Below are 230,686 nucleotides of genomic sequence, written 5' to 3' on the forward strand. Positions count from 1 at the left end.
TACATTGACCTTGGGTCTACCTTGGATTTCATGCGACATTTGAGAGAGATTTTCCTAACATTTCTGATGAAACCAATACGATACCATTAGGTGAAACGTAGTACTTTTCTGCATCCTGAATTGGGTTATACCCGATAACTGTGCCTTCAGGTATGCTGCAGTCACGATCGATGATGACGCGCTTCAGGCGGCAGTGTCTACCGATTTCAACATTGGGTAGAATTACAGCGTCTTTAATAGAAGAGTAGCTGTGAATGCGTACATTGTTGGAAAGTAATGAGCGTTTTACTTTGCTGCCGGATATGATGCAGCCACCTGACACCAGTGAATCCACGGCCATTCCGCGACGATCATTGTCATCGAACACAAACTTTGCCGGGGGCAGTTGCTCTTGATAGGTCCAGATTGGCCATGTCTGATCGTAAAGATTCAGTCGGGGGGTTACTGACAGCAAATCCATGTTCGCTTCGAAGTAGCTATCGATGGTCCCCACGTCACGCCAATATGCAGTGTTACCTGTATTGCTGTCCGTGAAGGGGAAGGCAGATACCTTGAGCCGGTTAACTGCGTCGGGAATAATGTTTTTGCCGAAATCGTGAGCACTGCCTTCCTGATCTGCATCCAGCATCAGGAGTTCTGATAGTAGCGCCTTGGGAAACACATAGATGCCCATGGAAGCCAATGACATGCCGGGCATTCCAGGGATTGTCTGGGGGTCTTTTGGCTTTTCGGAAAATTGATTGACCCAGTTGTGTTGGTCTACTGACATAACGCCGAACTCGCGTGCGGCTTTTACCGGTACTTGAATACAACCCACGGTAATGTCTGCACCTGATTCGATATGATGTTGCACCATTGCGGCATAGTTCATCTTGTAGATATGGTCACCAGCAAGTATCAGTACAAAGTCAGGGTTTACGGTTTCGATGATATCCAGGTTTTGGTAAACCGCATCGGCGGTACCGGTATACCAGGAATCCTTTACTCGCTGTTGGGCTGGCAAAAGTTCCACAAACTCACCCAGCTCCGGGCGTAAAAAGCTCCACCCTTTTTGAATGTGGGTGTTCAGAGAATGGGATTTGTATTGAGTTAGGATGCTGATTTGCCGAATGCCGGAGTTTATGCAGTTGGAAAGGGGGAAGTCTATGGTGCGGAACTTACCGCCAAAGGGCACTGCAGGTTTGGAATGCCAGCGCGTAAGGGACTGAAGTCGCGTGCCGCTGCCCCCGGCAAGTATCAGCGCCAATGTTTTTTTCATGTTTCCGTAATTGGACGTCATCGATCCTAGCATGGTGTACCCGTCTGTATGGTTGAGTGTGGTACGTCATGAAACCCACATAATGAATGCTGATAATAATGCACATCTTACATTACAAGGCTGCTACATTTCGCAATGCATTAAATGATCCAAATCAAAAGAGTGGTTACTAGGTAATGTAGTCTCTAAAAGGTAAATCGAATTCATTTGGAATCGAAATAACTATCAGTTATATAAATTTGATCAGCGATTGATGTTAAGGTTCCATTCTCTTTACGTACTGGAGCGCTGTGTGCATAGCTTCAGGTATAAAAGCTAAAACAGGGTCACGGGAAAGTATCATGCCAGCCATTAAACACCTTTCATCAGTGTCGAGCGCTTTGCAGGCGGACGTTACTCGTATCCTGCATGCCTGCCATCATGATCCCTTTACGGTGTTAGGTGTCCATGTTGATGCCGGTCGGACTCGAATGTTGGTTTTCCGCCCCAATGCTGACTTTATTTGGGTCACCCTCGATGGGGAGCGCACTCAAATGAACCAAATTGATGAAAGCGGCCTTTTCTATCTGGAAGGTGATGTCACGAAGTGGGGTAGGCATCCTAGCTTGGTTGAGCATGTTGATGGACAAGAATGTACGTTTATCGACCCATATACCTTTTGGCCTCAGCTGTCCGAGCAATGGTTGGATGATTTTCATACTCAGGAATGTTTTGATGCCTACAAAGTGATGGGAGCCAGACCATGGGAGGTGGACGGCATCAAAGGTGCGCTGTTTTCCGTTTGGGCTCCCAATGCCGAGCGGGTCAGTGTGGTCGGGGATTTCAATGGTTGGGATGGGCGTGTTCACCCTATGCGGAGCCGTGGACAAAGCGGTGTTTGGGAACTGTTCATTCCAGAATTTAGCGAAGGCTTGCTGTATAAATTCGAAATAAGAGCGCGGGATACAGGCCAAATATTTGTTAAAACTGACCCGTATGGCCGCTTTTTTGAGTTGCGTCCTAACTCCGCTGCTCGCTATACGGCAGTTGATAGCTATCAATGGCAGGATGACCTGTGGCTGCAAAAGCGATCCAAATCTGATTGGCTCCACAGCCCGCAGTCCATTTATGAGGTGCATGCCGGATCGTGGCGCCGCCAGGATAACGGTGACTTTCTAAATTATCGCGAACTGGCCCATGAACTGGTTCCCTATGTTAAGGATATGGGGTTCACCCACATCGAGTTATTACCCATTACCGAGTTTCCGTATGACGGTTCCTGGGGCTACCAGGTAACGGGCTTTTTCGCCCCGACCAGCCGCTTCGGAGCGGTTGATGACTTCAAGTACTTCATCGATTTTTGCCACTGCAATGGTATTGGTGTGATATTGGATTGGGTGCCTGCGCACTTCCCCAAGGATGCTCATGGATTGGCTCGCTTCGATGGCAGCTGTTTATATGAGCATGATGACCCTCGTCGTGGTGAGCATAAGGATTGGGGTACTCTTATATTCAATTATGGGCGTAACGAGGTACGTAACTTTCTGTATTCAAGCGCACTTTTTTGGTTGGAAGAGTTCCATCTTGATGGTTTGAGAGTCGATGCGGTGGCTTCGATGTTGTACTTGGACTACTCCCGAGAAGAGGGGGAGTGGGCTCCCAATCAGTTTGGTGGTAATGAGAATCTGGATGCCATCCATTTTATCCGCCGTACCAACGAGCGGGTGCATCAGGATTTTCCTGGGGTGTTAATGATGGCGGAAGAATCTACCGCTTGGCCGCAGGTATCCAGACCTGTGTATTTAGGTGGTCTGGGTTTCAGTATGAAATGGAACATGGGCTGGATGAATGACACGTTGCGGTATGTGAGTCAGGATTCAATACACCGTAAGTATCATCATGAGAACCTTACCTTCAGTCTGTTGTACGCTTTTTCAGAAAACTTTGTGCTGCCGTTGTCACATGATGAAGTTGTTCACGGTAAGCGCTCTTTGCTGGAAAAAATGCCGGGTGATGATTGGCAGAAGTTCGCCAACTTACGGTTGTTGTTTACCTATTTGTTCACCCATCCGGGCAAGAAGCTGTTGTTTATGGGGGGGGAGTTTGGCCAGGGTAGAGAGTGGTGTCATGATCGAGCTCTTGACTGGGAGCTGCTGGAGCATGAGTGGCAGAGAGGCGTGCAATCGGTAGTGCGAGACTTGAACCGGCTGTACCAGACGCTTCCGGCCTTACATCGGTACGATTTTGAAGGCAAAGGCTTTGAGTGGGTTGATTGCCATGACAGTTCGCAATCTGTCATCAGCTACATGCGTAAGAGTGAGGCGGGTTGCGTGCTGGTGGTATTGAATTTCACCCCCGTTGTGCGCGAACACTATCGCATTGGGGTGCCCGAATTGGTGCAGTATCGCGAAATATTCAATTCTGATTCAATGTTTTATGGCGGCAGTAATGTGTCCAATGGAACCCACATTGCAGCTGAAAACATTGCTCATATGAACCAATCGTTTAGTGTTAGCTTAACGCTGCCCCCGCTGGGAGGTATCATCCTGCAGGGGCCAGATCAGTAATAGTAACTGGTCTCCTCTTGCACTGGATCGGCCGCTTCAGGTTCTTGCTTTTTATCGGCTTCCCATTGCCTGAAAAGTTTGAACAATCCCTGTGTGGAAACGTCGTGGATGTTGATTGTGTCTGCCGTTTGATCAAGCTCGAAGGATTCATTGTAGCGTTTAGTTAGCTCAGTACCCCAATGGGTGAATGGGTTGATGTTCCAAATCACGCTGCGAACGAAGGCGATGTGTTCATACAGCGCCAGTAGCTGCCCCAGGCTGCGGGGCGACAGGGTTTTCATCACTATGCTGGTAGATGGTTTGTTGCCCGGTAGTGCTTGATCATTGGTGTCTGAGCTGGGCTGGGTAAGTTTGCAGTTCTGATCGCCAAGCATCAGTGCTTCTGCTTGCGCCAAAAACTGCATGAAGGCGTGACGATTGCTGCCAGCGAGAGGTTCGCTGGCGACAACTATAAAGTCCGATGGAATAATGTGAGTGCCCTGATGCAAGAGCTGGAAGTATGTGTGCTGGCTGCTGCTGCCAGCGGTACCCCAAATAACAGGGGCTGTCTGATAATTCACAGGGTTACCAGACATGTCGATGGATTTACCATTGGCTTCCATCAAGCAATGTTGTACCAAGGTAGGGAATAGTTCCAGCGACTCGCTGTAGGGCAAGATCGCATGGTGCGCAGCTTGCCAGAAGTTTGTGTACCAAATGCTGAGCAGCGCCAGAACCACCGGTGCGTTGGCCGAGAGTTCGGTATTGTGGAAGTGTTGATCCATAGCGTTGGCACCGGCCAGGAATTCGTCAAATCTTTCCATGCCAACTGCAAGCGCCAACGGTAGTCCAGCGGCAGCCCACAGTGAGTAACGTCCTGGCAGCCAATCCCAAACCGCTAGTATGTTATCCTGATGAATGCCAAATTGCCTGGCTGCTTCGTTATTGGCCGTGATACCGACAAAGTGGCGATCGAGTGCGAAGCGGGTGTTGCTGTGTTTCTGAATCCATTCTTTGGCAACTAAGGCATTGTTCATGGTTTCTTGCGTGGAAAAGCTTTTACTGGAGACAATGAACAGCGTGGTATCTGCCTGTAGGCGGGATAAAAGCTGCTGAAAGCGCCTGGAATCGGAGTTGGAAACGAAGTGAATTTGAATGGAGTTGGTCTGGAAGGGGCCGAGTGCTTTGCAAATGGCCTCCGAGCCGTTGGCAGCGCCACCAACCCCAAGTGTTACTACATCAGAGATGGGTTTGTCGCTGAATCCGCGCCACTTCCAAGAACGCACGTCGTTGCATATTCTGCCCATTTTGAACAGATTATCCCGAATCTGGGAAGAAATATCGTCGCCTGCGATGCTGAGGGGGGTTAACGCCCGCTCCCTCAATGCCGGGTACGGAATGGGCTTTAAACCGTTACTCAAACTATTGGCCCTGAACAGGTTGTCGATGGCTTCCGGCAGTTTTTGGGCCTTGGCCAATTGTAGTAATGTCGCCATCACCGGCCGGGTTACGAAGTTCTTGGAGTAATCGATGAACACATCATCACAGTTGATGGAGAACTGTTGGAAACGGTTTGGATCGGCTTTAAACAGCTCACTGAGGCGAGTGTTGTGAAGCTCAGCGCGCATCAGTTCAAGCTTCTGCCACTCGGGTGTGGAAGTGGGGTTGTTCATCACCTTTTTCCTCGGGTTGTCGCTTTACTTTTCCGAGCATAGTGCCAAATAATGACATTTTGCTTGATCGTCATCAATGGATGCACTTGCAGATTGCCCTTCGTCGGAAATGTTTGTCATGATAGAGTAGTTTATTAGTGTTACTGTTTTTAGCTTGTTCGCGATAGGGATCAAATCGCACCTCCATGAATATATTATTCGCCACCAGTGAGCTTTACCCTCTGGTCAAAACCGGCGGTTTGGCCGATGTTTCCTACTCTTTACCTCTGGCCTTGCAACAGCTGGGTGAGTCCGTGACGGTGGTTATGCCCGGCTATCGCTCAGTAAGGCAGAAGTTAGGCCAGCCCTTGAGACAATATCGGTTCCAGGATGATTTCCTGTACCCTGACATGGTTTTGGGGGAATATTTCGATGATCGCCTGTCTATGCGATTGTTGCTGGTGGAATCGGACTCTCTTTACGATCGCGATGGTGGGCCATACGAGAATGCACTAAGCGAAGCCTGGGATGACAACCACGAACGTTTTGCCCAATTCTGTCGTGCGGTAACAAGTTTGTTGGGCGGTGGGTGCGCAGAGTACCCTGGCAAGTTTGACGTGGTGCACTGCAATGATTGGCAGACTGGGTTGATACCGGCGCTAGTAAATTATTTAGGCATTCCCATTAAAACAGTGTTTACCATTCATAACTTGGCGTATCAGGGCATTTTCAATTATGACGCTTTTCAACATTTGAGTTTGCCTGAGCAATGGTGGCATATCGATGGTGTTGAATTTTATGGCAATTTTTCATTTTTGAAGGCGGGTATTGTCTTTTCTGATTGGGTGACAACGGTCAGCCCTACCTACGCTGACGAAATTCTATGTGAGCCTGCGGCTTGTGGTATGGGTGGGTTGTTGCAGCACCATCAGAGCAAGTTGGTAGGTATTCTCAATGGAGCGGATTACACCGTCTGGAACCCTTCCTCAGATCCCAATATTTTGTTCCATTTTGACCCAGAGAGCATCGAAGAGAAAACCAAAAACAAATTGGATTTGCAGCGTCATATGGGGCTGCGGCTCAGCAAATCGACCCCGTTAATAGGTGTTGTCAGTCGGTTGGTTGATCAGAAAGGTGTTGATTGGATTTTGAGCGCAATGGATGCGATGCAGGGAGAGAAGCTGCAATGGGTGGTTCTGGGAACCGGTAGTAAGGAGTTTGAGCAGCGCTTTAGGGCGATGTCTGAAGCCAATCCTAAAACGATTGCGGTGGCTATTGGTTACGATGAAACGCTGGCCCACCGTATTGAAGCGGCCAGTGATCTTTTTGCGATGCCTTCGCGTTACGAGCCCTGTGGCCTGAATCAGATCTACAGTTTGCGATACGGCACTTTACCGATCGTACGTCGCACTGGTGGATTGGCTGATACGGTCGTGGATGCGGATGACGACGCCATACGTCAGGCGACGGCTACGGGGTTTGTATTCGACGAGCCCAGCGCAGAAGCGTTGACGGCTGTGGTGCGTCGAGCGATAGCGTTGTATAGCAAGCGTAAAACCTGGAAAAAAATTCAGCTTACTGCCATGGCTCAGTGTTTTGACTGGGGGCACAGCGCACAATCCTATTTGGAACTATATAAACAGGAGTAGTACATGCTCTACGATATCGTGGCGATTGGCAGTGCCACCGTGGATCAGTTTGCCGATACTGATTCAGAGCTGATCAAAATTGAAACGCCGACGATGCAGGAGAAGCTGATAGCGTTTCCCTTGGGCAGTAAAATTCTGGTTAAAGAGTTGAATTTGGCCGTAGGGGGAGGAGGCACCAATTGCTCAGTGACGTTTTCTCGCCTCGGTTTGAAGACTGCCTATCTGGGCAAGGTGGGTACTGATGGCAATGGTGACTTCGTTATCAGTAAGTTGCAACAGGAGGGCATAGATTTTATTGGCCCCCGTGAGGGCACAACGGGGTTGTCCATCATATTGAACAGCTTTGCTCATGACCGAACTATCCTGGCCTACAAAGGCTGTAACAATAATTTGCGGCTGGAAGAAATCGAACCGTTTGAAACGAAGTGGGTGTATTTGGCCAGCATGCTGGGGCAGAGTTTTGAAACCATAGTGTCTTTGCTGGCAAAACACGAGTATCGCGTGGCGTTTAACCCCAGCAACTATCAGGCTGAATTGGGGTGGAAGGCATTGCAGCCGCTGCTGGATCGAGTCGAAATACTGGTGATGAACCTGGAGGAAGCCTGCAAGTTTTTAGGGCTGCTGTATCAGGAGCGCCCAGAAGCTAAAGCGCTATTGAAGAAGATGTCCGAGTTGCCGCCAAGAATTTTTGTTATTACTGATGGCGGTGAGGGCGTACATGTATACGATCGACAACACTACTATCGAGCCTGGCCGAGAGAGGATCTTTCTGTTCTGGAGACCACCGGTGCAGGTGATGCATTTGCTTCGACCTTTACAGCGGCCTGCCTGATGGATGAGCCTATCGAGCAAGCGATCCATTTAGCCATGACCAACGCGGAATCGGTGTTGATGTACCAAGGGGCTAAAGAGAAATTGTTGAGCCGTGACGAGCTATACCGACAGGCACAAGCCGTGCAACGACGAATTGAGAAAGAACCCGCCTAGCTTGAATAACGCAGTGCTTACTTATGCAGGAGTTTGTTATGAAAAAAGTTGCGATTAATGGCCTTGGTCGAATTGGCCGCTTGATGTTACGTGAATATATCATCAATCGACCGTCATCTTTTCAGATTGTTGCGGTCAATGATCTGGTGACCGCTGAGAATATTGCTTATTTATTAAAGTATGATTCGGTGCATGGCCGTTTTGATTTCGACATCGAGCATGGTGAAGATCATCTTACATTGGGCGGAGAAACCATTAAGTTCTTCCATGAATCGGATCCTCATAATCTACCATGGGATACCTTGGATATTGACTTGGTTATCGATTGTACCGGGGTTTTTGTACACCATGATAAGGCAGCGTTCCATCAAGAGGCGGGGGCCAAACGGGTGTTGATTAGCGCGCCATCAGAGACCGCTGATTTGACTTTGGTGCTGGGCGCTAATGATCAGGAATATGATCCAGCTGTTCACACTATTGTGTCTAATGCATCCTGTACCACCAACTCGCTGGCTCCCAGTCTTAGAGTACTGAACGATGCCTTTGGTATAGAGAGTGTGATGGTTACCACGGTGCATGCCTACACTGTTTCTCAGGGAATGGTGGATGAGCCCAGTAAAAAAATGATTCGTGGCCGGGCTGGCGCAGTGAATATTATTCCCACCAGCACCGGATCAGATAAGGCTACCGAGTTGGTGTTGCCAGAGTTAAAAGGAAAGATCTCGGCCATGGCCCTACGGGTTCCGGTACCAGATGGCGCTATTACTGACGTGGTTGCGTTGCTTAATACCACAGTAACAGCAAAGGAAGTCAATCAGGTATTAAAAGCCGCATGCGAAAATCAGTTGGATGGTGTGCTGGGTTATACCGACGAGCCATTGGTGTCGACGGATATACTCGGTGATACTCGTTCCGGCATCGTGCATTCCTTATCTACTCGGGTCATCAATGGCAATATGGTGAAAGTGCAGATTTGGTACGATAACGAATACGGTTATGCCTGTCGCTTGCTGGATGTTGCCGGTTTGATGACAGCTGATTAATCAGCTGTCAGGGCTTGAGAAAGGTTATAGCTTGCTGGCCCGAGATAAAAACTGGTTGCGTTCAACCTGGTCCGGTATGTGTCGGGCCAGGGCTTCCACCAGATCTGCCATGGAGCCGTGTTGCTTGCTCATTTTCTTTACCAGCCTGCTCGCCAGAGGGCCGACGTGATAGGCGAGTATCTCGGAAACCTGTCCCAGCTGCGCTTCGGTTATGGCAGAAGCCATTTGGGTGGGTTGATTGGCGCTGTGGGAATGACCTAAAGAACTGCTCTGGGAGCCTGCAGCGGGCTCTGCTTTGGAGATGCTGCTCTTTTCTACCGATAGCATGAATTGACTTCGTTCATCCTCATTAGGGATATGGCGAGTCAGGTTTGCCATCAACTGATCCAGGCTGGAGGCTGAACGACTGTTCTTTTTGACCAGCAGCTTGGCCATGGGGCCAACATAGCGCGCCAGGGAGTGTTCCAGAGATTGCAGTAAATCATCGCTCCACTGACTGGAAGAGAATGCATTGGTTTCAACAGGAGCCTTGGCGACATAATCCAGAGGTCTGGGAAAATGGGCCGTGGTGGCCAGAGTCAGATCCATGTCCTCGATCGATCTGAGCTGATCTATAAACAACTGGCTGGATTGGTAGCGGTCACTGGGGTTAGGCTGCAGGCTACGATGTAGAATGGGTTTAATGGAGCGAATGCTTTGCCCTGAAAGGTGGCGCACTTCATTAAGTTTATCCAGATTTTGTTCCAGTGATCGCTCGCGAGAGGGGCGTTCTTTGGTTAGTAATTCGTAATACAGTACTGCCACACTGTACAAATCTGAGCGGGCGTCCACCTGGCGGCCCTGCAACCCCTCTGGAGACATATAGTTTGGTGTGCCCACCATAAAACCAGTACTGGTTAAGTCAGATGTATCCAATCTAGCCACACCAAAATCCGAGACTTTTACGTTGCCGTTTTCCAGCAGGATGATGTTGGCGGGCTTTATGTCGCGATGCACTATGCCTTTGTCATGGGCATGGCCGAGAGCTTGCAATACCTGAATGCAGATGTCGGTAGCGGAGGGTAGCGAGATGAAGGTATCGCTTTTCAGGTGGGCTTTGAGCTCGATGCCTTCCACGTACTCCATAACGATGTAGGGCGCACCGTCTGCTCCGAAATCGAAAATGGTGACGATGTTGGGATGCAGACAGCGAGCAGCGGCTTTCGCCTCTTGCAGAAACCGGACTTCCAACTCTGCCCCCTGATCGCCCTGGCGCAGATGCTCATGGAGCACCTTGATGGCTACCTGGCGTTCAATCTGACTGTCACACGCTTTATAAACGACGCCCATGGCTCCGCTACCCAGGATGCGTTCGATGTCGTATTTGGCTATGCGCTGTGGTGGCAAATGGTTACTGCTCATGGTTAATTAATATCGTTAGTCAATGGTTTCATCCAGCATTTGCACGGCGTTGCTAAGGCTGCGGTGCATGCGGTTAAACGAACGGCCCAAGGATGAAATTTCATCGCTGCCCTTCACGGCCAGCTCTTCTACGTTGAGGTTGCCAAGACTGATTTCATCGGCCTTGCTGGACATGGCTTGTACTGGTTTGATTACGATAAAGTGTAGCAGCATGTTGAGAACGACGGCGATGATCAGGAAAATACCGATCAGGGCCCCCATAAAGGTCATAAAGGTTTGCTCGGCTCGGGCCAATGGCAGTGACATAGGCACGGAGACCACCTGAGCGCCTATGGTTTCGTTCAGTTTCCAGCCGAAGCCGTTGCTTGAGCCGTAGGTGTTGATCAGGGTCTCTGGTGCTTCCGCCGGTGTGCTGTGGCAGGCAAGGCAGCCTGGATTCTTGATGGTGATGGGGCGGCTCAGGTACAGCTGGCGGCCTGTAGGGGTGTCCCGCTCGCCGATCAGCTCTTCGTTGCCGTCGTGGTTGCGGAACCAATTGACGATGTCCGCTTCCCATTCTGTGGCCCGGTTTGCCGGGTTTGTTGGGTTCAGAGTGGCTTCTTTGTAGCTGTATTCCTCATGGGATTCTTGTAGTTTCTTGATGTATTGGGCGGCCGCGTAGGCGGGCACTGTTTGTGGAATAAAGCTGCGACGCTGCTGAACTTTAAGTAGCGGCTTTACTTCGTTTACCGTATAGGCCCTTACCGCGATGGCACTTTCCATCATGATGCGCGCCATATCCAGCACTTCTTCGCGCGCGTTTTGCTGCAGTATTTTGTTGCTCACAAAGCCAGAAACCAACAGGCCGATTAGGGTGATGCCGAACAGTACCAAGTTGAACTTTAAGCGTAATCCCATGGGTTACTCCGTGTTATCTAGCGTGCGCCAACGAGTTGATTGCAGGTCTTCCATGTGGCAAAGGCCTGGGGAAAGTGAGCAACAGAGAGAGTGTGCGTTCGGGCTTCGGACACAGGCCAAGTTGGCCAGAAGCCTAAGACTACCTTGACGTTGTCAGCTGTCATAAGTGCATCAGTGAGGGTTTTTTTCTTTTTGGAAATGGTGATATTAGTGTCTTTTACCAAGGTTTCCAATTGGATGTGGGTGCCGTTATCAAGGAACAGGCCGGTATCTTTGTAGCTTAGATCGATGTCCGATTTGGTATGAATCATCCAGTTGGCTTGGGTTAGTTGTAGAAACAGGATGGTCTTGCCGGCACCGTCTTCCATTTTGACCGGGATCGTTCTGAGTTCGCAGTCAGTTTGGTTGCTGGAGAGTAGCCATGTATTTTGTATGGTTATGGGCAGTTGATCCAAGGTGAATTCAAGTGGCGCAGTGGGGGCTGGAGCAGGGGCCGGTTGTTCAGTTTCGACATTGGGCTTGGTTGTTATGGCTGGTTTCACTGCTGGGGTCTGTGCTTTGGGTACTGACGCTGTCTGTGGTGGGCGTGAAGGGGCACGTAATGGCGTGCTTGGGTTAAGTGGCAGCTTTTCTTTTTTCGGTGCGACTGTTTTGGGGGCTGGTGCCTGGGGCGGTGTTGCCGCGTTGTTCTGGGCAGCCTGATCCTGTTTGAGTACTTCCTCAAAGGGGATGGCTTTGGGCTCTGGTGTGATCTCGGCGGTGGGTTTCGCTTCGGGCGCGCTGGCGTGTTCGTCTACCGCGGGCTCCGCTGGGGTGTCCAGCGCCGGTTGAGCTGACGACGGTGTGTTGTAGGCGCAGCCTTGCAGCAACGAGATACAAAGGGCAAGTGGAAGCGCTATCGCTGTTAGAGCGGGCTTGATAACCAGGTTCATGGGTTTGGTCCGATGAAAGCAAATGGCGAATGGGAATGTGTATTGTTGATATATAGTGGCTAATTAGGTGGAATTTGTAAAACGTAAAAATGCACATTAGAAATATTACTGTCTACAGCAATCCTTCTCGTTTTACTTCGAAATACTTGTTAATCAGTGCCACGGGCATCATTTTTGGGGTGCTGTTCACCGTGTGTAGCCCGGAATGATTGAATTCTTTGGTAATGGCGTGCCGACGCTCCATATACAGCTTGGTGCCGGTGTAACGCAGGGCGTCCTGGAAGCCATTGATAGGTTTGTCTAAAAGATCGTGTAGCTCAGGTTCTTCCAGGTTGGCGACCATGACCAGGTGCTTTTTCTGCAGCAGGGACAGGGCCGGCTTCAGGTCGTCGGCATTTTCATCCCGTATGTTGGAGAGCACAACGACCAAGGCCCGTTTGTTATGTCGGGTCATAATGGATCGAATGGCGCTGTTGTAGTCGCTGGCGCGGGTGCTGGGGCTTATGTCGTAGACGCAATTGAGTATTTTGGAGAGGTTGGCTACGCCTTTTACCGGTTTTAGCCAGCGCTCGTCACCCCCAAAGCTCATCAAACCGACAGCGTCGCCCTGTTTGAGGGCGGCATAACTCATCAGTAACATCGCGTTCAAGGCGTGATCAAGGTGGCTGTGGTCGCCGTCCTTTGAGCGCATACGGCGACCACAATCGATCAGAAACAGGATCTGCTGATCTTTTTCATCCTGATATTCTTTGGATATTAGCTTGCGCTGGCGCGCGGTGGCGTTCCAGTCGATCTGGCGCAGGCTGTCCCCTTGGCGGAATTCTCGCAGTTGTTGGAACTCCATGCCTTCTCCGCGGCGCTGTTGTAAGCGGATACCCAGTTGGGCTGACTGTTGTTCCATGGACATCATGGCGTAGTTGGAGACGGCGGCGAAGTTGGGGAATACTTTGACGCTGCTGGGTTCGCCCACCAGCAGGCGACGCTGCCAGAACCCCAAGGGAGAGTGCAACAGTAGATCTGTGCTGCCGAAGTGATGATTGCCCCGTTCTTTAGCTCTTACCCGGTAGCGGAACTCTGTACCTTGTCTGGGGATCAGTAGACCTTTTTGATGGGCGTGTTCAGCCTCGCAGTGGGAGGGATGGTGGTCGAACACTTCGAGCCTGACCGCTCGGCGATAGCGGTGAAGCAGCCGAAGTTCAACGTCTGACCATACCCCCAGCGCCAGAGATTCACTGTGCTGACGCAGCACGCTAGGGGGCACCATGCGCAGTAACGCCACCGTATCGAATATTAGCAGGAAGGCGAGGGTGGCCCCTGATATTTGCCAGATGCGCTCAATCTGATGTTGCCACGCAACCGCGTCCCAGTCAGTAGGCATTATCTCTTTAGGCAGCCACATGCTCAGTGCGGCTGCAAACCCCATCAGGGCCCAACCACAGGCAAACCAGAATAGTCGATGTGTCGGTCTCATGGGTTACAGCCGGGGTGCTTCGACTTCCTGCAGCAACTGCTGCAGAGCCTGATCCACTTGCAATCCTTCGATTTCCATTTCAGCGGTCAGTGCCACACGGTGCCGCATAACCGGCAGGGCCATGACTTTTACGTCATCCGGCGTCACAAAGTGGTTGCCCTGTAACAGTGCATTGGCACGGGCGGCGCGGATCAGGGCAATGCTGGCTCGTGGGCCTGCTCCGTGGGCAAAGCTGTGCCATTGGCGTGAACTGCGAGCTATGCGTACGGCGTAGTCGAACACGGCATCATCCACCTGGATGTTGGCGGTGACCTGCTGGAGTTTAGGAATGTCGGAGGCATTCACTACCGGTTCGATGGCGGATACGCTCAGGGTATCTTGCACTTGTCCGGTGGTAACCTGTTTCACTAGGTTCTGCTCTTCGTCTTCATTGGGGTAATCGATCAGCACTTTCAGCATAAATCGATCCAGTTCTGCTTCTGGCAGCGGGTAGGTGCCTTCCTGCTCGATGGGGTTCTGGGTAGCCAGCACCATGAAGGGGGAAAGTGCAGGGAAGGGCTTGCCTTCGATGGTGATTTGCTTTTCTTGCATGACTTCCAGCAGGGCGGATTGGGTCTTGGCCGGGGCGCGATTGATTTCATCCGCCAGCAGCAGGTTGCAGAAGGCAGGCCCTTTACGGATTTTAAACTGTTCGGTTTTCATGTCGTAGAGCGCGTGGCCGGTGACATCAGAGGGCATTAGATCCGGTGTGAACTGGATGCGGCCAAACTGCCCGTGAAAGCATTTGGCGAGGGCTTTTACCAGCAGTGTTTTGCCCAGGCCAGGTACGCCTTCTACCAGTACGTGGCCGGAGGCAAGCATGGCGATCAACACCTGATCGATAACCTGTTGTTGCCCAACCACCACCCGTGCAATCTGCTCGCGCATGCGCTGTACCAGCTGGATGGCATCATTGAGTGTGATTGACTGGGTTGGCTCCGTCATAGTGCGTTCCTTATGATTTGTAATTGCGAAATCAGTTCCATCCAGGGGTGCTCCCGATGAGGGGACGGCTGGGTCATGGATTCTTGTATCTGCTGTTGGTTGAGTTTGCAGCGCTGGGTCAGCAGCTCGAGCCATTCGGCCTGATTTTGTGAGTAGGACAGATTGTGGTGTCGGCTCATTATCTGCTGAATATCCTGGCGTAGTTGATCCACCATGGTTTGACCCTGATGGTGATTCCAATCAAAGCGGGTAGCGGCTTCTATGTGTTCCAACCATTGTCGGTGCTCATTGCTGGGTTCTGGAATCAGTGGGCCAAAGCGCACCCAGCGCCGCCATCCCCAGATCAGAATCGTAAAGCCCAAACCAATTAGTAGATAAGGTGCAGTACGCCAGAGAATACCCAAGAGGTTTTCGCTTTCGTTGCTGCTGACAAACCAGATGATGTCGTCCTGCTTGACCAGTTGCCACAGTAGAAAGGCATGATCGTAGTCACCGATGCGGTCGTTATGCCAGATGGTGGGATCCATCAATACAGTGAGCTTTCCGGCTCCAACCTGATATTGCAAAAGTGCATTGGGCCAGCTTTCGCCAGTGCGAATGGCTTCGTCATATTCGTCGTCCAGTGTATAGCCACCCAGCGATTCGATCAGCAGAATGTCTTGGTTCCAAGTCACCTCAAACAAATCGTCGTAGTCGATAAATGCGCAGCTTTGGCCTGCCTCCGACTCTTCTGTCTGTTCAGTTACAGATTCAGTGTCGGTGGATTCTAGGGCGGCAGATTCGTTAACGCTTTCAGGCATTTCGTCGAATGCTGCGTCTTCTGGATATTCTTCTTCGTAATCATCATCGTACTCTTCTTCCTGGTAATAGAAACGTATGCCAAAGCTGTCGAGGAAAGGGTCTGCGGATTCTGAATCGAAATCCCATTCTTCCTGGGCGGTGACGATAAGGTGGCCGCCACCGTGCATCCAGTCCATCAGTTTTTGCCGGGTGGCAGGATTCCCGATGGTGCTGGAGTTAAACAGTACCAGTGCGTCGTAGGGCTTTAGTTTTTCTAATACCGGATGCAGGTTGAAAGAGCGATGAGATTCCTTTTGCTGCTGATCTAGCAGAGCTTGCGCCGCGTACCAAGGGTTGAGGATAACATCGACGGTGGCCCCGTCATCCACGTGACGGGTGTAACGTTCAATGTTTGAGGCTATCCAAGCTATACCCGCGCCTAGGATCAGCAGTGCTACAGCGATGATGGCCAGGCTGCGCTTATTCATGAAGATGAGCCCCCGGTACTGGAATCATCAAAAAAGCTGGGCCAGGTGGAGCAGAGATTGGCAAACTCATCGTCGCTGATGTGGTTGTGCGCATAGGCTAGGTTGATCCAATGCCCGGTGAGGCGCTGGAAAAAATGCCCACGCTGTTGCGGTTCCTGTTGCAGGCAAAGTCGCAAGCATTCCTGTTCGGTATGGCTGCTATTAAGGGGCAGGTGCCGTTCATGAACGAGGAAGGTGAGCGCAGCCCTGTAGAGCAGGCTCAATGCCTGGCGAAACTGTTGCTGTTGCCACAGCGACTGGGCTGCAGCAATCACATCCGCTGGCAAAGTGTCCTGATTCAGTTCCAGCCCGAATAGATGGCTTGGCGGTGCCGGGTGTTCCTTACGGCTAGCGTTAATGTTAGGTACACGCAGGTGACGGAAGCGGTAGATGAGGTATGCAAAAACGGCGATTACCAACCCCCACATGAGTACTTCCAGCACGCTGATAATCATCGTGGCGTAGGGGCTTATATCCCCCAGAAATTGGGTGCCTTCCAGAAAATCGACCACCCACTTGCCCAATTTGCTCCAGAAGCTTTCCATGTCTTCGTCTGCTTCTGGCGTCGGTGTGTCTTTCCAGCGCCAACCCGCATCCTCCCGCATTTGATGAAATTCGTCTCCCTCCAGGATGTCAAAAATCATCTGCTGGGTTTCATCACGGGAAAGTTCTGCCTGGGCCGGTTGCGGTGCAGTTGTCAGCGATAGCGTGAGAAAGGCAGCCAACACAAGGCCGATCGCTTTGCTGCCTTTGGCCAGGTGATCATTGCTTAACTGGCGGAACGTGAGCTCGATATCCCAGGCTTCAAGCCAGGTGCGGCGATTGATGTACAGCATAAACCCACCGCAAACATAAAATGGTGATGCCAGTGCCATGGCAACAAAACCAGCCCAGGTTATGGTGGGGAACAGCATGGGGCTGGATAGCAGCATATCAAGGTCAAAATCGATATCCATTTCCATGGGTATGAACATCCAGGCCAGACTGAAAATCGCGATGATAAAGAGGCTTTCGAGGCTGTTGCCTACCACGGTCAGCCATAAGCCGGATGAACCTGCGCCTCGGTGTAAGGTGGCAAGCCGTTGGCTGCGTCGCTGGCCGTGCAATTGCTCCAATTCACCGACGGGCATATTGAGTGATCGTGAAAGGGATAAGCGTTGCAGTACCAGTTTGGAAAACCATTGGTGCAGCGCGATGTTAAAAGTCTGTTTCAGCGTGTCCTGCCAGCGAGCATTGTCGTCAAATAGCTTTTCGGATATGTAGCGCAGTTGAATGGACTCAAATAGCGGTTTTAGCCACCAGATCAGCAACAGTGACCAGAGCGGTTGATTGAAGAAAAGGGCGTAGCTCAGGCAGATCACCGGCAGTGCAGGAATCAGCCACAGCAAAAGAAGCGGTTTTAACCATTGGCGGGCCATGACAAAGCCCAGGTCTACGGCTTCGTAAGGATTGCGAGGGCGCACCTGCACGCTGATTTTACTCAGATCCACGGTGCGCTCCTCGGTTGAGGCCGGTATAGCCGAGGCTGAGATAAGACAACACCAGCAGCCAGAAGCTGCCTCCGGCTATGTATTTTGCGGAGTTGGACAGATAGCTGCTGGAAGACCAGAACGCTTCCACAAATGCAGCAATCAGCAGCAGGAAGAAGACGCCATACACCAGCGACATGGCTTCGCGCGCGGCTTTGATGAGGGATTGCTTGCGAGTGAGTCTGCCGGGGCACAGTAACCCATACCCCAGTTTGAGGCCTGCAGCACCGGCAATGGCAATACCGGTAAGTTCAAACGCACCATGGCCGATAACAAACGGAAAAAAGGTATCGGTGAAGCCCATATCGGTGAGGTAGCCCATAACAGCACCCAGTACGATGCCGTTGTACAACAGATTAAACAGGGCACCGATGCCTAAGACAAAGCCGCTGGCGAAAGTCTGAAAGCCAATGCCAATGTTGTTCTTGATATAAAAGCCGAACATGCTGAAGTCGTCCGCTGCGCTCCTTTGTTCCTGCATGAAAGCCTTGTTTGCAGGGTCATACATCTCGGTGAAATCACGCACAGCGCCTTCTGGGTACACGCTATAAATCAGGCTTGGATCGTAATAGGTCAGGGCGGCCATGATCAGCAGTGAGCCAAAAAACAGTAAACTGGACGCCCATATAAAGGTAAATTCACGACGCACTGTGGCGGGGAAGCCCACCAGAATGAAGTGCACGATGTTATACAGAATATTATTGTGGCTTTGATAAAGCTGTTGGTGTCCGCGCAGGGCCAGTTGGTTGAGTCGATCGATCAGGTAGGGGCTGTATTGCCGCTCTTGTGCCAGTGCTAGATGGTGGCACACCTGTCGATACTGATCTGCAAAACCGGTGACATTGGCTTTCTTTCTCAGCTGTTTGAACTGTTCCAACTCGTCCAGTGTGGTTTCAAATGCTTGCCAAATTGGCCGAAAGTGATTTTCGAACAGCTCTTGTTTCATCGTCCACCCCGTAACCAAGTGGCAACCCGCAGGATATGGTCGACCGCTTCCTGATTGTTGTGATGAAACACTGGTTGCAGATGGTTGGCCAGTTCTTCCTGTCGCTCCTGGGTAAGGGTGTTGCGACGTTCCACAAACGACAGAATCGCCCGCTGTTGCTTCAGATTCAGCGCTACCGGTGGCGGGGCGCTGTCGCTGGCGGGCCATTGGGGGGCCGTCTGCTGCTTTTCCCGAAAAATCACAATTGTGCCTGCTGCCAGATCTCCAATGCGTTTGAAATCCTGATTCATAATCATGCTGATCAGGCCTGCGATATAGCCAATGGGTAGAAAATCAACAATGCGGAGGAAGTTGCGAACAATGGAGGCCGACCAGCTCACCGGGGTACTGTCGTCGTTGACGACGGCAATGCCCATGGCTTTTTTGCCTGGAGTCTGCCCGTTATTCAATACCTCGAACAACACTGGATAGAACCACTCAAGTACAAAGGTGGATATCAGCCATAGGGCCATGCCCACTTTTCCCAGCAGTGTCAGGGCGATCAGCAGTGCGATCTGCACAGCGGTTCGAATCAGGCTGTCGATGGTAAACGCCAGACAGCGTACCAATGGTCCTGCGACCTGAATGTCCAGATCGATGTTTTCCGGTGTTTCCAGTTTCCGGTAAGTATCCAGCATGTGATTCAGTTAACTTATATTTTCCAGGCGAGCGTAATAGCGTGCAGCCATCATCGCCGCGCAAAACAGCCAAGTGGTGAGTATTGATTCAAGCGCACCCAGTATTCCCAACGTGGAGGGTAATGCGAAGGCGCTCATAATACCTTGACAGAAATAGAGCAAAATAACGAAGCAAAGCCAGATAAATACTTTGGGCTTGCGCGCCAGCAGGCCCGGTAGAAACAGCATTAACGGAATCGCATGGATAGCAATAATGGTCATGGCGTGCTCGGCCGGAAGCACGATGGCTCGCCATACCACGAACAGTACAATCAGGTTGGCCAGTGTTGCCAGGGTCATGGTGCGCGCCAGTTCGGCTTTTTTGGTCAGGGCTTCAGTCATATGTATACGGCTTCACTTCAGTTTGCTGGCCAGTTTGGCAACTCGTAAGCCCTGTGCCTGACACAGAGCGGTTTCGTGTTCATCCAGCGTTCGGCTGTTGTCTGCTCCGGCCCAATGGCTGGCACCATAAGGGGTGCCGCCGGCTTTGGTTTTGGTCAGGCCCGGTTCGCTGTAGGGTATGCCTGCGTATATCATGCCGTGATGCAACAGCGGCAGCAGCATCGAGAGCAATGTGGACTCCTGTCCGCCGTGCAAGCTACTGGTGGAGGTGAATGCGGAGGCTGGCTTGTCCACCAGGGCACCTTTCATCCACAGGGCGCTGGTGCTGTCCAGAAAGTACTTCAGTGGTGCCGCCATATTGCCAAACCGCGTGGGTGAGCCGAGAATCAGGCCATCGCAGTTCTCCAGATCGTCCATGTCGGCATAGATGTCTCCACTGACGGGAATGGCGGGCTTGCTGGCTTCCGTTTCACTGGACACCGGGGGCACGGTGCGCAATACGGCTTCGGCCCCGTGATGCTGCTCGACACCTCGGGCGATGGCTTTTGCCATGTCTCGAGTATGGCCGTTACGGCTGTAATAAAGGATCAATATACGACAGCTCACAGGATCTCCAGAACCTGTTCCGGCGGACGGCCCAGGGCGGCCTTATCGCCATTCACAACAATGGGGCGCTCAATCAGTTTTGGCGTGCTGACCATGGCTTTGATCAGCTGGTCGTCGCTCAGATCCGGGTTGTTCAGCCCCTGTTCCTTGTATTCCGCTTCTTTGGTACGCATCAATTCGCGGGGTTTCAGGCCAAGCTGCTTAAGAAGGGTTGCGATGGTTTTGGCATCCGGTGGCGTTTCCAGATACAGCACCACTTCTGGCTCAATACCTTGGTCTTTCAGTAGCTGGAGTGTTTCACGGGATTTGGAGCAGCGTGGGTTGTGATAAATTTTGGTCATGGCTGTATGGTATGCTTGTGTTTGATGATGTATATGTTGGGCTATTGTATAGGGTAATGGCCCCTTAATCACCCAATCTGAATTGAAGGAAAGAGTTTGGACGCACTGTTTGATGCCTACAAGCAATTTATAAAGTTACCCCCAGTTGCCTTTGTTGTGTACGTGGCTAAGTCCTTTCTTCACCACGGTAATGGTCGGTCTGCATTCTATTTGGCTTTTACCTCACTGTTTGCGGTGGTGCCGGTGATGACGGTGGTGTACTCCATTCTGGCGTTAATCCCCGAGTTAAAGGGGATGGAAAGCAAGATGCAGAACTTTATGTTTGAGCATTTTGTACCTGCCACCGGGTCTCAGTTGCAGGAGCACCTGCACGGATTTGCGCAGCAGGCTTCAAACCTCACCAGTATCGGCGTGATCATGCTGTTTGTGACGTCGGTGTTGATGTTGCGCAAAATCGAGAATTCCTTTAACACCATTTGGCACATAACAGAGGCCCGCAAAGGGGTGAATGGTTTTTTGCTGTACTGGGCGTTGTTAAGCCTGGGGCCGGTGATGATGGGGGGCGCGTTCGCGGTGTCGTCGTATCTGGCGTCTTTAAAGATGATATACGACATGGTGCCGTTGGCTGGCACGCAGACATTTGTGCTCAGTCTGCTGCCGATTCTGATGAGCGGTTTGGCCTTCTCGCTCGCCTATGTGGCGATTCCTAATACCCGAGTGCCGATACGGCATGGTTTGCTGGGCGGTCTGGTGGCGGCCATATTGTTTGATTTGGCACGCCGGGGTATGACGCTGTTTGTCAGCATGTTCCCCACCTACCATTTGGTGTACGGTGCGTTTGCCGCCGTGCCGATCTTTCTGATCTGGGTATTGGTGTCGTGGAATATTATGTTGCTGGGGGCTGAGATTGTGCAGGCCATGACCAGTTTTCAAGTGGATAAAAAGCGTTCCACGTCATCCCTGGGGAATTTGCTGGCGGTATTGGAGACGCTGTATCGCTTGCAGGGCAAGGGGGAGGTGATCGACGAGGTAGTGTTGCTGCAGAAAATGCCTTGGGTTTCAAACCGTGAGTGGGAGGCCTACACGGATACGCTTATCAATGTGCAGTTGATTCATCGCAATGGGGAGGGCGAAATCGCTCTGACCCGGGATCTGCACAAATACAGCTTGGCGCAGTTGTTTCGTGATTGTTTTGGCGACACCATCAAGATGGATCTGCAAAGCAATGAGGGATGGCAAGGCAGGGTGAACAAGCTCTATAAGGATGGTATGGATACCTGCCTGAGTGGTTGGGACATCCCTCTGGCTGAACTGTACGATGTCACTTCGGAATCAGTGGAGCCTAGTTCTCAATAACCTGTACGTCGAAAACTTCTACCTGTCGGGAACGCTGTTGTATTTGGCGAACATCCGCTGTGGCTGCTTCATGGTGGCCAACCGCCAGGATAGACACTTCTGAGCCGAGTTTCAGAGCGCCTGCTGGTGCCAGTATGCGTGTGGTAATGTAGTTGGATCGGCTGCGCAGCAAAATTAACAGCCCGTTGCGATCGGTGGCCTGTTCATCCTGTTTGCTGATGGTGATTTTTTTTACGTTGCCTCGTAGTCGTTCTATGCCGCATTCCGGCGCGTCCTCTCGCGATATCGCAGCCCAGCGCACCAAGCCCACCTCGAGCACTTTTTTGCCATTGATTTGGCGAATCATGGCCACCACCTGGCCTGCCTCAGGAAAGCGGGAGGGATCTCCGTTCAGCTTCACCCGAATACCCGTGGTGCTTTCATCCCGCCCATGAGACCAGGCTCGTTTTTCACTTCCGGAGTTGCGGTTTTGCAGCACATCCATCCGGCGTTGCGTGGGGTCCAGCATGGTGCAGATGTTTTCCAGCCCCCACACCAAACCGATTTGTTCATTAATATCATGACGCTCACCGCTGCGGTGAGGGTTTCTGGACCAGCATTGAGACAGACTATCCAGCAGCTCCACCGCTTGTTTTCGCTGCACATTTTGCAGACCGGTGAGGCGCAGAGATTCCCCGGATTTGATTGCGGTAAGGTGCCGATACAGAGTGTCCAGCAGGCGCGAGAGATCTAAAACCCGAGTGTCGGTAACGGTGCCTGGCAGGTTGCCAGGGATGTTTGCCGGCTGCAGGCATTCGGGCTCAACAAAATAGCATTCGCCGAGCTGGGTGATGTTCGCGGGTTCCATCAGATCCACCAGGCTGGCAAAGCGGGCGGTGTAGTCGCAAGTGCGCCACTGGTCTTCTGCGCTCATTGCATAGGGGGATGCCAACCCCATCAACAAGGATTGCTTGTACATATGGGATACGGTGCCTTGCTTACCTTCCGGGCAGGTAACGGGCTTGTCTTCCTGTTGCAGGTCGCAGGCCAGGAAGTACAGGTAATGAAATTCACGCCAGTGGGAACGCTTCAACATGCGGCCACGATTGTAGGAAAACAGGCCGTAGTAGTACTGATACAGCATGGCCATATACAACACCGTGGCAAACCCTGATGGACGCTTTTGGCGGGCCAGGGCATCTTTGATGATGTGTTTATAGGCAAAGCCCAGCTCCTGAATGAATTCCAGAAGATTATCCAGTTCGTTGGAATTGACGTCTTTCGAAAACAGGCTGCCGGTAAGCTGATTACGGTAATAGTCTAAAAAGCGCACAAACGCATAGTGGAAGGGGCTGACTATCTGCAGGCGCTTTGCGGGTGCCAGTGCAAAGCGATTGAAGGTGTGCAGGCGTCTAAACGCAAGGGTCAGGGCTGAGGGAATATCCACGTAGGGCAGGTCACGAATCTCATTACTGAGACGACGGTTGTCCGCGTCCAGCAGTAAATGCTGGGTACGTTCGGTTGTCGGAACTCTTAATGGACCATTCATCCGGTGCTGTCCTTCCTGGTGTTACTGAATCCTTCGATATCGTCGGCCGCTGTATCGACTGCGCAGTCAACCGATCTGGTGGTCAATTTTTGCACACTACAAATATCTTGGGAAGAGGGTTTTTACTGGCACTTATGTAAGCTGTCGCTGATAATTGAGTTAGTTCACTTACCTACCCATCAATCAGTGATACACAATCCACAACACAGGCTACTGTATTCATGCCTACATTTGCTTCGCTGCTCACGTCAGTCAAGGGGATTAAACCCCAGATCGTGAAAAAAGTCTGTGAAAAAAGAACATCCAGCGCCTATTACTGGGATGGTTCCGGCCCTTTGGTGGTGTGTTTGCATGGTTTTCCTGATACGGCCAACACCTTCCACTTAATGGTGCCGGCTCTAGTTGGTGCTGGGTACAGGGTGTTAGTGCCAGTGATGCCGGGCTATGAACAATCAAGTGTGGATCCTGAGGGTAACTATCATATTACTGATTTGGCTAAGAATGTGGTGGGCTGGGTGGACCACATGGGTGAAGAGTCAGCGCATCTGATTGGGCATGATTGGGGCGGAGTCACCGCTTGGCTGGCGGCTGCCATGTATCCCCATCGTTTCTTTAGCGTTACCAGTATTGCTATTCCTCCTCTAAAACACTTAGGGGCGGCCATCCTGCAATGCCCATCCCAAATACTGAAATCCTGGTATATCGGTTTCTTCCAGCTTCCGCTGATTCCTGAGCAAATTATAAAATTCAACGATGGTGTATTCGTGCGCATGTTATGGCGACGTTGGTCACCGGGGTGGGATGCGCCGGAGGCGTTGGTGCGACCAGTGTTGGATGCCTTGGATGATCCCTCGGTAACGCGGGCGATGCTGGGGTATTACCGTTGTCTGGGCCGTATCTTCCACCGTCAGCATCAGCAAGGGCGGCGAGCGCTAAAGCTGCCTTATCAGGTACCCTGCCTGATGATCAGCGGCTCCGATGATGGCTGTATGGACAGTCGCCTGTTTGAGTTGGCCATGAGTGAGAACGATTTTATGGCGGGTGCTGAACTGTATCGATTAATGGGGGCAGGGCACTTCTGTCATCTTGAGAAGCCTGCGCTGGTTCATGCTAAGTTGTTGAGTTTTCTGGAAATGCACCCTAAGGGTGCGAAAAAGCTGGCGGATGAATTAGCCAAGCAATTGGGTTAGAATGCGCCGGTTATTGATTTGGACTTCAGAGAGGAACAGGCCATGGCCGTCATTCGCCAGGACGATTTTATTCAGAGCATTGCAGACAGCCTGCAATACATTTCTTACTACCATCCCGCGGATTTCATAAAAGCCGTTAATGAAGCCTACGAGGCAGAAGAATCCCCTGCAGCCAAAGATGCCATGGCGCAGATTCTGATTAATTCCCGTATGTGCGCCGAAGGCCATCGCCCCATTTGTCAGGATACCGGGATCGTAACGGTGTTCCTGAAGGTCGGTATGAACGTGCAATGGGATGCCAAAATGAACGTCACCGATATGGTGAACGAAGGGGTGCGTCAGGCCTATTTGCATCCCGATAACGTGCTGCGCGCCTCTATTCTGTCGGATCCTGCTGGTGCTCGTAAAAACACCAAAGATAACACGCCTGCGGTGATTCACTATGAAATCGTGGATGGCGACACGGTGGATGTACACATCGCAGCCAAAGGCGGTGGTTCCGAAAATAAATCCAAGATGGTCATGCTGAATCCCAGCGACAGCATTGTGGACTGGGTGCTGAAAACCGTACCCACCATGGGTGCTGGTTGGTGTCCGCCGGGTATGCTGGGCATCGGCATCGGCGGTACTGCCGAAAAAGCCATGGTGTTGGCAAAAGAGTCTCTGATGGATCCGGTCGACATTCACGATTTGAAGAAGCGAGGCCCCAGCAACCGAGTTGAAGAGCTGCGCCTGGAGCTGTTTGAAAAGGTCAACGCACTGGGTATCGGTGCTCAGGGCTTGGGTGGCCTCACCACCGTGGTGGATGTCAAAATCCGGGATTACCCCACTCATGCCGCCTCATTACCGGTAGCCATGATCCCCAACTGTGCCGCCACCCGACATGTGCACTTCGAATTGGATGGCTCAGGTGTTGCGGAGTTGCCGGTTCCGAAGCTGGAAGACTGGCCTGAAATTTCCATGTCCGGCGGTGATACTGCCAAACGTGTGAATCTGGATACAGTGACCCCGGAAGAAGTGCAAAGCTGGCAGCCCGGTGACACCTTGTTGCTGTCGGGCACCATGCTCACCGGTCGCGATGCAGCTCACAAGCGTATGGTGGACATGCTGAACAAAGGTGAAAAACTGCCGGTGGATTTCAAAGGCAAGTTCATCTATTACGTGGGCCCCGTTGATCCAGTGCGGGATGAAGTGGTGGGCCCGGCAGGCCCCACTACCGCCACCCGAATGGATAAATTCACTGAAACCATGCTTGCCAAAACCGGACTGCTGGGCATGATTGGTAAATCTGAGCGTGGCCCGGTTGCGATTCAGTCAATCAAAGACCATAAAGCTGTGTATCTGATGGCTGTGGGTGGTGCCGCTTATCTGGTATCCAAGGCCATTCGCAAGTCCCGAGTTGTGGCCTTTGAGGATCTGGGAATGGAAGCCATTCACGAGTTCGTAGTGGAGGATATGCCGGTTACAGTAGCTGTCGACTCTACAGGTATCTCCGTCCACAACACAGCCCCCAAAATCTGGCAGGCGAAGATCGGTAAGATCCCGGTGGAAAACACCTAATCTGGTTTTGGTTTGATAGGAAAGCCCGCAGATGTGCGGGCTTTTTTTGTTTCTAAACAGACTAACGTAGTTTTGTTTGTCAATTGCAATGCTACCGTTGCGGGATCGTGAAACCGTCTATACTGAAGATAAACATATAGAGATCCATGGGCAGAAATAGAAGGAGCACCATGTCCATACCGCTGTTAATTTGCGACGATTCGGCAATGGCCCGTAAGCAGGTCAAACGCTCGTTACCAGAAGATTGGGATGTAGAGGTCACCATGACCACCAATGGCGCAGAAGGCATGGAGGCGATCCGTGCCGGTAAGGGTGAGATGGTATTTCTGGATCTCACCATGCCTGAGCTTGATGGTTACGGTGTTCTTAAATGCGTCAAAGAAGAAGGTCACAAGTGCATCATTATCGTGATTTCCGCTGACATTCAGCCAGAAGCCCGGGAGCGGGTGATGGGTTTGGGTGCCCTCGATTTCATCAAGAAACCAGTGGATGGCAAGAAGCTTCAGGACGTGCTGAGGAAATATGGTCTGATATGAATGATTCACTAGCACTTACAGAAGATCAACGGGACTGTCTGCAGGAAGTGGTCAATGTGGCCATGGGGCAGGCGGGCGATTCCCTGGCTCGGTTTCTTGAAGTATTTATACACCTCTCGGTGCCTCGGATTCGTCTGGTGGCGCGTGACGAATTGAACCCTGAATTGGAAAAGATGGTGGGCGGTGCTTCGGTGCCGGTTTCCGGCGTCAGCCAAGGGTTTTATCAGCTGGACACCGGAACCGGTATTCGCGGTGAAGCCATTGTCGTGTTCACTGACAGCTCTTTTAAAGAACTGGCGGATTTGTTGGCTTACGACGAAGACCTGACCGTTGAAAGTGAAAATGAATTATTGATGGATGTGACCAACATCCTGAATGGTGCCTGCCTGAATGGTGTTGGTGAGCAGATCGAGGCAGAGCTTGGGTTCTCGCCACCTGCGATCATGGGGCAGCATTTGCCCATCTCCCAATTGCTGGAACATGAGCAGGCGAGCTGGGATCACGCACTTTTGGTTGAGATATCTTATACCCTTGAAGATCGCTCCTTCAGTTGCACCATGTTTCTGCTGATGCCGGGCGAGTCAATCCAAGTGGTGAAACAAGCGCTGGATCGTTTACTGGAAGACTTGTAATTTGGTCAGTTTTGATGCGTCAAAGGAGTTGCTGGAATTCATTGTTGATCGCGTCAACATCGGCGTATTTATACTGAATAAAGATCATGAAGTGCAGCTGTGGAATAGCTTTATGGCCTCCAACAGCGGTGTCTCTGCCGAGAGCGTGATCGGTCAAAATATTTTCAAGACATTCCCTAGTCTCCCTGAACGCTGGTTTGCCCGTAAAGTGAACAGCGTCTTCATGTTGAAAAACTTTGCCTTCACCTCCTGGGAGCAACGCTCTCATTTGTTTCCGTTTCATCATAATCGCCCGGTAACCAGCGGTATGGAGTTCATGTGTCAGGACATCACCCTGATGCCCATCAAGACACCGGATGGTGAAGTGGAAAGCGTCTGCGTGCTGCTGTTTGACGCGACAGATACTGCTATTTATCACACCATGCATAAGGCAGCCATGAAAAAACTCGAAGTGGCGAGCCGGGTGGATGGTTTGACCCAGCTATACAACAGGGCGCACTGGCAGTCGCGCCTGGTAGAGGAATTTAGCCGTGCCGGGCGTTACCAGCACCCCATGAGCTTACTGCTGTTTGACTTAGATCATTTTAAATCCACCAACGACACCTATGGGCATTTGGGTGGAGACGCAGTGCTGGTGGCGGTTGCTGAACTGGTGCGTCAATCACTGCGCGAATCGGATGTGGCCGGTCGCTACGGTGGAGAGGAATTTGGCATCATCCTGCCGGATACGGATGCTGAGGGTGCTTTTGTAGTGGCGGAACGACTGCGTAAATCCATTGAGGGTTTTAAGGTGCCATTTGAAAAAACCACCATCGGTATGTCTGCCAGTATCGGCGTGGTGGGTTTTGTTCCGGGTTTGAAAGATGCTGAAGAAATGATTGCGAAAGCCGATGACGCTCTGTACAAAGCGAAGGAGGGTGGTCGGAATCAGGTGGTGGTTTCAAGCTAGTATTTTACAAACCAGTACCGTTCCCAGGCGTTAAATACTCGTTCCGGATACCAGGTCTTGCCTACGCTGCCATTGTATCGAGCCAGCGCTCTCATCATGTTGCCTTGCTCGCGTTTCAGATAGGTTTTCAGAATCGCACAGCCGTAGCGGATGTTGGTGGCAACGTCGGTGAGGTTGTCGTTGTTGGTACCGATTTCTTCTTTCCAGAAAGGCATCACCTGCATCAGCCCCTGAGCTCCCACCCGCGAAACGGCGTAGCGATCAAACAGGCTTTCCACGTGCATCACGGCCAACACCATTTCAGGCTTCAATTCAAAACGATAGGATTCCGTGTGAACCAGATGCAGAATCTTGAGCCTTTCTTCCGGGTCTTCTACGTAGCGGGACAGACGTTTATCCATGTCTACCAGCCACACTTCAGCTTCGAAGCGATCCTTGAAACTGTTGGCTTTTTCGATGGTGTCCTTTAACAGCAGGCGCGTCTCCTCATCCGGCCGCTCGGTGGCCGAGGCCAAGCCGAGCGCAGGCACCACCAGGATGGCTGCCGTAAAAACGAATCGAATTAGAAGACGCGACACTTTGTTCATGCTCTTATTTTAGCTGCTTTCTGTGTTCAGCAACCACCAATACGTGACTGTATGAACTGAGTCACCTCTGCGGCGGGGACGCTTACCTTGTCATTTTCACGGCGATGCTTGTACTCGAAAGCGCCTTCTTCCAACCCTCGATCGCTGATGACGATCCGGTGTGGGATACCGATCAGTTCAATGTCGGAGAATTTCACGCCCGGGCGCTCTTTGCGGTCATCCAGCAGCACTTCTATTCCCAGCTCCAAGAAAGCTTGGTAGAGGGTTTCAGCCGCTTCCTGAACACCGGGGGATTTATGGCCATTCAATGGCACGATGGCCAGCTGGAACGGAGCGATGGCTTCTGGCCACAGAATGCCGTATTGGTCGTAATTTTGTTCGATGGCAGAGGCCACTACACGGGTTACGCCGATACCATAGCACCCCATGGGCATGACATGGTTCTTGCCGCCTTCATCCAGCACGGTTGCCTTCAGGGCTTCACTGTATTTGGTGCCCAGTTGGAAGATGTGGCCAACTTCAATGCCGCGCTTGATGCTCAGTGTGCCATTGCCGCAGGGGCTGGGATCACCTTCCACCACATTGCGCAGATCAGCAACGTCATTGTACTTGGCGTCGCGATCCCAGTTGGCTCCTGTCAGATGGAAGCCGTCTTGGTTGGCACCGCAGACAAAGTCCGCCATGTTGACGACACTGCGGTCGGCGATCACCGGAATCTTCAGGTTTAATGGGCCGATGGAGCCAGGCTTGCAGCCTATGGCTTGTTCCACTTCTTCATCGCTGGCAAAAGTCAGTGGGGCTGCCACCAAAGGGTGTTTCTCCGCTTTGATGTCGTTCAGCTCTTTGTCGCCTCTTAATACCAGCGCCACCAGGCGGGTGTCGGCTGCATCACCGCTGCCATGTACGATCAGGGTTTTCACGATCTGGTCGGCAGCCACCTTCAAGAACGAAGACACTTCTTCGATGCTGTGTTGATCAGGAGTCGAGATCTTGGTGCATTCAGCCGATGGAGATGGTCGGCTGGTGCCGATCTGCAGTGCTTCGGCCATTTCCACGTTGGCGGCATAGTCGCTGGTGTCGCTGAATGCTATGTCATCTTCGCCGGAATCGGCCAGCACGTGGAATTCGTGAGAGCTGTTGCCACCGATGCTGCCAGTGTCCGCCAGCACCGGGCGAAAATTCAGTCCCAGGCGGGTGAAGATATTGCTATAGGTTTCGTACATCACATTATAGGTTTGTTGCAGTGATTCTTCATCGGCATGGAAAGAGTAGGCGTCCTTCATGATGAACTCACGTGAGCGCATGATGCCGAAACGGGGGCGAATTTCATCCCGGAATTTGGTTTGGATCTGATAAAAGTTGCATGGCAGCTGCTTGTAGCTGTGAATGTTGTTGCGCACCAGATCAGTGATGACTTCCTCGTGGGTTGGGCCAAGCACAAATTCCCGATCGTGACGATCCTGAAAACGCAGCAGCTCGGGTCCATAGGCTTCTATGCGCTGTGACTCTTGCCAAAGTTCGGCAGGTTGTACCACGGGCATTAACACCTCCATGGCACCGGACTTGTTCATTTCCTCGCGGATGATGCGTTCCACTTTCTGCAATACACGCAAGCCTAAAGGTAGCCAGGTATACAGGCCGGAGGCCAGTTTGCGGATCATGCCGGCACGTAACATCAGCTGATGGCTGATTACTTCGGCGTCTGCCGGTGTTTCCCGCAGGGTTGCGAGCAGGTATTGGGTGGTTTTCATCAGGGGAATTCTCAACCTTTCGATAAATGAAGCGAAACTGGCCCCGATTTTAAGGCTTGTTGCTGTGCATAACAATAAAGGCTGCAGTTATAGAGCGGTTTTTGGCAGAGGGGCCGAATTCAGAGGGCAGCTAGTCAGGCCCTGGTTCGTCAAGGAGAGTGCCTTGCTTGGTTGTCAGGTAAAGAAAAAGGGGCTTGCGCCCCTTTGTTTTCTTACTTCTCAGCCATATCTTTCAGCTTTTTCAAGGGGCGAACCTTGATAACGTTGCGAGCTGGCTTGGCTTTAAAGGTAGTCTCTTCACCTGTGAAAGGGTTGATCCCTTTGCGAGCCTTGGTGGCTGGCTTGCGGGTTACCATGATTTTCATCAGGCCTGGAATGGTGAAGTTGCCGATAGCGCGTGGCTTAACATGAGATTCGATCAGATCACCCAGTTCGTCCAGCACAGACTGAACTTGCTTGCGGTTCAGTTCGGTATTTTCAGCAATGGTGTTCAGGATCTGGGTTTTGGTCATGGCTTCTTTGGCTGCCACGATCTTTTTAGGCGCTGCAGGAGCCGCTTTTTTAGCAGCTACTTTTTTGGCTGGGGCTTTCTTGGCAGCAGGTGCTTTTTTTGCGGCGGCTTTTTTTACAGGAGCTTTTTTCTTTGCAGGCATGGTTGCTTCCTTTGGTTTTTAGTTATGGCAAGTCCTGATGTTGTATCGAGCGGCGGCGGGTAGGCTACCGGGCATTACGATTGCAGCAACAGTTCCAGCTGTCGCGCATAATTATTGATCCTAAAATTCGGACTAGCAAGTAATTAAGCGCACTTTTTGCCGGTTTTTATAGGGTCTAACGCAAAAAATCGTCTTTTTTATCGTTGTTGCTGCAGTGATCTGGCCACTTCGTTAAAAACGCCCACCCAATTTGGGTCAAAATGAGTGCCTGCACAACGGTTGATTTCCAGTATGGCACGTACAAACGGACGCTTCATATTTGTGCTGTAAGCGCGCTCGTGAGTGCGCGCATCAAACGCATCGACGATAGACAGTATTTTCGCACCCGGGCAAATATGTTGTCCGGTGAGTCCGGCGGGATAGCCTTTGCCGTCTTCTCGTTCGTGGTGCTCCAGTACAATATAGCTGGCCTGATCCCAGCGTTTCATGGCTGAGATCAGGGTGAACGCTTGCTGTGTGTGGGAGCGCAGCAGGGACATTTCTTCAGCGTTCAGTGGCGATGATTTGTGCAAGATGTCCAAAGGTAGGAATGCCATGGCAATGTCGTGCATATACGCAGCAGCTGCCATCTGAGATGGGTCTACAGGCTCACCAGCATGGCGATTCATGGCCAGGGTCAATTGCAGCATGCGGGCTGTTCTGCCTTGCCAATATTGCGAGCGTTGCTCCAGCGGTTCGCTCAGTTGGCTGAAGAAGATCATATCGTCGTTCAGGGTTACCCCGTATTGTTTCAATATGGCTTCGCCGCTGGGTTGGGCCAGCAAGGTTTTTTCGCCGCCTTGGGGTAAGGGTTTTCGGCTCAGGTTTATGGTGTCCGGTGCCATGATTTGCAAGGCGCCGCGGATCACGTCGAGGCGTTCACTTTCATCACTGGCAGCAATTTTACTGATCAGATCGCAGAGCCGATTCATCTCTAGCTCATTAAGAGGAGGCTCGTTCTTTTCCATGCGGGTTACCACCAGTTTGTCGGTAGTATCCATTGCCATCAGAATGACGTCGCTGAGGTAGGTGTCGTAGCGCAGATGTCCCTGTCGGATGGCGTCCAGAATATCTTCCACACTCTGCAGTAAAGGAGACAGATCGCGCAGCCCCACGTAAATCAGGTTGCCTTTAATAGTGTGTACGGATCGAAACAGGTCATTGAGGAGGGCGTTGTTGTCAGGCTCATGCTCCAGATCGATAAGCGTGTTCTCACAATGCTGATGGGCTTCCTGAAAGTCCATAAAGAAGTCTTGCATCAGATCGCGCTGGAACTCGTCGTCTCTCATCTGGGTGCTCATGTCGTCTCTCCCTGCGGGTATTTATTTCAGTATAGGCACTGAACCAATTGAGGAGTGCTGCCAAATCGTCGGCAACCCGCTATAATGTGGCCCCTTTTTGCGGATGGTGCTGGGCTTACACGCTTAAACTGTCCGAATGATTATGTAAAACAAAGAGTTATAGGCTTTTGATTGAGGTGTTTAGTCATGCCGATTTATGAATATCAGTGCCAATCCTGTGGTCATGAGCTGGAAGCGATACAGAAAATGAGCGATGCAGCCCTCACCGACTGCCCTGAGTGCAAGGAAAGTACGCTCAAGAAGCGTATTTCTGCAGCGGGGTTCCGTCTTTCTGGCGGCGGCTGGTACGAGACTGACTTCAAGACAGGAAAGAAAAAGAATCTGGTAAATCAGGATAGCGGTGCTTCTGCCCCTAAGGCCGATAAGCCTGCAGCCAGTTAAAGATTGAAAACACATTCAGACGAATAGACAGGTATTAAAGCTATGCGAAGCCATTACTGTGGCCATCTTAACGAATCTCACATTGACCAAACCGTAACGCTCTGTGGTTGGGTTCACCGCCGCCGCGATCATGGTGGCGTTATTTTTCTGGATCTGCGTGATCGTGAGGGTATTGCTCAGGTAGTGGTAGACCCGGACACGGAAGAAGCCTTTGCCAATGCCGACCGTGTGCGTAGTGAGTTTGTCATCCGTTTGACCGGCCGTGTGCGCAACCGTCCGGAAGGCACCACCAATCCGGAAATGCCTACTGGCATGATCGAGGTGCTGGGAAAAGAGCTGGAAGTTCTGAATGCATCTGAAACCCCGCCTTTCCAGTTGGATGAGCATACTAATGTAGGCGAGGACGTGCGCCTCAAATACCGCTACATGGATCTGCGTCGCCCGGAAATTCAGAATCGACTGGCGTTTCGTTCCAAAGTGACCACGGCGATCCGTAATTATCTGGATGCAGAGGGCTTTCTTGATGTGGAAACCCCGATTCTGACGAAAGCCACGCCAGAAGGCGCCCGCGACTATCTGGTGCCAAGCCGCACCCACCCCGGCAGTTTCTTTGCGCTGCCCCAGTCGCCACAGCTGTTCAAGCAGTTGCTGATGGTGTCTGGTATGGATCGATATTATCAGATTGCCAAATGCTTTCGTGATGAAGATCTGCGGGCGGATCGCCAGCCCGAGTTCACTCAGATTGATATTGAAGCCTCTTTTATCAACGAAGAGGACATTATGGGCATCGCAGAAAACATGATTCGTGGCCTGTTCAAGGACATGATGGGTATTGAACTGCCCGAGTTTCCGCGCATGCCATATTCTGAAGCCATGTCCCGCTTTGGGAGCGACAAGCCCGATCTGCGTATTCCACTGGAGTTGGTGGACGTCAATGATCTGATGGCCCAAGTGGAATTCAAAGTATTCTCAGGCCCGGCGACCGACCCTAAAGGCCGCGTCTGTGCGCTGCGGGTGCCCGGTGGCGCCAAATTGAGCCGCAAAGAGATCGACGATTACACCAAGTATGTTGGCATTTACGGTGCGAAAGGCTTGGCCTGGATCAAGGTGAACGAGCTGGCCAAGGGCATAGAGGGCCTGCAGTCACCCATCGTGAAGAACATGACCAACGTAGTTATGGAAATGATGGAACGCCTGGGTGCCCAGGATGGTGACATTATTTTCTTTGGCGCAGGCAAAGCAACTACCGTGAACGAGTCCATAGGTGCTCTGCGTATCAAGCTGGGTCACGATTTGAACCTTGTAGAAGGCGAATGGGCACCACTGTGGGTCGTGGATTTCCCCATGTTCGAGCAGGATGACACTGGTCGCTGGAATGCCATCCACCATCCTTTCACCGCACCTTCCTGTGATCCTGCAATGCTGGAAAAGGATCCCGGTGCTGCGCTGTCCCGCGCATACGACATGGTGCTCAATGGCACAGAGTTGGGCGGCGGTTCTATTCGTATTCACGATCCAGATATGCAGCGTACCGTGTTCCGCGCCCTTAATATCGGGGATGAAGAAGCCAATGACAAGTTTGGCTTCCTGCTGGATGCCTTGAAGTTCGGTTGCCCTCCGCACGGCGGTTTGGCATTCGGTCTGGATCGCTTGATCATGTTGATGACCGGTGCCAGCTCTATTCGTGACGTGATTGCGTTCCCTAAAACCCAAACAGCAGCCTGCGTGATGACGGCAGCACCGTCCACCGTTGATCCCAAGCAGCTGCGGGAAGTAGGTATCCGCATTCGCCAGGCGGATGAAAAGTAACACCGTGACAGAATAGTGTAGAAAAAGGAGCAGTAAATGGCCGGTCACAGCAAATGGGCCAATATAAAGCACCGAAAAGCGGCTCAGGATGCCAAGCGGGGTAAAATATTCACCCGCTTGATTCGCGAAATTACGATTGCGGCCCGCGCAGGAGGGGCGCCTGAGGATAACCCCCGTCTGCGCCTGGCGATGGATAAAGCCCTCGCAGCCAACATGACCAAGGACACCATCGAGCGCGCCATTAAACGCGGTGCTGGTGGTGAGGATGGCACCCAGTTGGACGAGCTGACCTATGAAGGTTATGGCGTTGGCGGTGTGGCAGTGATTGTGGAAACCATGACCGATAACCGCAATCGAACGGCCGGTGAGGTGCGTCACGCCTTCAGTAAGCACGGTGGCAATTTAGGTACGGATGGCTCAGTGGCCTATCTGTTCAGCAAGCGGGGAGAGATTGGCTTCGATCCTGGCGCAGATGAAGACGCCATCATGGAGGCTGCATTGGAGGCGGGTGCCGAAGACGTGGTTTCCCATACCGATGGCAGCATTGAAGTCATAACCGCCTGGGAAGACCTGGGTAAGGTTAAATCGGCTCTGGATGCCGCTGGTCTTCAATCGGCCAGTGCAGAACTTAACATGGCGGCCTCGGTCCAGGTGGATATGGATGTGGAGACCGCCACTACCGTTCTTAAAATGATTGACATGTTGGAAGAGCTGGATGATGTGCAGAATGTATTTACCAACGCCAACTTCACGCAAGAGCTGATGGAGCAGATGGATTCATAAGTCCGCAATCATGGTTGTTTTGCGTTAAACATCCTGCAGTATCCAACAAACCTGTTGGTACTATTTCATAACCCTTTCTAGGCACCCTTAGTACACTGAACCTAATCGCGGGCACCCTATAACTTCGCGAGAAAGCCGAAGAGGAGGTCAACATGAACGCTGTAAATATGCTCATACTAGCTTTGATAGCCAGCTTGGCGGCAACCGTATTTATGGTGCTGCTGTCAGATCAGTATCTGCAGATCATGTCAGATCACGGATTATTCTTCATTTTCGCTATTGGATTTATCGGACTCGTGGGTGCTCGCGAGAAAACGCCGGAAACAGAGGCGTAACCCCCCTGGGCGGCACCCACCCCCGGTGCCGCCTTTTTTTCTAAACTTATGAAATTAGTAGAAATTAAGGTCGACTAGCCTGCCAGTACTGCTAGACTAACCCACAATAATCGAAACGTGGGAACTCCATCTCCATGGCCATTGTGCTGGGCATTGATCCGGGCTCCAGAGTGACTGGATACGGTGTTATCGCCGCAGAAGGCTCCAAGCTTACCTACATCGACAGCGGCTGCATTCGAACCGTCGCGGCCGAGAATCTCAGTGAAAAACTGGATATTATTTACCGTGGTATTAATGAGGTGATTCACCTGCATTGCCCTCAGGAAGTGGGTATTGAGCAGGTGTTTATGGCGCGCAATGCCGACTCCGCCCTCAAACTGGGTCAGGCCCGCGGTGCCGCAATCGTGGCCTGCACGTTTAACCGTGTTCCTGTGTTTGAATATTCAGCTCGCCAGGTGAAGCAATCTGTCGTGGGCACCGGTGCCGCCGAAAAGGTACAGGTGCAGTCCATGATTTGCCGATTGCTCGGGCTGGAGCGCGCACCCCAGGCGGATGCAGCTGACGCGCTCGGGGTTGCCATCTGTCACACTCACATGACTCAGGGTATGATTCGCATGGCGGGTGCCAGAAAAGTGCGAAGAGGCCGTTTGCGGCGCTGAAGAGACTGACTGAAGAACTATGATAGGAAGAATAAAAGGCATCATCATTGAGAAGCAGGCACCGGTGCTGCTGGTGGACGTGGGGGGAGTGGGCTACGAAGTAGAAGCCCCAATGACCACTTTTTACCGCATTCCCGAGGTGGGGAAAGAAGTAATTCTGCACACGCATTTTGTCGTGCGGGAAGACGCCCAGCTTTTATACGGCTTCTTTGACAAGGATGAGCGCGAACTGTTTCGATTGCTGATTAAGGTAAACGGAGTCGGCCCAAAAATGGCGCTGGCTATCCTTTCCGGCATGGAAGGAGCAGAATTCGTGCGCTGTGTTCAGGATCATGACACCAATACTCTGGTAAAATTGCCCGGCGTTGGCAAGAAGACAGCCGAGCGCCTTGTGATCGAAATGCAGGATCGAGTAAAGGCCTTCAATCACTGGGAGCCGCAGCCTGAGCTAACTCCGGTGGCCAATCAGCAGCGCAGCGCACGGGCAGAAATTAACGACGCAGAAAGCGCTTTGATTGCGTTGGGCTACAAGCCTACCGAGGCCGCCAAAGCCATTGCCGCCATTGATGGAGAAGGCCTGAAAAGCGAGGAAATCATCCGTCAGGCGCTCAAGCGCATGGTTAACTGAATAACACCAAAACGAAGCCATTATGATCGAATCTGATCGTTTAATATCACCACAGACCAATAAAGAAGACGCCCACGACCGTGCCATACGGCCCACAACCCTGGCTGATTACACTGGGCAGGAAGCCGTGCGTGAGCAGATGGATATCTTTATTTCTGCCGCTCGGGGGCGCAGTGAGGCGCTGGATCACACCCTGATCTTTGGCCCGCCCGGTTTGGGTAAAACCACATTGGCTAACATTATCGCCAATGAGATGGGCGGCAGTCTGAAGAGCACCTCTGGTCCGGTACTGGAAAAAGCCGGTGATTTGGCCGCGCTGCTTACCAATTTGGAGGAGGGTGATGTTCTGTTTGTGGATGAAATCCACCGCCTGAGCCCGATGGTAGAAGAGATCCTCTACCCGGCGATGGAAGACTATCAGTTGGACATCATGATTGGTGAAGGCCCAGCGGCCCGATCCATTAAAATCGATTTGCCGCCGTTTACCCTGGTGGGTGCTACTACCCGAGCCGGGCTGCTGACATCACCGCTGCGGGATCGTTTTGGCATCGTGCAGCGGCTCGAATTCTATTCGGTTGAGGAGCTGTCCCGCATTGTTACTCGTTCCGCCCATATATTAGGAGTCGAGATGGAGCCTGCTGGTGCCGTTGAGGTGGCTAAACGCAGTCGTGGCACGCCTCGGATAGCCAACCGTCTGTTGCGCCGGGTGCGTGATTTTGCAGAGGTGAAAGGTGATGGCCATGTGACTGTTGATGTGGCGTCGCGGGCTCTGGATATGCTTAAGGTGGATTCTCACGGCTTTGATACCATGGATCGCCGCCTGTTACTGACCATTATGGAAAAATTCGATGGCGGCCCGGTTGGGCTTGAAAGTCTGGCTGCAGCCATCAGCGAGGAATCGGGAACCCTGGAAGACGTAATCGAACCCTACCTTATTCAGCAGGGCTTTATGATGCGTACACCCCGCGGCCGCGTGGCCACTCGTACGGCCTATCAGCATTTTGGTCTTAACCCGCCCCGGGAAAGCTCATCACCGACGTCGGATCTTTTCAGTAATGAGTGAATTTTTCATCCGCATTCGGGTCTATTTGGAAGACACCGACGCCGGTGGTATTGTGTACTACGTCAATTACCTGAAATTTATGGAGCGCGCTCGTACCGAGTTATTGCGCAGCCTGGGCTCCGAGTTCAGTGAGCTATACAGCAAGCGGTTGCAGTTTGTGGTACACAGCCTTGAGGCTCAATACCGGAAACCAGCCCAGGCTGATGACGAGTTAATCATCACCGCCCATGTTGAAAAAATTGCCCGCACCTATATTCTCTTCGCGCAGCAGGTACGCAGAGGGGAAGAGTTAATGTGTGAAGCGAAAATAAAAGTCGCCTGTGTGGATGCCGACAAGCTCAAACCCGCACCCATACCTGAACAATTGCAACAACAATTTGCCGCCGTTACGGCCTGAATAGGAGAGCACCGCTCGTGGAATCAATGTCCGTTGTCAGCCTGATCATCAACGCTTCAATCGTCGTGCAGTTGGTCATGCTAATCCTGTTCACCCTGTCCATGATTTCCTGGTACATGATCTGGCAGCGTCAGACAGTCTTGTCCAAAACCACCAAGGCACTGCAAAACTTTGAAGAGCGCTTCTGGTCGGGCATGGATCTTAGCCGCCTGTTCGTGCAAGTGAACACCGAGCCCAATCATTTCAGCGGTGAGGAGAATATCTTTCGCGCCGGTTTTAAGGAGTTTGCGCGCTTACGCAAAGGTGGTGGCAGCGAAGCCGAAGCCGTCATGGAGGGAACTGAGCGTGCCATGCGCGTAGCGTTGCTGCGTGAGCAGGAAAAGCTCGAGCTTCATCTGTCGTTCCTGGCGACTGTCGGTTCCACCAGCCCCTATATCGGACTGTTCGGTACTGTTTGGGGCATCATGCATTCCTTTTTGGCGTTGGCCAATCAAACGCAGGCGACGTTATCGGTGGTGGCACCGGGCATTGCCGAAGCGCTGATAGCCACTGCAATCGGGTTGTTTGCCGCCATCCCGGCCGTTATCAGCTACAACCGGTTTTCATCGGTTGTTGATCACCTGTTACATAACTATGAAACGTTCATGGATGAGTTTTCCAGCATCCTGCACCGTAAAGCCCACGCCAGCGAAGCAGAGGCCAAAGCCTGAGGGCGGTAGAACTCTATGTCGCAGAAACGAACCACAGTAAGACGTAAACCTCTTTCTGAAATCAACGTCGTACCCTACATTGACGTCATGCTGGTGTTGCTGGTGGTGTTCATGATCACCGCACCCATGATGACCTCGGGCGTGAAAGTGGACTTGCCGGATGCCAACGCCGAACCCCTGGTGCTGCCCAAAGATCAGCAATATGTCATCGTTTCGGTGGATCACAATGGTCAGTACTTCGTCAGCAGTGCCGATGACAAGCAAACCCCCAAAGCGCTACCGGACATTGTAAAATCGGTAGCGGCCCTGAAGCAGGCCAAACCCGATACTCCTGTGCTTATGGAAGGAGATGAGCGGGTAGCCTATGGCTTGGTGATGCGCATGATGATCGCCCTGCAGCAGGCTGGGGTGAATGATGTAGGGTTGGTCACCGAAAGCGGATCAGGGGAGTAGCCCTTGTCCTTCCCCGCTCTTGATCTTGCCTCGCTTATTAAGGCCATACTGGTGCATGTGCTGGTGGTGGCGCTGTTGTTTTTTAATTGGCCTGACAGTGCAGAAGTGATCGAGCTGAAACCGTTGCCCCAGCATGTGACCGCTGTGGTAGTGGAGAAGCCCAAGCCCGATAAACCCAAGGCAGCGCCGAAACCTGCGCCCAAGCCTGCGGTCAAACCCAAACCTAAGCCAAAACCACAAGAGAAGCCGAAACCCAAGCCGGTTCCCAAGCCAACGCCAAAACCCAAGCCGAAACCAGCACCGGCGCCTAAGCCAGCTGCCAAACCGGCAGAAAGCCCCAAGCCGTCCAGTGCGTTTAGCGATCTGTTGAAGCAGGAGATGGAGGCGCTGAAAGATGATGAGGTGGAACCGGTACAGGGCGTAACCGGTAGCGAAACCGCGCAGCAGCTTGATGAAATTCTGCAGTATAAGGCCATCATCCAGCAGACCATGAAGCGCTATTGGGCAAGGCCACCCAGCGCCCGTAACGATATGGTCGTTACTCTGGATATCAGCCTGTTGCCAGGTGGAGAAGTGAAAAATGTTACCATTGCCAAGTCCAGCGGCAGTGGTGCATTTGATAGCTCAGCTGTGCAGGCCGTACAGCGAGCGGGGCGTTTCAGCGTTCCGCCTGATCCGATTTTATTTGATAGGCATTTCCGCAATTTTAAGATGCGGTTCAAGCCTGGAGATCTACGTTTTTAACCGCGCCGCAAGGCAATCAAGAGAGAAGTTATGAAATATATAATGGTCGTTTTGTGCTGGCTGACGCTGTTTTCGGCGAGTGCTCGTGCTGAGCTGATTATCGAAATCACCGAGGGCATCACCGATGCCACTTCCATCGCAATTGTACCCTTTGCGTGGAGCGGGCCTCGACTGAAAGAAGATGTGGCCTACATCGTGTCTGCCGATTTGCACCGTTCTGGTCAGTTTGCACCGTTGGAACGCTCAAAAATGTTGAGTTTTCCCTCCCAAGAGAACCAAGTCTTTTTTCGTGATTGGCAATCCAAGACCAATGGCGCTGAATACCTGGTGATTGGCCGTATGAGTGGCACCAATGACGGCAAGTACCGTATCGACTATCAGCTTTTTGATGTGTATCAGCAGCGCACGGTGAACAGGTGGTTTGCCACCGGCACCGACTTGCGTGCCATGGCCCACCATATCAGCGATGTGCTCTATCAGGAGCTGACGGGTATTCGTGGAGCCTTTTCCACCAGAATGGTGTACGTCACCATGGAATACCTCAACACCACCGGCAAACGCACTCAGCGCTATCGGCTTTATATCTCTGATGTAGATGGTTATAACGATCAGATATTGATGGAGTCCAGTGAACCGATCCTGTCTCCCAGTTGGGCGCCGAATGGTCGGCATGTAACCTATGTGTCGTTCAAAAGTACGCGTCCGGCGATTTATATCATGGATACCAAAACTCGCCAGGAACAGAAAATAACCGGTTTCAGTGGTTTGAATGGTGCTCCCCGTTTTTCTCCCGACGGCCGCAGTATGGCAATGGTGCTCTCAAAAGATGGCAATCCCGAGATCTACACCATGGAGCTTCGTACCGGAAAACTTAAGCGAATTACTAACCATTACGCTATTGACACGGAGCCAACTTGGGCGCCAGATGGACGAAGTCTCATTTTTACCTCAGAAAGAGGCGGTTCCCCACAAATATATCGACAATATCTTGATTCGGGAAAGGTTGAACGCTTAACATTCGATGGCAACTATAATGCGCGCCCGGCGCTGACTCCTGATGGACGATTCCTGGCAATGGTGCACCGTTCGAATGGGATCTTTCACATTGCAGTGAAAGATTTGGTTCGGGGAACCTTCAACGTGCTGACGGAAACGGATCTCGATGAATCTCCCAGTATTGCACCAAATGCTAGCATGATCATCTACGCCACTATGGATAAGAATCGAGGGGTTTTGGCCGCCGTTTCGTTGGATGGCAGAGTGAAAGTGAAGCTGCCTTCACGGATCGGGGATGTGCGAGAACCTGCTTGGTCGCCATTTATGTAAAAAAAATGTTGCAAGCCTGTTTAAAAACTTTAAACGAACCACTAATATCTGCCAGGAGTTTCCACTCTTAGGAGTTAAATATGTCCATGTTAAACCGTAATGCCTTTTTTGCTCTGATTGCTGCTGTTGCGATTTCTGCCTGTAGCTCTACCCCTGAAGACACAACTGAACCAGCACCTGCGCCAGCACCTGAATACTCAGCAACCGATAATGAGGTTCAAGGTGGTGATTACGGTGCTCAGGAACAAACCGATCCTGCGTTGCAGAATCGAGTTGTTTACTTTGATTTCGATAAGGCCAATATCCGTCCTGACGCAATTGCAACTCTGCAGGCGCACGCTCAGTACCTGTCCCAAAATCCAGGTGCCCGTGTACGTGTAGAAGGTCATGCTGATGAGCGTGGCACTCGTGAGTACAACATGGCTCTGGGTGAGCGTCGTGCCAAGGCTGCTGCCAGCTTCCTGGCTGCAAACGGTGCATCTGCTTCCCAGCTGGAAATCATCAGCTACGGTGAAGAGCGTCCAATCGCTCTGGGTCATGCCGAAGGCTCTTGGTCTCAAAACCGTCGTTCTGAACTGAACTACACGTCTGAAGCTCCTTAATTGATGCTTCGAACGTTACTGGTTCTTGCTATATCAACGGCTGCCGCTTCTGCGGCGGCCGTTCCTCCCTACGAACCCCTGCCTAAGACTAAATCCACATCATCCTCTGTGCCTGCACAAGCACCGGTTGATAGCGGTTCAGGTCAATATTCTGGGTACTCCGGAACTGATACGAGCTTTTCGTACAGCCCTGCTGTTGATAACAGCACACCATCGGCTACCGGGACAGGCTCTCCGAGTTGGGATACTTTATCCCAGATCCAGCAGATGCAGCAGGAGATGCTGGAGCTGCGCGGTATGGTGGAAGAGTTAAAGCATCAAGTTGATATCATGCAGAAGCAGGAGCGCGAGCGCTATCTGGATCTGGACATGCGCATCAATCAGATGCAGTCAGGTGCGGCAGCCAAGCCATCTGCCGGGGTTGCTGCTCCCACTGTGGCCAAAGGTGATGATAAAGCGCTGTATGAGCGCGCCAGTGATTTGCGCAAGGGTGGTAAGTACGCAGAAGCCATCGCCGTATTGCAGCAGTTATTGCAGCAGTCGCCATCGGGCTTGTATGCACCCTATAGTGAATATTGGTTAGGTGAGCTCTATATGGTCTCCGATCCGGTGGATCTGGATCTGGCCAAACGGCATTTCATCAATTTGCTGGCCAATCATCCCGACCACGTCAAAGTGCCAGACGGCATGTATAAGCTCGGCAAGCTTTATGCTGGCAAAGGTGAAACCACCAAAGCCAAAAGCACCCTTAATGAGTTGGTCAGGCAATATCCAGACAAGTCAGCTGCAAAACTGGCGAAGGATCTGCTTAAAACCCTGTAAGCCCTGTAAACCGTGTCAGCCTTGGGTTAATATTGCCCGTTTTGTATGATCGGGGTAGGGTGTGACACAACTACGCATTACCGAAATATTCTATTCGCTGCAGGGTGAGGCCCGTACCATCGGGCTGCCCACGGTGTTTGTGCGCCTGACGGGTTGTCCGTTGCGTTGCCAGTACTGTGACACGGCCTATGCTTTCTCCGGTGGAGAAATGCGCTCAATAGACCAAATCCTCGCAGAGGTGGCTTCTTATCAGCCGCGCTATATCACGGTTACCGGTGGCGAGCCTCTGGCTCAACCCAATTGCCAGCAATTGCTTACTGCATTGTGCGACGCGGGTTATCAGGTATCCCTTGAGACCAGCGGGGCGTTGGATATTGCCGGCGTAGACCCCCGTGTCAGCGTGGTAATGGATCTGAAAACGCCAGATTCAGGCGAATCTCACCGTAATCTTATGGCTAATATCCCTCATTTGAAGCCCGATGATCAGATCAAGTTTGTGATCTGTAGTCGACAGGATTATCAGTGGGCCCGTTTAAAGCTGGATGAGCTGCAGTTGGCGGAACGGGTGGGCGACGTGTTGTTTTCCCCCAGTTTCAATCAGATTCGCCCTTCAGAGCTGGCTGATTGGATTGTTGAGGATCGCCTGCCGGTGCGATTCCAGCTGCAGTTGCATAAATTGTTGTGGGCTGATGAGCCGGGGCATTGATATGGCAGAGCATACTTCAGATAAGAAAATAGCCTTAGTCTTGTTATCCGGCGGTTTGGACTCCGCCACCTGTCTGGCCATCGCCCGCAGCCAGGGTTATGAATGTTACGCCATCAGTTTTGAATATGGCCAGCGTCACGATTCCGAGCTGCAGGCAGCCGAACGGGTGGTTAATGCACTCGGGGCCAAAGAGCTTAAGACCATTCACATCAATATGGGTGATATCGGTGGTTCTGCACTGACGGATAAAGCGATTGATGTGCCGGAATCCCCCACCGAAGGTATCCCGGTGACCTATGTGCCAGCCCGTAACACGGTGTTTTTGTCGCTGGCGCTGGGGTGGGCTGAGGTGTTGGATGCCGATGCCATTTTTATCGGTGTCAACGCCGTGGATTATTCAGGTTACCCCGATTGTCGCCCTGAATTCATTGAGGCGTTTGAACGTTTGGCAGCACTGGCAACAAAGCGCGGAGTGGAGGGCAACCCTATTAGCATTCAGGCACCTCTGTTGCACCTTTCCAAATCGCAGATTATTCACAAAGGTATAGCGTTGGGCGTGGATTACGGCTTAACGGTCTCATGCTATCAGGCAGACGCAGAAGGTCGTGCATGTGGCAAGTGTGACAGCTGTCGACTGCGGCAGGAAGGGTTTCGGCAGGCAGGGGTTGCAGATCCGACACGCTATTGTTAAGTCTTTGAATTAAAAAAACTCCTGTCGAATTATTGGGCGGGTGATTTGGTCAGTTTTCTGAACGGACTGGCTGGGAGCAAAAAAGGCCATGAAAATCAAGGCCATAAAATTGAAAAAAAGCCTTGTGATTTAATTTCTAATCAGTAATATACGCATCCGTTGACGGGTCGTTAGCTCAGTTGGTAGAGCAGTTGGCTTTTAACCAATTGGTCGCTGGTTCGAATCCAGCACGACCCACCATTACCGAAAAGCCGCTTTGTTCACGCAAAGCGGCTTTTTTCGTTTCGGCGCTTGGGTTTATGAATGCAGGTGGATTGCATGTGTCAGACGTGCCCCCATATCTTCCAGGTAGAACGTTTATTAAGCCAATCTATTGCGTTACCTAATTGTGCTATTATTCGTTGATTTTTACGCTTCCACCTAGATTTGTTAGGTGTTTGCTGATCTGCATATCAGAACAAGTAAGGCGCTTTCCGGAGGACGAATCCAATGAATACATCCGTTTCAGATTTCGTAAGAGATCATTTGGACGGCAGTCATCTGCAGTCGCATTTGTCTGATGCCGAGAAAGTGGAATACCGTGAGCAGATCAAAGCGCTGCTGAAAGAGCAGAACGCGGTTCTGGTGGCCCATTACTACACTGATCCAGAGATCCAGTCCCTGGCGGAAGAAACCGGTGGCTGTGTGTCTGACTCCCTGGAGATGGCCCGTTTTGGCAAGGATCACCCCGCCCAGACTTTGATTGTGGCCGGGGTTAAATTCATGGGGGAGACCGCCAAAATTCTCAGCCCCGAAAAGACCGTGCTGATGCCCACTTTGGAGGCTACATGCTCCTTGGATCTGGGCTGTCCGGTTGATGAGTTTTCTGCATTTTGTGATCAGCACCCTGAGCGGGAGGTGGTGGTGTACGCCAATACCTCGGCAGCGGTTAAGGCGCGTGCCGATTGGGTGGTCACCTCCAGTATTGCGCTGGAGCTGGTGGAGCACCTGCACAATCAAGGTAAAAAGATTATCTGGGCTCCAGATAAGCATCTGGGAGCCTACGTGCAGCGGGAAACGGGCGCCGATGTGCTGCTGTGGGACAGCGCCTGTATTGTGCATGATGAGTTCAAAGCCAAGGGCATTGAGGATCTAAAGAAAGTGCACCCTGATGCAGCCGTGCTGGTGCACCCGGAATCGCCGGAAGCGGTGGTGAAGCTGGCGGATGCGGTGGGTTCAACGTCGCAGCTGATTAATGCCGCCAAGAATATGCCGAATGATGTCTTTATCGTCGCGACCGATCGCGGCATCTTCTACAAGATGCAGCAGATGGCCCCTCATAAGCGTTTTTTGGAGGCGCCCACCGGCGGTAATGGCGCTACCTGTCGATCCTGTGCCCATTGCCCGTGGATGGCAATGAATGCGCTGGATAGCTTGGCGCTGGAGTTGCAGCAGCACAGTAATGAGGTTCACGTGGATGCCGCTCTGATTGAGCAGGCGATGGTTCCGCTGAATCGTATGCTGGCGTTTGCTGAGCAGCTCAAGGCAGGCAAGGCTGCAGGCTAAGTTAAAGCTCCATGTCCCGCATGGAGCGTTGCATATCACTGATGCGATCACTGATGCGGGCGGTTACTTTAAAGTCGTCTCTGGCCAGTGGGAGCGCGTATTCCAGTTGCTCAATGGCCTTTTGTGTGTGCCCGTAAAGAAAGAAATACTCCCCTTTGGCCTGATACACCCCCAATCGATTGCCTGCCTTGCCGTGTGCTTCTGCCATCATGAACCACAACAGCGGTTGAGTTTCCCGTTCGGTCAGTTGTTCGCGCAGAACGGTAATGGCTTTGGCGGTCTTGCCATTGAGCGTGAGGGCATCCGCATAGTGGACGCTGAGAGGGTAGTTCCCGGGGGAGTAATCCAGTGCTTTTTCCATCAGGCTGATGGCTTCTTGATAGCGGCCGGCCTTGTTCAGTATTTCTGCCTTGGAGGCAAGGTAGGTGATGCGGTTGGGGCGCTTGGCCAGTAGTTGATCGATGGAGGCCAGTGCTTTGTCCAGTTGGTTGGTTTTGAGGTATGCGCAGCTCAGACCGTATTCATTAATTTCCAGAAACGCGCTGGCATCCTGCTTTTGTTGTTCCAGGTCGTTGATTTTGGCGCTGGCGTCTCGGGCGAACTCCACATCCATGCGCATTTTCATGAGATGGAATTCCAGGGAATCACTACTGGGTTTGGCTGGAAATTGAGCGGCGCGGGAGCGTGCATCGGTGATTCGCGACTCGGTCACCGGGTGGGTGAGCAGAAACTCGGGAGGCAGCTCGCCGTAGTAACGCATGCTGCGCTGCAGGGATTCGAAGAAGTCCGCCATGGCTTCCGGGTTCATGCCAGCGCGAACCAGTGTTTGCATACCGATGCGATCAGCCTCTTGCTCGTTGGCTCGGCTGAAGCGTAGTTGGGAGTCGATGCTGGCGGCCTGAGTCGTGGCCAGGGCGGCCATGCCGGCTTCACCGCCAGCGGTGGCGGCGATGGCGATACTGGCGAGCAGGGCGGCCAATCCCACCCATGAATTCTGCTGTGAACGCTCAAGGCCGCGCGCAAAATGGCGCTGGCTCAAGTGGGCAAGTTCGTGTGCTACTACGCCTGCTACTTCGTCTTCGGTGCGAGCGCTCAACAGCAGCCCGCCGTTCAGTCCCATGACGCCGCCGGGTACAGCAAAAGCATTGATGGCGGCGCTGTTGATCACCACCATCTCAATGTCCGGTTGCTCGATGTCGCTGGCAGACGCCAGTTTATAGACCAGGTTGTAGAGGTAGTCGAAGATCAGCGGGTCGTGAATGATGGGGGCCTGGGAGCGTAATTGGCGCAGCCAGGCGCGGCCAAGCCGATATTCCTGCTCATGGCTGACAAGGGCGGAGCTGGCGTCTCCCAGGTTTGGCAGCGGATTGGCAAAGGATGGCAGCGCTGCGCTCATCAGCCACACAAGGATCATTGTGCTGGCGGTGAGTTTGCGGATGTAGCGCGTCAATATCATCAAGGGTGTACTGCTTTCCTGTAGGGTTGTTCAGTTGGACACTTCCCGCTAGATAAAGTTTTCTGTCTAGCTGTGTCTTATTGTGCAGGGTAGCAGATGGCATTTACTGCCACAAAGTCAAAATTATCATTTGCTTAGGAGGGGTGCAGTATCAATCTTTACGGTGGTTGTATATAGTGATGTCGACTTGATAATGGGTTCTTTTTTGATGTCTGAAATTCCGTCCAAAATTGAGCTGGATGCTCGTGGTTTGAGCTGTCCTATGCCTTTACTGAAGTTAAAGCAGCAGCTTAACTGTATGCAGATTGGGCAGTGGATCGAAGTGAAGACCACCGATCCGGGTTCGTTACGTGATTTTGCGGCATTCACCGCCATGGTTGGGCACATTATTCATGAGCAGAGCGAGCAGGATAACGAATACCTGTTCATAATAGAAAAACGGGTTTAGCAGGTATAGCGCAACGTCCTATGTTTCAGATTTTCAGTGATTGGTATCGTGAGTATTTCTCCAATAAGGAGGCAGTGGTTCTGATTCTGCTGCTGACCGCAGGGTTAACCGTTGTGGTTACCATGGGGTCGGTATTGGCACCTGTTCTGACCGCCGTTGTGCTGGCCTACCTGTTGCAGGGGTTGGTGAACTACATGGTGAAGCGCAGAGTGCCTCGCATGCTGGCGCTGATCATCACCTACATGCTTTTTCTTACCTCCCAGATCGCGTTTCTGTTTGTGTTGGTGCCCCTGACCTGGGGGCAGTTGGTGCGCTTTCTGAATGAGCAGGTGCCCCGTATCCTGACGGAGGCCAATGCCTTTCTCAATATGCTGCCCCAGCGCTACCCCGATTTAGTGTCGGAGCAATGGGTTAAGGAAATCAGCGCAATGACCACGTCCACGTTAAAGAACGTTGGTGAATCGGTGGTGACGTTCTCGCTGTCCAACATTCCCAACCTGATGGGGCTGTTGATCTTTCTGGTGTTGGTGCCGTTGTTGGTGTTCTTCTTTTTGAAGGATAAGGATCGTTTGATCGCCTCGATTGTTGATTTGCTGCCAACGGATCGCCCGTTTATCACCCGGGTTATGACCGAAATGGACACCCAGATCTCCAACTATGTGCGTGGTAAAGCGATGGAGATCATCATTACCGGTGGCGTCACGTATATTGCCTTCGTGATTTTGGGGGTGAACTATGCGGCGCTGCTGGGGCTGCTGGTGGGGCTGAGTGTGGTGGTGCCTTATATTGGTGCTACCGTTGTGACCGTGCCGGTTGCGGTTGCGGCTTATTTCCAGTTTGGCTGGGGCCCTGAGTTTATGTGGGTGATGGTGGTCTATGGGGTGATTCAGGCGCTGGACGGCAATGTTTTGGTGCCTGTGCTGTTCTCCGAGGCGGTGAACCTGCATCCTGTATCCATTATTACTGCAGTCTTGGTGTTCGGTGGTTTTTGGGGGTTGTGGGGGGTGTTTTTTGCCATTCCATTGGCGACCCTGGTAAAAGCGGTGTTCTCATCCTGGCCCAGGGAGCCGGTTCCTGATTTATCGTCAAAGCCAGTCAATCAGGAATCCGGAGTTCTGTAGTAGAACTGGCCGAGTCAGAACTGGCCGAGGGGATCAGTCGATCGCTTCGGCCGCTTCCAGTACTTCTTCAACGTGACCGTTAACTCGAACCTTGCGCCATTCCTTTCTGAGGATGCCGTTGGAGTCGATCAGAAACGTGCTGCGCTCAACGCCTTGGATCTGCTTGCCATACATGTTCAATGGCTGGATGACATCGAACATCTGACACAAATAGGCGTCGGTATCGGATATCAGTTCGAAGGGGAACTGGTATTGAGCCTTGAACTGTTCATGTGATTTGAGAATATCTTTCGAGATGCCAAAAATCAGCGTTTTCGCTTTGAGGAAATCGTCGTAATAGTCTCGGAAGTCCAAGCCTTCAGTGGTGCAGCCTGGCGTGCTGTCTTTCGGATAGAAATACAACACGATCTTCCAGCCCTTCAGTTTAGACAGCACGATATCTTTCTGGCTGGTTGCCTGTGCTGCGAAATCCGGAACCGGTTTGTCGAGTTCTACGGTTGCCATTGACTCCTCCTAAGCCCTGTTATGGTTTTTGTTGTCGGTCTGCATGCCTTAAGTGCGCAGGTTATCGGCGCGGTTCAATGGTGGCATCCAGGTTGCGTTCATCGCAAAAGGCAATGAACGCCTCTTTTAACGGTGCGATAGCCTCTTTTGCCGGCACTTTGACGGCAATGTCCAGTGAGAACATTGGGCTGCCGGTGTGCGCAGCGGCGTAGGTGCCGGTTTCCATTTCTTCGATGTTGATTTCGCGCTGGCTGAAGAAGCCTGCTATTTCACGCACGATGCCCGGATGATCCAGTGATACGACGGATATGTAATAAGGAAGCGATGCGTCGGCTTCCTGGCGGGGGCGGGTGCGTTTCAGAATAGTGGTGAGGCCGAAAGAGTCTGCAACCTGCGGAATGATGAGTTCTGCTTGGGCGATCTGCTCAGCCTGGCCGCTGATCATCATGATCATGGCGAATTCGCCACCCAGCACAGTCATGCGGGTGTCGAGGATGTTGCAGCCGTTTTCGCTAGCGGCATGGGAAAGTCCGTTGATGATGCCGGACTTGTCTTCTCCAATGGCAGAAATAACCAGGAATTCTTGCATCGTTTCGTCCTGAATGGTCAAAATGCGCGCAAAATCGGTTCGATTCACAAAATACGCAGCATTCTTAACCGTTTAAAAGCTGCTTTTGAGTTTAGCATCGGTATTTAGGAACAACTAGCTGAAAATGCTACAAATAATGGCAAGTGCCACAAATGCGCCGCCAGCCCAGAGTTTTTGGGCCCCTCAGACTCTATGTGCTTGTTATTGTCTACACGCGTCAGTACCATACCGGTTTGCAAAATTTAGGTGGAGATAAAGCAGCACATGATTACCGGTAGCCTGGTTGCACTCGTCACCCCAATGCATGCTGACGGCAGCATTCACTGGGACGCGTTGGCCACATTGATCGACATGCACATTGAGCAGGGCACTAATGGGATTGTTGCGGTGGGTACCACCGGCGAATCTGCCACCCTGGACGTGAATGAGCATTGCGCGGTAATCAAATTCACGGTCGAGCGCTCCGCCGGACGCATCCCTGTGATTGCCGGTACCGGCGCGAACTGTACCCGTGAGGCCATCGAACTGACTGTGGCGGCTAAAAATGCCGGAGCGGATGCCTGCCTGTTGGTGGCGCCTTATTACAACAAGCCCACTCAGGAAGGCCTGTATCGGCATCACATGGCCATCGCTGATGCGGTAGAGATACCACAGATACTTTACAATGTTCCTGGCCGTACGGTCTGTGACATGCTGCCCGCCACGGTGCAGCGGATCAGTGTTCACCCCAATGTTGTTGCCATCAAAGAGGCCACTGGCAAACTGGATCGCGGTAAAGAGATTCTGGATCTGTGTGATTCCGACTTTTTGCTGTATTCCGGCGATGATGCCACTGCCATGGAGCTGATGCTGCTGGGGGCCAAAGGGAATATTTCTGTCACGGCGAACGTTGCGCCCAAAGCGATGTCTGAATTGTGTGCGGCTGCCATGGCCGGTGATCGAAGCAAGGCAGAGGCGATTAATGAGCCTTTGATGGGCTTGCACAACAACCTGTTTCTGGAAGCCAACCCGATTCCTGTGAAGTGGGCATTACAGCAGATGGGCTTGATAGAAGAAGGGATTCGTCTGCCAATGACGCCTTTCTCCGAGCAGTATCACCAGCCATTGCGGGACGCCATGAAGCAGGCCGGACTCCTGTAACGGCGTCGCCACGGTCACAAGGGTATACCAATAATCGAATTTTCCCGGAGTATTCAATGCAAATTCTGCGACCTGCGCTGATGATCACAGCGCTGCTTGCGCTTTCAGGTTGTTCCTATCTGTTCGGTGACAAGGGCCAGTTCCGCGAGCGTGCTTTGGATTATAAGCAAGCAGAAAGCGTAGCGCCTCTGATGGTTCCGGGCACGATGGACAGCAAACCCATCAAACAGCGTTATCCCATTCCCCGCATTGGCCAGGCGGATTTTTTTGAGCCTGAAGAAAGTGATTCTGTGCCGCGACCCCAATCCCTGCTGAATGTTAATGAAGCGGCCGGGCTGGAGCTGAGGCAGGATGGCGACAAAATGTGGCTGGTGGTAGAGCGCCCACAGGATGACTTGTGGTCTCAATTGACTGAGTTCGCAGCCAGTAATGTTTCCATTGATCGGTCGGATCGCAACGCAGGTTTGATTGAAACCGGCTGGCTGGCACCGCGACGACTGCCCAGTGAAGAAGGGTTTTGGAAGTCCGTCGGTCGCTTTTTCAGTTTTGGCGGCGGGGAGCAGCGAGATCGCTTTCAAATCCGCATGGAGCCAGGTAAAGCCGAGGAAACCAGCGTAGTGAGGGTCAATCATCTGCGTCTGAAAACACCATTACCAGAAACGATTGAGTGGCCACAGGTGCCCGACAACGTTGAGCTGGTAACCATCGTCTATGACGAATTAATGCTGTTTCTGGAGCAGGGCGGGCGCAAGGCGGGGGCATCGGTATTGTCTCAGGATCTGAAAGTGTTGCCTAAGTACACCATGACCCGAGATGGTAATGGTTACCCGATTCTTGTAATTAACTTGGATTTTAATCATGCCTGGTTGTCTGTAGGACAAGCCTTGGCCAAAGCCAAAGTCGGCGTGACGGATCTGGATCGTACCCTTGGCATTTACTATCTGTCCGAAAAAGCGACGGTGGTGGAAGATGACGAGGAAGTGGAAAAAGAATTGCAGTTGCGTCTGATCAGCTCGGAAAGCGGTATTCAGGTGGCGGTGCAGGTGGATGACGATACTTTGGCGCCAGAGCAACAGTCCGCTCGGATACTGAATAGGCTCAGGGAGCGTCTGGAGTAGTGCGATTTGCCTCCATCGGCAGTGGCAGTGAGGGTAATGGCACCCTGATCCAGGCTGACGGACAAGGGGCGATTCTGGTGGATTGTGGATTCTCTGCCCGGGAAGCCCTCTCCAGAATGGCCGGTTACGGATTGGTGGCTGAGGATCTGGCAGGTATTCTGGTTACTCATGAGCATACTGATCATATAAAGGGTGTTGCTCGGCTGGCGAACCGTTGCCGGGTTCCGGTGTACACAACCTGGGGCACCTGGGCCGCCAAGCTAAACGGCGTGTTGGATGATCAGTTGTTTCGGATGATTACGCCCCACGAGCATTTTCAGCTAGCGGGTCTGTCGATTCAGCCGGTTGCTGTTCCCCATGATGCACGGGAGCCTTGTCAGTTTGTGTTTGAACGACAGGGTACTCGGCTGGGGGTGCTCAGTGATGCTGGTAGCGTGACGCCCCATATGATTGAGTGCTATCAGAACTGCGATGCACTGATGCTGGAATGCAATCACGATTTGAAGATGTTGGCCGATGGCCCGTATCCTGCGTCGTTGAAGCGCCGGGTTGCTGGTCCGCTGGGGCACTTGAATAATCAGCAATCTGCAGACATGCTATCCCAACTGGAGCGGTCGGGTATGCAGCATCTGGTGGTGACCCACATCAGTCAGAAAAACAATCACCCGGATCTGGCAGTGGCAGCGTTAATAGAAAGCGGAGCGTGCTGCGAAGAGATCATCCGGGTAGCAACACAGAATGCAGGCCTGGATTGGATATCAGTGCAGGCTGAAACAGTCACGAATTAGATTAACCTTTATAGAAAGTAGGTGGTTTCACTATGGAAAAGCGCGAAGAGCTCTACAAGGGCAAAGCAAAATCGGTTTACACGACTGATGACCCCAAATCTTTGATCCTGTTGTTTCGTAATGATACTTCGGCCTTTGACGGCAAGAAGATTGAGCAACTGGATCGTAAAGGCATGGTGAACAACAAGTTCAATGCCTTCATTATGCAAAAACTGGAAGATGCGGGTATCGAAACCCATTTCAATCAGTTGCTGAATGATCAGGAAGCGCTGGTTAAAAACCTGAAAATGATGCCGCTCGAATGTGTAGTGCGCAATATTTCTGCAGGCAGCATCTGTCGTCGACTGGGCGTGGAAGAAGGTTTGGATTTGAATCCGCCGACTTTCGAGTTCTTTTTGAAGAACGATGACCTTGGCGATCCCATGGTGAACGAATATCACATCAAGAGCTTTGGTTGGGCTGAAAAGGAACACGTTGAGAAGATGAAAGAACTGACGTTTCAGGTGAACGAAGTTCTGAAGCAACTGTTCCTGGACGGCGGCATGTTGTTGGTGGATTACAAGTTGGAATTCGGGTTGTACGAAGGCCGTGTGGTGTTGGGCGATGAATTTACACCGGATGGTTGCCGTTTGTGGGATAAAGAAACCCGTAAAAAGCTGGACAAAGACCGTTTCCGCCAGGGGTTGGGGGATGTGGTTGAATCCTATGAGGAAGTGGGCCTGCGTTTAGGCATGAAGTTCGATTAAGCCAGAACCTGTTGCCACAAAAAAACCGCAGCTGTAATGGCTGCGGTTTTTTTGTTTTTATCGCTGGTGGGTCTTACGTTTAAAAATGGAAGGTAGCAGCAAGATAGGTGCCGTCCAACGTCACATCTGCGTCCAGGTCTTCCACGTCATCCAGTTCCAGAGCCATTTTCCGCATACCGGCTTCCAGGCCTAACCCAAATGCGAAGGTGTAGCCAACCTTGCCCCACAAGTCATACAGCTGAGCACCGCCGACACCGATCCAGTTACCTTCAACGCCAACGTAGAGGCCGGTTAAGGGCAGGTCGAACTGGGCTTTGCCGTACAATAGCGGTGCGGTGAAGTCCAACGTTTCCGATGCAGTGCCGGATACCAGAGGGCTGGATGCGCTTAATTCGCCATCAAATTTGCGCGCCGTTAACCCCAGATCCAGATTCACCCAGTTATCGAGCAGCTCGTAGTAAAAGGTAAAATCGTAATGGCTGACATCGAAATGGCTGTAGACCGGAGTTCCGGTGGGGAAGGTGATGCCGTCGAAAGTGATATTTTTGGTCAATACACTGCGTGCGCTTTCTTCTATCTCGGAGCGGGCCACGCGAATGTTGGGTAGAATCGGGATGCCGTGTTCGATGGCTATATACAGGTAATTGCCTGCGTCGCCTTCCAGGCCCAAGTCATCTTCGAAATCGACGGCGGTGCCACCGTCTTCCAAATCGGTAAAATCGCCGGACAGGTCATAATCAATACTGCCCCCTCCAACGTAAAGACCGAACAACGTATCGGCATAACTGAGGTTACTTAAACTGAGCCCCAATCCAACCAGGGTGGCGGTGGCGAGTGATTTCATGCGCTGCTCCATACGTAAAATTCCCTTTAATTAAAGCACAACTGGCTCAAAGGCCAACGAAAGTTGGCCGATATTTCAGTGCTTTGCGACGTCATTCAAGAATATGGCGCTTCCTGGCGCTGGAATTCACTTATATGTACGAGCCAGCTTATGCAGGCCACCGAGAATCACCTTCTCCAGAGCCGTTTTAACGATCAGGCCACTTAACGGAATAGGCAGCTTGGGTTCGAATTGAATGGTGTAATGCAGCTGGGTCTTACCGTTGCTCTCGCTGAACACCATGCGCCCAAGATGGTTTTTCAGCGGGCTGCCTTTGGTGATGGTGTATTCCACCAGTTTGTTGGGTTCGAACGCGGTTACTGTTTCTTCAAAATCGGCCATGGGGACAGGGGTGATACGGCGCACGGAGCCGATACCGTTCACGCTGCCTTGGCCGTCTTTTATTCGCTTCACTTTTGCATTCAGCACTTGGCCCATCGCCTCGTGGTCGGACAGGGTAGCGAAAACCGTTTCTACCGGGGCGTTGAATTCCACATTCATTTGAATAAATTGGCTGCTCATTTGTTTTGAAACTCCATTACAGTGTGCGGAAGGTGATACCGGCGGCATTCAACCGTTCAATGAGCGCTAGACCCATACCGGCACCCGGTGTCGTAACGCCGTATTCTTCCGGCAAGTTTTTATCCAGCGCCAGGCACAGGGCAGATTCTGCCAGCATTTTTGCGGTCTCGCCGTAGCCTGGATCGCCACCGGCCACCTCAGTCCAGACATGCAGGCCATCTGCTTCGCCGACAAAGTGCACTTTGAACCAGGATTTTTTACGTGTGCTCTCGCTGGGCCCCTGGCCGGGATCTTTCACCTGCAACAGTTTTTCGCGGCTGTATTTGAACTGAGAAAGCGCAACCAGGCCACCAGCGCCCACCACGCCGCCAATCAGTTTGGGCAGCTTTTTAACCAGAACATAATGGCCATAGATAAAATCAGGGCCAAATTCCTTGCGGGCAGCAGCAGTGCGTTTTACCACCTGTGGGTCAATGGTGGGGAAGGGGCAAGCCCAGGCTTTATGGGCACTCAGCCAGAACACTTTGGGCCCCATGACGCGGGTACGGCGGCGATCAGTAGGGCGGGTTTTTTTGTTCTTGTGCCACTCGCGGCGTTTTTTCTGATATTCCTTGAGGCGAGAGAACTGGGTAATCGCCGAGTGCCAGGTGCCGCCGGAAAAAGTCCCCTTGGCTTCGATAAAGCCTTCCACTTTCATGGGAGCTTTGCCGCTGCGCTCTTTTCCGATTAGTTTGTTAAGCTCGTGTACCGTGTACAGCGCCCCGAGGTCGTGGGGTATGCTGTCAAAGCCGCAGCAGTTGATGATCTTGATGTGCTTGGCTGCGGCCTGGTCGTGGTAGTCGTGTTCCAGGCCTTCTACGAATTCAGGCTCGCCAGTGAGATCAACATAGTGGGTACCGGCTTCTACGCAGGCTCGTACCAGTGGCTCCCCATATTTCAGATAAGGGCCAACGGTGGTGATCACAACTTTCGCTTGGGCGGCCATCTTCACCAAGCTGGTGTAATCGTCGGAGTTGGCCTCAATGGTGCCAATATCAGCTTTGCTGTTAAGCGCCATCAGGTCCTGTTTGCAGGCTTCCAGTTTGCCGCTGTTACGACCGGCAATGGCCAGCTTGATCTTTTTGGAGTGGGCGCACTGTACCAGATATTCTGCAGTGAGCTTGCCGGTAAACCCGGTGGCTCCGAATACCACAATGTCGAATGGCCGTTCAGAACCTTTGGTTGCGGCTTTGGTGGTCATGCTTTTCCCCTGTAATCAATTAAAAGCAATAAAAAATTGTGCTCTAGAGTAAGCTGGATGAATTATGGGTTTCAAGCATTTGGCGGCAGAAATTTGCGATTTATAAGCCAGCACCGAAACAGGCTGCGGGGTGATGTGTAACTGCTTGAAAATACTGCAATGAGTTGCAATCTATCCGCGGGTACTGGCGTTAAACAGTTGAGCTGAAACAAAACCTGTGACATTGTTGATGGCATGGGTATGCGTACTGCCCCATAAAGATAAATAACTATGACAGATTTCGTCCAGGGACGAGGAGGGTTTATGGTTGATAAGTCGGCAGTGGTTCGTGATTGCATGAGTCGTAAAGTGGTCAGTTTTGATGTCAAGGATGATGTGGGTGACGTAGTTGCAGTGTTGTTGGAAAATAAAATCACCGGTGCCCCGGTGTTGGATGACAACCGCAATGTAATCGGATTTATCTCAGAGCAGGATTGTATTAAGGAGATGCTCAATACGGCGTTCTATTGTGATCTGACCGCCAACGCCGGTGATGTGATGATCAAAGACGTGCTAACGGTTGATGTGGATACCTCCATTTCCGAATTAGCAGAACAGCTCACAACCAACAAGCCCAAGGTGTATCCAGTCGTCGAGCAGGGCAAGCTGGTTGGTATAATCAGTCGCTCTGACGTGCTTCAGGAATTGTATGACGCCAGCGTTCGCTGCCATCATTTGTCCGATAAGAAGACAGCGCTGTAAGGCGGCGTTGCGGGCGGCTCAAAGCAGTCGCTCGCCCGTCAGCTTGTTAGTGTAGAGGCCATCTGCCGAGCGCAAACTGGCCGTTGATAGCCCCCTTCGTTTTGTGATTTCCGAAAATGGCGGCATAATTTCCACTGATTCCGCTCAAAGTGACATTATGACCGCCGCTATTCATATCAAGTCCTCCCCACTTCGCTGGTCCCTGGGGCCTAAAGCAAAACACCATATTCAGCAAAACGGCTTCAGCGCTGATGACATCGGTCTGATGATTGGAGCATCCGGCGGCCCCAAATGGTTGGTGCTAGCAGGGTTGGATCGGGCGCTGTTCGGCGCTTTTATGCCCTCCCGCCAGAAGCCGCTGGTGACTTTGGCATCCAGTATTGGTACTTGGCGCTTTGCCTGTATGGCGCAGAAGCAGCCTTTGGTAGCGCTGGATCGATTTCTGGAGGCTTATCTGGCGCAGAGCTATCCTGACAAGGTAACAGTGCAGGACGTGTCTCGGGTGCTGGATGAAGTGCTTGGGCATTTGCTGGGGGAAACCGGGGCAGAAGAAATACTGTCCCATCCTGTGTATCGAAACCATATCGTAACGATCCGCAGTGGTGGCACGTTGAGGTCGGATCACAAGCTGGCGCTGGCGGCGGGGTTGTCTGCGACATTCCTCGCCAATCTGATGGGGCGTGCGCGTCTGGGAATGTTGTGCGAGCGGGCGGTGTTTGGTGACTCGCGTGAGCAGATGTTGCAGTTCAGCGATCCACTGCCGACCCGCCACATCGCCCTAAGTACCGCAAATATGGAGCTGGCATTGCGCGCCTCCGGTGCGGTGCCTCTGGTGCTGGCGGGGGTCAGCAATATACCTGGAGCCCCTGCAGGGGTGTATCGTGATGGCGGGATCACCGATTACCATTTCGACCAATCCGTTAGCCCCGGCGATGGGCTGGTGTTCTATCCGCACTTCTATGATCACTGCGTTCCCGGTTGGTTTGATAAGGGGTTAAAGGGTCGACATTTGTCGGCGCAACACTGGGATAGTCTGGTGATGGTGTCACCGTCTTCCGAGTTTGTTGGCAAACTGCCCGGTGGCAAGATCCCTGATCGCAAGGATTTCTTTTCCATGGATAATGCACGGCGCCTGGCGCTATGGCAGAAAACGGTGGCTGAGTCTGAGCGCCTGGGGGACGCCTTTTTAGAGGCCGTTGAAAAGCAGCAGTGGAGCTTTTGAGGGTGGCTGCGGCGGATGTTGCGGGCGACTTACCCTTTGTCCTATCCGGGGTTCACGTCGAGCCGCGCCAGCTGCCCATTGCCCCAGAAATAACGCTCCACCTGATGCGGGATGATTTTCCTAAGGAAAGCTTGGGGCAGGCTGATGCAGCTCGCTTGATGAATGCGCCGCCCTACTGGGCTTTTTGTTGGGGCGCAGGACAGGCTTTGGCGCGCTGGATACTGGATAACCCGCAGGCAGTTCGGGGCCGCAATGTGGTGGATTTTGGTGCCGGGTCCGGGGTGGCCGGTATCTCTGCTGGCAGAGCCGGTGCTGCTCAGGTGAGCTGTGTCGACATCGATAGTGATGCGCTTGCTGCATGCGCAAAGAACAGCCAGATCAACAATGTGTGTGTCCAGCTGGCATCAGAATTTTGTCCCGGAGAGAGGTCTCTACTGCTGGCGGCGGACATTTGTTACCAGGAGCAAGGCTTCGTTGGTGTCATTGAACACATGCGGTCCGGTGGCGATGTGATCGTGGCTGAATCGCGCTTGCGGGATCTTTCAGAACGCTTCCCAAAATTAACAAAAGTGGGTGAATACCGAGTCCGTACATTTCCTGACCTGGATGAGTCTGAAAACTATGACGCAGTGCACATTTATTGTACTTATCAGTTATCAAAAAAGCCTTAAAATTCGGGCCGTTACAAAGGTCAACAATTCTTCACACAATCGCCAACGGATGTCCACGTAGTAATGAGCATTGCTTTGCTATATTGCAGAGCATAACGATTAAATTTCATACCTTAATCCAATTCACTTTATGTATGTTTTCAGACCAGACCCGTTTGATCGTCGGAGATTTTACGAATGCTGCAGGATGCCTCACAACATCTGAATGTGACTTTCAGCTGGGTTTCTACTGGGCAGTTCGCGCGAGGGAAGGGGCCTGTGCTGACGGAAGGCTATAGCCAGGATGATATAAAAAACGGTTTCAGGGTTGACTCTCTGGCACCCAAACCGCTCGGGGATCGCCTCAAAATGGCCTGTGCCGCGCTGTTTTCTGTGGTGATTCCGCTTGTGTTTATGTTGGCTCTGCTGGTGGTAACGGCAAGCTGGCTCAATCTTACCTGGCAAGAGCTGAGTTCTGATCAAAGTTCGGTCAGTCTGGTTATGGCTATCCTTGTTGCCGGTGACGTGTTCCTGCTGGGTTTTATTTTTGCGTTCTATCGTCGTTTGATTGAGGTTCGCCGAGAGGCCAAGAGCTATTACGAGCTGAGCGCCGATGCGCAACCCGAGATACACGCCTTTATCGATCACATCGCCGACATGCTGAATGCGCCAAAGCCCAAGAGCGTCAAGTTAGACGCGGAAGTAGGGCTGATCCTGCGACCGGCTTCGTTGCGGGATGCGTCGGTAGGAGAAGGGCCTGAAGTGGTTATCGGTTTGCCCCTGCTGTATGGACTGAGCGCACGCCAGTTGTCCGGCGTTATTGCGCATGCCTATGCCGGTTATTCCCGCGAAGCGCGTTTGCGCGGTTATCCGTTGTTGAGTTCCATTGATCGTTGGTTATTTACCCAGACCGGCCTGGGCCGCATGAACGCACCCAGTCGTTCGGATTTTGGCGTCAAAACTCAATCCATGATCCAGCGCGTGCTTAAGCCCTGGGATGTATTGGTTCAGGGTACTTTCTATCTGGTCTACCGTATTGTCAGTTCCATGACGTTTGATGTCAGCCGAAAAGTGGATATGGCAGGAGACCTGTTGAGTGCGCGTATTGCGGGCTCTACCGAGTTCCGTTCCACCCAGTTCCGCTTGCGATCTCTGCATTATGGGCAAGTGAATGCCAACCAGGAGCTGGTGGGCAGCTGGCGCACCAAAAAGCTGTCTGACAACTTCCCTGCCTTGGTGGTGGATCACGCGGATACTTTGCAGTTGTCTCTGCGCCCCCGTTTGATTCAGGAGATGGAAGAGTTAGTCACGCCGTTGACCCGTAGCCGCATCGTCGACCTGGGCCGCATCGTAAATGTCGAGCACACGCAGGAGGAGGGCGCCTGTTTCCTGTTGGGAGCCGCCATTTCGCTGTTGAGGGAACCTGCCAAGGTCAGCAAGGCAGTCACCCTTAGTCACTACCGATTTATCGGCATTCGGCACCCTGACGTGTATGCCACTCAAAAAGTACAGTCGATCCAAAAAGCCGAGCGTGAAAAAGCCAAGCGCCATCGGGTGTTCATGGGGCTGGAGCGCAGCGCCCGGATCGTACGCATTGATGAATTCGAGAAATACCAGTCAAGTTCTGTAGAATCCAGGTTGGTGGATTATCGTGTTCTGACCGATAAACTGCGTGATCACGAAGCCGAGGTAGGGCATCTGGCGGATGCAGTGCGTGAGTTTGAATTCCGCAAGAACCTGCTGCATACCCGTAAGGCGCTCGAAGAGTGCAGAAACGCCGATGGTAAAGTGTTGCGTGATCTTGAGGTGCAGTGGCTTACTCTGATTAAAGATCAGAGTGAATTTAAATCAGCTCTGGTGGGTTACGAATCCAGTTTTTCCCGCAAAGCAGCCATTGCCCTCAGTTTGGCGCTGGATTCTGCCGATGTGCAGGAGCAGCTGCAAATGACCCGCCATGAGATGCATTCTCATTTTGTACGCCTGGTGGATGCACTCAGTTTTATGTATCGCAGCTTTGAAAGTGTTCAGCGCCTGCGCTCCTATACCCAGGTGTTGGGTCAGATCCTGGTGGAAATCGGTGCAGATATCAAAGTGAACCCCCAGTTGGTGGAAATGAGCAATCGTTACCAGCGCTATATGATGATTGAGCTGGATGCACTGATTCGCGTGTTTGCAGGAGTGACCTATCCGCTGGGTGGGATCAGCTTCAGTGGATCGGGTCAGAACGGTCAGCGTGCGGGTGAGGCGGATCTGTTAACGGTTGGGGATGTCATTCGTTACGAGGTGCCAGACCTTGATTCTGCGGGTTCCTGTCCGGAGGCCTGTCATCGGGTTGCCAATGCGGTCACTCAGTATCTGGATGGCTTCAATGAGCATATACAGCAGCGGGTAACCGGCGTGGTTGCCTGTGTTGACCAAAGCTATTCCGACGCCGATAACCCATCCAGATAGGTCCCTGCCACTGCCTCCAGCATTTCCTTGCCCTCTGGAGGTAGATAGGGGGCGATATGGCTCATCACCTGATGAACGCCGCCACCCAGATCGTCTGGATCCATGGCGGAACCCATATGGCGTATGTGTTGGTAGTTCAGCCAGTAGGTTGCGGTAATGGTCATATTGGTCACCAATCGATCGGCCTCGTCATCACTCATCTGAATCAGTGAATCCTCTCTCATCATATTGATAACGCCGAGAGCGGCAGCACGCTTCTTGTCTAATATACGATTGAACTTCTTCTGTAGTTTGTCATTGCGTTCCAGAATGGCGACCGGATCCCGATACAGAAAGCGAAACTCCCATATCTTTTCGAAGATCATATGCACGTACATCCAGTAATCCATCATGTCCAGCCCTGCCTCGGCGGGGGACTGCAACACCTCATGGATGCTTGTTTCGAAAGCCTGAAACAGCTCTGCAATGATCTCGTCTTTGTTTCTGAAGTGGTAATAGAGATTGCCGGGGCTGATTTCCATTTCATTGGCGATATCAATGGTGGTGACGTTGGGTTCCCCACACAAATTGAACAGTTCCAGGCTGGTTACCAAAATGCGGTCGCGTGTTTTCATCTGCAGTAGTCTATGTCCCTAAACAGCTTTGGCCTCAGCAATATTGCCACCTGCGATCAGTAAAGCATACGCCAGGGGCGCTCCCAAGTCACCCTCCGAAGCCTTGACTGCTTTGTTTAAGTTGCTGAAATTCCGGGCGAAAGTGTGAATTATCCAAGCGGGATCAAGGCTATGTAACAAGTCAGATTGATAATTGCCGCCATTAAAATGATAATAGGCGCCCCAACGAGCCGGCAGGCAGCATATTGTGGGCGATTCTGGTGCAATCCAGGGCTTACAGCCGGACTAAAGCAACGCATAGCTAGCAGCAATCGTATATAAAAGGTATTAACCCGTGGCAGACAAGTCTACTCAACATTTACAATCCTGGATAAACCGTGAGGCTCTGGCCGAGTCCATGATCCCCATGATCGGTAAACTGTATCGCGAGCACAACGTGGTCACTTCGGTGTATGGCCGAGCCATCATTAACCGCTCAGTGATCGATATCATCAAAGCCCACCGTTTTGTTCGTCAGCTGCATGTTGAAGCGCTGGATGTGTCTGAAACCTACCCGGTTCTGGAAGCTCTGATGAGTTTGAACCTGGGGCCAGCCCGCATCGATATCGGTAAGCTGGCTGTAAAATATCGCAACGAAGGAAAAGGTCAGGATGTGGCCGACTTCGTGCGCTCGGAAGTGGCTGATGCGCTGGATCCAAGCGCCTCTTCTATCGCGCCGCCCAAAGACATCGTACTGTACGGTTTCGGTCGTATTGGACGTCTGCTGGCCCGCATCTTGATCGAAAAAGCCGGTGGTGGTGCTGCGTTGCGTCTGCGCGCTATTGTGGTACGCCAGGGTGGAGCAGAAAATGATCTGGTAAAACGTGCCAGCTTGCTGCGTCGTGATTCGGTTCACGGTTCTTTCCGTGGCACTATTTCTGTCGATGAAGAGAATCAAGCCATCGTTGCCAACGGCAACTACATTCAGGTGATCTATTCGGATGATCCGGAAAAGGTAGACTACACCCAATATGGCATCAACGACGCCATCGTGGTGGATAACACCGGTAAGTGGCGCGATGAAGCGGGTCTGGGCAAGCATCTTAAGTGTCCTGGTGTAAGTTATGCGGTATTGACCGCTCCAGGCAAAGGTGACGTTAAAAACATCGTTATGGGTGTGAACGATGATTTGATCACCAGCGATGATCGCATTTTGTCCGCAGCCAGCTGTACCACTAACGCCATTGTGCCTGTGCTGAAAGTGGTAAACGATCTCTATGGCATTGAAAACGGCCACGTTGAGACCGTTCACTCCTACACTAACGATCAAAACCTGATCGACAACTACCATAAAGGTGATCGTCGTGGTCGTAGTGCGGCGCTGAATATGGTTATCACCGAAACCGGAGCAGCGAAAGCCGTTGCCAAAGCACTGCCTGAGCTGGGTGGTAAGCTGACTGGTAACGCCATCCGTGTACCGACCCCTAACGTATCCATGGCGATTCTCAACCTGACCCTGAATAAGGAAGTAACGGTTGAAGAAATCAACAGCCAGCTGCGTCAGGCGTCTCTGGATGGCCCATTGCGTAAGCAGATCGATTATGTGAACTCGCCCGAAGTGGTTTCCACTGATTTTGTGGGCTCACGTTACGCCAGTATCGTTGATGCAGAATCCACGATAGTGAATGGTAGCCGTTGCGTACTCTATGTTTGGTATGACAACGAGTTCGGTTACAGCTGTCAAGTGGTTCGCATGTTGCAGAAAATGGCTGGGGTGAACTACCCAAGCTTCCCTAAGTAAGCCCCATCAAAACCATAAGGCTTTGATTGAAAAGGCAGGGGTGGATTGACCACCCCTGTTTTTTATTAAGGCCGATATCGCCATCAAATCTATACCAAATTGCAATTAATGTGGTTCTCAACTAGCCAATCCCTCTGATACAAATTATAATCCGCCCGCAAATTTAGGGTTGAGGGCCTGGATTCGTCCAGAATTTCGTGAATGCACCTTCTTGAAGATTACGGAGATTTGGCCAACAAAAGTACGATATCAAACTGGATTGGGCTGGCGGCAAGGTCGCTCACCTGACTATTACTGATCAAGCGCAATGAGCAAATTTACCACTCAGCTAACGGCTGTGTGGCATTTGTACATTCGGTTGCCTGTAAGCGTACTACACTTGTTGTCTAACAGAGCTCGGATGTGAGCTGTCTCTGAACCTCTGCCTTAAGTTTAAGCATCTACACTTGAACGGAATTGCCGACCCACAAGGCCGGTTGATTCACTGAAGCGTAACTTTAACAGAAACGGTTAGGGGCTATGATCAAGATCAAACGAGGTCTGAATCTCCCCATAAGCGGCGCACCGAAGCAGACCATTGAAGATGGCCCAAGCATTCGTACTGTTGCCGTTCTGGGTAGTGACTATGTGGGTTTGAAACCCACGATGTATGTCAAAGTTGGCGATCAGGTCAAGAAAGGCCAAGCGCTTTTCGCTGATAAGAAGGTAGAGGGGGTTGTTTTCACTGCGCCCGCTTCCGGTACCGTCGCCGCCATTCACCGCGGACAGAAACGCGTATTGCAGTCGGTCGTTATTGATGTGGCTGATGGCGAAGAGGAAACTTTTGACGCCTATGCTCCAACAGAACTGAGCAGTCTCAATCGTGATAAAGTACAGGAAAGCCTGATTAAGTCAGGGCTTTGGACTGCTTTTCGCACCCGGCCTTTCAGTAAGATACCTGCTCCCGGCTCCGAGCCGAGTTCCATTTTCGTAACCGCCATGGACACCAATCCACTGGCAGCCGATCCGGCTGTTGTGGTGAAAGAAGATTCTGTGGCGTTCCAGCAAGGCTTGGATGTCCTCTCCAACCTGGCCAAGCAGGTGTGGTTGTGTAAGGCGTCCGGTGCCAGCATCGGCGGTAACGGCATTGCCAAAGAAGTTGAATTTGGTGGCCCCCATCCTGCAGGTTTGCCCGGTACACACATCCATTTCCTGGATCCGGTATCAGCCACCAAAACCGTGTGGCACATCAATTACCAGGATGTGATCGCTATCGGTAAATTGTTTACCACAGGCAAGTTGAGCAATGAGCGCGTTATTGCTATCGCTGGCCCACAGGTTACCAGCCCCCGACTGATTCGTACGGTACTGGGTGCCAGTACAGATGAGTTGCTGGCAGGCCAACTGGAGGCCGGTGAAAACCGAGTCATATCCGGTTCTGTGTTGTCCGGTGCACATGCCTTTGGCCCATACGCCTATCTGGGTCGATATCACAATCAGATCAGTGTGTTGAAAGAAGGCCGTGATCGCGGAGTGCTTGAATACCTGTGGGCAGGTAAAGACAAACATTCTGTGACGAATACTTTCATATCCGCACTGACCCCCGGCAAACTGTTTTCTTTCACCACCACCACTAACGGCAGTCCACGTGCCATGGTGCCGGTGGGTGCTTATGAGAAGGTCATGCCGCTGGATATTCTGCCGACCCAATTGTTGCGCTCCCTTATTGTGGGTGACACTCAAACCTCCCAGGATCTGGGTTGCCTTGAGTTGGACGAAGACGATGTGGCGCTGTGTTCCTACGTTTGCCCCGGCAAATACGAATACGGCCCCATTCTGCGTGACAACCTAGAACGTATTGAGAAGGAGGGATAAGCCAGTGCTGCGTAGTTTCTTCGAAAAACTGGAACCGCATTTCGAAAAAGGCGGCAAGTACGAAAAGTACTATGCTGTGTTCGAAATGTTCGACACTTTCTTCTTCAGTCCGCCCTCGGTTACTCATGCCAGTGCGCATGTGCGAGACGGTCTGGATCTGAAGCGCATTATGATCACCGTATGGCTTTGTACCTTCCCGGCCATGATCTTCGGTATGTATAACGTCGGTGCCCAGGCGCTGGGGTTCATGGCCGAAAACGGTATCACTGCCCAAGGCAACTGGCGTTTCTTCTTCACCGATATCCTGATCGGTTATAACCCTGCAAGTGTTTGGGATTGTATTGTGTATGGTGCAGCATTTTTTCTGCCTATCTACATCACAACCTTTGCTGTGGGGATCTTGTGGGAAATTATTTTTGCGGTAAAGCGTGGCCATGAGGTAAACGAGGGCTTCTTCGTAACGTCGGTGCTGTTCGCTCTGACTTGCCCGCCCAGCATACCTTTGTGGCAGGTGGCGCTCGGTATTTCGTTTGGTGTGGTTCTGGGTAAAGAAGTTTTCGGTGGCACCGGTAAGAACTTCCTTAACCCCGCACTGACTGGCCGTGCATTCCTGTTCTTTGCCTATCCTGCTTATATGTCTGGCGATTCTGTCTGGACCGCAGTAGATGGCTTCTCTGGAGCAACTGCATTGAGCATGGCAGCCAACGGCGGTATGGAAGCCCTACAGGGTTCACTGACATGGTTTGATGCTTTCCTCGGTAACATGCAAGGCTCTATTGGCGAAACATCGGCACTGGCACTGTTGCTGGGTGGTGGTTTGCTGGTCTTGACCGGTATAGCGTCCTGGCGCATCGTGGCCGGTGTGTTCATCGGTACTGCGGCAATGGGTATGCTGTTCAATGCGGTTGGCAGCGACACTAATCCAATGTTTGAGATTCCTTTCTACTGGCACTATGTGCTGGGTGGTTGGGCTTTGGGTACGTTTTTTATGGCGACCGACCCTGTTTCCGCTTCCATGACGGATAAAGGCAAGTTGGTCTTCGGTATCCTGATCGGCGTCATGGTGATGTTGATTCGTGTGGTGAACCCTGCGTTCCCAGAGGGCATGATGCTGGCCATCCTGTTCGGCAACCTGTTCGCCCCCACCATTGACCACTTTGTGATTCAAGCCAACATCAAGCGGAGGTTAGCACGCAATGTCCAGTAACGATTCAACCGGGAAAACCCTGTTGGTTGCGTCACTGCTGTGTATCGTATGCTCCATCATAGTATCGACCGCTGCAGTGGCCCTGAAAGGGGAACAAGTAAAAAATAAACTGTTGGACAAGAATAAGAATATTCTTGCCGCAGCAGGCATGCTGGAAGAAGGTAAATCTGTACAGGAAGTCTTCGAACAGCGTCTGGAAGTCAAATTGGTGAACCTGGATACCGGTGAGTATCTGACCGAAGAAACCGCAACTGAGGAATGGCAGAAGGCCGCTCTGAAGAACCCGGTTGCTTATGATCAGCGCAAAGCCGCCAAAACCAAGGGCAAGAACGAAATTCTGGATGGCGCAATCGATATTGCCAGCATTAAACGTCAAGCCAAGTTCGCTACGGTCTATCTGGCCAAGGATGAGGCAGGCAACATCGAAACCATCATCCTGCCGGTTCATGGCTACGGCCTCTGGTCTACTTTGTATGGCTTCCTGGCGCTTAAAACGGATGCCAATACAGTTGTAGGCTTAGGTTTCTACGAGCACGGTGAAACACCAGGGCTGGGCGGTGAAGTGGATAATCCCAAGTGGAAGTCCATGTGGCCTGGCAAGCAAGTGTTCAACGCACAGGGTGAGGTGGATATTCGCCTGATCAAAGGGTCCGTTGATGCTTCCAGTCCTAAAGCGTCACATCAGATTGATGGTTTGGCCGGCGCGACCCTCACCAGTAATGGTGTGACTAACTTGATTCAGTTCTGGTTGGGTGAGAATGGCTTCGGCCCTTACCTGGCTAAAGTGAAAGAGCAGGGGGTGTAAGACATGTCATCTGAAACCAAAAAAGTCCTGTTGGGACCCGTACTAGATAACAACCCTATTGCCTTGCAGATACTGGGTATTTGTTCTGCTCTGGCAGTAACCAGTAACCTGAACACCACGGTGACCATGTGTATCGCACTGACCACGGTTACGGCGTTCTCGAACTTCTTTATCAGTTGTATTCGCAAGCATATTCCATCCAGCATTCGAATCATTGTGCAGATGGCGATCATTGCGTCCCTGGTAATCGTTGTTGACCAGTTCCTGAAAGCCTATGCCTACTCAGTGAGCAAGCAGCTTTCAGTATTCGTTGGTCTGATCATCACTAACTGTATCGTGATGGGGCGTGCAGAAGCCTACGCCATGAAGAATCCGCCTATCCCAAGCTTCCTGGATGGTATTGGTAATGGCTTGGGGTATAGCGCTGTGTTACTGAGCCTTGGTGTTGTGCGCGAGTTGTTTGGTGCCGGTAAATTATTCGGTATCGAGATTCTCAGCACGGTAAACGATGGTGGATGGTACGTGCCAAATGGCCTGCTCTTGTTGCCACCCAGCGCGTTCTTCCTGATCGGTTTGTTGATCTGGGCTTTGCGCTCTGCCAAGCCAGAACAGGTTGAGAAGCCCGAGTTTGCACTGGCACCTCAATCCAAAGCGTTGACAGCGCATTAATCGGAGGGTTTAACAATGTTTGAACATTATTTGAGCCTGCTGGTTAAGGCGATCTTTGTAGAAAACATGGCGCTGGCCTTCTTCTTGGGTATGTGTACGTTTATCGCAGTATCCAAAAAGGTTCAGACGGCTTTGGGATTGGGTATCGCGGTTGTGGTTGTGCAAACCGTTACTGTGCCGGTAAACAACCTGATCTTGAACGGCTTGTTGAAAGAAGACGCGCTTGCATGGGCAGGTGTCGAAAGCGTGGATCTGACTTTCCTGAGCTTGTTGAGCTTCATCGGTGTTATTGCAGCACTGGTGCAGATCATGGAAATGTTCCTGGATAAGTATGTCCCTGCTTTGTATAACGCGCTGGGTGTCTTCCTGCCGCTGATTACGGTGAACTGCGCCATTTTGGGTGGCTCGCTGTTTATGGCGGAGCGTGATTATACCTTTGGTGAAAGCGTAGTGTATGGCGTGGGCTCTGGTGCCGGTTGGGCATTGGCGATCGTGGTACTGGCCGGTATCCGTGAAAAGATGAAATACAGCGATGTGCCAGCTGGTTTGCGTGGTTTAGGTATTACCTTCATCTGCGTTGGCTTGATGTCACTGGGCTTTATGTCTTTCTCTGGCATTCAGTTGTAATCGGACGGGGAGAGTAGAGTTATGGATCAATCAACAATTTTTATTGGCGTGGGCATGTTCACGACCATCTTGTTGGCCCTGGTAGTGCTGATTCTGTTGGCCCGTTCACGCCTGGTAAGCACCGGTGACGTGCACCTGGATATTAACGAAGATCCTGATAAGGGCATCGACGTTCCTGCCGGAGGCAAGTTGCTGAACACCCTGGCGGATAAAGGTATCTTTGTGTCGTCAGCCTGTGGCGGTGGCGGTACTTGCGCTCAGTGTAAAGTGATCGTAAAAGACGGCGGCGGCGACATTCTGCCTACTGAAGAAAGCCATTTTACCCCCCGTGAAGTGAAAGAAGGGTGGCGTTTATCCTGTCAGGTTGCTGTTAAGCAGGATATGAAAATCGAGCTGGACGAAGCGTTCTTCGGCGTGAAGAAGTGGGAAACCACGGTTCGTTCCAATCACAACGTGGCTACTTTCATAAAGGAATTGGCGCTGGATCTGCCTGAAGGCGAGGTCGTTAATTTCCGCGCCGGTGGCTATGTACAGTTGGAATCACCACCTCATCATGTTCAGTACAAGGATTTCGTGATCGAAGACGAGTTCCGGGGTGACTGGGAGCGGTTCGGGTTTTTCAATCTGGAATCAAAAGTAGATGAGACGGTTATCCGCGCGTATTCCATGGCTAATTACCCGGAAGAGTACGGCGTACTGAAATTCAACATCCGTATAGCGACACCGCCTCCTGGCTCTCATGGTATTCCACCTGGGCAAATGTCCTCGTGGGTATTCAGCCTGAAGCCCGGTGATAAGGTTACTGTGTACGGACCTTTCGGTGAGTTCTTTGCAACCGATACTGATAATGAGATGGTGTTCATTGGCGGTGGTGCAGGTATGGCACCCATGCGCTCACACATTTTCGATCAGTTGAAGCGTCTGAAGAGCAAGCGCAAGATCTCCTTCTGGTACGGTGCCCGAAGTTTGCGTGAGCTGTTCTACAAGGAAGATTACGACTCATTGGCAGCCGATAATGATAATTTTGATTGGCATATCGCCCTGTCTGACCCCCAGCCAGAAGATAATTGGGATGGTCTGACCGGTTTTATCCATAATGTGTTGTATGAGCAGTATCTGAAGGATCATGAAGCGCCTGAAGATTGCGAATATTACATGTGTGGGCCACCGATGATGAATGCCGCAGTGTTGAAGATGTTGGAAGATCTGGGTGTTGAGCGCGATAACATCCATCTTGATGACTTCGGCGGTTGATCGAGTTCCTCAATATGAAAAAACTACAGCCCGTTATGATCAGTCTGGTTTGGTTCAGCCTGTTGATAACGGGCTGTTCCCGTTCTGGTGGGCCGGATGTGCTGGAGTTCAGCGGGCCTACCATGGGCACATGGTACACCGTGAAAGTGGTGGATTTGCCCAAAACCACCACGCCGGAAGCTGTAGCTCAGGTTATTGAGGAGCAGCTGAATAACGTCAACGGAAAAATGTCCACCTACCAGCCCGAGTCTGAACTGTCCCGCTTTAATCAGACTGCTCCGGGCGAACTCTTTACGGTGTCTTCCGATACCTTCGAAGTGCTGACCAAATCGTTGGAAATATGGCGTTTAAGCCAGGGTGCTTTTGATATCACCATCGGCCCGCTGGTTAATCTATGGGGTTTTGGCCCCGATGGTCGACCTGAGAAGATCCCGGGGAAAAAGGAGATGAAGGCAGCCTGGGGGCGGGTTGGCGCTGATCGCTTGTCCCTGCATATTGATGACCTGCAGATTGTGAAGCAGAAGGATTTATACCTGGATCTGTCTGCCATAGCCAAAGGTTACGCAGTAGATCGAGTGGCTCAAGCGTTGGAGAATATGGGCATTCGGCGCTACCTGGTTGAGGTTGGTGGTGAAATCAGGGCAGGTAACAGCAAAGCCCATGATCTGTCCTGGCAGGTGGCGGTGGAGGAACCCATAAGCAATCTGCGTCAGATCCACAAAGTGATCAAACTGGATAATGCCGCGATGGCCACTTCCGGTGATTATCGTAATTACTATGAATATCAGGGGCGTCGCTACTCACACACGATTGATCCGCGTAATGGTAGGCCAGTTGATCATAAGGTGGCATCAGCGTCGGTGATTATGCCGTTGTGTGCAGACGCCGATGCCTGGGCTACCGCCATGATGGTGCTTGGACCTGAGCAAGGCATGGAAGTAGCCGAAGCCAACCATATTGCTGTGTATATGTTGCTGAAATCGGAGCAGGGCTTTGAGTCGATTCATAGCACCGCGTTTGAACGGTATCTTCAGGAAGCCCGATAAATCCACTAATTTGTTTCGATCGCACCGCAAGGTGTAAACTGTTCCGACCCTGTTGTAGGAGTACGTTATGACCACTTTTCTGATTGCCTTTCTGTTTTTTGCCATAGTCGTTGCGGGTATGGCCGTGGGTGTGATTTTCTCCAATAAGCCCATTAAAGGCTCCTGTGGCGGCCTCAGCAATATCGGGCTGGATGGTGATTGCGAGATTTGTGGTGGCAATCTCGATAAGTGTGAAGAGTCCAATAAAGAGCAGAAAAACGCCACTGATTTAGCCTACGACGCCACCAAGCGCTAGACTTCTACTCAATTTGTACAAAACAAAGCCTCGCTGGAGTGTTAATACATTCCTCCGGGGCTTTTCTTTACCTATACTAAAAATTGAATGGTATTTCAGACGGTTAACCAGCTATGCCTACACATTATGACGTTGTGGTAATCGGTGCCGGGCCTGCCGGCGAAGGGGCCGCTATGCGGGCCAGTAAGGCCGGGATGGATGTGGCCATGGTGGATGAAAAGCCCATGGTGGGAGGCAACTGCGCCCATTTGGGTACGATACCGTCTAAAGCGCTGCGTCATGCGGTGAAACAGATCATCACCTTCAATACCGATGCCTTGTTCCGGGATATCGGAGAACCCCGCACCTTTTCTTTTCCAAAAGTGTTGAAACGGGCAGAGAGTGTGATCGGTAAGCAGGTTAAGCTGCGTACGACGTTTTACGCCCGTAATCGAGTGAAGGTTTACAGCGGCCAGGGTCGCTTTACGGATGAGCATACCTTGGAAGTGGTGAAGGCGGATGGTTCCATTGAAACCCTGATTGCCAACAAGTTTGTTGTTGCCACGGGATCTCGCCCTTACCACCCGGATGATGTGGACTTCCGTCATCCCCGGGTCTACGACAGTGACACCATTCTCAAACTTCAACATACACCCCGTAAAATCGTTATATACGGTGCCGGTGTGATTGGTTGCGAGTATGCTTCTATTTTCTGCGGTTTGGGTGTGCGGGTTGAGTTGATTAACACCCGTGATCGCTTGCTGGATTTCCTGGATCATGAGATTTCTGATGGCCTCAGTTATCATTTGCGGGATATTGGCGTGCTGATTCGCAACGGCGAGGAATACGAAGAAGTGCTGTGCCGAGAGAACGATGTGATTGTGAAATTGCAGTCTGGCAAAGCGGTGCGGGGTGATGCGTTTCTGTGGTGTAACGGCAGAACGGGCAATACTGATCAACTGAACCTGGATGCGGTGGGGTTATCCCCCAACTATCGTGGCCAATTAGAAGTGAACGACCGATACCAGACCGACGTTGCCCATATTTATGCTGCAGGCGATGTGATTGGCTGGCCGAGTCTGGCCAGTGCTGCGTACGATCAGGGGCGTTCGACCGGTGCGGGGCTTGCCGAGCTGGATGATTTCTATTTGGTGCAGGATGTACCCACCGGTATTTACACTATTCCTGAAATCAGTTCACTGGGTGCAACCGAACAGGAGTTGACCCAACAGAAGGTGCCCTATGAAGTAGGACAGGCAGCGTTCAAGACGGTGGCTCGAGCACAGATAACAGGGGAAACCGTGGGCTTGCTGAAGATTCTGTTCCACCGGGAAACGATGCAGATCCTGGGCATCCACTGTTTCGGTGATCAGGCATCGGAGATTATTCATATCGGCCAGGCGATTATGAATCAGCCTGGGGAGGCAAACACCATAGAGTATTTTGTGAACACAACCTTTAATTATCCCACCATGGCGGAAGCGTATCGCGTGGCTGCGCTGAATGGCCTCTATAGAGTGAGCAGTTTCTGAATGCTGAATGTGCCGTTGCGTTCAATTCAAATTACCTGGCTGTTTCGCATCGCGTTACTGGTGAATTTGGTCGCGATAAGCTGGTTGGCGTTTACTGGGTCGCGGTATGCGGTACCTGAGCTGTTCACTGATAAAGTGAATCATATTTTTGCGTTTTTCGTGCTCTCCTACTGCATCGACAGAGGCTTTCCTCGTCATCGTTTCCTGGTGTACAAGGTGGTGCCGTTGGTGGCTTATGGCTTAGCCATCGAGCTGGTGCAGAGCCGTTTGCCCCATCGTGATTTCTCGATGTGGGATTTGGCGGCGGATTGTGCTGCCATCGCGGGTTACTGGCTAATGCGCCAACCTCTTCGTCGACTTTTGATCCCTAAGGAACGTCAAAACCCGTGCGATGAAGATCAAGCTTCAGTCAAAAAGGGCAGATAGATCCACGGACGGTCGCGCCGGGGGATAGGTCGCGCCAATTACTTTGAAGTCAGGGTTTTTTGCATCCCGCACTACCGGCCCCATATAGGGGATGCTGTTGGCGTCAAACAGTGCGCGCACAATGGGTATCGGGCTGTTTTTTTGCCGTTGCACCACAATGGCCGTTTCGCCGCTGGCCAGTTTGACCCAGGTGCCCGGTGGGTAGATGCCAATGGATTTAGCGAAGTTCAGCAGCAGACCCTTGATACGGGGATCCTCATCGTTTTGAAAATGGGCTAACGCCTCCCGTGCCAGTACGGGTTTGCGATGGGCACGATTGTCGATGCGGGCGGTATACACCTCACACATGGAAACCACGAGCGCCAGATCTGAAATGTCCTTGCTGGGGAGCCGGTTCGGGTAGCCACTGCCATCGGGTCGTTCATGGTGCTGGCGAATGGCCTTGATCATGTGCGGATCCATAAAGCCCGCTGCTTCCATAATCTGCGCACTTTGCAATGGATGTTTTTCCAGCTTGGCCCGTTGCGATTCAGTCAGCTTCCCGTCCATCCTGTTTAATAAAACCTGAAATTCATAGAAGGTGATGTTGCAGAACAACACAGCCTGTATCAGGGCCCTGCGGCGATTTTCGTCCAACTGTTGTTGTGCTGAAAACAGGTGGGCTATCACCGCGCAATAGATGGGCTGCTTGAGTGGTGAAGTCTGTTTGGACAGGTGTATGGCTGCCAGGGCAGCATCAGGATTGACATCGGTGATGCTGGTGATGGTGTGTATTAGCGTGTCCATCATACTGGCGGCTTTTTCATGCTTGGACTTAATCGCTGTGTATAGATCAGACAGCACCGGAACCAGTTTATCCAGCTGTGTGAACGGGTCCGTTGTCTTTTTTAGCGGCTGGGACATGGGCAAGGTTTTATCCGCCTTGAAATCAAAAACTTAATTGTCAGTATAGACGATGTTCGCGCTGGCAAGATGGTTTAGGCGATCATGGCGCTGTTGTTTCGATCGCTCCGCAAGGGCACGGCTTTCCGCAATAAATGTGGCTATATTTTGATCTGATTCGCCGTAAAGTGCGAGAAACCCTGGGGTGAGCTGGTGATAGGTCGCCACGGTGGAGAGTTGTGCATTATTTAGCCCTGCACTAAACCAGTCGTCGTAGCCTTTGAAATCGTTCCACTCCTGCTTGAACGCGGTGTAGTCTTGCCGCATGGCTTCAATCAACTTCTGCTTTTCGATGCGTTTCTGCTGATCACTGATTTCAGATTGATAGAGTGCGTCACGGCGTGCTTTATGCTGCAAGATCAGGTGGGTAAAGGCCTGATGGCGCTGGTGGGCCTGCTCATAGGCTGGCCATGCAGCCTGTAGCCCCTGTTGTTTGATCCACTGGGACAGCAGTATGGTTTCGACGCTGGTGGCGAAGCTTTCGTTGAATACGGTGTCATCTTGTACATAAAGCACTTGATGGGCAAGCTCGTGAAACAGCAGGGCCGCCAGTGCCAGTTTGCCGCGCTGCAGAAATGTACTCAGTACCGGGTCATCGAACCAGCCCAAGGTACTGTACGCTCCCACGCCGCCGATATAGGTGTCGAAGCCTTGCTGCTCCATTTTTTCGGCGTAGCGTTGGGCATCTTGTTCGTCAAAATAACCGCGATAACTGACGCAGCCCGCAATGGGATAACACCACGTGTGGTTTTGCATGGACAGTTCGGGGGTGGCAAAAACGTTCCAGGATACGTATTCCCGCTGCAGATCTACGTATTCCAGATAGCTGTCATTGTGTTCCAGGGCGAGTTGCTGCAATGCAAACTGGCGAGCTTGCAACAGGTACTGCAGTTGCTCTTTGGTTGCATCTGGGGTGTGTGTTGAGCTCAGTAGTTGGTCAATTGGTTGTTTGCGCTGGATCAGATCCCATTGACCGTGGGCGGCTTGCCAGTAGTACGGCAGGTCGCACCCACTCAGTGTACTCAGCAGGCAGAGGAGCGGAAATAGAGCGAGGTGTTTATTGTGCTTCCACATGAAGGTGTTTCAACATCAGGCTGGGGACATCGGTAATGATGCTGTCCACGCCCCAGTTTTGCAAACGGCGGGCGGCGTTGATGTCGTTTACGGTCCAGGTGGATACCTCCAATCCAAGCATGTGTGCAGTGTCAATCATGCCGGGAGTGCAGCGATGATGGTTGATGACCAGATGGCTGCAATGATGGTTCAAGCTGACTTCCAACGGATCACGGGTAAAGCGTTCTGCAACAAATCCCCGGCGCACTGCTGGTGCAACCCGATGCATGATGGCCAGCAGGTTTTGATCCGAGGAGGTGACAATCGCCTTGTTTTGAAGCTTGAAACGGCGCACCAGTTCAGCCAGTCCGTGGGCAATGGTATTGAGGATGGTGTTGTCGGCGGTTTTGACTTCCAGTTGAATGCTTTTCAGCTCGGGCCATTCGGACAGCACGTCTGCCAGTAGAGGAATGCCGCTGTGTTGGGGCCAGTGGGGAAAGGGCAGGGTGGCGTTCATCTGCTGCAGTTCGGTCGCAGTGAAATCCAGGACATTGCCTTTGCCATCGCTGGTGCGGTTGACCGTGGTGTCGTGCAGCACCACCAACTGCTGATCCTTGGAGAGGCGGACATCCAGTTCAACGTGATGAATACCCAACTGACGCAGGTGTTGGAACCCCGCCAGGGTGTTTTCCGGGGCTTCTTTGCGCGCGCCACGGTGTCCGATCAGGATCATGGGGGTGTTAATCCTTCAAAAAGCGCTTGGTGAGGCCGGCGTAGGCATCGATGCGACGATCACGGAAATAGGGCCAGATGCGACGCAGGTATTCAGTGCGCTCGAGTTCGATATCGGCATACAGGTATTGCGCACTGTGTGCATCGGCCTCCACCAGAATGTCGCCTTGGGGGCCGGTAATGAAACTGCCGCCCCAGAACTGGATGCCATCGCTGTGCTCGGAGGGATCTAATTCATGACCCACCCGGTTGGCGACGATGACAGGTAGGTGGTTGGCGACCGCGTGGGAGCGTTGGATCAGGGTCCATGCCCCTTTTTGGCGTGACTGCTCGGCTTCGGTGTCGTTGGGATCCCAACCGATGGCGGTGGGGTAGAGCAGCAAGTCTGCCCCTGCCAGTGCCATCAGGCGAGCCGCTTCCGGGTACCACTGATCCCAGCACACCAGCACGCCCAGTTTGCCAATGCTGGTGTTGATGGGGGTAAAACCGCTGTCGCCATTGAGTTTTTCGGCGTCGCCCGGTGTGAAATAGAATTTTTCGTAAAAGCCGGGATCATCTGGAATGTGCATTTTCCGGTAGGAGCCACAAAAGGAGCCATCGCGGTCGTAGACGACGGCGGTGTTGTGGAACACACCGGGGGCGCGCTTTTCGAACAGGGAGCCCACCAGCACTACGTTGGAATCCTTTGCCATGCGGCTAAGGCGCTGTCCGCTGGGACCGTCCAATGGCTCCGCCAGATCAAACAGGCTGGTATCTTCGGTTTGGCAGAAGTATTGGGTGCAGTGCAGTTCCTGCAATAACACCAGATCCGGCTTGGCCTCGCGCACTAATGCTTGCAGCAGACGTTCGGTCTCGGCCAGGCTTTTGTTTTTGTCAGGCCAGGCGGGCTGCTGAATGACGGCGACACGCAGGCTTTTGTTATCTGTCATCGAATGATCCCTTTGGGTAGCTGCATGGTGGCGCAGTGGGGGCCACCGTATTGTCTGATCAGGTTGTTGCCTGGCACCGTGATAATGGTTTTGCCGGGAAAGCAGCGCTGCAGGGTGGTTTTTGCTGCTGCGTCTGCTTCGCAACCGAATACTGGCATTATGACGCTGTTATTCAGTATCAGAAAGTTGATGTAGCTGCCGGGCAGACGTTTATCGTTTTCATCAAACTGGGGGCTGGGAATATTAATGGGTTCCAGTTTGTAGGGGCGGCCATCGGGCTGAGTGAAGCCTTGAAGCTGCTTCTCCATGGCGCTCAAATGCTGATGGTGGGGATCGTTCTTATCTGCACATACTGCATAAACAATGGTTTCGGCGTCACTGAAGCGAGCCAGGTTGTCGATATGGCTGTCGGTATCGTCGCCCAACAGAGCGCCCTCACTGAGCCACAGGGTGCGATTCAGGCCGAGTTTCTCCAGCACCAGGGCTTCGATCTGTTCCCGGTTCATATCGGTATTGCGGTTGCTGCCCAGCAGGCAATGCTCGGTGGTGAGCAACGTGCCGCAGCCGTCCGTTTCGATGCTGCCGCCTTCCAGTTCAAAATTGACGCTCTGCAGGGGCACCAGCCAGTGTTCGTTCAAACGCTGATTGATATGGTTATCCAGTTCTGCGTCGTATTTGTCGCCCCAGCCGTTAAAGCAGAAATCCAGTAAGGTTCTGTGGCTGCCATCGTCTAGGGTGATCGGGCCGTAATCACGGCACCAGGTATCGTTATAAGGAGATACAGCCAGTATTGGGTCGTGCTTGCAGCGACCCTGCAGTAACCCCTGGATGTGTGCTCGATGGGCTTGATCCTGGCACAGGATCAGTGGCGGCACTTCGGTGGCGATGGCGCAGGCCAGTGCTATGTAGTCCTGCTCAATGGCATTGAGCCAGGGGTGCCAGTCGGTGCTGGCGTGGGGCCACGCCATCAATACAGAAGCCTGCTCGGCCCATTCAGGGAGCAGTTGCATAGGTTTGGTCATAATTCAGGAGAAAGACAGTGATAACGAGGCGGTAAAATAGCGCAATACCGCCCCGGTTTAAAGAGGATTGTTAGTTGCGGTGCAGGACACTGTGGATAACACGATCCTGCTCGAAGTACACAGTGTAATGATCATAAACCCAGCGTGAAATCGGAGGCTCGCCCACTGCGGACACCTTCTGACCGGGGGCACCAAACTGGTTGGTAACCTGATTCATGCTCATACCGCTGCGGGGGCGTGCTTCGTTGGCATAGGCGATACCCTGCTGGCCAATGGGCACGGCCGCCGGTGCAGAGGGTACGCTCATTTGATCAGCCAGCACTGCGCTGCTGCTCATCAATAGGAAACTGGCAAATAGGGGCTTAATCTTGTTCTTCATCTTCAGACCTTTTTCGGCGGTTTGCCTTGAGTATCTTTTTAGTTATAGCAGATAAATCTTTGCTTTCGCTATTTGTTTTCGCTGGAAGTATGGGGCTGTTCACGAATCTCGCGGGACTGCAGGCGTCTTATGTGCCGAACAATCTGCTTGCGATCCGGTTCCTGTAGCACCAAAAATTCTGCGCCAATGCGGTAAATAGTGGGTTGGTCTTCTATTTGTTCGCAGCTCTTTACCACGCCGATGGCGGCGATGGTGGCGTAATTGGGGAACAATACCAGAATCAGATGCAGGTAGGATTCTGGCACCATGGGGCTGCTGTCGTAAAAAGAGATGCCGCCTTCGCTCAGATTGATGGATTGTTTTTGGCTGATCTGTAGATCGTGACTGACCACGTATTTGGCGATCAGATCGATCTTTTCATCCATGTAACGCAGGTAGCTGCCCAGGGCCCGGTTGTAGTCGCCAACCTGCCTCAGCAGATCCCGGCTTTCGTTTTCGATGGCCTGCAGCTGGCTGATCAACACGGCCTGACGCGGGATGCCGTATTGCTCCCCATAGGGGTCATCCGAGATCAGGTGCTTTTCGATCGGCTTTTTGATCAGGTGCACGCGATCTTCGATTCGATAGTAGTCCCGTTTCTCCATTGGGCGTGATTTCCTGTGAGGGTAAGTTCCTGATTGGATATAGGTTTAAGTTTAGCCTCTTTAGTGATGACTGAACATGAGGAGGCGTTATTCACTCTCCTGCCGCGGTCTCATGTCGTAGATCGCCTTCGATATTGTACTGAATCATTTTGGCGAGCCCTTCGGTCAGGGCTTCAAAATCAAAGGCCGGGTTGCGTTCGCTCAGGTGCCGTATGACCGTGCCCACGCCACCGTGAATCATGATGTAGCTCATGACGGATATGTTGGGTAAGCGGCTCAATTCAGGGTGGTGCATCATGAATTGTATGGTCAGTTCTGCCAGGACATGATTCAGAGGTTTAAGGTGGTGGCGTGGGGTGAAGTGACCCATTTGGGTGGCGTAACTCAAGTACAGATTGTCGTTTCGACGCAGTAGATCCCGAAACGCAAACAGCAGAGCCCGCACGGCATCCTGGGGCGTCATCTTGACCAATTCAGGAATCAACGGCTTTACCATGCCTACGATTTCATGCACCACATGATGGTGAATGGCGTCAAAAACCTCTTCCTTATTGGCGAAATACTCGTACAGAGATCCGACACTGATTCCGGCAGTGTCTGCGATTTTGCGAGTGGTGGTGCCTTCAGCGCCGTAGCGACGCAGGCATATCAGCCCAGCTTCCACGATGTCTGACACGGTTTGCTTGGAGCGTTGTTGTTGGGGCTTGCGGGTCTTGGCCATATCCGAATTGAATCCGAACAAATGATCGGTTTAATGTTACATCATTCGATGTAACAGTCAAGCAAGCGCTTGGTTATAGCGCAGTATAAGGATTTTGGGTATTCACATGGCAAAACAAAAACGTTCCTGGCATAGCAATGCGGTGGTCACCGGGGCTGGCAGCGGCATTGGTCGGGCTTTTGCGCTGGAGCTGGCGGCACGCAAGGGCAGGGTAGTGTGTTCAGACATCCTGTTGGAGCGAGCTGAGGAAACCGCAGAGATGATTCGGAAGCAGGGGGGCGAGGCCCTGGCGCTGCAAGTCGACGTGTCCAAAATAACCGCAGTCGAGGCCCTCGCCAAGCAGGCGGAGAAGTGGCTGGGCGCGCCTGTGGATCTGGTGGTCAACAATGCGGGCGTCGGTGCTGGAGGCAAGCAGGTGGGCGATATCCCCCTGGCAGATTGGAAGTGGGTTATGGGGGTGAATCTGTGGGGAGTGATCCACGGTTGTCATGTGTTTGCCCCCCGTCTGCGAGCCGCAGGTCGAGGTGGCATCGTGAATGTGTGTTCCACCGCCAGTTTTGCAGCCGCTCCCCGCATGGGGCCTTATAACGTCAGTAAGGCGGCGGCTCTGGCTCTGTCTGAAACCCTGGCGGCGGAGATGAGCGGAACAGGCATAGCGGTGACGGCCCTTTGCCCTACCTGGGTTAAAACCAATATCGCCGTTGATGGTCGCATCGACGCAGGCGCTGCCCGCTGGGCGGACAAGTTGATGGCACGTACCGGGTTATCACCGGAGCGGGTCGCGCGGCAAACCTTGGATGCACTGGATCGCGGGCAGCTTTACGTGTTGCCGCAGTTGGATGCCAAGGCGATCTGGGGAGCCAAGCGATATCTACCTTCTTTATACACCCGTGGCGCTGGTCTGTTGAATCGGCTGGTGAGCGCCGGGGCCTGAACGTCACACCGCAGTTAACGCATTACCGGGAGAAACAACAATGGCTCTTATCGATCTGGACAAAATGCTGGAAAAGATCAAAAGCACTCAATGGGCGCTGGCGGACTTCGATTGGGATGCCCCAGGGGTGGATAGAATCACCCCCGAGCAGTGGCCCAAATTAAAAGAGTTTATGGCGGATCTGATGTGGATCGAGCACGTGGGTGCCCGAGGGTTTGCTGCTATGGCCAAGAAAGCCCCAACGGACACCTTACGGCAGATTTACCGGTATTTTCATGCCGAGGAGCAGCGTCATGCCAACGCCGAAATGGCGTTGATGAAGCGCTGGGGCATGCTGGAAGGGGATGACATACCGGAGCCGAATGTGAATTTGCGCCTGGTGATTGAATGGTTGGATCGCTACGCCGATGAGATGCCGTACTACGTTTTGGGCACTGTGATCCCGATGTTGGAAGTGGCTTTGGATGGAGCGCTGTGCAAGTTTCTGTTGGACACAGTAGACGATCCACTCTGCCATGACGTGTTCAAGCGCATAAATGATGATGAATCCCGACATCTTGGCGTAGGGTTTACCGTGATGGAAATGCAGGGACACAGTGCCTCTTATATCAAAGCGGTTCAGATGATGGGGCCTTTGATTGATCCACGCTTGATGTTGGGCATTCTTTCCTATCTTCCGTTGCTCAACAAAATGCGTGACAACATTGTGGCGCTGGGCTTACCGGAGGAAAAACTCTACGACGCCATGAAAAAGTTCGAACGAATTGGCGGACGCACCGAAGATGGCAGGCGCAATCCCTGGTATCAGATCATTTCTCGCCATGGCCGCATTATGGTGAATCGCAATAATCGCTTTTATCACGCTCCTGTCGATGCACTGGTGCGTGTTACCGGGAAAATCCCCACCGCGATGCTGCCAAAGGTGCCTTCCTGGGTGAAAGAGCTGACCTACCAACCTACGGCGTAAGCCACTTTCACTGTTCACACACCCATTGATTGCGTGATGACTATGACAACTCAAGAGCATCCAGTACAGAGCGCCGATGTGTTAATCATCGGTGCAGGCTTTGCCGGTTTAGGTATGGCGATCCGCCTTAAACAGGCAGGCATTCATAACATTATTATCCTCGAGCGAGGCACCCAGGTGGGTGGCACCTGGCGTGATAACCAGTATCCTGGTGCGGCCTGCGATATTCCGTCGAACCTGTATTCCTATTCCTTTGCGCCTAATCCAGACTGGTCCAGAAGCTACTCAGGCAGTGCAGAAATTCTCGAATACATTCATTCCATGGTGCGTGATTTTGAACTGCATCCATTTATCCAGTTTGAAAAAAACGTGGCGGGTATCGAGTTTGATGAGCAGCACGGCCTATGGCACGCCACCACAGACAAGGGGGAGCGCTATAGCGCGCGGGCCACGGTCTTGGCGTCGGGTCCGCTTTCCAACTGCAGTTTGCCCAACATCCCCGGTATCAACGACTACCAAGGCAAGAAGATACACAGCGCCCGTTGGGATCATGCTTACGACCTGAGCGGCAAGAAAGTAGCCGTAGTGGGTACGGGGGCCAGTGCAGTGCAGATTATACCGGAGCTGGTGCAGCAGGTGGATCACCTGACCGTGTTCCAGCGCACGCCAGGTTGGGTGTTGCCTCGCGTTGATCTGGCAACGCCGGAATGGAACAAAGCGTTGTTCCGCACGTTGCCTGGCGCTCAGTATATGACGCGGCAGGCGCTTTATGGTGTTCATGAAGCGATGGCGCTGGCGCTGATTTGGCGTTCACCCCTGACTGCGGTGGCAGAGCGGGTAGCGCTGATGCATCTTCGGCATCAAGTAAAGGATCGCTGGATGCGGCGTCAGCTTACTCCTGATTTTCGTATTGGTTGTAAACGGGTTTTGATGACCAATGATTACTATCCTGCGCTGCAACAACCCAACTGCAAACTGATTACCTGGCCCATTGTACAGATGACCCCGAAAGGCATTCGTTCAGTGGAAGGTATTGAGCACCAATTTGATTGTGTGGTGTTTGCCACCGGTTTCGATGTTGGGAAGGCGGGTGCACCGTTTTCTGTGAAGGGGTTAAATGGCCGTGACTTGGATGACGAATGGCAGATCGGAGCTCAGGCCTACAAAAGCATTAGCGTGTCCGGTTATCCTAACCTGTTCCTGACTTTTGGCCCTAATTCCGGCCCCGGTCATAATTCCGCATTGGTGTATATGGAATCGCAATTGGATTACGCGGTAAAAGGTATTCAGAAAATCCTGCAGGCCGATTTACTGGCCCTGGATGTCAATGCCTCTGCCCAGTCTGCATTCAACCGTAATATTCAAAAACGGTTAGCAAAAACCAATTGGAATTCTGGCTGCAAAAGCTGGTATCTCACCGATGACGGTTTTAACGCCACCATGTACCCCGGTTTTGCCACCGAGTACCTTGCCCAGATGAGCCAGTTCAAAGAAAAGGACTACCATCTGGTGCAGGCCGGTTGATCTAATAATTTAAAAATGACTTGAACTTGTCTCGACTTTGACGCGTGCGACTGACCCCTATCTGCTCTTTGTCAGTCGCACTTTTTTCCGGGTCGGTCTACTTTAGGCTGCCGACAAAAACGATTCCTGAGTCAGTTGTTCTGATACCTGCCACAATTTTTTTGCTGTCGCTTCATCATTGGATTTAGCGTTGGAGTAGGCCAGATCCGGCTTGCCTTTCAACTCGAACAACCCGTTCGGGCCGATGTATTCGCCACCGGTTAAAGATGGTTCTGTTGCGCCGTAAAGGGTTGGCAGGCAGCCATCCTGTTGTGACTGTGAGAATATGGAATTGAACAGGCTGCCACCGGTTACATGGCGCTGCAGGTTGGTATTGGCATAACCCGGATGCACTGCCACCGCGATCACCTTCGAGCCCTGTCGTTGCAAGCGTCGCTGCAGCTCTTTGGCAAACATCAGGTTGGCCAACTTGCTTTGCCCGTAGGCCAGCCAGCGTGAATAACGTTTCTCCCAGTTGAGATTGTTGAAATGAATGCGACCGAAGCGATGTGCCACGCTGCTGACCACCACAATCCGTCCGGCGTCCGATTGCTCCAGCAACGGAAACAAGCGCGCGGTGAGCGCGAAATGCCCGAGATGGTTGGTACCAAACTGACTCTCAAACCCATCTTCTGTCTTGCTGTAAGGAGGGATCATGATGCCAGCGTTGTTCACCAGGATGTCTAATCGATCATGACGTTTTAGGAAAGCATCGGCAAAGCTGCGCACAGAGGTCAGGCTGGAAAGGTCAAGGCTCATCAGCTCCAGATCTGCGGCAGGGGTGGCTTGCTTGATACTCTCCAATGCGGCCTGACCTTTGCTCTGGTTACGGCAAGCCATCATCACCTTCGCACCCTTGGCAGCCAATACTTTTGCCGCTTCCAGACCTATGCCACTGTTGGCGCCGGTAATGAGAACGTGCTTTCCACTCAGATTAGGGATGGAATCGATATTCCAGGACATGGTGCGCTCCTTGTTGTGGGTGTTTGTCGATCGGTGTCGGCTTAATCTACAATGGATATAAGTGACCAGTGGTCGTTAAATTAAAAGACCGTCGGTCTCTTGTCAAGCGGTGCTTGTCATCGAGCTTTGTCTGCCATCTAAAGTCCTGATTTAAAAGGAGGGATATTTCAAATGCCGAGAACCCACAGAACCAACATGCTAGAATCGGCATTATGAAATGCGTAACTGACTTTAAAAGGGCGCGTCAGCCTGAACAGATAGAACAACGCCGTCAGGATATCCTGCGGGCTGCGGCTGCACTAATGGCGGATAAAGGCTTCGATCAGGTAAGCCTGAATGCCATTGCCCGCGAAGCCGGTGTGGCGAAATCCAATGTCTACCGTTACTTTGAAGGCCGTGAAGAGATTTTCCTCACCTTGTTGCGGCAGGATTGGGATCAGTGGCTGCTGCAAATGGAGCAGGATATTGCCCATTTGGAAGGCAGTGGCGATGTGGAAGCATTTTCAGTCCTGATCGCAGAATCTATTGCGGGCTCGCCTCGGATGTGTCAACTGGTGAGTGTATTGGCGACGGTGTTGGAACAGAACCTGTCCGAGCAGGCATTGTTAACGTTCAAAACTGAATCCATGCAGTTGGGCCTGAGGATGATGTCGGGGGTTCAGCGTGTATTGCCTGATCTTGCGGCAGAGGATCTGATGCAATTGGGGCATACCATCATCGCGTTAATCGCCGGGTTGTGGCCGTTGGGTAATCCGCCGCTTGCAGTGCAGAAGGTGATGGCAAGGCCTGAGCTTGCTCCGTTTCAAATACAATTCCAGCCCGCGTTGCAAATGGCATTGAACTTGATGCTGAAAGGGGCCTCTAAGGCCTGACGACACAATAACCTGCGTGCCGCTGGCTGCACCGTAGAATTCCCTCTAACCCTGTGGTTTAATGCCCCCCATGTTCAGACCAGTATCCTTATTTGTTGGATTACGCTATACGCGAGCCAAGCGGCGTAATCACTTTATATCGTTTATTTCACTGACCTCCATTTTAGGCCTTACCCTCGGTGTAATGGTGCTGATTGTGGTGCTTTCGGTGATGAACGGCTTCGACCGTGAATTGCAGCGCCGCATACTGGGTATGGTGCCCCAGGCCAGCGTGGTGGGCTATCAACCGTTTGATGGTTGGGAATCCATTGTCGAGCAAGCGGAGCAAAACCCTGAAGTGGTGGGGGCTGCGCCTTTCATCCAGTTGCAGGGCCTGCTCAGTAATAAGGGCGCAGTAGACAGCGCATTCATCAGCGGCATCCACCCCGATTACGAAGATCGCGTTTCCATTTTGTCAGAACACATCACAGCCGGTTCTTTACAAGAACTGCAACCCGGCAGCTTTAACGTTATTTTGGGCTCGGCACTGGCGCGCAAACTGGGCCTGGTGGTCGGCGACAAAGTGACACTGGTATTGCCAGAGGCCGCCGTTACCCCTGCAGGCATCATTCCCCGTTTTAAACGCTTCACCGTCGTGGGCACCTTCAGAGTGGGTGCCGAGCTGGATGGTATGGTGGGCTTTATTCATCTGGAAGATGCCGCGCGATTGGCCCGGATGAAAGGCAAAGTTGAAGGGGTGCGATTGAAAGTACAGGATCTGTTCAGTGCCGGGCGGGTGTCCTGGGAGCTGGTGACCAAGCTGCAGGCTGAATTGCCGACGCAATTTTACGCCTCCGACTGGACTCGAACCCACGGCACTTTGTTTCAGGCCATTAAAATGGAAAAGACCATGATGGCATTATTGCTGCTGCTGATCGTTGCGGTGGCTGCGTTCAATATTGTGTCCAGTCTGGTCATGGTAGTGACGGATAAAAAATCGGATATTGCGATATTGCGCACCCTGGGGGCTTCCCCTGGCACCATCATGGGCATCTTTATGGTGCAGGGCAGCTTTATCGGCATAGTAGGCACCCTGGCGGGTACCGGCCTTGGTGTGTTGGTGGCTCTTAATATCAGTGACTTTGCGTTGTGGCTGGAGACGGCCCTTAACACCAAGTTGTTCGAACAATACTTTGTGAACTATCTGCCTTCTGAATTGCGCTGGGAAAACGTCTTCTTTGTCAGCGGAATGGGGTTTCTGATGAGTTTTGCCGCAACCCTGTATCCCGCGCGCAAGGCATCTAAAGTACAACCGGCGGAGGCTCTGCGTTATGAGTAAAGCCATTCTGGAATGCCGTGATCTCACCAAGCACTTTGATGAGGGGCCAGCTCAGGTTCAGGTGTTAAAATCAGTAAACTTCACCCTTAACAAGGGGGAGTTCGCGGCCATTATTGGTAACTCCGGCTCCGGCAAGACCACCTTGCTGCATATGCTCAGTGGCCTGGATGTGCCCAGCAGTGGTCAGGTTTTGATTAATGGCGAGGACTTCAGCTCGTTGAGCGACAAACAGCGAGGCGTAGTCCGTAATCGACATATCGGGTTCGTGTATCAGTTCCATCACCTATTGCCCGAGTTCAGCGCGCTGGAAAACGTTGCCATGCCATTGATGCTGCGCAAAGGCTCCATTGCTGACGTCAAACGTCAGGCCGGTGAGATGCTGGAGCGGGTAGGTCTGGGTCATCGAATACAACACAAGCCTTCTGAACTATCCGGCGGCGAGCGGCAGCGGGTCGCCATTGCCAGAGCCTTGGTGACTCAGCCATCCTGCGTTATGGCCGATGAACCCACCGGTAACCTGGATGTGCATACGGCCCATGAGATTCAAATGCTGATGCATGAATTGAACCGCAGCCTGGAAACGTCGTTTCTGATTGTGACCCATGATTTGGGTTTGGCGCGTCAGGTAGATCGGGTTGTTAAGATGGAGGACGGGCACCTAATGGAGGCCGACAAGTCAGCCCTGGAGCGTTTGGGCGATATTATTGCCGGTTAGTGGGAGCTCTTTTTCAGGCGGCGTTCCTGACGATGGTTCCAGGAACGGTAAATGTGAAGACGCCAAACCAACCTGATAGCAATGAAGCTCAGGGTGGCGCTGGTCAGGCCCACAATGGCGCATCCCAGAAATAAAGGCCCCATGGCTTTCCAGCCCACTTCCGCCAGTTGTTTCAGAAACGCATCAAAATCCGTCAGAATGATATCGAAATTGACTCGAATGGGGTTGCCCGTCGTGTCAACGGGTACGCCTACGATCCAGGCACCCACCTCGTAACAAAAGAAATACAAGGGAATGTAGGTGAAAGGATTACTCACCCAGGTTGAAGCAACCGATATCGGCAGATTGCCGTGGATAAAAAAACAAAAGAAAATGGCCACGAAGATCTGTATTGGTAGCGGAATAAAGGCGCAAAGCACTCCGGCGAAGATCCCGGCCGATACGGAGCGCCGGTTCAAATGCCAAAGATTGGGATCTTTGATTCTCGGCCCAAGCTTGGATAGCCAACGATTTTCTGTGATCGTGTGGGGCGCTGGAATGTACTTTCTAAATAGTTTTTTCAAGGCCGACGGTTACTCGATTCCTGCAAAAGCGCGCTTATTATGCCGACAATGGAGGCATAACACTAGATGTGGACGTTAGTACTTGGCATTCCGGTGGGAATTGTTGTGGGTGTCGTTATGCTTTCGGGCATTTTTGGCCAAAATACTACAGTTATCCTGCTGTTAGCTGCGATTTCTCTTGCTGCGCTTTACCTTGTCGGGCCCCGCTTTTCTGACCGCTTAATCACCGTCATACGGGTGGTTTGTTTGCTGCTTGCACTGATTGTGGGCATGAGTATTGGGAGCCTCGCCAAACACCGATTCCAACCAATGGCCTTGGATACCAATCTTACTTATTACCTCACTGGAACCGTTACCGGGGTGCCCCGCTGGGGTAAATACAGCCGTCGCTATCAGGTCGAAGCAGCCTGTGTGGGCAGTCAGGCACAGCAGTGTGATCTGTATCGGAGCAGTCTGCCCTTGTGGCCTGTGGTTATCGAGGTAACCGCCACCGGAGCGCAACCGGAGCTGGTGCCGGGTCAGCGTCTACAGATTCAAGTCAGGCCCAAACAGCAACAATTGCAGGCAAGCCCTGCCGCGTTCGATGTGAAGCGCTGGTTGCTGTCGACACACACGGTGGCGCGCACGGCGCTGTTGAAGGGCAGTGAAGTCAAGCTGCTGGGGCAACGGGTGTTCACACTTGACCGGTTTCGCGCCCAACTGAATCGATATCTGGCAGATAGAAGGGAAGATCCCCGCTGGGCAGGGTTAACCTCCTATCCGGTGATATTGGCCCTGGTGAGTGGTGATCGCAGCTTGATGAACGATAACCATTGGGATGTTTTCAACCGCACGGGCACCACTCATCTGGTGGCTATCTCGGGTTTGCATATTGGGTTGGTGGCTGCCTTTGCAATGTTCGTTCTGCAGCCAGTGTTCAGGCGTTGGCGCTGGTTCACCAATCGCTATCCTGCCAGTCATGGAGCCGTCTTTGGCGCCTGGTGGGTGGCGCTGTTTTATACGGCGATGGCGGGGTTTGCGCTGCCCACCCAGCGCGCGTTGATCATGCTGACCGTGTTTGTAGTGTTGAAACTGCTGGGGCGTGCCCGGCAATTGTGGTTTGGTTTGGCGGCAGCTTTTTGTCTGGTGTTGTTGTGGGATCCCGTGGCCTGCCTTTCCATGGGGTTCTGGCTTTCTTTCACAGCCGTGTATTTGATCCTGTGGTTAATTGGCGGTGAAGTTGAAAAGTCATCAGCCACCTCGCAATGGATCACCGTGCAGTTGGGGCTGTTTGTTGGGCTGGCCCCGGTGTTGCTTTGGACGGTGCATTCGGTATCTCTGGTGTCTGCGTTAACAAATGTGGTGGCCATACCGGTTATTGGTTTTGTTGTGGTGCCAGTATCGCTGCTGTGGGCTCTGCTGTGGAGTGTGTTTGGGGATCAGGTCGGGTTCCTGCTGGATTGGGCTGCAGCGTTACAGGATGGATTGTTGTGGCTGTTGCAAGTAAGTGCGGGTTGGCGTTACAGCGTTTGGACCGTTGGCGAGCGCGGTTTTGCCAGCATGGCGCTGGCCATGGTCGGAGTGTTGTGGCTGGTAAGCGCCGGGGTGCCGGGTAGAATCTGGGGTGCTGTGTTGATGTTGCCGTTGCTGATGCCCCAGGTCCATGGCTTGGGCGCCTATGTTATGGGGGCAGGCTCTGGCCGTTTGGTTTTTCACTTTGAAGACCGCGTTGTGTCTTTATCCCGAAGTCATTGGCCTCAGCCGTTGGCCAGTTGGCAAGCGGATCTGATGGCGCATTGGGGCATAGGTATACCGCCAGGAGCCATTACGGTAAACAATAGCAAGGCACTGTGGTTGTCGACCGGTGCGGTGATGAGTGAGTTTGAGCTTTCCAGCAACCCCTTGGGGGCGCGTCAGCTAGAGCGAATGACATACTTTGATCTTTGCAAGCAGCTCCCAAATGACTTGGATGGGGAGGGTGAACGTGAAGGTGACAATATCAGCATGGTGCCTTGGCTGGATACCCGCTACCCAAAACATTGCGCGGTGGAAATTCAGTGGCAAGGCCCGCGATCCACAAGGCAGCGTTGGCTATATTGGCCAATCGACAGCGTCCGAGTGCAGCGCAGCCTGCTAAAACAGCTGGCCAACGAACGTTTCGATCTGATCCTGCTGGATGTAGGCAAAGGTAAATCGGTAGAGGAAGGGGTTTTGAGCCTGTTAAAGGCAGGCAAATCCCTGATTATTACCATGAAGCCCGTGCCAGATGCTCTGCGTACCATCATGCAGCAACGAGGGTTACAGCTGCATACGATTACAGTCGATGGCTATTATTCGGTGCCACTGGCGGAGCCCGGTAGCGCTACGCTCCATGAATCGGCTGAAATTGGATCAAAATGAGATCCAGCTAACGCCCCGGTTCCGAAAAAATGCTACAGTGTGCTACAGTAAAAATCAGTTAAAAAATAGGAGATTACAGCGCGTGCGAGTGCTTGATTTGATTTTAGCTGGGGGCATGGTCATGTACCCCATCATTTTGTGCTCGATTTTGGCGTTGGCCATCATCGTTGAGCGTTTGTGGGCGCTGCGTGTGAATAAAATTAGCCCCCGCAACCTGATTTCTCAGGTATGGGGATGGGTGAAAAACGGCAAACTCGATGGCAAAAAAGTCAAAGAATTGCGTGACTCATCACCATTGGGGCGGGTGTTGGCGACTGGTCTTATCAACGCCAAACACGGCCGTGACATTATGAAGGAAGCCATTGTCGATACCGCCACCCATGAAATTCATGAAATGGGGCGCTTTCTTAACCTGTTAGGTTCGATTGCTGCAGTCGCTCCCTTGCTGGGTCTGCTGGGTACGGTTATCGGTATGATTAAAGTATTCAATGCCATTGTGTTGGAAGGCGCTGGCAACGCGGCGATTCTGGCCGGTGGCATTTCCGAAGCGCTGTACACGACTGCCGCCGGCTTGGTGGTGGCGATTCCTGCACTGTTTTTCCATCGTTTTTTCAGTCGACGTATCGACGAGATCGCGGTCATGATGGAGCAGGATGCAGTCAAGTTAGTGGATGTAATTCACGGTGACCGGGAAGCGGAATCTTCCGAAGGTGATAAAAAGTGAAGTTCCAGCGCCAACCGGTGGAGGAGGTTAATGTTAACCTCACGTCGTTAATTGATGTGGTGTTTCTGCTGCTGATATTTTTCATGGTGTCGACCACGTTTACCCGCGAGCGAGAGTTGACAGTGGAGCTGCCTGAAGCGGTCGCTGAAGGAGCAGCAGAGGCGGCAGAATTCATAGAAATTGAAGTCAATGCAGAAGGCGAATACGCAGTTAATAAGCAGTTGTTGGTGAACCGCGACCGCGAAACTCTGGCAAAGGCACTGAAGGATCAGTCCAAGGGTAACTTCGATCTGCCAATGATAATCACCGCCGATGCGAACGCCACCCATCAAGCAGTGATGACGGCCATGGATGTGTCAGGGGAGCTTGGTTTCACCAAGTTGAGACTTACCGCCCAGCAACCGGAGCAATAGCGTTTCGGTTGCCATGACTGTGTTGCATCGCTTCTTCAACTCGCTCTGGTATGGTCATAACCCACTGGCCTGGTTGTTTTGGCCCCTCTCTTTAGTATTCAAGTTCATCTCTCGCCAGCGCCGCAATCGTTATCTGAATGGCCAATCCCCGGCGCATCACCCTGAGGTGCCGGTCATTGTGGTAGGCAATATCAGTGTGGGCGGTACCGGCAAAACCCCTGTCACCATTTGGCTTATTGAACAACTGCAAAAGCAGGGTTTGCGGCCGGGTGTCGTGAGTCGTGGTTATGGTGGAAAGGCCCCCCGTTACCCCCACACTGTCACTGACAGTGATAGTGCCTCCGTGGTGGGGGATGAGCCGCTGATGATTCACCTTCGTACTGGCGTGCCTGTGGTGGTGGACCCTGATCGTTCGGCGGCGGCTCGATCTATAACAGGTAGTGGTGCGGTTGATGTGATCATCAGCGATGATGGGCTGCAGCATTATGGGCTTTCCCGCACGGTTGAATTGGTGGTGGTCGATGGCAGTCGCGGATTTGGCAATGGCAAAGTGCTGCCAATGGGGCCCTTGCGAGAGCCGATTCACCGCCTGCAGTCTGTGGATGCCGTCATTGTTAACGGTGGCGACGCCAGCCTACCTTGTTCTGGCGGGATGCTTTCCCGTTGGGGGGTGCCGGAGCAGAAATGCTTTCCCATGCAGGTGGAGCCGGGTGAGGCCGTAGGACTTAATTCGGACTCCAGCTCCTTACTGCATGAAGCCCTGCAGCAACAGGTCACAGCCATTGCCGGTATTGGCAACCCGCAGCGTTTTTTCAGCACGTTACAGCATCAGGGCATTAAACATCTGCCGGTATCCTTTCCGGATCATCATGACTACAGTGAGCTGGACCTGGAACCGTACCAGTCCGGTTTTGTGCTCACCACCGAAAAAGACGCGGTTAAACTACGTCGATTCACTGGCCTTAAAGGGGCCTATTTGCCCATAAATGCGCAGATTCAGCCTGAGCTTATCGATGTTATAATGCAACGATTGGAGCACTTCCAGGCACATCACCGCCATCTTTACTAAGTACATTGATATTGAGATAAGCCATGACTGAGTACCGCGTCATCATTCCCGCCCGTTATGCATCCACACGTCTGCCAGGCAAACCTCTGTTGGACATTGCCGGTAAACCCATGATTCAGCGAGTCTACGAGCAGGCCTGCTTGAGTGGCGCAAAGGAAGTGGTGGTGGCCACAGACGATATTCGAATTGAAGAAGCTGCCCGTAGTTTTGGCGCCAACGTGGTGATGACCCGGGTAGATCATGAGTCGGGCACGGATCGCCTGCAGGAAGTGGTCAGCAAATTGTCATTGGCCGATGATGATATTGTGGTGAATGTGCAAGGCGATGAGCCCTTGATTCCACCGCAGGTCATCGATCAGGTGGCACAGAATCTTGCGGGTTCCAATGCGGGTATATCGACCCTGAGCGAACCGATCGAGAGCATCGACACCGTGTTTGATCCCAATGCGGTAAAAGTGGTGGCCGATGCCAGCGGGTATGCGCTCTATTTCAGTCGGGCCCCGATCCCATTCAGTCGCGACACCTATGAGGCGGCCACTCGAAGTGGCAGTTTGCCGGTGCACATGCCAGTGCAGCGCCACATCGGCATATACGGTTATCGAGTGGCCTTGCTGCATAACTTTGTGCGCTGGGGTTCTTGCCCGCTGGAGAAGACGGAATGCCTGGAGCAGCTGCGGGCTATGTGGCACGGGGTGAAAATTCATGTGGAGCAGGCAGCGGTGAAACCGCCTGCCGGTGTTGATACCCAGCAGGATCTGGATCGGGTTCGGGCGCTGTTTGCAGGTTGATATTCAGCTGCACTATTAATTAAAAGAGATCAGGTTGTGAAAAAGGTTTTGTTCGTCTGTCTAGGCAATATCTGCCGCTCTCCCACGGCTGAAGCCGTGTTTCGGGTGAAGGCTCGAGAGTTGGGGCTTGAGCAGCGTATCATCCATGATTCCTGCGGTACGGCGGCATATCACGTGGGCGAAGCACCTGATCGCCGGGCATCGGAAGCGGCCCAGCACAGAGGCTACCCTATGTCCGATCTGCGAGGCCGCCAGGTGTGTGATCAGGATTTTGAAGAGTACGATTATATCCTGGCAATGGATCGCTCCAACTTTGCCGATTTAAAGCGCCGGGCTCCGCAGCACCATCATCCTAAAATTCAGCTGTTCCTGGTGTACAGTTCCAGCGACGAGCGTGAAGTGCCCGATCCCTACTATGGCGGTGCAGAAGGCTTCGATCATGTGCTGGATCTGGTGGAAGACGCCTGCGATGGCTTGCTGCTGCGACTGCAGAGCGACCTGTGACTCTTTTATATAATCATTCACTAAAGCCCTTCAATACACTGGCTGTTGATGTGCGGGCAGAATCATTCTGTACGGTAACCTCTGTTGATGAACTGAAGAATGCGCTCAAGCAAACCACGTCTAACGAGCTGCTGGTGTTAGGGGGTGGCAGCAATATTGTGCTGACTTCTGATGTGGCGGGGCTGGTAATTCACAACTGTATCGGCGGGGTGGAAGTGCTGGAGCAAGGGCCGCAGCAGGTTGTGATCAAAGTGGGGGCTGGTGAAAACTGGGATGGCCTGGTAGAAACCTGCGTGCAGCAGGGTTGGTATGGGCTTGAGAATCTGAGTTGGATCCCAGGCTCGGTCGGTGCTGCCCCGATCCAGAATATCGGGGCTTATGGTGTAGAGCTGAAAGATTGTCTGGAGGCTGTGGAAACGCTGCGTCTCAAGGATCTTTCGCCGCAGCAATTCAGTTGCAAAGAATGCCGTTTCGGTTACCGCGACAGCGTATTCAAACAAGAAGAAAAGGGGCGTCACGTTATCACCGCCGTGGTGTTGAGGCTGAACAAAACCCCCACCTTAAAGCTGGATTACGGAGAGATTCGCAACAGCGCCGATGAGTGGGGTTATGATGTCGATCAGCTTACTGCTGCCGATGTACGCCATATAATCATTCGTATTCGTACCGAAAAACTACCGGATCCAGCGTTAGCGCCTAATGTTGGAAGCTTTTTTAAAAACCCGGTGGTGCCTGTAGCGGTATTCCAGACCATTAAAATGGCTGAGCCTTCGGTGGTTGCCTATGAGCTGCCAAATGGACAGGTTAAGCTGGCGGCAGGTTGGTTGATTGATCGTTTGGGTTGGAAAGGAAAGCGGTTGGGGCAGGCCCGTGTTCATGATCGCCAGGCATTGGTGTTGGTCAATGAGGGGCAGTCGAGTGCAGATTTGTTGACGTTGGCTGCAAAGATACAACAACAGGTTTTGGATCGTTTTGGGGTCGAGCTGGAAATTGAACCCAGCATCATCTAACTCATTTCCCGTTCAGTTAAGTTCTTTCAAAGCTAGCTGCTATTGAAAGATATGCGCTTACCCTGAAGGTCAGGGTAAGCGCACCGGGTTTAGCTGTCTTTCTTTACTTCTGTCGCGGCGGCGGCTTTGGCTTTGGCGGCCTCTTGCTGCTGGCGACGGCGTATTTCCCGCGGATCGTTAGAAGCACGCTGCCCGGGCTGTTCTGCTTCCTGTGGCTTGGGAGCAGGTTTGGCTGCTGCCGGAGCCGCTGGAGCACTTGGCTTTGCTGCTGCCGGAGTAGCTGCTGCCGGAGTAGCAGGTGCCGCCGGTTTTGGGGCTTCTACTTTGGCTTCAACCTTGGCAGGCGCAGCTGGCGCGGCAGCAGGTTTAGGCGCTTCGGCTTTTGGCTGTGGCGCTGACTGCTGGGGCTTGGTTTCTGCTTGCGCATTACCCTGCGGTTTACTGGGCTGAGGTTTTGGAGCCTCTTGTGGTTTAGGCGCTTCTGCAGCAGGTTTCGCAGCAGCCGGAGCGTCGGCTTTGGGTGCTGCCGGTTTCGGCTGCTGAGCTTTGTTTGCCTGGGCTTCTGCCGTTGGTTTGGCTTCAGCTGATGCGCCATTGGCCGGTGGAGCTTTTGGCGTTTCGGCTTTAGCAGGAGCCGCTGGCTTGGAGTCAGTTGCGTCCGACTTGGTAGCCTCAGGTTTTGCTGCTTCAGCTTTCGGCGCTTGCGCAGGTTTGTCTGAGCCTTGGGCAGGCTTCGGGGCTACAGCGTCAGTTTGAGCATTACCAGACTCGGTTTGATTAGACTGCTGATCGCGCTCACCGGCTTGCGCTTTGCTCTGACGGCGACGGCGATTGTCATTGGAGCTGCGACGACGGCCGCGACGGGCGTTCCCCGACTCCTGGCCTTCCTCATTGCTACTGTTGCCGTCAGCAGGCTTTTGCTTGTTCTCGGCTGGCTGTCTGCTACGGTTGCCTTGCTGATCTTTCTTCTGGTTGCGGCCCCGTCCCTGCTTCTGATCGCGGTTCTGGTTTTGGTTTTCGTTGGCCGAATCCTTAGCGGCATCCTTATTTGCAGCTTCTTTATTATCGTCCTTTTCCGCGTTGGTATTGTCGCGGCGGTTACGGCCACGCTGGTTGCGATTTTCACCGCCACGCTGGTTGCGGTTGCCACCACGCGGATTACGGTTTCCGCCACGCTGGTTGCGATTTGGCTGGTTACGTTTCTGTTCTACCTGTTTGGTTTCCTGCTCTTCATTGCTGCTGAACAGCTGGGCGAACCATGCGAACAGGCGAGCGAAAAAGCTTGGATCTTTTTTCACTATGGGTGTTGGCGCAGGGGTGTTGGGCTGAATCATTTGCACCGCTGCTTCTTCCTGGCGGTGAATGGGGCTTTCACCCGGAGCCAACAGATCCTCTTCAAGCTCATCAGCGGCATCAATCAGGTCATAGCTGGCAATGCCTTCACCCTCTACCTGATCACTGCGGATACGGTTGACTTCATAATGTGGAGTTTCCAGATTCGGGCTGGGCAGAATCAATACACGTACTTTGTTGCGGCTTTCGATGGCCACAATATTGTCGCGCTTTTCATTCAGCAGGTAGGTCGCCACATTAACAGGTACTTTAGCGTGGATTTCACCACTGTTCTCTTTCAGCGCTTCTTCTTCAATCAAGCGCATAATGTTCAGAGATAATGAGTGCAGGTCGCGAATGAAGCCTACGCCACTGCAGCGGGGGCAGATATGGCCACTGGTTTCACCTAACGAGGGTCGCAGGCGTTGACGGGATAGTTCCATCAGGCCAAAGCGGGAAATGCGGCCCACCTGAATACGGGCACGATCCACTTCCAGCGCATCACGCATGCGGTTTTCCACTTCGCGCTGGTTGCGGTTGGCGTTCATATCGATGAAATCCACTACGATCAGTCCACCGATATCACGCAGGCGCAGTTGGCGGGCGATCTCGTCAGCAGCTTCCAGGTTGGTCATCAGAGCAGTTTCTTCGATATCTGCGCCTTTGGTGGCCTTGGAGGAGTTGATGTCGATGGACACCAGTGCTTCGGTAGGATCGATCACGATAGAGCCGCCGGAAGGCAATTTCACTTCGCGTTCGAAAGCGGTTTCGATTTGGGATTCGATCTGATAACGATTGAACAGGGGGATATTATCGGTATACAGCTTGATCTTGTTTTCGTACTGCGGCATTACCTGACGCACGAAAGTCAGAGCTTCTTCGTACACTTCCTTGGTGTCGATCAGCACTTCGCCGATGTCCTGGCGCAGATAATCACGCACCGCACGGATAATAACGTTGCTTTCCTGATAGATCAGGAATGGGGCAGAGCGCTTTTCGGAGGCCTCACTGATGGAGGTCCACAGGGTCAGCAGGTAGTCCAGATCCCACTGCAGTTCTGCCACGCTGCGGCCGATACCGGCAGTGCGGATGATAACGCCCATATCCTGAGGGATATTCAGGCCGTTCATAACGTCCCGCAGAGCGGCTCGCTCATCGCCATCGATGCGACGTGAAATGCCGCCGGCACGGGGGTTGTTAGGCATCAGTACCAGATAGCGTCCGGCCAGGCTGATGAAGGTGGACAGGGCTGCGCCCTTGTTGCCGCGCTCTTCTTTACCTACTTGCAGGATGACTTCCTGACCTTCCTTGATCACATCCTTGATGGTGAAGCGACCTTGGATGTCTTTGGGGTTTTTTACGAAATACTCGCGGGAGATTTCTTTCAGTGGCAGAAAACCGTGGCGTTCAGAGCCGAAATCAACAAACGCGGCCTCTAGACTGGGTTCTATGCGGGTGATTCGGCCCTTGTAGATGTTTGACTTTTTCTGTTCTCGGGTGCGGTGTTCAATGTCCAGATCATACAAACGTTGGCCATCGACCAGAGCAACACGTAGCTCTTCTGAGTGTGTTGCGTTAATGAGCATTCTTTTCATGCAGGGTGTATCCAGCAATCTATGCGGATAACAGAAAGGAGGCGGATTACGGGCAGGGAAGCAGTATTAAACCGATCTGAGCAACGTCACTACAGACCAGCGGCCTGACCCATCATAATGGCAGGCAATTGTGATAACAGCATGTCTTGTTTGGCACCTGTTATCCCATACGCTGTATCCGGTATGAACTGCTATCGCTTTCAGTACCGGTTAATATGCTTCTTGCCGGGTCGAGCAGCTCGCACCGTTTGCGTTGGCTGTCACTTCCCTTATCAGGCCATGATGCTCCATTTTTGATTGCACTGTGTGATTCCGTCTGTGCAATGGACTAATTGAGCGTTTCGGATCAGGCCGGATAAATAATTTCGTCTCTCTTGCTCTGTTAAACGCGTGTTTAACATTCACGCTGCGCTGTCCTCTATGGGGCAGGGCTAACGTACCTTTTTAGCATTTGTCTTACATTTGTTTGCGCTGTCCGGCACATAAAGGGGTGCTCTGTTGCACGAGAGCGTGCAGGTTCAGATGCATCCGTTGTGTCGGCGCTGGTGTCTTATTGGGGCCGGTAAAATAGGCACAGCAATAAAAGCAATCATCTTTTGCGGTCTCGGTCAGTTGGCTGGTTGAGCCTTTACTAAAACTGAGGCATCCGCTTGGGATAACGTTGACCACGTTGTAATTCGCCCGCCGTAATAATTACGAGTCGGAACCATCGTGATCCTTCACCTGTTATGGCAACGCGGCAGGATAATTAGGTGATTGCAGGTATTCTAGGTAGAATACTCAGCCCCCGGTCGTCTTGCCATTGTGTGGCTGGACTGTGCAAGGGGATGAACCTGGCTAGCCTTGCCCGTCGCTTTTATAGGCACACAGCAATATAGCAGGAAATGTTAACCTCATCAAACAGATAGCATTAAGTCCTTGATTCCTCATGAGCAGCAATGATAACCGCACTGCGGTGGCCATGGTCACTGTAACCGAAGACCAGCACGGCCAACGGCTCGACAACTTTCTGATGTCGCGCCTGAAAGGTGTACCAAAATCAGCCATTTATCGCATGATTCGTAAGGGCGAGGTGAGGGTAAACAAGGGCCGAATCAAGCCTGAGCATAAGCTCCAGGACGGTGATGTGGTGAGGGTGCCCCCCGCACATACCAAACCCGCTTCGGAAGAATCCCTGTTTGTGGGAGATAATCTGAAAAGTCAGCTGGAAGCCGCCATTTTGTACGAAGATGATGGTTTGATTGTGATTAACAAGCCCAGCGGGTTGGCCGTTCACGGTGGCAGCGGCGTCAGTCTTGGCGTGATTGAGGCCCTGCGGTTGATGCGTCCAAGTCAACGCTTTCTGGAGCTGGTTCACCGTCTGGACAGGGACACCTCTGGCTGCCTTATGGTGGCCAAAAAGCGTAGCGTTCTGAAAAAGCTGCATGAAGATCTGCGTGATGGCAACAACTTGCAGAAAACATACATAGCCCTGCTTTGGGGGCGCTGGAATGGCCTTGAGCATCGCATCGAGGCCCCGCTACGGAAATTTCATCTGCCTTCCGGTGAAAGGGTGGTTCGGGTGTCTACCGACGGTAAGCAATCCTTGACGCTGTTTCGCCAGATGGAGCTTTACGATAATGCCACCCTGGTAGAGGCAAAGCCGATTACCGGGCGAACCCACCAGATCAGGGTGCATGCTCAGCATGCCGGTCATGCCATTGCCGGGGATGAAAAATACCTGCATCGGGAACAAGCCGCCTATTTTGTGGACAAAGGACTCAAGCGGTTGTTCCTGCATGCCGCCAAGTTGGAGTTAGTAGACACTGAGGGGCAAAGGCGGGTGTTCGAGGCTCCATTACCAAAAGAGTTAAAAAACGTTCTCAGCAGGTTGTAGAAGTATGTCTGAATATAAACTGATCGTATTCGATTGGGATGGAACCCTGATGAACTCGCTTTCCCGTATTGCAGCCTGCATGCAGGCTGCAGCAAGTGATGTTGGAATCGAGCCGGCCACTGACGAGCAAGTCCAGGATATTGTGGGTCTGGCCCTGGAGCTGGCGATTTTGCGCCTTCACCCGGTGTTGGATGGTACCCAAGTGCAGCTCATGCGGGAGCGATACTCCCATCATTATGTGGTGGCAGAATCCACCCCCAGCCCCTTTTATGAGGGCATACCCGGCATGTTGGGCAGCCTCAGTGAGCGCGGTGTGCTGATGAGTGTGGCAACCGGTAAAAGCCGTAAGGGTTTGTCTCGGGTCTTTAATGCTCATGGTGTTGGCGCGCTGTTCCACAGCTCCCGTTGCGCCGATGAGACCCGGTCTAAGCCAGAGCCGCACATGTTGTTGGAAATTCTGGATTTTCACGGTTTACAGCCCCACGAGGCAGTGATGGTAGGCGATACCGAGTTTGATCTGGAGATGGCCAGTCGCGCCGGGGTGGACTCCGTTGGCGTTACCTGGGGTGCTCATGATATAAAGCGGCTCCAGCGCCATAATCCGAAAGTCTGTGTGGGCAGCGTTAACGACCTCTCCACCTGGTTGCACCAAGCAGTTTAAGTGTTAAGGAAAGTACTCAATGAGCGAGAATCAGAATACCAATAACGGAAACTACCAGCGCAGTGGTAATGATCGCGGGCGTTTTAATCGGCCGCGCTCGAACAAAGAGTGGAAGTTGATCGAGAAGATGGTGACGTCTTCTCAGGATGAGCATCGTAAAGCCCGTCGCTGGGGGATTTTCTTTAAATCACTCACCTTTGTTTATTTGTTTGTGATGCTGATGGTGTTCAGCCCCGGCATGTGGGGTTCATCCGGTGTCAGCGCAAATAAACCGCATACTGCCCTGGTGGATTTGAAAGGGGCGATTATGGATGATTCAGAAGCCAGTGCGGATAGGCTGGTGTCGGGCTTGCGTGAAGCCTTCGAGGCGGAGCACTCCAAAGGTATTATCATTCGGGTGAACAGCCCCGGTGGCAGCCCGGTACAGTCCGGTTTGGTGTATCGGGAAGTGCAGCGATTGAAACAACAGTACCCAGAAAAGAAAGTGTATGCGGTGATTACCGATATTGGCGCGTCTGGTGCCTATTACATTTCTGCCTCTGCTGATGAAATATACGCCGATCCTGCCAGCCTTGTGGGCTCCATTGGTGTGGTCAGCGATGGTTTTGGGTTTGTGGGGGTCATGGATAAAGTTGGGGTAGAGCGCAGGGTTTACACATCAGGCACCAATAAGGCAATGCTCGACCCGTTCTCGCCAGAGGATCCTAAGCAGAAAGAGTTTTTTGCTTCCATTCTGACGGACGTGCATCAGCAGTTCATTGATGCAGTCAAAGAAGGCCGTGGCGATCGTATCAAGGATGACGAAATCGTGTTCTCCGGTTTGTTCTGGTCCGGGCGACAGGCTTTGGAATTGGGTTTGGTGGATGGTCTTGCCAGTCCTGGCCAAGTAGCTCGTGAAATTGTCGGTGAAGAAGATATCGTTGATTACACCCCCCGTGTTAGTCCGTTTGACGCGTTTACAGGGCGCTTGGGTGTAGCGATGGCAGACCATGTTATGGCTTCATTGGGTATTGGTACCATCACGCTTAAGTAGAGTCTTGCTCCACCAATAAAAAAGCGGAGCCGCTATTCAGGCAGCTCCGCTTTTTTATTGGAAATAATAATCAGTTTATATTCAGTAACCGATTGATGATAGTGTCTACCGTCGACTGCATGGAATGGTATTCAACGTAAACGTTGCCTTCCTCGTCATTGCGGGTGGGGAGCCAACTTAATCGAATCAGCATGAAACCATGCACGCTCGCGGTAAAGTCAGCGGCACCGATTTTGTTTTCCGCGCCGCAGCATCGATCAATCAAGCTCTGCACTCGGTTGTGCATATCATTTATTTCAGAAGGCAGGCTGAAATTTTGATTGACTGCCGCACGATGATTCAACGGATCGTATCCCAGCGGTACGGACTGATCACGTAGCATCAGGCGGAAGTAGGCAGGACGATCGCCAAGAAATATAAGCATCTCTTGAGCGCCGCGTTTTAACGTTTCAATGGGGGCTTCGCCAGGCTTGGCGACATAGAGTTGCGTAATGCCCTTACTGATGCGGCTGCCCATTGCGGCAAGGATGTCTTCTCTGCCGCTGAAGTGCGCATACACAGACGGCAGCTTAATGCCAATCTTGTCCGCAACGTCCTGCAGTTTTAAATGTTCAATACCATGCAACGCAGCCAATGCTTCGGCTTCGTCGATTATTTTCTCTTTGGTATTTCTACGTCTTGGTTTGTTAATCTGAATATCATCGGCCATCGGTTTTTCGCCTCGTAACACCGGGTGCGCGACAAGCGCTCGCACACGCCGTAGCACCTAACTATATAAGTGTAGACGCCCGATGAAATTTGTTCAGAAATTGGCAAAAAAAATTACGGAATTTGTATACCTAAATTTCTGAACATTTCAGCTAATTTTATTAGGGGTAAGCCAATCAATGCGTTAGGGTCGTTACCCTCCAATTTTTGGAACAAGGTAATGCCCAGTCCTTCTGATTTAAAACTGCCTGCGCAGTTAAAAGGCGTCTCTTTTTCCAGATATCGTGTGATTTCGCCATCATTCAGATCGCGAAAATGCACGTGAAACGGTTCAACCACTAACTGGTTTTGGCCAGTCTTCGCATCATAAAGACAAAGGCTGGTTAAAAACGTGACGGTGTTTCCGCTACTGGATTTGAGTTGGGTAAATGCGTTCTCAAAATTGCCCGGTTTACCGTTGATGTTGCCCTGCAAAACGGAGACTTGGTCGCTGGCAATAATCAGCGCCTCGGGGAACTGCTGTGCGACCGCTGCGGCCTTTTTCAGGGCTAGCCTTTGCACCAGATCAGTTGGGGATTCGTCGGCAAGGGGGGTTTCGTCGATATCCGGGGAGCAGGTGGTGAAGTCCGGTATCAGTTTTTGCAGCAGCTCTTTGCGAAAAGGGGAGCTGGAACCCAAAACGATCTGTTGCACTGGACACTCCGAAAGCTGGCAATAAATCAAAGGTTTAGTGATGTTGCGGGCTCCGAACCAGAGAAGCTTAGGCTTGAATGGGCCGAAACCGAAGGGCGGCCATCATCGCATAGGGAAAATGCTTGATCCAGTTGAAAAAAGCCTGTTAAAGCCTTTGACAGAGTGACACCTTGACCCTAGAATTGCGCGCTTATGTTTGAGCACCCACTGCCTATAACCATTAAACCAGTCAAACTTGCGCGTCAGGAAGGCAAGCTTACTGGCTTTATGCCGTTAAAGCAGCTTACCACCCTGGCTGCTGACTGCGTGTCGGACGAAGGCCGAGTTGAAGCTGATCTGGCATTACGAATGGAGCGGGCACGGCCTGAGATTCATGGTAAGGCCAGCGCTTCCGTAAAACTGGTCTGTCAGCGTTGTCTGGAGCCGGTGGATGTAAAGGTCGATGTCAGTATTGATCTGGGGTTTGTTCAAACCGAAGAGCAGATCAGCGAGCTGCCTGGAAGCCTCGAGCCGTTTATGCTTGAGGAAGAGGAAATTACGCTGGCCAGCTTGCTTGAGCAAGAGTTAATACTGGCGTTGCCCATAGTGGCCTATCATGATGCTTGCGAACCATTTCCTTACGCGGGCAAAGAAGAGGCAGAAGCAGCGGCAGTGGAAGAAAAACCCAACCCTTTTGCTGTTCTTGAGCAGTTGAAGGGTAGTTTGAAGAAATCCGATAAATAGAGTTGTAACGTAAGTCAGGAGCATACAATGGCAGTTCAGCAGAACCGTAAAACCCGATCCAAGCGTGGCATGCGCCGTTCTCACGACAGCCTGCCCGGTAGCACTCTGTCTGAAGACGTAACCACCGGCGAGACCCATCGTCGTCACCACGTAACTCCAGATGGTTTCTACCGTGGTCGTCAGGTTATCGCTAGTAAAGACGAAGAGTAAGCCAAGCCGTCAGCATGGTTACCCTTGCGGTTGACGCAATGGGCGGGGACTTTGGTCCCGATGTAACAGTACCCGCAGTTCTGCGCGCTTTGTCTGAGCAGCAGGATTTGCGGGTTTTGTTGTTTGGCGAAGAAAGCAAAATGCGAGCTCTGCTGGGGCCTCGCAATGTGGACCGCCTCTCACTCTGCCATGCGGAACAGGTTATTGGTATGGGTGAATCCCCGGCGGTCGCCCTCCGTACGAAAAAGCAATCCTCCATGGCGCTGATGCTGCATGCTGTCAATGATGGCAAAGCCGATGGCTGTGTCAGTGCCGGTAACACTGGTGCGCTGATGGCGCTCAGTCGGCATATTCTCAAAACCAGTGATTCCATCGATCGTCCAGCCATTATTTCCGCGTTACCCCGAGAAGACGGCAGGCATACTTTTGTCCTGGATCTGGGGGCCAATGTGGGTTGTGATTCCGAACAACTGTATCAGTTCGCTGTGATGGGGCAGGCCGTTGCCCAGGTGCTTGATGGTGGCCGCAAACCCACCGTAGCGCTGTTAAACATTGGCAGTGAGGATATCAAAGGCAATGATCAGGTGAAGGCCGCCAATGACCTGTTGCGTGGCGATGAAGATCTCAATTATATCGGATATGTCGAAGGCTCTGACCTGTTTACCGGTAAGGCTGATGTGGTGGTGTGTGATGGGTTTGTGGGTAATGTAGCTCTTAAAACCATAGAAGGGCTGGCTCGTTACGTGATGTCTGAAGTGCGGCGTGAGTTCAATCGTAACTGGTGGCATCGAATATTTGGGCTGTTGGTGGCCCCCCTTTGGCGTAGGGTGGAACAGCGGATTAATCCCAGCGGTTATAACGGAGCGGCTTTCGTCGGGCTGCGCGGTGTGGTGGTAAAAAGCCATGGCAATGCCGATGCGGCCGAGTTCAATCAAGCCATTTGTTCCGCCCGTCAGTACGTCGACAAAAAATTGCCGGATAAAATTGAGAGCCTGCTTAAATAGGGTTGCTAAATTTTGTTACTTTTCCGTTGAGCAGGTTTGATGTTCTGCGGGTATGATTGGGGAAATTTCTGCAAGGTCTTGGAAAATACGGCCAGATTCAGTACCGAATTCATCAAATTGAAATTCGAGTGTCGCAGAATAGACAATGGTATCAGGGTATTTCATGAATAAAGAACTCGCATTTGTTTTTCCTGGTCAGGGCTCACAATCAGTCGGCATGATGGCTGATTTGAACCAGGCTCATCCGCAGGTCAAGGAAACGTTCGATGAGGCGTCTGAGGTGTTCGGCCAGGATATGTGGGCGATGGCACAGCAGGGGCCGGAAGCATTGCTTTCCCAAACCGAAGTCACCCAGCCAATCATGTTTGTATCTGGTGTGGCAGCATGGCGCGCATGGTGCGCCGCTACCGAGATCCGCCCCGCGCTGATGGCCGGTCATAGTCTGGGTGAGTACACTGCCTACGTCTGCGCTGGTTCTATTTCTCTTCAGCAGGGAGTGGAGCTGGTTAAGCGCCGTGGTGAGTTAATGCGTGATGCATGCCCTGGCGGCCAGGGGAAAATGGCAGCAATCCTGGGTCTGGATGATGACAAAGCGATCGCTGTGTGTGCTGATGCTGCCCAGGGGCAAGTAGTACAGGCGGTTAATTTTAATTCTCCTGGACAGGTTGTGATCGCCGGTCATGCCGAGGCGGTGGACAGAGCGGTGGTGCTGGCGAAGGAGGCGGGTGCCAAAAAGGCTATGCCCCTGTCAGTGAGCGTGCCGTGCCACTCGGATTTGATGAGAACGGCAGGTGATGAGCTGGCGGAAAAATTACGGGCGACGACGATTGAGCGTCCGGTTGTGCCAGTGGTAAATAATATTGATGCAGAAATTGAGCTGGACCCAGCCAGGATACGCGACAAATTGATCGCCCAGCTTTACAGCCCGGTGCTTTGGGTGGCTTCTGTGAACACTATGGCTGCCACAGGCATCACGACGCTGGTAGAATGCGGCCCCGGCAAAGTGCTGTGTGGTATGAGTAAGCGAGTGGTGCGCGGTATGAACGTAAACTCGCTGCAAGATCAAGCCGGGTTTGACAGCACGCTTGAGGCATTGAGCTAATCATTTAACATAACAACGAATAAGGAGTGCGAAATGTCCCTAGAAGGTAAAGTGGCGCTGGTAACCGGTGCCAGCCGAGGGATCGGTAGGGCTATCGCGGAATCACTCATAGCGCGGGGAGCGGTGGTGCTGGGTACAGCTACTTCTGAGTCCGGCGCTGAAAATATAACCAATTATATCAAGGAAGCGGGCGGCAATGGTCGTGGCTTCTGTCTGAATGTAACGGATCCCGCCAATATTGATGTGGTGATGAATGAAATTCAGAAAGAATATGGCGTGCCTCAGGTGCTGGTAAACAATGCGGGCATTACTCGCGACAACCTGATGTTGCGCATGAAAGAGGAAGAGTGGGATCAGGTGATTGATACCAACCTTACTTCGGTTTATCGCATGAGCAAAGCCTGCTTGCGCGGCATGACCAAAGCCCGCTGGGGCAGAATCATCAATATCAGTTCAGTGGTTGGCTTGATGGGAAACATGGGGCAGGCCAATTACAGTGCTGCCAAGGCAGGCCTGGAGGGCTTTACCCGCTCGCTGGCCAAGGAAATCGGCTCCCGTGGTATCACCGTCAATTCGGTGGCTCCGGGCTTTATCGATACGGATATGACCAAAGAGCTGCCTGCCGCCAGTAAAGAGGCTATGTTAGCGCAAATTCCAGCAGGTCGTCTGGGTCAGCCGCAGGAGATCGCAGCAGTGGTTTCCTTCCTGGCCGGTGAAGAATCTGGTTACATTACAGGAGCAACAATTCCTGTTAATGGCGGTATGTATATGTGATATAGTTGCCGCACTGGTTTGATGGTGCCGGTTATGATTCCTTCTGTTTGTTTGAAAAGGTTGTAACGGGTGCAATGCTTTATATAAACTATAAAACCCTAATTTCTGTAGGGACAATTCACAGGAGATACGAGTCAAATGAGTAGCAATATCGAAGAGCGCGTTAAGAAAATCGTTGCCGAGCAGCTTGGCGTTAAACTGGAAGAAGTCAATAATGATTCTTCTTTCGTCGAAGATCTGGGAGCCGACTCTCTTGACACCGTCGAGTTGGTAATGGCTCTGGAAGAAGAATTCGAAACTGAAATTCCTGACGAAGAAGCTGAGAAAATCACCAAGGTTCAGGAAGCGATTGATTACGTGCAATCTAACCTATAAGCACGCTGTTCAATTAGAAAAGGCCGCTGTAACTTCAGCGGCTTTTTTTTGCCTGTAGTTACTTGCCTGTATTTACTTCTGGTTACGAAACCTTTTGAAAGATATTTCAGGTATATAACAATAATGTAACAAGGGTAAACTAGCGTTTACGCTAATCTATTTTTAGGTCTTTGAGAAAGCCGTTTGGAGGAAGTGTCGTGAGTCGCAGAGTGGTTATCACCGGAATGGGGGCAGTTACACCCCTTGGTAACAGCGTCGAAGAAACGTGGAAAGGGCTGCTGGATGGAAAAAGCGGCATTGCGCTCATCGATAACAGCGATGTATCCAGTTTTAGTACCCGGTTTGCCGGGCAAATCCGCGACTTGGACATCACTGAATATATGTCCACCAAAGAGGCGCGCAAAATCGACCCTTTCATCCAGTATGGATTGGTGGCAGGTATTCAGGCGATCAGGGATTCCGGGCTTGAAGTAACAGATGCGAACCGTAAGCGCATTGGCGTTGCCATCGGTTCCGGTATCGGTGGTATAGGAACCATTGAGCGCAACAAAGAGCTAATGGATAAGGGCGGCATTCGCAAAGTAAGCCCGTTTCTTGTGCCAGGTTCCATCATTAACATGATCTCCGGCAACCTGTCGATTATGTATGGTCTGCAGGGGCCGAACTGGGCTATTACAACAGCATGTACTACCGCGACACACTGTATAGGTTATGCCTCGCGCATGATCAAATACGGCGATGTGGATGCGATGGTCGCCGGTGGTGGTGAGTGTGGATCCTCACCTCTGGGTATGGCGGGTTTCGTGGCCGCCCGAGCACTGTCCACCCGTAATGATGATCCCGCAGCCGCCAGTCGGCCCTGGGATCGAGACCGCGACGGCTTCGTATTGGCAGATGGCGCTGGTGTGCTGATGCTGGAGGAATATGAGCACGCCAAGAAGCGTGGAGCTAAGATATACGGTGAACTGATTGGCTTTGGCGCCAGCAGTGATGCCCATCATATTACCTCACCACCGGAAGACGGTAGAGGTGCGGCAGACTCGATGTTAAATGCACTGCAAGATGCAAAAATCGACAGCTCTGCCGTGGATTATATCAATGCCCACGGCACATCAACCATGGCAGGCGATATTGCTGAAACCAATGCTATCAAAAGCGTTTTTGGTGATCATGCTTACAAGCTTTCGGTCAGTTCCACCAAGTCTATGGTGGGCCATTTGTTGGGGGCTGCCGGTGGTGTAGAAGCGGTCTTTACCTTACGTGCGCTGCAGGATCAGGTCGCCCCTCCCACTATCAATCTTGATAATCCTGATGACGGCTGTGATCTGGATTACGTACCCCATACCGCAAAAGAGCGTGACATCGATATCGCTGTTTCCAACTCTTTCGGTTTTGGCGGTACGAATGGAACATTGATCTTCAAGCGTGCCTGATCACGCACAGATACCTTGCTGGGTTAATGGTGCTCCCGCTGATGGGGTATCCGTTGCTGATCGCGGGTTGGCCTATGGCGACGGTGTGTTCGAAACCGTCCGGGTTGCCTGCGATGGCCCGGTTTTACTGCCGTATCATCTACAACGTCTGCAAGAGGGGCTGCTACGATTAAATATCGCTGTAGATTGGGCCGCGCTTGAGCAAGAAATACGTCAGTATCCCGGTTGGCGGCAGCCCGGTGTTGTTAAGCTGATCATTACCCGTGGCAGCGGCGGGCGTGGTTATGGCACGGTAAATGTGCAGGGTCCCTCCCGGGTTTTTTCCGCGCATCCTGCTCCGCAGTATCCTGAACGATACACCCAGTTGGGTGTTCGCATATACTCCTGTGAAACTCGCTTATCTATTAATCCGCAATTGGCAGGCATTAAGCATCTTAACCGGTTGGAGCAGGTGCTGGCACGTCAGGAATTTCAGTCCGATTCATGCCAGGATCAATACCAGGAGGGCTTGATGTTGAGTCAGTCTGGCTGTGTCATAGAGGGTGTACTCAGTAATCTGTTTTTGGTACAGGATGGCAGTTTGCATACGCCGGATCTAAGTCAGTGTGGTGTGGCTGGAGTGATGCGGCGCTGGCTGCTTGAACAGATGCAGGAGTGTGGAATCAAGGTAAATGTTGGGCCTGTCACGTTGCAGGATATCGAGCTTGCCGATGAATGGTTTTTTTGCAACAGTGTTTACGGAGTATGGCCGGTGAGCCATTGGGAAAACAGAACCTGGACGGTGGGCCCCTTAACCGCTCAAGTTCAGCAGTGGGTAAAAGATCGTTGGCAATTCTAAAAAAATTATTTTTGTTGGTGCTGGTGTTAGCTGGCAGCGCAGTTGCCGCTGCATTGTACGGTGTTTCCTGGCTGAACCATTGGGCTGAGACGCCTATGGAGCTGACCCAAGATCAAGTGTTGGAAGTGCCTCAGGGATCATCCCTTTATCGTCTTTCCAATGAGCTGGAGCAGCAAGGCCTGATTGAGCACGGGCGTTGGTTGCGTTGGTACGCGAGGGTTAATCAACTGGGACACCTTATCCAGGCGGGGGAGTATCGTGTGCTGGTGGGCACAACGCCTCAGCAACTTATAAAACAAATTCAATCCGGCGCTGTAGTTAAATATTCAGTCACCTTGATCAATGGCCATACATTCCGTGAATTCATCACGGCCCTGCAAGCTGATCCAGTTTTAATCAAGCGCCTGCCGGATATGGATAGTGCGCAGATTCTGCAAGCACTGGATGAACAGCGAGATCACCTGGAAGGGCTGTTTTATCCCGATACCTACTATTTTCAGCGGGGAGACTCCGATCTGGATATTCTGGTTAGGGCCCATGATCGCATGCAGACCTTGTTGCAGCAGGCGTGGGATAATCGAGCCGAGGGTCTGCCGTATCAGTCTCCTTATGAGGCGTTAATCATGGCTTCGATTGTGGAGAAAGAAACCGCAGTGGGGGAGGAGCGCTCTCTTATCGCCGGGGTGTTTGTGAATCGCCTCAATAAGAAGATGCGCCTGCAAACTGACCCCACCGTGATCTATGGTTTGGGCGACCAATACAAGGGCAACATTACCAAAGCCCACCTGAAGGCTTATACCCCCTACAACACCTACCGTATTAACGGGTTACCACCCACGCCCATTGCCAACCCGGCCTTACCCGCAATTGAGGCAGCACTGCACCCAGAGACAACAAACGCGTTATACTTTGTCGCCAAAGGTGACGGCAGTCACCACTTTTCTGCCACTTTGCAGGAGCATGAGAAAGCGGTGCGCCAGTATCAATGGAAGCGTCGTGCCGATTATCGCTCCAGCCCACAGCAATAAGTGAATACAGGCTTCATGACCCCACGCGGCAAATTTATTACGGTTGAAGGTACCGAAGGGGTGGGTAAGACCACCAACCTTGAGTACATCAAAAGTTGGCTTCAACGCAACAAAATTGACTTTATTGCTACCCGAGAGCCGGGAGGCACGCCGCTGGCTGAGCAGCTTCGGGACTTGCTGTTGCAGCCCCGCAATGATGAAACGGTGGCAGAAAACGCAGAATTGTTGATGGTGTTTGCCGCCCGCGCGCAGCACCTTAACCAGGTTATCAAACCGGCTCTGGAAAGCGGAACCTGGGTGTTGTGTGATCGTTTCACCGATGCCACCTACGCCTATCAGGGCGGTGGTCGATGCATGGATCAGGCGACCATCGCCATCCTAGAGAACCTGGTACAAGGGGATTTGCGCCCCGATGCCGTGATCCTGCTGGATGTGTCGGTTCAGATCGGCTTGGCCCGAGCCCGCGGGCGGGGCGAGTTAGATCGGTTTGAGCAAGAAGATGTCGCCTTCTTCGAACGGGTTCGAGCCGCGTATCGCAGCCGGGCGGACGGTAATTCAAGTTACCATGTGGTGGACGCCGGACAGGAATTGGATCGAGTGCAGCAGCAGTTGGCCATAGTGTTGGAGCAATTGGGCAAGCGGTGGCTGCCATGAGTCTGGCCGAGGTGAATCACGTCCAGGTGGCGATGCCCTGGCAGCAGGTTCAATGGGAAGGGTTGCTGGCTCGCCTGCAGGAGGGGCGGATGCCCCATGCGCTTATGCTGCGGGGCGAGGAGGGTACCGGCAAGAACCAATTTGCGCTGGCGCTGGCTCAGCTTCTGCTGTGTAATCGGCCCGTGGCCAACACGGCCTGTGGTAAGTGTAAGGGCTGCCAGCTGAACTTGGCGGGGTCCCATCCGGATCTGGCCATTCTTGAACCGGAAGAAGCAGGCAAAGCCATCAAGGTGGATCAGGTTCGTGCTGTGGTGGACTTTGTTGGTAAAAAAGCCCAGTTGGACGGCTTTCGGGTGGTTCTGGTTAGCCCCACCGAGGCTATGAACGTCAACTCCTCGAATGCGTTGCTGAAATCCCTGGAAGAGCCCGGCGAAAAAACCGTGCTGATACTGGTTTCCCACCAAATTACCGGTGTGCTGCCTACGATCCGTAGCCGCTGCCAGGTGATGGATTTCCCCATCCCGAACCGGCAGCAGGCATTGAGCTGGCTAAATACACTGGTGAGGGATGCTGCCAAGTCCGAAAAGCTGCTGAATGTCGCCGGTGGTGCCCCGGTACGAGCCCTGGCGCTGAACGAAAGCGAATGGCTTGGGGAGCGAGCTACGGTATTGCAGCAGTGGTTGGCGGTATTGAGCGGCAAACGTGACCCGGTGCGGACAGCCGATGGTTGGGCACAGTACCCTCTGAAAGACCTGATGGCGTGGCTGTTGGCTTGGCAGATCGATTTGGTCAAGCTGGTATCCGTTGGTGGGCGAGACATCATGAATCAGGATCTACGCCAGGATCTGCAGGCGGCCAGCACGATGGTTAACCTGGAACGGCTGTTCGCCTGTCATGATCATCTGCTGCACGTTAAGCGTCTGCTGAACAGCCAAGCTAACCCTAACCCTCAGTTATTATTAGAAGAAATTTTGTTGAAATGGTCACAGGTACGGTTGCGTTAGCTGGCATTGAATTTTGCAGATGCTAAACTGACAATCAAACATAAGTGAATTTGGTTCAAGACGACTATGGCAATAGGCGGTTCCCGAAGCGGTATCCTGTCCCTCACCATCAAGGATAAAGCGGTGCTTTATGCCGCATATATGCCTTTCATCAAGAATGGCGGCCTGTTCATTCCCACCAATAAGCAATACAAATTGGGGGAAGAGGTGTTTCTGCTGTTAAATTTGATGGAAGAAACCGAGAAGATCCCTGTGGCGGGCAAAATTGTCTGGGTTACCCCCAAAGGCGCTCAGGGTAACCGAGCAGCGGGCATCGGCGTTCAATTCAATGATCAGGATGACACCGCTCGCTCCAAGATCGAGACCTACCTGGCGGGTGCCCTGCAGTCAGATCGCCCCACTCACACTATGTAGAATCAGGCTTCAGAGCCGGTGCGCACCGGCCTGATGCATTGCCTCGAATCACCCTCGCTATCCGTGTAAAATCACACCATTATCCATCCGATTGATTATCACAACCCCAGGACCCCAAATTCATGCTGGTTGATTCCCACTGCCATCTCGACAAACTGGATCTCAGCGCCCATGGTGGCGACTTGCACAAAGCATTGCAGGCGGCTTTTGAGCGTCAGGTGAACCACATTTTGTGTATTGGTATCGATCTGGAGCATATTGACGACGTCGTAGGGCTGGCAGAACAGCATGAGGCCGTATTTGCCTCAGTCGGTGTGCATCCGCTGTATCGCGAGAGTCGAGAGCCAAAGCTTAGTGACCTGATCGAGATAGCCCGACACCCCAAAGTGGTGGCCATTGGCGAAACGGGGTTGGACTACTTTTACGGTGAAGGGGATCTGCAGTGGCAAAAGGATCGATTTATCACCCATATAGAGGCTGCCAGACAAACACAGTTGCCCCTTATTATCCATACGCGCGGTGCCAAAGCAGACACGCTGGCCTACCTGCGTGATCATGGGAAAGGGGAGGTGCAGGGCGCACTACACTGTTTCACCGAAGATCTGGACATGGCAAAACAAGCGGTTGATATGGGGTTTATGATCTCAATATCGGGCATTGTCACCTTTGCCAATGCCACCGAACTGCGGGATGTGGTGAAAGCTCTGCCTCTGGATCGCCTGCTGGTGGAAACCGATGCCCCTTGGCTGGCACCCGTGCCTCATCGTGGCAAAAAGAATGAGCCTCAGTACGTAGTGGAAGTGGCTGAAAAAGTCGCCGCACTAAAAGGTGTGTCGTTGCAAGATGTGGCCAAAGTGACGACCGATAACTTTTTTACCCTGTTTGCCAAGGCCTGTGGCACCGGAGAAGCCAACTGACATGGATATTCAAATATTAACGGTGCTGGGTGGTGGCCTGGCGTTGGGGTTGATTCTTGGTGGCTTGATTGGGCATTTTCGAGCCCAGGCGCAACTGCAAAAACTTCGCTCTGAGGCCGAACGGGAGCAGGCTCTGCATCAGCAAGTGCAAGAACAAAGGGCGCATGTACAGTCCCAACTCGAGCAGCAAAGCGCAGAGCAGCAACAGCAACTGGACGCCATGCGGGCGCAGACCAGTCAGCTCGAGCGGGCGCTGGCTCAAGCCCAGGAGCAAGGGCGTCAGCAGGCAGCACTGGAAGAAAAACTGGCAGAGAAAGAGCGATTATTGTCCGAGCTGCAGGGAGAACTTAAGCGTGAGCATGGGCAGGTAACCGATCTTAGGGCCCGCCTGGAGGCATCGCAAAAAGAAACCCATGAGAAGATTCAGCTCTTGCAGGAAGCCAAAGAGCAAATGAAACTGGAGTTTCAAAGCATTGCCCATAAATTGTTTGAGGATAAGAGCGAGAAATTCACCCAGCAGAACAAAAGCAATATGGGAGAGATCCTAACTCCCTTGAAAGAACAGCTATCCGACTTCAAAAAGCGCGTGGAAGACGTGTATGACAAAGAAAGCCGCGATCGCTTATCCCTCTTTAACGAGATCGTGGCACTAAAAGACCTCAACAGTAAAATGACGGTTGAGGCCCTTAACCTTACCCGTGCCCTTAAAGGTGACAGCAAAACCCAAGGTAACTGGGGTGAAATGGTGCTGGAACGGGTGCTGGAGGCATCCGGCTTACAGAAGGGGCGTGAGTACGAAACCCAGGGTCAATACAGCAATGAAGATGGCCAGAGACTACGCCCGGATGTGATTGTGCATTTGCCTGATGCCAAACACATCATTATTGATTCGAAGGTGTCACTTACCGCATGGGAGCGATACAGCGCCAACGAGGATGAGTTGAATGAGCAGCACTTACTGGCCCATATAGACTCCATCAAGTCCCACATCCGGGATCTCAGTGCCAAAAACTACCCGGATCTCTATGGCATCAACGCACCGGACTACGTACTGATGTTCATCCCTATCGAGCCTGCTTTCCTTAAAGCGCTGGAATCGGACCCAGCGTTGTTTGGGCAGGCGTTTGATCGCAACATCATGTTGGTTTGCCCCTCCACCTTGTTGGTGAGCTTGAAGACCATTCACAATATCTGGCGTTACGAATATCAAAACCGCAACGCGTTGGAGATAGCCCGTCAGGCTGGAGGGCTGCATGATCAGTTCGTGTTGTTTGCAGAATCTCTGCAGGATGTAGGTGATAAGATTGATAAGGCGCGTCAGTCTTATGACACCGCCCATCGGCGTTTGGCTTCTGGGAAAGGCAATTTGGTTCGCCGGATAGAGCAATTGGAAGTGCTGGGAGCCAAAGCCCGCAAGAAAATACCTGACTCCTTGAAGGAAAGTGCCGAAGGTGAGATCGAGGCTGATCTGGAGGCACTGGTGCAACCAGAGGGTAATTAATTCTGCAGATACACCCTTAAAATATCTGAGCTATAGTTATTAAATCAGCGGGTTATCGGGTTCTGCCGCCCTCGCTCAACTATACGTTCTTGGATATATACCTATGACCCCTGAATCCCCAAATCAGGATCTTTTGCCCGGATACAAGATACATGAAATGATCTTTGATAAGGGTACCACCAGAGTGTATCGGGCTGAACGCCTGTCTGACGGCAGGAGTGTCATGCTAAAGGCATTGCGCGACGACGGCGATATACTGGATTCCACGGCCTCCCTTAAGCATGAATATGATATTGCCAGACAATTTAATGCCGATGGCGTGATTCAGGTTATTGGTCTAGAGCAGTTCCAGAACCGACCAATGATCGTGCTGGAGGACTTTGGCGGGGTATCTCTCAGTCGTTTGATCGAGAGCAACAGAACCATTTCGCTGCCGGAGTTGCTTTCAATAGCCATTCAGTTGTCGCAGGGCCTCAGTGACATTCATAGCGCTAACATCATTCATAAAGACATCACACCCTCGAACGTGGTTTACAACCCGGACACGGGGAAGGCAAAAGTCATTGATTTTGGTATCTCAACTTATTTAACGCGCGAGCAGGCGGCGATTGCCAATCCTAAAGTGGTGGAGGCCAGCCTACCCTATATTTCGCCGGAGCAAACCGGGCGCATGAATCGCTCGGTGGATTATCGCAGTGACTTCTATTCCTTCGGCGTTACCCTATTCGAACTGCTTACGGGTCGACTGCCTTTTGTGGTCAGTGAGCCTATCGAATGGTTTCACTGCCATATTGCCAAACAACCACCGACACCATTCCAGATCGATCCCACCATACCTCAGCCAGTTTCCGACATTGTAATGAAGCTGATGGAGAAAATGGCTGAGAACCGCTATCAAAGCGCACAAGGGTTAAAGGCCGATCTACAGCGCTGTTTGGATCAACTGAATCAATCAGGCACCATCGAACCGTTTGCGTTGGGCACGGATGACATTAGTCAGCACTTTCAGATACCTCAAACCCTTTATGGCAGGGAGCAGGAAGTAAAGCAGTTGCTGGCAAGCTTCGAGCGGGTTAGCCAGGGCAGCAACGAGTTGATGCTGGTGTCAGGATATTCAGGCATCGGAAAAACCTGCCTGATACGAGAAATATATAAGCCCATTACCGAGCGACGTGGTTTTTTTATCGCGGGGAAATACGATCAACTGCATCGGAATGTGCCTTATAGCGCGTTGGTTGCAGCGTTGCGTGATCTGGTGCGCCAGCTACTTACAGAGAACGAAGAGCGGCTCGCCACTTGGCGGGAGAAAATTCTTGCAGCGGTAGGTGTTAACGGTCAGATCATGGTGGATTTGCTGCGGGAGCTGGAGTTGGTGATCGGGCCTCAGCCGGACGTTGCTGTTTTACCACCGCTGGAATCAGAGCAGCGTTTCCATCTGGTTTTTATGGCATTCATAAAGGTATTTGCCAGTGCAGCGCACCCGCTGGCTATTTTTCTGGATGATTTGCAATGGGCGGACAATGCCAGTCTCAATCTGCTGGAGTCATTAATTCATCCGGAATCAAAATTGCCATATTTGTTGGTGATTGGGGCGTTTCGCGATAACGAAGTGCAGCAGGGGCACCCGCTGAGACTCAGTATTAAGTCCATTGCAGAACATGGGTGCCCGGTTGAAGAAATTAGGCTTAGCCCTCTGAGCCTAGAGCATCTCGCGGCTCTTCTTAGTGATACGCTTGGCCTGAAGCGTGACGATGTCATGGCTTTAGCGCAACTGATTCAACAGAAAACAGCAGGTAATCCATTTTTTACAGAGGAATTTCTAAAAACCCTGCATCAAAAAGGGCTGATTGCTTTTGATACGAGGTTGCGGTGTTGGACGGGCGACGTTGATCTAATCCGCCAACAACAAATCACAGACAATGTGGTTGATCTGATGGCAGAAAAATTATGCCAGCTGGAGCCACAAACTCTGGAACTGATTAAGCTCGCCGCCTGTATAGGAAACCGTTTTCCTTTGAGTCTGTTGATGCTTGTTTCTGATCAGTATCCGGCGCAGATCGAGGCCGGGATAAAATCGGCAATGAAAGCGGGAGTGATTGCTCCGATCGGCGATACCTATCAGATTATGGAGCTGAAAGATCGCAAGCTGAATGAGGTAACGGTTGAATTTGCGTTTGCGCACGATCGCATACAGCAGTCGGCCTATGCGCTACTGGATAAAGCGCGACGCAAGCAGGTCCATTTGCAAATCGGGCACTTGTTGTTACGCAGATTAAACGATGAAAAACGCCATGAGCGGCTTTTTGATATTACTAACAGTCTGAACTTCGCAATCAAGCTGATCAATGATCCTGCAGAACGGGCGCAGCTGTGTCAACTGAACCTTTTGGCAGGCAAGCGCGCGAAAGCATCGACTGCTTATGATGCAGCTAAGAGCTATTTTAACTTTGCGCTCGGCTTGCTGCCTGAAGATTCATGGCAGCAAGCATACGAACTCACGCTTGAACTGCATAATGAAGCGGCAGAGGCCGCTTATTCATTAGCTGATTACAGCGCGTTGCAAAAACTGTTAGAGGCGGGCTACGCCGGTGCAAAAACATTGATTGATAAAATAGATTTATACCTGGTGCAGATATCAGCACTCATTGCACAAGGACGTCTGCAGGAATCTCTGGATCTAGCAAAGCCGGTCATAGCTAAATTGGATTACCACTATCCGGATAAGCCCAATAAACTTCAAGTTATGATCGAGTTGTTTAAGAGCATTATTTATCTGCGTAAAGTTGATATCAAAAAGCTTGAAACGTTGCCCGCGATGACTGATCCCCGTCATATCGCTGCGCATCTGATCGGTTCTCGTATTGGGGCTCCGGCCATGTTTCTGCAGCCGGAACTGTTGTCGATGATGGCCTTCCGCTCCCTGCGTATTCAGTATAAGCACGGCCACTGCGTACACGCACTCAATGCCTGGACGCTCTACGGTATGGTGTTGGCGAGTCGTTTGTACAAGTCTGGGAAAGGCGATGCATTTGGTAAGCTTGCTCTCATGTTAACCAAGCGCTTTAAGTCTCGTGCTATGGCCGCTCGGGTTGAACATCTTTACAACGCGGTGGTTCGTCATTGGCATGAGCCATTGCGCAACTGTATTGATCCTTTGCAGCAGGCCTATAGGCTGGCTATAGAGAACGGGGATTTCGAATACGCGGTATTGGCCTTGGTTGTGCGCATGATAGATCAGTTGGATTCGGGGCTTGATTTGGACACATTGCAGTCCGAGTTGAGGGAGTATCACGGCGCAATAAAACAGTTGCACCAGGGAGATACGCTTGACTACGTGGATATCTATTTGCAGTTCTGCGAGAACATGAGTGGTAAAGCGAAAGATCCAACAGTGCTTATTGGTAAACATTATGATGTAGAGGCAAAGCGCAAGGTACATGAGAAGAAAGGTGATAAAAGCCTGATCGTAATTGATCATGATATGACGTTATTGACTCGTTACCTTTTCGGCGACGTCAAGGGTGCGTTAATTGAAGCCGATACGATGTCGGTCGATGATGCCAGTGTTGCGGGATTCTTTATGTCAGCGCGGATGACGTTGCTCGATACGCTGATTCGGTTTGCCAATGTCCACGGTGCCACTCGCAAAGAACGCAAGAATCTGATGCGAAAGGCAGCCGGGAATCAAGCAAAAATGAAAGCTTGGTCTAAAAACAACCCAGATAATTTTCGTAACAAATACTGTTTGATTGAGGCTGAGCGTTTGCGAGTTATGGAGAAAGGGCTGGAGGCGCATCCTTGGTATGATGAAGCGATTCGGCTTGCTGCAGAGCAGGGGTTTATCCATGAACAGGCACTTGCAAACGAGCTGTGCGGTGCGATGCATTGTGCAGCAGGACGAATGACCATCGGTATGCCTTATCTTGCTCAAGCTCTTGAGCTATATCAGCGCTGGGGCGCATTGGCTAAAGTTGAAAACTTGCAACAGCGTTACCCTCAGCTGATCAGAGCAGTGCGGCATAAGGATTCAACCATACTGGGGGGCACCACACGTACCGAACAGTTGGTTAGTATCGACATCACCGCATTGATGAAAGCGTTGAAAGCCATCGCTGAAGAGAAGGCTCATGGCCGAATGGTGGAATTGATACTGGCGTCGGCACTGGAGTTCGCGGCAGCGCAACAGGGCTTGTTAATATTGCGAAACGCCGAGGGCAAGTTCTTTATAGAAGGGGAGGCCAGTGTTGATGGCAGCAAATCCAATGTCCTACGTTCACTGCCTTTAACCGATGAGCGTTTGCCACGATCGTTGATCAACTATGTCATTCGCACTAAGGCCAGTATCGTAGTGCATGATGCTCAACAGGCGGTTGATGATATACCTGGTTTGACTGTGGATCCCTATATCCAGAAAAATGGGATTCGTTCACTGCTTTGCTTGTCTATTGTGACCGGCAGCGCTGATGAGAGCGAGCTGATTGGTTTGCTTTATCTGGAGAATAACCTGGCTGTAGGTAGTTTTATTCAAGAACGTTTTGACACCCTTGAAATCATCGGTATGGCAGCTGCTGGACGCCTGGAGCTGTCACGTAAGGCATCGTTTGATGGGCTGACCGGCTTGTTTAATCACGAATATTTTCAAAACATGTTACGGCAGGAGTTTGCCAGTTCGCGGCGCTACCAGCTTGGCCTTGGTCTTATTCTTATCGATATAGATCATTTTAAGCAGTTTAATGATACTTGGGGGCATCAGCTCGGCGATCTTGTGTTGCGGGAGGTGGCTCAGCTGATCAAATCCCATTGCCGTGATTGCGATGTTGTTGCCCGTTACGGTGGCGAAGAGATGGTCATCATCATGCCCAGCACCACAATGCCCTATGCTGAGGAAGTGGCAGAACGCATACGTGCCGTTGTTGAAAATCACCGGGTTATCCATGAAGGGCACGAACTGACTGTTACCATCAGTTTGGGGCTATCCATGCTGGGAGAGAATACTGTGGATAAAGACGAACTTATTCGTGTGGCGGATGAAGCTCTGTACGTGTCTAAAAGAAATGGGCGAAATCAGGTTACCGTTGCTTAGAGTCCAGTGCTTAGTGTCCAGCTTCACCTTTACAGGGTTGGGAAAAATCAATTACAAATTGATCGAAGCCTATGACTAAAACGCCAATGGCGTGTTTGGCTCTGGGGTTGTATATCGGTGTTGATACTTTTACCAACATCAGGTGGGTGCTTTCATCCAGTGTCTCGGATTGGAAATAGGCTTCTCCCTGTTTTAAGTTGATGGCTCTTAGAAATTGCGCTTCATCCCCTTGCCAAAAGTCCGTTGTTTTCTCGGTTGCTGCAACTAGCCCGCCATTTCGCCCAATCAATAAGCCTTCTCCTTGAATTGAAATATTAGCAATCCATTTACGCATCGCATCTGCTGACGGATTAGCTATTATGGCGTTAAGTACACTGTCTGATTCTCTTAGTTTGGGCCATACCCTATCAATTTTGTGGGGGTCAGGAGGTGAGGTGTTGTAGTTGTTTACATCTGTAATCAGAATTGGGTTAGTGGCCAGTTCCGCAACTTGTTTTCCAAGGCAGCGCCAGCGAATGTCTTCGTCTGGGTTGTTTGGTGTAGCGAACGTTGTTGAGCTAATCAAACACACTAAGATGCAGATGTGTCGCATTGGGTGTTGCTCTCCAGCCTTGAACTATTGTTATTTATTTTCGCCAAAAAAAACCCGGAGCCTGGGGGGGGATCCGGGTTAAGACCAATAGGAGTTAAATATGCGGTACTCGATCCTCGGTACCTGGACCACACAAGGCGACCCAACCAATGCAATTCTCACGTTTGGGGGGAAGTGAGCAACATCAGTAATGGTAAGTATTGCTGAGGATCCTGAAACATCCAGTAAACGGTTAAATTTATTTGTGATTAAAAATACCAAAAGTAAAAGCATTTCGAATAAGTGAATTGAAAGCTTCATTTTACACACACTCAGTCTTGTCGAGAGTTGATGGGGGTTACCTTGCTTTCATCAACCGAAACGGCGCTATCTTCGGTATTGCTTTCCTTGTTGGTGTTATTGGGTTGAAACACCAAAGCAGGATCCTGTTCCATGCCAGAATATACGCCGCTGCCTTTCCACGGAATCAGTCGCTCATGCTCATACAGTTTGAAATCTATAAACGGGTACTTAACGATTTCAAAGTTAGGTGATTGGTCGATTTCATAGGGCATACAGAGTATGGGGTGGCGTCGTAGCAACTGAACACCCTGATCACCGGTAATTTTTACTAGCGGATAAACCGGGAACTGAATAAATCCGAAGCACTCTGCGATGAAAGCGGCCGTTACATTTTTGGTGTGTCGTCCCGCCCAGCGACGAAAACTGCTGCCTCTCCAGTTTGTAGGCCACATTCCCCATGGAAAGAAAAAGCGGAACAGATCAAACAGGTATCCGCCGCCTTTGTGGGAACCAAGACGGTTTACCGCAAAACGAACCACTTGGCTTGCGTCTTTTTCATTGAGGCTTTTGGGGCGACATACGCGCAAGTGCTCATTTTCATATAGGTCAAGCGGGTTAACTACAATGCCTTCCCCCAGCCGTGATTCGATAACCAGAGGAGTGTCTGGGGATCCATTAAAGAAATGACCTATGATGGTTTTCAGGTCGGAGTCGACTATATCCAGAGGGCGGCCAATGTAGAGCGCTGCATGGCTCCAGGGGCTGCGGGTAACGGTCTGGATCACGCTGTCGGAGCGGCTGGTACCCTCCACTAAGACCACATCGCATGGTTTGATTTCCAGGCGTATACGGTCAAAGTCGCTGAGCCCGTGATCTTTGGGTTCTCTTGGACGAGTAAGCCATTCCAGAATGAAGGCGATGAATTGTTTAAACACCTGCATACATTATCCTGATTGTCGCCTATGTTGCTAGGCGGGTATAAGTTCAACTGCTCGGGCCAGCTGAGACTCGGGCGTGTAAAAGTGTGGCGAGAATCGAACGCCTCCTCCACGGCAGGCGCAAATCACGCCTTGAGCCATCAGCTGACTATACAATGATTCTGAGCTTATTTTACGGTGACGGAAAGTCAAAATACCGGATCTGCGTGTTCGTTCCGTGTCGGTTATCAGCTCCAGGTCATTATGTCTTATAAGCGCTTGCTCCAGAAAAGCCACCTTACTCAGCAGTTCTCGCTGGACGTTGTCCATGCCGTATTCCAGTAGTAGGCTGAGGCTGGCGTTGAGTGCGTATGCTCCCATCATGTTGGGGCTTCCACATTCAAAGCGCTTGGCATCCTGCGCTACCTCCCAGGTTTTGACGTTGTAGTTGCCGCGATCTTCCACCATGTGCCAGCCGTATTGGTTTAGGCTCAGCTTATCCATGGCCTGATCGCTCACATAGAACAGAGCCAGACCTTCGGGCCCCAGCATCCACTTATGTCCATCAGCCACAACAAAATCCGCTTGGCATTGATTCACGTTGAAGGGGAGGGCTCCAATGCTTTGGATGGCATCGACGCAAAACAGAATGCCTTTTTGGGAGCAGGCTTCACCCAGAACATCCAGATCCAGTACCAACCCCGTTCCATATTGAACTGAACTGACCGACAACAAGCGCACCGATTCATCCAGGGCGTCAATAATAGCATGCTCAGGGGAGGCACTGGTCAGGGAAACTTCGCACAGCGTTACACCTTTATCGGCGAGTGATTCCCATACGATACGGTTGCTGGGGAATTCCTGGTCGGTAATGACGATTGTGTCCCCAGCACGCCAATTCAGACCATAGGCGATGGCCGATAAGCCCTCTGATGTGTTTTTCTGCAGCGCAATATTACGGGGTGACTGAGCGCCGATCAGTTCCGCTAGGCGGTTACGCAGTGTCTGCTCGACTTTCATCCAGGCAGGGTAGTTGGCGGCTCCTCGTTGTGTGTTTTCTCGCGCAAAGTCGCATACTGCGTCAGCCGTGCGTTTGGGCCAGGGGGCTACGGCGGCGTGGTTCAGGTAGCAAATAGACGAATCCAACGGGAATTCCTGGTGGAGCGAGATGTCTGGCACGGGTTTACATCCTCCTTGTTTTATTCGGATAGTCTATAGTGTGAGGTGAAATGACTCAAAGGTCATCTTGTGTTGGGCTTTTAGATTGTTCTACAACCTATTGATCTATAGAGCTAATGAGGACAAAAACCTGCATAATTAGCCCATAAGGAATAGGAAAAAGTGACCAAATTGCGCATAATTGCGCACCAAATCGCGGTGTCGGAGTTAGATAGATGACTGATATGCAGAAAGCCAGCCAGAAGGCGCAGGAATTTCGCAAACGTGAAGAAGAAATTCTGGAGCGTGCCCAGGAGCTGTTTATCGCACACGGGGAAGACAAAGTTACGGTCGAGATGATTGCCGATGCGGTTAATATTGGTAAAGGCACCATCTATAAGCATTTCGAAACCAAGGACGAAATCTACCTGCGGTTGATGATTCGGTATGAAGAAGAGCTGGCGGAGATGTTTGATCGCCTCAATCAGGGTGAATCCAAGGATCGGGCGCAGCTGGCTAAAGATTACTTTTCGTTCAGAATGAGAGATCCCGATCGATATGCCTTGTTTGATCGTCTGGAACACAAACTGACCAACAAAACATCCTGCCCGGATTTGGTTGCCAAGTTGCATGAAATACGTGCGAGTAACATGGATAAGCTGGCCAGTGAGATTCAGGCAAAAATTGACGATGGCACCTTGGAAGACGTGCCGCCTTATTTTCATATTTTTTCTGCCTGGGCGTTGGTACACGGTGCAGTGGCACTGCATCACTCCAAGTTTTACCAGGAATTCATCGATGATAAGGACGGTTTCTTTAACTTCCTGGCGGATGTTGGTATTCGCATGGCCAACCGCCGCAAACGATAGGCTGCAGCTGCCTGTTAATGCAGCCTGTTGAAATATAGCCACTTTCCCTTATCGCCCCGTTAACTATACTGAAGGCAGGATATGCAACGGGGGAACGTTATTTTGCGCGCCAGAATCGTACTAATGGCTTTGGGTATAGCCGCAAGTGTGGCTATGAATTTGACTTTGAGTGCTTGCAGCTCAGATTCGTATATTGCCAATGCCTCTACCAATTCTTTTGATAAAATGTCGCCGGTGGGCAGTCGCCAGGTTACCCGCCAGCAACAACTGGCATTGGCCCCGCACTATCGAATACAGGTGGCTTACGCTGAAAACGGTATTCGCAGCGAGGACATCGACGACTTGAATCTGCTGGCACGTGATGCGCTTGCCCGCCACCTCAAGCGTTATTTTTCCCATGTTGATGTGGCTGATAAACCGCAAAACCTCAATCAGGCGTTGGCGGCAGCTGCTGCCGGTCAAGCCAACATCTTGATGTACCCCCGCATTGAAAACTGGCCCAACATTGAACCCCTGCGATTGCAGGAATGCACGAATGCAGAAGGCGAAGTGAAAACCAGCCTGGGGGAGTGTGAAGAAAAGGACGATGCCCAGACCGACGAATTGGTTGTCATGGTGGGCATATATGATGTGTTGTCCGGCCAACAGGTTGATGCTATCCATGCCCGTTCTCGCCGCGGGCTCGCTTCGTATTTATATGAAGACAGCAAAAACGAATTGGAGGAGTTGAATAAACTGATGCTGCTGAGGCTTGCACCCAACTCCGGTCAGCGCTGAAGGTTATACATTCTACATTGTTTGATGTTAATATTATTTGTCAGACAGTAATACAGAACTAGAATAAAGCTCAGTGCACTATTGGGTATCAGGGAAGTACGAAGTGATTCAACTTCACGAACATACTGCGGCGTTTTCTGCGGTCATGGATAGGGGGATAATTGTGTGAAGCAATTGTTTGATCGGTTGTCCGTTGCAAACAAGCTGGTGCTTATAAACCTCATCGTTGTCATCGCTGCGCTTGCTTCTGCTTTACTGTACTTTGTTATCTCCGAGCGATCAGAGCATCGCGAACATTTTATCGACGATCTTCGTATCCAGAGCCGCATGATGGCTCAGTCTCTTTTGCCCACTCTTACAGCCCGTGACACAGCCCAGGCACAGCACCTATTGAATGCCTATTCAGTGGATAAAGCCATTATCGAAGTCATCGTGTTTGATGCCGACCGGCAAGTCATTGCTTACTACAATCGTGAAGGAAAACCTTTGGCCGAAACGGATTACGCTTATTTGTACGGTGGGCGCCTGCAATGGCCCGGCGACAATGAGCGCTCGGTGATTTTCTCTCGCCAGGGTGTGTTTCTGTTTGAGCAGATTGACGATGGCCAAGGGCCCGTGGGCGGTTTGTTTGTGTATTCCTCTTTGGCGCAGGTGGAGGAACATAAAAGCCAAAGCTTCTGGATTATGGCCGGTGTTTTTGTGGTGGCGCTGATTGTATCGTTACTGATTATTCGTCGCATGATTGCGCTGGTTACAGAGCCGATTCACAAGGTGTTGAATGCTGTCAAAGCTGTCAGCGAAGAGGGTAATTACACGGTTCGAGTGGATGGCCATACCAGCGATGAACTGGGGGAGCTGGCGGAGGCATTTAATAAAATGCTGCATGCCATAGGTGAGCGTGATTCAGAACTGAGCAAGCAGCACCTTAAGCTTGAAGCGGAAGTTCAGGAGCGCACCCAGGAGTTGCGTATCACCAATGAAAATCTTGAGAAGACCATAAAAGCCTTGCAGCAGGCTAACCGCGCTATCCGCATATCGGAAGAGAATAAACGTATTGCAGAAGCCAGCGCGCGATCCAAAGCCCACTTTCTTGCCAATATGAGTCATGAGCTGAGAACGCCTATGAATGGCGTTCTGGGTATGCTGTCACTGATGAATGACACTGAATTGAATGAGGAGCAGCGTGAATACCTGAGTGTGGCCTATGAGTCGGGACACGTGTTGCTTGAGCTGATCAATAATGTGCTCGATCTGTCCAAGATTGAGCAGGGTAAGCTGGTATTGGAGTCCATTCCGTTTGACTTACGGGAGTGTCTGGAAGAAGTATTTGCTATCGTTGCGGAATCGGCTCAGAGCAAAGGGCTGGAGCTTGCTTTGGATTGGACGCCATCGACCCCAAGCAAAGTGATCGGGGATCCAGTGCGCTTTAAGCAATTAATCATCAACCTGGTGGGTAACGCCATCAAGTTTACGGAAAGTGGCCACATTTTGGTGATGTTCCGGCTGGTAGGGGATTTTGGTGTTCGCAAGCGCTTTCGATTCGAGGTGTGTGATACGGGCATCGGCATTAAGGATGATGTACGGAATCTGATATTTGAGAAGTTCTCTCAGGCTGATACTTCTACGACCCGAGAATACGGTGGTACAGGCCTTGGTTTGGCGTTATGCAAACAGTTGACCCATCTTATGGAGGGCAATATTGGGGTGCAGAGTGATGCTGGCAAAGGCAGCACCTTTTGGTTTGAAGTGTATTTCCAAGAGCAGCAAAACTATGAGCAGGAGCGCATATTTGCACCTGGTTCGGCCCGCTTTTTATTGTTGGAACCGAGCCGGGCGGCCCAGTCCAGTTTTGCATCCTATCTTGGCGCTATGGGCGGCAGAACCGATGCGGTTACCGATATGGAAAGCTTTTTAGGTCGGTTGGAATCGCGAGATCAGGTTTACCATGGTGTCATTATGAGCCTTAACGCAGGTATTGATGTGGTTCACCCCATGCTTGCCGCATCTCTGCTTACCCAGCGATTCAGCAATGCGCAGATTATTGTGTCTGGGACCGCTCAGCAGCGACAGAGGCTTACCCCCGAAGAACGCTTGCTGTATACGTTTGTCACCAAGCCTTTGCGCTTCGAGCGACTGCGAGCTGCGTTGTCTGTTGCTGTTGGGGAGAAAAACTCCGCCGACATGGTTATAGAATCGGAAGGCAAGGTTGTGCCATTACAACACCGTAAGCTGCTGGTAGTGGAGGATAACCTGGTAAATCAGCAGGTGGCCTGCGGGCGGCTTGAGCGGATGGGGTTTGATGTTCATGTGGCTGAAAACGGAGCTGCTGCGTTGGAACTCTATAATCAGGGCCAGTTTGATCTGATTTTTATGGATTGCCAAATGCCGGTGTTGGATGGGTATCAGGCCACACGCAAGATACGTGAAGCCGAGCAGAGAGGGGCCGGTAAGCGAATCCCGATCATTGCTATGACAGCCCATGCTCTGGCGGGGGATCGTGAACACTGCATTCAGGCCGGAATGGATGATTACGTGTCTAAACCTTTTAAGACGGAAGAGTTGAAAATCATATTGGAGCGATGGCTAAAGAGTTAGCTGTGCGGGAAAATCATGAGCGATAAGTTGAATCTGAGCGACCTGGCAGGTCAAGTTAGTAGCAATGACGGCAAAGAAAAAAAGTTGCCTCCTATTGAAAAGTGGAATCCTCCATTCAGCGGTGATTTGGATATGCGAATCCAGCGGGATGGAAAATGGTTTTATCTGGGTTCGGAAATTAAGCGCCAAGCTTTGGTGAACTTGTTCTCGGGCATTTTACTGCGGGAAGGTGATGATTATTTTCTGGTGACTCCGGTGGAGAAATATCGGATTCAGGTTGAAGATGCGCCTTTTATCGCTGTGCTGGTGGAGACGGTTGAGCAGGATGGTCGCCCATGCCTGAAATTTCACACCAATGTGGGTGATACTGTGGTGGCAGATAGTGAGCATCCGATTCGTGTGGCGCTGGATGACGCTACCGGTGAGCCTTCGCCCTATATCCTTGTGCGCAGAAACCTGGAAGCTTTGATCTCGCGTAACGTCTTTTATCAGCTGGTGGATCAGGCAGAGGTGGTGTCGGAGGGCAGTAATGAGCTGGTGATTCACAGCGCAGGCTGTCGTTATAGTTTGGGGCGGTTCTAAGTTAAGTATCCTGCTTGCTCGTGAACATCAAAGCTAATGCTCACAAGTCAAAGCAGAAGGTGCCAGGCATAAAAAAAGAGCAGGTATTCCTGCTCTTTTTTTGGTTATAAACTACCCGCTAGCTTGTTACATGTTGGGGTAGTTCGGGCCACCGGTGCCTTCTGGTACGACCCAAGTGATGTTCTGGCTTGGATCTTTGATGTCACAGGTTTTACAGTGTACGCAGTTTTGAGCATTGATCTGGAAGCGTTTGCTGCCGTCTTCATTGTCCATTACTTCGTATACGCCAGCAGGGCAGTAGCGCTGTGCTGGTTCGGCCCATTTCTCCAGGTTGACGTTGATGGGTATGTTGGCATCGGTCAGCTTCAGATGGCAGGGCTGATCTTCTTCGTGGTTGGTGTTCGACAGGAACACAGAACCCAGCTTGTCGAAGCTCAGTTTACCATCGGGCTTGGGATAGCTGATGGGGGAGAAGTTGGCAGCGGGTTTGATGCACGCGTAATCGGGAGTGGTGTCGTGCAGGTTGACCGGCAATTTTCCGTTGAAAATGTTCTGATCGATAAAGTTGAACGCTGCGCCGATAAAAGTACCGAATTTGTGCATGGCGGCACCGAAATTGCGGCTGCGGAACAGTTCGTCGAATACCCAGGAATTTTCAAACTTGGTGGTGTAGGCAGTCAGTTCTGTAGGCGCTGTCTCTTGGGCCAAGCCTTCTACAATGGCTTCGGCTGCCAGCATGCCGCTCTTCATGGCGGTATGGGTGCCTTTGATTTTGCTGAAGTTCAAGGTTCCAGCATCGCAACCAATCAGCAGGCCACCGGGGAAAGTCAGTTTGGGCAGTGAATGCAGGCCACCTTTCACTACTGCGCGGGCGCCGTAGGAAATACGCTTGCCGCCACTCAGTGTTTCGGCGAACAGCGGATGGTGTTTCATGCGCTGGAATTCGTCGAACGGGCTCAGGTAGGGGTTGTCGTAGTTTAGGTCGGTGATCAGACCTACAACCGCTTGATTGTTTTCGGTGTGGTACAGGAAGAAACCGCCAGTGGCACCATTTTCAGCCAGTGGCCAGCCAGCGCCGTGTACTACCAGGCCTTCTTTGTGCTTGGACGGGTCGATGTCCCACAGTTCCTTGATGCCGATACCGTAGTGTTGGGGATCTTTGCCGGCATCCAGGTTGAATTTCTTGATCAGCTCTTTACCCAGATGGCCGCGACAGCCTTCAGAGAAGATGGTGTATTTGGCGTGCAGTTCAATACCCTGGGTGTAGCTGGCTTTTTGTTCGCCGGAATGGGATACGCCCATGTCGCCAGTGGCCACACCTTTTACGCTGCCGTCTTCGTTAAACAGGATTTCTGCTGCGGCAAAACCGGGATAGATTTCAACGCCCAGACCTTCGGCCTGTTCGCCCAGCCAACGGCACACATTGCCCAAGCTTACGATGTAGTTGCCATCGTTGTGCATGGGTTTGGGGATGCCGAAATGGGGGACTTTTTGCGCTTTGGTGTCGCTGGTGAGAAAGTAGACCTCGTCTTCTTTTACCGGCACGTTCAGAGGGGCACCCAGCTCTTTCCAGTTGGGGAACAGTTCGTTCATGGCGCGGGGTTCGATGACAGCACCGGACAGGATGTGGGCTCCAACTTCGGAACCTTTCTCCACTACACACACGGTAATCTCTTCGTTTAGCTGTTTCAGTTTACATGCAGTCGATAGTCCTGCGGGACCCGCACCGACGATGACTACATCATATTCCATCGATTCACGTTCCATAGCGTGTCTCCTCTGGCAAGCCTATGGATAAACAGGGAAGGGCGGCCAAAACCTGGCCCAAAGTATGGTTGGCCCAAAGATCAGAAATGGGGGGCGCCCGCTATTTCAAACGGGCGTATTATATGAGAGAAGTGAAACAAAACCAATGAATTGCGCAGAAATCAATGTTTCATTTGGTTGCGGGAGCTAATGTGGTTTGGTTTTGAATCCAGCAAGGGCAGTTCAATCAGCCCTTCCAGGGAGGCATCCATAAACCAGCCGGTGTGGCTGAAGCGGTACTGGTTGTGGTAGCCAAACAGCCAGACCCCGACAATATCACCCGCTTCGAGGTGCGTGCTGATGGCCATTAACTCGCTGCTGTGATCGCCCACGCTACGTAATGGGGTGACCTGATCGCTGATCAGCTCGTAATAGCGACCATTGGCCCGTTTTACGGCGACTCCCAGGAACACGATGGGGTCTGATTCTGTGTCAGTGGCGGAAAGGTGGCCCTGAAAGCGCGGAATGCCGACCAGATCCTGTTCTTCTCTGGCAACATAAAGAGGGCTGAAGGCAGGCCGCAGGGAGCCGCTGGCTGGTTCGGATCGTGCCTCTGGGGTGCGATCTGTGGGTGTAAACCAGCCCAGCATGCGCTCCATTGGCCAGATGGGGGTTTCGAAAAAGCCGGTGAAACCTGAGGTGATGGTGAGGGGCTCGATCCGGAACTGGCGACCACCCTGTTGTATTTGGTCGGTGACGATGCCTCGATCGTAGCTCTGAGTAAGGCACATGCCAGGGATGTATGCGGCTTTGCCGAATTCGCCTTTCAGTTTTTCATCCAGCCAGTCAACCGCCGCCTGGGTCAGGTTCAGGGTGTGGTCACCGCAATGTACTTCTGCTTCAACTTCGTAACCGGGAGTTGGGAACGACCATTGGGTAAAGGGCAGCAGGTGGCCGCCCTGGGTCGCGATCAGGCGTACGTCGGCGCCGTTCTGATTCAGGCAGGCCATGTTCTTCACGGCTTCGTTCACCGGAAAGGCTACATCGCGAAACCCCTGAATCAACAGGGTGTCTGGCTGGGCGGCATGGGTCTGGTTGCAGTAGGTCTTGGGGGAGCGGACGGTTAGGTAGGCTTCGATGTCAGCGCCCATTGCGCCGTCTCTGGCCTCCCAGTAGGAGGCGTTGATAATGGGATCCATGGAGCCAGGGTTTAAGGTATTGCTGACCATCAATAAAGTGGTGAGCCAGCCGCTTTTGGGAACCCGGTTGGGAGCCAGGCTGCCAGGGAAATCGTACCATGTGGTGATGGGAATCATGGCATCGATGCGGGGTTCCACCACGCTGCTCAGCAACATGGCACCGCCGCTGTAGCTCTCACCAATGGTGCCGATGAGGGGGTCGCCGCTTTCATCCCGACTGATACGTTTCAGGTTCGCCAGTGACCAGTCGATCACCGAACTCAGATCCCGCACCTCATGATCAGGTGACATCAGTCGGTTGATGTCTTCGCTGTCGCCGTGGCCTCGTTGATCGTAACTGATCACCCAGTATCCGGCTTTCCAGGCAGCCAGTGCGGCTTCGCCGCTGAACACCAATTGTCCGTATACGCTCACCGGTGCGGACATGCGGAACACACCAAAACCATGACTGTGGATGACAAGAGGTGTCTGCTGGCCGGGTTTCAGAGTGGGTTGGAATACCGTTGCCCGCAGTTGTTTTCCATCGTGGGTGGTGATGGCCACGTCATAATAATCGGCGCTCACGGAATCGTTTTTTTGAAGGTATTCAGGCCCTTTCGTGGGAACGGTGCTGCAGGCGGTCAGGGTTGCCAGCGCCATGATGGCGATCCAAGCACCTAACCGGTTAAGACCGGTTTTAGTCCTGAAATGGCCAAAACTGTATAAATGCATCTGATATGTTGAGAGTGGAATTACCATTTGTCTGTAAGCCGCTGGTTTCTTGTGTGGTGGTTTTCGTATGAGTGATTCTGTTTTCGAAAAATATCAAAAACTCATTGTGGTCGAACTATAAACGAAAATATAATGTTCGAATATGTTTGAATCGAATATTTTTGTTTTCGATTAAGGCTGAAAGCTGCGGTTATAGTCTTAAAGCTGAAGGTTGGCCCGAAAATAAAAAAATAATAAAAGTATCAAGAGTAGTCATTTTATGTGCCCAAATGCTGTCCGTTATGCCCTTTTCTGGGGGGGCTGGGTTGTGCGATGCTGTATGCCTCTGTCGCGCAAGCTCAATTAGCCCAAAACCTGTTTATCGGAAACCCGAAAGCGCTGGCTCTTGGCAATGCTGTCACGGCGGACCCGCCGGGCATCGATTCGATTCATTTCAACCCTGCCGGACTGGCGCGCCTTAAGGGGCGTCAATTTGAACTGAAGGGTATCGCTGGGGATTTGTCGCTGGAGGCTGAGTTTACGCCGGGCCCTGAATTGGCGTATGCCTTTGAGCAGTTTCCGGATAGCCTCTCAGACCCCACCGTTAATGGGCAGAAAAGTGAGCTGAGCGGTACGTCGGTGATGCTGCCTTTTTTTGGATTGACCGAGATTCCAGCCTTGGTGGCGGCCACTGGAGGAGCCAGTTTCGAGGTGGAAGACCGCAATATGGTGCTGGCCACGGGGGTATTTACCCCTATGTTACTGGGCTTAAAGCGGGAGCCGGGCGATGCGGGCGTGTATTCAGGCGAGGAGGTGGGGATCACCCGGTTAACCTACTTTTCTCCCTCCATCGGCTATCGGATCAGCGATAAGCTGTTCGTCGGTGCTGCGCTGAATTTCAGCTATGTGGGTGTGGGGCTTAATTTTGATATGCGCCTGCCCAACTTCACCTTCGGGGCCTTTGATACCCTGCAGGATGGTGGGTGTTTTGATCAGAATGGGGATGTGAATAGCAATCCTTTGAATGACATCATCTGCACCGGGAGCCTTTCGCCGTTTCAGACCATGGCTTTCATCGAGGCTGAGTTTGAGCGTGGCCTGTCTACCACCATGAACGTGGGCGTGTTATGGGAGGTGGAGCCCTGGTTAACGCTGGGTATGACCTATATGAGCGGAGCCAGAGATAAAATCGACGGTGATGTTCGAATTGAGTACAACTCTGGCGTGCAGGATTTTATTAACAACCTGGCGCAGGATACCAGCATAGTGGGTATTGTGGCGGGGGCCTTGGGTGTAGATGAGATCGGGGTGGATGAAACCCCAGCCAGTATGGTACTGGAGTATCCCCAACACTTTTCCATGGGGGCCTCGATCAAAGTGACGCCCCGTTTCAAAACCAATATTGATGTTAAGTGGACGGATACGGCGGTCTGGAATGAGTGGGACATCAAGTTTGATGAACAGGTTCAGTTTCTGGGCGTGCTGGGTGTCATCAGTGACAGCCTGAATCAAGGCACGACGGGGGGAGCCATTGGTGCTGACGGTTTATTGTTGCCCCGTGGTTACGAGAGTGTCTGGACCTGGGCTATTGGTTTTGAATACCAGTATACCGACCGGCTTGCATTTCGATTGGGGTATGAGCCTCGCGGCGCGTCTATCCCTGAAGGTAAGCGTGATTTGTTTGTGCCAATTGGTGAAACCACTCTGTATTCCACAGGCTTTGCGTTTCAGTGGTCGAAAGATACTTTTGTTGATGGATCCTTGGGGTATGTTCATTCAGAGCAGAATATCCCTTCCAACGGCAGTACCAATGCCACCTCTACCGCGATTGATAATTTCATCTATAACCCCTACGCCGGTTACAACATGAAAACGGAGCTGTCGGTGATTGTGGGTGAGATCAGTATTCGCTCAACGTTCTAGATCCCGTTTCGGGGCATGATTGAACAGAAAGGCACCTTTGGGGTGCCTTTCGTGTTTCTGCGTCTGCTGGGTGAGTGAAGGTAAAGCGGGGCGCAAACTGTTTTTTTGCAATATTTTGATGCTGTTGCCAGGAGCTGGCATAGCTCTTGATGAGATTATGGCACGTAATTGTTGATGTGAGTCGTCATGATCAAGCCTCAAGTTTATGCAGATCAGGAGCGCCAGGAGCATACCCCTGCTGTCAGTTCAGGCAACGTAGAGCATCTTAGGGTGTTGGTCATTGTCGGCAGCGGACCGGTGGGCGTGCAGTTCGCCGAGGAGCTGCTGCAGCGTGGTTTTAAAGGTTTGATCAAGTTGTTTGGTGATGAACCATGGCGACCTTATAACCGGGTTCAGTTGTCCTCTTTGCTGGCGGGCGAAGTGCGTTACAGTGACATTTTGATTCCTGAAATTGCCAGCGACAGTCAGCATTTCCAGTTTCTTAACCGCAGGGTCGCTCAGCTGGATACAGCCAAATGCACGCTGCAGGATGATAAAGGCGTCACCCATCATTTCCATCAATTGGTGTTTGCTACCGGTTCTAAACCCTGGGTGCCGAACGTTCGTGGAATTGCGCTCGCAGGCGTTTATGTATTTCGGGATCTGAATGATGCGCAGAACCTCATGGCTCGCAGCGCAAGAACCCGCCGCACGGTAGTGGTGGGTGGCGGTTTGTTGGGTGTGGAAGCGGCGCGGGCGATGCAGCGCAACAATACTGAGGTTCTGTTGGTGCATCAAAGTAACCGCTTAATGAACCGGCAGCTGGATATAGAAAGCGGTGCCATTCTTAAGCGGACATTGGAAGGATACGGTATTGAGGTGTTCCTTAATTCGGGTGTGCGCAGCATTTTAGGCGCTCGGCAAGTGGAAGCAGTGGAGTTTCGTAACGGCAGGACGATCGACTGCGATACGGTCATTTTCGCAACGGGCATCCAGCCAAATATCGAATTGGCTCGCGCGGGAGGGGTGAAGGTGAATCGCGGTATAGTGGTGGACGACCAGCTGCAGACCAACCGGCAGCATATTTTTGCCATCGGCGAGTGCACCGAGCATCGTGGTGAGTTGTATGGTTTGCTGGCTCCGGGGCTGGAGCAGGCGGCTATCCTGGCAGAGCGGCTGTGCGGTGGCACCGCTGCTTATAGCGGCTCTACGGCGGCAACCCAGTTAAAGGTGCTTGATCTGCCCATTGTTACCGTTGGCTGGATTGGTGATGAGTATGACAACCTGATTGATAACACCGTTACTTTTCACAATGCGAACGGGGATTACCGCAAACTGTTCTTAAAGCGCAACCATCTTAAAGGTGTGGTGGCGGTTGGCCGTTGTGATGAAAGTGACCGCTTGCAGCAAGCCGTTTTGACTGAGCAGCGGATTTTCCCATGGCAGGTTTCCCGGTTCCGGCGAGAGGGGCGTCTGTTTGCGCAGGCGTGGGCCAAAACCACAAAGGGAAGGTCGACAGCGGCGGTGGCCATTGGCTTATTCGCAGTGGGGGTGGCACTTGTTCTGGTTGGCTTATTGGGTTGAGCTTCTTAATCCCCTATACTACGCGGCAGTAGTGTAGGCACTGGCCCCTGCCGGTGCGTTGAACGGGATCATTTAGACCATATGAGCAAAACCGAGTCAGTTAAACCTGCCCATTTTATTCGTCAGATCATCAGTAAAGACCTGGAAGCAGGCAAGAACGGCGGCCGCGTGGCCACGCGCTTTCCACCAGAGCCCAATGGCTATCTGCACGTGGGCCATGCCAAGTCAATTTGCTTGAATTTCTCCATGGGAGAGGAGTTCGGCGGCACCTGTAATCTGCGCTTCGACGATACCAACCCTGAAAAAGAGAGTCAGGAATACATCGAGGCGATCCAGCGGGACGTCAGCTGGCTTGGGTTCCAGTGGAATGGTGAGATTCGATACGCGTCTGGTTATTTTGATCAGTTGCATGATTTTGCTGTCGAGTTGATCAAGCAGGGCAAAGCCTATGTGGATGAATCCACCCCGGAAGAGATCCGCACCATGCGCGGGTCACTGACTGAGGCAGGTCAGGACAGCCCTTATCGCAGCCGCAGTGTGGACGATAACCTGCAGCAGTTCGAGCGTATGCGTAACGGCGAATTTGCCGATGGAGCCGCCGTGCTGCGCGCCAAAATCGATATGGCTTCCCCCAATATCAATATGCGTGATCCGGTGTTGTATCGGGTACGGCGTGCGCATCATCATCAAACCGGTGATAAGTGGTGCATATACCCCATGTACGACTATACCCACTGTGTATCTGATGCCCTGGAAGAGATAACGCACTCCCTGTGTACCCTGGAGTTCGAAGATCATCGCCCCTTATATGACTGGGTTCTGGATCAGCTGGACGTGCCATGCCATCCCCAGCAGATCGAATTTGCCCGCCTGAATCTGAACTACACCATCACCAGTAAGCGCAAGCTCAAGCAGTTGGTGGATGAACAGCACGTTGATGGCTGGGATGACCCGCGCATGCCTACTATTGCTGGCCTGCGCCGCCGAGGTTACACACCGGCCTCCATTCGTAATTTCTGCGAGATGATCGGTGTCACCAAGAGCGAAGGCGTGGTTGACATGAGCATGTTGGAATTCTCTATCCGGGATGACCTGGACAAGAGCGCGCCTCGGGCCATGTGTGTAATGCAGCCGCTGAAAGTGGTAATCGAGAACTGGCAGCAGGAAGAACAGCCCTTGTCCATTGCCGCTCACCCCAAGGATGAATCACTGGGGGTACGCGAGATCTTTTTCGGTAAAGAGCTGTACATCGATCGCACAGATTTTGAGGAGGAGCCGCCAAAAGGTTTCAAGCGCTTGATCCCCGGTGGTGAAGTGCGCTTGCGCGGTGCCTATGTGATTCGCTGCGATGAGGTGATCAAGAACGAGCAGGGCGAAGTGGTGGAGCTGCGCTGCAGCTATGATGACCAGACCCTGGGCAAGAACCCGGAGGGGCGCAAAGTGAAAGGGGTGGTGCACTGGGTGTCTGCCGCCAAGGCGTTACCGGTGGAAGTGCGGCTTTACGATCGCCTGTTCAACCATGAGAGCCCGGATGCGGCCAAAGACGGCTCCTCGTTCCTGGATCACATCAACCCTGATTCCTTGACTGTGGTTGAGCGCGCCTATGCTGAACCCTCCCTGGCTAATGCCAGAGCAGATCAGCCCTACCAGTTCGAACGGGAGGGGTATTTTGTGTTGGATGGTGTCGACAGCAGCGAAGGGAAGCTGGTGTTTAACCGTACGGTAACCCTGCGGGATGCCTGGGCCAAGACACAAAAGTAAAATCGAAAGTTGCTGTTTGGCTTATAAGGCTGCCCCGGAAACGGAGCAGCCTTTTTTATGCTCGACAATGTTGACCGCTATACACAATCCACAGCAATCAATTTGGGATATAAAGGAATTTAAGCATACGGAAAGCACCACCTATAAAAACAAAAGCAAATAGGAGAACAGGTATGTCGTTGATTCGAAACGCGGCCCTTGTGGCGATGGCCGGTTGCAGTCTGGTCCTGACGGGTTGCTATAACCCTGATGGCCCGATCCCGGAAGCCAAAAAAGACAAAATCCAACCTCTGTGGAGCGATCAGGATGTGGCTGATGTGGTGTCCATCACCTATGAGTCGGTTCCCGCTATTCATCAAATCGACGATCCGCTGATGCCGGAGCAGTGCAAGGATGTGAACTTCCTGCGCTTTAAAACCCGATCCAGCAGCGATGATGCGGCCCTGGCGGACGCGGCGGTGTTATTGGTGCCAGGCATTCTCGAGGGGGCGAACGGTTTTGAGTACATCGGTCGCCAGCTGGTGTATATGGCCAAGGTGTTCCGCGATAAAGATATCGAGATCTGGGCCATGGATCGCCGTGCCAATTGTCTGGAAGATCTCACCGGTATGCAGGCCGCAGAGCAGGCCGCTAGCGTGGAAGAGGCCGAAGACCTCATTCTGGGTTATTACTACGAAGGCCAGCAAGTCAACGGCCGAACATTCGATGGCTTTCTGCGCGGCCGTGATATGCCGTTCATGTTGAATTTTGGTATGGAGCAAGCCACCGAAGATATGTACGCAGTGATCCAGGCCATGATCCCCGATCCTGCCGTGAGCCGTCAGAAAGTGTTCGTGGGTGGCCATTCTCTGGGGGGTGCACACACCTCCATGTTCCTGGCCTGGGATCTGGATGGTGACACCAGCACCACAGATGATCAGGGTGCCAATATGGTTGCCGGTGCCATCGGTTTTGATACTTCCATTGGTGCGGTGAGCGATTCCATTGGCTCCTCCAACGCTATTATTCCCGTGATGGATCTGGAATCCACCATGGCCGACGCCACGGCCGAGGCAGCAGCCGAAGGGGACACCGATGCCGATGCCGGTTATCGCCGCACCCTGAGTTGGATAGAGCGAGGCATCTTGCCCAAAAACATCGACATCCCCTTGGTGTTCAGTGCCGAGGCCATTGCCTTGCCAGAGGCCGTGGGCATTCTGGCGGGCAAAGCGCCTGATCAGGAGGCTACGGTGTTGGGCCGCTTGCCCATGTCTCCGGTGCTGAAGAACCTGTTCCGCTTCTTCCATACCCGTGATGCCAATAACTACAGCTATGGGCCGTTCATAAAGGATTTCCGCTACACTAACGAGGCTCAAGTGGGGCTGATGTTTGATGATCACTTCTCTATCCTAAGCTTCCTGCAAACCAGTCTTGGCCATATGAACGGTGGTGCCGTAGTGCCGAAATCGCCCCTGTTCAATGCCATCCGCAGCGTGCCTTTGCTGGGTGACCTGGTCAGTGCTGTATCCGGCCCCAAGCAACAGCATATAGCAGCAGACGCTGGCCCGGATCAGCGTCATCTGGGCGAGGGCCCTTTGTATTCATGGGCGGATATGGATGAAATCGGCAGCTCTGATGATCCTAGTTATACCGATGAAAGCGGAGACTACGAGTATACGAACCTGACCGAAGAAATGGTGCGCATGGAAGACTTCACCCGCGCCCTTTATATTGGCGAAACCAACCTGACGGAATGGTATTTCCCCACCCGCATCGTGGTGGACATTGATGCCGCCAGTAAACCCTTTGCGCCCCAGTACGGCCTCAATACCTACTATCAAGAAGCATACAAGCAAGTGCCGACGTTGTTGCTGATGGCGAAAGGAGGCGGCTTGTCGTTCCCAATGGCGGATGAGCCGGACAGGTTGCTGACCATTATTGATCTGGAAGGCCAGTCGCACCTTGATCCCATGTTTGCCAGTGTGAACATGCCCACCCTGCATAATAATCAGGTGGCTGATAACCTGCTGGACTTTGTGTTTACCAATATTGAACCCTGATCAGATTCAGGAGGGAGGAAGTGCAGAATCGGTCTGGCTTTCTGATGCGTTGAAGAATTGAACTTGATTGCGGCCATTACCTTTGGCCGCATACAGGGCTTTATCAGCGTAGGACAGAAAGTCAGCAGGTTCTTGTGCTGTATTGGGTATTGCTGCGTAACCACCGATGCTGACGCTTAAGTTAAGCGGGCCGATTCTGGTATTGACCGGAGCCTCTGCCACCGATTTGCGTATCCGTTCTGCCACAATGTTAGCTCCTGCCAAACCAGTGTCCGGTAGGATCACACAAAACTCTTCGCCACCGTAGCGGGCGGCAATGTCTCCGGGCCAGCGGGTTTCATTCTCCACGCGTCTGGCTATTTCCTGCAGGCAGTCATCTCCCACTTGGTGGCCGTGGGTATCGTTGATGGGTTTAAAATGATCTGCGTCGATCAGCAATACGGTCATAGAACGCTGCGATTCCGCAAAGCGTCTGATCTGTTTGTCCAAGTAGAGATCAAGAAACCCCCGGTTCTTGATGCCGGTAAGCTGATCGGTTTGGCTTAATTCCAGCAGCTTGTGGTTCGCTTCCTCTAATTCTTGAGTGCGCTCAGTTACCCTAAGCTCCAGCTCTTCTCGAGCCTGAGTCTGTGATTGTAAGGCTTGCTGTTGCGCATTGAAGCGCAGCGCTCGCTCTTGATTAATGCGTTCTGCCATGGCAAACGAAAGCAATACCGCTTCCAGCAGCGTGCCAGCTTGGATCGCATTTTCGGTAATCACGTTGCTGGGCAGTATATGGACTTTGCTGAGCGCCAGAACCAATGCGCTGATCAGCAACATGGCCCAGGCCACCGTGTAATAACGGGCAGCGGCCAAGCCCCTGTGCCAGGCAAACACCCCAAGACCTAAACCCCACGAACAGATAATGGCAGCTATGGCGATCACCAGGCGAATGGAGAGGTTGTATGGCAGAACCAGAGTCAGCATCGCCACGATCAGGCTCGAAGACACAACGACGTTTTGTATGCTGTGTATGGACTTTGATATGTCCCGGGTGTTCAGGAACAGTCGCACAAACATGCTGCCGCTGAACAGAGCAATCGAGAGAAACAGAACAATAGCCCGGTCGTTCCAGTCTGTGGCATTGGGCCAGAAATACTGGAAGGCCCATCCACCCAAACAGGCGACAAACAGCGCCACACAAACAACGTAGCCCACGTAGTACAGGTAGGCACGATCTTTAAGGGCAAGAAACATCAGCAGATTGTAAATGGCAATAATGCCTAGCCCACCGAAGAAATAGCCCTGGAGAGCAGAGCGCTGCTCGTTGTGTTGATTGAACGACTCCGGCTGCCATATATTGATTGGCACCTGTACGGCGCTGGTGGTGCGTACTTTGACGAGTATCTCTGCACGGGTTGCCGGGGTAACACGAATCGGTATCAAAAAGTTGCGGTGCAGAATGGGGCGGGCAGTAAAAGGCTTCTTATCGCCCAGCAACCAGCTCTGTTTGATTTGGTTGTTTTCGATCAGGTAGACGTCCAGATGATCCAATACCGGATAAGATATTTCCATAATCCACTCGTGGATTTGGCTGCGGTTGTCTATGGGAAAGCGCAGCCACCAGGAGGAATGATTGTAGCCCTGATTGAAGATAGCATCCGGGTTCTTCCGCCAGTTCGGTTGTGTTTGCAGTAACTGCTGGGGTGAGAGAGAGTGTTCCGGGTCTTCCAGATATTGGATGTCGTGTTTGACTTCTATCAGTGAGTGTCGGCTGTGCAGTTCAACGGCCTGAGCGCTCCAGACGCAGCACCACATTAACATTGCCGTCAGGGCGCGGGTCAGGGTCTGTAATCCAGGGCTGTGTGATGTTTGCATAGATCTCTCTACGGATTACAAATACAGCGTCAGTTGATCAGCGACGCTCGATGGCGCGCAGGGCAGCGCCAGAGCCCCGAAGGCTTTCTTTCATTTCAGTGCCATCAGGTAGCCGAATGATTAAGTGGTTGCCTTGTTTCAAGCCATCCCAATGACGACGGTCGATCTCCACAGTAATCAGTTTCAGATCATCGTGTATGTGGCCTTGGGCGGTTCGGTAATATTTATCGACCTCCACCGCCACTTCGATAAAAGGGAAATTGGGAGATTTGCGATGTTTGTGCAGATCGGGCAGCTGCTCTTCGCTGACCGGGATATTGATCTTTCCCCACACCATTTCGCTGGGGCGGGCCTGTTGATAGACCTGCAGCTTGTAGGTGGGTGTGATGGCCATCAGATTGCCGTTGATGGTCTGGTTGGTCCAGCCATCTGCTGCCTGAGCGTGGCTGATTACCAGCATCAGTAAAAGCGTCAAGGGAGCCAGAATGCTGGTCAGAGTGCTACGGGTAAGGGTGTACACGGGTATATCCTCGCGTGGTGTTTGATAAAGCATAGCGCACAACTGGAATAAAATACGTTTTCGTTCAGCAGGTTGCCTTGAATTGGCGCACGAAATAGGGAATAATCGCCCACCTTGTTATGGTGGCTCTATTGGTCCCCTCGCAACGATAATCTGTGAACCCCGCCAGGCCCGGAAGGGAGCAACGGTAGCAGACGACTCGTGTGCCGGGGTGTGGCTGATAGAGTCGCCACCCTAATTCCTGTTGTACCCCCTCTGTTTGTCGTTTCACATTTCCTTATTTTTCAATTCATTGGTTTATCAATGGCCGCAGCCGTATTACACTGGTTGCCTTCTATTGGCCCCCGGAAATCAGCATCAAAAATTCATGAGTTATCAGGTTCTTGCACGTAAGTGGCGCCCCAAGACATTTCGCGAGATGGTGGGGCAGGAACACGTTCTGAAAGCCCTAATCAATGCCCTTGATCATGGTCGACTGCACCATGCCTATCTGTTCACCGGAACCCGTGGGGTGGGTAAAACCACCATCGCCCGTATTCTGGCCAAATCCCTCAACTGTGAAACCGGCATCAGTTCGGAGCCCTGCGGTCAGTGCAGCGCCTGTCAGGAGATCAATGATGGCCGCTTTGTTGACCTGATTGAGGTGGATGCGGCGTCTCGCACCAAGGTTGAAGACACCCGCGAGCTGCTGGAAAATGTGCAATATGCGCCCACCCGAGGCCGCTATAAGGTGTACCTGATCGATGAGGTGCACATGTTGTCGGGGCACAGTTTTAATGCCTTGCTGAAAACCCTGGAAGAACCCCCCGAGCACGTTAAATTCCTGTTAGCCACCACCGATCCTCAAAAATTACCGATTACTATTCTATCCCGCTGTTTGCAGTTCAGCCTTAAGGCAATGACCCCCGAACGCATCGTCGGCCACCTGAAAATGGTGCTGGAAGCCGAGATGGTGGAGTTTGAAGAGCCTGCGCTGTGGCAGTTGGGTCGCTCTGCTGACGGCAGTATGCGGGATGCCATGAGCCTCACCGATCAGGCCATCGCCTTCGGTAATGGCAAGGTTGTGGAGTCCGATGTGCGGGCGATGCTGGGCAGCATTGATCGCGAGTACGTATTCGGCATCATCGACGCACTGGCTCAGAACAACGCCGAAGCACTGCTGCAGCGGGTGGCAGAGATGTCCGAGCAGAGCCCTGATTACGCAGATGTGCTGGGTGATTTGATCAGCACCCTGCACCGTATGGCGGTGGCTCAAATCGCCCCTGAGGCGGTGGATGACAGTGATGGTGATCGTAATCGAATCGTGGAGTTTGCGGGTCAGTTTGCCCCCGAACAGTTGCAGTTGTTCTATCAGACGGCGTTGCTGGGGCGTAAGGATCTGCCGCTGGCACCGGACTCTCGCAGTGGCTTTGAAATGACGCTGCTGCGGTTGCTGCTGTTCAAGCCGCAGGGAACGCTGCCTCCAAGCCAGGGAGCACCCCAGTCGGGAAAGTCTCCTAGCCCTGCTGCGGCAGGGCACGCTTCCGCAAACCCTGCACACAACATCCCTGCCCGCGAGCTGGGCAGTGGCAGTGACCATCTCTCCAAGGTGAAGGCAGCCCTGGGAGGCAATCAAACACCGGCGAGGCCCGCGCCTTCTGCCGTGGGTGCTGATTCGCCGCCCCAACAGGCTCCGGCCTCGGCCCCTGTGTCTGCGCCGGCCATAGCTTCGGAACAACCAAAGCAGCATGATCCGGTAGCGCCCTCAAGCGCGCCTGCGCCTCAAGCTATCCCCGACCAACAGCCAGGCAGTGGCCCAGCTCAAGCGAGCCCCAAGCCCGCATCTGCTGCGGGGGAGCAGCCAGAAACATCGGCCCCAGTAAAAGTGGCGCCCACAGTGAAAACCAAAGTCATCAAGTTGGATGATGAATGGGCTGACTTGATAGGCATCATGGAGCTGGACGGGCCGGTGCGTAACTTTGCCCGCAACTGCTCTTTGGAGCAGAAAGACGGTGCGGTTTGGACCTTGGCGGTTAGTCCGCGTTTTGGGGCGCTCTACCGGGATGACAATCGCGACTTATTGGCGCAGGCGTTGTCGGAAAACCAGCAGCAATCCATTACACTCAAGGTAGAGCTGGCAGAGCCCTCCCATCCCACCCCTGATCAGTTGCTGGCAAAATACAAGCAGCAGCGCCGGGAGGAGGCGGTGGTTCTGATGCAGCAGGATTCCTTCGTACAGGATTTACAGACTTTGTTTGGTGCGACCCTGGATTTAAATTCCGTCACACCGATTGATGACGATTGAACAACGATGATTGAGCAGAAGGTGAAACCATGAAAGGTCAATTCGGAGATCTGATGAAGCAGGCGCAGGAAATGCAGGAGCGCATGCAGAAGATGCAAGAAGAGATTGCCAACACTGAAGTCACTGGGGAATCCGGTGCCGGTATGGTCAAAGTCACCATGACCGGGCGTCATGATGTAAAGCGCGTGCAAATCGACGATGGCTTGATGTCAGAAGAGAAAGAAGTGCTGGAAGATCTGTTAGCGGCGGCAGTGAACGATGCCGTGCGCCGTGTTGAGCAAAACAATCAGGATAAAATGGGCGGCTTGGCATCAGGCATAAACCTGCCCCCCGGCTTTAAGTTTCCTTTCTAAATTATTGATATATAAAAGATGAGCTTTAGTCCCCTAACATTACGCTTGATCGAATCCCTTACCTGCTTGCCGGGGGTGGGCCCCAAGTCTGCCCAGCGCATGGCGCTGCATTTGTTGGATCGGGATCGGGTTGGGGCACAAAAACTGGCGGATTCCCTGCAGTTGGCGATGGAGAAAATCGGTCGTTGCCAGCGCTGTCGTAATTTTTCCGAAGAAACCGTTTGCCACACCTGCCGCCAGACTTCCCGCGATCCTGCATTGCTCTGTGTTGTGGAAACCCCCGCCGATGTCATCGCCATTGATCAGTCCGGCAGCTTCAGGGGTTATTACTTTCTGTTGCTGGGGCATCTTTCACCCATCGACGGAATCGGCCCGGAAGACATTGGAGCCGACGTGCTGGATGAGCGCCTGGCAGAAGGCGAGGTTAAAGAACTGGTCATCGCCACCGGTACCACGGTGGAGGGTGAGGCCACAGCCCACTATCTTTCCGAGATGGCGCGCCGCCATAACGTTGTGGCATCCCGAATTGCCCACGGAGTGCCAATGGGTGGTGAGCTGGAATATGTTGACAGTAATACCCTAAGCCTCGCGTTGCAGGGGCGAAAGATCCTCTGAGCGATGTCATGGATGCCCGCCGCAGCTCTGATGCTTTGAACCCAGCGGTTATCAACCCTTTCAAATGATAGATCACAAGACCTTGTCAGCCTCAATCAATTAATGTACATTTCGTTAAATGGCGAAATGAAGGTGTGAGAGATGAGCAAGCCGCAATTCAACCCTACTGCGACCGATGCCCTGTTGGCGTTTTCCAAGGCGCTTGCCAATGAAAAGCGCCAACAGATCCTGTTGAGCATCTTTGTCGACAAGCAGGAGCACACTGTGGGGGAGATTGCCGAACGAGTGGGAATTGCACCATCAACCGCATCCGAGCACTTGGCCATTCTCAGGCGTGGTGGGATCCTGGTGGCCAACAAACGGCAGAAAGAAGTGTATTACACCGTTAACAAGGAGCGGGTGCAGGAACTGGTAAGCGTCATTCAGGCGTGGCTGACCTGCTGTTAATTAATATTTAGAAATACATATCGTTATATTCCGATGTAACGTATTAAAGATTGGGAGAGCACAATGAATCCGTACCGTATGATGATGGTTTTTTCGTTAGTTGCAGTCACTGCGCTGGGTTATCTGTTTACCCAATACGCTTACCCCAAAATCACGTTGTTTGATGCTGAACGGGTTAGTGACAATTTCCGCCATCTTGATCGAGTGTTTCCTGTTCGAACCATTGCATCATCTTCCATGCCGATGACGCTGACACAGGCACCGCAGAGCGTATCTGTACGCTATCACTATCAAGGCCGGGACTCCTCGTTGGAAGAATTTCTGCAACGCAGTCGAACCACTGGGTTTCTTGTACTGCACAAGGATCACATTATTGATGAGCGATATTTTTATGGATACAGCGCTAACGATAAAGCGACTTCCTTTTCTGTTGTTAAATCGTTTGTGGCGACCCTGGTGGGTATCGCGCTGGAGGAGGGGTTGATCCGCAGTGTTGATGATCCCATTACCGATTATGTGCCGTCGTTGCTGGGGTCTGGGTTTGCGGGGGCCAGTATTGCCGACGTTTTACAGATGTCCTCCGGCATCGCTTTCAGTGAAATATACGGCGATCACAGTTCTGATGCGTATCGTATCTTTGATGATATGTATCTCTGGCTGGGCTCTATTAGTGGTATTACGGCGAGCTATCCCCGTGCCACAGCCCCGGCTCATGTGTTTCATTACGCCAGTATCAACACGCAAGCGCTGGGGATGCTGGTTCGTGAGGCGAGTGGCCAGCCGATTAGCACGTACCTTCAAGAAAAGCTGTGGCAACCGATGGGGGCTACCAGCGAGGCCAGTTGGATGACGGATATCTATGGCGAAGAGGTGACTTTTATGGGGCTCAATGCCACCTTGCGAGATTTCGCACGATTGGGTTTGCTGTACCTGCATGAGGGCAGGTTGAACAATCAGCGCATTGTCTCTGCTGAATGGGTGAGGCGCGCCACGACTCCCGATAAACCGTGGCTACAGCCGGGTGAGATTGATGGAGACTGGGGCTACCAATATCAATGGTGGATTCCGCGGGATGGTCACGGTGATTACAGCGCCATCGGCATTTGGGGGCAGTTTATTTACGTCAATCCTGAGGCCGAATTGGTAATTGTTAAAACCAGTGCCGATGCTGATTTCAAGCCCCACGAGTTTGAGGCTATTACTGTATATCGCAAGATAGCCTCCATGTTGCTTGAACGTAGTAAGGCGGGAGGCTAAACCCTCTAACATGATGCATCCGTTGCGCTTTAATGATTGAGGTATTTGTCGCGGTATAGCCCTGGTGGCATTCCCAGTATGCGCTGACTAAAGCGATAAAAGCTTCGAATGTCAGCAAACCCCAGCAATTGTGATGCTTCCTGTAGAGTAATGGTTGGGTCGGCCAAATACTGCTTGGCAAGCTTTTCACGCACTTCATCCATAACGCCGCTGAACGTGTTTTGTTCCAGTTTCAATTTTCGTTGTAATGTTCGGTCTGATATATGCAGTTTGGCGGCAATGTCTCGGCGTCGAGGTTCTCCGTTTTTCAAGTGCTGAAAAATTTCGTTATACACGTGGAAGTAAACTGATGTGTAGCCGAGGCGGGCGATTTGTTCATCCAGATACTTTTTTTGCATGTCGTACATACTGGTATTGGCTGTAGGTATTGGTATGTCTAAATCGCTCTGTCGGATCTTGATTCGATTGGCGGGTTGACCAAACCGGGGCCTGATTGAGAAAACATCTTGGTAGATGGCGCAGTTATCCGGTTCGGGGCATTCCCATTCAATGGCTAAGGGCATAATGCTTTGGCGTGTAAGCCACGAAAATAACCTTAACGTCATTAGCGTTCCGAATTCTAAGCGGCTTGAGTACGCGTGGTGATGCCTGAAAATATCGGTGTACATCCAAAGGCCATCGCGAGTGTTTTTTAACTCTATCAGTGTGTCGTTTGAAATCACCGCGAAGTAGTTTTTCATCAAAACGATGGCATCGTACAGGGTCTGGCTCGCAGACATGCCGTAACCCACTTGATAAAAACTAACCAGTCGATCACATAATTCTATATTTAATCCCAGGTGCTTGTTTTCTGAGATCTCTACGGCGGTGTCCCAAAGCAGGGTAAGGGTTTCTATTGAAAAGCGCCGATCAGGTTGGTCCAGTTGCTCCTCAGGTATGCCAACGATATCGAGCAAACTTGATATGCAAAGGCCCTCGTGTGAGAACATATCGCACAACGTTTTCACCCATATGGCGGAGATACTTCGTTGGTTCATCGTTTCCCATCCATCAATAAGTGCGGGTGAATTTTAGGCAGATATCACGGCGGCTATCAACCAGCAGTTGTGAAAAATTGGCCACTTGGTGTCACTCTTCTGTCTCTTACTGTCAGATCCATTGCCCTCATTGTTATTTAACATGTCGCTGTCACTGTAAATGTATGAGTTCTTTTCCAGACGTGACGTATCCGATTGGATTACGAAGGTGTTGTCAGTCCGATATTAGGGGCTGGCGGCAACCTGGAAATTCGACCATTTCAATTTGCACGCCCTACGCTTTAAGAGGTATACAATTTTGTCATCTACGAATTATTTAGCGGCTATTCTTGCGGCTTCAGGCCTGTTCGTGTCTGTAACGCAGGCTCAGGCTGCAGTTGAGAAAATATCACCGTACAGTTCAGATAGCACATTCTTTGAAGAGGTTGACTCAGACGCTGGTGCGCCAGGCACATTAATCCGCTATCAACGTGTGCTCAAACTGGATGATTATCCCGGCGAGCTTTATCGTGTCCTATATTGGTCAACTGTTAGAACCATCAGCTATCCCGGCGACGATATTGATCATAATGTCTGTCATTTCTATCAATGGGAGAATAACGAGTGGGGCACTGAGTATCGCTGCGAAAAGCCCATCGTTACGTCCGGCCTGGTTCGTATCCCTAAGGCAGCTCCACCAGCACAGGGTTTTGCAACAGTGGCATTTACCCACGGTACCGTGGGTCTGATTCCTGAATGTGGCCCAAGTACTGGTTATGGCCCACTGTGGCGAGACTGGATGGTGAGCGATCGTGTTACAACGGTGGCCGCTGATTACCCCGGCCTGGGTTACGACTCTGGTTTGCGCAGCGCTGATGCGATGTATACCTCTGAGCATCCCTGGTATCCCGGTACAGGCATTATGCAATCGCCATTTGATGAAACCAGCCATACGTATTCAGACAACTGGTCTCCAGGAGCAAGTACTATCGATCTGGTTCGTGCCAGCAAACAGCTTGAGGTGGTCACTGATGCGTCGAACGGTGTGTCCAACCCGAATTTTATTGTTGTCGGCTCTAGCCAGGGTGGTGCTGTTGCGATTGGAACCGCTCAACTGATGAGCGCAGATTATGCCCCTGAGCTGCAACTTAAAGCGGTGCTGGCCGGTGCTCCCGGCAGCAACCTGGGTGATTTAGAAAGCGCCGACAGCCCGTTGGCCTATGGCATTCTTTCTGGTGGGATCGTAGGCGCATCGGTGTCAGATCCAAGCTTGCATCCGTCCGAGTGGCTATCACCTATCGGACAGGCTAACTATGAACGCACCACCGAAGCAATGTGTTCTGGTGCTGGCGATTTTGAATCGTACTTGTGGTGGGTTAATGCTCTTTACAGTTATCCATTCAATGCGCCTTTGACAACACTGGGGGCTCAGGTTGAATGGCAGCGCTACGCTGCGCGTCAGGATCTTGCGGCAACACCGATTGCAGCACCTATCTATATCGGACAAGTAGATGATGATCCATTAGTGCCTCAGGCTAGAACGGATGCGTTTGCAGCAAGGTTGGCCCAAATCGCGGATGTGACTTATTGCGTCTACCAAGGTAATGGTGATAACGGGGTGGATGAGAATGGTGATCCTGCGGTTACCTTCAGTTCAATGGAAAACCATACAACGGTATTGGATAGAATGGGTGATGAAGATTACACCGCAGCCTCTCCAGAACCCAGTTGTGTAAGCAGTGCTTCAACCGCTTCTTTATCCGCTAAAGCGTTTCTGATCCAGCAAGGTTTTGATGCGTTATCGTCTCAGTAACAGCGTTCATCCTTTCACTGGGGCATGTTTTTGACATGCCCCAAACTTGTTTTATATCTTACAAACCCATCAGGATAACGCTATGAAATGGCCAACTCATGCACTCGCTTGCTCGATGCTGGTGCTTAGCTGCGCCGGCACAGCGATTAACGCTTTCGCCAATAACTGCCCGGAATTTATTGCACCGAGAACATCATCCGGTGACTTGATCGACGCTAAACACTGGTCGCTTTACGATCCAGCGCAGGCCGGTGAAATTGCAACAAACCAGCATGGTGCCCTGACCGGGTGTCAAACGCTCACCGCCGCTACGGTTCAAGAGGCTACCAGTCTGTCGTTTGCCGATGAGGCCTTTGCACTTCGGTTTGTCACTAAGGACGCTGAACACAATAAAGTGCTAGGCTCCGCTGTGCTTTTCACAACCAATGCCAATGACTGGAACAACGACGGTGATTTTCCTGTAGTGGTATTTAATACCGCCACAATCGGCATTGATGCACATTGCGGCGCTACTGTACAAACCCTGAGTAACGAGTCAACTGCCCTGGTCAGCAACAAGGTTAATCGCTTTCTGCGCGACGGTTATAATGTGCTGGTGCCGGACTATTTCGGTCATGGTATTCGTGGTCAGAGCCCCCATCCTTATTTAGAGGGTAAATCCAACGCCCATGCTGTACTCGACGCCATTCTGGCGGCACGCAGTATGTCCAACGGCCTGCTGTTTCAGCAAACCTCACCGACTGCCCCGGTTCCTCTGGCTATGCAGGGCTATTCTCAAGGGGGGCACGTCACAGCTTGGGCCACAGAGTTGGCACCCAGCTACGCACCAGAGATTCAATTTAATGCTGTTCGCGCCGGTGGTGTGCCGGTAAATTTAGAGGTGTCCATTGGCGATGCCCTGGATGCGTACGAAGCGGGTGGCCACGATTCCGGCTTTACTGCGATGATCTACAATTCACTGCTTTACGCTACGGATACGGAAACCCAATTTACTGAGGCGGAATTAGACGAATTCATCACCGATGATCAGCATGTAGAACATGTGAAAGAGTGGGTTGGCGTGGCGCGCGACGAATGCCGGACGACTGCTCAGGTTCTGGATTTGTTGGGCGGATTGGATACCGGCACGTTTGATACCGTTGCTTTGCGTCAAACCACTAAGTTTAAAAAATGGTTTATTCGAAACTCGCTTCGCGGTGGCTTGGCTGGGGAATTGCTGGGTGTTAACAGTGCTGAGTACATCGCCGAGGCACCCCACGAAATCACCATGTCGCGCCCCAGTGCGCCGTTTATGATTTTTGGCAGTGCCGGGGACACCATCGCGCCGAGCGCTGAATCGTATGGACTGGTCCAAGCCTGGGGCGGGCCGACTGTATCAGAATCCAATACAGTGCTTGGTTATATCAATGTACCCAACGTTGACGGGGTTTGGGTGCACACCACCGGGCTCCATGGTCTGGATGAAGCTGATTTGTACTGGACTGCATTTGCACGCTACCGGTACACACCTGATCAGTGGCTAAAAGAGCGCATGCAATAGTTCTCTCACCATAGCCTTCTCTTTGGTTTACAAACCAAGCAAGCGCTTGGTATAGTCGTTTCCATAATATGACTACCCAGAGATCCATATGACCGACTACCAACGCTACTTCGGTGAAACCCAAAACATCGTTCGCGATACCGTTCGCAAGTTTGTGGCTCAGGAAATCACACCCTATGTGAATGACTGGGAGGCGGCCGGCGAACTGCCTCGTTCGCTGTATGAAAAGGCGGGCGCGGCGGGCATTTTGGGGATCGGTTATCCAGAAGAGCTAGGTGGTTCCGGTTTCGATATGTTCACCAAAATCGCTGCCAGCGAAGAAATTATGGCGGCGGGTTCCGGTGGTGTGGCAGCCAGCCTGGGCTCCATTGATATTGGTTTACCGCCGGTGGTGAACTGGGGCAGTGATGAACTCAAACAGCGCATCTGCCCTGACGTGATCGCCGGTAAGAAGATCCAATGTCTGGCCATTACCGAGCCAGGGGGTGGCTCTGATGTCGCCAGCCTGCGTACCCGAGCGGTGCGGGATGGCGATCACTATGTGATTAATGGAGCCAAAACCTTCATCACCAGTGGCGTAAATGCAGATTACTACACGGTTGCCGTGCGTACCGGCGATGCAGGCTACGGTGGCATCAGCTTGTTGTTGGTGGAAAAGGGCACTGCGGGCTTTGGCGTGGGCAAAAAGCTGAAAAAGATGGGTTGGTGGGCCAGTGATACCGCAGAGTTGTATTTTGAAGACTGCCGGGTGCCGGTGGCCAATCTGATCGGGCAGGAGAACGCCGGTTTCTACGTAATCATGACGAATTTTCAAATGGAGAGGCTTAATTTGGCAGTGATGGCCAACTGTACCTCCCGCCTGGCGCTGGATGCCTGTCTACAGTACGTGAAAGAGCGGGAGGCGTTTGGCCGCACCCTGTCCAAATTCCAGACACTGCGCCACAAACTGGCGGACATGGCCACCCAGACCGAGGCCTCCACCGAGTTCACCTATCGCATCGCCGCCCGCATTGCAGCAGGGGAGAGCGTGGTGAAAGAAGTCTCCATGGCCAAAAACTTCGCCACCAGCGTCAGTGACAAAGTCACCTACGATGCTGTGCAGATCTTTGGTGGCATGGGCTACATGCAGGAAACCCTGGTGGAGCGCCTGTATCGGGACAACCGAATTCTGGCCATCGGCGGTGGCACCTACGAGATCATGAACGAGGTCATTGCCAAGCAGTTGGGCATATAGAGAGGGGCTCTTATCAGTCATTGGTAGTCAATTTCGGCCAGCCTCTCTATAATGCCCCGCTTCTATAGGCCGAGCCAGCGCAGAGAGTCCATTACGTGAGTTTTCAGTGGATTGACCAGTCCAGTCAGTTGCAGTCCCTTATTGAGCAGCTACAGAATTGCTCCGAATTGGCGGTGGATACGGAGTTTGTCCGCACCAATACCTATTATTCCCGCCCGGGCCTGATTCAGATCGCCAGCCGCGAGCAGGTGTATCTGGTGGACCCTACTGTGTTCACACCCCAACAGCTCAAGCCTCTGGGCGACCTGCTGTTCAACGACAACACAACCCTGCTGATGCACAGTGCCGGAGAAGATCTGGACGTGTTCCTGGGGTTGTGGGATGCGCTACCTGCCAATCTGTTTGATACCCAAATCGCAGCCGGGCTGGTGGGGTATGATCGTCAGATGGGGCTACAGCGGCTGCTGCAGGAAACCCTGCAAGTGGAGCTTTCCAAAGAAGAGACCCGTTCGGACTGGTTGCAGCGTCCGCTGACGGACAAGCAGCTGCACTACGCTGCGGCGGACGTTCGTTACCTGCATCAGGTGGCGGATATTCTGCGAGACAAGCTCCAGCAGGTCGATCGCATGGATTGGCTGGCGGAAGAGACACACAATCTGATTCAGAAATACGGTGCCAAAACCCCGGATGATGAGCTGTACCTGGGGTTTGGTTCCGGCTGGAAGCTGAAGCCCCAGCAGCAGGCGGCGCTGAAGCACCTGGCGCAATGGCGTGAACAAACCGCTCGCAGTAATAACACTCCCAAAACCTTTATCGCCAAAGATGCCATGCTCTACGGCCTGGTGGAAAAGCAGCCCAAGTCTCGAAGCCAGCTGGCAGAGGCAGGTTTTCAGAGCAGCCAGATCCGTAAATACGGCGATCAGTTGCTCGAGCAGCTGCGGATTGGGTTACAGCAGCCGATTCCCGAGCAACTGATCGCCCGGCCGCTCACGAAAAGTCAGCAGGGTGATTACAAGGCCCTGCGCGAAGTGACGGCGGCAACCGCAGAGCAGTTGGGGGTGCCCGCCGACCTGCTGGCCAGCAAGGCACAATTGGTGGCCTACCTTAAAGCCCGCTTCAGTAATACATTATCCCAGGACAGCCCGTTTCGGGGTGGCTGGCGTGAAGCCGCATTGCAACCCAGGTTAGATGCCCTGGAACTAACATCAAAGAACAATAAGGACGATGAGGATCATGACTGACCAAAAAATCATGTGCTCGGTGTATCGCAGCCCCAAAAAAGACGGTATGTACATATACGTGCCCAAGCAGGAGCCGTTCGAAAACGTTCCTGAAACCCTGATGCAGACATTTGGTACCCCCGGCCACGTCATGGATCTACTGCTCACCGCAGATCGCACCTTGGCGCGGGTTGATGTAAAACAAGTCATGTCGGGCATCCAAAACAACGGCTACTATTTGCAGATGCCGCCCCACGAGACCCAGTTCTGAGATGAACAAGCGCTTCTGGGAGCACAAATCACTGGAGCAGATGAACCAGGAAGAGTGGGAATCCCTCTGTGATGGTTGTGCCCTGTGTTGCTTGCAGAAGCTGGAAGATGAAGACAGTGGCGAAGTGTATTACACCCGCCTGGCGTGCCGATTACTGGATATTGAAAGTGGGCTGTGTCGCAATTACCCTAATCGTTTTAACTTAGTGGATGATTGCGTTAAGGTCAGCATCGAGGATAAGCAGCATTTTCACTGGATGCCTTTCACCTGCGCGTATCGTGCGCTGGCAGAGGGCAGGGGGCTGCAGGATTGGCACCCGCTGATCAGTGGTGATCGAGAATCGGTTCACAAGGCCGGTATCTCGGTGCGGGGTCGGGCGATCCCGGATCAAGGTATCCCGGATCATGACTGGGAAGACCACATTATTCACTGGGTTAAACACTGAGCTGTTTATTGGAGCCGGATGCCGGGGCACATGCACAACCATACGCAGAAACACATCACATCGATCAGGACAGGATCATCATGCTAGATCACACCGAATACACCCTGGCTTGGGTTGCCTACCTGCTGTCAGCCTTAGGCCTGATCGCCGTTTGGTGGCGAATCACGCGGGGCATACCCTGGAAACCCCTACAGCAATTGCTGCGGGTTGTGGTGGCTGCACCCTTACTGATTCCTGCCCCTGTGGCGCAAGGCAGCACGGATTGGGCGCCAGCCTTGTTTGTTCTGTTGTTCGATATGACGCTGGTAGAAGGCAGCGACCCTATGCGAGCCTTACCATTCATCCTATATGCGTTGATACTGGGCCTGCTGGTTCTGGTTGCCGATGGCGTATTTCGCCACTGGCAGAATAAAAAGCGCGCATTCTAATTCAATAGCTTGCTTCACTATTTTCACCCTATTGTCAGGAAAATACCGCCACAGATGCTATAACTAAATCATATTGGCGTGATGTTTTTGACGGAGTCTGCGTGAAAGTACCACCCGCTTCAGGGCTAGTATTGATTGTATTGCTGTGGGCAGCCTGTTTTGCAGCCCAGGGCGTCTATGCGGCTGACGCCCAGCCCGATATGCGGGTGCTGGTGGATATATCCGGCAGCATGAAAAAAACCGATCCACAAAACCTGCGGGTCCCTGCTGCTAAGCTATTGTTAAACCTGGCAAAAGATAAGAGTCGTTTTGGGGTTTGGTCGTTCGGCCAGTATGTGAACAACCTGGTGCCCGTGGACACCGTTTCTCCTGAGTGGAAGCAACCAGCCGCCGCCAAACTGGAAGCAATCAATTCAGCCGGCCTGTTTACCAACGTCGGTTTAGCGCTGGAGCGGGCGGCGATGGGGCAGACGCAACCAGATCCCGACTGGGAGCGCACCATCGTCTTGCTGTCCGACGGCATGGTGGACATCTCCAAAGATCCGCAGCAGAACGAGGCCGAAAAACAACGTATCCTGCAAGAGGTCATCCCCCAGCTCAAAAAAGCCGGTTTCCGTATACACTCAGTGGCGCTGTCCACCGGGGCCGATCAGGCGTTCCTCAAATCCATAGCCCTGCAAACAGGTGGCAGCTTCTCCTTGGCTCGCAATGCCGATGAATTATTAGGCGTGTTCGTGGAAGCCTCCGATAAAGTGAACCTGCCCGAACAAGTACCGCTGGAGGGCGACAGCTTCACCATTGATGAGTCCGTCAACGAGTTCACAGCCCTGATTTTTCGTAAATCCTCCATCAAGGAAACTCAGCTCATCAGCCCCGACGGCGTTGCCTACAGCCTGTCCAAAGGCAGCCGCAATGTCAGCTGGTTTGCTGACAAACAGTACGATCTTATTACCGTCTACAACCCGGCTCCCGGCACTTGGAAGGTCGTGGCGGATCTGGATCCCAGTAACCGCGTCACCGTCGTATCGGATCTGAAGCTCACCATGGGCGGCTTACCGGAAAACGTGTTGGAAGGTGAGCGCCTTACCATGACCATGTCCATGGATGAGCATGGACGAGCCATCACCAACCCCAATTTCCTTGAGTTAATGGACATCACCTTCCGCCAGGAAACCAGTTCAGGTGAAACCTTTGAGGGCAAATTGTCCGAGGGCGCGGGCGGTGAGAAAGTCGTGCCCACTGACGGTATCTATAGTGCCCGGCTGGGCCGCACCATAACCGAGGGCGAGCACAGCTTCAGCGTGCTAGTGGATGGCAAGACCTTCAAGCGTAAAAAAACCGTCAAAATGACCGTGCATCATGAGGTATTGAAAGTAGAGACCCAATACCGTGATCAAGATGGGCAAGTCTTCCGCTATTTGATGGCCGAACCGATAGAGGGGCTGATCAATCCAGAGGCCATAGAAATTGTTGCCCAGATCAGCGATTCCAACGGTGAGAGAAGCATTCAGAATGGAGTAGCAGAAGAGGATGGCCGCTATCGCATTGATGTGCCTGCCTTCGGTGCTTTGGGTGAATATGAAGTGCTGATCAAAGTGGCCGGTAAATCCGCCAACGGCAAAGATTATGAACTGGTGCAGGGGCCCTACCCAGTGGATTACACCCCGCTGGGCATGGTGGCTGATAACCGTGATCCCCTGGCGGACAACCAGCCGCCGTTGCCAGTGGAAACCTTCGACCCCAGCGCGATGGAGATCCCCAGCCTGGAGGTGGAAGAGCTGCCACCGGACGATATTCCCCCGCTTCCCGAAGTGGAGCCGGAACCCGAACCAGAGCCCCTGCTGGCAGAAGGTGAGTTACCCCTGGTGGTGGAAGAGGAAGCTTCAGAAGAAGGCACAAACTGGCTGCTGCTGGCCGGTGTGTTCATTATCGGCAACATACTGGTGATCGGCGGGGGTGTTTACCTTTACATCAAGTTTGTACGGCATACCGACGAAGAGCAGTCGCGGGTGGTGGAAGAAATCACCCAGATGCAACAGAAAAAGGCGGAGCAAAAAGCACCGGCAGCCGCTGCGGCGGTTCCGCCCCCGGATCTGGACATTGATTTCGATTCCGGAACAGAAATGGATTTTGGAGAGGATGAAGCCACCGAGATACGTACCGCGGATTCCCCATTGGACGAGCCGGGTTCTACCGTCATTGCGCCCACGCCAGCCCCAGTGCTGGAGCAACCAGAAGAAACCTACGTTAACGAAGCGCCACCCCTTGAGCTGGATGACGATGAGATGATCGAGGTGGAAGACGACTTCGACGAAGATCTGGATGAAGATCATGGCCTTGATGACCTGGACATGATGTTGAGTGAGCAAGAAGGCTCACAGCAAACAGAAGAGCAACTGAATCAGACCATTGATGAGATGCTTGAGCAGCCGACCGTGTTTCCCGACGCAGGAGTTGAGGCCGATGTCGAGAATGAGCCTGGCGCCGAGAAAGACAAAAAAACCGAAAAAGATCTGCCAAAAGAGGCTGAACAAGACGAGGGTGGAGTTGAGGACAAATATCCCGGCTTTGATAACGATGAATTCATGCTGGATAATCCCTCCAAAGAATAATATTCCGAGTTAAGTTGTTATGTCTGAATGTATTTTCTGCTCCATTCTGAAAGGCGAAGCGCCTGGTAGCATCGTATATGAAGACGAGGACTGCGTTGCCTTTATGGACCTGTTCCCGATGCGCCCCGGTCATGTTCTGGTGATTCCCAGGCAGCATGCGGTTCACCTTGAAGAACTGGAACCAGCGTTGCGAGCCCACCTGTTAGAAGTGTGTCACTGGGTGATTAAGGCCCAGAAGGCCAGCGGCTTACCCTGTGATGGCAATAATGTGTTTTTAAACGATGGGCCAGCGGCAAACCAGCATGTACCCCATGTCCATTTTCATGTATTGCCCAGGCAGCAGGGTGATCTGCATAAAGCCATACTGTCTTTTGCTACCCGTTACATGAACTATTTCGGGCAGTCAGCTCATCGCCAGCGGTTGGATAGCCTGGCGGATCGCATCAGTCGCCAGATGCCGCAAAGGGTCAGGCCCTGATGTCAGCGGTTCAAGCTGCTCCACGCATTGGCGCTCGACTGGTGGTGGAGTTGTTACGCCTCAAAGCAGACGAACCTCTAACGGATAAAATAAGGCTGACGCCACAACGTTCCCGCCACGCGTTGGCGGTTCTCAATGACAAGTTTGCGTTGATACATAAAACCCTCAACCTTGCGGATGTAACCTGTTCGATTGCCCATGCTATGAGCGAGCAGTGCAGCGATCTGGAAGTCGCCTTGCCGATTGCCGCACCCGATTGGGGTGCAATTCTATTGGTGGATGAGCTGTTCGATAAGTTGGCGCAGCAATTGGCCAATGATAAAGAAGCCGCCGCCTGGTTTGCGCGGTTGCGTACTTTGGTGGTGCGTTATGCCATCAAGGATTACTCCTTCTTTTTTGCACAACAGAATCTACTGCGCCGCTTTTTGAATCAGGCCTATTTAACTCTGCTCAGTAATACTGAAAAAAGTCGCCTGGTGCATCGTGAAATGCTCAACCAGTTTGGCAAGCGAATCCTGGCCGAATTTAATGGCGACGTAGGCCATGTTAATAGCCTGTGCATTGAGGCCCAGGCCTGGTTTGCAGGGCAAACTGAAAAAGTTGAACAAATTGAAGAGCGGCTGCGGGTGTTAGAGAGTACTCGCCGCAGGGAAAAGGTTGCAGAGCCGCGGGTGGTTGCAGAGCTGAATCGCATCGCAGGCGGCAAGCATCTGCCCGAAGAAGTCATTGATTTTCTACACGGTGAATGGCGGCGCTCCATGTTAATCATGTCCATGCGAGAAGGGCAGGAAGGTGCAGACTGGAAACGTCAGTTGCGTACAGCGGAATCTCTGATTGAGTTATGCAAGGGCTGTCAGGATGACACACAACGCAGTAAATACCGCTCTTTCTACCAAGTGTTTTTGCGCAATGTACGCACCTTGCTGGTCAGCGTGCTGGATGATGCCGATGCACTGGATGCAGCGGTCGAACCCCTGGAACTGGTGTTGAGTGCGATGATCAACGGGGCCTGCCCAGCGTTGCTGGAGGTGAAACCTATTCCACTGCCACGTACGCAGGTGATTGAGGCCGAGGTAACCCGAGTCAGCCCCAAGGCACTGGAAGCAATTGAACAGCTGTCTGAAAACGATTGGCTGCGCCTCAAAACATCCGATGGCCGCTACGAGCTGTGCAAAATTGTCTTGAAAGCCCAGCAGGATGAACCATGGGTGTTGGTGAGTCAAAGCGGCAAAACGGTGGCCAAGAAAAGCGCCATACAGCTGGCACAGGCACTGGAAGGGGGTGTGCTTCAGCTGGTTCATCGCAAGCTGTATTGGGATCGGGAGCTTGATGCAGAGTTGGAGCGCCTGCATCAAGCCTGGCAAGAGCAGCAGGCAGCCCAAAGCGCCTTGCAATCCTCCATAGAGCTTGCCTCTTCGAAGCGGGCCTCAGCAGATAGCGCCTCCAAGAGCGAAGCCGCCAACACATCCAGAATCGATGAATTGTTAAAAGACTCCAGCCTGTCGCTGGATGAACCGATACAGCCCGACAGTCAGAACGAGCGCAGAACCGATCAGTCAAGCCATAGACTTGAAGCAATCGCAGAGCCTGACGACGAATCCTTCCTGACCCCCAGAGCCATCAGTGATGAGGAAATGTCAGCGGCATTATCTGCCGTCGACACCATACAAGTGGGCGGCTGGATCAGCCAGGAGACCAGTGAAGGCGAACAGCGCTGTAAGCTTGCCGTTAAGATACGAGCCACCGACAAAATGGTATTTGTTAATCGCTTGGGCATAAAAATATTGGACATCACCCGCCAGGAACTGGCAAGGTTGCTGATTCATGGTGCCGTGACCATACTCGATACTGGCGCAGGCTTCGATAGCACCCTGGAACGCGTTGTACGCAGTATTCAAAAAGACAAAAATTAAGAACAATCGCACAGAGGCACACTTAATGGATGATCAACGCAGCCACCAGCGTCACACACGAAAGGAAGATGCCTATCTGGAGTTGACCCTGGATGGTAAGCAAGGTGACTACATTCAAAAGGTAATCGCCTGTGAGACGGTTGATCTGTCAGCTCAAGGCCTCAAGATATACATGAGTGAACCAGTAGAGCAGGGCCTGATTACCGATGTATTGGTAGAAATCAGCGGACAAGAAGGTCGCTTCTTTCTCACTGCCGAGGTGAAGTGGATATCCCCCAGTGGTGACGATGGCTGGTATTTCGCGGGTTTCCAAATCTTTGAAGCAGAAAACACCGATTACGAGAGCTGGGCCAAGATGATTGAAAAAAGAGACAGCTCACAATTGGCGGATCAGTGAATGAGCTAACAGCGAGCCAAGAAAACTGCGCTGTTAGCTCGACTAAACTTAACGCTTACTGAACGTTTTCCGCTTCGCTGAATACGCCTTGGAACAATATAGAACTCAAGTAGCGCTCACCGGAATCAGGCAGTATTACCACAGTTGTTTTACCTTTATTCTCTGGTCGCTCAGCTACGCGCAGGGCTGCACATAAAGCAGCGCCACATGAAATCCCCGCCAGAATACCTTCTTTCTCCATCAGCATCTGTGCGTGCTCGATAGCATCCTCATTGGAAACCTGCTCCACCGAATCGACGATGCTCAGATCCAGGTTTTTGGGTACAAAGCCTGCGCCGATGCCCTGAATTTTATGGGGCGCTGGCTGCACTTCGCTACCCGCCATGGTCTGGCTGATGACAGGCGAATCAATGGGTTCGACCGCAATGGCCTGGATGGCTTTCCCCTGAGTGTTTTTGATGTATCGGCTGATGCCCGTTATGGTGCCCCCTGTACCCACACCAGCCACAACAATGTCTACCTGGCCATCGGTGTCATTCCAGATCTCAGGGCCTGTAGTCTGTTCATGAATGGCGGGGTTGGCCGGGTTCTCGAACTGCTGCAACATAATCGCTTTGCCACCGCTCTGTTCGACTATTTCTGCGGCTTTATCGATCGCGCCTTTCATTCCCTTGGGGCCTTCTGTCAGCACCAGGTTTGCCCCTAAAGCCTTTAGCACTTTGCGTCGTTCCAGGCTCATGGTGGCAGGCATGGTCAGGGTCAGCTTATAGCCTCTGGCCGCGCAGACAAATGCCAGCGCAATGCCGGTGTTGCCGCTGGTGGGCTCAACCAGTTCTATACCGGCTTTCAATAAACCGTCTTTCTCGGCTTGCCACACCATATTCGCGCCGATCCGGCACTTAACCGAGAATGCCGGGTTACGGCTCTCCACTTTGGCCAAAACATTATGTTGGGTTAGATGTTTCAGCCGAACCAACGGAGTATTGCCGATGGTTAGAGAGTTGTCTTCGTATATCTTGGCCATGATGGAATCCTGATTGTGTAACGTGGGTGGCAATCGATTCTACACGCCTTAAAGGCATTTTCAATCACACTGCCTCTGTGCACTCTGTCACACCAAATTGGTGGATTATCAGAAATGGAAACCAGTGCCTGATTCACTGTGCACTTGATCAACATTTGTCACGTCGCGGTAACCCAATCACTGCTAGCCTAGTGTTTAACGTTCTTGTACACCGCTTTCCAGATAACAGGACAAGAGTTATGAAATATTGGATGTTGACCCTCACCTGTATTGGCCTGCTACCTGCCAGCCTCTCATTTGCCGCCTCTGACGCAGCCACAGCGGCAGATAACGTGTTTCGTGAGGGGGTGGCATATTGTAATCAGGCATCAAAACTCAGCCGTACCGATACCGAGCAGGCCCGCACGCAATATTCGAAGTATCTTTCCCATCTGGAGCGTGCCAAAACCATCGATACCAGGTTGTTGGACAACAACAGCTTTGCTCAGCGTGAACACAAACGTTGCACCTTAATCGATGACAACATCGCCCGTGCCGAAGCGATGCCCATCGTAGAGCAAAGCCTGGCCCAGTGTGAGCAGGCCCGTGCAGCCCTGGATGCTTCCAATCTGGAGCAAGCCAGCGAATCGTTTAACCAGTTTCAATCATTGCGTGATCAGGCCCTGGCCGTAACCCCTACGGTACTGCGTGTGGGATCTTTGGCGGTTCGCATGCGGGTATGTGATCGGTTGGTAGAAAAGATCTCTTTGGCACAGTCAGATCAACAGCTGGCGTTGCAGAAAGCAAGCCGCGCTTTGACCGTTTACAATAAAGCCCTGGCAAGCTGCGACGTGGGTCGAGGCATGAGCGCCACCAGCAGCTTGAGCACGGAGGCCGTCAAGGCACTGGAGGACGTGTTATCACAAGTGAACAAGCAGCTATCCAACGGCGACGCTTTGGGTAATGGTTTAGACCGTTCCGTTGGCGACGGGCAGCAGCTGGCGGCAATCCGCAATCGTGTTACCGCCTGCAGCAGCGATATTGTGGCCTCCGTAGCGTCAATGAATACAAAGCTGGAGCAACAGGCTTTGATGGCCAAAAAGGCAGAAGATGCGGCCATTCAGCCACCTCAGTTGGCCGTTCAGGCCGAGCTGTCCATCCTGCAGGGGCAGGAGATCGTACAAATCGGAGATGGTAGCCTGTAAAGCTGATCGTTTCTGCCATTTATGTGGCACCTCCCGCCATGTTCAAGCCCGAATGCGGTGTTTAAAGTAGATGTTTTGGCCAAACTTGCTCCCTGATATGGGAGCAAGTTTGGTTTATAATGTCGGAAATTCAACGCAGTTCAAGGCAGCTACTATGCAATTCGAAGGAACAGAAAAATACGTTACCACCGGCGAACTCAGGTTGGCGGTGAACGCGGCCATCAACCTGCAGCGTCCGTTGCTGATCAAGGGTGAGCCAGGTACCGGTAAAACCATGTTGGCAGAAGAGGTTTCTGAAGGCCTTGGGCTTCGGCTGATTCAGTGGCACATCAAATCCACCACCAAAGCGCATCAAGGGCTGTATGAGTATGATGCGGTCTCTCGTTTGCGCGATTCGCAGTTGGGGGATGATCGTGTTCACGACATCAAAAACTACATCAAGAAAGGCAAGCTGTGGGAAGCCTTTGAATCCGAAGATCAAGTTGTACTGTTGATCGACGAAATCGATAAGGCCGATATCGAGTTCCCCAACGATTTGTTGCAGGAGCTGGATAAGATGGAATTCTATGTGTATGAAACACAGGAAACCATCAAAGCGGTTAAGCGTCCCATCGTCATCATCACCAGTAATAACGAAAAAGAATTGCCTGATGCATTTCTGCGTCGTTGTTTCTTCCACTACATCGATTTCCCCGATAAAGCCACCATGCAGCGTATCGTGGAGGTGCACTTTCCCGGCATCAAACAATCCTTGGTTAAAGAGGCCATGGAAGTGTTCTTTGATGTGCGCAAGGTTCCCGGTTTGAAGAAAAAACCTTCGACTTCAGAACTAATCGATTGGTTGAAGTTGCTGCTGGCCGATGAGATCCCCGAAGATGTGCTGCGCAATCGTGATAGCAAGAGCGCCATTCCGCCATTGTATGGCGCTTTGGTGAAGAACGAACAGGATGTGCATCTGCTGGAGCGTTTGGCGTTCATGAACCGACGTGAGAGCTGATTATGCTGATCGATTTTTTCTTTGAGCTGCACCACGGCAAGGTGCCGGTCAGCATTCGAGAGTTTCTCGATTTGCTGGCAGCTCTGAAGCAAAGAACCGTCTACGCGGATATGGATCAGTTTTACTACTTGTCCCGTACTGTGCTGGTGAAAGACGAAAAACACTTCGACAAGTTCGATCGCGCCTTCAAAAAGTACTTTGATGGGCTGGAAGTTATGGATGATTTGTTTGAATCCATGATCCCCGATGAGTGGCTGCGTAAGGAAATCGAAAAAACCCTGAGCAAAGAAGAATTCGAAAGGCTTCAGCAAATGGGTGATCTTGAAAAGCTCATGGAAGAATTCAAAAAGCGCCTTGAAGAGCAGAAAAAGCGTCATCAGGGTGGGAACAAAATGATCGGAACAGGTGGCACCTCGCCCTTCGGAGCGTACGGTCAGAATCCTGCCGGTTTCCGGATGGCGGGGCAGGGTCGCAATGGTAAAGCGGTCAAAGTATGGGAGAAACGCCAGTATCGCAATCTGGATGATTCCGTCGAGCTGGGTGTGCGCAATATCAAGATGGCGTTACGTCGTTTGCGCAAGTTCACCCGTGAGGGTATGCCGGATCAGCTGGATATCGATGACACCATCACCTCCACCGCTCGTAATGCCGGGTTCCTTGACATCAAAATGGTGCCCGAACGTCGTAACGGCGTGAAGGTGTTGTTGTTCTTTGATGTGGGCGGCTCAATGGACCCTTACGTGCGCACCTGCGAAGAGCTGTTCTCAGCCTGCCGCGGTGAGTTCAAGCACATGGAGTACTATTATTTTCATAACTTCCTTTATGAGGGAGTATGGAAAGATAACAACCGACGCTGGACTGAGCGCACAGATACCTGGGATATCCTGCATAAGTACAGCAGTGATTACCGCGTGATTTTTGTTGGGGATGCTACCATGTCGCCCTATGAGATCAGCTCTGTAGGGGGCAGTGTTGAGCACTGGAACGAAGAGTCAGGTGAAACCTGGATGCGGCGTCTTACGGATCATTTTGAAAAAGTGATCTGGTTGAACCCAGAGCCGGAGAATACCTGGGAGTTTACGACTTCTGTCACCTGGGCCCGTAAGCTGGTGGAAGAGAAAATGTTCCCGTTGACCTTAAAAGGGTTGGAAGAGAGCATGCGTTATCTAGCCAAGTAACGCACGCTCGATTTGCTTAGCTAGTGTTACCCAATCAATTCTACTTTTGGCAGCTTGGCTGGTTTGGCAATGACCTTTTCGCTTGGCGCCACTACCGTGGATACACCTAGGAATACCGTTTCATCGTTCTGGTTCTTGATTACGTTGTCGATCAATACGATGTTGCCGCGGCGTTTCTTTTCTGTCAGCGTGAGGTGAGCGGTCAGTGTGTCACCCGCTCGGACAGGTTTTTTGAACCGCATTTCCTGCCCTGCGTAGATGCTGCCGGGGCCGGGAAACTGCGTTGCCACCGCCGCGCTGATGATCACTGCACACATGGCGCCGTGGGCAATGCAGCCACCAAACGGCGTGCTCTTGGCATACTCTTCGTCCAGGTGGAGAGGGTTGGTATCCCCCGACATGATCGCAAACAATTTGATGTCATCTTCCGAGACGGTTTTGGTGTAAGTGGCGGTCATGCCCACTTCCAATTCATCAAACGGTATGTTTTCCAGATTAGACATAATGATCTCCCCATTGGATTTGCAGTGATCTTATCGATCTGCATGGAGGGAAGACAGCGATTAAATGTAACGGATTTTTAGAAAGCGATCAGCCGGTAATCAAAACCCACTAGGCGCTGGCTGTAGCGGCCCTGCGGGTTTTAATCTTTTGGGGCAGGCGAGCCTCGATCCAGGCCAGCATATCGTCGATTACTTCATGGCGATTCAGTTCATTGAATATTTCATGACGACCATCTTCATAGAGTTTTACGCATACATCCGATTGGCCTGCTGAGCGTAGATGGTTGGCCAGTTTGTCAATGCCATGCTTGGTTGCATGGTAGGAGAGTGGATCCCGCTCACCGGATGTGAGATAGAACGGTAAATCATCGGGGATGCTTCTTAAGTTTTTAGTTTTGCTTAATGTGTCTAATCCAACCAGCATGTCCTGCCATAGCTGATTGGTGCACAGGAAGCCGCACAGTGGGTCTGCGACGTATTTGTCGACTTCCTCGTGATCGCGGGTCAACCAGTCGGCATCGGTGCGGGAATCACCAAACTGCTTATTAAAGTTGGTGAATGTCTGGTGATCGATCAACGGGCTACGGCCTTTCGGGCCACCACGAAGCTTTTCCAGTTTGACCAACATTTTTGGTGCGCGTAACGCGCTGGGGGTTGAATAGCCTGAGCCGGATAACACTACTGCATCCACGGTTTTGCCATGCTTGATGCAATAGTACTGCACTATAAATGAACCCATGCTGTGGCCGAACAAAATCAGCGGTAGATTGGCTTCGGTGCTGCGGATGTGTTCGTTCACTTTCAGCACATCGGATATCACCAAATGCCAGCCGTTGGTATCGCCATAGTGACCCACCAAACCACCTTGTGGGATGGAGTGGCCGTGGCCGCGATGGTCGTGTGCGTAAACGATAAAGCCGGCGGCGGTCAGTCGTTCGGCGATGGGCTCGTAACGACGACAATGTTCGGCCATGCCGTGATTGATGTGAATGATGCCTTTAGGCGAGGCCTGTCCGGGGTCGCTCCACTTTCTGACAAAGATTTTGTGTCCATCCATGCTGGTAAGAAAGTGTTTTTCGGCGAGCATCGCGATTTCCCTAAATTTTTGGCGGGCCGTTGGCGGTCAGTGCGTGCGGCCTCGGGCGACTGTAAAGCTGGGTATTGTATACTCTTGTCTGCAGGATGGGGAGTCCAAATAAGCGCGCAACCATGTTTCCAGCCGGTTGCGATCTTGTTCAGAGGCATGAAGCCCTAACCGGGTTCTGCGCCATAGAATATCTTCAGCGCAGTTAACCCATTCATTTTGTGCAAGAAATTCTACCTCTTTTTGATACAGTCCGGGGCAGAGTTCTTCGCCCAGCTCGGATGTCGCGGTGGCATCACGCAACAATTCCATGCAGCGCGCGCCGTAGGTGCGGCAGTAGTGGTGCAGCAAGTGGCTGGGCAACCATGGATAGTGGCTGGCGACCTTCAGGATGAACTGGTCGAAGGCCGCAGGGTCCATATCGCCACCAGGCAGTGGCTTGACGGCATGACCAGAAACCTGAGGCTTCAGTGGAAGATGATTTCCCAGCATCTCAGCGGCTTCCTGAGCCATGGCTCGATGGGTGGCAAAGCTGCCTCCGAAAACCGAAATCAGGGCAGAGCGGCCATCGCTGCAGTTATAATCCAGAGCATAATCTTCTACGCTGTCTGTGGCGGCATGACTGTTATCTGAATAGAACGGTTGTAGCACTTCGTACTGGCGCATCACAGCTTGTTCTGTGATGGGAATGCTGAAGTATTGGTTCAGTTCTGCGATCAGAGCGGTAACCGTGTTGGCTTCTGAAGCATGCTCGACCTTTTCAGGTTCGGCAGCCATGGTTGTAGCGATCAGGCAGTAGTGATCCAAATAGGGTGTCACGCTGATGTGACGTTGGCCTGATTCGATCAGGTAGGCTTGGTCTCCCTGGTAGAACTTGGGTAGCACAATAAAGAACTTCCGCTTCAGCTCTATCCAGCAACGACTTTCGATTCCGTCGATATTGTCCTGTACTTTCTGTACGCATACTCCGGCGGCATTAATCAAACTCCGGCTACGCAGTTGAACTTCGCTGCCATCGGCTTGTTGCAGGGTGATGAGCCACATTCCCTGCTTGCGGCGGGCTGCCATAAAACGGTGGTGGGGCAGTATGGTGGCGCCTAGTTGGTGGGCTACCAGTAAATTTTCGATCACCAGTCTGGCATCATCGATCATGCATTCCTGCATTACCCAGGGTTCGCGACTGGCGGTATTGAACTGCGTAACAAGCGGTGCCATTTGGTAGGCGCTGGCTGAACGCTTTGCAAGGTTGTGATCGCGGTTGCCTTGCAGCCAATGCTGGAACAACCAAAGCCAGATTCGACTGATCGGGGATTGGGGGCTGTCGGTGCCAGGTACCACCACAAAGCACCGCTCCGAGTACAAATGCGGAGCACGCTGCTTGAGCAATGCTTTCTCTTTGATCACCTTATTAAAATAGGGTAAGTTGTGATGTCTAAGAAAATGATGGGCGCCGGGCATGATCTGGTCGGACTGAGAAGAACTGGCGCCGCCCACGTCAGCCTGATCGCAGAGTTGTACTGACAGGCCCCGTTGAGCGCACTCGGCAGCAATCGCAGCGCCACTGATCCCGCCGCCAATGATAAACACATCGCAATGCTCATTGTATGATGTTGCCATTGGTCTGCCCTGTAAAAAGGGTTATATGCTTATAACTATGGAACATTCAGGTGTACTGTCAAATGAACAAGCCGTTATCTATCCGCTTTACCTTTATTAATTTGCCTAACCTAGCAAAGTTAGCGGCACTGATCTTTATGGTTAGTATGATTGCTCCTTCAGCGTGGGCGGCACCGGCGGCGCAACTCTGGCCCCATTGGAACAAGAGTGATGAATCGAACACGGCCAGTATTGATCATCAGCACTGGCAACTGCTGTTGGATCAGTATTTAAAGGTATCTGGAGATCCGCTGGTAACGCGGTTCGATTACGCCAACGTGACGGCAGAACATCGTGCCTTGCTGACGGGTTACATTAATCGGCTACAGAGTCTTCCCATCCTGCAGTACAAAAAAGCGGAGCAGCAGGCTTATTGGATCAACCTGTATAATGCGCTCACGGTAGATCTGATTCTGAGCCGCTATCCAGTTGCCAGCATTCGTAAAATCAAATTTGGATTTTTCTCGTTTGGCCCCTGGGATGAAAAGCTGGCTGAGGTGGATGGCCAGCCTTTGAGCCTCAACGATATAGAGCATCGCATCCTGCGGCCTATCTGGCAGGATAATCGCATTCATTACGCCGTTAACTGTGCCAGCATCAGCTGTCCTAACCTTGCCCCTCAAGCATTCACCCGCGCCAATACCGAATCGCTGTTGCATGAGGGGGCCATCAATTACATTAACCATCCTCGAGCAGTGGCTTTTGTTGGGTCAGATCTCAAGTTGTCGACCATCTACGATTGGTATCAGGATGATTTTGGTGGCAGTGAACAGGGTGTGATTCAACACCTGTTGCGATACGCCAAGCCGGAATTGGCTGGGCGACTGAGGAGTCATGCTGGCGATATCGACTACGATTACGATTGGGGCCTGAATTCTCCGTAAAATCAGGCACAACAGAGGCTATTGTCTGGCCCATTTTTGCCAAAACTGCTAATCTTTTGCGCGCTTCGTAAGGACACAATTAAGTCAATCCTAGTCAGTAACCCTCAGTGAGAGTCGGGGAATAATAAGATGGTAGATAAGATCTGGTTGGATAAATATCCAGAAGGTGTAACTCAGGATCTGCAATACGGCGATTATGAGTCAGTATTGGATGTATTCGACAATGCCTGTAAAAAGTACGCTGATCGACCTGCATTCCACAATATGGGCGTTACCATTACCTATGGTGAGCTGGACAAGCTCAGCGCGGATTTTGCGGCCTACCTGCAGAACCACACCACATTGGTAAAAGGCGATCGCATCGCAGTACAGATGCCCAATCTTATTCAATACCCCATTGTTGTGTTTGGCGCTATGCGTGCCGGGCTGGTGGTAGTGAATACCAATCCACTGTACACCACGCGCGAAATGGAGCATCAGTTTAATGATGCAGGCTGTAAAGCGTTGGTGGCATTGGCTAACTTTGGTGATTCCGTTGCCGATGTACTGCCTAAAACCGGTATTAAACACGTCATCATCACTCAAGTGGCAGACATGCAGCCCACTCTAAAACGTGTGCTGATGAACTTTGTGATCAAACACATCAAAAAGATGGTGCCTGATTTCACAATCAAGGGTGCGGTGTCTTTTACGTCGGCCATGGCCAAGGGTGGTGCTGCCAACTTTAAGTCAGGTTCCGAGCCGAAGGCAGATGATATCGCCGTGTTGCAATACACCGGAGGCACCACTGGTGTGGCCAAAGGTGCCATGCTTACCCATAAAAACCTGGTGTCCAACATGTTGCAGATGGATTTTATTCTGCGCACGCTGCGCCCAGGGCAAGAGGTGGCGATTACTCCATTGCCTCTTTACCACATATTTTCCTTTACCGTTAACTGCCTGGGTATGATGTCCCACGGGGCCTGCAACGTTCTGATCACTAATCCACGTGACATTCCCGGTTTCGTTAAAGAGCTAAGCAGCCATCGGTTTACGGTGTTTACCGGCTTGAATACGCTGTTTGTGGCGTTAATGAATAACCCCGATTTCAAATCCATTGATTTCAGCTCCCTCAAGATCACCATTGCCGGCGGTATGGCTCTGCAGAAAGCCGCTGCTGACAAATGGGAGGCCATGACCGGTAACCGCATAGCGGAAGGTTTCGGTATGACTGAAACGTCCCCCGTAGTGTGTGTAAACCCACCCCATGCGATTCAGGTGGGTACCATTGGAATACCGGTTCCGGGCACGGACATCAAAATCGTTGATGAAGACGAAAACGAAGTACCTGTTGGTGAGAGCGGCGAGTTGTGCGTGCGCGGCCCCCAGGTTATGAAAGGCTACTGGCAGCGCGATGAAGCCACTAAAGAAACCATGACCAAAGATGGTGAGTGGTTGAAGACCGGTGACGTGGCCTTACTGCAGGAAGACGGTTTCCTGCGTATCGTGGATCGCAAAAAAGACATGATCCTGGTTTCAGGCTTCAACGTCTATCCTAACGAGGTCGAAGATGTGGCCTGTACTCATCCGGCAATTGTTGAGTGCGCAGCAGTAGGCGTGCCGGATGACAAGAGCGGCGAAGCGGTAAAACTGTTTGTGGTGCGCTCTGATGATGGGCTCACCAAGGAGCAGGTTATTGCTCACTGCAAGGAGAACCTAACAGGTTATAAAGTGCCTAAGTTCGTTGATTTCCGTAATGATCTGCCAAAAACAAACGTAGGTAAGATTTTGCGTCGCGAACTGCGTGGCCAGTGATCATTTGTAAGTAGCATCCCGCAGGCCGGTTTTACCGGTCTGCATTTTCCCTTCTTTCTCCGGTACAATGCGGCGCCATAACACATGAGGTTTTGGCGTGAATTCTGACTCAATAGCTTCCCTTCGTAAGCAGCTTCCCCTTTGCCTGAGCAAAGATCGCTTCCGCTTTCGTCGCTCAATACAGATGATTGAGCAGCGTATTGCCCAGAAAAAGCCAGCTGATAAAGAGCTGGCCCGATTGGCTGAGGCGATTGAGCAGTCTGTGGCTGCCGTGCAGATGCGCCGGGATAATCTGCCCAAGTGGCAGTATCCTGAATCGTTGCCGGTAGCCGGTCGCAGCGAAGAAATTGTCAAGGCAATTCAGAATAATCAAGTGGTCATTGTTGCCGGTGAAACCGGTTCCGGTAAAACCACCCAGATCCCGAAAATGTGCCTGCAGGCGGGTTTGGGTGTAACCGGTTACGTTGGCCACACTCAGCCACGTAGACTGGCGGCTCGCACCGTAGCTCAGCGGATTGCTGACGAACTGGACACCACCATTGGCGATAAGGTGGGTTATAAGATCCGTTTTCAGGATCAGGTCTCGGCAAATAGCCATATCAAACTAATGACCGATGGCATGTTATTGGCCGAGATCGCCCAAGATCGCTATCTTAATCAATACGATGCCATCATCATCGATGAAGCCCACGAACGTACGCTGAATATTGATTTCCTGCTTGGCTTTCTCAAGCAGTTGCTGCCACAACGCCCTGATCTAAAAGTTATCATTACCTCGGCCACCATTGATCACTGGCGTTTTTCCCGTTACTTCAACGATGCACCGGTCATAGAGGTGTCTGGTCGTACTTATCCGGTGGATATTCTGTATCGGCCATTGGATGAGCCTCAAGGAGATGATGACGAGGTTGTCTCCGATGACGAAGGCAAAATCGAAACCGGTATCCTGAACGCTTTGGAAGAAATTCATCGTTTGGAGCGAGCCAATCCTAACCCAGCCCGACCTGGTGACGTGCTGGTGTTTTTGCCAGGGGAACGTGACATACGGCAGGTGGCGGAGTGTCTGCGTAAACATGGCCCGAAACATTTGGAAGTGTTGCCGCTGTATTCAAGGCTCAGTAACGCGGAGCAGAACCGGGTGTTTCAACCCCACGCCAACAGACGAGTAGTGCTGTCAACTAATGTGGCCGAAACCTCCATCACCGTACCCAATATTGGCTATGTAATTGATCCAGGCATTGCCCGTATAAGTCGCTATAGTTTTCGCACAAAGGTGCAGCGATTACCTATAGAGCCAGTGTCCCAGGCCAGTGCCAATCAGCGGGCAGGGCGTTGTGGGCGGGTGGCTGAAGGTATTTGTATTCGTTTATATTCCGAGCAGGACTTCATCAATCGTCCTGAATACACAGAGCCGGAGATTCTGCGCACCAATCTCGCCTCAGTCATTTTGCAAATGCAGGGCTTGAAGTTAGGGGAGGTATCCCGCTTCCCGTTCGTTGATCCACCGGATCATCGATTGGTAAATGATGGCTATCGCTTACTGGAAGAGCTGGGTGCAGTGGATGCCAAGCGAATCATCACGCCTTTGGGTTTCGATCTGCTTAAGTTTCCAATAGATCCTCGAATTGCCCGGATGCTGGTGGCGGCAAAAGAACAGCACTGCTTGAGCGAGATGTTGATTATTGCCAGCGGCTTGAGTGTTCAAGAGCCCTGGCAGCGGCCCCATGATCGTCAGGGTGCGGCCGACGAGGCGTTGAAACGATTTCAACATGACGAGTCTGACTTCCTCACCTTTGTGAACGTTTGGCAGCAGTGTGAGCAACAGAAAACCGATCTGACCAATAACCGGTATCGGCGCTGGTTGCTGCAAAATTTCCTTAGCTATTTGCGTATGCGTGAGTGGCAGGATGTGTATCGGCAGTTAAAGCAGGCCCTGCATCAACTGGGTTGGAGTGAAAACAGTGAGCCGGCTCGATATGAAGAAATTCATCGGGCGATTCTGGCTGGCTTGCTAAGCCATGTCGCCACCAAAGATGATCAAAAAGGCTATAACGGGGCTCGTAACAGGGTGATGAATATATTCCCTGGCTCCACTTTGATAAAACGTAAGCCAAAATGGATTGTATGTGCTGAGATTGTAGAAACCCAGAAAGTATATGGACGCACGGTAGCTCGTGTTGAACCTGATTGGGTGGAGCAGGTAGGAGAGTCGCAGTTAAAGCGCAGCTATTCTGAGCCGCACTGGGAGAAAAAGCAGGCCTGCACTGTCGCTTTCGAGCAGACCAGCCTGTTTGGTTTGATTGTGAATCCACGCAAGCGGGTAAACTACAGTAATATCGATCCAATTCTTTGCCGAGAGTTGTTCATCCAGCACGCATTGGTAATGCATGAGTATGAAACCCGAGCACCCTATGCGCGCCACAATCAAAAGCTCATAGAAGAGCTGGAGTACTTGGAGCAGAAATCGCGCCGCAGGGATATTCTGATCGACGACCTTACCCTATATGCCCTGTTTGATGCCATTGTTCCCACCCAGGTTGTTAATGGTAAAAGCTTTGAGCGCTGGCGCAAAAAAGCAGAACAGCAAACCCCAGAGCTACTTTTTCTCAAGAAGGAGCAATTGGTTAAGTCTGACACCGATTCTATCAAGCAATGGGAGTTTCCCGATCAGGTAGAAGTGGATGGCGGCAGTATCAAAATTGATTATCAATTTGAACCCGGCAAAAAGCAGGATGGTCTTAATATCGTAGTGCCTGTTACGCTCATTAATCAAATCGAAGAGGAAAAACTGGAGTGGCTGGTGCCTGGGCTGGAAAAAGAGAAATGCGTCGGGCTGATCAAAAGCCTGCCCAAAGCCTTACGCAAGCATTTTGTGCCAGCGCCTGATTTTGCAGAAGCGTTTTTAAACAGTAAGCCTGACCGAGGGCGATCGCTAAAAGTTCAGTTGGCCAGCTTTCTTCGTGACAAAAAACGCGTGGATATAACGGATCAAAGCTGGGATGAATCCACATTACCCTTGCATTTACTGGCAAACCTTAAAGTGTTGGATCAGAAGGGTAAAGTGTTGAGTCAGGGCAGAGATATTCGGCAGATCAAGTTGTCGTTGCAGGGCGAATTTCAACAGTCACTCAAGCAGCTGACACAGAACACACTATCCGAGGCGGTGTTTGATTACTGGGCCTTCGATACCATTCCAGAAGTGTATGAGGTCAAGCAGGCAGGCGCTTTGGTGAAAGCTTACCCGGCTCTGGCTATTAAAGAAAGTGGGGTGGCTTTACAGCTATTCGATACACCTTTTGCGGCGCAAGTGTCGATGGAACAAGGGTTGCTGAGACTATGCGTTTTGACATTGCCACAACAGGTTCGATATTTAAAAAAGCAGCACAGCCTGTCAGAGACTGCTGCCATTAAATACGCCCCTTTTGGTGATCGCAAGTCTCTGGTGGATGGATTGGTTGATATGGCTTTTTATCGTGCGTTTGTCGCAGGGCAGCCAACGGTCAGAACCGAAGCCGATTTTCAACAGCGTATTGTTACCGGGAAAGCTCAGTTGGTAATTGCTGCTGCGGATATCGCCAGTCTGATATCGGCTATACTCGAGCGCCATCATCAGGTAGTTGCGATGCTGGCCAATGATAAATCACCCGCTAAAAAAATCAGCCGCGATGATATTCGTGTTCAGCTTTCGCACTTGTTTCCACAAGACTGGATGCATCGTATTCCATACCGCGCCTTACTTGAGTATCCACGCTATCTGGATGCCATCGCCCTTCGATGGCAGCGGCTGCAAGGGAAAATCGATCGTGATCAAGAGCTTGTTGATGAGTTGGCTCTATTGTGGGATCAGTATCAGAATCGTAGTCATAAACACCTTAAAGGCGGAGTGCTGGATGAAAACCTGGAGAACTGGCGCTGGGCATTGGAAGAATATCGTGTCTCACTGTTTGCTCAAGGGGTAAAGACGCCTTATCCTGTCTCTTATAAGCGATTACAAAAGATGTGGCAAAACGTCGCCCCTTGATGCTTTTATACCCTGGGCATTAGTACTATTAAGGCATTAGTTCTATTAAAAGGGAGCGTGAATCGTCGGCGCACTATCTGCAAGGAAAGCGGTTATGTCGGTAAGAACGATCGAGCAGTCTCTAATGGTTCCGCTCCCCGGAGGGCAACAGTTACATTTGCGGCGCCTCACCGATAATCCAGATGCCCCGGCCGTTCTTCTGCTTCATGGTTTGCTGGAGGATGGCACCATCTTCTACTCACGCCAAGGCAAGGGGTTGGCTCATTTCCTGGCCGGACAAGGCTTTGATACCTATATCCCAGACCTGCGGGGTAAGGGGCGCTCCTGGCCTCCTGTCAGCGGCTGGGCTACCTATAGGGTCGGGGACGCCATAAACCAAGATATTCCCGCCATTCTTGAAACCATCCAGAACGTGAAAGGCAGCTTTCCCGAGTTTTGGATCACCCATGCATGGGGCGGCGTGTTGGCCAGTAGCTTTCTGGCACGATATCCATTCTATCGATCAAGTTTAAATGGCCTTATTAACTTTGGAAGTCACCGCGTGGCTCAGCAACGCAGTCTATCCCGCTTGATCTGGGTGGATGGCTTGTGGGGTTGGCTGGGCGCTCTGGTGGCACGGTTTAAGGGTTACATTCCTGGTCGTGGCCTGGGAATCGGGGCCCAAAACGAATTTTTGGGCATTCAGCAGGACAGCCTCAATTGGTTGCATGGCCAGGACTGGGTCGATCCTGAGGATCATTTCAATTACGGTGAAGCGCTCAGTCATGGCCTCAGTTACCCGCCCGCCCTGTATTTTTCTTCCAGCTCAGATTTGGCCCATTGCAGTGCGGAGGACGTCAAAGGTTTCATGCGGGAGATTGGCCATCACAACGGGCGGCTTGTGGTTTTGGGCCAAAATTTGGGAAACCGACACAATTACTCACAGATCAGCATGCTTACACACCCGGATGCAGTGCATGATCACTTTCCATTCATGATAAACTGGATGTCGGAAATGAACCGCCTGAGGGAAGAGGCGACGAGTGGGGATGATCCCAAGCCAAAGAATCAGGGACACTCTGCCGAGAGTGGTAAGTGATTGAACAGGTTGGCCTTTTTTGTATACCGGCCAGACCATAACAACAGGCACATAACGTTAATAGCGATAAAGATAAAGAATGCCGGAGGTAGAAGTGTCGCAAACTATTCAGCCCCAGACAGTGGTCATAAGCGGAACGGGCCTATACACACCCCAAGAATCTGTCAGCAATGCCGAATTGGTGGCTTGCTTTAATCAATACGTTGATCGATTTAACGAAGAAAACAGTCAGGCTATCGCCGCAGGTGAGCTGGAGGCGTTATCCCATTCCAGTGAAGAGTTCATATTGAAGGCGTCGGGAATCGAAAGTCGCTACGTAATGAACAAGTCCGGCGTACTGGATCCTGCCAAAATGCGCCCAAGCATTGCCGAGCGGAGCGATGAAGAGCAGTCCATTCAGTGTGAAATTGCGGTCGCGGCGGCCAAGGAAGCATTGGCACAGGCTAACAAAACGGCCGACGATATTGATGCGGTGATCGTAGCCTGCTCCAATATGCAGCGTGCATATCCCGCCATGGCGATCGAAGTCCAGGATGCCCTTGGTATTAAAGGGTTTGGCTTTGATATGAACGTAGCTTGCTCCTCCGCTACCTTTGGGCTGCAAACTGCGAAGGATGCAGTGCTGGCTGGTTCTGCGCGAGCCGTACTGGTATTGAATCCTGAGATATGTTCAGGCCACTTGGCTTGGGAAGATCGTGATTGTCACTTTATCTTTGGCGATGTTTGTACGGCCATGATAGTAGAGCGTCTCGAAACCAGTAAGTCGCCTGAAAACTGGGAAATCATGGGTAGCCGCCTGCAGACTCAGTTCTCCAACAATATCCGCAACAACTTCGGCTTTCTCAATCGTTGTGATGAGAGTGGCATTGGTGCCCGTGATAAACTGTTCCGTCAAAATGGTCGTAAAGTGTTCAAAGAGGTCGTGCCAATGGTCGCCGAGATGATCGTAAGCCACCTCTCGGATGAAAGTGTCGAGACCTCGCAGCTTAAGCGCATGTGGTTACACCAGGCGAATCTGAGCATGAACCTGCTGATTTCCAAGAAGGTTTTAGGGCGAGACGCTACGGCAGAAGAAGCGCCGGTTATTCTTAACGAATATGCCAATACCAGTTCGGCAGGCTCAGTAATTGCGTTCCATAAGCATCGGCACGACTTTGCACCCGGAGAAGTTGGCGTTATTTGTTCTTTTGGTGCTGGCTATTCAGCAGGCAGTGTCATTGTTAAGCGATGTTGAAAATTCGCTGATTAAACTTTAAATATAAAGCCGCAGCGAACTCTGCGGCTTTTTTTATGTCCAAAAAACCGTGTTTTACTTTATAAAAACCGGTAAGTTTGGATATGACGAAAAAATCGAATAACAGGGATGTAACATCTGACACCTCCATCCGTCCTATTTAGCAGTAGCTGTGATAATGGCAATGCCGTCACAGTTTAAACTTTGGGTATAAAACCCACTTTATAAAAACCTGAAAGCAATACACCGAGGAGAACAACATGGCTAAATTTAATTCACTGAACCCTTTGGCGGCTGGCGTTGGCGCAGCACTAGTGGCATCTGCATTGGTCTCAACCCCAGTCAGTGCAGCTGAAAACCCATTCGCAACCACAGAGCTGTCTGCTGGCTATCAGCTTGCCGGTGATCATGAAGGTAAGTGTGGCGAGGGCAAGTGTGGTGAAGGCAAAAAGGCAAGAGAAGAAGGTAAGTGTGGCGAGGGCAAGTGCGGCGAAGGTAAGAAAGCCGATAAAGAAGGCAAATGTGGTGAAGGTAAGTGCGGCGAAGGCAAGAAAGCCGATAAAGAAGGCAAATGTGGTGAAGGCAAGTGCGGTAAATAAGCCATGAACCATAACAACCCAAACACCATACAGGGTGCCGGGTTGGGCTTGCGGCGGGCCATCATTGGCCCGCTTAGCGAGCAAAAGCCCAGCCAGATCGATTTTATGGAAGTGGCCCCGGAAAACTGGATCAACCTGGGCGGGCGCTTCGGCAAGCAGTTTCGCGCCATGACGGAAGCCTATCCATTTGTGACCCACGGTTTGTCTTTGTCACTGGGTGGCCCAGAGCCGATAGACGTTGAATTGGTCAAATCCATAAAGCGTTTTCTGGATGAGCATAAAATCAGCGTTTATACAGAACACCTCAGTTACTGCAGTGATGATGGGCATCTATATGACCTCATGCCTATCCCGTTTACCAGTGATGCAGTTGATCATGTCGTGAAGCGCATACATCAGGTGCAGGATATACTTGAGCGCCCAATGGGTATTGAAAATGTATCCTACTATGCGGCACCGGGTCAGGAGCTGTCGGAGATCGAGTTTTTAAAGGCTGTTCTGGAGCAAGCTGATTGCGGCCTGTTGCTGGACATCAACAATATCTATGTTAACAGCGTCAATCACGGTTACGACCCAGAGGCTTTCCTGAGCCAGATGCCAGGTGAGCGTATTCAATATATTCATGTTGCAGGTCACTACAATGAAGCAGATGACCTTATTGTCGACACTCATGGCGCAAACGTTATCGACCCAGTATGGGAATTGTTAAGTAAAGCCTATCAGTTGTTTGGCGTTAAACCGACATTGCTGGAGCGCGACTTCAATATCCCTGAAGTGCCTGAGTTGTTGAATGAAGTTGGTATCATTCGTGATATGCAAGCACGATACAGATTGCCTGACGAACAATTCGCTTGAGGGCATCGTTGCGTGAGTAAACAACCTTCATTTCAAAAACTGCAATACGATTTTGCCGCTCATTTGCGCAATCCTGCGCAGGTGCCAGCTCCTGGCGGCGTTGAAGATCGTCGGCTGCAGATCTATCGCGATCTTTTTTACAACAATATCGAAGGCTTTATTAGTGGTGGCTTCCCGGTTCTACGCAGCTTGACCAGTGATGAAAAGTGGCATCGCATGGTGCGTGATTTCTTCGCCCGTTATCGTTGCAACACCCCTTATTTTCTCGAGATCAGCCAAGAGTTTTTAGCCTACTTGCAGCAGCAACGTCAACCAGAGCAGGATGACCTGCCTTTTATGATAGAGCTGGCGCATTATGAATGGCTCGAATTAGCTGCCGATACCGATGCAGATAGTATCCCTTCGTCTGGATTTAACCCCCAGGGTAATTTGATGCAGGGCCGACCCTTGGTGTCGCCGTTAGCTTATGTCGTCAGCTATCAATACCCAGTGCATCGTATCAGCGCTGATTACCTACCCACTGAACAGCCCCAAGTTGCAACTTTTTTGATTGTTTATCGAGACCGGCAAGATGAAGTTCGCTTTATGGAAATTAACGCAGTTACAGCCAAGTTATTGCTGCTACTGGAAGAGCATACTGATTTTAGCGGAGCGGATGCCGTAAACGCTGTTGCCAGCGAGCTGCCTCATTTGGATAGAGAGCTTGTGTATAACGGTGGCGAACAGGCGTTGCAGAGTCTACGTCAAAGTGGAATTATTTTGGGAACAGAACTAAAACAGGTAAAGGTCTGAATTGAATGCTTAACCTAGCTAATAAATTGCAGAACGTGCTTGATGCCTGTCGTCGTGCAGACTTCCTCGCCCCGCTGGCTTTACGCTTATATTTAGCGCCGATTTTTATTGCGGTGGGCGTTCATAAGATGAATCACTTTGACGATATAGTGAGTTGGTTTCAGTATTCCCTGCATCTACCTGCCCCCGAGGTGATGGCGTTTCTGGCAACTGCTACGGAGCTGTTGGGCGGTGTCGCCTTGTTAGCGGGCTTTGCGGTGCGGTGGGTCGCCATCCCCCTCATGATTACGATGATTGTGGCCGGTTACACCGCCCACTGGGATAACGGCTGGTTCGCCGTTGCGCCATCGGATCCAGAAACCAGTATTGCCGGGGTATTGGCTCCGCTGGGATTCCCGGGCGCAGATGAAAGCCTCCAGAACAGTCAGGAGGTTGGTAAGCGCCTAGATCGCGCCCGCGATATTTTACGTGAGAACGGGAACTACAGCTGGCTAACGGAAACCGGGGGCTTTGTGGTGCTCAACAATGGTATTGAATTTGCCACGACCTATTTTGTCATGCTGTTGAGCCTGTTTTTTACCGGGGCAGGGCGATTCTTGAGCCTGGATTACTGGATTGCTCGTAAATTCAGGGCCTGAGTACGGCCGCATAGGCGTGGAGCCGGCTGGCCTCATAGGGTTCGCTATTGTGCTTGTTATCACGCTTTGTGTTGCCCGGAAACACAAGGTAGAATCGAGCGCTCGGATCTCAACAGGAACCCCAATAATGACAAATCCTCCCTGTACGGATTGGATTATCCGGCGTTGCCACTACTTCTTGATGATGTTGGTATTGGCTTTTTGCAATACGGTCAGCGCTAACACAGAATCCCCAGGCAACGAAAGGGATCCGCTTGAGGGTTTCAATCGTGCCATTTTCACGTTTAACGATACCCTCGATTATTATGTGCTAAAGCCGGTAGCGACTGGTTACGATAAGGCGATGCCTGACCCGCTTCAGGATGGCGTTTCAAATTTTTTCAATAACGTAGGTGAAATCAAAACCATCGTTAATGATCTTTTTCAGCTCAAGTTTAAACAAGCGGGCCTGGATTCTACCCGCTTTCTGGTGAACACCACCGTGGGTATATTTGGCTTTATTGATATTGCTTCTCGCATCGGCCTGGATCGGCACGATGAGGATTTTGGTCAAACCCTGGGGTATTGGGGGGTTGGCTCAGGGCCTTATTTGGTGCTGCCATTCCTGGGGCCAAACACACTGCGTGATAGTGCAGGCATGGTACCCGATTACTATATTTCACCCTATAAAGCAGTGGATCACGATCTTACTCGTTACAGCATACGAGGTCTGGAAATTGTGGATCTCAGAACCAGCTTTCTTGAGGCAGAAAAACTCATTGCCGGGGATCGCTATGCGTTCTTCCGGGACGCCTATCTGCAGCGCCGTGATTTTTTGGTCAGTGATGGCCAAATGACCGACGATTTTCTTGACGATGGCGATTTGTTTGACGATTTTGATGATGAAGAAGAGGAAGCTTTTGATATAGAAGGGTCTGATTTTTAAATTGGCGTTTAAAGCGGGTTTTTGCTTGCCTAATAGGACGATTAGTTGCGTCGCCAATGCCATAGACTTATTTTGCCTGTTATCGGAAGATTGAGCCATTCCCCCCGAAGGATATAACAAAAATGATTAAGGGAAGTGCTATGAAAATCAAAGTTAAGTTGGGCGTGCTGTCTGCTGCCCTGATCGCTACATCGGCTATGGCGGTACCCCCTGAAGTGCTGGATCGAAGCTGGGCAGCCTCTGTTGAGCTGGCTGGTGAAGGTGATCCTGATGTTGCCATCAAGCGTATGCATGAAATGGCGGATCTGAATCGCACCGTCTTCAATGGTATCGAGTATCACGAGCAAACCCAGAATTTCGTCGATGAAATGTGGGACAACCTAGAGTCGTTCAATTTAAGTCATTTCTATGAAATGCTGCCTGAGCAGGACGGTGATTGGCGTCAGCTTCGAATGTACGGTGCCCGGGTTGGTGAGAAGTACAAGGTTGGCCCGACTCCAAATGCAGTGGGAGTGGCTGCAGAAGGGGTGCCCCAATCCATCGGCGATATGTCGGCGTTGGTGCGCGCCAAGAAAATCGACGGCGACATGGGTAACCACTATTTGATGCGCAGCACGTTGCAGTTGGGTGTGGGTGATATGCGGTGGCACTCAGTTCAGGGGGCGGCGGTTGAGACGTTTCGTGTAGTGGTCGATGGCGCACCCTCTTTTAACGAAGCGTCGAATAAAGGCATCACTCAACAGTATCGCGACAACGTTATTCGCATGAGCCCCAAGCTGGGTTCCGAAGATGTAGATATCATCGCGCCGCTTTGGGCATCGTTTCCCGCAATGTGGGAGCTGCTTTCTCATATTGGTGCTATCGAGGACGTGGTTTACCACGACTTAAACAAACCCTATCGACAGCTTAAGGTTTCATTTGTTATCGAGCCTGAGCGGATGAAAAAATATTACCCGCACATTGCTGACCATTTATTGAGTATGAATCGGTTGTTCAAAGGCTCTATTCGTTTGGAAGATGAGCGGGGCGAGCTGTTTAACGCCGAAATGGACAGCCGTACCATGCGTGGCAGTTTCCAGGCATTTATTGCTGACGGGCGCATCCTGCCGGTCAAGGGTAATAAAGTGATCGTGGACGCACCACCTATCGAGGACAACAAGCCTTGGAACTTCATCGCCCACATGCAAAGCACGATGACGATACTAGGCGTTGTTACCCATATCGATAATGCCAAAGCGCGTGTTCAGTATATGGCGACGGACGATGGTGCGAAGCTGGTCGGGCAGTTATCAGATGTTCCGGATATTCGGGTGCAGGGCGATGCGTTAGGCATCATGCCTACCTCGATGATAGATATCGTGTTACCCAAGGATCTGGATGAAATCATCAAGGAGTTCATCGCCGTGGCCTGTAAGGGTAATGAAGGTAAGGGCATATTGGTTGGTGCTCAATTTGATCAGTCTTCTAAGGCTGGTGATACTTCAGTGCTTACTCTGAAAACCGCGTTTGAAGGGCTTGATAATTTCTTTGTGCGAATTGGCATGGGTATTGTGAATGATCGAGTGTTGCCAGACAAAGACGTGTCTGAAGAGGTGAACCGCTTGATATTTGAAACTCAGGAAGCGTTTGCGCTTGATCTAAAGGGTTTTGAGTCGGTTGCGAACAGTAAAAGACTGGCTGCTAATGATCGTGAGCAGTAATTTGTCTACATAATAAAAAGGGCCTTTAGTAAGGCCCTTCCAATATCTAGTTGCAGATTTTCTTGATCACTACACCGAGCCTGAAGAAGTGCAGGTTGGGCAGCGGAGTCACGCGTACCACTTCCACAACCGCGTCAAGCGGAGAGAAGTCCGGGCCTTCAGATGGGATAGTAACTCTCAGGCGATCACCTGATTCAAGCTTTTTTTCTGTCTCAAGCAGCATTCCAGCGCCGCTCAGGTTTCGGCAGCGTCCTTCATAACGCTCTTTGCCATCAACTTTAGTGAAGGTGACCATGGTGTCTACCCTCATCCGTATGAAACCGCGTTTTTCTTCGTAGGATCTTTCTGACAAAGACATGGGTCCTCTCTCGCTACGTTTAGCCATATTATTGTGTTTGTGTTGGCATTCAGCTCATGCAGGTCAAAATCAGTATATCAGAGCGCTCAGATATCGCTACGCTTTTAGACTGCTAAATTATTTAGAATCCAGTTCCTGTGGGGTGAGGTGCTCACCAGTTGCAATATCATTGCTTTAAGAGTAATTTTTAATCTTACAAATGGGATGTCCGACACCCAACCTTCGTGTCGTTAAACTAAAAAGGACTATTTGCTCCCGGTATGAAGTTTCCCCAACCTCCAGGGTCTGATGTCACAGTTCTGTTGATTGATCAGATATCAGATCTACAGGCTCATATATCCGGTTGTTTGCGTGATGAGGGCTATCACGTACACGTCGAGAGTGAGGGTGAGCCGGGGCTTCGCTTTTGGGCAGAGCATCATCCTCAGGTGGTCATTTGCGATGTGGCTTCACCCGATATCGATGGCCTTTCCATCCTCAAAGAAATAGCGTCAAGCGACTACAGTTCGCAAGTAATCATGATCTCCGATGTGGGTGAAATGGATGATGTGGTCAAGGCTCTGCGGCTGGGGGCAACGGATTTTCTGCTCAAGCCACTCTCTGATCCCGAAGTGCTGCTTCATGCTGTTAAGCGGGCGTTGGATGATCACGAGATGCAGTCCCAGAACCAGCATTACCGAGAGCAGTTGGAGAAGAAGAATCGGGAACTCAATGATAGCCTGCGTTTGCTGAAAGAAGATCAGGAAGCGGCGCGGGTAGTGCAGCTCAAGATGTTGCCGGAGCCGTACAAGCGTTACGGCAACCTGGAAGTGGAATATACCATTATCCCGTCGCTGTACCTGAGCGGCGATTTTGTCGATTATTTCAGTTTGGGTGATGACCGTATTGGATTCTACCTGGCTGATGTTTCTGGCCATGGGGCGTCTTCTGCTTTTGTCACCGTATTGCTTAAGACTATGGCAATTAGGGTCAAGCAGCATTACAGTGCTGACCAGCCCCATACCCTTAAACCGGCGGATATACTGAAGCGGGCCAACGATGAGTTATTGCCGCTGGGCCTTGGTAAGCATTTGGCGGTGTTTTGCGGTTATATCGATTGTAGCGCCCGAAAATTGGTGTATTGCAGTGCCGCACATTTTCCGCCCCCTATTTTGGTAACAGATGGTAACGCTATTCCGTTGGAGGGCAGTGGCTTGCCGGTGGGCCTTTTTGATGAAGTAAATTATATAAATCAAGAGGTTGCGATTGGTGAGAGCTTCCATCTAGTGATTTTTTCCGATGGTGTTCTTGAGGTTATGCCTCAAAAATCCGTAGCAGAAAAAGAGCAACACCTTATGGAAATAGTTTCCAATGGGATTCATAATATAGACCAGCTCTTAGATCACCTGGATCTTCGCACCAAAAACGCGGTTCCTGATGATATTGCGCTTATGACGGTTTCTTGCTCACCAAGGTAGGGGGCAAGGTAGACTTTATTATGCCTGTGGATGCGGGCGAAGCAGGGCAGTAATTAGATCCATGGCTGAATCTAAAACCGGAAAGGCGCTATATGCGGTCCACCAAGGTACATACGTACTCAAACTAATTGGTGAAATTCGCGTTCCAATTTGCGCTACGCTCGACAGTTTTATTGAAACAATGTTTAGGGATCGACAGCTTGCTTCCGTGCTGGTTGATCTGAGTGAGACCCAAATCATCGACAGTACCGCTCTGGGGCTGTTAGCTAAAATTGCAATCCAGACCCGTAAACGCTTCCATCGTAAACCTCTTATTATCAGTACCCAGCCGGATGTAACCCGCATATTAGATACGATGGGGTTCGAGAAGGTATTTAACATTGTTCACGAAGAACCCGTAAAAAGTCCTGCCATGAGTGAAATGCCCTGCGTCGAGTGCGACGAGGTGAACGCATTTGAAAAGGTGCTTGAAGCCCATCGCATCCTGATGGATATGAATGAGTCTAATCGAGAAACCTTTAAAGACGTCGTGGCAGCACTGGAGCAACCACTGGAAGAGGGCGTGGCACCTGACACAAACTTCTGTCGAGATGCCAAAGTCCATGGGTTCAACTAGTTGTAGATTTTTCCTGTAGCAGCATTTCAAGTTTGATCTGATCTTTTGCAAAATTTCGAATACCCTCGGCCAGCTTTTCTGTGGCCATCGCATCCTGATTCATGTGCCAGCGGAAAGCGCTTTCACTGAGCGAAATTTTCTCTGCTGCCGGTTTTTCCATATCAGGGCTTAGCCTCTGTTGCAGTGCTCCTGCATCAGCTTCCAGTTCGCCCATCAGTTGAGGGCTGATGGTGAGCCGGTCACAACCGGCCAATTGCTCAATTTCTCCGGTATTGCGGAAGCTGGCACCCATAACAATAGTGTCGTAGCCAAATTGTTTGTAGTACTGATATATGCGGGTAACGGATATCACACCTGGATCGTTTTCGGGTGAGTATTCTTTAGCGTCGCCATTGGCCTTGTACCAATCCAAAATGCGGCCCACAAAAGGTGAAATTAGTGTGGCACCTGCTTCTGCGCAGGCAACCGCTTGGTGGAAGCTGAATAATAGAGTCAGATTGCATTCAATGCCTTCCTGCTCCAGTTGTTTGGCTGCCTGTATGCCTTCCCACGTCGATGCAATTTTTATGAGAATGCGTTCTCGACCAATACCCATTTTTTCGTACAGCGCAATAATGCGTCGTGCAGTGCTGATGGTTGCCGAAACATCGAATGACAGGCGTGCGTCAACCTCGGTGGAAATTTTTCCGGGAACGAAGTTAAGAATCTCTGCACCTATATTGACAGCCAGGTGCTCACAGGCCTGCGCGATACGGTTGCTGGCTGGGGCGGATGCAGTATCAGACAAGCTCTTGTCCAAGAGGGGTTGATACTCTTCAATCGCCGCTGCTTTCAGTAGCAGGGAAGGGTTGGTAGTGGCATCCATTGGCCGGTAGCGACGAATCGCTTCAATGTCGCCCGTATCCGCAACCACTGTCGTCATGGCTTTCAGTTGTTCCAGCTTGTTTGTCATGTTACTGCCTTGTGTTTGAAATAGATGGCGTAGTTATGTCGCTATCATATGACAAATCCGGGATAAAGGCTGCCGCCGCGCGTATCACTTCAGTCCCAGACCCTGGTTTAAATGCGTTTTCACTGAGATAGCGCCTCCATTGGCGAGCCCCGGCCCGACTTTGAAACAGACCAACAACGTGCCGACTGATGTACTTCAATTGGGCTCCGCCTGCCAGCCGTAGCTCAACATAATCGCACAGTTGCTCAATCAGCTCGGCATCACTGATAACGGGGCGCTCACTGCCATAGATGCGCTGATCCACCTCTTTCAATATGAAGGGGCTTTGATAGGCTGCACGCCCCATCATTACGCCATCAACCTTTTCCAATTGCAGCAGGGTTTCATCAAGGTTATTTATTCCGCCGTTAATGATGATTTCCAGATCTGGGAACTCCTCCTTCAGCAGGTAAACTCGATCATAGTTCAGAGGTGGAATATCCCGATTTTCCTTTGGACTCAAACCGTCCAGCCAAGCCTTGCGGGCATGGACAATAAACGTAGTCACACCACTATCGGCGACCAGCGAAACGAAGCGTTGAAGGTCTGCGTAATCATCCTGCTCGTCAATGCCGATACGGCACTTCACCGTGACAGGGATATCCACCGCTTCTATCATGGCGGCAGTGCATTCCGCTACCAAGCCTGGATCGGCCATCAAACAAGCGCCAAAACGGCCAGATTGTACGCGATCGCTGGGGCAGCCCACATTCAGGTTGACCTCATCGTAACCATAGCTTTGTGCCAGCTTGCTGCAGTGAGCCAAATCCGTGGGGTCACTGCCACCTAACTGCAGGGCAACCGGGTGCTCTGCTTCGATGTAACCTAAATGTCGTTCCACATCACCATATACTAAGGCACCTGTGGTAACCATTTCCGTATACAGCACAGATTCCTTGGTCATCAAACGATGAAATCCACGGCAGTGGCTGTCTGTCCAATCCAGCATAGGGGCAACGCAGAAGCGTCTGTTGATGGTTTTTCTATTCATATCAGAGGGCTACAACCAGCTTTCGGCCTTGTTATCAAACTGCAGACGCGCATTATACCACTCCATCAGTTCTTTTTACCTAACCGGCAACTGGCTATAATGGCGCCCCTGAAAATCGTTTACAGGATTACAAACATGTCAGTCAGAACTCGCGTCGCGCCTTCACCCACCGGTGATCCCCACGTTGGAACCGCTTATATAGCACTGTTTAACATGGTGTTTGCGCATAAGATGGGTGGCCAGTTCATCCTGCGCATCGAGGACACCGATCAGGTTCGCAGTACGCCTGAATCCGAGGCCATGATCCTCGACTCCTTACGCTGGCTTGGTTTGAACTGGGAAGAAGGCCCCGACGTGGGTGGTGAATACGGCCCCTATCGGCAAAGTGAGCGCTCGGAGATCTACCAAGAGCATGCACAAAAGCTGCTGGACAGCGGTCATGCCTTCGTTTGCTATCGCACCCCGGAAGAGCTTGATGAGTTGCGGGAGGCGCGTAAGTCAGAGGGCAAGCATACCGCGTTAAAGCCGTCAGACTTGATCCTGCCTGAAGATGAAGTAGCCAAGCGAAAGGCTGCTGGCGCTCCCTACGTTATTCGAATGATGGTGCCGGAGGAGGGTAAGTGTGAAATCGCTGATCTGCTGCGAGGCACCATCGAGTTGGATTGGGGGCAGGTCGACGCTCAGATACTGATGAAAAGCGATGGCATGCCCACTTATCATCTGGCCAACGTAGTGGATGATCACCTGATGGCCATCACCCACGTTATTCGTGGAGAAGAATGGATTAACTCCGCTCCCAAGCACAAATTGCTTTATGAATATTTCGGTTGGGATATGCCGGTTCTCTGCCACATGCCGTTGTTGCGTAACCCTGATAAAAGCAAGCTCAGCAAGCGCAAGAATCCCACCAGCATCAATTACTACAAGCGCATGGGCTTTTTGCCTGAAGCTGTAGTGAACTACCTCGGCCGCATGGGGTGGTCGATGCCGGACGAAAGCGAAAAATTCACACTTCAGCAAATGCAGGATAACTTTGATATCCAGCGCGTCTCCTTAGGGGGGCCGGTGTTCGATACGACCAAGCTCAGCTGGCTGAATGGTCTTTGGATCCGCGAATCCTGCACGCCAGAGCAATTAGCGCAAAAGCTAAAGGATTGGGCCTTTAACGAAGACTATCTGATGCCAGTACTGCCGTTGATTCAAACTCGCCTGGAAGTTTTGTCGGATATAGTAAAGCTGGCAGACTTTTTTGTGGCGGGTCAATTGTCCATTGAGGCCGAACAGTTTGAGTTTCCCAAGCTGGAAGCGGTTCAAGTCCGAAAAGTATTGCAATATTCCCTGTGGCAGCTTGAGTTGGCGCGTAGTTGGGATCGGGATACAATAAGCCAATCCCTGAGCGGTATCAGTCAACAGATGGAACTGAAGATGAAAGACTTCATGATGCCTCTGTTTGTTGCGATATCAGGGCGTGCCGCAGCGCCATCTATAATGGATGCAATGGTCATTCTTGGCTCTGATATGACCCGAGCCCGTCTCAGGCATGCCTTGGACCTGCTGGGTGGGCCGAGCAAAAAAGAAGCGAAAGCCTGGGAGAAAGAGTTTCGAGGTTTTGACCTTTAAAATAACCTAAAACGGTTGACAGGTCTGCGGATCCTACTTAGAATTCGCAGCCTCTTCAGGTGATTCTCTGAAACGGAGTTGAAATACACTTCAAAATCAGCAGGTTAACCGGAAATGGGGCTATAGCTCAGCTGGGAGAGCGCTACAATGGCATTGTAGAGGTCGGCGGTTCGATCCCGCCTAGCTCCACCATATTTCGATGTGGTTCGATTCAAATTGCGTCCCCTTCGTCTAGTGGCCTAGGACACCGCCCTTTCACGGCGGTAACAGGGGTTCGAACCCCCTAGGGGACGCCACTTTCTACCATCAATTCCTTGCCTCCATAATGTCTATATATTCATGAAGTTGTCATGGAGAGACATATGGACGTTATCAAAACCCTTCGCCCCGGCGACAGCGGCACCAAGAAACTCACAGAACGTTACGGAGACCGGCTGGTTTGCGTGCGCTATCGCAAAGATGACGAGAAGAAGCGTCGCTACACAACAATAGAGCTCATCGTTGACGAAGGGCCGATTGATCACAATAAACTTTACAGACTCACCCCTGAAGAGCGGGCGTTATGTGTTGGTGTATACGTATCGCGGGGTGATTTTGCAGCTAAAAAGCAAGTGATAGAGGCTGGAGGGATTTACGACAGATTGTCGGATTTATGGCGTCTACCGCTCGGAAAAGTAGTCAAACTGGGAATGATTGAGCGTTTGCGTCAAGGTTAGTGGTCAAGTGTTGTAAATTGGTAATATTCACTTTATTGCGCTGGTTAATAACCATAAAATATATGGCTAAATAGCTTGCCAACACTTACACCCGCGACATGGGTGGGGCGGTAGCGTGTCTTATGATCATACTCCCCTTATATTTTTTCCTATAAAGCGACAGCTATATCTGAATTGATTCCAGATTTGGATGCTTTCCTGTATTTGGATTGCTGCCTAGGTTTGGGGAGTTGTACATTAAGAGTTATACGTTTACGGTGCAATGAATGAATACGCGAAAATTTATTGAGAATCTTATACAGCAGATCGAAGACTTAAAGGCAAGCGGAATTCGTCAAATTAATAGTGACGGTCTATTAGAGTATTTGAATCAGGTCTTGGATTCGCAGATCGAAGATGTTTCAGAAGCTGATATTGAACGGCACAAAGCAACATTACAACTTCATATAGAATCAACTAAGTATGAAAATACAGCCAATCTTGAGATTTACCGATCAGTAATTTTGTCTGGACAAAATGCTATTCGATCTTCATTTTTATTAAATGGTGGGGCATCGGTAGCAATTCTTGCGTTCATTGGGCATTTGGCGGCTAATATGCCTCAAAAGGTTCCAATATTCTCTGAAGCTCTTATACCTTTTGTTTTAAGTGTATTGATGGTGTCTGTGACTTCAGGATTGACCTATCTAAGCCAGTATTTATATAACGAAGGTACTAAAGTATATAAATTACTTAATTGGGTTGCTGTCTTGTTTGGTTTCTCGACATATGGATTATTTTTATGGGGCATGTTTCGAGTATATTGCGCGTTCCAAAATTTCATTTAGAACTAATGTTTATGCCGAGTTTGCGTATAACAATTTGGTGCACGGGACCCACCTACGCTCCACAAGCATGTGGTTCGCTACGCTCACTCTACCACATGCTTGTTCCACTACGTTGGTCCCGTGACCAAGGCGTTATCTGAGAACGAAGATAGCGAAACCGGTTGAGACCTCAGATGCATAAATCTATCTTTATATTTATTGTGATATTTGTAGCGGTAGCTTCGACAGTAAATGTGTACTTGATACTAAACGACAGTGATTGGTCAGAAAGAACATATACATTATGGAATTTTGTGGTGGCCATTCTGTTTGCAGTATGGGCTGTTAAAGATCAGGAAAGCAAGGGATCAAAGTTTCTCGATCTCGGTTACGTGTATTTCGTTGCTTGGCCATTTGTTCTACCTTTCTATTTGGTTAAATCAAGAGGTTTGGTCGAAGGGATTACAATGTTTCTGGGTTTCGTTTCATTAGCCACATTTCCCTGGCTGTCAGGTCTTATTGCTTATGTCTATTTCACGTAATGCAGATAACAAGTCGTTCAAGGGGAACCGGCTACGCTCCGGTGGTTTGCGCATTGGCTTTGCCAATTATCGCACAAACCACCTCCACTGCGCCGGTCCCCTTAACTTTGCGTTAGAGCACATACTCGTCAGGTTGATTTTTGGCAGGTTGGTGGTTGGCTTTGGATGCGTGACTAATAAACACAGCCAAAACAAAAATCTAAAAAACCGATAGGCAGCAATCCATTGGTCATCACTGAGTGAGTTCTTGAAATATTCACTTGCTCCAGGTTCTTGTCAAAGCCAAGTCAGGTTGGGTGGTTCGCTTTCGCATGTGATGGCATTGTGCCATACGACTGATTTGGGTGTTCTTTTGTACACCACCGAGCGTAATGAGTGTTTAAGGTTCACGCTTTTGTTTTTCTAAAACCAATTTTAGTGGTCGTTAATCAGTGGGTCAGTTGGTGCAGGTTCTTGCTCTAACAAGTCGTTCAACGGGACGGCGCTACGCTCCATTGGTTTGTGCATTCGCTGCGCTCATTGTTGCACAAACCAATTCCACTGCGCACCGCCCGTTAACTTCGCGTTAGCGCTGCGAAGGTCAAAATCAAAAGCCTAAAACCCAAACTCTGCGCGTCAAAACAAACCACTCATGGATTGTTTTGTAATCTAAAGGCAAAGCCATCTGAAGATCGCTTTGCTGGGTGGTAAATCCTTTAAAGGCAAAGCATGGATGTGTGGTGGTTATCGGTATTCGCTAAACCACACGTCTCTAAAGCCGTTGAGAGGGTTTAAAGTGCCATTAGCGGGGGGCGAGTTAAACGGTTTGGTGGTTATCGCGAGTTCATAGTGTTTTCTGGTAGTTTTTAGTGGTTCCGCCTGTTTTCTTTTAAAACACTAAAAACATAAAACCAATCTATTAATTAACCAACAGCATAAAGTCAGGTTTTTTCGCTAACAAGTCGTTCAACGGGACGGCGCTACGCTCCATTGGTTTGTGCACTCGCTGCGCTCATTATTGCACAAACCAATTCCACTGCGCACCGCCCGTTAACTTCGCGTTAGAGCACATATTCGTCAGGTTGATTTTTAGCAAGTTGGTGGTTGGTTTTGGGTGTGTGGCGAATAAACACGGTCAAAACAAAAAACCTAAAAAACACATTGCCAGAAAACCATTGGTCCTCACCTAGTGGGCTCATGAAATAGTCACTTGTTCCAGGTTCTGGTCAAAGCCAAGTCAGGTTGGGTGGTTCGCTTTCGCATGTGATGGCGTTGTGCCATACGACTGGTTTGGGTGTTCTTTTGTACACCATCGAGCGTAATGGGCGTTTAAACTTCACGCTTTTGTTTTTCTAAAACCAATTTTTGTGGTGGTTAAAGGGTAGGGTGGTTGTTGCAGGTTCTTGCTCTAACAAGTCGTTCAACGGGACGGCGCTACGCTCCATTGGTTTGTGCATTCGCTGCGCTCATTGTTGCACAAACCAATTCCACTGCGCACCGCCCGTTAACTTCGCGTTAAGTATATATCGGGTTTCTAATTAAGTATGTTCGGTGCAGCAGGTGCTGGGGTAATAGGCCCCCTTATCGTAGTCTCATATACAATAATTGTAGGGATTTTTAGTGTGTTTCTAATGTACTTCCAATCCAAGAAACACAGAGATATTTCGAATGTAAGATTTAAGACCTACACGGTGAATTGCTCTTTGATGACGGCAATACTTTTTGCAAGCGCTTTTGTTGCGTTAATTGCTTCAAATGAGGTTGTTTGGGCAATAAGCTTTTTGGGGTCAATGATAGTATTTCTATTAGTGGCATTGTTGAGTAAAAATTATGTTAGACTATTTTGTAATTCAAAACTAATCCTAATACCTAGCATCATTGTTTGTGCAGTATTCCAAATTCCTACCATTGCGTTAGTTTCGGTTTTAATAATTAAGTGGCTGAATACTTAACAAGTCGTTCAACGGGACGGCGCTACGCTCCATTGGTTTGTGCATTCGCTGCGCTCATTGTTGCACAAACCAATTCCTCTGCGCGCCGCCCGTTAACTTCGCGTTAGAGCACATACTCGTCAGGTTGATTTTTGGCAGGTTGGTGGTTGGCTTTGGATGCGTGGCTAATAAACACAGCCAAAACAAAGCTAAAAAACCGATAGGCGGCAATCCATTGGTCCTCACCGAGTGAGTTCTTGAATTAGTCACTTGCTCCGGGTTCTGGTCAAAGCCAAGTCAGGTTGGGTGGTCCGCTTTCATATGTGATGGCATTGTGCCATACGAGTGTTTTTGGTTTTCTTTTGTACACCATCGAGCGTAATGGGTGTTTAAAGTTCACGCTTTTATTTTTTAAAACAAATTATAGTGGTCGTTAAAGGGCAGGGCAGGTGCTGCAAGCTCTTGCTCTAACAAGTCGTTCAACGGGACGGCGCTACGCTCCATTGGTTTGTGCATTCGCTGCGCTCATTATTGCACAAACCAATTCCACTGCGCGCCGCCCGTTAACTTCGCGTTATACAGTGAATGGCGAGTAACAGAAAATTGAAGATGTCAGATCGTATATCGACGGGCGTTCTTTCGGCCGTTATCGGGTATATCACCTTTTTGATGATTCAGTTCTTTGTTCTAGTTAGAGTTTTTCCTAAGTACGCAAGTGACGAAGTATTTATTGACAATAACTATGCTTTTGTTTTCGCTATCTTTCTGTTTCTTGCAGGGTTTATGATCGGTTCCAAGAAGATGGTAAGAGTTCTCGGCTTCGTATTTCGAACAAATAGATAGTTTATGGTCGAATTAACCTTGTGATTTCGATTTTTAAATCACGGGGGAGAGCTTCCATCTTAGGTTTTTACTCTGTTTTTAGTGGTTACTGCTGCTGTAAATTTTAAGCAAAAACTTTGGTTTACAAGAAAAACAAAGCGGGTCGGTGGGTTTGTATAACAAGTTGGTCAACGGGAACCACCTACGCTCCACAAGCATGTGGTTCGCTGCGCTCACTTTACCACATGCCTGCTCCGCTCCGGCGGTCCCGTTACCAAAGCGTTATACATGGCTCCATTATTTTCGAAGTTTATTGATATTTACCTAATTAAGAGATCAGATTAATTTGTATGGATGACTGGGTAGATTATTGTCGCTTTATACTCGCCATTGCTATTTTTATACTTGGTTGTTGTCTGGTTTATGACCTATTCAGTAACGGTTTTGATTGGTCAGTGTTCATTGGAATTTTTATAAGTTTTACTCTTTCTCACTACTTAAGGCCGAATTTAAATAGAAGTAATAGACCTGATGCGTACGATTGGTTGGATGTTGCGGATTTTATAATTGATTTTCCGTATAGATTTGTTGTCTATTCAATTAGGGCAGTCGGTAAATCTAAAGATATCGATCCTATTGATTTCTAGGGTCTTTAAATGAGTAAAAAATGTATAACAAGTTGGTCAACGGGAACCACCTACGCTCCGCAAGCATGTGGTTCGCTGCGCTCACTTTACCACATGCTTGCTCCGCTCCGGCGGTCCCGTTACCAAAGCGTTAGGCTAACAAAGAATTATGAACCCAGAAATCAAACAAATAAGACCTGTCGATGTTGCGCGCAGGTTGAGAACTCAAAGCAACGAAGAGCTGAAGTCTTGGGTCCGTATGATAATCACGATATCCAGTACGTTTTTGTCTGTACTTATTGCATTCAAAGAAAACTATGTTCCAGATAACCCAGAGTTTTCATTTCTTCTTATTCTTGGGTTCATATTCTTTGTTGTAGTTATATTTTCCGGGGTGGTAATTCTGCACACAGAGGTGCAGACTAAATTTGATTCAGCGAACGAAATAGATAATGTTTTGGATTTATACGGTGAGGAGGCAGCGGTTCAGCACTTAAAGGGCTCGGGCTCAAAGGCTATCGCTAGGCCAATTTACCTTTATGCGCATTTTGCATTTCATATTTCATTCGCGCTTGGATTCGTATTTGTTGTGGCATTTTTGAGTTTTAATTGGTAGGGCGCCGCCTAACAAGTCGTTCAAGCTGACCGCGCTACGCGCGGCAGCTTAACTCCAGCGTTATGCAAAGACTGAATCTGTGCGTTGCAGTTAGAGTTAAACGTAGTGTGAAAACATGAAGACACCCTCAATCATAAGCTGGGACTGCATCGATCACGATCCTATAGAGGAGTGGGTTCCTGATGATCCGTCTGATGTGGAATTTTGGTGTAATATTGCTATTGGTGTTTCGGGTGAAGAAGGTTCTGATAATTTTGCAGTTCATATTGCAACGAATAGGGCGTTATCGAGAATAACGGATAAACGGTATCTAGTTGTTATCCCGTATTATGAAAATTGGAACCATGCATTAGCCATTTTGCACTCGATAGTTGAAGCTTGCAAAGATATAAACTGGCAAGGTATTAGTATGCAATTGTCCAAACACTTCAAGTGGGAATATGAGACTATGCGGTGAATGCATAACAATGTGGTGCACGGGAACCAATTACGCTCCACAAACATGTGCTTCGCTTCGCTCATTTTATCACATGTTTGTTCCACTGCATTGGTCCCGTGACCACGACGTTATGCAATACGACTAATATGACTGAAGCTGAATTGAATGAAGTTGGTGTTGAAGTTGTAAGTTTGTTACGGAATGGTGATTATCAAAAGATTGCTGATAAGTATTCCTATGCCCTTTGCTTTGATCGGGAGCCATCATTGGCAATAAAAGAAGATTTTGAAGCGGCGCGTGATGAGGCTGTTGGCGAAATTAACGATTCTAAATCCACAGTTAATATAAAATATTTTAATGAAAATGACAGTAGTCTAGTGGCACTGATTGAATGCGATTTTCCTCTTGAATTTTCTACTGGTATCTTTGTTGAGTTAATTCAGAACTCAAAAGGCAGTGTATATATAGAGGGTATAAGTAGCTATTATGGAGGGTTAAATGCATAACAAGTTGGTGAACGGGAACCACCTACGCTCCACAAGCATGTGGTTCGCTGCGCTCACGTTACCACATGCTTGTTCCGCTCCGGCGGTCCCGTTACCAAAGCGTTAGAGCACATACTCGTCAGGTTGATTTTTGGCAGGTTGGTGGTTGGCTTTGGATGCGTGGCTAATAAACACAGCCAAAGCAAAAGCTAAAAATCCGATAGGCAGCAAACCATTGGTCCTCACCGAGTGAGTTCTTGAAATAGTCACCTGCTCCGGGCTCTGGTCAAAGCCAAGTCAGGTTGTGTGGTCCGCGTTCGCATGTGATGGCATAGTGCAATACGAGTGGTTTGGGTGTTCTTTTGTACACCATAGAGCGTAATGGATGTTAAAAGTTCACGCTCTTGTTTTTTAAAACCAATTTTAGTGGTTGTTAAAGGGTAGGGCGGTTGTTGCAGGCTCTTGCTCTAACAAGTCGTTCAACGGGACGGCGCTACGCTCCATTGGTTTGTGCACTCGCTGCGCTCATTGTTGCACAAACCAACTCCACTACGCACCACCCGTTAACTTCGCGTTAGAGCACATACTCGTCAGGTTTATTTTTATCAGGTTGGTGGTTGGTTTTGGGTGCGTGGCCAATAAACACGGTCAAAACAAAAAACCTCAAAAAACACATTGGCTGCAAACCATTGGTTCTCACTGAGTGGGTGCTTAGATTAGTCACTCGCTCCAGGTGCTTGTCAAAGCCAAGTCAGGTTGGCTGGTCCGCTTTCGCATGTGATGGCATAGTGCTATACGAGTGATTGGGTTTTCTTTTGTACACCATCGAGCGTAATGGGTGTTTAAAGTTCACGCTTTTGTTTTTTAAAACCTGTTATGGTGGTGGTTAAAGGGTAGCGCAGGTGTTGCAGGCTCTTGCTCTAACAAGTCGTTCAACGGGACGGCGCTACGCTCCATTGGTTTGTGCATTCGCTGCGCTCATTGTTGCACAAACCAATTCCGCTGCGCACCGCCCGTTAACTTCGCGTTAGAACACATACTCGTCAGGCTAATTTTTGGCAGTTTGGTGGTTGGCTTTGGATGTGTGATTGATAAACACGGTCAAAACAAGAACCTTGAAAACCCAATAGGCAGAAAACCATTGGTCCTCACCGAGTGGGTGCTTAAATTAGTCACTTGCTCCAGGTTCTTGTCAAAGCCAAGTCAGGTTGGGTGGTCCGCGTTCGCATGTGATGGCATTGTGCCATACGACTGGCTTCGGTGTTCTTTTGTACACCACCGAGCGTAATGGGCGTTTAAAGTTCACGCTCTTGTTTATTAAAACCAATTTTTGTGGTCGTTAAACGGTAGGGCAGGCTCTGCAAGCTCTTGCTCTAACAAGTCGTTCAAGTGGACATCGCTACGTTGCGCTAACTTGTGCATTTGCTGCGCAAATTATGGCACAAGTAAGCTCCACTACGCGCTGCCACTTAACTTCGCGTTAGAGCACATATTCGTCAGGTTGATTTTTAGCAGGTTGGTGGTTGGCTTTGGGTGTGTGGTTAATAAACACGGCCAAAGCAAAAACCAAAAAGTACATATGGGCTGCAAACCATTGGTCATCACCTAGTGGGCTCTTGAAATAGTCACTTGCTCCAGGTTCTTGTCAAAGCCAAGTCAGGTTGGGTGGTCCGCTTTCATATGTGATGGCATTGTGCCATACGACTGATTTTGGTGTTCTTTTGTACACCACCGAGCGTAATGGGTGTTTAAAGTTCACGCTCTTGTTTTTTAAAACCAATTATAGTGGTCGTTAAAGGGTGGGCCAGGTGCGGCAAGCTCTTGCTCTAACAAGTCGTTCAACGGGACGGCGCTACACTCCATTGGTTTGTGCATTCGCTGCGCTCATTATTGCACAAACCAATTCCACTGCGCACCGCCCGTTAACTTCGCGTTAGAGCACATACTCGTCAGGTTGATTTTTGGCAGGTTTGTGGTGGGTTTTGGGTGTGTGGTCGATGAACACGGTCAAAACAAAAAACCTCAAAAAACATATAGGCTGCAAACCATTGGTACTCAATGAGTGGGTGCTTAAATTAGTCACTTGCTCCAGGTTCTGGTCAAAGCCAAGTCAGGTTGGGTGGTCCGCTTTCACATGTGATGGCATGGTGCCATACGACTGATTTGGGTGTTCTTTTGTACACCATCGAGCGTAATGGGCGTTTAAAGTTCACGCTTTTGTTTTTTAAAACCAATTTTGGTGGTGTTGTAAGGGTAGGGCAGGTGCTGCAAGCTTTTGCTCTAACAAGTCGTTCAACGGGACGGCGCTACGCTCCATTGGTTTGTGCACTCGCTGCGCTCATTATTGCACAAACCAATTCCACTGCGCACCGCCCGTTAACTTCGCGTTAGCTGCCCAGAAAAATATATTTAGGTCATATTAACAAATAAACTAACTACAATAATGTAAGGTGATTAATGAAGAAGTATAGATATCCTATTTTGTCTGCTTTCGTTATATTCATAATTTCACAAGGAGTACATGCGGCTGGATATTTAGGAGCTTCTATTGGTTTTAGTAGCACCGATGAAGAAGGTTTTGAAGACGATAACGGATTTAGATTAAGCGGCGGATTTGATCTGAACAGAAGCTTTTCAATTGAGGCTTCTTATACAAACTTGGGAGAGTTTGAAGCTGATGGTTCTATGCTTAATATGATCTCATCTTTATCCGGGTATAGCGTGAGTGGCGCGAGTGTAGAGATATCTGGTATTGAGTTCTCTATTGTTGGCGTCGACAAGCTAAGCGACAAGTTTTCTGCATATGGTAGAGTCGGGTTTTTCATGTGGGATGCTGATCTTAATGTACATGTTTCAGGTTATGGTAGTGGCTCTGATAATGAAGATGGAAGTGATTTGGCACTCGGTTTTGGGTTGATGTACGAAGTGTCACCAAATTTCAAGTTGAAGGCAGGATATAGCTTGTATGATGTATACGACGTTGATTTGCACTACACTTCAGTTGGAGCTAACTTTGGGTTTTAGCGGTGTTTAGCTAACAAGTCGTTCAACGGGACGGCGCTACGCTCCATTGGTTTGTGCACTCGCTGCGCTCATTATTGCACAAACCAATTCCACTGCGCGCCGCCCGTTAACTTCGCGTTAGAGCACATACTCGTCAGGTTGGCTTTTATCAGGTTGGTGGTTGGTTTTGGGTGCGTGGGCAATAAACATGGTCAAAACAAAACCTAAAAAACACATTGGCAGCAAACCATTGGTCCTCACTGAGTGAGTTCCTGAAATTGTCACTTGCTCCAGGCTCTTGTCAAAGCCAAGTCAGGTTGGGTGGTCCGCTTTCACATGTGATGGCATCGTGCCATATGAGTGACTTAGGTGTTCTTTTGTACACCACCGAGCGTAATGGGCGTTTAAAGTTCACGCTTTTGTTTTTTAAAACCAATTATGGTGGTCGTTAAAGGGTAGGGTGGTTGTTGCAGGTTCTTGCTCTAACAAGTCGTTCAACGGGAACCAGCTACGCTCCAGCAGTTTGTGCATTGGCTTCGCCAATTGTTGCACAAACCGCTTCCGCTCCGCCGGTCCCGTTAACTTCGCGTTATACGAAGAGCTACTATGAGCATTATCGATCTATTTAAAAAGATGATTGCGTCAAAACCACCTGAACCAGATATGGTTCATCCTGTTTTTGGTAATCTCATTGCTGAAGTTTGTGGTGACGATGATGATTTTTGGCAGTCTGAACTGGTTTTTCCTCCCTTGGGCGTAGAGATATGTGTCAATGTCTATGCTGGTATGGAAGGCCCAAGCCAAGATCAAGTTAAGTTCTATAATGATTTTGTAGCTAACTATCAAAACGAATTCGAGATTGTGGCCCCTTCATTGATAAATGAGTATGAGAGCTGGTTTCAGAAATCACTTAATGGTGAATTCTCTGATAACTTCAAGTTCGTTGGGATTTTCATACCAAAAAATGGAGATCGAAAGGGTTATTGGGAACTGTCATTCGATTGTTTGGCCGATAAAAATCGACACATGTTTACAGCTGAGTTACTAGACGGAACAGTCGGGGGGGTTAGAGCAGATGGGTGACGCGTATAACAAGGCAGTGCACAGGAACCAGCTACGCTCCACAAACATGTGCTTCGCTGCACTCAGTTTATCACATGTTTGTTCCACTGCGCTGGTCCCGTGACTGCGGCGTTAGAGCACATACTCGTCAGGCTGCTTTTTAGTAGATTGGTGGTTGGTTTTAGGTGTGTGTTCAATAAACACGGCCAAAACAAAAAACCTAAAAAACACATTGGCAACAAACCATTAGTCCTCACTGAGTGGGTGCTTAAATTAGTCACTTGCTCCAGGCTCTTGTCAAAGCCAAGTCAGGTTGGGTGGTCCGCGTTCGCATGTGATGGCATAGTGCCATACGAGTGTTTTGGGTTTTCTTTTGTACACCACCGAGCGTAATGCGCGTTTAAAGTTCACGCTCTTATTTTTTAAACCCGGTTGTAGTGGTCGTTAAAGGGTAGGGCAGTTGTTGCAGGCTCTTGCTCTAACAAGTCGTTCAACGGGACGGCGCTACGCTCCATTGGTCTGTGCATTCGCTGCGCTCATTGTTGCACAAACCAATTCCACTGCGCACCGCCCGTTAACTTCGCGTTAGGCGACGAGAATATGCATTTGTTTTTTCTTAACCCGAAGCGAAATTAGTTAATATCTAATAGATGCATTGGTGTCCTATTCGGTAGAGATATATGAGTAATAATGAAGAGGATGATGTTCGTCAATCTTTAAGAGTTCAGCTTACGGAATTGAACAATAGATCAAGATGGTACAGTTCTCAGTTGTGGCAGTTGCCATTCGCATATCTAGGTGTAACTGGGCTCTTGTTCGGTGGCGTCGCTGGTGGAGAGTTGTTTGAATGGCTTATACTTTGTTTGGTGGTTTTTCTATCGGGACCCTTTGTTATAGAGCATATGTCTAACATAGCTGATGGTGAAAGAAGGGCAGTCAAAAACCTTATTGCTGTTGAAGATAAGCTTGGTATTCCAAATACCGCACAGTATAAAGAATGCTATACAACACCCTTGCATAGATTGGTGAAGGTTGTATTTGTATTGTCAGGGTTTTCTTCTCTTTTTATAGCAACAAAAATTATGTCATTTTGGTAAGCCTAACAAGTTGGTCAACGGGACGCAGCTACGCTCCACCAGTTTGTGGTTCGCTACGCTCACTTTACCACAAACAGGTTCCGCTACGCTGCGCCCGTTACCAAAGCGTTAGAGCACATACTCGTCAGGCTGATTTTTTGCAAGTTGGTGGTTGGTTTTGGGTGTGTGGTCGATGAACACGGTCAAAACAAAAAACCTCATAAAACACATAGGCAGCAAACCATTGGTCCTCACTGAGTGAGTTCTTGAAATTGTCACTTGCTCCAGGTTTTTATCAAAGCCAAGTCAGGTTGGGTGGTCCGCTTTCGCATGTGATGGCATAGTGCCATACGACTGGTTTGGGTGTTCTTTTGTACACCACCGAGCGTAATGGGCGTTTAAAGTTCACGCTTTTGTTTTTTAAAACCAATTATAGTGGTCGTTTAAGGGTAGGGCAGGTGTTGCAGGCTCTTGCTCTAACAAGTCGTTCAAGTGGACATCGCTACGTTGCGCTAACTTGTGCATTTGCTGCGCAAATTATGGCACAAGTAAGCTCCACTGCGCGCTGCCACTTAACTTCGCGTTATAACTGAGGAGAGCTAAGTGAGTTGTCCTGAAATATTATCAGTATTGAAAGATTTGGTTCTTCTCATTGCTTCGCTAGTTGGTATCTATGTGGCGATTAGAGGTCTTAATACATGGAGGCGTCAGTTAGATGGCCAAGCCGACTACGATCTTTCCAGAAGAGTATTAGTAAGCTTGTTTAAGCTGAGAGATCGAATCCAAAATGTTAGAAATCCTATGATGATGGCTTACGAGATGCCACAGCCACCTGAAGACGAACGAACCAGGATGTCTAATGAACAAATTAGGTTTTACGGAACCAGGTCTGCCTATGAGTCAAGATGGAATAGTGTAGATGAAGTTCGTCTTGCTCTCTATCCGGATCTTTTAGAATCGGAAGCAATTTGGGGTGCAGAACTCAAAGATCTATTTTCAGTGGTCTTCAAACTACAGCATGAATTGCTGATTCATACTAAGTATTTTCTTGATTCAACTAATCCAGATAGTGATCCGGATATGAGAAAATCAAAAGCTGAAATTTACAAAAAGCAAAGAGATATAATATATGATCTCTCAACAAACGAAGAAGATGATGAGTTCAAGCTTGAACTATTAAAAGCAGTTGGAGATATTGAAAATTACCTAAAACCCAAGCTCAAGCAGCAAAAGTTATAACAAAGTGGTGCAGTGGAACCAGTTACGCTCCGAAAATTTTATGGTATCGCTGCGCTCTTTTACCATAAAATTTACTCCACTACACTGGTCCACTGACCACAGCGTTAGAGCACATACTCGGCAGGTTGATTTTTAGCAGGTTAGTGGTTGGCTTTGGGTGTGTGGTTAATAAACACGGCCAAAACAAAAACCGAAAAGAGCATATTGGCTGCAACACGTTGGTCCTCACCGAGTAGGTGCTTAAATTAACCACTTGCTCCAGGTGCTTTTCAAAGCCAAGTCAGGTTGGGTGGTCCGCGTTCGCATGTGATGGCGTTGTGCCACACGACTGGTTTAGGTTTTCTTTTGTACACCATCGAGCGTAATGGGTGATTAAAGTTCACGCTTTTGTTTTTTAAAACCAATTATAGTGGTCGTTGAAGGGTAGGGCAGATGTTGCAGGCTCTTGCTCTAACAAGTCGTTCAACGGGACGGCGCTACGCTCCATTGGTTTGTGCACTCGCTGCGCTCATTATTGCACAAACCAATTCCACTGCGCGCCGCCCGTTAACTTCGCGTTAGCACAAGTCAAAATTCAAAAAACCTAAATTCCGAAATACATATCATTAAATCGAATGTTTCATGATATGTAACAATACAGCTATGTAAGCTTTCTTATGTGATTACTACTAGGCTATTTGTACCCATTTTAACTGTTGGTTTTCCTGGTTATTGATATATATCCATATCAAAGTATGTAAGTATTCCTGACAGTGTTCTTGTGTGTTTTCTGATAGAATGTGCGGCTAAATTAAATACGTATGTTGCATATGCTCGGTAAATTGGTGGGTAGGGCGGTAGCGTATCTACGCTTATGCTTTTTACTACCGCTATAGGTCAAAAAGCTAGAATCAAAACATTATTTTATGGGCAGTTAGTGCTATCCGTTGGGCAGTGCTAACAAGTCGTTCAACGGGACGGCGCTACGCTCCATTGGTTTGTGCATTCGCTGCGCTCATTGTTGCACAAACCAATTCCACTGCGCGCCGCCCGTTAACTTCGCGTTAGAGCACATACTCGTCAGTTTGATTTTTGGCAGGTTGGTGGTTGGTTTTGGATGCGTGGCTAATAAACACAGCCAAAACAAAAAACCTCAAAAAACACATTGGCAGCAAACCATTGGTCCTCACTGAGTCGGTGCTTAAATTAGTCACTTGTTCCAGGTTCTTTTCAAAGCCAAGTCAGGTTGGGTGGTCCGCGTTCGCATGTGATGGCATCGTGCCATACGAGTGGTTTTGGTTTTCTTTTGTACACCACCGAGCGTAATGGGCGTTTAAAGGTCACGCTTTTGTTTTTTAAAACCAATTATAGTGGTCGTTAAAGGGTAGGGTGGTTGTTGCAGGTTCTTGCTCTAACAAGTCGTTCAACGGGAACCAGCTACGCTCCAGCAGTTTGTGCATTGGCTTCGCCAATTGTTGCACAAACCGCTTCCGCTCCACCGTTCCCGTTAACTTCGCGTTATACAAAACCAGGTATACAACTCTAAAGATAAATGGCGGGATCGAAATATTTGAATCAATACGAATTTGTTCAGGAAGCGATACTATGTATTCCGTTAGCTGTTCTAGCGGTTGTCTTTGTAAAGACATTACATATATCTTGGTATTTCCGCGCTATCATTATGATCATGGTCGGATGGGGCATGATAGCAGGAGCTGTTAATCTCTATTGGGAATATTCTATTAATTTTGCGCCCACTGATGAAATGGCAATGGAGCATGCTTTGAAAGATGGCGCACCAAGAGTGTTCGGAACTTTCTTTGGTTGGATGTACGGTATCGTCTTATATTGCGTGTTTGAACTAATTAGATTGATATGGGTTTTAACTAAGGTGATTGTCAATAAGGTTGGGGCTTGTCATGTATAACAAGTTGGTCAACGGGAACCACCTACGCGCCGCAAGCATGTGGTTCGCTACGCTCACTTTACCACATGCTTGCTCTGCTCCGGCGGTCCCGTTACCAAAGCGTTAGAGCACATATTCGTCAGGCTGAATTTTAGCAGGTTGGTAGTTCGCTTTTGATGTGTGATTATTAAACACGGTCAAAGCAAAAGCCTTAAAAGCCCAATAGGCAGCAAACCATTGGTCCTCAACGAGTCGGTGCATAAATTAGTCACTTGCTCCAGGCTCTTGTCAAAGCCAAGTCAGGTTGGGTGGTTCGCTTTCACATGTGATGGCATAGTGCCATACGAGTGGTTTTGGTTTTCTTTTGTACACCATCAAGCGTAATGGGTGTTTAAAGTTCACGCATTTGTTTTTTTAAAGCAATTTCGGTGGTGGTTAAAGGGTAGGGCAGGTGTTGCAGGCTCTTGCTCTAACAAGTCGTTCAACGGGACGGCGCTACGCTCCATTGGTTTGTGCACTCGCTGCGCTCATTATTGCACAAACCAATTCCACTGCGCACCGCCCGTTAACTTCGCGTTACATGAGTCGAGTTTAGTTCTATGAAATACCTAAAGAGAATATTCGGAAGATCAAAATTTTATAGGAAGGCTCATCCCTTGGTTGTTTTGGCAGACAAGATATCTAATAAAAATGAAAAGGCTGTTGAATCGGTTGGTCTTTACTGTGAGTCACCAAAGGAATATTTTGATAGCATAGATGAGTTTGAAAAAGAAAACTGCTTTATTGAGTCTCCCAGTGATATTAATCCAGCTCAAGCATTATCAAGATCATTATATGAGGTGAATTCCGTAGTTTGCGCAGATAACAGGTCTGAACCTGCATTCATATTGAGTTCGCTAAATGAACTTAGCCCCGCTGGATTAGACGAATCAGATGTATATAGAAAGCTTGAGAAATTCTATAGTGAAACTAAGTACGGGTTTGGTTCGTTGGTTGGTGGTGTTGGCAGCGTTGATCATGATCCAACAATATTTGATTGTGTGCGTTCTGTGGGATTAAGAATGCTTGCAATTAATGATGGTTCAGATGCTTTAATTCTATTCTTGTGTTCAGAAAATGATTTTGATGAAATCGTTGATCTGGCAAAAAAAGCTAGTGTCAAGTTGTACTTTGAGAGCATGTAACAAGTTGGTGAACGGGAGCCAACTACGCTCCACAAATATGTGGTTCGCTGCGCTCACTTTACCACATATTTGTTCCACTACGTCGGCCCCGTTACCAAGGCGTTAGAGCACATATTCGTCAGGCTGGTTTTTAGCAGTTTGGTGGTTGGCTTTGGATGTGTGATTGATAAACACGGTCAAAACAAAAAGCTAAAAAACCGATAGGCAGCAATCCATTGGTCCTCACCGAGTGGGTGCTTAAATTAGTCACTTGCTCCAGGTTCTTGTCAAAGCCAAGTCAGGTTGGGTGGTCCGCTTTCGCATGTGATGGCATAGTGCCATACGAGTGGTTTTGGTTTTCTTTTGTACACCACCGAGCGTAATGGGTATTTAAAGTTCCCGCGTTTGTTTTTTAAAACCAATTTTGGTGGTGTTTTAAGGGTAGGGCAGGTGTTGCAGGCTCTTGCTCTAACAAGTCGTTCAACGGGACGGCGCTACGCTCCATTGGTTTGTGCACTCGCTTCGCTCATTGTTGCACAAACCAACTCCACTGCGCGCCGCCCGTTAACTTCGCGTTAGAGCACATACTCGTCAGGTTTTTTTTAAGCAAGTTGGTGGTTGGTTTTGGGTGTGTGGCCAATAATCACGGTCAAAACAAAAACCTTGAAAACCCAATGGGCAGCAATCCATTGGTCTTCACCGAGTAGGTGCTTTAATTAGTCACTTGCTCCAATTGCTTTTCAAAGCCAAGTCAGGTTGGGTGGTCCGCGTTCGCATGTGATGGCATAGTGCCATACGAGTGGCTTTGGTTTTCTCTCGTACACCACCGAGCGTAATGAGTGTTTAAAGTTCACGCTCTTATTTTTTAAACCCGGTTTTGGTGGTCGTTAAAGGGTAGGGCAGTTGTTGCAGGTTATTGCTCTAACAAGTCGTTCAACGGGACGGCGCTACGCTCCATTGGTTTGTGCATTCGCTACGCTCATTGTTGCACAAACCAATTCCACTGCGCGCCGCCCGTTAACTTCGCGTTAGAGCACATACTCGTCAGGCTGATTTTTAGCAAGTTGGTGGTTGGCTTTGGGTGTGTGGTTAATAAACAAGGTCAAAACAAATACCGAAAAGAATATATGGGCTGCAACACGCTGGTCCTCACCGAGTAGGTGCTTAGATTAGTCACTTGCTCCAGGTTCTTGTCAAAGCCAAGTCAGGTTGGGTGGTCCGCTTTCGCATGTGATGGCATTGTGCCATACGACTGGTTTGGGTGTTCTTTTGTACACCATCGAGCGTAATGAGTGTTTAAAGTTCACGCTTTTGTTTTTTAAAACCAATTTTGGCGGTGCTTAAAGGGTAGGGCAGGTGTTGCAGGCTCTTGCTCTAACAAGTCGTTCAAGTGGACATCGCTACGTTGCGCTAACTTGTGCATTTGCTGCGCAAATTATGGCACAAGTAAGCTCCACTGCGCGCTGCCACTTAACTTCGCGTTAGCGCTGCGAAGGTCAAAATCAAAAGCCTAGAACCCAAATTCAGCGCATCATAACAAACCATTGCATGGATTGTTTTGTAATCTAAAGGCAAAGCCATCTGAAGATCGCTTTGCTGGGTGGTAAACCCTTTAAAGGCAAAGAATGGATGTGTGGTTGTTATCTGTAGTCGCTGAACCACACGTGTCTAAAGCCGTTGAGACGGATTAAAGTGCCATTAGTGGTGATCGAGTTAAACGGTTTGGAGGTTATCGCCACTTCATAGTGTTTTTCTGCTGGTTTCTATTGTTTTTCCTGCTTTCTTTTAAAACACTGAAAACATAAAACCAGTTTATTAATTAACTAACTGCATAAAGTCAGGTTTTTTCGCTAACAAGTCGTTCAACGGGACGGCGCTACGCTCCATTGGTTTGTGCACTCGCTGCGCTCATTGTTGCACAAACCAATTCCGCTACGCACCGCCCGTTAACTTCGCGTTAGAGCACATATTCGTCAGGTTGAATTTTAGCAGGTTGGTGGTTGGTTTCGGGTGTGTGGCCAGTAAACACGGTCAAAACAAAAAACCTCAAAAAACACAATGGCTGCAAACCATTGGTCTTCACTGAGTGGGTGCTTAGATTAGTCACTCGCTCCAGGTGCTTGTCAAAGCCAAGTCAGGTTGGGTGGTCCGCTTTCGCATGTGATGGCATAGTGCCATACGAGTGGTTTTGGTTTTCTTTTGTACACCACCGAGCGTAATGGGTGTTTAAAGTTCCCGCGTTGTTTTTTAAAACCAATTTTGGTGGTGTTTTAAGGGTAGGGCAGGTGTTGCAAGCCCTTGCTCTAACAAGTCGTTCAACGGGACGGCGCTACGCTCCATTGGTTTGTGCATTCGCTGCGCTCATTGTTGCACAAACCAATTCCGCTGCGCACCGCCCGTTAACTTCGCGTTAAAACTCAAGTAGCGTGCAGCCATATAAGGACGTAAAGATTGGATAAGTTTGAAGAAACACCATTATCTGAAAGTGGCTCTGCATTCGAGCTGCCCTCTTTATACAAGTGGTTATTAGGGTTAGTATTTGGCGCGATATCTGTGGCTTGTGTCGTGCTATATGTGAGCCACATTATTTGCCCACAAAAAACACCATCACCTAGTGATCTACAAATTGGCCCAATATTCATATTTTGTGCAACTGTGTTCTTATTTGCTGTCACTCCATGGTCTAAGTTAGGTATTAGAATTAATAAAATTGGGCCTGTTGAATTTGAGCGAGTACTTAACGAGCAATCCAAAGAGCATATCGAGGAGTTGTCAGAATTAAGGCAGTTAGTTTCTGAGTTGGATATAAAAGTTAGAGGTATGGATGAAATATCAGGTATTTCTTTAGATGTGGCCTCTGCTGAGTTGCGACCTTTAATTAAAGATTTCTTAGGTCAATACTATCCTGTTCCGTATTCCCCGCTAAGAATGCAAAAGTGGGGATCAAAGCAAGCAGGATTTGAAAAATTTGGTAACTGCAATTTGTCCGATTTGAGAAAGATTCTTCAAGATATGGTGGCTGAGGGCATACTTGCCACAAGAGTTAGCAAAATGGGTAATACCCTCTATACCTTGGCGAGGTAGGGTTTTAACAAGTTGGTGAACGGGAACCACCTACGCTCCGCAAGCATGTGGTTCGCTGCGCTCACTCTACCACATGCCTGCTCCACTACGGCGGTCCCGTTACCAAAGCGTTAGAGCACATATTCGTCAGGCTGAATTTTAGCAGGTTGGTAGTTGGCTTTGGATGTGTGATTATTCAACACGGTCAAAACAAAAGCCTTGAAAACCCAATGGGAAGCAATCCATTGGTCTTCACCGAGTAGTTGCTTTACTTAGTCACTTGCTCCAGGTGTTTTTCAAAGCCAAGTCAGGTTGGGTAGTCCGCTTTCGCATGTGATGGCATTGTGCCATACGAGTGATTGGGTTTTCTTTTGTACACCATCGAGCGTAATGGGTGTTTAAAGTTCACGCTCTTATTTTTTAAACCCGGTTGTGGTGGTCGTTAAAGGGTAGGGCAGTTGTTGCAGGCTCTTGCTCTAACAAGTCGTTCAACGGGACGGCGCTACGCTTCATTGGTTTGTGCATTCGCTGCGCTCATTATTGCACAAACCTATTCCACTGCGCACCGCCCGTTAACTTCGCGTTATATCAAAGGATGATTATGAGTACTAATCTTTCAAAGGAACTTGAATTGTATTTTCTTGGGAAAGCTCTAAAAGAGTATCCTGAAAGCCGAATATGCCCGCTTTCCATGGATGAAAGTATACGGCGGCATAAAGAGTTCATTGAGTTTGACCCTATATATGAAGAGTTGGGATTAGTGCCATTGGATGATGCTAATGATAGTAATTCATACTGTTATGTTTTAAAAACGCCGATGAAAGGCTGTATTTTTCACTACTCTCATGATGGTGATCGACTATTCAAGTTTTCAACCTTGGATAGCTGGGTGGAATCCCTTAATAAAGCAGGAAAAGAATCTAAAGATATCGATGACGTCGACTATGAGAAAAGGGTTGATTCTAAAGATGTGCCTGGGTTGTGTAACTATATTGAATCAACATATGACAAGGATAGTGATTACTATTCAGAGGGTACGGTTTATCTAATCCAGGGGCTCGATGAGCGGTGTATTGGACTCGTTGAGAAGCTCTCAACGAATGGTGATTTTTTTATTCGAGAGGCTGTAGCACAACTTATTAGTGATAAACCAAATAAGCTATATAGAGAGGTAGCTTTAAAGCTTTCTTCCGATGGCTACGAACAAGTCTCAAGGCCCGCAAAGGATGCCTTGAAAAAAATCAATGCAATGATATAACAAGCCAATCAATCCGACGCCTGGCGGCGCGGCTCATTGGGGCGTTATACGAAGAGCTACTATGAGCATTATCGATCTATTTAAAAAGATGATTGCGTCAAAACCACCTGAACCAGATATGGTTCATCCTGTTTTTGGTAATCTCATTGCTGAAGTTTGTGGTGACGATGATGATTTTTGGCAGTCTGAACTGGTTTTTCCTCCCTTGGGCGTAGAGATATGTGTCAATGTCTATGCGGGTATGGAAGGCCCAAGCCAAGATCAAGTTAAGTTCTATAATGATTTTGTAGCTAACTATCAAAACGAATTCGAGATTGTGGCCCCTTCATTGATAAATGAGTATGAGAGCTGGTTTCAGAAATCACTTAATGGTGAATTCTCTGATAACTTCAAGTTCGTTGGGATTTTCATACCAAAAAATGGAGATCGAAAGGGTTATTGGGAACTGTCATTCGATTGTTTGGCCGATAAAAATCGACACATGTTTACAGCTGAGTTACTAGACGGAACAGTCGGGGGGGTTAGAGCAGATGGGTGACGCGTATAACAAGGCAGTGCACAGGAACCAGCTACGCTCCACAAACATGTGCTTCGCTGCACTCAGTTTATCACATGTTTGTTCCACTGCGCTGGTCCCGTGACTGCGGCGTTATACAGCCGTGTTACCCACAATTAGTAGACATCCTTTATAGTTAGACTAACCACTATGGAGGTGTCCGAGATGGCACGCAAGAAGACCCAAGCTTATACCGAAGAATTCCGCCGAGAAGCGGTAAACAGAGCCTCGAAAGACGGCATTACTACTGCTCAGGTTGCAAAAGAGCTAGGAGTGAGTGCCCAGCAGATCTATAACTGGCGTCGTCAGTTCACCCGTCTTTCTGATAAGCAGTTCAATACGGTAGATGGTGTTGATTATTCTAAGCAGGAGAGTGAAGAAACGCGTAGGCTACGTCGGGAAAACAAGAAGCTCAAAGAGGAGTTGGAATTCCTAAAAAAGGCAGCTGCGTACTTCGCGAACGACCAAAAGTGAAGTACGCCTTGATCAGTGAGTATACGGATCAGTATCCGGTCACTCTCATGTGCCGTGTTCTGAAGGTATCCAGATCCGGTTATTATCGGTGGCTGGAACGCCCTATTAGTGATCAAGCTCAGCGCCGGCTGGAGATGGAAGAGCTGATCAAAGACACCTACGAGGCTTTTGAGGCCATATACGGAGCGCCTAGATTGGCTAAAGAGCTGGCGGAGCTTGGTCATCCCTGTTCCGTCAATTATGTCGCTCAGATCATGTTTGAGCAGGGAATAAGGGCCTTGAATGGTAAAGGCTTCAAGTATCCCAGACATAGCCTGACGATGCATAATGTTTCGGACAACCTGCTGTGGCGTGACTTCTCTGCCTGCCAGCCAAACGAGAAATGGACGACCGATATCACCTATATCTGGGTCAAGGATCGTTGGTTGTACTTGGCGGTGGTGATGGATCTGTTCTCGCGCCGAATTGTGGGCTGGAGCCTGGATACCTCAATGACAGAGGCCCTGATATCCAAAGCCATGGATATGGCCCTGCGGCAAAGGGAGACCACACCAGGTCTGATCGTGCATTCCGATCGAGGCACCCAATACCGTTCGCAGGCGTACATTGATTATCTACGCGCTAACGAAATTAGCATCAGCATGAGTCGAAAGGGAAACTGCTGGGACAATGCACCAATGGAGTCGTTCTTTAGTCGGCTCAAGGTTGAATTGATCTACCCGAAGAATTACCGGACGATAGATGAGGCTCGATCGGGTATATTTGCCTATATCGAGATATTCTATAACCGTAAGAGAAGGCACTCAGCAAACGATGGGGTAAGCCCCGTTGAATATGAGGAAGCAGCTGCTATGGCTGCATAGTTAGAGTGTCTACTTTTTGTGGGGAACACCAACAGTGAATGGCGAGTAACAGAAAATTGAAGATGTCAGATCGTATATCGACGGGCGTTCTTTCGGCCGTTATCGGGTATATCACCTTTTTGATGATTCAGTTCTTTGTTCTAATTAGAGTCTTTCCTAAGTACTCAAGTGACGAAGTATTTATTGACAATAACTATGCTTTTGTTTTCGCTATCTTTCTGTTTCTTGTAGGGTTTATGATCGGTTCCAAGAAGATGGCAAGAGTTCTCGGCTTCGTATTTCGAACAAATAGATAGTTTATGGTCGAATTAATACTGTGATTTCGATTTTTAAATCACGGGGGAGAGCTTCCATCTTAGGTTTTTACTCTGTTTTTAGTGGTTACTGCTGCTGTAAATTTTAAGCAAAAACTTTGGTTTACAATAAAACAAAGCGGGTCGGTGGGTTTGTATAACAAGTTGGTCAACGGGAACCACCTACGCGCCACAAGCATGCGGCTCGCTGCGCTCACTTTACCACATGCTTGTTCTGCTCCGGCGGTCCCGTTACCAAAGCGTTAGAGCACATACTCGTCAGGTTGGCTTTTATCAGGTTGGTGGTTGGTTTTGGGTGCGTGGGCAATAAACATGGTCAAAACAAAACCTAAAAAACACATTGGCAGCAAACCATTGGTCCTCACTGAGTGAGTTCTTGAAATTGTCACTTGCTCCAGGCTCTTGTCAAAGCCAAGTCAGGTTGGGTGGTCCGCTTTCACATGTGATGGCATCGTGCCATATGAGTGACTTAGGTGTTCTTTTGTACACCACCGAGCGTAATGGGCGTTTAAAGTTCACGCTTTTGTTTTTTAAAACCAATTATGGTGGTCGTTAAAGGGTAGGGTGGTTGTTGCAGGTTCTTGCTCTAACAAGTCGTTCAACGGGAACCAGCTACGCTCCAGCAGTTTGTGCATTGGCTTCGCCAATTGTTGCACAAACCGCTTCCGCTCCGCCGGTCCCGTTAACTTCGCGTTATGTGAGGGCGTGCTATGCGGTGTATAAAAAATGATAAGAAATTTAACCTCTGCTGATTATGAGTTTGTCATTGATCGCGTAATTGATTGGTGGGGAGGGCGCGAAGTTAAGGATATGTTGCCTCGTTTGTTTTTCGATCATTTTACTCATTCGAGCTTCTGTTACGTACTTGATGGACGGCTCGTTGGTTTTGTAGTTGGCTTTTTGTCTCCAGTACATCCTGATACTGCATATATTCATTTTACAGGTGTTGATCCTGAATTTCGTGAAAAGGGTATTGCTTCTGCTATCTATAAGGTATTTATAGATTTTGCTCGTTCTAATAATTGCAAGTACGTAAAATGTGTTACGTCACCGAGTAATTCACAGTCGCTATCCTATCATCAGGCAATGGGCTTTCGAGCATCAAAATACGATAGTGAAGGTTGTCCGCTAGACATCAAGAATTATGATGGCAGTGGTAATGACCGTGTATTGTTAATATTGAAAATTAGCACATAACAAGTTGGTCAACGGGAACCACCTACGCTCCACAGGCATGTGGTTCGCTGCGCTCACTCTACCACATGCCTGTTCCACTACTGCGGTCCCGTTACCAAAGCGTTAGCATTTAAAACATGGAAATTACAACTCAAAATTTACATCAAGCTGAGAATGCGATAAGAGACATCTTATTCATGTTTCTTGATATGGTTAGATCGTATTCAGGCTTTGGACACAATATAGACTGCGGTAACTTCAGTCCGTTGGATTTCATAGACGCTGTTGTATATGAGCCAGAAGGCTACACATTTTCACTAGACATTGAATTGCTCCAAAGCGGGGCTTCAATAGCTCTTCTGTCAATATTGGTAAATGCTTGGGATGAGTTTGATTCGTCGGATGTTCCTATTTGGCCTGTAATCAAAGAAATTGAAACCGCGTATAGGCAGGGTCGGTTTTCTCATTTTCCAGATATTGAAAAAGCAATAGGTCTAGGTCTTGGTAATAATCAGGACGCCTTCAGGCAGCAACTCCCTATAATTTACAGTGCATATGTCCGACAATTCTTTTGTAATGTCGCAGATAAATGCTAACAAGTCGTTCAAGCTGACCGCGCTACGCGCGGCAGCTTAACTCCAGCGTTAGGCAAAACCATGAACAAAAGCATTATCATCGATGTCTGCACGATACTTGACTATATGCTCCCGCATAGAAAAGAACACGAGAAAGCAAAGTCGGCTTTTTCGATACTTCTTTCTAAGAGCATAAAGGTATCTATGCCGGCGCATGGATTTTGTGAATTCAAGTCTGCAATTATTTGTGAGTACAAAAACAAGCAGGGTGTGCTGGTAAGAACAGATATCGATCTTCCAGATATAGCGATATTGGCTATTGATGAATCTTTTGTTGTAAATGAATTTATTCCGTCTCTAAATTCGCACGGAATTATTGATCTAAAATCGGCAGATATGATTTACGTTGTCAAAGCTATTTCTACGGGTTCAATCATTCTTACACAAGATAAGAAAATGCTGTCAAAAGCAAATACTCTGGTCGATGGCCTGGCGGTTAACTACGATTCGTTTATCCAATTATATGCCTAACAAGTCGTTCAAGCCGACGGCGCTACGCGCCGCGGCTTAACTCCAGCGTTAGAGCACATACTCGTCAAGTTGATTATTAGCAGGTTGGTGGTTGGATTTTGGTGTGTGGCTAATAAACAAAGCCAAAACATAAGCCTTAAAAACCTAATAGGCTGCAAACCATTGGTTCTCGCTGAGTTTGTGCTTAAATTAGTCACTTGCTCCAGGCTCTTGTCAAAGCCAAGTCAGGTTGGGTGGTCCGCGTTCGCATGTGATGGCATGGTGCCATACGAGTGTTTAGGGTTTTCTTTTGTACACCATCGAGCGTAATGGGTGTTTAAAGTTCACGCTTTTGTTTTTTAAAACCAATTTATGTGGTGGTTAAAGGGTAGGGCAGGTGTTGCAAGCCCTTGCTCTAACAAGTCGTTCAACGGGACGGCGCTACGCTCCATTGGTTTGTGCATTCGCTGCGCTCATTGTTGCACAAACCAATTCCACTGCGCGCCGCCCGTTAACTTCGCGTTAGAGCACATACTTGTCAGGTTGTTTTTTAGCAAGTTGGTGGTTGGTTTTGGGTGTGTGGCTAATAAAAAAATCCAAAACGAAAACCTTAAAACCCCAATAGGCTTCAAACCATTGGTCCTGACTGAGTGGGTGCTTAAATTAGTCACTTGCTCCAGGTTCTTGTCAAAGCCAAGTCAGGTTGGGTGGTCCGCGTTCGCATGTGATGGCATAGTGCCATACGAGTGTTTTTGGTTTTCTTTTTTACACCATCGAGCGTAATGGGCGTTCAAAGTTCACGCTTTTGTTTTTTAAAGCCAATTTTTGTGGTGGTTAAAGGGTAGGGCAGGTGCTGCAAGCTCCTGCTCTAACAAGTCGTTCAACGGGACGGCGCTACGCTCCATTGGTTTGTGCATTCGCTGCGCTCATTGTTGCACAAACCAATTCCACTGCGCACCGCCCGTTAACTTCGCGTTAGAGCACATAGTCGTCAGGTTATTTTTTTGTAGGTTCGTGGTTGGCTTTGGGTGTGTGGTTAATAAACACGGCCAAGACAAAAACCGAAAAGAGCATATTGGCTGCAACACGTTGGTCCTCACTGAGTGGGTGCTTAAATTAGTCACATACTCCAGGTTCTTATCAAAGCCAAGTCAGGTTTAGTGGTCCGCTTTCGCATGTGATGGCATAGTGCCATACGAGTGTTTTTGGTTTTCTTTTGTACACCATCGAGCGTAATCGGTGTTTAAAGTTCACGCTCTTGTTTTTTAAAACCAATTTTGGTGGTGGTTAAAAAGGTAGGGTAGGTGTTGCAGGTTATTGCTCTAACAAGTCGTTCAAGTGGACATCGCTACGTTGCGCTAACTTGTGCATTTGCTGCGCAAATTGTCGCACAAGTCAGCTCCACTACGCGCTGCCACTTAACTTCGCGTTAGAGCACATACTCGTCAGGCTGATTTTTAGCAGTTTGGTGGTTGGCTTTGGGTATGTGGTTAATAAACACACCCAAAACAAAAACCGAAAAGGGCATATTGGCTACAACACATTGGTCCTCACCGATTTGGTGCTTAAATTAGTCACTTTCTCCAGGTTCTTGTCAAAGCCAAGGCAGGTTGGGTGGTCCGCTTTCGCATGTGATGGCACAGTGCTATACGAGTGGTTTTTATTTTCTTTTGTACACCGCCGAGCGTAATGGGCGTTTAAAGTTCACGCTCTTAGTTTTTAAAACCAAGTTTGAGTGGTCGTTAAAGGGTAGGGCAGTTGTTGCAGGCTCTTGCTCTAACAAGTCGTTCAACGGGACGGCGCTACGCTCCATTGGTTTGTGCATTCGCTGCGCTCATTATTGCACAAACCAATTCCGCTACGCACCGCCCGTTAACTTCGCGTTAGCCGAATAGAGAAAACATGATCCAAAAATTAATTAACAGCTTAGTAATTCTTAATATTATCGGCTTGATATTTCTATACTTCGATTATAGGAATATCTCATCTGATTTAGAAAATGTAAAATTACAGCAGGCAGGAATACGCGAGCACATTGCTGAGTATGCTAATCGAATTGATCATGACATTTCGGATATCCGCGAAAAAGTGAACTCGGTAGAGCACAAGGTCAGTAGAATTGAATTTGAGAGTCGTGGTTATCTCAGTCCGGATTCAAATGTAAGCGTCGAGCTTGTGCCGGCAGACGGAGAGCAGTCGGATACTAATTTCCAATCAGATCGTACGTACAGATATAGTAAAAATCAAAAAGCTGATAAAGATCTTTGCGATGCTTTGATGGATGGGGGGTTGGCCACTGCATTATTGGGCCTTTCAGGGTTATATGCTGAAAAGTGTCAATAAATTGCTTGGCTAACAAGTCGTTCAAGGGGAACCGGCTACGCTCCAGCGGTTTGTGCATTGGCTGCGCCAATTGTTGCACAAACCACCTCCACTGCGCCGGTCCCCTTAACTTTGCGTTATACAGTGAATGGCGAGTAACAGAAAATTGAAGATGTCAGATCGTATATCGACGGGCGTTCTTTCGGCCGTTATCGGGTATATCACCTTTTTGATGATTCAGTTCTTTGTTCTAATTAGAGTTTTTCCCAAGTACGCAAGTGACGAAGCATTTATTGATAATAACTATGCTTTCGTTTTCGCTATCTTTCTGTTTCTTGTAGGGTTTATGATCGGTTCCAAGAAGATGGCAAGAGTTCTCGGCTTCGTATTTCGAACAAATAGATAGTTTATGGTTGAATTAATCCTGTGAATTCGATTTTTAAATCACGGGGGAGAGCTTCCATCTTAGGTTTTTACTCTGTTTTTAGTGGTTACTTCTGCTGTAAATTTTCAGCAAAAACTTTGGTTTACAAAAAAACAAAGCGGGTCGGTGGGTTTGTATAACAAGTTGGTCAACGGGAACCACCTACGCGCCACAAGCATGTGGCTCGCTGCGCTCACTTTACCACATGCTTGTTCTGCTCCGGCGGTCCCGTTACCAAAGCGTTATGTTTTTCCACGGGTCAGGAACATGTATAAAAGTTTAGTTTTGCTTTTGGTTTCTTTGTTTTGTTGTTACGTGAATGCAGACGAAGCACCGGAAGTTCTGTTTGAAACGCTCATTAAAACTAGTAAAAGCTGGGATGGTAAGGATCTGCCGAAATACTCAGATGGTACTCCTGAAATCACCATATTAAAGGTGGTAGTTCCACCAGGCGCTGTAGTTCAGAAGCATGAGCATCCAGTAATTAATGCTGCGGTAATAGTCGCAGGTGAAATTACAGTGGTCTCTGAGCTAGAAGATGAAGTAGTGCTTAGGGCAGGTGATTCGGTAGTCGAATTAGTAAATACTGTTCATTACGGCACAAACACTGGTTCCACCAATGCTGAGTTATTGGTGTTCTATGCTGGCGTTAAAGGTAAGCCTCTTAGTATCAAAAAGTAGCACATAACAAGTTGGTCAACGGGAACCACCTACGCGCCACAAGCGTGTGGTTCGCTTCGCTCACTTTACCACACGCTTGTTCTGCTCCGGCGGTCCCGTTACCAAAGCGTTATGCGAACGTATATTCTCGAATGTGCTAGATGATGAGCTATCTTGATAACATTATTGCTGACCTGACAAATACATCCATGCCAAAATGGAGAGTGCTTGTAGGCGCAATATTTTTAGCCTTCATATGCATTTCTACTGTTTGCGCATTTCTGTTCATGTATTTCACATATGATGGGCTTACTTGTCATTCTGGATATGCTGGTGCAAGTGTTTTATGGTTGGTTCTGGAATTGGCTGTTGTTTTTTTTCTTATCGTCCAGCCTATAATTCCAATTTATGCACGCACAGCAATCACTTTGAGTATCCTGTTGTCAAATTGTTGGTTTATTCTGTTTGTGTTCTCACTGAAAATATGTGCTTAAGTACAGTTAGAAAGTATCCGAGCAATATGCGCATAACAAGTTGCTCAACGCGGACCAAGTTACGCCGCACCAGCATGTGGCTCGCTCCGCTCACTTTACCACATGCTGGCACGGCGCAACTTGGCCGGTTAGCAAAGCGTTAGAGCACATACTCGTCAGGTTGATTTTTAGCAGGTTGGTGGTTGGCTTTGGATGTGTGGTTAATAATCACGGCCAAAACAAAAACCTTGAAAACCCAATAGGCTGCAAACCATTGGTCCTCGCCGAGTCGGCGCTTAAATTAGTCACTTGCTCCAGGTTCTGGTCAAAGCCAAGTCAGGTCGGGTGGTCCGCTTTCGCATGTGATGGCATTGTGCCATACGACTGGTTTTGGTGTTCTTTTGTACACCACCGAGCGTAATGGGCGTTTAAAGTTCACGCTCTTGTTTTTTAAACCCGGTTTTGGTGGTCGTTAAGGGGTAGGGCAGTTGCTGCAGGCTCTTGCTCTAACAAGTCGTTCAACGGGACGGCGCTACGCTCCATTGGTTTGTGCACTCGCTTCGCTCATTGTTGCACAAACCAATTCCACTGCGCACCGCCCGTTAACTTCGCGTTAGAGCACATACTCGTCAGGTTTTTTTAAGCAATTTGGTGATTGTTTTTGGGTGTGTGGCCAATAAACACGGTCAAAACAAAAACCTTGAAAACCCAATGGGCAGCAATCCATTGGTCTTCACCGAGTGAGTTCTTGAAATAGTCACTTGCTCCGGGTTCTTGTCAAAGCCAAGTCAGGTTGGGTGGTTCGCTTTCACATGTGATGGCATTGTGCCATACGACTGGTTTGGGTGTTCTTTTGTACACCACCGAGCGTAATGGGTGTTCAAAGTTCACGCTTTTGTTTTTTAAAACCAATTTTAGTGGTCGTTAATCGGTGGGTCGGTTGTTGCAGGTTGTTGCTCTAACAAGTCGTTCAACGGGACGGCGCTACGCTCCATTGGTTTGTGCATTCGCTGCGCTCATTGTTGCACAAACCAACTCCACTGCGCACCGCCCGTTAACTTCGCGTTAGAGCACATACTCGTCAGGTTGATTTTTGGCAGGTTTGTGGTGGGTTTTGGGTGTGTGGTCGATGAACACGGTCAAAACAAAAAACCTCAAAAAGCATATAGGCTGCAAACCATTGGTACTCAATGAGTGGGTGCTTAAATTAGTCACTTGCTCCAGGTTCTGGTCAAAGCCAAGTCAGGTTGGGTGGTCCGCTTTCACATGTGATGGCATGGTGCCATACGACTGATTTGGGTGTTATTTTGTACACCGTCGAGCGTAATGGGCGTTTAAAGTTCACGCTTTTGTTTTTTAAAACCAATTTTGGTGGTGTTGTAAGGGTAGGGCAGGTGCTGCAAGCTTTTGCTCTAACAAGTCGTTCAACGGGACGGCGCTACGCTCCATTGGTTTGTGCACTCGCTGCGCTCATTATTGCACAAACCAATTCCACTGCGCACCGCCCGTTAACTTCGCGTTAGAGCACATATTCGTCAGTCCGATTTTTAGCAGGTTGGTGGTTGGTTTTGGATGTGTGATTAATAAACACGGTTAAAACAAAATCCTTGAAAACCCAATAGGCGGCAAACCATTGGTCCTCACCGAGTACGTGCTTAAATTCGTCACTTGCTCCAGGCTCTTGTCAAAGCCAAGTCAGGTTGGGTGATCCGCTTTCACATGTGATGGCATGGTGCCATACGAGTGTTTTGGGTTTTCTTTTGTACACCACCGAGCGTAATGGTCGTTTAAAGTTCACGATTTTGTTTTTTATAACCAATTATAGTGGTCGTTAAAGGGTGGGGCAGGTGCTGCAAACTCTTGCTCTAACAAGTCGTTCAACGGGACGGCGCTACGCTCCATTGGTTTGTGCATTCGCTGCGCTCATTATTGCACAAACCAATTCCACTGCGCACCGCCCGTTAACTTCGCGTTAGAGCACATACTCGTCAGGTTGACTTTTATCAGGTTGTTGGTTGGTTTTGGGTGCGTGGCCAATGAACACGGTCAAAACAAAACCTAAAAAGCACATTGGCAGCAAACCACTGGTCCTCACTGAGTGAGTTCTTGAAATTGTTGCTTGCTCCAGGTTTTTATCAAAGCCAAGTCAGGTTGGGTGGTCCGCTTTCACATGTGATGGCATAGTGCCATACGAGTGGTATTGGTTTTCTTTTGCATACCACCGAGCGTAATGAGTGTTTAAAGTTCACGCTTTTGCTTTTAAAACCAATTTTAGTGGTCGTTAATCGGTAGGTCGGTTGTTGCAGGTTCTTGCTCTAACAAGTCGTTCAACGGGACGGCGCTACGCACCGCCCGTTAACTTCGCGTTAGAGCACATACTCGTCAGGTTGATTTTTGGCAGGTTGGTGGTTGGCTTTGGATGCGTGGCTAATAAACACAGCCAAAGCAAAAGCTAAAAAACCGATAGGCAGCAAACCATTGGTCCTCACCGAGTGAGTTCTTGAAATAGTCACCTGCTCCGGGCTCTGGTCAAAGCCAAGTCAGGTTGTGTGGTCCGCGTTCGCATGTGATGGCATAGTGCCATACGAGTGGTTTGGGTGTTATTTTGTACACCATCGAGCGTAATGGATGTTAAAAGTTCACGCTCTTGTTTTTTAAAACCAATTTTAGTGGTTGTTAAAGGGTAGGGCGGTTGTTGCAGGCTCTTGCTCTAACAAGTCGTTCAACGGGACGGCGCTACGCTCCATTGGTTTGTGCACTCGCTGCGCTCATTGTTGCACAAACCAACTCCACTACGCACCACCCGTTAACTTCGCGTTAGAGCACATACTCGTCAGGTTGATTTTTGGCAGGTTGGTGGTTGGCTTTGGATGTGTGACTAATAAACATATCCAAAACAAAAAGCTAAAGAACAGATAGGCATCAATCCATTGGTCCTCACTGAGTGGATGCTTAAGTAGTCACTAGCTCCAGGTTCTGGTCAAAGCCAAGTCAGGTTGAGTGGTCCGCGTTCGCATGTGATGGCATTGTGCCATACGACTGGCTTCGGTGTTCTGTTGTAAACCACCGAGCGTAATGGGCGTTTAAAGTTCACGATTTTGTTTTTCAAAACCAATTATAGTGGTCGTTTAAGGGTAGGGCAGATGTTGCAGGCTTTTGCTCTAACAAGTCGTTCAACGGGACGGCGCTACGCTCCATTGGTTTGTGCATTCGCTGCGCTCATTATTGCACAAACCAATTCCACTGCGCGCCGCCCGTTAACTTCGCGTTAGGCAAATGAATAAATTCGTAGAATCGATAATAGAAGCATCCGATAAGGCTCATAAAGAGCTTGAGCGTGGAATAGGGAGAGGAAAATTACTTTTTTCTCCAGGGTATTTTTCTAGAAAGGCAATTCGAATAAGTCAGGACCAGCTTAGCAAACTGAGATACGTTGTTATGATGGTTGGGTTCTTATTGGTCGGCCTTGGAATGCCTGCCTACTTGCTTGGAAAACTATATCCTGTGGCTACTGAGTATGCGTTTGTAATAGGTGTTGTCGGTTCCCTTGTATGTTTTCAGTTGTATAAGAGGTGGTTGTTAAGAAGTAACGAGGTTATATGCCTAGATACATACGCCGTTGCAATATATGTTAAGTGTTTAGCGAAACAGTTGAGTATCTCATATATTGGCTCGTTGGCAATTATGGCCTTTTCAATTTGTGTGATGGTTTCGTTTGGAACATTGTATTTTTACAGTAACGGTTTTCTGCTGTTTGCTTGTTTTCTTGCGGCACTGTTCCTATTAAGTTCTTATGCACTGGTTGCATTTATTGCAACATTGGCTTTGCGAGTTAAATACGAATACTGGGGTGCCTAACAAGTTGGTCAACGGGAACCACCTACGCTCCACAAGCATGTGGTTCGCTGCGCTCACGTTACCACATGCTTGTGGAGCTTCGGCGGTCCCGTTACCAAAGCGTTAGCAATTTCACGAGAATTCCATATATGTACGGTGTATTACTATTTTTACATATTATCGGTGCGACGATTTGGACCGGTGGTCATATAGTCCTTTCTGTTGTGATTCTTCCAAGATCACTGAGGCATCGGTCTCCGGAAATATTGTTAGATTTCGAAAAAGTTTATGAAAAGATAGGTATGCCTGCCTTGATTATTCAAATTGCTACAGGGCTTGCATTATCCTATAACATGCTGCCTAGCGTGAAGGGGTGGTTTGATTTGGAAAATCCATTAACTCATGCACTTTTGTTAAAGTTTGTTTTACTTTTAATTACGTTCCTGTTCGCACTTCATGCTCGATTTAGGGTGATTCCGCGTTTGTCTCCTGAAACACTTAAACTAATGGCGTGGCACATAGTTCCTGTCACGATCATGTCCATATTGTTCGTATTTGCGGGTGTTTCAGTTAGAACGGGTTGGTTGTATTAGTGGCCTTTTGCTAACAAGTCGTTCAACGGGACCCAGCTACGCTCCAGTGGTTTTTGCATTGGCTGCGCCAATTATTGCACAACCCACTTCCGCTCCGCCGGTCCCGTTAACTTCGCGTTATGCGGCTTCAGGTGCGGTGCTGTTAGAATTGGAGTTTAAAACCCCATGGATTTCAGTGGGTCGAAAATGATGAATTCACGTATAAATATTCCATAGAAAGAAAAAGACAACAGGGATGGGTATCAAAATGAAAAAGACCTTGGTTAAGATTGGAGTGGTTTTGTTAATATCGTTTAGTGCTTATGGCTGCAAAACATATTTTGGTGGGTATTGCATCGGGAACGAATGTTATTGCCCTGGAGGTATTGGATGGTGTCCAGCCCAATAAGGTAGTGAATCAACATATAAAATTGCGGCTAGATTTAAACAAATTTCACTTCTCTGAAAGAACAATAGTTTGAGTGGTTTTGATGCATTGGTGTCAATCTAAATTCAATTTAATTGATTAGAGCTGTTCACAGTGAATAGCAAAGTAATCCATTTTTATATAAGTTTTAAAATGGGTTTGCTCAATATCAGTTTTAGAGTGCAAAAAGCACATAACAAGTTGGTCAACGGGAACCGCCTACGCTCCGCAAGCATGTGGTTCGCTGCGCTCACTTTACCACATGCTAGCTCCTCTACGGCGGTCCCGTTACCAAAGCGTTAGAGCACATATTCGTCAGGCTGATTTTTAGCAGTTTGGTGGTTGGTTTTGGGCGTGTGGTCGATGAACACGGTCAAAACAAAAAACCTAAAAAACACATTGGCAGCAAACCATTGGTCTTCACTGAGCGGGTGCTTAAACTAGTCACTTGCTCCAGGTTTGTTTCAAAGCCAAGTCAGGTTGGGTGGTCCGCTTTCGCATGTGATGGCATAGTGCCATACGACTGGTTTTGGTTTTCTTTTGTACACCACCGAGCGTAATGGGTGTTTAAAGTTCACGCTCTTGTTTTTAAAACCAATTTTAGTGGTGGTTAAAGGGTAGGGCAGGTGTTGCAGGCTCTTGCTCTAACAAGTCGTTCAACGGGACGGCGCTACGCTCCATTGGTTTGTGCATTCGCTGCGCTCATTGTTGCACAAACCAATTCCACTGCGCGCAGCCCGTTAACTTCGCGTTAGGCAATAAGATGAAGCATCGGCTATTTAAACAGAACGATTTGAAGTCTGAAGATTGGGACGAACAATATTACAAATATTGTGAGTTTAACGGTCTTGATATGTATGGTTTAGACATCGGTTCTGACTTTGTTAGTTGTGAGTTTATAAACGTAGAGTGGTATTGGGGACTTTTTAATATTTCTAATTTTATGCAATGTAAATTCACGAACTGTGTATTTAGAGGAACTAGCTTTTCTGGTTGCAGGTTCGTAGAGTGTGAGTTCCTAGACTGCAATTTTGTAAAAGATAACCTCGGTAGTGGTTGTAGCTTTAGTGATTCAATTGATTATGGGTCAAAAGTTATTAATTGCACTGGTTACGGCGTTCGCAAGGGTTAGCCTAACAAGTCGTTCAACGGGACGGCGCTACGCTTCATTGGTTTGTGCATTCGCTGCGCTCATTATTGCACAAACCAATTCAGCTGCGCACCGCCCGTTAACTTTGCGTTATGTCTCTCCATGTTCCATTCTTTCTAAGTGATTCGGGTTGTAGTAATGGAAAAAATATTAAGATGGATTTTATTGGCTATAGCTTTAGTCGCGGTTGTTACTGGATTGAACGTCATATTCGGCGGGTCGGCATCTGTACCTGGGGCAGTAGGTGGTGCTGGTGCTACTCATGATAACGAGATGCGATTTTTTGCAGTATTTTGGGTTGGTTATGGTGTGTTCAATTTTTGGGTGTCTAGAGATCTCGGCTCTCGCATAGGTTTTATACCTGGTATTGCAGCGTTATTTTTCCTTGGTGGTGTTGCTAGGCTTATTTCTATATTGCTTTCTGGTTTACCGTCTACACCGCTAATCGGAGCAACAGTATTAGAGCTTGTTGTTCCACCTATTTTATTGTTTCTGTATTACAAACAGAAATTACCAACATAACAAATTGGTCAACGGGAACCACCTACGCTCCACAGGCATGTGGTTCGCTGCGCTCACTTTACCACATGCCTGTTCCACTACGGCGGTCCCGTTACCAAAGCGTTAGGCAACACCAAGGTTCAAACTAAAGATTTGACATGCGATGGATCAACTTAATTTTGAAACAGACAACGGCCTAGAAATCTTTGGTCCGAACACGCTGGTATTTGCTATTGATGATACTGGCAATGAGAGATTCAAAGATCCAGCGCACCCAGTGTTTGGATTAGCTGGGTGCGGATTTATGGTGATCGACTATGTGAGGCTGATTGATGGTCCATGGAGTAATTTGTGTAATCGGCTGTTTGGATCAGTAGAAAGACCACTTCATGCATCCGAAATTCAATTTACAAGAGATCAAATAGAAGGGCTTTCGGAATATTTTAAAAGTTACGAGTTCTTCAGGGTTGGCGTGACTACTCGCCATGAGATTTCAAACGAAACTGAAGAATCTATTATTGATCTATTGGGTAATGCATTACTAGCAAGGTTATGCGATGTGGGTCAGTGGGCAATATTTGATAGATTTGTGATCATCATTGAGGCATCTGATAGGGTGGAGAATAGAATCCTTAGAAGCTTGTCGAACAAGGAGCTAGAAAGAGGGGATTCAAGAATTAAAGTTGAGCATAGCTGTTATGCCTAAATCTGCGTGTTTTCCGCCTATGGAAATTGCTGACTTTATTGCTCACACATGTGGAGCTCAGGCGCGAGTAATGAGACAGGGCAAGGCGAAAGAAAGAAAGGACTTCAAGGTGATATTTAAAAGTATCAACGAGAAATTAACGAGCTTTATGCATATAACCAACATCAAGTACAGCGATGCCTAACAAGTGCATACACAGGAAGCCAACTACGCGCCGCCAATTGTGGTGCGCTACGCGCACTTTACCACAATCGGCTCTGCTCCGTTGTCTCCTGTGATGCAGGCGTTAGAAATCCGTCGGATATTAATGAAACATTACATTAATGAATAAGGATAGCTTTTTTGTACGGTTTAATTGCATTGCTTGGTTTGATTTCAATTGGTCATCTCTCTCTGAAAGCAGATTAGAAATCTAAAACCGTTAGAGGATGAAGTTGGGTATAAAGATGAATTCTCGCTGTTAGAGTTGCTTTTATATGTAAATGTAGGCGTGATATTTGTTTACCTGATTGTGTTCGTTTTCTATGAGATGAAGGCTCTAATAGTTGCGGGTTTACTGGCTATTCTGATTTATGCTCTCTTTAAGTTTAAATCAATCGTGAATAGTGCAGAGAGTGATACATCTAGTCCTGCATTTAAGTATTTAGACGGTCTTGAAGGCGGCTTTAATGTAATACTTTCAAGTACATTATTCATTGCATTCACCTATATTTTTTATTTGGGTTTGAGTTACGGCATCACATGATTTCTAACAAGTTGGTCAACGGGAACCACCTACGCTCCGCTAGCATGTGGTTCGCTGCGCTCACTTTACCACATGCTAGCTCCGCTCCGGCGGTCCCGTTACCAAAGCGTTAAAACTCACATGTGTAAGATTTTCAGCGTACTTGAATGGATATAATCTTCGATCTAATTGTTCGTATAATAATGAAGCTATCGATAGGGTCGATGTTTGATGATCAGATAACAGAGAGCGACTTTGTAGGTTGGGCTATTGTAGTATTTTTGGTGTATATATTTTTATCAAATTTGGCATATCGAATACGAAGGCGACGATCTTACAATAAAGAAGATCGTGCTAAGAGTATGAAGAAAAAGGGTGAGAAATAAATTCATTTTGGTTTGTATAATTTATGGGGCGACATAAGTTTGGTGACTGGGCATCTGGTTTTGATAGAGCCATTAAATTACAGATTTTCGGTACTTGGTCGAGTATCTAGTTTTAACAATACGGTCAACCGGACCGAGGGCGTTCAAAATTCTGTGTCAGCCTAGCGGCGTCATAAGCTGATGTATTTCTCCAGCCGGTCTGGGAAGTGGATTGTGAGCTGTGACAGCGTCAGGTTCCAGTTCTGTATCGGGTGAGTCCATCGCTCAGTGGCTTTGAGTATACCGGCATACAACAGCTTCAGTAAGCTGTTTTCATTAGGGAAGCCGCCTTTCGTCTTAGTGAGTTTGCGGAACTGGCGGTGTACAGCCTCGACAGCGTTTGTCGTGTAGATCGCCTTCTGCACGTAATCCGGGTACTTAAAGTAAGTCGATAACGTCGGCCATTTACTGCGCCAAGACTGGATTACCATTGGATATTTGTCGCCCCATTTGGCTTCCAGGTCGTCCAAGGCAATTTCTGCGGCGTTGAGGGTGGTAGCCTTGTAAACGCACTTCAGGTCACTCATGAAGGCTTTCTGATTTTTGGAGGCAACGTACTTCATGGAGTTGCGGATCTGGTGGATGATGCAGTGCTGAATCTCGGTGTCGGGGTAGATGGTCTCAATGGCTTCAGGGAAGCCTTTCAGGCCATCCACGCAGGCAATCAGAATATCTTTTAGGCCCCGGTTGTTCAGGTCGGTCAACACAGATAGCCAGTGGTGAGCACCTTCCTGATCCGATAAATACAGGCCCAGCAGCTCCTTCTTGCCTTCGATATTGAGGCCCAGAATGGTGTAGATAGCCTTGCTGACATAGCGGCCGTTTTCCTTGATCTTGTAGTGAATCGCATCCAGCCAGACGATCGGATAGATAGCCTCCAGATCTCGCTCACGCCATGCCTGAAGCTCTGGGAGAAGCTTGTCGGTGACAGCATTGATGGTACCATTGGAAAGCTCGACACCGTAGAGATCGGCAATATGGCCGCGGATGTCCTGATAGCTGTTACCCAGGGCAAACAGAGCCAGGATCTTGCGTTCCAATTCATCGGTGAGGTGAGTCTGGTTCTTTTTGACCAGCTGGGGTTCGAAGGTGCCAGACCGGTCTCTGGGGGTATCCAGCTCAAAGCTGCCCGTAGGGCCTTTTATGGTCTTGGAAGACTTGCCGTTCTTACGGTTAGGGGCTTCCTCGTTGGCCAGATGCTCTTCCAGCTCGGCCTTCATGGCGGCCTCAGTGAGCTGTTTGATCAGGGGTGTCAGGATGCCGTCCTTGCCAGTGAGGTCTTGGCCTTCACGCAGGGCTTTGAGGGCGGCTTCCATATCGAAAGTAGGTTTGGTCATAGGTCATCTCTTTTGGTCTAATGATAAAGAAATGACACAGAATTCTGAACACTACCAACAAAGTGGTCAACCGGACCCAGCTACGCTCCGCCAACATTTGATTCGCTTCGCTCATTTTATCAAATGTTGCCTCCGCTACGCAGGGCCGGTTACCACAGCGTTATGAAATCACGTAATTCACGCACTATGAAAATTATCGCTTACAAATCTAACAGCATGATTGCATTTATCTTTGGCTTGACTGCTTTTGTTTGTATATTTCTGAGTGATGGGAATCACCACATTAAGCAGTTAGGATTTGGGTTTGTTTTTATCTCAGTAATATTCGGCTTGCATTCAAAATATCGTGCAAAATTTGATAAGCGATATAGGTCTGAGTTCCCACTCACCATATACGATGATAAGGTTTGCTGGGGGTTGTTTGGTAACGTGTATTTTGGAAGTGTTGAAGATATATCACTGGTCGGCAATAAGCTTGTTATCTCTAATGCAGGCGCAGGTTATAAATTTCATATAGTCGAAGATCAAGAGCAAAAAATTCATGATTTAAAACACAAATTAGATGCATTTCGAAATCAACTCTCAATGAGGACTCCACAGAAAGGTATAGGAATCTCTTATTCAGGAACAAAAATGAAAATATTACTATCTTCAGATGATATCGATATTCCTTACCTAAACTACTTGGTTTCAAATATCGATCGTCAATTGGTGATTTCTGAATACACGGTGTCTTATTCAGATAGCGAAAGTGTTAATTATGGAAATATTTCAATTGCTCAGCTCTGTGAAAAGATTCATAACAAAGTGTTCAAGCGGACCCGGCTACACTCCAATGGTTTGTGATTCGCTTCGCTCATTTTATCACAAACCATTTCCGCTACGCCGGTCCGCTTAACACAGCGTTATAACCCCGATCATATCCAAAACTTACTCCGCACCATGAGACACTGATTCTAGATAAATGAAACATATACTTGTGATCGGATTTGCATTCTCAGTCATCTTTCCAATCGTATTGCATGGCTTGTATTCTCCAGATATGCGTGATTTTAAAATTTATGAAAGCTATGCGGATTCTTCGGGTGAGATTCAGCAGCGAGAAAAAGAGCAAGTTATGTATCCAAAGTCTAGCGGTGTGTATAGTCAGTATTGGCAGTTTTGGGGGTTAAGGCAGGGTATTACTAGATGGTTCAAATTTTCATTATTCTGTTATTTTATGGTAATTCCATTTCTGATGGCCTTGTCATGCTGTATTAAGGCAAGTAAAAATTAGCCGAATTCATACAACCAATACAAACAGTTAACCCATTTTAGTTATAACAAGTCGTTCAACGGGACGGGGAGGTTCCCTCGGTTCAGTAGACACTTAGACCTAACAATCTAGGAGTCAAAACAATGCCAAAACCAGGCCCAAGAACGACCTACAAGTACACAGATAAGTTTAAAGCTACAGCAGTCAAATTAAGCCAGTTACCTGGAGTCCAATCCAACGATGTGGCAGAGTCTCTTTGTATTCATCCGCTTATGCTCTCGCGTTGGCGTAAACAAGTGAGAGAAGGACTAGTTATGTCAAAAGGTATTGATCTCGACAGTGAAACCGCTGCTGAACTAAAACGATTAAGAAAGCTAGAGAAGGCCCATAAGCGCCTTCTTGTTGAACATCAAATTTTAAAAAAAGCAATCGAGTGGGATTCAAAGCGAAAGCAGACATCTTCCAGTTCATCTACGATCACGAAGAAGAACTCCCGGTAGCGGTGATGTGCGAGCTATACAACGTGAGTCGATCCGGATTCTATGCCTGGCGAGACCGACCACAGAGTGAGAGAGCACTGAGGGATGCTGATCTGCTTGTTGAGATACGTCGAGTATTCAGAGAAAGCGGCGAAACCTACGGCAGCCCCAGGATTTATCAACAGTTAAAAAGAGAAGGCTTTTATGTAGGTGAAGCCAGAATAGCACGGATAATGCGAGAAAATTGCATTCAGGCGGTTTCTAAAACTTTATACAAACCTACACCCTGGATGACCAAGTTCTTCGGCAGCACCAAGAACAAGATCAAAGATATTAAGCTCACCAGCGTCAACCAAGTCTGGCTGACTGATATCACTTATCTGAGAGTGAACGGTGAATATAAGTATATGGCGACGGTTCTGGATAAATTCTCGCGTCATTTGCTGGCATGGTCCATAGGTGAGCATAAGAGCAGTAAACTAACCAAGCGTGTATTAAAACGAGCGCTCATGGAACGGCAGCCTGATACAATGCCCATTGTACATAGTGATAGAGGCGCAGAGTTTCTCGGTTCTGAATTCAGCTCTTATTTAACGAGAGTGGGAATCGAACAGAGCGTTAACAGACGAAAGACCATGAACGACAATGCTCATATGGAGTCTTGGTACAAAACAATGAAGTCTGACATGTATCACCGGAAAACATTCGTGGCAAAGAATACGCTTTATAAAGCGATGCAGAACTATGTAGATTTTTACAACAGAGAGCGTATACACTCATCACTAGGCTATTTAAGCCCGATTGAGTTTGAACAGGCGCGATATAACTGACGAGTGTCCACTTTATCGAAGGAACTCCCCGGCGCTACGCTCCATTGGTTTGTGCATTCGCTTTGCTCATTATTGCACAAACCAATTCCACTGCGCACCGCCCGTTAACTTCGCGTTATATCCACAAGGAAGAGTGATGAATCTACTTGCACTGGAAAAAGTAGTAATAGATAAAAGTTCTCAAGAAATATTTGACTATGTGTCAAATATGGAAAATTTTTCGGGGTGGTTCACTGGTGTGGTGCATATAGCTTCGTTAAATGAATTGAGTCACGGAGCAAAGGGTAAAACCTATTTAGAGACGGTTAAGATACCCTTTAAGGGCAATAGTAAAGTTAAGATTACAGTGGTTGAATCCCAAAGTCCGACTACCTTTATAACAGAAGGTACATTGTCTCCGATAAAGCCAAGAATGGAGATAGCTATAAGGGAAACCTCAGGTGGTAATGAGGTCATTTGGGCCATGTATAGCCGTAATAATAGTTTTCTGTTTAAAAGATTGATGTTGCCTCTTGTCAGATCCGAAATGTCAAAAAGGGCTAAACGTAGCGTCAAGCGGTTAAAAGAAAAGTTAGGCGGCTGATATAACAAGTTGGTCAACGGGAACCACCTACGCTCCGCAAGCATGTGGTTCGCTGTGCTCACTTTACCACATGCTTGCTCCGCTCCGGCGGTCCCGTTACCAAAGCGTTAGAGCACATATTCGTCAGGTTGGCGGTTGGCTTTGGATGCGTGACTAATAAACACGGCCAAAACAAAAAGCTTAAAAACCGATAGGCAGCAATCCATTGGTCCTCACCGAGTGAGTTCTTGAAATAGTCACTTGCTCCAGGTTCTTTTCAAAGCCAAGTCAGGTTGAGTGGTCCGCTTTCGCATGTGATGGCATGGTGCCATACGACTGGTTTGGGTGTTCTTTTGTACACCACCGAGCGTAATGGGCGTTTAAAGTTCACGCTTTTGTTTTTCAAAACCGATTTTAGTGGTGGTTAAAGGGTAGGGCAGGTGTTGCAGGCTCTTGCTCTAACAAGTCGTTCAAGTGGACATCGCTACGTTGCGCTAACTTGTGCATTTGCTTCGCAAATTATGGCACAAGTAAGCTCCACTGCGCGCTGCCACTTAACTTCGCGTTAGAATTCCAAGAGACCTGTGTGTTTAGATATATTGCAATTATGGTGACCGCTTTAATTTTTGGATGTGATGTCCCTGAGTTAAAAAGTACGCGTGTGTGCAATGTACACACTAGTCTGAAATATCATGTAGACCCAGATCCAAGAGACATCTCGATATCCTTAAACGTATGCGATGATGGGGTGAATGAGTTATTGGTCTCTTTGTCGGGTAATGACACTGGAAGTGGTTGGGTTCTGATAAAAGAACCAATTATCAATCTTGATATTAATGAATCAACGAAGCTGATCGACCTTGGCATTGATGTCAGAAATAGTGACTTTAGAGAGTATACGATTACGTTGCCATCGTACATTAACCTGAATCGGTATATGAGCCTAGAAGAGCGTGATGGATTAAAATGCAAAGATATAAAAGATATTACGCTTTGTTTC

At 50.4% G+C, this 230,686-nt stretch carries 208 protein-coding genes, 3 tRNA genes and 1 other RNA gene (2 of these 212 running past the window's edge); 156 read left to right on the top strand and 56 right to left on the bottom strand.

The features are described 5' to 3' along the window. Both Kalk_RS19785 and glgC read right to left on the bottom strand, forming a co-directional pair. Window positions 1-39: the start of a glycoside hydrolase family 57 protein gene (locus Kalk_RS19785; protein WP_101895899.1), read on the bottom strand. It extends 1,665 nt beyond the left edge of the window; only the first 39 of its 1,704 coding nucleotides appear in the window; the start codon lies at window positions 37-39; its stop codon lies off the left edge, out of view. Then, window positions 29-1,291, bottom strand: coding sequence for a glucose-1-phosphate adenylyltransferase (glgC, locus tag Kalk_RS19790; RefSeq protein ID WP_101895900.1), 1,263 nt, complete (start codon window positions 1,289-1,291; stop codon window positions 29-31). The genes Kalk_RS19785 and glgC overlap by 11 nt, the downstream gene beginning before the upstream one ends. Window positions 1,292-1,599: 308 nt before the next feature. Here glgC and glgB point away from each other — a divergent pair, with 308 nt between their 5' ends. Then, window positions 1,600-3,804: a 1,4-alpha-glucan branching protein GlgB gene (gene glgB / locus Kalk_RS19795; RefSeq protein WP_101895901.1), complete on the top strand. Its 2,205-nt coding sequence runs from the start codon at window positions 1,600-1,602 to the stop codon at window positions 3,802-3,804. Here glgB and pgi read toward each other — a convergent pair. Then, window positions 3,798-5,456 (bottom strand): glucose-6-phosphate isomerase, encoded by a 1,659-nt coding sequence (pgi, locus tag Kalk_RS19800; protein WP_101895902.1) that lies wholly within the window; start codon window positions 5,454-5,456, stop codon window positions 3,798-3,800. The genes glgB and pgi overlap by 7 nt on opposite strands. Before the next feature lie 185 nt (window positions 5,457-5,641). On the opposite strand from pgi, the gene glgA reads away from it, so the two are divergent. From glgA to gap, 3 genes are read left to right on the top strand one after another with little or no spacing between them, the layout of a single operon-like run. Then, window positions 5,642-7,084: a glycogen synthase GlgA gene (gene glgA / locus Kalk_RS19805; RefSeq protein ID WP_101895903.1), complete on the top strand. Its 1,443-nt coding sequence runs from the start codon at window positions 5,642-5,644 to the stop codon at window positions 7,082-7,084. 3 nt (window positions 7,085-7,087) lie between these two features. After that, window positions 7,088-8,071 (top strand): carbohydrate kinase family protein, encoded by a 984-nt coding sequence (locus tag Kalk_RS19810; protein WP_101895904.1) that lies wholly within the window; start codon window positions 7,088-7,090, stop codon window positions 8,069-8,071. Window positions 8,072-8,109: 38 nt separating this feature from the next. After that, a complete protein-coding gene (gene gap / locus Kalk_RS19815) occupies window positions 8,110-9,114 on the top strand; it encodes a type I glyceraldehyde-3-phosphate dehydrogenase (protein WP_101895905.1) in 1,005 nt (334 codons plus the stop codon). Window positions 9,115-9,138: 24 nt separating this feature from the next. Here the strand turns inward: gap and Kalk_RS19820 are convergent, their stop codons facing one another. The 12 genes from Kalk_RS19820 to arsC all read right to left on the bottom strand — a co-directional run bounded on the left by Kalk_RS19820 (window position 9,139) and on the right by arsC (window position 20,586). Beyond that, the gene (locus Kalk_RS19820; protein ID WP_101895906.1) at window positions 9,139-10,515 is read right to left on the bottom strand and encodes a serine/threonine-protein kinase; all 1,377 of its coding nucleotides are present in this window, start codon (window positions 10,513-10,515) and stop codon (window positions 9,139-9,141) included. A gap of 15 nt (window positions 10,516-10,530) precedes the next feature. Continuing rightward, entirely contained in the window at window positions 10,531-11,412 is an 882-nt protein-coding gene (locus Kalk_RS19825; RefSeq protein WP_101895907.1) for a c-type heme family protein, read from the bottom strand. Window positions 11,413-11,429: 17 nt separating this feature from the next. Next, a complete protein-coding gene (locus Kalk_RS19830) occupies window positions 11,430-12,344 on the bottom strand; it encodes a hypothetical protein (RefSeq protein ID WP_101895908.1) in 915 nt (304 codons plus the stop codon). Window positions 12,345-12,456: 112 nt separating this feature from the next. Then, on the bottom strand, window positions 12,457-13,815 hold the full coding sequence (locus Kalk_RS19835) for a DUF58 domain-containing protein (RefSeq protein WP_101895909.1): 1,359 nt from the start codon (window positions 13,813-13,815) through the stop codon (window positions 12,457-12,459). Window positions 13,816-13,818: 3 nt separating this feature from the next. Beyond that, window positions 13,819-14,799, bottom strand: coding sequence for an AAA family ATPase (locus tag Kalk_RS19840; protein WP_101895910.1), 981 nt, complete (start codon window positions 14,797-14,799; stop codon window positions 13,819-13,821). Beyond that, on the bottom strand, window positions 14,796-16,067 hold the full coding sequence (locus Kalk_RS19845) for a DUF4350 domain-containing protein (RefSeq protein WP_101895911.1): 1,272 nt from the start codon (window positions 16,065-16,067) through the stop codon (window positions 14,796-14,798). The genes Kalk_RS19840 and Kalk_RS19845 overlap by 4 nt, the downstream gene beginning before the upstream one ends. Then, entirely contained in the window at window positions 16,064-17,596 is a 1,533-nt protein-coding gene (locus tag Kalk_RS19850) for a DUF4129 domain-containing protein (protein ID WP_101895912.1), read from the bottom strand. The genes Kalk_RS19845 and Kalk_RS19850 overlap by 4 nt, the downstream gene beginning before the upstream one ends. Next, window positions 17,583-18,581 carry a stage II sporulation protein M gene (locus tag Kalk_RS19855; RefSeq protein WP_101895913.1) on the bottom strand — a complete coding sequence of 333 codons (999 nt, stop codon included), beginning with the start codon at window positions 18,579-18,581 and terminating at the stop codon, window positions 17,583-17,585. Before Kalk_RS19855 ends, Kalk_RS19850 begins: the two co-directional genes overlap by 14 nt. Next, window positions 18,578-19,258 carry an RDD family protein gene (locus Kalk_RS19860; protein WP_101895914.1) on the bottom strand — a complete coding sequence of 227 codons (681 nt, stop codon included), beginning with the start codon at window positions 19,256-19,258 and terminating at the stop codon, window positions 18,578-18,580. The genes Kalk_RS19855 and Kalk_RS19860 overlap by 4 nt, the downstream gene beginning before the upstream one ends. Window positions 19,259-19,267: 9 nt before the next feature. Further along, the gene (locus Kalk_RS19865) at window positions 19,268-19,639 is read right to left on the bottom strand and encodes a DUF2069 domain-containing protein (protein WP_101895915.1); all 372 of its coding nucleotides are present in this window, start codon (window positions 19,637-19,639) and stop codon (window positions 19,268-19,270) included. 12 nt (window positions 19,640-19,651) lie between these two features. After that, window positions 19,652-20,245 carry an NAD(P)H:quinone oxidoreductase gene (wrbA, locus tag Kalk_RS19870; RefSeq protein ID WP_199767972.1) on the bottom strand — a complete coding sequence of 198 codons (594 nt, stop codon included), beginning with the start codon at window positions 20,243-20,245 and terminating at the stop codon, window positions 19,652-19,654. Further along, window positions 20,242-20,586, bottom strand: coding sequence for an arsenate reductase (glutaredoxin) (gene arsC, locus Kalk_RS19875; protein ID WP_101895916.1), 345 nt, complete (start codon window positions 20,584-20,586; stop codon window positions 20,242-20,244). The genes wrbA and arsC overlap by 4 nt, the downstream gene beginning before the upstream one ends. 96 nt (window positions 20,587-20,682) lie before the next feature. Here arsC and Kalk_RS19880 point away from each other — a divergent pair, with 96 nt between their 5' ends. Further along, window positions 20,683-21,942: a YihY family inner membrane protein gene (locus Kalk_RS19880; RefSeq protein ID WP_158643610.1), complete on the top strand. Its 1,260-nt coding sequence runs from the start codon at window positions 20,683-20,685 to the stop codon at window positions 21,940-21,942. On the opposite strand, the gene Kalk_RS19885 is transcribed toward Kalk_RS19880, so the two are convergent. Then, the gene (locus Kalk_RS19885) at window positions 21,929-23,470 is read right to left on the bottom strand and encodes a hypothetical protein (protein ID WP_101895918.1); all 1,542 of its coding nucleotides are present in this window, start codon (window positions 23,468-23,470) and stop codon (window positions 21,929-21,931) included. The two genes, Kalk_RS19880 and Kalk_RS19885, sit on opposite strands and share 14 nt — an antisense overlap. A 221-nt stretch (window positions 23,471-23,691) precedes the next feature. On the opposite strand from Kalk_RS19885, the gene Kalk_RS19890 reads away from it, so the two are divergent. The 5 genes from Kalk_RS19890 to Kalk_RS19910 all read left to right on the top strand — a co-directional run bounded on the left by Kalk_RS19890 (window position 23,692) and on the right by Kalk_RS19910 (window position 28,337). Then, a complete protein-coding gene (locus Kalk_RS19890) occupies window positions 23,692-24,660 on the top strand; it encodes an alpha/beta fold hydrolase (protein ID WP_101895919.1) in 969 nt (322 codons plus the stop codon). 42 nt (window positions 24,661-24,702) lie between these two features. Further along, a complete protein-coding gene (locus Kalk_RS19895) occupies window positions 24,703-26,220 on the top strand; it encodes a fumarate hydratase (RefSeq protein ID WP_101895920.1) in 1,518 nt (505 codons plus the stop codon). A gap of 170 nt (window positions 26,221-26,390) precedes the next feature. Beyond that, window positions 26,391-26,756 (top strand): response regulator, encoded by a 366-nt coding sequence (locus Kalk_RS19900; RefSeq protein ID WP_101895921.1) that lies wholly within the window; start codon window positions 26,391-26,393, stop codon window positions 26,754-26,756. Further along, on the top strand, window positions 26,753-27,388 hold the full coding sequence (locus Kalk_RS19905) for a hypothetical protein (RefSeq protein ID WP_101895922.1): 636 nt from the start codon (window positions 26,753-26,755) through the stop codon (window positions 27,386-27,388). Before Kalk_RS19900 ends, Kalk_RS19905 begins: the two co-directional genes overlap by 4 nt. A 1-nt stretch (window position 27,389) precedes the next feature. After that, window positions 27,390-28,337, top strand: coding sequence for a sensor domain-containing diguanylate cyclase (locus Kalk_RS19910; protein ID WP_101895923.1), 948 nt, complete (start codon window positions 27,390-27,392; stop codon window positions 28,335-28,337). On the opposite strand, the gene Kalk_RS19915 is transcribed toward Kalk_RS19910, so the two are convergent. The 4 genes from Kalk_RS19915 to Kalk_RS19930 all read right to left on the bottom strand — a co-directional run bounded on the left by Kalk_RS19915 (window position 28,334) and on the right by Kalk_RS19930 (window position 32,668). Beyond that, window positions 28,334-28,915 carry a lytic transglycosylase domain-containing protein gene (locus tag Kalk_RS19915; protein ID WP_233716736.1) on the bottom strand — a complete coding sequence of 194 codons (582 nt, stop codon included), beginning with the start codon at window positions 28,913-28,915 and terminating at the stop codon, window positions 28,334-28,336. The genes Kalk_RS19910 and Kalk_RS19915 overlap by 4 nt on opposite strands. 35 nt (window positions 28,916-28,950) lie before the next feature. Continuing rightward, complete coding sequence (locus Kalk_RS19920) at window positions 28,951-30,675, bottom strand: proline--tRNA ligase (protein WP_101895925.1); 1,725 nt, start codon at window positions 30,673-30,675, stop codon at window positions 28,951-28,953. A gap of 212 nt (window positions 30,676-30,887) precedes the next feature. Further along, window positions 30,888-31,328 carry an HU family DNA-binding protein gene (locus tag Kalk_RS19925; protein WP_101895926.1) on the bottom strand — a complete coding sequence of 147 codons (441 nt, stop codon included), beginning with the start codon at window positions 31,326-31,328 and terminating at the stop codon, window positions 30,888-30,890. A gap of 197 nt (window positions 31,329-31,525) precedes the next feature. Continuing rightward, window positions 31,526-32,668, bottom strand: coding sequence for an HD domain-containing phosphohydrolase (locus tag Kalk_RS19930; protein ID WP_101895927.1), 1,143 nt, complete (start codon window positions 32,666-32,668; stop codon window positions 31,526-31,528). A gap of 186 nt (window positions 32,669-32,854) precedes the next feature. Between Kalk_RS19930 and Kalk_RS19935 the strand changes: the two genes are divergently transcribed. The 18 genes from Kalk_RS19935 (at window position 32,855) to nadA (ending at window position 46,382) form a co-directional block, all read left to right on the top strand. Next, on the top strand, window positions 32,855-33,109 hold the full coding sequence (locus Kalk_RS19935; RefSeq protein ID WP_101895928.1) for an FmdB family zinc ribbon protein: 255 nt from the start codon (window positions 32,855-32,857) through the stop codon (window positions 33,107-33,109). Between the two features lie 42 nt (window positions 33,110-33,151). Then, a complete protein-coding gene (gene aspS, locus Kalk_RS19940; RefSeq protein ID WP_101895929.1) occupies window positions 33,152-34,918 on the top strand; it encodes an aspartate--tRNA ligase in 1,767 nt (588 codons plus the stop codon). A gap of 36 nt (window positions 34,919-34,954) precedes the next feature. Beyond that, window positions 34,955-35,701, top strand: coding sequence for a YebC/PmpR family DNA-binding transcriptional regulator (locus Kalk_RS19945; protein WP_101895930.1), 747 nt, complete (start codon window positions 34,955-34,957; stop codon window positions 35,699-35,701). Window positions 35,702-35,853: 152 nt separating this feature from the next. Continuing rightward, the gene (locus Kalk_RS19950) at window positions 35,854-36,036 is read left to right on the top strand and encodes a hypothetical protein (RefSeq protein ID WP_101895931.1); all 183 of its coding nucleotides are present in this window, start codon (window positions 35,854-35,856) and stop codon (window positions 36,034-36,036) included. Window positions 36,037-36,170: 134 nt separating this feature from the next. Beyond that, window positions 36,171-36,695, top strand: a complete 525-nt coding sequence (ruvC, locus tag Kalk_RS19955) for a crossover junction endodeoxyribonuclease RuvC (protein WP_101895932.1) — start codon at window positions 36,171-36,173, stop codon at window positions 36,693-36,695. Window positions 36,696-36,714: 19 nt separating this feature from the next. Next, complete coding sequence (ruvA, locus tag Kalk_RS19960; protein WP_101895933.1) at window positions 36,715-37,323, top strand: Holliday junction branch migration protein RuvA; 609 nt, start codon at window positions 36,715-36,717, stop codon at window positions 37,321-37,323. A gap of 22 nt (window positions 37,324-37,345) precedes the next feature. Then, complete coding sequence (gene ruvB / locus Kalk_RS19965; RefSeq protein ID WP_101895934.1) at window positions 37,346-38,386, top strand: Holliday junction branch migration DNA helicase RuvB; 1,041 nt, start codon at window positions 37,346-37,348, stop codon at window positions 38,384-38,386. Continuing rightward, complete coding sequence (gene ybgC / locus Kalk_RS19970) at window positions 38,379-38,783, top strand: tol-pal system-associated acyl-CoA thioesterase (RefSeq protein ID WP_101895935.1); 405 nt, start codon at window positions 38,379-38,381, stop codon at window positions 38,781-38,783. Before ruvB ends, ybgC begins: the two co-directional genes overlap by 8 nt. 26 nt (window positions 38,784-38,809) lie before the next feature. Further along, complete coding sequence (gene tolQ, locus Kalk_RS19975; protein WP_101895936.1) at window positions 38,810-39,493, top strand: protein TolQ; 684 nt, start codon at window positions 38,810-38,812, stop codon at window positions 39,491-39,493. A 15-nt stretch (window positions 39,494-39,508) separates the two neighbouring features. Continuing rightward, entirely contained in the window at window positions 39,509-39,946 is a 438-nt protein-coding gene (gene tolR, locus Kalk_RS19980; RefSeq protein WP_101895937.1) for a protein TolR, read from the top strand. 3 nt (window positions 39,947-39,949) lie between these two features. Continuing rightward, window positions 39,950-40,690 (top strand): cell envelope integrity protein TolA, encoded by a 741-nt coding sequence (tolA, locus tag Kalk_RS21285; protein WP_158643611.1) that lies wholly within the window; start codon window positions 39,950-39,952, stop codon window positions 40,688-40,690. 30 nt (window positions 40,691-40,720) lie between these two features. Continuing rightward, window positions 40,721-42,016 (top strand): Tol-Pal system beta propeller repeat protein TolB, encoded by a 1,296-nt coding sequence (gene tolB, locus Kalk_RS19995; RefSeq protein WP_101895940.1) that lies wholly within the window; start codon window positions 40,721-40,723, stop codon window positions 42,014-42,016. 80 nt (window positions 42,017-42,096) lie between these two features. Further along, window positions 42,097-42,618, top strand: a complete 522-nt coding sequence (pal, locus tag Kalk_RS20000) for a peptidoglycan-associated lipoprotein Pal (protein ID WP_101895941.1) — start codon at window positions 42,097-42,099, stop codon at window positions 42,616-42,618. Window positions 42,619-42,621: 3 nt separating this feature from the next. Beyond that, a complete protein-coding gene (ybgF, locus tag Kalk_RS20005) occupies window positions 42,622-43,440 on the top strand; it encodes a tol-pal system protein YbgF (protein WP_101895942.1) in 819 nt (272 codons plus the stop codon). Between the two features lie 61 nt (window positions 43,441-43,501). After that, window positions 43,502-44,146, top strand: a complete 645-nt coding sequence (gene queE / locus Kalk_RS20010; RefSeq protein ID WP_101895943.1) for a 7-carboxy-7-deazaguanine synthase QueE — start codon at window positions 43,502-43,504, stop codon at window positions 44,144-44,146. A 1-nt stretch (window position 44,147) separates the two neighbouring features. After that, the gene (gene queC / locus Kalk_RS20015; RefSeq protein ID WP_101895944.1) at window positions 44,148-44,837 is read left to right on the top strand and encodes a 7-cyano-7-deazaguanine synthase QueC; all 690 of its coding nucleotides are present in this window, start codon (window positions 44,148-44,150) and stop codon (window positions 44,835-44,837) included. Between the two features lie 164 nt (window positions 44,838-45,001). Continuing rightward, window positions 45,002-45,077, top strand: a tRNA-Lys gene (locus Kalk_RS20020). A 249-nt stretch (window positions 45,078-45,326) separates the two neighbouring features. Further along, window positions 45,327-46,382: a quinolinate synthase NadA gene (gene nadA / locus Kalk_RS20025; protein ID WP_101895945.1), complete on the top strand. Its 1,056-nt coding sequence runs from the start codon at window positions 45,327-45,329 to the stop codon at window positions 46,380-46,382. A gap of 1 nt (window position 46,383) precedes the next feature. Here the strand turns inward: nadA and Kalk_RS20030 are convergent, their stop codons facing one another. After that, a complete protein-coding gene (locus Kalk_RS20030; protein ID WP_101895946.1) occupies window positions 46,384-47,838 on the bottom strand; it encodes a M48 family metalloprotease in 1,455 nt (484 codons plus the stop codon). A gap of 208 nt (window positions 47,839-48,046) precedes the next feature. Between Kalk_RS20030 and Kalk_RS20035 the strand changes: the two genes are divergently transcribed. Then, window positions 48,047-48,286, top strand: coding sequence for a sulfurtransferase TusA family protein (locus tag Kalk_RS20035; RefSeq protein WP_101896413.1), 240 nt, complete (start codon window positions 48,047-48,049; stop codon window positions 48,284-48,286). A gap of 20 nt (window positions 48,287-48,306) precedes the next feature. Further along, window positions 48,307-49,407 carry an AI-2E family transporter gene (locus Kalk_RS20040; RefSeq protein WP_101895947.1) on the top strand — a complete coding sequence of 367 codons (1,101 nt, stop codon included), beginning with the start codon at window positions 48,307-48,309 and terminating at the stop codon, window positions 49,405-49,407. Window positions 49,408-49,440: 33 nt separating this feature from the next. Here Kalk_RS20040 and Kalk_RS20045 read toward each other — a convergent pair whose 3' ends face one another. Then, window positions 49,441-49,911: a peroxiredoxin gene (locus Kalk_RS20045; RefSeq protein WP_101895948.1), complete on the bottom strand. Its 471-nt coding sequence runs from the start codon at window positions 49,909-49,911 to the stop codon at window positions 49,441-49,443. Between the two features lie 61 nt (window positions 49,912-49,972). Next, window positions 49,973-50,548 (bottom strand): glycine cleavage system protein R, encoded by a 576-nt coding sequence (locus Kalk_RS20050; protein WP_233716738.1) that lies wholly within the window; start codon window positions 50,546-50,548, stop codon window positions 49,973-49,975. A 216-nt stretch (window positions 50,549-50,764) separates the two neighbouring features. Between Kalk_RS20050 and dapA the strand changes: the two genes are divergently transcribed. From dapA to purC, 4 genes are read left to right on the top strand one after another with little or no spacing between them, the layout of a single operon-like run. Next, window positions 50,765-51,640: a 4-hydroxy-tetrahydrodipicolinate synthase gene (dapA, locus tag Kalk_RS20055; RefSeq protein ID WP_101895949.1), complete on the top strand. Its 876-nt coding sequence runs from the start codon at window positions 50,765-50,767 to the stop codon at window positions 51,638-51,640. Window positions 51,641-51,696: 56 nt separating this feature from the next. Then, a complete protein-coding gene (gene bamC / locus Kalk_RS20060; protein ID WP_101895950.1) occupies window positions 51,697-52,758 on the top strand; it encodes an outer membrane protein assembly factor BamC in 1,062 nt (353 codons plus the stop codon). After that, window positions 52,758-53,546: an MBL fold metallo-hydrolase gene (locus tag Kalk_RS20065; RefSeq protein ID WP_101895951.1), complete on the top strand. Its 789-nt coding sequence runs from the start codon at window positions 52,758-52,760 to the stop codon at window positions 53,544-53,546. Before bamC ends, Kalk_RS20065 begins: the two co-directional genes overlap by 1 nt. A 32-nt stretch (window positions 53,547-53,578) precedes the next feature. Next, window positions 53,579-54,292, top strand: a complete 714-nt coding sequence (gene purC / locus Kalk_RS20070; RefSeq protein WP_101895952.1) for a phosphoribosylaminoimidazolesuccinocarboxamide synthase — start codon at window positions 53,579-53,581, stop codon at window positions 54,290-54,292. 79 nt (window positions 54,293-54,371) lie between these two features. Here purC and Kalk_RS20075 read toward each other — a convergent pair whose 3' ends face one another. The 3 genes from Kalk_RS20075 to Kalk_RS20085 all read right to left on the bottom strand — a co-directional run bounded on the left by Kalk_RS20075 (window position 54,372) and on the right by Kalk_RS20085 (window position 56,937). After that, a complete protein-coding gene (locus Kalk_RS20075) occupies window positions 54,372-55,136 on the bottom strand; it encodes a TIGR04219 family outer membrane beta-barrel protein (protein ID WP_158643613.1) in 765 nt (254 codons plus the stop codon). Window positions 55,137-55,262: 126 nt separating this feature from the next. Further along, window positions 55,263-55,697, bottom strand: a complete 435-nt coding sequence (locus Kalk_RS20080) for an SRPBCC family protein (protein ID WP_233716740.1) — start codon at window positions 55,695-55,697, stop codon at window positions 55,263-55,265. A 16-nt stretch (window positions 55,698-55,713) separates the two neighbouring features. Then, entirely contained in the window at window positions 55,714-56,937 is a 1,224-nt protein-coding gene (locus tag Kalk_RS20085) for a saccharopine dehydrogenase family protein (RefSeq protein ID WP_101895954.1), read from the bottom strand. A gap of 303 nt (window positions 56,938-57,240) precedes the next feature. On the opposite strand from Kalk_RS20085, the gene Kalk_RS20090 reads away from it, so the two are divergent. The 4 genes from Kalk_RS20090 (at window position 57,241) to Kalk_RS20105 (ending at window position 62,001) form a co-directional block, all read left to right on the top strand. Then, on the top strand, window positions 57,241-57,678 hold the full coding sequence (locus Kalk_RS20090; protein WP_101895955.1) for a CBS domain-containing protein: 438 nt from the start codon (window positions 57,241-57,243) through the stop codon (window positions 57,676-57,678). A gap of 157 nt (window positions 57,679-57,835) precedes the next feature. Then, a complete protein-coding gene (locus tag Kalk_RS20095; protein ID WP_199767973.1) occupies window positions 57,836-58,900 on the top strand; it encodes a patatin-like phospholipase family protein in 1,065 nt (354 codons plus the stop codon). A gap of 2 nt (window positions 58,901-58,902) precedes the next feature. Continuing rightward, the gene (locus Kalk_RS20100) at window positions 58,903-59,571 is read left to right on the top strand and encodes a class I SAM-dependent methyltransferase (protein ID WP_101895956.1); all 669 of its coding nucleotides are present in this window, start codon (window positions 58,903-58,905) and stop codon (window positions 59,569-59,571) included. A 177-nt stretch (window positions 59,572-59,748) separates the two neighbouring features. After that, window positions 59,749-62,001: a M48 family metallopeptidase gene (locus tag Kalk_RS20105; protein WP_101895957.1), complete on the top strand. Its 2,253-nt coding sequence runs from the start codon at window positions 59,749-59,751 to the stop codon at window positions 61,999-62,001. On the opposite strand, the gene Kalk_RS20110 is transcribed toward Kalk_RS20105, so the two are convergent. Beyond that, entirely contained in the window at window positions 61,971-62,615 is a 645-nt protein-coding gene (locus Kalk_RS20110) for a TetR/AcrR family transcriptional regulator (RefSeq protein WP_101895958.1), read from the bottom strand. The genes Kalk_RS20105 and Kalk_RS20110 overlap by 31 nt on opposite strands. 334 nt (window positions 62,616-62,949) lie before the next feature. Between Kalk_RS20110 and Kalk_RS20115 the strand changes: the two genes are divergently transcribed. From Kalk_RS20115 to Kalk_RS20165, 11 genes are all read left to right on the top strand, one after another. After that, entirely contained in the window at window positions 62,950-64,395 is a 1,446-nt protein-coding gene (locus Kalk_RS20115; protein ID WP_101895959.1) for a glyceraldehyde-3-phosphate dehydrogenase, read from the top strand. Window positions 64,396-64,914: 519 nt separating this feature from the next. After that, window positions 64,915-66,249, top strand: coding sequence for a Na(+)-translocating NADH-quinone reductase subunit A (locus Kalk_RS20120; protein ID WP_101895960.1), 1,335 nt, complete (start codon window positions 64,915-64,917; stop codon window positions 66,247-66,249). Next, the gene (locus Kalk_RS20125) at window positions 66,233-67,456 is read left to right on the top strand and encodes an NADH:ubiquinone reductase (Na(+)-transporting) subunit B (RefSeq protein ID WP_407656786.1); all 1,224 of its coding nucleotides are present in this window, start codon (window positions 66,233-66,235) and stop codon (window positions 67,454-67,456) included. The genes Kalk_RS20120 and Kalk_RS20125 overlap by 17 nt, the downstream gene beginning before the upstream one ends. Then, window positions 67,446-68,261 (top strand): Na(+)-translocating NADH-quinone reductase subunit C, encoded by an 816-nt coding sequence (locus tag Kalk_RS20130; RefSeq protein ID WP_101895962.1) that lies wholly within the window; start codon window positions 67,446-67,448, stop codon window positions 68,259-68,261. The genes Kalk_RS20125 and Kalk_RS20130 overlap by 11 nt, the downstream gene beginning before the upstream one ends. Window positions 68,262-68,264: 3 nt before the next feature. Continuing rightward, entirely contained in the window at window positions 68,265-68,930 is a 666-nt protein-coding gene (locus Kalk_RS20135; protein ID WP_101895963.1) for an NADH:ubiquinone reductase (Na(+)-transporting) subunit D, read from the top strand. 15 nt (window positions 68,931-68,945) lie between these two features. Continuing rightward, the gene (gene nqrE / locus Kalk_RS20140) at window positions 68,946-69,557 is read left to right on the top strand and encodes an NADH:ubiquinone reductase (Na(+)-transporting) subunit E (protein WP_101895964.1); all 612 of its coding nucleotides are present in this window, start codon (window positions 68,946-68,948) and stop codon (window positions 69,555-69,557) included. A 21-nt stretch (window positions 69,558-69,578) separates the two neighbouring features. Next, window positions 69,579-70,811 carry an NADH:ubiquinone reductase (Na(+)-transporting) subunit F gene (gene nqrF, locus Kalk_RS20145; protein ID WP_101895965.1) on the top strand — a complete coding sequence of 411 codons (1,233 nt, stop codon included), beginning with the start codon at window positions 69,579-69,581 and terminating at the stop codon, window positions 70,809-70,811. A 14-nt stretch (window positions 70,812-70,825) separates the two neighbouring features. Continuing rightward, window positions 70,826-71,857 carry an FAD:protein FMN transferase gene (locus tag Kalk_RS20150; RefSeq protein ID WP_101895966.1) on the top strand — a complete coding sequence of 344 codons (1,032 nt, stop codon included), beginning with the start codon at window positions 70,826-70,828 and terminating at the stop codon, window positions 71,855-71,857. 67 nt (window positions 71,858-71,924) lie between these two features. Beyond that, window positions 71,925-72,152 (top strand): (Na+)-NQR maturation NqrM, encoded by a 228-nt coding sequence (gene nqrM, locus Kalk_RS20155; protein WP_101895967.1) that lies wholly within the window; start codon window positions 71,925-71,927, stop codon window positions 72,150-72,152. 113 nt (window positions 72,153-72,265) lie between these two features. After that, complete coding sequence (gene sthA / locus Kalk_RS20160; protein ID WP_101895968.1) at window positions 72,266-73,663, top strand: Si-specific NAD(P)(+) transhydrogenase; 1,398 nt, start codon at window positions 72,266-72,268, stop codon at window positions 73,661-73,663. Continuing rightward, a complete protein-coding gene (locus tag Kalk_RS20165; protein ID WP_101895969.1) occupies window positions 73,664-74,089 on the top strand; it encodes a VanZ family protein in 426 nt (141 codons plus the stop codon). Here the strand turns inward: Kalk_RS20165 and Kalk_RS20170 are convergent. The 8 genes from Kalk_RS20170 to Kalk_RS21625 all read right to left on the bottom strand — a co-directional run bounded on the left by Kalk_RS20170 (window position 74,069) and on the right by Kalk_RS21625 (window position 80,511). Further along, window positions 74,069-74,992 (bottom strand): HD-GYP domain-containing protein, encoded by a 924-nt coding sequence (locus tag Kalk_RS20170; protein ID WP_101895970.1) that lies wholly within the window; start codon window positions 74,990-74,992, stop codon window positions 74,069-74,071. The two genes, Kalk_RS20165 and Kalk_RS20170, sit on opposite strands and share 21 nt — an antisense overlap. Window positions 74,993-75,025: 33 nt before the next feature. Further along, on the bottom strand, window positions 75,026-76,105 hold the full coding sequence (locus Kalk_RS20175) for an aminopeptidase (RefSeq protein WP_101895971.1): 1,080 nt from the start codon (window positions 76,103-76,105) through the stop codon (window positions 75,026-75,028). Then, window positions 76,089-76,817, bottom strand: coding sequence for a glycerophosphodiester phosphodiesterase (locus tag Kalk_RS20180; protein ID WP_101895972.1), 729 nt, complete (start codon window positions 76,815-76,817; stop codon window positions 76,089-76,091). Before Kalk_RS20180 ends, Kalk_RS20175 begins: the two co-directional genes overlap by 17 nt. Window positions 76,818-76,824: 7 nt before the next feature. Next, window positions 76,825-77,745, bottom strand: coding sequence for a carbon-nitrogen hydrolase (locus Kalk_RS20185; RefSeq protein ID WP_101895973.1), 921 nt, complete (start codon window positions 77,743-77,745; stop codon window positions 76,825-76,827). After that, the gene (locus Kalk_RS20190) at window positions 77,742-78,755 is read right to left on the bottom strand and encodes an agmatine deiminase family protein (protein ID WP_158643614.1); all 1,014 of its coding nucleotides are present in this window, start codon (window positions 78,753-78,755) and stop codon (window positions 77,742-77,744) included. The genes Kalk_RS20185 and Kalk_RS20190 overlap by 4 nt, the downstream gene beginning before the upstream one ends. An 82-nt stretch (window positions 78,756-78,837) precedes the next feature. Further along, window positions 78,838-79,146, bottom strand: a complete 309-nt coding sequence (locus tag Kalk_RS20195) for a hypothetical protein (RefSeq protein ID WP_101895975.1) — start codon at window positions 79,144-79,146, stop codon at window positions 78,838-78,840. A gap of 68 nt (window positions 79,147-79,214) precedes the next feature. Beyond that, window positions 79,215-79,790 (bottom strand): PilZ domain-containing protein, encoded by a 576-nt coding sequence (locus tag Kalk_RS20200; RefSeq protein ID WP_101895976.1) that lies wholly within the window; start codon window positions 79,788-79,790, stop codon window positions 79,215-79,217. Window positions 79,791-79,881: 91 nt separating this feature from the next. Next, window positions 79,882-80,511: a TetR/AcrR family transcriptional regulator gene (locus Kalk_RS21625; RefSeq protein WP_101895977.1), complete on the bottom strand. Its 630-nt coding sequence runs from the start codon at window positions 80,509-80,511 to the stop codon at window positions 79,882-79,884. 106 nt (window positions 80,512-80,617) lie between these two features. Here Kalk_RS21625 and Kalk_RS20210 point away from each other — a divergent pair, with 106 nt between their 5' ends. Genes Kalk_RS20210 through Kalk_RS20220 form a run of 3 tightly spaced genes read left to right on the top strand, consistent with a single transcriptional unit; the run spans window position 80,618 to window position 83,936 of the window. Continuing rightward, window positions 80,618-81,445, top strand: a complete 828-nt coding sequence (locus tag Kalk_RS20210) for an SDR family NAD(P)-dependent oxidoreductase (RefSeq protein WP_101895978.1) — start codon at window positions 80,618-80,620, stop codon at window positions 81,443-81,445. Between the two features lie 40 nt (window positions 81,446-81,485). Then, complete coding sequence (locus Kalk_RS20215) at window positions 81,486-82,412, top strand: ferritin-like domain-containing protein (RefSeq protein WP_101895979.1); 927 nt, start codon at window positions 81,486-81,488, stop codon at window positions 82,410-82,412. 36 nt (window positions 82,413-82,448) lie between these two features. Beyond that, entirely contained in the window at window positions 82,449-83,936 is a 1,488-nt protein-coding gene (locus Kalk_RS20220; RefSeq protein WP_101895980.1) for a flavin-containing monooxygenase, read from the top strand. 102 nt (window positions 83,937-84,038) lie between these two features. Here Kalk_RS20220 and Kalk_RS20225 read toward each other — a convergent pair whose 3' ends face one another. Beyond that, window positions 84,039-84,938 carry an oxidoreductase gene (locus Kalk_RS20225; RefSeq protein ID WP_101895981.1) on the bottom strand — a complete coding sequence of 300 codons (900 nt, stop codon included), beginning with the start codon at window positions 84,936-84,938 and terminating at the stop codon, window positions 84,039-84,041. A 212-nt stretch (window positions 84,939-85,150) separates the two neighbouring features. Here Kalk_RS20225 and Kalk_RS20230 point away from each other — a divergent pair, with 212 nt between their 5' ends. From Kalk_RS20230 to lolD, 3 genes are all read left to right on the top strand, one after another. Then, entirely contained in the window at window positions 85,151-85,810 is a 660-nt protein-coding gene (locus Kalk_RS20230) for a TetR/AcrR family transcriptional regulator (RefSeq protein WP_101895982.1), read from the top strand. Between the two features lie 70 nt (window positions 85,811-85,880). Continuing rightward, entirely contained in the window at window positions 85,881-87,128 is a 1,248-nt protein-coding gene (locus Kalk_RS20235; RefSeq protein ID WP_101895983.1) for a lipoprotein-releasing ABC transporter permease subunit, read from the top strand. Then, window positions 87,121-87,843 carry a lipoprotein-releasing ABC transporter ATP-binding protein LolD gene (gene lolD / locus Kalk_RS20240; protein ID WP_101895984.1) on the top strand — a complete coding sequence of 241 codons (723 nt, stop codon included), beginning with the start codon at window positions 87,121-87,123 and terminating at the stop codon, window positions 87,841-87,843. The genes Kalk_RS20235 and lolD overlap by 8 nt, the downstream gene beginning before the upstream one ends. Here lolD and Kalk_RS20245 read toward each other — a convergent pair. Further along, entirely contained in the window at window positions 87,840-88,406 is a 567-nt protein-coding gene (locus Kalk_RS20245; protein ID WP_101895985.1) for a DUF2062 domain-containing protein, read from the bottom strand. The genes lolD and Kalk_RS20245 overlap by 4 nt on opposite strands. A 66-nt stretch (window positions 88,407-88,472) precedes the next feature. On the opposite strand from Kalk_RS20245, the gene Kalk_RS20250 reads away from it, so the two are divergent. From Kalk_RS20250 to murB, 7 genes are all read left to right on the top strand, one after another. Continuing rightward, window positions 88,473-90,785 (top strand): ComEC/Rec2 family competence protein, encoded by a 2,313-nt coding sequence (locus tag Kalk_RS20250; protein WP_101895986.1) that lies wholly within the window; start codon window positions 88,473-88,475, stop codon window positions 90,783-90,785. A gap of 88 nt (window positions 90,786-90,873) precedes the next feature. After that, window positions 90,874-91,509: a MotA/TolQ/ExbB proton channel family protein gene (locus Kalk_RS20255; RefSeq protein WP_101896417.1), complete on the top strand. Its 636-nt coding sequence runs from the start codon at window positions 90,874-90,876 to the stop codon at window positions 91,507-91,509. Next, complete coding sequence (locus tag Kalk_RS20260) at window positions 91,506-91,922, top strand: ExbD/TolR family protein (protein WP_101895987.1); 417 nt, start codon at window positions 91,506-91,508, stop codon at window positions 91,920-91,922. Before Kalk_RS20255 ends, Kalk_RS20260 begins: the two co-directional genes overlap by 4 nt. A gap of 13 nt (window positions 91,923-91,935) precedes the next feature. Next, window positions 91,936-92,991 (top strand): tetraacyldisaccharide 4'-kinase, encoded by a 1,056-nt coding sequence (lpxK, locus tag Kalk_RS20265; protein WP_101895988.1) that lies wholly within the window; start codon window positions 91,936-91,938, stop codon window positions 92,989-92,991. Between the two features lie 23 nt (window positions 92,992-93,014). Next, on the top strand, window positions 93,015-93,779 hold the full coding sequence (gene kdsB, locus Kalk_RS20270; protein WP_101895989.1) for a 3-deoxy-manno-octulosonate cytidylyltransferase: 765 nt from the start codon (window positions 93,015-93,017) through the stop codon (window positions 93,777-93,779). A gap of 36 nt (window positions 93,780-93,815) precedes the next feature. Next, a complete protein-coding gene (locus Kalk_RS20275; RefSeq protein ID WP_101895990.1) occupies window positions 93,816-94,283 on the top strand; it encodes a low molecular weight protein-tyrosine-phosphatase in 468 nt (155 codons plus the stop codon). Continuing rightward, entirely contained in the window at window positions 94,280-95,293 is a 1,014-nt protein-coding gene (murB, locus tag Kalk_RS20280; RefSeq protein WP_101895991.1) for a UDP-N-acetylmuramate dehydrogenase, read from the top strand. Before Kalk_RS20275 ends, murB begins: the two co-directional genes overlap by 4 nt. A gap of 89 nt (window positions 95,294-95,382) precedes the next feature. Here murB and rne read toward each other — a convergent pair whose 3' ends face one another. Beyond that, window positions 95,383-98,220, bottom strand: coding sequence for a ribonuclease E (rne, locus tag Kalk_RS20285; protein ID WP_101895992.1), 2,838 nt, complete (start codon window positions 98,218-98,220; stop codon window positions 95,383-95,385). Between the two features lie 928 nt (window positions 98,221-99,148). On the opposite strand from rne, the gene rluC reads away from it, so the two are divergent. The 3 genes from rluC to Kalk_RS20300 are packed head-to-tail and all read left to right on the top strand — an operon-like array spanning window position 99,149 to window position 101,790. Then, a complete protein-coding gene (rluC, locus tag Kalk_RS20290; protein WP_101895993.1) occupies window positions 99,149-100,096 on the top strand; it encodes a 23S rRNA pseudouridine(955/2504/2580) synthase RluC in 948 nt (315 codons plus the stop codon). Window positions 100,097-100,100: 4 nt separating this feature from the next. Then, window positions 100,101-100,757, top strand: a complete 657-nt coding sequence (locus Kalk_RS20295) for an HAD family hydrolase (protein ID WP_101895994.1) — start codon at window positions 100,101-100,103, stop codon at window positions 100,755-100,757. A 19-nt stretch (window positions 100,758-100,776) separates the two neighbouring features. Next, window positions 100,777-101,790 carry a S49 family peptidase gene (locus Kalk_RS20300; RefSeq protein ID WP_101895995.1) on the top strand — a complete coding sequence of 338 codons (1,014 nt, stop codon included), beginning with the start codon at window positions 100,777-100,779 and terminating at the stop codon, window positions 101,788-101,790. A 70-nt stretch (window positions 101,791-101,860) separates the two neighbouring features. On the opposite strand, the gene Kalk_RS20305 is transcribed toward Kalk_RS20300, so the two are convergent. Both Kalk_RS20305 and Kalk_RS20310 read right to left on the bottom strand, forming a co-directional pair. Beyond that, window positions 101,861-102,499, bottom strand: a complete 639-nt coding sequence (locus Kalk_RS20305; protein ID WP_101895996.1) for a TetR/AcrR family transcriptional regulator — start codon at window positions 102,497-102,499, stop codon at window positions 101,861-101,863. A gap of 113 nt (window positions 102,500-102,612) precedes the next feature. Continuing rightward, on the bottom strand, window positions 102,613-103,191 hold the full coding sequence (locus Kalk_RS20310) for a Maf family protein (RefSeq protein WP_101895997.1): 579 nt from the start codon (window positions 103,189-103,191) through the stop codon (window positions 102,613-102,615). Window positions 103,192-103,383: 192 nt separating this feature from the next. Here Kalk_RS20310 and Kalk_RS20315 point away from each other — a divergent pair, with 192 nt between their 5' ends. From Kalk_RS20315 to Kalk_RS20385, 15 genes are all read left to right on the top strand, one after another. Beyond that, on the top strand, window positions 103,384-103,914 hold the full coding sequence (locus Kalk_RS20315; RefSeq protein ID WP_101895998.1) for a YceD family protein: 531 nt from the start codon (window positions 103,384-103,386) through the stop codon (window positions 103,912-103,914). Window positions 103,915-103,941: 27 nt separating this feature from the next. Continuing rightward, window positions 103,942-104,124, top strand: a complete 183-nt coding sequence (rpmF, locus tag Kalk_RS20320; protein ID WP_101895999.1) for a 50S ribosomal protein L32 — start codon at window positions 103,942-103,944, stop codon at window positions 104,122-104,124. Between the two features lie 14 nt (window positions 104,125-104,138). Next, window positions 104,139-105,128, top strand: coding sequence for a phosphate acyltransferase PlsX (gene plsX, locus Kalk_RS20325; protein WP_101896000.1), 990 nt, complete (start codon window positions 104,139-104,141; stop codon window positions 105,126-105,128). 163 nt (window positions 105,129-105,291) lie between these two features. Then, window positions 105,292-106,230 carry an ACP S-malonyltransferase gene (fabD, locus tag Kalk_RS20330; protein ID WP_101896001.1) on the top strand — a complete coding sequence of 313 codons (939 nt, stop codon included), beginning with the start codon at window positions 105,292-105,294 and terminating at the stop codon, window positions 106,228-106,230. A gap of 33 nt (window positions 106,231-106,263) precedes the next feature. After that, window positions 106,264-107,004, top strand: a complete 741-nt coding sequence (fabG, locus tag Kalk_RS20335) for a 3-oxoacyl-ACP reductase FabG (RefSeq protein ID WP_101896002.1) — start codon at window positions 106,264-106,266, stop codon at window positions 107,002-107,004. Window positions 107,005-107,142: 138 nt separating this feature from the next. Further along, the gene (gene acpP / locus Kalk_RS20340; RefSeq protein WP_101896003.1) at window positions 107,143-107,379 is read left to right on the top strand and encodes an acyl carrier protein; all 237 of its coding nucleotides are present in this window, start codon (window positions 107,143-107,145) and stop codon (window positions 107,377-107,379) included. 197 nt (window positions 107,380-107,576) lie between these two features. Further along, the gene (fabF, locus tag Kalk_RS20345; RefSeq protein ID WP_267892409.1) at window positions 107,577-108,812 is read left to right on the top strand and encodes a beta-ketoacyl-ACP synthase II; all 1,236 of its coding nucleotides are present in this window, start codon (window positions 107,577-107,579) and stop codon (window positions 108,810-108,812) included. A 10-nt stretch (window positions 108,813-108,822) separates the two neighbouring features. Then, on the top strand, window positions 108,823-109,650 hold the full coding sequence (gene pabC, locus Kalk_RS20350; protein WP_101896418.1) for an aminodeoxychorismate lyase: 828 nt from the start codon (window positions 108,823-108,825) through the stop codon (window positions 109,648-109,650). Continuing rightward, on the top strand, window positions 109,638-110,678 hold the full coding sequence (mltG, locus tag Kalk_RS20355) for an endolytic transglycosylase MltG (RefSeq protein WP_199767975.1): 1,041 nt from the start codon (window positions 109,638-109,640) through the stop codon (window positions 110,676-110,678). The genes pabC and mltG overlap by 13 nt, the downstream gene beginning before the upstream one ends. A 15-nt stretch (window positions 110,679-110,693) precedes the next feature. After that, the gene (tmk, locus tag Kalk_RS20360) at window positions 110,694-111,332 is read left to right on the top strand and encodes a dTMP kinase (protein ID WP_101896005.1); all 639 of its coding nucleotides are present in this window, start codon (window positions 110,694-110,696) and stop codon (window positions 111,330-111,332) included. After that, the gene (locus Kalk_RS20365; protein WP_101896006.1) at window positions 111,329-112,336 is read left to right on the top strand and encodes a DNA polymerase III subunit delta'; all 1,008 of its coding nucleotides are present in this window, start codon (window positions 111,329-111,331) and stop codon (window positions 112,334-112,336) included. The genes tmk and Kalk_RS20365 overlap by 4 nt, the downstream gene beginning before the upstream one ends. 66 nt (window positions 112,337-112,402) lie before the next feature. After that, window positions 112,403-112,750, top strand: coding sequence for a PilZ domain-containing protein (locus tag Kalk_RS20370; protein ID WP_101896007.1), 348 nt, complete (start codon window positions 112,403-112,405; stop codon window positions 112,748-112,750). Between the two features lie 122 nt (window positions 112,751-112,872). Continuing rightward, window positions 112,873-113,667, top strand: a complete 795-nt coding sequence (locus tag Kalk_RS20375) for a TatD family hydrolase (protein WP_101896008.1) — start codon at window positions 112,873-112,875, stop codon at window positions 113,665-113,667. A 1-nt stretch (window position 113,668) separates the two neighbouring features. Next, window positions 113,669-115,168: a DNA recombination protein RmuC gene (gene rmuC, locus Kalk_RS20380; protein ID WP_101896009.1), complete on the top strand. Its 1,500-nt coding sequence runs from the start codon at window positions 113,669-113,671 to the stop codon at window positions 115,166-115,168. 103 nt (window positions 115,169-115,271) lie between these two features. Beyond that, complete coding sequence (locus Kalk_RS20385; RefSeq protein WP_101896010.1) at window positions 115,272-120,251, top strand: diguanylate cyclase; 4,980 nt, start codon at window positions 115,272-115,274, stop codon at window positions 120,249-120,251. A gap of 10 nt (window positions 120,252-120,261) precedes the next feature. Here Kalk_RS20385 and Kalk_RS20390 read toward each other — a convergent pair whose 3' ends face one another. The 3 genes from Kalk_RS20390 to Kalk_RS20400 form a co-directional block, all read right to left on the bottom strand. Beyond that, window positions 120,262-120,843, bottom strand: coding sequence for a hypothetical protein (locus tag Kalk_RS20390; RefSeq protein WP_101896011.1), 582 nt, complete (start codon window positions 120,841-120,843; stop codon window positions 120,262-120,264). A gap of 311 nt (window positions 120,844-121,154) precedes the next feature. After that, the gene (locus tag Kalk_RS20395) at window positions 121,155-122,066 is read right to left on the bottom strand and encodes a C40 family peptidase (RefSeq protein WP_101896012.1); all 912 of its coding nucleotides are present in this window, start codon (window positions 122,064-122,066) and stop codon (window positions 121,155-121,157) included. 27 nt (window positions 122,067-122,093) lie between these two features. Next, window positions 122,094-123,212, bottom strand: a complete 1,119-nt coding sequence (locus tag Kalk_RS20400; RefSeq protein ID WP_101896420.1) for an aminotransferase class V-fold PLP-dependent enzyme — start codon at window positions 123,210-123,212, stop codon at window positions 122,094-122,096. A gap of 233 nt (window positions 123,213-123,445) precedes the next feature. Here Kalk_RS20400 and Kalk_RS20405 point away from each other — a divergent pair, with 233 nt between their 5' ends. The 4 genes from Kalk_RS20405 (at window position 123,446) to Kalk_RS20420 (ending at window position 128,023) form a co-directional block, all read left to right on the top strand. After that, window positions 123,446-124,069: a TetR/AcrR family transcriptional regulator gene (locus tag Kalk_RS20405; RefSeq protein WP_199768112.1), complete on the top strand. Its 624-nt coding sequence runs from the start codon at window positions 123,446-123,448 to the stop codon at window positions 124,067-124,069. A gap of 153 nt (window positions 124,070-124,222) precedes the next feature. Further along, window positions 124,223-124,846: a DUF4823 domain-containing protein gene (locus tag Kalk_RS20410; protein ID WP_158643615.1), complete on the top strand. Its 624-nt coding sequence runs from the start codon at window positions 124,223-124,225 to the stop codon at window positions 124,844-124,846. 165 nt (window positions 124,847-125,011) lie between these two features. Next, a complete protein-coding gene (locus tag Kalk_RS20415; protein WP_101896015.1) occupies window positions 125,012-127,441 on the top strand; it encodes a response regulator in 2,430 nt (809 codons plus the stop codon). A 15-nt stretch (window positions 127,442-127,456) separates the two neighbouring features. Next, the gene (locus Kalk_RS20420) at window positions 127,457-128,023 is read left to right on the top strand and encodes a DUF1285 domain-containing protein (protein WP_101896016.1); all 567 of its coding nucleotides are present in this window, start codon (window positions 127,457-127,459) and stop codon (window positions 128,021-128,023) included. Window positions 128,024-128,149: 126 nt separating this feature from the next. Here Kalk_RS20420 and Kalk_RS20425 read toward each other — a convergent pair whose 3' ends face one another. Together Kalk_RS20425 and Kalk_RS20430 are read right to left on the bottom strand one after the other, a co-directional pair. After that, window positions 128,150-129,790 (bottom strand): electron transfer flavoprotein-ubiquinone oxidoreductase, encoded by a 1,641-nt coding sequence (locus Kalk_RS20425; protein ID WP_101896017.1) that lies wholly within the window; start codon window positions 129,788-129,790, stop codon window positions 128,150-128,152. Window positions 129,791-129,951: 161 nt separating this feature from the next. Continuing rightward, window positions 129,952-131,607: an alpha/beta hydrolase gene (locus Kalk_RS20430; protein ID WP_158643616.1), complete on the bottom strand. Its 1,656-nt coding sequence runs from the start codon at window positions 131,605-131,607 to the stop codon at window positions 129,952-129,954. A 384-nt stretch (window positions 131,608-131,991) separates the two neighbouring features. Between Kalk_RS20430 and Kalk_RS20435 the strand changes: the two genes are divergently transcribed. The 4 genes from Kalk_RS20435 (at window position 131,992) to Kalk_RS20450 (ending at window position 138,944) form a co-directional block, all read left to right on the top strand. Beyond that, a complete protein-coding gene (locus tag Kalk_RS20435; protein ID WP_101896019.1) occupies window positions 131,992-133,581 on the top strand; it encodes an OmpP1/FadL family transporter in 1,590 nt (529 codons plus the stop codon). 186 nt (window positions 133,582-133,767) lie between these two features. Further along, window positions 133,768-135,144: an NAD(P)/FAD-dependent oxidoreductase gene (locus tag Kalk_RS20440; protein ID WP_101896020.1), complete on the top strand. Its 1,377-nt coding sequence runs from the start codon at window positions 133,768-133,770 to the stop codon at window positions 135,142-135,144. 81 nt (window positions 135,145-135,225) lie between these two features. Beyond that, window positions 135,226-136,905: a glutamine--tRNA ligase/YqeY domain fusion protein gene (locus Kalk_RS20445; RefSeq protein WP_101896021.1), complete on the top strand. Its 1,680-nt coding sequence runs from the start codon at window positions 135,226-135,228 to the stop codon at window positions 136,903-136,905. A 173-nt stretch (window positions 136,906-137,078) separates the two neighbouring features. After that, window positions 137,079-138,944, top strand: coding sequence for a hypothetical protein (locus Kalk_RS20450; protein WP_101896022.1), 1,866 nt, complete (start codon window positions 137,079-137,081; stop codon window positions 138,942-138,944). A gap of 6 nt (window positions 138,945-138,950) precedes the next feature. Here Kalk_RS20450 and Kalk_RS20455 read toward each other — a convergent pair whose 3' ends face one another. Further along, window positions 138,951-140,801: a sensor domain-containing diguanylate cyclase gene (locus tag Kalk_RS20455; protein ID WP_101896023.1), complete on the bottom strand. Its 1,851-nt coding sequence runs from the start codon at window positions 140,799-140,801 to the stop codon at window positions 138,951-138,953. A 37-nt stretch (window positions 140,802-140,838) separates the two neighbouring features. Continuing rightward, window positions 140,839-141,321: a hypothetical protein gene (locus tag Kalk_RS20460; protein ID WP_101896024.1), complete on the bottom strand. Its 483-nt coding sequence runs from the start codon at window positions 141,319-141,321 to the stop codon at window positions 140,839-140,841. A 129-nt stretch (window positions 141,322-141,450) separates the two neighbouring features. On the opposite strand from Kalk_RS20460, the gene ffs reads away from it, so the two are divergent. From ffs to Kalk_RS20490, 6 genes are all read left to right on the top strand, one after another. Beyond that, window positions 141,451-141,547, top strand: an RNA gene (ffs, locus tag Kalk_RS20465) — signal recognition particle sRNA small type. 141 nt (window positions 141,548-141,688) lie between these two features. Beyond that, on the top strand, window positions 141,689-143,605 hold the full coding sequence (gene dnaX / locus Kalk_RS20470; protein ID WP_101896025.1) for a DNA polymerase III subunit gamma/tau: 1,917 nt from the start codon (window positions 141,689-141,691) through the stop codon (window positions 143,603-143,605). A gap of 29 nt (window positions 143,606-143,634) precedes the next feature. Further along, window positions 143,635-143,958, top strand: coding sequence for a YbaB/EbfC family nucleoid-associated protein (locus Kalk_RS20475; protein ID WP_101896026.1), 324 nt, complete (start codon window positions 143,635-143,637; stop codon window positions 143,956-143,958). A gap of 18 nt (window positions 143,959-143,976) precedes the next feature. Beyond that, the gene (gene recR / locus Kalk_RS20480; protein ID WP_101896027.1) at window positions 143,977-144,573 is read left to right on the top strand and encodes a recombination mediator RecR; all 597 of its coding nucleotides are present in this window, start codon (window positions 143,977-143,979) and stop codon (window positions 144,571-144,573) included. Between the two features lie 141 nt (window positions 144,574-144,714). After that, on the top strand, window positions 144,715-145,020 hold the full coding sequence (locus Kalk_RS20485) for an ArsR/SmtB family transcription factor (protein WP_101896028.1): 306 nt from the start codon (window positions 144,715-144,717) through the stop codon (window positions 145,018-145,020). A gap of 63 nt (window positions 145,021-145,083) precedes the next feature. After that, window positions 145,084-146,277: a serine hydrolase domain-containing protein gene (locus tag Kalk_RS20490; protein ID WP_101896029.1), complete on the top strand. Its 1,194-nt coding sequence runs from the start codon at window positions 145,084-145,086 to the stop codon at window positions 146,275-146,277. Between the two features lie 29 nt (window positions 146,278-146,306). Here Kalk_RS20490 and Kalk_RS20495 read toward each other — a convergent pair whose 3' ends face one another. Continuing rightward, window positions 146,307-147,314 (bottom strand): AraC family transcriptional regulator, encoded by a 1,008-nt coding sequence (locus Kalk_RS20495; RefSeq protein WP_101896030.1) that lies wholly within the window; start codon window positions 147,312-147,314, stop codon window positions 146,307-146,309. A gap of 298 nt (window positions 147,315-147,612) precedes the next feature. Here Kalk_RS20495 and Kalk_RS20500 point away from each other — a divergent pair, with 298 nt between their 5' ends. The 11 genes from Kalk_RS20500 to Kalk_RS20550 all read left to right on the top strand — a co-directional run bounded on the left by Kalk_RS20500 (window position 147,613) and on the right by Kalk_RS20550 (window position 159,644). Beyond that, complete coding sequence (locus Kalk_RS20500) at window positions 147,613-149,106, top strand: alpha/beta fold hydrolase (RefSeq protein WP_101896031.1); 1,494 nt, start codon at window positions 147,613-147,615, stop codon at window positions 149,104-149,106. A gap of 82 nt (window positions 149,107-149,188) precedes the next feature. Continuing rightward, entirely contained in the window at window positions 149,189-150,646 is a 1,458-nt protein-coding gene (locus Kalk_RS20505; protein ID WP_101896032.1) for a lipase family protein, read from the top strand. Window positions 150,647-150,734: 88 nt separating this feature from the next. Beyond that, entirely contained in the window at window positions 150,735-151,880 is a 1,146-nt protein-coding gene (locus tag Kalk_RS20510) for an acyl-CoA dehydrogenase family protein (RefSeq protein WP_101896033.1), read from the top strand. A 95-nt stretch (window positions 151,881-151,975) separates the two neighbouring features. Further along, complete coding sequence (gene rnd / locus Kalk_RS20515; RefSeq protein WP_101896034.1) at window positions 151,976-153,121, top strand: ribonuclease D; 1,146 nt, start codon at window positions 151,976-151,978, stop codon at window positions 153,119-153,121. Then, window positions 153,114-153,371 (top strand): YcgL domain-containing protein, encoded by a 258-nt coding sequence (locus tag Kalk_RS20520; protein ID WP_101896035.1) that lies wholly within the window; start codon window positions 153,114-153,116, stop codon window positions 153,369-153,371. Before rnd ends, Kalk_RS20520 begins: the two co-directional genes overlap by 8 nt. Before the next feature lies 1 nt (window position 153,372). Beyond that, a complete protein-coding gene (locus Kalk_RS20525; protein WP_101896036.1) occupies window positions 153,373-153,816 on the top strand; it encodes a YcgN family cysteine cluster protein in 444 nt (147 codons plus the stop codon). An 80-nt stretch (window positions 153,817-153,896) separates the two neighbouring features. Further along, window positions 153,897-154,244 (top strand): hypothetical protein, encoded by a 348-nt coding sequence (locus Kalk_RS20530; protein ID WP_158643617.1) that lies wholly within the window; start codon window positions 153,897-153,899, stop codon window positions 154,242-154,244. A gap of 101 nt (window positions 154,245-154,345) precedes the next feature. Continuing rightward, window positions 154,346-156,856, top strand: coding sequence for a vWA domain-containing protein (locus tag Kalk_RS20535; RefSeq protein ID WP_101896038.1), 2,511 nt, complete (start codon window positions 154,346-154,348; stop codon window positions 156,854-156,856). Window positions 156,857-156,875: 19 nt separating this feature from the next. After that, window positions 156,876-157,334, top strand: a complete 459-nt coding sequence (locus Kalk_RS20540) for an HIT family protein (RefSeq protein ID WP_101896039.1) — start codon at window positions 156,876-156,878, stop codon at window positions 157,332-157,334. After that, window positions 157,334-159,247, top strand: a complete 1,914-nt coding sequence (locus Kalk_RS20545) for a DUF1631 family protein (RefSeq protein WP_101896040.1) — start codon at window positions 157,334-157,336, stop codon at window positions 159,245-159,247. Before Kalk_RS20540 ends, Kalk_RS20545 begins: the two co-directional genes overlap by 1 nt. Before the next feature lie 25 nt (window positions 159,248-159,272). Then, window positions 159,273-159,644 carry a PilZ domain-containing protein gene (locus tag Kalk_RS20550; RefSeq protein WP_101896041.1) on the top strand — a complete coding sequence of 124 codons (372 nt, stop codon included), beginning with the start codon at window positions 159,273-159,275 and terminating at the stop codon, window positions 159,642-159,644. 55 nt (window positions 159,645-159,699) lie between these two features. Here Kalk_RS20550 and cysK read toward each other — a convergent pair whose 3' ends face one another. Further along, complete coding sequence (gene cysK, locus Kalk_RS20555) at window positions 159,700-160,668, bottom strand: cysteine synthase A (protein ID WP_101896042.1); 969 nt, start codon at window positions 160,666-160,668, stop codon at window positions 159,700-159,702. 239 nt (window positions 160,669-160,907) lie between these two features. Here cysK and Kalk_RS20560 point away from each other — a divergent pair, with 239 nt between their 5' ends. The 3 genes from Kalk_RS20560 (at window position 160,908) to Kalk_RS20570 (ending at window position 164,027) form a co-directional block, all read left to right on the top strand. Next, window positions 160,908-161,852, top strand: coding sequence for a hypothetical protein (locus tag Kalk_RS20560; protein ID WP_101896043.1), 945 nt, complete (start codon window positions 160,908-160,910; stop codon window positions 161,850-161,852). 154 nt (window positions 161,853-162,006) lie between these two features. Beyond that, entirely contained in the window at window positions 162,007-162,849 is an 843-nt protein-coding gene (locus Kalk_RS20565) for an AAA family ATPase (RefSeq protein ID WP_101896044.1), read from the top strand. A gap of 2 nt (window positions 162,850-162,851) precedes the next feature. Continuing rightward, complete coding sequence (locus tag Kalk_RS20570; protein WP_101896045.1) at window positions 162,852-164,027, top strand: vWA domain-containing protein; 1,176 nt, start codon at window positions 162,852-162,854, stop codon at window positions 164,025-164,027. A gap of 26 nt (window positions 164,028-164,053) precedes the next feature. Here the strand turns inward: Kalk_RS20570 and Kalk_RS20575 are convergent, their stop codons facing one another. The 3 genes from Kalk_RS20575 to glpD all read right to left on the bottom strand — a co-directional run bounded on the left by Kalk_RS20575 (window position 164,054) and on the right by glpD (window position 167,231). Beyond that, window positions 164,054-164,530, bottom strand: coding sequence for a MaoC family dehydratase (locus Kalk_RS20575; RefSeq protein WP_101896046.1), 477 nt, complete (start codon window positions 164,528-164,530; stop codon window positions 164,054-164,056). Window positions 164,531-164,639: 109 nt separating this feature from the next. Then, on the bottom strand, window positions 164,640-165,617 hold the full coding sequence (locus Kalk_RS20580) for an alpha/beta hydrolase (protein ID WP_101896047.1): 978 nt from the start codon (window positions 165,615-165,617) through the stop codon (window positions 164,640-164,642). A gap of 36 nt (window positions 165,618-165,653) precedes the next feature. After that, complete coding sequence (glpD, locus tag Kalk_RS20585; RefSeq protein WP_101896048.1) at window positions 165,654-167,231, bottom strand: glycerol-3-phosphate dehydrogenase; 1,578 nt, start codon at window positions 167,229-167,231, stop codon at window positions 165,654-165,656. Between the two features lie 62 nt (window positions 167,232-167,293). On the opposite strand from glpD, the gene Kalk_RS20590 reads away from it, so the two are divergent. The 11 genes from Kalk_RS20590 to Kalk_RS20640 all read left to right on the top strand — a co-directional run bounded on the left by Kalk_RS20590 (window position 167,294) and on the right by Kalk_RS20640 (window position 181,790). Then, the gene (locus Kalk_RS20590) at window positions 167,294-168,154 is read left to right on the top strand and encodes a DUF547 domain-containing protein (RefSeq protein ID WP_101896049.1); all 861 of its coding nucleotides are present in this window, start codon (window positions 167,294-167,296) and stop codon (window positions 168,152-168,154) included. 129 nt (window positions 168,155-168,283) lie between these two features. Beyond that, a complete protein-coding gene (locus tag Kalk_RS20595) occupies window positions 168,284-169,948 on the top strand; it encodes an AMP-binding protein (RefSeq protein ID WP_101896050.1) in 1,665 nt (554 codons plus the stop codon). Between the two features lie 97 nt (window positions 169,949-170,045). After that, entirely contained in the window at window positions 170,046-173,969 is a 3,924-nt protein-coding gene (hrpA, locus tag Kalk_RS20600; protein WP_199767977.1) for an ATP-dependent RNA helicase HrpA, read from the top strand. 94 nt (window positions 173,970-174,063) lie between these two features. Beyond that, window positions 174,064-175,047, top strand: coding sequence for an alpha/beta hydrolase family protein (locus Kalk_RS20605; protein WP_101896051.1), 984 nt, complete (start codon window positions 174,064-174,066; stop codon window positions 175,045-175,047). Window positions 175,048-175,168: 121 nt separating this feature from the next. Further along, entirely contained in the window at window positions 175,169-176,281 is a 1,113-nt protein-coding gene (locus tag Kalk_RS20610; RefSeq protein ID WP_324775009.1) for a beta-ketoacyl-ACP synthase III, read from the top strand. Between the two features lie 260 nt (window positions 176,282-176,541). Continuing rightward, window positions 176,542-176,880: an HvfA family oxazolone/thioamide-modified RiPP metallophore gene (locus tag Kalk_RS20615; RefSeq protein ID WP_101896053.1), complete on the top strand. Its 339-nt coding sequence runs from the start codon at window positions 176,542-176,544 to the stop codon at window positions 176,878-176,880. Window positions 176,881-176,883: 3 nt separating this feature from the next. Beyond that, window positions 176,884-177,735 (top strand): HvfB family MNIO-type RiPP peptide maturase, encoded by an 852-nt coding sequence (locus tag Kalk_RS20620; RefSeq protein WP_101896054.1) that lies wholly within the window; start codon window positions 176,884-176,886, stop codon window positions 177,733-177,735. Window positions 177,736-177,747: 12 nt separating this feature from the next. Next, window positions 177,748-178,527: an HvfC family RiPP maturation protein gene (locus Kalk_RS20625; protein WP_101896055.1), complete on the top strand. Its 780-nt coding sequence runs from the start codon at window positions 177,748-177,750 to the stop codon at window positions 178,525-178,527. A 5-nt stretch (window positions 178,528-178,532) separates the two neighbouring features. Next, a complete protein-coding gene (locus tag Kalk_RS20630) occupies window positions 178,533-179,165 on the top strand; it encodes an HvfX family Cu-binding RiPP maturation protein (protein ID WP_101896056.1) in 633 nt (210 codons plus the stop codon). Between the two features lie 127 nt (window positions 179,166-179,292). Continuing rightward, window positions 179,293-180,090 carry an MlaA family lipoprotein gene (locus Kalk_RS20635; RefSeq protein WP_101896057.1) on the top strand — a complete coding sequence of 266 codons (798 nt, stop codon included), beginning with the start codon at window positions 179,293-179,295 and terminating at the stop codon, window positions 180,088-180,090. Between the two features lie 140 nt (window positions 180,091-180,230). Next, complete coding sequence (locus Kalk_RS20640) at window positions 180,231-181,790, top strand: hypothetical protein (RefSeq protein ID WP_101896058.1); 1,560 nt, start codon at window positions 180,231-180,233, stop codon at window positions 181,788-181,790. 46 nt (window positions 181,791-181,836) lie between these two features. Here the strand turns inward: Kalk_RS20640 and Kalk_RS20645 are convergent, their stop codons facing one another. After that, entirely contained in the window at window positions 181,837-182,148 is a 312-nt protein-coding gene (locus Kalk_RS20645) for a PilZ domain-containing protein (protein ID WP_101896059.1), read from the bottom strand. 260 nt (window positions 182,149-182,408) lie between these two features. Between Kalk_RS20645 and Kalk_RS20650 the strand changes: the two genes are divergently transcribed. Together Kalk_RS20650 and Kalk_RS20655 are read left to right on the top strand one after the other, a co-directional pair. Continuing rightward, window positions 182,409-183,605 (top strand): SpoIIE family protein phosphatase, encoded by a 1,197-nt coding sequence (locus Kalk_RS20650; RefSeq protein ID WP_101896060.1) that lies wholly within the window; start codon window positions 182,409-182,411, stop codon window positions 183,603-183,605. A gap of 61 nt (window positions 183,606-183,666) precedes the next feature. After that, complete coding sequence (locus Kalk_RS20655) at window positions 183,667-184,221, top strand: STAS domain-containing protein (RefSeq protein ID WP_101896061.1); 555 nt, start codon at window positions 183,667-183,669, stop codon at window positions 184,219-184,221. Here the strand turns inward: Kalk_RS20655 and tal are convergent. After that, window positions 184,214-185,173: a transaldolase gene (tal, locus tag Kalk_RS20660; protein ID WP_101896062.1), complete on the bottom strand. Its 960-nt coding sequence runs from the start codon at window positions 185,171-185,173 to the stop codon at window positions 184,214-184,216. The genes Kalk_RS20655 and tal overlap by 8 nt on opposite strands. A gap of 1 nt (window position 185,174) precedes the next feature. Next, window positions 185,175-186,203, bottom strand: a complete 1,029-nt coding sequence (gene dusA, locus Kalk_RS20665; RefSeq protein WP_101896063.1) for a tRNA dihydrouridine(20/20a) synthase DusA — start codon at window positions 186,201-186,203, stop codon at window positions 185,175-185,177. 135 nt (window positions 186,204-186,338) lie between these two features. Here dusA and gltX point away from each other — a divergent pair, with 135 nt between their 5' ends. The 30 genes from gltX (at window position 186,339) to Kalk_RS20840 (ending at window position 224,074) form a co-directional block, all read left to right on the top strand. Next, window positions 186,339-187,823 (top strand): glutamate--tRNA ligase, encoded by a 1,485-nt coding sequence (gene gltX / locus Kalk_RS20670; protein WP_101896064.1) that lies wholly within the window; start codon window positions 186,339-186,341, stop codon window positions 187,821-187,823. A 116-nt stretch (window positions 187,824-187,939) separates the two neighbouring features. Continuing rightward, a tRNA-Ala gene (locus Kalk_RS20675) sits at window positions 187,940-188,015 on the top strand. 28 nt (window positions 188,016-188,043) lie between these two features. Beyond that, window positions 188,044-188,119: transfer RNA gene (locus Kalk_RS20680), tRNA-Glu, on the top strand. Between the two features lie 66 nt (window positions 188,120-188,185). Further along, window positions 188,186-188,539 (top strand): hypothetical protein, encoded by a 354-nt coding sequence (locus Kalk_RS20685; protein ID WP_101896065.1) that lies wholly within the window; start codon window positions 188,186-188,188, stop codon window positions 188,537-188,539. A 266-nt stretch (window positions 188,540-188,805) separates the two neighbouring features. Further along, complete coding sequence (locus Kalk_RS20690; RefSeq protein ID WP_101896066.1) at window positions 188,806-189,366, top strand: hypothetical protein; 561 nt, start codon at window positions 188,806-188,808, stop codon at window positions 189,364-189,366. A gap of 173 nt (window positions 189,367-189,539) precedes the next feature. Continuing rightward, window positions 189,540-189,887, top strand: coding sequence for a hypothetical protein (locus Kalk_RS20695; RefSeq protein WP_101896067.1), 348 nt, complete (start codon window positions 189,540-189,542; stop codon window positions 189,885-189,887). A 3,527-nt stretch (window positions 189,888-193,414) separates the two neighbouring features. Next, window positions 193,415-193,861, top strand: coding sequence for a hypothetical protein (locus tag Kalk_RS20715; RefSeq protein ID WP_101896071.1), 447 nt, complete (start codon window positions 193,415-193,417; stop codon window positions 193,859-193,861). Window positions 193,862-193,976: 115 nt separating this feature from the next. Beyond that, window positions 193,977-194,318: an Imm8 family immunity protein gene (locus tag Kalk_RS20720; protein WP_101896072.1), complete on the top strand. Its 342-nt coding sequence runs from the start codon at window positions 193,977-193,979 to the stop codon at window positions 194,316-194,318. Window positions 194,319-194,446: 128 nt separating this feature from the next. Next, complete coding sequence (locus Kalk_RS20725) at window positions 194,447-194,806, top strand: hypothetical protein (protein WP_101896073.1); 360 nt, start codon at window positions 194,447-194,449, stop codon at window positions 194,804-194,806. A gap of 2,436 nt (window positions 194,807-197,242) precedes the next feature. After that, a complete protein-coding gene (locus tag Kalk_RS20730) occupies window positions 197,243-197,809 on the top strand; it encodes an outer membrane beta-barrel protein (protein ID WP_101896074.1) in 567 nt (188 codons plus the stop codon). A 585-nt stretch (window positions 197,810-198,394) separates the two neighbouring features. Next, window positions 198,395-198,871 (top strand): hypothetical protein, encoded by a 477-nt coding sequence (locus tag Kalk_RS20735; RefSeq protein ID WP_101896075.1) that lies wholly within the window; start codon window positions 198,395-198,397, stop codon window positions 198,869-198,871. 659 nt (window positions 198,872-199,530) lie between these two features. Next, window positions 199,531-199,947 (top strand): hypothetical protein, encoded by a 417-nt coding sequence (locus Kalk_RS20740; protein WP_101896076.1) that lies wholly within the window; start codon window positions 199,531-199,533, stop codon window positions 199,945-199,947. A 582-nt stretch (window positions 199,948-200,529) separates the two neighbouring features. Further along, complete coding sequence (locus Kalk_RS20745) at window positions 200,530-201,165, top strand: hypothetical protein (RefSeq protein WP_101896077.1); 636 nt, start codon at window positions 200,530-200,532, stop codon at window positions 201,163-201,165. 1,549 nt (window positions 201,166-202,714) lie between these two features. Further along, window positions 202,715-203,071, top strand: a complete 357-nt coding sequence (locus Kalk_RS20750) for a hypothetical protein (protein ID WP_158643618.1) — start codon at window positions 202,715-202,717, stop codon at window positions 203,069-203,071. Between the two features lie 578 nt (window positions 203,072-203,649). Continuing rightward, window positions 203,650-204,234, top strand: coding sequence for a DUF6630 family protein (locus Kalk_RS21400; RefSeq protein WP_199767978.1), 585 nt, complete (start codon window positions 203,650-203,652; stop codon window positions 204,232-204,234). A gap of 2,430 nt (window positions 204,235-206,664) precedes the next feature. After that, window positions 206,665-207,297 (top strand): hypothetical protein, encoded by a 633-nt coding sequence (locus Kalk_RS20760; protein ID WP_101896079.1) that lies wholly within the window; start codon window positions 206,665-206,667, stop codon window positions 207,295-207,297. Between the two features lie 580 nt (window positions 207,298-207,877). Next, the gene (locus Kalk_RS20765; protein WP_101896080.1) at window positions 207,878-208,534 is read left to right on the top strand and encodes a hypothetical protein; all 657 of its coding nucleotides are present in this window, start codon (window positions 207,878-207,880) and stop codon (window positions 208,532-208,534) included. A 61-nt stretch (window positions 208,535-208,595) separates the two neighbouring features. After that, the gene (locus Kalk_RS20770) at window positions 208,596-209,072 is read left to right on the top strand and encodes a hypothetical protein (RefSeq protein WP_101896075.1); all 477 of its coding nucleotides are present in this window, start codon (window positions 208,596-208,598) and stop codon (window positions 209,070-209,072) included. Between the two features lie 183 nt (window positions 209,073-209,255). Beyond that, window positions 209,256-209,564 carry a transposase gene (locus Kalk_RS20775; protein WP_199767909.1) on the top strand — a complete coding sequence of 103 codons (309 nt, stop codon included), beginning with the start codon at window positions 209,256-209,258 and terminating at the stop codon, window positions 209,562-209,564. Beyond that, window positions 209,561-210,427 (top strand): IS3 family transposase, encoded by an 867-nt coding sequence (locus Kalk_RS20780; RefSeq protein WP_101893641.1) that lies wholly within the window; start codon window positions 209,561-209,563, stop codon window positions 210,425-210,427. Before Kalk_RS20775 ends, Kalk_RS20780 begins: the two co-directional genes overlap by 4 nt. A gap of 1,040 nt (window positions 210,428-211,467) precedes the next feature. Next, a complete protein-coding gene (locus Kalk_RS20790) occupies window positions 211,468-211,938 on the top strand; it encodes a GNAT family N-acetyltransferase (protein ID WP_101896082.1) in 471 nt (156 codons plus the stop codon). Between the two features lie 116 nt (window positions 211,939-212,054). Then, window positions 212,055-212,513 (top strand): hypothetical protein, encoded by a 459-nt coding sequence (locus Kalk_RS20795; protein WP_101896083.1) that lies wholly within the window; start codon window positions 212,055-212,057, stop codon window positions 212,511-212,513. Between the two features lie 60 nt (window positions 212,514-212,573). Further along, the gene (locus tag Kalk_RS20800) at window positions 212,574-213,023 is read left to right on the top strand and encodes a PIN domain-containing protein (protein ID WP_101896084.1); all 450 of its coding nucleotides are present in this window, start codon (window positions 212,574-212,576) and stop codon (window positions 213,021-213,023) included. A gap of 1,881 nt (window positions 213,024-214,904) precedes the next feature. Beyond that, a complete protein-coding gene (locus Kalk_RS20805; RefSeq protein WP_101896085.1) occupies window positions 214,905-215,345 on the top strand; it encodes a hypothetical protein in 441 nt (146 codons plus the stop codon). A 670-nt stretch (window positions 215,346-216,015) separates the two neighbouring features. After that, window positions 216,016-216,429: a cupin domain-containing protein gene (locus Kalk_RS20815; RefSeq protein WP_101896087.1), complete on the top strand. Its 414-nt coding sequence runs from the start codon at window positions 216,016-216,018 to the stop codon at window positions 216,427-216,429. A gap of 3,728 nt (window positions 216,430-220,157) precedes the next feature. Next, on the top strand, window positions 220,158-220,739 hold the full coding sequence (locus tag Kalk_RS20820; RefSeq protein ID WP_101896088.1) for a hypothetical protein: 582 nt from the start codon (window positions 220,158-220,160) through the stop codon (window positions 220,737-220,739). A 128-nt stretch (window positions 220,740-220,867) separates the two neighbouring features. Beyond that, complete coding sequence (locus Kalk_RS20825) at window positions 220,868-221,311, top strand: CopD family protein (RefSeq protein ID WP_101896089.1); 444 nt, start codon at window positions 220,868-220,870, stop codon at window positions 221,309-221,311. A gap of 1,349 nt (window positions 221,312-222,660) precedes the next feature. Then, complete coding sequence (locus Kalk_RS21830) at window positions 222,661-222,849, top strand: pentapeptide repeat-containing protein (RefSeq protein WP_407656840.1); 189 nt, start codon at window positions 222,661-222,663, stop codon at window positions 222,847-222,849. 156 nt (window positions 222,850-223,005) lie between these two features. Continuing rightward, window positions 223,006-223,389, top strand: a complete 384-nt coding sequence (locus Kalk_RS20835; RefSeq protein ID WP_101896091.1) for a DUF4345 domain-containing protein — start codon at window positions 223,006-223,008, stop codon at window positions 223,387-223,389. A 142-nt stretch (window positions 223,390-223,531) separates the two neighbouring features. Further along, window positions 223,532-224,074, top strand: coding sequence for a hypothetical protein (locus tag Kalk_RS20840; RefSeq protein WP_101896092.1), 543 nt, complete (start codon window positions 223,532-223,534; stop codon window positions 224,072-224,074). Between the two features lie 1,280 nt (window positions 224,075-225,354). Here Kalk_RS20840 and Kalk_RS20860 read toward each other — a convergent pair. Then, complete coding sequence (locus Kalk_RS20860; protein ID WP_101892936.1) at window positions 225,355-226,560, bottom strand: IS256 family transposase; 1,206 nt, start codon at window positions 226,558-226,560, stop codon at window positions 225,355-225,357. Window positions 226,561-226,722: 162 nt separating this feature from the next. On the opposite strand from Kalk_RS20860, the gene Kalk_RS20865 reads away from it, so the two are divergent. The 5 genes from Kalk_RS20865 to Kalk_RS20885 form a co-directional block, all read left to right on the top strand. After that, window positions 226,723-227,406 carry a hypothetical protein gene (locus Kalk_RS20865; protein ID WP_158643621.1) on the top strand — a complete coding sequence of 228 codons (684 nt, stop codon included), beginning with the start codon at window positions 226,723-226,725 and terminating at the stop codon, window positions 227,404-227,406. A gap of 552 nt (window positions 227,407-227,958) precedes the next feature. Next, window positions 227,959-228,315, top strand: a complete 357-nt coding sequence (locus Kalk_RS20870; protein ID WP_199767979.1) for a transposase — start codon at window positions 227,959-227,961, stop codon at window positions 228,313-228,315. Continuing rightward, entirely contained in the window at window positions 228,249-229,124 is an 876-nt protein-coding gene (locus tag Kalk_RS20875) for an IS3 family transposase (RefSeq protein ID WP_158643622.1), read from the top strand. Before Kalk_RS20870 ends, Kalk_RS20875 begins: the two co-directional genes overlap by 67 nt. A gap of 136 nt (window positions 229,125-229,260) precedes the next feature. Further along, a complete protein-coding gene (locus Kalk_RS20880) occupies window positions 229,261-229,707 on the top strand; it encodes an SRPBCC family protein (protein ID WP_101896098.1) in 447 nt (148 codons plus the stop codon). Window positions 229,708-230,272: 565 nt separating this feature from the next. After that, window positions 230,273-230,686, top strand: partial view of a hypothetical protein gene (locus Kalk_RS20885; protein WP_101896099.1) — the 5' portion only. 9 nt of this gene lie beyond the right edge of the window; 414 of the gene's 423 nt are visible here — the first part of the coding sequence; the start codon lies at window positions 230,273-230,275; its stop codon lies beyond the right edge, outside the window.

This window comes from Ketobacter alkanivorans, assembly GCF_002863865.1.
Classification (GTDB): Bacteria; Pseudomonadota; Gammaproteobacteria; order Pseudomonadales; family Ketobacteraceae; genus Ketobacter; species Ketobacter alkanivorans.

Bases quoted from the DNA above. Each gene is read 5' to 3' on its own strand.
- Kalk_RS20510 (WP_101896033.1), top strand. From the start codon at position 150,735: ATGACCGACTACCAACGCTACTTCGGTGAAACCCAAAACATCGTTCGC.
- Kalk_RS20505 (WP_101896032.1), top strand. From the start codon at position 149,189: ATGAAATGGCCAACTCATGCACTCGCTTGCTCGATGCTGGTGCTTAGC.
- Kalk_RS20210 (WP_101895978.1), top strand. From the start codon at position 80,618: ATGGCAAAACAAAAACGTTCCTGGCATAGCAATGCGGTGGTCACCGGG.
- Kalk_RS19905 (WP_101895922.1), top strand. From the start codon at position 26,753: ATGAATGATTCACTAGCACTTACAGAAGATCAACGGGACTGTCTGCAG.
- Kalk_RS20880 (WP_101896098.1), top strand. From the start codon at position 229,261: ATGAATCTACTTGCACTGGAAAAAGTAGTAATAGATAAAAGTTCTCAA.
- Kalk_RS20390 (WP_101896011.1), bottom strand. From the start codon at position 120,843: ATGCGACACATCTGCATCTTAGTGTGTTTGATTAGCTCAACAACGTTC.
- fabD (WP_101896001.1), top strand. From the start codon at position 105,292: ATGAATAAAGAACTCGCATTTGTTTTTCCTGGTCAGGGCTCACAATCA.
- Kalk_RS20230 (WP_101895982.1), top strand. From the start codon at position 85,151: ATGAAATGCGTAACTGACTTTAAAAGGGCGCGTCAGCCTGAACAGATA.
- Kalk_RS19810 (WP_101895904.1), top strand. From the start codon at position 7,088: ATGCTCTACGATATCGTGGCGATTGGCAGTGCCACCGTGGATCAGTTT.
- Kalk_RS20405 (WP_199768112.1), top strand. From the start codon at position 123,446: ATGCAGAAAGCCAGCCAGAAGGCGCAGGAATTTCGCAAACGTGAAGAA.
- Kalk_RS20485 (WP_101896028.1), top strand. From the start codon at position 144,715: ATGAGCAAGCCGCAATTCAACCCTACTGCGACCGATGCCCTGTTGGCG.
- Kalk_RS19820 (WP_101895906.1), bottom strand. From the start codon at position 10,515: ATGAGCAGTAACCATTTGCCACCACAGCGCATAGCCAAATACGACATC.
- Kalk_RS20795 (WP_101896083.1), top strand. From the start codon at position 212,055: ATGGAAATTACAACTCAAAATTTACATCAAGCTGAGAATGCGATAAGA.
- Kalk_RS20045 (WP_101895948.1), bottom strand. From the start codon at position 49,911: ATGGCAACCGTAGAACTCGACAAACCGGTTCCGGATTTCGCAGCACAG.
- nqrM (WP_101895967.1), top strand. From the start codon at position 71,925: ATGACCACTTTTCTGATTGCCTTTCTGTTTTTTGCCATAGTCGTTGCG.
- Kalk_RS19840 (WP_101895910.1), bottom strand. From the start codon at position 14,799: ATGACGGAGCCAACCCAGTCAATCACACTCAATGATGCCATCCAGCTG.
- Kalk_RS20545 (WP_101896040.1), top strand. From the start codon at position 157,334: ATGTCAGCGGTTCAAGCTGCTCCACGCATTGGCGCTCGACTGGTGGTG.
- Kalk_RS19855 (WP_101895913.1), bottom strand. From the start codon at position 18,581: ATGAAACAAGAGCTGTTCGAAAATCACTTTCGGCCAATTTGGCAAGCA.
- Kalk_RS20815 (WP_101896087.1), top strand. From the start codon at position 216,016: ATGTATAAAAGTTTAGTTTTGCTTTTGGTTTCTTTGTTTTGTTGTTAC.
- Kalk_RS20450 (WP_101896022.1), top strand. From the start codon at position 137,079: ATGTCGTTGATTCGAAACGCGGCCCTTGTGGCGATGGCCGGTTGCAGT.
- Kalk_RS20385 (WP_101896010.1), top strand. From the start codon at position 115,272: ATGACCCCTGAATCCCCAAATCAGGATCTTTTGCCCGGATACAAGATA.
- Kalk_RS20170 (WP_101895970.1), bottom strand. From the start codon at position 74,992: ATGTCCCAGCCGCTAAAAAAGACAACGGACCCGTTCACACAGCTGGAT.
- Kalk_RS21625 (WP_101895977.1), bottom strand. From the start codon at position 80,511: ATGGCCAAGACCCGCAAGCCCCAACAACAACGCTCCAAGCAAACCGTG.
- Kalk_RS19885 (WP_101895918.1), bottom strand. From the start codon at position 23,470: ATGAATGGTCCATTAAGAGTTCCGACAACCGAACGTACCCAGCATTTA.
- Kalk_RS20175 (WP_101895971.1), bottom strand. From the start codon at position 76,105: ATGTGGAAGCACAATAAACACCTCGCTCTATTTCCGCTCCTCTGCCTG.
- Kalk_RS20455 (WP_101896023.1), bottom strand. From the start codon at position 140,801: ATGCAAACATCACACAGCCCTGGATTACAGACCCTGACCCGCGCCCTG.
- Kalk_RS20590 (WP_101896049.1), top strand. From the start codon at position 167,294: ATGAACAAGCCGTTATCTATCCGCTTTACCTTTATTAATTTGCCTAAC.
- dnaX (WP_101896025.1), top strand. From the start codon at position 141,689: ATGAGTTATCAGGTTCTTGCACGTAAGTGGCGCCCCAAGACATTTCGC.
- Kalk_RS20040 (WP_101895947.1), top strand. From the start codon at position 48,307: ATGTTTCAGATTTTCAGTGATTGGTATCGTGAGTATTTCTCCAATAAG.
- Kalk_RS19925 (WP_101895926.1), bottom strand. From the start codon at position 31,328: ATGCCTGCAAAGAAAAAAGCTCCTGTAAAAAAAGCCGCCGCAAAAAAA.
- Kalk_RS20560 (WP_101896043.1), top strand. From the start codon at position 160,908: ATGAAATATTGGATGTTGACCCTCACCTGTATTGGCCTGCTACCTGCC.
- Kalk_RS19900 (WP_101895921.1), top strand. From the start codon at position 26,391: ATGTCCATACCGCTGTTAATTTGCGACGATTCGGCAATGGCCCGTAAG.
- Kalk_RS19895 (WP_101895920.1), top strand. From the start codon at position 24,703: ATGGCCGTCATTCGCCAGGACGATTTTATTCAGAGCATTGCAGACAGC.
- lolD (WP_101895984.1), top strand. From the start codon at position 87,121: ATGAGTAAAGCCATTCTGGAATGCCGTGATCTCACCAAGCACTTTGAT.
- Kalk_RS20530 (WP_158643617.1), top strand. From the start codon at position 153,897: ATGCTAGATCACACCGAATACACCCTGGCTTGGGTTGCCTACCTGCTG.
- Kalk_RS20420 (WP_101896016.1), top strand. From the start codon at position 127,457: ATGAGCGATAAGTTGAATCTGAGCGACCTGGCAGGTCAAGTTAGTAGC.
- pal (WP_101895941.1), top strand. From the start codon at position 42,097: ATGTCCATGTTAAACCGTAATGCCTTTTTTGCTCTGATTGCTGCTGTT.
- Kalk_RS19945 (WP_101895930.1), top strand. From the start codon at position 34,955: ATGGCCGGTCACAGCAAATGGGCCAATATAAAGCACCGAAAAGCGGCT.
- ybgC (WP_101895935.1), top strand. From the start codon at position 38,379: ATGAGTGAATTTTTCATCCGCATTCGGGTCTATTTGGAAGACACCGAC.
- Kalk_RS19935 (WP_101895928.1), top strand. From the start codon at position 32,855: ATGCCGATTTATGAATATCAGTGCCAATCCTGTGGTCATGAGCTGGAA.
- Kalk_RS19825 (WP_101895907.1), bottom strand. From the start codon at position 11,412: ATGGGATTACGCTTAAAGTTCAACTTGGTACTGTTCGGCATCACCCTA.
- Kalk_RS20095 (WP_199767973.1), top strand. From the start codon at position 57,836: ATGACCGCCGCTATTCATATCAAGTCCTCCCCACTTCGCTGGTCCCTG.
- Kalk_RS20190 (WP_158643614.1), bottom strand. From the start codon at position 78,755: ATGCAACTGCTCCCTGAATGGGCCGAGCAGGCTTCTGTATTGATGGCG.
- Kalk_RS19845 (WP_101895911.1), bottom strand. From the start codon at position 16,067: ATGAATAAGCGCAGCCTGGCCATCATCGCTGTAGCACTGCTGATCCTA.
- gltX (WP_101896064.1), top strand. From the start codon at position 186,339: ATGTCAGTCAGAACTCGCGTCGCGCCTTCACCCACCGGTGATCCCCAC.
- Kalk_RS19890 (WP_101895919.1), top strand. From the start codon at position 23,692: ATGCCTACATTTGCTTCGCTGCTCACGTCAGTCAAGGGGATTAAACCC.
- ybgF (WP_101895942.1), top strand. From the start codon at position 42,622: ATGCTTCGAACGTTACTGGTTCTTGCTATATCAACGGCTGCCGCTTCT.
- aspS (WP_101895929.1), top strand. From the start codon at position 33,152: ATGCGAAGCCATTACTGTGGCCATCTTAACGAATCTCACATTGACCAA.
- Kalk_RS20820 (WP_101896088.1), top strand. From the start codon at position 220,158: ATGAATAAATTCGTAGAATCGATAATAGAAGCATCCGATAAGGCTCAT.
- Kalk_RS20475 (WP_101896026.1), top strand. From the start codon at position 143,635: ATGAAAGGTCAATTCGGAGATCTGATGAAGCAGGCGCAGGAAATGCAG.
- Kalk_RS21830 (WP_407656840.1), top strand. From the start codon at position 222,661: ATGCAATGTAAATTCACGAACTGTGTATTTAGAGGAACTAGCTTTTCT.
- Kalk_RS20305 (WP_101895996.1), bottom strand. From the start codon at position 102,499: ATGGCCGATGATATTCAGATTAACAAACCAAGACGTAGAAATACCAAA.
- Kalk_RS20620 (WP_101896054.1), top strand. From the start codon at position 176,884: ATGAACCATAACAACCCAAACACCATACAGGGTGCCGGGTTGGGCTTG.
- tolB (WP_101895940.1), top strand. From the start codon at position 40,721: ATGAAATATATAATGGTCGTTTTGTGCTGGCTGACGCTGTTTTCGGCG.
- Kalk_RS20315 (WP_101895998.1), top strand. From the start codon at position 103,384: ATGTTTGAGCACCCACTGCCTATAACCATTAAACCAGTCAAACTTGCG.
- Kalk_RS20870 (WP_199767979.1), top strand. From the start codon at position 227,959: ATGCCAAAACCAGGCCCAAGAACGACCTACAAGTACACAGATAAGTTT.
- Kalk_RS20595 (WP_101896050.1), top strand. From the start codon at position 168,284: ATGGTAGATAAGATCTGGTTGGATAAATATCCAGAAGGTGTAACTCAG.
- Kalk_RS20105 (WP_101895957.1), top strand. From the start codon at position 59,749: ATGCTGCAGGATGCCTCACAACATCTGAATGTGACTTTCAGCTGGGTT.
- Kalk_RS20685 (WP_101896065.1), top strand. From the start codon at position 188,186: ATGGACGTTATCAAAACCCTTCGCCCCGGCGACAGCGGCACCAAGAAA.
- Kalk_RS20615 (WP_101896053.1), top strand. From the start codon at position 176,542: ATGGCTAAATTTAATTCACTGAACCCTTTGGCGGCTGGCGTTGGCGCA.
- Kalk_RS20790 (WP_101896082.1), top strand. From the start codon at position 211,468: ATGATAAGAAATTTAACCTCTGCTGATTATGAGTTTGTCATTGATCGC.
- Kalk_RS20775 (WP_199767909.1), top strand. From the start codon at position 209,256: ATGGCACGCAAGAAGACCCAAGCTTATACCGAAGAATTCCGCCGAGAA.
- arsC (WP_101895916.1), bottom strand. From the start codon at position 20,586: ATGACCAAAATTTATCACAACCCACGCTGCTCCAAATCCCGTGAAACA.
- Kalk_RS20435 (WP_101896019.1), top strand. From the start codon at position 131,992: ATGCTGTATGCCTCTGTCGCGCAAGCTCAATTAGCCCAAAACCTGTTT.
- Kalk_RS20650 (WP_101896060.1), top strand. From the start codon at position 182,409: ATGAAGTTTCCCCAACCTCCAGGGTCTGATGTCACAGTTCTGTTGATT.
- Kalk_RS20075 (WP_158643613.1), bottom strand. From the start codon at position 55,136: ATGAAATCACTCGCCACCGCCACCCTGGTTGGATTGGGGCTCAGTTTA.
- kdsB (WP_101895989.1), top strand. From the start codon at position 93,015: ATGACTGAGTACCGCGTCATCATTCCCGCCCGTTATGCATCCACACGT.
- Kalk_RS20800 (WP_101896084.1), top strand. From the start codon at position 212,574: ATGAACAAAAGCATTATCATCGATGTCTGCACGATACTTGACTATATG.
- nqrF (WP_101895965.1), top strand. From the start codon at position 69,579: ATGGATCAATCAACAATTTTTATTGGCGTGGGCATGTTCACGACCATC.
- pgi (WP_101895902.1), bottom strand. From the start codon at position 5,456: ATGAACAACCCCACTTCCACACCCGAGTGGCAGAAGCTTGAACTGATG.
- Kalk_RS20165 (WP_101895969.1), top strand. From the start codon at position 73,664: ATGCTGAATGTGCCGTTGCGTTCAATTCAAATTACCTGGCTGTTTCGC.
- Kalk_RS20525 (WP_101896036.1), top strand. From the start codon at position 153,373: ATGAACAAGCGCTTCTGGGAGCACAAATCACTGGAGCAGATGAACCAG.
- cysK (WP_101896042.1), bottom strand. From the start codon at position 160,668: ATGGCCAAGATATACGAAGACAACTCTCTAACCATCGGCAATACTCCG.
- queC (WP_101895944.1), top strand. From the start codon at position 44,148: ATGGCAGAGCATACTTCAGATAAGAAAATAGCCTTAGTCTTGTTATCC.
- Kalk_RS20655 (WP_101896061.1), top strand. From the start codon at position 183,667: ATGGCTGAATCTAAAACCGGAAAGGCGCTATATGCGGTCCACCAAGGT.
- dusA (WP_101896063.1), bottom strand. From the start codon at position 186,203: ATGAATAGAAAAACCATCAACAGACGCTTCTGCGTTGCCCCTATGCTG.
- Kalk_RS20185 (WP_101895973.1), bottom strand. From the start codon at position 77,745: ATGACAGATAACAAAAGCCTGCGTGTCGCCGTCATTCAGCAGCCCGCC.
- Kalk_RS19930 (WP_101895927.1), bottom strand. From the start codon at position 32,668: ATGAGCACCCAGATGAGAGACGACGAGTTCCAGCGCGATCTGATGCAA.
- Kalk_RS20805 (WP_101896085.1), top strand. From the start codon at position 214,905: ATGATCCAAAAATTAATTAACAGCTTAGTAATTCTTAATATTATCGGC.
- Kalk_RS20695 (WP_101896067.1), top strand. From the start codon at position 189,540: ATGCATAAATCTATCTTTATATTTATTGTGATATTTGTAGCGGTAGCT.
- nadA (WP_101895945.1), top strand. From the start codon at position 45,327: ATGAATACATCCGTTTCAGATTTCGTAAGAGATCATTTGGACGGCAGT.
- tolR (WP_101895937.1), top strand. From the start codon at position 39,509: ATGTCGCAGAAACGAACCACAGTAAGACGTAAACCTCTTTCTGAAATC.
- Kalk_RS20135 (WP_101895963.1), top strand. From the start codon at position 68,265: ATGTCATCTGAAACCAAAAAAGTCCTGTTGGGACCCGTACTAGATAAC.
- Kalk_RS20445 (WP_101896021.1), top strand. From the start codon at position 135,226: ATGAGCAAAACCGAGTCAGTTAAACCTGCCCATTTTATTCGTCAGATC.
- Kalk_RS20090 (WP_101895955.1), top strand. From the start codon at position 57,241: ATGGTTGATAAGTCGGCAGTGGTTCGTGATTGCATGAGTCGTAAAGTG.
- Kalk_RS19950 (WP_101895931.1), top strand. From the start codon at position 35,854: ATGAACGCTGTAAATATGCTCATACTAGCTTTGATAGCCAGCTTGGCG.
- Kalk_RS20605 (WP_101896051.1), top strand. From the start codon at position 174,064: ATGTCGGTAAGAACGATCGAGCAGTCTCTAATGGTTCCGCTCCCCGGA.
- Kalk_RS20085 (WP_101895954.1), bottom strand. From the start codon at position 56,937: ATGACCACCAAAGCCGCAACCAAAGGTTCTGAACGGCCATTCGACATT.
- Kalk_RS20295 (WP_101895994.1), top strand. From the start codon at position 100,101: ATGTCTGAATATAAACTGATCGTATTCGATTGGGATGGAACCCTGATG.
- purC (WP_101895952.1), top strand. From the start codon at position 53,579: ATGGAAAAGCGCGAAGAGCTCTACAAGGGCAAAGCAAAATCGGTTTAC.
- Kalk_RS20690 (WP_101896066.1), top strand. From the start codon at position 188,806: ATGAATACGCGAAAATTTATTGAGAATCTTATACAGCAGATCGAAGAC.
- Kalk_RS20735 (WP_101896075.1), top strand. From the start codon at position 198,395: ATGAGCATTATCGATCTATTTAAAAAGATGATTGCGTCAAAACCACCT.
- Kalk_RS20215 (WP_101895979.1), top strand. From the start codon at position 81,486: ATGGCTCTTATCGATCTGGACAAAATGCTGGAAAAGATCAAAAGCACT.
- Kalk_RS20840 (WP_101896092.1), top strand. From the start codon at position 223,532: ATGGATCAACTTAATTTTGAAACAGACAACGGCCTAGAAATCTTTGGT.
- Kalk_RS20835 (WP_101896091.1), top strand. From the start codon at position 223,006: ATGGAAAAAATATTAAGATGGATTTTATTGGCTATAGCTTTAGTCGCG.
- Kalk_RS19830 (WP_101895908.1), bottom strand. From the start codon at position 12,344: ATGAACCTGGTTATCAAGCCCGCTCTAACAGCGATAGCGCTTCCACTT.
- Kalk_RS20120 (WP_101895960.1), top strand. From the start codon at position 64,915: ATGATCAAGATCAAACGAGGTCTGAATCTCCCCATAAGCGGCGCACCG.
- Kalk_RS20365 (WP_101896006.1), top strand. From the start codon at position 111,329: ATGAGTCTGGCCGAGGTGAATCACGTCCAGGTGGCGATGCCCTGGCAG.
- Kalk_RS19835 (WP_101895909.1), bottom strand. From the start codon at position 13,815: ATGAGACCGACACATCGACTATTCTGGTTTGCCTGTGGTTGGGCCCTG.
- Kalk_RS20395 (WP_101896012.1), bottom strand. From the start codon at position 122,066: ATGCAGGTGTTTAAACAATTCATCGCCTTCATTCTGGAATGGCTTACT.
- ruvC (WP_101895932.1), top strand. From the start codon at position 36,171: ATGGCCATTGTGCTGGGCATTGATCCGGGCTCCAGAGTGACTGGATAC.
- Kalk_RS20110 (WP_101895958.1), bottom strand. From the start codon at position 62,615: ATGAAAACACGCGACCGCATTTTGGTAACCAGCCTGGAACTGTTCAAT.
- Kalk_RS20645 (WP_101896059.1), bottom strand. From the start codon at position 182,148: ATGTCTTTGTCAGAAAGATCCTACGAAGAAAAACGCGGTTTCATACGG.
- Kalk_RS20725 (WP_101896073.1), top strand. From the start codon at position 194,447: ATGACTGAAGCTGAATTGAATGAAGTTGGTGTTGAAGTTGTAAGTTTG.
- Kalk_RS20225 (WP_101895981.1), bottom strand. From the start codon at position 84,938: ATGTCCTGGAATATCGATTCCATCCCTAATCTGAGTGGAAAGCACGTT.
- dapA (WP_101895949.1), top strand. From the start codon at position 50,765: ATGATTACCGGTAGCCTGGTTGCACTCGTCACCCCAATGCATGCTGAC.
- Kalk_RS20495 (WP_101896030.1), bottom strand. From the start codon at position 147,314: ATGAACCAACGAAGTATCTCCGCCATATGGGTGAAAACGTTGTGCGAT.
- glgA (WP_101895903.1), top strand. From the start codon at position 5,642: ATGAATATATTATTCGCCACCAGTGAGCTTTACCCTCTGGTCAAAACC.
- Kalk_RS20200 (WP_101895976.1), bottom strand. From the start codon at position 79,790: ATGGAGAAACGGGACTACTATCGAATCGAAGATCGCGTGCACCTGATC.
- Kalk_RS20865 (WP_158643621.1), top strand. From the start codon at position 226,723: ATGAAATCACGTAATTCACGCACTATGAAAATTATCGCTTACAAATCT.
- Kalk_RS20550 (WP_101896041.1), top strand. From the start codon at position 159,273: ATGGATGATCAACGCAGCCACCAGCGTCACACACGAAAGGAAGATGCC.
- bamC (WP_101895950.1), top strand. From the start codon at position 51,697: ATGCAAATTCTGCGACCTGCGCTGATGATCACAGCGCTGCTTGCGCTT.
- fabG (WP_101896002.1), top strand. From the start codon at position 106,264: ATGTCCCTAGAAGGTAAAGTGGCGCTGGTAACCGGTGCCAGCCGAGGG.
- Kalk_RS20720 (WP_101896072.1), top strand. From the start codon at position 193,977: ATGAAGACACCCTCAATCATAAGCTGGGACTGCATCGATCACGATCCT.
- gap (WP_101895905.1), top strand. From the start codon at position 8,110: ATGAAAAAAGTTGCGATTAATGGCCTTGGTCGAATTGGCCGCTTGATG.
- sthA (WP_101895968.1), top strand. From the start codon at position 72,266: ATGCCTACACATTATGACGTTGTGGTAATCGGTGCCGGGCCTGCCGGC.
- rmuC (WP_101896009.1), top strand. From the start codon at position 113,669: ATGGATATTCAAATATTAACGGTGCTGGGTGGTGGCCTGGCGTTGGGG.
- Kalk_RS20430 (WP_158643616.1), bottom strand. From the start codon at position 131,607: ATGGCGCTGGCAACCCTGACCGCCTGCAGCACCGTTCCCACGAAAGGG.
- Kalk_RS20375 (WP_101896008.1), top strand. From the start codon at position 112,873: ATGCTGGTTGATTCCCACTGCCATCTCGACAAACTGGATCTCAGCGCC.
- Kalk_RS20035 (WP_101896413.1), top strand. From the start codon at position 48,047: ATGTCTGAAATTCCGTCCAAAATTGAGCTGGATGCTCGTGGTTTGAGC.
- acpP (WP_101896003.1), top strand. From the start codon at position 107,143: ATGAGTAGCAATATCGAAGAGCGCGTTAAGAAAATCGTTGCCGAGCAG.
- Kalk_RS20300 (WP_101895995.1), top strand. From the start codon at position 100,777: ATGAGCGAGAATCAGAATACCAATAACGGAAACTACCAGCGCAGTGGT.
- Kalk_RS19865 (WP_101895915.1), bottom strand. From the start codon at position 19,639: ATGACTGAAGCCCTGACCAAAAAAGCCGAACTGGCGCGCACCATGACC.
- Kalk_RS20825 (WP_101896089.1), top strand. From the start codon at position 220,868: ATGTACGGTGTATTACTATTTTTACATATTATCGGTGCGACGATTTGG.
- Kalk_RS20765 (WP_101896080.1), top strand. From the start codon at position 207,878: ATGAGTACTAATCTTTCAAAGGAACTTGAATTGTATTTTCTTGGGAAA.
- Kalk_RS20180 (WP_101895972.1), bottom strand. From the start codon at position 76,817: ATGATCCTGATCGGACACCGTGGCGCGCGCAAAGAAGCCCCGGAAAAC.
- Kalk_RS20250 (WP_101895986.1), top strand. From the start codon at position 88,473: ATGTGGACGTTAGTACTTGGCATTCCGGTGGGAATTGTTGTGGGTGTC.
- ruvA (WP_101895933.1), top strand. From the start codon at position 36,715: ATGATAGGAAGAATAAAAGGCATCATCATTGAGAAGCAGGCACCGGTG.
- Kalk_RS20080 (WP_233716740.1), bottom strand. From the start codon at position 55,697: ATGAGCAGCCAATTTATTCAAATGAATGTGGAATTCAACGCCCCGGTA.
- Kalk_RS20640 (WP_101896058.1), top strand. From the start codon at position 180,231: ATGAAAATCAAAGTTAAGTTGGGCGTGCTGTCTGCTGCCCTGATCGCT.
- Kalk_RS21400 (WP_199767978.1), top strand. From the start codon at position 203,650: ATGAAATACCTAAAGAGAATATTCGGAAGATCAAAATTTTATAGGAAG.
- Kalk_RS20730 (WP_101896074.1), top strand. From the start codon at position 197,243: ATGAAGAAGTATAGATATCCTATTTTGTCTGCTTTCGTTATATTCATA.
- Kalk_RS20740 (WP_101896076.1), top strand. From the start codon at position 199,531: ATGAGTAATAATGAAGAGGATGATGTTCGTCAATCTTTAAGAGTTCAG.
- Kalk_RS20860 (WP_101892936.1), bottom strand. From the start codon at position 226,560: ATGACCAAACCTACTTTCGATATGGAAGCCGCCCTCAAAGCCCTGCGT.
- Kalk_RS20565 (WP_101896044.1), top strand. From the start codon at position 162,007: ATGCAATTCGAAGGAACAGAAAAATACGTTACCACCGGCGAACTCAGG.
- Kalk_RS19860 (WP_101895914.1), bottom strand. From the start codon at position 19,258: ATGCTGGATACTTACCGGAAACTGGAAACACCGGAAAACATCGATCTG.
- Kalk_RS20635 (WP_101896057.1), top strand. From the start codon at position 179,293: ATGACAAATCCTCCCTGTACGGATTGGATTATCCGGCGTTGCCACTAC.
- Kalk_RS19920 (WP_101895925.1), bottom strand. From the start codon at position 30,675: ATGAAAACCACCCAATACCTGCTCGCAACCCTGCGGGAAACACCGGCA.
- rluC (WP_101895993.1), top strand. From the start codon at position 99,149: ATGAGCAGCAATGATAACCGCACTGCGGTGGCCATGGTCACTGTAACC.
- tolQ (WP_101895936.1), top strand. From the start codon at position 38,810: ATGTCCGTTGTCAGCCTGATCATCAACGCTTCAATCGTCGTGCAGTTG.
- glgC (WP_101895900.1), bottom strand. From the start codon at position 1,291: ATGCTAGGATCGATGACGTCCAATTACGGAAACATGAAAAAAACATTG.
- Kalk_RS20195 (WP_101895975.1), bottom strand. From the start codon at position 79,146: ATGAAGAACAAGATTAAGCCCCTATTTGCCAGTTTCCTATTGATGAGC.
- Kalk_RS20575 (WP_101896046.1), bottom strand. From the start codon at position 164,530: ATGTCTAATCTGGAAAACATACCGTTTGATGAATTGGAAGTGGGCATG.
- Kalk_RS20130 (WP_101895962.1), top strand. From the start codon at position 67,446: ATGTCCAGTAACGATTCAACCGGGAAAACCCTGTTGGTTGCGTCACTG.
- Kalk_RS20520 (WP_101896035.1), top strand. From the start codon at position 153,114: ATGACTGACCAAAAAATCATGTGCTCGGTGTATCGCAGCCCCAAAAAA.
- plsX (WP_101896000.1), top strand. From the start codon at position 104,139: ATGGTTACCCTTGCGGTTGACGCAATGGGCGGGGACTTTGGTCCCGAT.
- lpxK (WP_101895988.1), top strand. From the start codon at position 91,936: ATGACTGTGTTGCATCGCTTCTTCAACTCGCTCTGGTATGGTCATAAC.
- Kalk_RS20570 (WP_101896045.1), top strand. From the start codon at position 162,852: ATGCTGATCGATTTTTTCTTTGAGCTGCACCACGGCAAGGTGCCGGTC.
- tal (WP_101896062.1), bottom strand. From the start codon at position 185,173: ATGACAAACAAGCTGGAACAACTGAAAGCCATGACGACAGTGGTTGCG.
- rpmF (WP_101895999.1), top strand. From the start codon at position 103,942: ATGGCAGTTCAGCAGAACCGTAAAACCCGATCCAAGCGTGGCATGCGC.
- Kalk_RS20540 (WP_101896039.1), top strand. From the start codon at position 156,876: ATGTCTGAATGTATTTTCTGCTCCATTCTGAAAGGCGAAGCGCCTGGT.
- rne (WP_101895992.1), bottom strand. From the start codon at position 98,220: ATGAAAAGAATGCTCATTAACGCAACACACTCAGAAGAGCTACGTGTT.
- Kalk_RS20220 (WP_101895980.1), top strand. From the start codon at position 82,449: ATGACTATGACAACTCAAGAGCATCCAGTACAGAGCGCCGATGTGTTA.
- Kalk_RS20410 (WP_158643615.1), top strand. From the start codon at position 124,223: ATGAATTTGACTTTGAGTGCTTGCAGCTCAGATTCGTATATTGCCAAT.
- ruvB (WP_101895934.1), top strand. From the start codon at position 37,346: ATGATCGAATCTGATCGTTTAATATCACCACAGACCAATAAAGAAGAC.
- Kalk_RS20150 (WP_101895966.1), top strand. From the start codon at position 70,826: ATGAAAAAACTACAGCCCGTTATGATCAGTCTGGTTTGGTTCAGCCTG.
- Kalk_RS20370 (WP_101896007.1), top strand. From the start codon at position 112,403: ATGGCAATAGGCGGTTCCCGAAGCGGTATCCTGTCCCTCACCATCAAG.
- Kalk_RS20440 (WP_101896020.1), top strand. From the start codon at position 133,768: ATGATCAAGCCTCAAGTTTATGCAGATCAGGAGCGCCAGGAGCATACC.
- recR (WP_101896027.1), top strand. From the start codon at position 143,977: ATGAGCTTTAGTCCCCTAACATTACGCTTGATCGAATCCCTTACCTGC.
- Kalk_RS20630 (WP_101896056.1), top strand. From the start codon at position 178,533: ATGCTTAACCTAGCTAATAAATTGCAGAACGTGCTTGATGCCTGTCGT.
- Kalk_RS20770 (WP_101896075.1), top strand. From the start codon at position 208,596: ATGAGCATTATCGATCTATTTAAAAAGATGATTGCGTCAAAACCACCT.
- Kalk_RS20715 (WP_101896071.1), top strand. From the start codon at position 193,415: ATGAACCCAGAAATCAAACAAATAAGACCTGTCGATGTTGCGCGCAGG.
- glgB (WP_101895901.1), top strand. From the start codon at position 1,600: ATGCCAGCCATTAAACACCTTTCATCAGTGTCGAGCGCTTTGCAGGCG.
- glpD (WP_101896048.1), bottom strand. From the start codon at position 167,231: ATGGCAACATCATACAATGAGCATTGCGATGTGTTTATCATTGGCGGC.
- Kalk_RS20030 (WP_101895946.1), bottom strand. From the start codon at position 47,838: ATGATATTGACGCGCTACATCCGCAAACTCACCGCCAGCACAATGATC.
- Kalk_RS20235 (WP_101895983.1), top strand. From the start codon at position 85,881: ATGTTCAGACCAGTATCCTTATTTGTTGGATTACGCTATACGCGAGCC.
- Kalk_RS20425 (WP_101896017.1), bottom strand. From the start codon at position 129,790: ATGGAACGTGAATCGATGGAATATGATGTAGTCATCGTCGGTGCGGGT.
- Kalk_RS20490 (WP_101896029.1), top strand. From the start codon at position 145,084: ATGAATCCGTACCGTATGATGATGGTTTTTTCGTTAGTTGCAGTCACT.
- Kalk_RS20580 (WP_101896047.1), bottom strand. From the start codon at position 165,617: ATGCTCGCCGAAAAACACTTTCTTACCAGCATGGATGGACACAAAATC.
- tmk (WP_101896005.1), top strand. From the start codon at position 110,694: ATGACCCCACGCGGCAAATTTATTACGGTTGAAGGTACCGAAGGGGTG.
- nqrE (WP_101895964.1), top strand. From the start codon at position 68,946: ATGTTTGAACATTATTTGAGCCTGCTGGTTAAGGCGATCTTTGTAGAA.